This is a genomic window from Paludibaculum fermentans (assembly GCF_015277775.1).
In the GTDB taxonomy this organism is placed as follows: domain Bacteria; phylum Acidobacteriota; class Terriglobia; order Bryobacterales; family Bryobacteraceae; genus Paludibaculum; species Paludibaculum fermentans.
Map to the genome: position 1 here is coordinate 2,478,243 of NZ_CP063849.1, position 230,686 is coordinate 2,708,928.

Below are 230,686 nucleotides of genomic sequence, written 5' to 3' on the forward strand. Positions count from 1 at the left end.
GGGAAATCGGAATTGTCGTCGTTGCGGGTGCGGCCGGCGGCATTCCGCGCGACATCGAAGCGGGGGTTGCCTTGGTCCTGGTTATAGAACATGCCGGCTCCAGTTCGAATCACCCACTTGGAGGTGGGGCTCCAGGCGAGTCCGATCCGCGGTGCGAAGTCGTTGTTGTCGCGATTCACCAGGCGATTCCCAAGACGGCCATCCTGTACCAGTGGGATGTTCGGCCAGCGCACCCTCAATCCGCTGTAGGGGTCGCCGGAACTCACCCCCTGGCGGAGAAACACGGGATAGCGACTCTGGTCTGCCACGTTCGGGATATTGTCGAAGGCATTGAAGAAAACGGTGGTGAGATTGCCCGAGATGTCTTCCCACGGTGGCGTATTCTCATAACGCAAGCCGAAGGAGAGGGTTACCTGGGAGCTCAGTTTCCAGACGTCGTCCACATACAGCGCGAAGCTTGTGGCCCGAAACTGGGCCGCCGCAATTTGTGCCGCCACTTCGGTGAGCGTGACATTGCCCAGCAGGAATGATGCGAAAGCATCGCCCTGGGTGGGGAGACCGGATCCCGCGGTCAGGGCTCGCGGGTCTTGCGTAGGGTTGACGGCGAAGCTGAAGCTGCCGCGTCCGAACTGATTGCCCACCTGATTGAACTGATCCCGGCGGACTTCGCCACCGAAGCGGAAGGAATGCCGGCCTCTGGTGATGGAAGTGTTATTGAGGAACTGGAGCGTACTGTTCTTGTTTTCAAACGGCCCGTCGGTGCTGTCTCCAATGCCCTGGTAGTTGGCAATTCCGATGGACGGAATGCCCCAAGAGACGGGGTCGCCGCCCTTCAACCCTGGAATCGCGAGTTCATCCACGACATTCCGCTGGAAGGCCAGGAGCGTGCCCACCGAGTTGTAGAAACGCGTATAGCCAAAGCGGGTTTCCGTCACCATCGAGGGGGACAGAGTGCGGGTATTCGAACCCATGTACTGTTCGAGGTTGGTGACCAGTTTGGTGCCGTTCTGGTTGAGGCCAGGTGTGGACTCGTTCTCGTCGCCCCAACTGTAGCGGCCGGCCCACGAGGATTTGGGTGACTCGTTGTAGTCGAGGCGGACGATGAACTGATCTCGGTTCTGCGGGCGGGCCAGCGCCTGGACGTAGTTGTTGGTGACGCCGGGCAGGGTGGGGTTCTGGTAGAACTCGAGCAGTTTCTTGGACGTCGGGCTGATGCGGCTGGCCGGAATCACGTTGCCGGCAAAAGGAGTGCCGGTCAGGGTGCCGTCGGCAGCGCGGGTACGGGTGAGCGGGTCGTAGATCCGGCTGGATAGGGAAGTGTAATCCCCGGTCTGGAACGCCGCCGGTGCAAGTGAGAAGAGTCCTGTCGTGTTGCCCCGTTTGCGGAACGATTCATAGTTCCCCATGAAGAACAGTTTGTCCTTGCCATTGAAGACGCGCGGGAGCCAAACCGGACCGGCCAGGGTGAAGCCGTACTGATTCCATTTGAAGGGGTCTTTCACCGGTCGCAGGGAAGTGAACGCGTAGCCGGTGGAGTCCAGCTTGTCATTGCGCAGAAACTCGAAGACGGTGCCGTGATACTGATTCGTGCCGGACTTGGTCAGGACATTGATCTGGGTGGTCTGTCGGCCGAACTCCGCCGGATAGATGCCGGTCTGCGCCTTGAACTCCTGAAGTGCATCGACAGACGGCATGACGACAAACGTGTTGAAGTTGGGGTCAGTATTCTCTACACCGTCCAGGGTGTAGTGGTTGAAGTTCGTGCGCTGGCCGGCCACGGAGATCGTCTGAGAGGCCCGGATGCCGCCTTGCCGTGCTCCGGCCTGCCCCTGGGTGGAGAAGCCGGTGGAGACGTTGGGTGCGAGCGAGACCAGTTGGAGGTAGTTGCGCCCGTTCAGGGGCAGTTCGACGATCCGTTTGTTCTCGATGACGGTGCCGACCGTGGCGTTTTCGTTGACCATCAGCGGACTGGCGACCACTTCGACGGACTCGGATACCTGGCCCAGCGGCAGCTCGAAATCGAGGCGGGCATTCTGCTGGACCTGGATCTCGACCTGAGTGCGGAGTAAAGTCTTGAACCCTGCCCGTTCGGCTCGCACCGTATAGATGCCGGGCGGGAGGGAGGGAAACGCATACCCGCCCGCCTCATTGGTGAGCGCGGATCTTTGGGCATTGGTTCCCGTGTTGATCACGGTGATGATGGTCTCCGGAACGGCGGCTCCGCTGGTGTCCCGGACTTCACCGGCGATCGAACCCAGTGTTTGTCCGAAAAGGCCCACGGTCCCAGATAGAAGGCACGCCGCCAGAAACAGGCGGCTACCCACTGAGCTTTGCAACATGGCATCTCCCTCTGCAGCGCAATCCAGTGCGCGAATTGAGTAGTGCGAAGGTAAGGGAATTGCAGGAGGGAGAGCAAGAGATCGCGGCTAGAGGTAACCGCTACCGCTGGTTAGCGACAGAAGCCGTTTGGAATCAATGTGGTTACAAGCCGATGAGCAGTGGCTACAGTCACTTTTCGGGTGTTAATTCCAGCGCATTCACTACCGCATACTGGACGACTGGTTCGAAGGTGACGTCGATGCGGCCCTGGGCGTTGGGGACCAGTCCGTGGAACACCTTCTCGATACTGTGCCGTTCGCCGGCTTCCTTAAAGATCTCGAAGCGATTGAGAAGGGTCACACCGCCACTGAGCACATTGAAGATCCGGCTGCCGGAGCCGCCCTTGCCGCGATTGTGGGGGCCGAAGTAGGTCTCGGCGAAGAGAAGCCGGAGCCGGTAGCGGCCGGGAGGAACCGGGAAGCGGTAGGTGAAGTTGCCATAGCGTTGCGAGAGGAACAGCTCGGGATCCTGCGTGCCGGTGACGGTTTCGCCATCGGAGATCTGCCGGCCGCCGGTGTAGTAGCGGTCCAACTCCCAGAGATTTCCTTCCTGGTCTGTGAAGTTTGCGTTCCGGGTGAAGATCCGGATGGGGAGGGGCCGGCCGGTATTATTTGGGATGACTTCGATGGCATTCAACCAGGCGCCGGAGAGAATGGGTTTGAAGTCCAGCGTGAGGAAGCCGTTCTCGGGAGAGACATTCGTGAAGACGCGGATGTCGGACGTGTTCGTGCCTCCCGCATCGGCTGCGATGTCGAAAGATGACAGCAGGGGCTGACCGTTCATCAGGACGTCGAAGATTCTACGATTCTCCACTCCGTCCCCAAGCTCCGTCGGAAGAAAGATGACTTCAGAAAAGTAGAGCCTCAGGTCGTACTTGCCCGCCGGGAGTGGGATGCGGTAAGAGAAGTTGCCGAAACGGAAGCTGCGGAAGTAGAGCTGATCTGGTGCCCAGCGGATGGTTCTCACGGGGACGCCCATCTCCTTGCCTCCAAATTGCCAATGGTTCTGCTCGCCGCCGGAGAAATACCGGTCGCCGGACCATTCCACGCCGAAGCGGTCCACTGACCGTTCAGTGGAAGCACCGGCCAGGATGCGGACCGGTCGAGGGATCCCGCCGCCCGGAAGGGGGTCGCGATCGGCGGAACCGCGGGCGGGTGTCGCGGGCGCGGCCGCCTGGCGCCGGTACGGCAGAAAAAGAATCACTGCCGTTGCGGCCAGGAGCACAGAAGCTGCAAGACAGGCGATGAGGATACGCGTTCTCGAGTGCTTCGCCGGGACGGCCGGGATGTCGTCGGAGCTAGGCTCCGGGTCAGTAACTGCGGGTTCGAATTCAGGTTGGTAGGTGCCGGCCGGAATCACGATGCGAAGGGGTTGAGACGCTCCCTCTTCCGCGTAATAGTTCCGCAGACGCTTGCGCAGGCGGGACACCTCGACCCGAACGACAGAGTCGCGTTTCTCGCCAAAGCTCTCGCTCCGGCCATAGACCTCGGTCGCGATGCTGAACTCCTTGATCTCGTGAAACCGGCCTTCAAAGGTCTTTTCACAGAGATACTTCAGGAGTTTGGCAAGGGCGGGCGCCCGTGAGAACTCCTTGGAATCCAGAACTGCGTTGAGGGCAGCTCTTCGCTCTTCCAGCAGAATCGCCGCGTTGGATGTCATAGCCCCGAATTTAGTCGAGATTGTATCACCTAAATCGAGGAACCCCCACACGGGATATTCGACACATTGTCCGGGAGGGAATGGGCGGAGGTAGATGTAGAGGGTTCGAAGCACCGAGGGCCGGTGGATGCGGCCCTCGGCGCGTGGTTCCGGCTAGCCCAGCAGGATCTTGCGTACTTCGCCTTCGGGATCATCCACCATGCGGCAGTGGTTGTCGAAGACCATTGTCTGGCCGCGGGCCGGATCGGTGGGTGTCCACGTCAGGCCGGGCTGACTGGGGTTACCCGTCCTGGCGAAGTTGGTCCTGGCAGTGGCTCAGGGAGCCGATCTTCTTACTTTCTGAACAACCGTTGAGCGAACTCGTATAAGGATCGCCGCCAGGTGAGCCACTCGTGATCGGTGCCTGGCGAGTCGTAGGCGACGTACTTGACACCAACTTTGTCGAGTTCCGCTCGTGCATGCCTGGCCGCGTCCAGCCGCGATTGCTCGGCAGTGCCGGCGGCGATGAACAGCAAATGGCATTTCCGATTGAACGGCTCCCCGTCGTTCAGCACTCCGCCGTAGGAGGTCCTGGCATCCAGGTCGCGCATGACCGTACCGCTGAACGATCCGAAGTGGCTGAACGTATCGAGGTGCCCCAGTCCGACCTGCATGGCGTAGGCCGCGCCCATCGAGAGGCCCGCCACGGCACGGTGATCACGATCCGCGAGGGTTCGATAGTGTTTGTCGAGGGCAGGCAGCAGATCCTTCACGACGACATCCCCGAAAGTGGGAGAAACCACGATGCGGAAGGACCCGGGCGGACCGGCCGGAGGACGCAGCGACGGGGGCGTTTCTCCAGGCTTGAAAGCGTAGCTGTTGTCGATGACGACGATCATGGGCACAGCCTTCTTCTCCGCGATCAGGTTGTCGAGGATGATGTCCGTTCGTCCCTGAACCACCCAGCCGCGCTCGTCTTCTCCACCCCCGTGCTGGAGAAGAAGGATTGGGTAGCGGGCTTTGACATGGGAGTCGTAGCCTGGCGGTGTGTAGACGAAGGCGCGCCGCCAGGATCCAGTCACGCTGGAGTAGTAGCGGAACTGACGCATCTCTCCATGGGGCACATTCTTGACCTCGTAGAAGTCCACGCCCTGCTCGGGAATCTCAATCCCGCTGGATTGGCGGCTGGATCCATAGAAGGTCTCACTGCCGGGATCGTTCACCGCGACGCCGTCAACCACCAGGGAGTAGTAGTGGAAGCCCGCCACCTGCGGCGGTAGTGTCACGCTCCATGTGCCGTCATCGGAGCGCGTCATGTCGTAGTCCTTGCCGAGACGGACCTGGACCTTGCGCGCCTCCGGCGCCTTGAGCCGGAATGTCACGCGGAGATCGGAATAAATCCGTGGATACTCAGCCCCCGGGACATTCGAACCAGCAGGTTTCGAGTCATCAGCGGGCTGTGCCAGTCCGAGGGCGCATACCAGAAGGACGGTCCAGATGCGGATCATTTCGCCTCCTTGAACAGCCTGGGCGCGAAATCGTGGAGCGCCCGGCGCCAGGTGAGCCACTCGTGGCTGGTGCCTTCCGACTCGATGTAGATATGCCGGATGCCGGCGTTGGTGATGGCCTCACGAAATCCCTGCATGCCCTTGTACATGGGTGCGGGCTCGGCGGTACCGGTGCCGATCCAGACCAGCTTCATCCGTTTATTGAAGGCCTGCGCATCGGCCAGGACGCCGTTGAAATCGGTCTTCGTGTTGATGACCGGGCCGCCATTGCCGCCGGGCACCCCACTGAAGCCGCCCACATAGGCGAATTTGTCGAGATTGTGCAGTACAATTTCGAAGGTCTGGCCGCCGCCCATGGAGAGCCCGGCCATGGCGCGATGGTCCCGATCGGGCAACGTGCGATAGCGGGCGTCGATGGCGGGGATCAGGTCGTCGACGACCACTTTCTCGAATGCGGGGAGGGAGGAGAGCCGGCGCATGTCGAACGGTTCGCCGGGCGCGCGGACATATGGCTTCTCACCCGCCATCACCGCATAACCCTTGTCCATCACGATGAGCATGGGCACGGCCTGCTTGCGGTCGATCAGGTTGTCGAGAATGATGTCGGCACGGCCCTGGACCGTCCAGCCGCGTTCATCCTCTCCGCCACCGTGCTGCAGGTAGAGCACGGGATACCTGAGTTTCGGGTTCAAGTCATAGCCGGGCGGCGTGTACACAAACGCCCGGCGCCAGGCTCCGGTCACTTTGGAGAAGTAGCGGATCTGACGCACCTCGCCATGCGGCACAGCCTGGACCTCGTAGTAGTCCGCATCCTTCTCCGGAATCTCGATTCCGCTGGACTGGCGGCTGGTGCCGTAGAACGCCTCGCTGCCTGGATCGTTCACGGCCACGCTATCCACCACCAGGGAGTAATAGTGGAATCCGGGCACCTGTGGAGGTATGGTGACGGTCCAAACGCCGTCGTCCGCGCGCACCATGTCGTAGGTTTGACCCAGGCGGACCTGGACCAGCTTCGCCTCAGGCGCCTTGAGCTGGAAGGTCGCCCGGAGATCGGGATGGACTCGGGGATACTGCGCGCCCATCACGTTTGTGGAGGCGGGTTTTGAATCGCCGGCAGGTTGGCCCCAGGCGGAGGCGCATGCAATGGCGAACCAGGCAATCGTTTTGATGTACATCGTGGAAAACCTCTTGTGTATCAGTGAGCGGCAGGGCCCTGGGTGATTCCGGGCCAGGTGTCGGTACGAAACGGCGCAGCCGGCAGGCCGCCGCGGGCGGCAGAAGCCTGGGGTGCGGCGCCGGGATGGATCTTCTTGATCAGAAACACGTCCGGGCATCGCAGCATCATCTTCGCGGCCTAATTGCGTTTCCGTTACGCATGGTTCAAAGTTTCTATCGCTGAGCGGGCTTCCAGGTGAAGCAGGAGCCATCCTTGCGGTCCGGCGCCGGTCCGGGATGATCGGCGGACACAGGGCCGGGGTCTTTTGGGGCCGCGATATAGCGGTGCGTCGCCAGAGACAGCAGTAGCGTGTCGCCCCGCTGCAGGTCCACCCACTGGAACGTCTCGGCGTCGCCTGGTATGCCCGGCTTCAATACGACCTCGCCGGATTTTCCGGCGCCCGATACGGAGACAAACTGCCCCTGCGCCGTTCGAAGCGCAATCCGGCCGCTTCCGCGATCCACAACCTGGAACGCACTCGCCTTCCCTGCCCCGTCCGAAGTGAGCAACTTGCCATCGACGACCGCCAAGCCGCGACCATTCGAAAGGCCAGAGAACGTAATCCACCGGCCGGCCGGAATCGGCTGGGTCAGCCCCCTGGGCCGCGGTTCCACAACGGTGAAGGAATCGAAGTCGGCCTGCCCCCCGGCGGCGCCGGAGGCGTTGTAGTGAAACAGCCCGAAGCGAACGCCCTGGAATGTCTTCAGCTGAAAAGCGAGCGGAAGTTCGGGGCCGATGTCCGTGAACACCTTCCCGTTCCCGCTGTAGCTGAAGCGGGCGGTGTCCTTGTCGAAATCACAGTGAACCCGAGGGTGAGCTGATCTGCCTGGCGCGAGGCGCCGACCCAGGAGTAAGGCAGGTTCAGGAGGGCCAGGCCCGCGGAATCGCCGTTTTTGAGACCCGCTGCGTCCAGTTCCGTTGTCGCGATGGATTCCGGGCCGATGGCCCGCTGCGTGAGGGTATTGCGCGCCAACCAGAAGTCCGGCGCTGGCAGCGAGTGCAGGCGCAGGAACCCTGGACGCTCAGTGAGCGACCACTTGGAGTCGTCGGGCAGATGGTTCCACTGCCAGAGAGGTTGGAGCTTGGGGCCGGCAAAAGCATCATTGCGATCGTAGGGAGCGGTGACGGGGCTGGTGCGTCCCGTATTGGGCTTCACCCAAAGCGAGGGTGTGCGGGTGAGATTGCCAGGCAGCCCGAAGTAGGGCCAACCGTCGACCCAGGTCACAGGCGACAGCGAGGTCAGGCGGCCCACGGCGTTGTGGTCCTGCATGGAGTAACCCCACCACTCGCCCGTGACGGTATCAATGATGCCGCCCTGGTGCAGGGTGAGACTGAGGTTCTCACTTGGATCAGGCGGGGTGACTTCGAACGGCGGCGTGGGCCGCCGGAAGTTCTTCGGCCGATAGCCCTGTCCAATGCCGAGGCTCTCACTCTCGCTGATCGTCTTCACTTCCCAGGGGCCGGCGAGCGTCTCAGCCCGGGCGCACTTCATCGGCACGTGGGCGCCGGGGATGGCGCTCACGATGTAGTACTTGCCCTTGAGCTTGTAGAGGTGCGACCCCTCGCCCATGCCGAGGCTCTTGTCGATGAGGACGCGGTCGGTGCCCGGCACCAGGGCGGTGAGGTCCGCATTCAACTCAACGATGCGAATCGTCGAGGCCCCGTAAACGGCGTAGATCCGGCCATCGTCATCAAACAGAACAGAGAGGTCGTGCAGCCCCTGCTGGATGCGGTTGTGCTTCCACGGACCGCGAGGGTTAGAGGCGCGGAAAACCTGCAGCCCAAAGCGGTTCACGTTGGCAAAGATGTAGTACGTCCCGTCGTGGTAGCGGAAGCTGGGCGCCCAGATGCCCTGGCCGTAAATCTCTTTGGCGTCCTCAAGCCGAAAGTCCGGACCGAGATCGAGGCGGTCGAAGGCGTAGCCGATGATGCGCCAGTTCACCAGATCCTGAGAGTGCAGGATGGGCAAACCGGGCATGGTGTGCATCGTGGTGCCGGTGAGGTAATAGTCCGGGCCGACGCGAATCATGTCGGGATCGGAAAACTCGTCGTAGAACAGGGGATTCGAGTAAGTTCCGTTTCCGTTGTCGGCGGTCCAGGAGAGAGCTTTGGGCGGCTCGGCAGAGGCCGGGACAGCCGCGCAGAGCGCCGCGAGAATGACGTAAGTCGTCAGGCAGACAGCTTTGGAGGATAGAGTCGTCATGAGTCTCTTCAGCGGATAGGGGCCGGGATGGCCCGCCCAAACGGGACGATGGCAGCGACGATCCCGAAGATGGCCGAGCGAGAAATCATCTGAAATTCTCCGGACTTGCGTGGCTCCATTCCGGTTAGTTTTCGAAGCCCCGGCGACCGTGCCTGCACGCGCTTGCAGGAATGGACAGCAGCGAGTCTATCGCGGCGGGATTCGAGAGTCAAACCTGACGCGAAGAAACACGGCCAGGCGACTTTGACTTCCAATGCCTGATGCAATAGAGTGCAGTGAAAGCGTTATCAAGGACCCTCGCGAGCCGAGGGAATCTCGCTCCGAGTTGAGGATCGCGAAGGGGGCCGGAAGCGCCCGCAAACAGAGGTGATCACTTGGCCAGATTTGGACTAGTCATGCCGCGGCTGCCGGCAATCCTGTTGGCGGCCGCGCTACTCGCTGCCGGGCAGACCGGGATCCAGGATAAGAGGCCTGTCTTTGGCGGCGCGTGCCGGCTGTGCCCGTGGGGCGCCATGGCGGAGGTTGTCCAGGCGGCGATGAAGCCGTACGGCTACGACGTGCAAATCTGCTACAACTGCAATGCGGTGGACGCGCCGCGGATCGTCAGTGAGGCGCGGATGGCGCCGCCGTATAAGCCGGATCCCGCCGTGCCCGAGATTCTTGCCCCGCGCAATGTGCCGGGGCTTGGCGCCATCGACTTTGGCGCGGTCGCGATCCAGTTCCTGCGAAACGCGTACAAGGGAACGGGGCCGTATTCCAAAGACAAGCCGCGTACCAACCTGCGGCTGATCGCGAACATCCAGGACCCCAGCTATGTGCTGGTGGCCGCCAAGGCTGAAACCGGAATTGCGGACCTTGCGCAGATCAGGCAGAAGCGGTGGCCGGTGCGCATCCTGATCGCAGGCATTGGCGGCGATTCCACTCGCATTCTGGCGCATTTCGGCCTATCCAAACAGGCCATCGAGGAGGCCGGCGGGCGGGTTGGCAATACGGCGGAGGACCGTGAGAAGTTCGACGTAGTCATTGGAGGCGGCGGTCCCATGACGACCGCGCCGGAGTGGAGAATCTGGACCGAGATCAGCCAGAAGTTCGATCTCACCTTCCTGCAATTGCCCGACGGTTTGCTGGCTGAACTTGCGGCGGCCGGCGAACAGGAGCGCGGCATGATCCCCGCCGGGCTCTATCGTGGGATCGACCGGCCCATGCCCAGCGTGGTGCGCACCGGCACAGTGATCTATGGCCGGGCTGACATGCCGGAGAGCTTCGCCTATGCCGTTGCGAAGGCGATGGACGAACAACAGCAACTGCTGCAATGGCGGCACCTGAACTTCTCGTACAACGTGCACACGGTGTGGAAAGGCTATGAAGTTCCGCTGCATCCCGGGGCCGCCCGCTACTACCGGGAGAAGGGCTACATGCAGTAGCCAGGCCGGCGGCAACAGGTGGTTCGAGGATTGACATGACGCCCAACTCATCCAGCAGACGGAAGTTTCTCCAGGCAGCCGGGCTTTCGGCCGCCGGAGCCGGTTTGGCGGCGCCCGGCTCGGGCGTCTCTATCGTAATCGACCCGGCTGACCCGATCGGCTCATCGGGACCGGCGCAATGGGCCGCAGGGGAACTGCAAGTCGCGCTGGAGCAGAGAGGGTTGGCCGTGCAGCGGTGCGCCCACCTGGCCGATGCGGGGGCAGCGAGTTTCTGCATTACCGTGGCCGGTGCCCAGGCTGCGCTGGCGCGGGCTGTATTGAATGAGGCGCGGGTACCGATTCCCTCCCTGCCGGAGGCGCTGGTGCTGGCATCGGGCAGTACGTCAGGGCGCAGCGTGGTGGCCGCATGCGGGACCGATGTGCGCGGCGCCGTCTTTGCCGTGCTGGAACTGGCGGATCGCGCGCGATACTCCAGTAATCCGGTGGAGGCGCTGGCGGTGTCCACGCCGGTGGCGGAGCGTCCGGCCAACCAGGTCCGCAGCGTCACCCGGCTCTTCACCAGCGATGTTGAGGATAAGCCCTGGTTCAACGACCGGACGATGTGGGGCCCCTATCTCACGATGCTCGCCGGCCAGCGCTTCAATCGCTTCCACCTCGCCCTGGGTATCGGCTACGACTTTCTTCGCAAGGTCACGGACGCCTATTTCCTGTTCGCTTATCCGTTCCTGCTGGACGTCCCAGGCTATCGTGTACACGTCCCGCAGTTGCCGGTGCGGGAACGCGACAGCAATCTGGAGATGTTGCGCTACATCAGCGAGCAGACGGTGGCTCGCGGGATGGAATTCCAGTTGGGGCTCTGGATGCACGGCTACGAATGGATCGACAGCCCGAATCCGAACTACACCATCGAGGGGCTGACCCACGAAACGCACGGGCCGTATTGCCGCGATGCCGTGCGGGCGCTGCTCAAGGCGTGCCCTGCCATTAGTGGCGTGACGTTCCGCGTCCACGGGGAAAGCGGGGTGGATGAAGGCAGCTATCAGTTCTGGAAGACGGTCTTCGAAGGTGTTTCCACGTGTGGGCGCACTGTTGAGATCGACATGCACTCCAAGGGCATGGACCAGACAATGCTGGATATCGCGGTCGGTTCCGGCATGCCTGTCAAGCTCTCTCCCAAATACTGGGGCGAGCACTTGGGGATGCCCTATCACCAGGCGGACATTCGCGAACTGGAACGGCCGAAACCAAACGCACAGACCAGCCGCCTGATGAAGCTCAGCGCCGGATCGCGCAGTTTTCTGCGGTATGGGTATGGCGACCTGCTCCGCGAAGACCGGAAGTGGGACGTAGTGCATCGCATCTGGCCGGGCACGCAGCGCCTGCTGCTGTGGGGCGATCCGGTGACCGCCGCCGCCTACGCCCGGGCTTTCCGCTTCTGCGGCAGCGCTGGTGTGGAGATCATGGAGCCGCTCTCGTTCAAGGGACGGCGCGGATCTGGTCTGCCGGGCGGACGTTGTGCCTATGCCGACACGTCTTTGAATCCCCGGTGGGACTGGGAGAAGTACGTCTACAGCCACCGTATCTGGGGCCGGCTGCTGTACAACCCGGATTCATCTCCGGAGGTCTGGCAGCGTTATCTGAAGGCGCAGTTCGGCGCCGGGTCGGCAGCGATGGAATCGGCGCTGGCTCATGGAAGCCGCATTCTGCCCATCGTGACCACGGCTCACGCCGCGTCGGCGGGCAATAACACATACTGGCCAGAGGTGTATCTGAACCAATCGCTGGTGGATGCCACACAGCCCGGACCCTACACGGACAGCCCGGCGCCCAGGGTCTTTGGCAATGTCAGCCCGCTGGACCCGCAACTTTTCTATCGAATCAAAGACTATGCGGACGATCTGCTGAAGGGCGAGGTGAGCGGGCAATACTCGCCTGTGGAAGTAGCGCAGTGGATTGAGGACTTCGCGGCGGAGGCGGCGAAGAGCGCCGCGCAGGCACAGGCGTTGTCGTCAGGAAAGGACCGGCCCGAGTACCGGCGTGCCGCCATTGATGTCGACCTCATGGTGGGCCTCGGGCGTTTCTTCGGCGCCAAGTTCCGGGCCGGCGTCCTGTACAGAATCTTCGAGCAGACTGGCGATCGAATCGCGTTGGAGCAATGCCTTCGGATGTACCGGGCAGCTCGCGCGGCGTTCGCGACGGTGGCCGAGCGCGGCAAGGGCGTCTATGTTCCGGACATCACGGTGGGCGAACTGCGTCAGTTGCGCGGCCACTGGATGGACCGGTTGCCCGCCATGGATGCCGACATTTCGGAGGTCGCCCGGAAATTGGAAGGAGCCCGGCCCGCGGAGGGTTCCCCATTGCTGGCGCAGGCGATTGCCCAGGCCACCGGACGCCCGCGGCGTGACCTGGCACTGTGCATCCACACGCCCGGGGCGGTGTTCCGGGCGGGAGAACCGCTGGAAATCGCGCTGACGTCGGCCGCCCCAATGTCGTCGGTGCAAATATACTTCCGGCACGTGAACCAGGCGGAGCGCTGGGTGTCGGCGGCCATGGAGGTTCGCGAAAGCGTCTGGAGAGCGGCGATTCCCGCCGACTACACGAATTCACAGTACTGGCTTCAGTACTACTTTGAGGTGCGGCGGATGGGACGCAGCGCCGCGCTATATCCGGGGCTCGGGGCTGAGTTGAACCAGCAACCGTATTTCACGGTGAAGCGAGGTGCCGAGACATCGAGGACAAAGTAGAGATTCTTAGGGCGTTCGCGGGCTTGGGGCACACCGGACCAGGCTTCCCTGGATTTCCGTCAACCATCTGCACGGCATCACCGGGCTATAGGAGTTCGACAAGGCTTTATTTTGGCAGTTGGCCAAGGGCGATTAGGACAAACATGAGAATGAGAACCATACCTGTACAGATGTTCAACGTGGCGCTGACGCTGTGCGCCGCGTTGACGATGGCCACGGCGGCCGGCGCAGCACCGCCGCGTCCGCAAGGCCCGTGCGACGTCTACGCCGCCGCGGGCGCCCCCTGCGTGGCCGCCCACAGCAGTACGCGCGCGCTGTATGCCGCCTACAATGGACCGCTCTACCAGGTCCTGCGCCAGTCCGATGGCAAGACGTTGGACATCGGCGTGGTCCAACCCAGTGCGCTGCCGGTCACGGACGCGGGCGGCTATGCCAATGCGGCCGCGCAGGACGCCTTCTGCGCGAACACGCACTGCTGGGTCAGCATCCTCTATGACCAGTCGCCCAAGGGAAACCACCTGATCCAGGCGCCGCGCGGCGGCTTCAGCGGTCCGGCCATGGGCGGCTTCAACAACCTCCCGGTGGCGGATATGGCGCCGGTCACTCTGATGGGCCACAAGGTCTACGGCATCTTCATCGCGCCGGGCATGGGCATCCGTCTGAACGATGCGAAGGGCACTGCCGTGGACGACCAGGCGGAGGGACAGTACTGGGTGATCAACGGCCACCACTACAACTCCGGGTGCTGCTTTGATTACGGCAATGCCGAGACGGACAGCCGTGACGACGGCAACGGCACCATGGAGACCACCTACTACGGCAACGCCACGCCCTGGTACCGGGGCACCGGCAACGGCCCCTGGATCATGACCGACCAGGAGAACAACCTGGTGGGCTGCGTGAATCCGGATGAATCCAAGCTCTGTACGAACCTGCCGAGCATCACGTGGCGGTTTGTCACCGCGATCGCCAAAGGGGAGCCGCACCATTGGACGTCCATGGGCGGCGACGCGCAGCGGGGTCCGTTGTCAGTCATGTTCGACGGACCGCGCATTGACGTCACTTACGACCCGATGCGCAAGCAGGGCGCCATCCTGCTGGGCAATGGCGGCGACAACAGCGTTGGCTCGCAGGGCACCTTCTACGAAGGCGCGATGACGGCCGCGGGCACATTCCCTTCAGACGCCACTGACCAATTGGTGCAGGCCAACGTAGTGGCCGCGAAATACGATGTGCAGCGGCTGAGCCTGGCGCCGGCGGCCGCCACAGCTACACCGCCCGGAGTTCAGACCTTCGCCCCGCGATCCTCACAGGACACCACCCTGACATTCACAAACACGACAGGAGCGCCGGCGACGGGCGTGAAGCTGAGTATCTCCGTGCCCAAACAGTGGACCGCCATGGCAGTTGGCTCCAAGACTGCGTCGGTGACGATTCCTGAGACAGTGGCCCCCGGCGCGAGCGTGAATGCGACCTTCAAGGTCACCTCAGGACCAGCGGCCCTCAACGGCGACCTGGTAGGCAATGCGTCCTGGACAGCCCCGGGCGGCACGAGGCATTCGGAGACAACGGTGGAGAAGGTGCGGAACGTCAATCCCGTCAAGATCAATGAGTTCCGCGTCAGTGCAGGCAATCCTTCCAATTCAACGAACTCGTTTATCGAGCTTTACAATGCCGGGGCCAGCGCGGTGGACCTCTCCAACTGGAGCCTGACCCAGCACCAGACCCAGCAGGCGATCTTCTCATCGGTGAAGATCCCCGCCGGGACAAAGCTCGCTCCGGGCGGCTTCTATCTGCTGGGACTCGCGAATTCGGGACTGGCGGTGCCCGCGCGCACCGGTGACAGCACCCTGTATGTCAGGAGCACAACCGGCATGTCGGCCGGCGGCACGATCGAGATCGACACGGGCTCCAAGCTGGAGACGCGCAAGATTGCGAGCGTGGGGACGGCGGCGGGCAACAGCACAACATTGTGGCAGCCATTGCCCGACGGGATGGTAATCACGATCCCTGCCGGATCGACCAACGTACCCGTCACCAGCGTGTCGGGGTTCGAGGTCGGCCAGAAGATCGCTATCGGCTACGGCGCCACCTATCCCACCGTCGCAAGGGGCGTGGAGAAGTATGAAGTGGCCACCGTCACCGCCGTGGGCAAGCCGGGCACGCAGGCCTTCCTGGGCGTGGACGCGCCCGCCGGCGCGACCAACATCAAGGTGACCTCGGTTGCCAACATCTCGGCTGGAGACAAGATCCGGCTCGACATCGACAGCGTAGGCCATGGAATCGAGACAGTTACAGTAACTCGTGTTGGCACCCAGGCCAGCCGTAGTGCGCTGACGGCGAATGTGGGCACTGGCGCGACCAACATCAAGGTCCGCAGCGTAAACGGCTTCACGGTGGGCGACAAGTTGACCGTCGGTACGCCCGCGAACCAGGAGACAGTGACGATCAGCGCGATCGGCGCCAACGTCTACTTCACTCCCGCCCTCACCAGGCCGCACCTCAACCACGAGGAGGCGATCGCCCAGGGCACGGGCCTGGATCTATCCGCTCCACTGCGCTTCCCCCATGCGGGTAACATGCCCTTCAGCGTCCGGGGCACGGGTATCACCTTCCAGCCTGCAACCGTCTTTGCGCACTCCAGCAACGAACCGGTCCAGCCATTGGGCACGGGCATCACGCTCGACAAGCCTCTGGCCAAAGAGCACGATATCAACGCGCCCGTGCGGGACGCCGCGGTCACCACTGCGGGGTATCAGGACACACCGGCCCCCAATCAATGGTTCGGCGGGCCGGCCCTCTCCCCCAGCGCCGGCAACATGGTGCTGCGCGATGCCGCCGGCCTGGTCGTCGACAGCCTCAACTACGGCCTGCCGGTCGATCCGTGGGCCTCTGAGGGCTATCATGGCATCTCTGGCTCAGGACAGGGCGGCTGCCTGGTGCCGGCACCTGGCTTTGCGCGCGGCGTCGGCCCGGCCGCGGCGGCGTCGGGGGCGACGAACCGGAGCGCGGGCCGCTTCCCGGACGGCGCCGATACCGACAGCAACTGCACCGATTTCCTGCTGCAGCCAGCCACCACCCTGTCGGCCGCGTCGGCCGCCGGCTCAAACAACATCAAAGTGGCCAGCGTGGCAGACTTCAAAGCCGGCCAGACGGTTCTGATCGACGCCGGTGGCGAACTTGAGAATGCGGTGATCGAAACGGTCGGTACAGCCGGGGCAACAACAGCGGGGACGGCCACCAACCCGGGCGCAACCGTGATCCCGGTGAATGGCGTGATGGGCTTCACAGCCGGACAGACTATCCTGATCGACGACGGAGCAAACCGCGAAACGGCCGTCGTCGCGTCCGTCACATTCGGGTTCAGGAACTCCTCCATCACCGTGGCGGCGCCGCTGAAGTCCGCGCACGCCGCCGGGTCACCCGTCACCGGCACCGGCATCACGCTGGCCGCCCCGTTGACCAAAGCGCATTCCGGCGGGACCCAGGTGGCCAGAAGCCTGCCCACTCCAGGCGCGCCCAACCAATACGTCCGGTCGAAGTAGCGGGTGACAAAGAATGCATGAGAAGTCGATCGAGAGTTGAAACCGGTATGAAGATCAGAATCCTCGCTGTGCTTTTACCTGCGCTGGCCCTGACGCTGGCAGGGGCCACTCCTCCGCGCCAAAAGGGCCCGTGTGACATCTATGGCGCGGCGGGCACTCCCTGCGTGGCCGCCCACAGCACCACGCGCGCGCTGTACGGCGCCTACAAAGGCCCGCTTTACCAGGTGAAACGCGCATCTGACGGCAAGACGCTGGACATTGGAGTTGTCCCTCCCACCGCATCGCCGGTACCGGACGCCGGTGGGGTCGCTGACGCAGCCGCGCAGGACGCGTTCTGCGCCAATACGCTTTGCGTCATCAACCGGATCTACGACCAGTCCGGCAAAGGCAACCACCTGCTGCAGTCGCCTCCGGGGCCTTTGTTTCCAGGCCCGGCGAAAGGTGGCTTCGATACTCAGCCGGTCGCGGACATGGCGCCCATCACCATCGGCGGCCATAAGGCCTACGGCGTCTACATCATGCCGGGCATGGGGTTCCGCAACAACGATGCCAGGGACCTTGCCATCAACGACGAGCCGGAGGGTATCTACTACGTCATCGACGGCACGCATTACGACAGCGGCTGCTGCTTCGATTACGGCAACTCCTCCACAAACGGCCGCGCCGTGGGCACCGGCACCATGGAGACCACCTACTTCGGCACCGCCACGGCCTGGGGCAGCGGCGCCGGTCCCGGCCCCTGGATCATGGCCGACCTGGAGGCCGGCCTCTTCTCCGGCTATAACGCGAAACAAAACTCAGGCGATCCGACCATCGATTCATGGCGGTTCGTGACAGCCGTCGTCGACGGCGGCGGCGGCAACCGGTGGGATCTTCGCGGAGGCAACGCACAGAAGGGTGGGTTGACGACCTTCTACAGCGGGATCCGCCCCGGTTCGCGAACCAACAATAGTTATTACCCGATGCACAAGCAGGGCGCCATCCTCCTGGGCGTTGGCGGAGACAACGGCAACGGCTCGGCCGGCACCTTCTACGAAGGAGTGATGACTACCGGCTATCCAACAGAAGCCACCACGGATGCTGTGCAGGCCAACATCGTGGCTGCGCGGTATGGCGTTCAACGTGTGAGGCTGTCGCGCGTCACGACATTTACTCCGGGATCGACGCAGAATGTCACCGCGACGTTCACGAATGTCTCCGAGGTGCCCGTGACGGGCGTCAAGCTAAGCCTCTCGGTCCCGGCAGGGTGGACCGCCCGTGTCTCCGGCAGCGTTTCGAAAACATTCGACGCGCCGGTGGCGCCGGGCGCCAGTGTGAGCGCGGCGTTCCAAGTCACCTCGCCGTCGAAGACCGGCGCCGGCTTCCTCACCGGCAAGGCTGAGTGGTCGATTCCAACGGCCGGCCGGAAGCAGTTCGACACGATCCCCACGAGAGTGCGGAATGTTCTGCCGGTAAAGATCAACGAGGTCCGCCTGGGTACCACCACCAACCCGACCGACCAGTTCATCGAGCTATACAACGCCGGCTCCAGTGCCGCCGACCTTTCGAACTGGACCCTGGTGAACACGCAGAGCCAGTGGGCGCCAGTCAGGCTGGCAACAATCCCAGCAGGCACGAATCTCGCGAGCGGAGCCTACTATCTCCTGGGTCTCTCCGGTTCCGGACTGGCCGCGCCCGCCGCCCCGGGCGCGACGGCCGTTCACGTGAGGAGCATCACCGGCCTGGCGCCAGGAGATAAGGTCGGCATCGACGGCGAAACGCGCACCGTCGCCAGTATTGGAACTGCCGCGGCGGCGTTGACCACAGTGTTCGAGCCTGTGTCCACCGGCCCTTGGCTCACGATACCGGCCGGATCCACAAACCTGCCCGTAACGAACGCGGCCGGCTTCGCCGTGGGCGAAAAGCTCGGCATCGACATCGGCGGCAACTACGAACTGGCGACGGTCACAGCCGTTGGCAAGGCGGCCACGCAAACAACACTGGCAGCCGCCTCGGCGGCAGGCGCCACCAACATCAAAGTAGCCGCCAGCGAGAACATGACGCCCGGTGACACCTTGACGATCGGCACCGGAGTTCGCAAGGAGACGGCCACCGTGCAGAGCGCCGGAGCCAGCGGAGCCAGCGAGAAAGGCATCGACCTGGCCGCCCCGCTCAAGTTCGACCACATGTCCGGCGTTGACGTCTCGGACGTGGGGACAGGCATCAGTTTCACCCCGGCCACCAGATTGCCGCACCTCAGCGGCGACGCAGTCCAGGCGCTGGGCAGCGGCCTGACGCTCGACCGCCCGCTCACCAGGAGCCACGAATACGGCGCGGCCGTGGTGAATGCCCAGGCCGCGACGGCGGGCTACCAGGGTCCACCGGCGCCCAATCAATGGTTCGGGGGCACCCTCTCGGCCAAGGCCGGTTCCATCGCCCTCCTGGATGCTGCAGGCTCAGTGGTCGACGCAATGGTATACGGATCCCAGCAAAGCAGTTCCAGTGGCAATGGGACCATCACCAGCCCGGAACTGGCCACGATCGAGGGCGATCAGGGCAAGGGCGGCTGCATCGTGGTGGTGCCGGCCCCAGCCGGCGGAGCGGGTCGCAGCAGGGGCCGGTTCCCGAATGGCGCCGACGCCGATAGCAACTGCACCGATTTCCAGACCCAGGCCGCCGCTTTCCTGCCGCTAGGCGCGTCCGCAGGCGCGACCAACATCAAAACCGGCAACGTAACCGGCTTTGCCCCGGGCCAGAAGATCCTGATTGATACCGGGGCAAACCTCGAAACCGCGGTCATCGCGACCGTGGGCACGGCGGGGGCCTCCACCGTGCGAACCGACACCAGTGCGGGCGCTACCGTGCTTCCCGTAGCTGGCGGGATGGGTTTCAGCGCCGGACAAGCCATTACCATCGATAGCGGCGCAAAACAGGAGACGGCGGTGATCGTCTCCACCACTTTCGGGAGAGGGGGCGGCGCCATCACCGTCAGCGTGCCGCTCACGTTGGCGCACACTGCCGGAGCACAGGTTTCCGGCACCGGCATCAGCTTGACCGCTCCCTTGACCATGACGCATGCCGGCGGTACGCAGATCGTCAGCGGTGTGCCCACGCCGGGCGCGCCGAATCAGTTCTAGATCCTGATCGAGTGTTCAGGCTATCGTTGCTATCTCGAAGGTGCCTGCGGACCCAGGCAGATCCCGCTGCGCTGCAGCGCGCAGCTACCCCATCGGTTCAATCTTTAGTGAGTGCCACGGGCGTGGTGGCAACAGGCTGGAACCCGCGGTTCATATTGCCGTGTGGATGAAGCGAACGCACGGCACGCTGTCGATAAGTTGTTGATTTGATGGAGCGGGAGACGAGACTCGAACTCGCAACCAACAGCTTGGAAGGCTGTGACTCTACCCTTGAGTTACTCCCGCTCAGGAGTGTACTGGCCGGTCCACTTCTATTCTACTACTGAGAGCCTTTGCTCAGCAGCATCACTTTCGCCGTGTGGAAGATGATGTACATGTCCAGGGACAGGCTCAGGTGCTTCAAATAGTAGAGGTCGTACTCCAGCTTGGTAATCGTGTCTTCCACCGTATCGCCATACTTGTGGTTGATCTGCGCCCAACCGGTAATCCCGGGCAGTATCGCATGCCTCTGGTTGTAGAACGGGATCTTCTCGCTGAGGACTTTCACGAACTCCGGCCGTTCCGGCCTGGGGCCCACAATCGCCATGTCACCACGGATCACGTTGAAGAACTGCGGCAGTTCATCCAGGCGCAGTTTGCGCAGCCAGTAGCCCAGCGGCGTCACACGCGGATCGTTCTTCTGCGCCCAGACGGCGCCGGTGCGCGCTTCCGCATCGATGTACATTGAGCGGAACTTGTAGACGAAGAATTCCTTGCCGTTGATCCCGACCCGCCGTTGGCTGTAGAGCGCCTTGCCCGGGGAAGTCACACGCACCAGCACCCAGACGATCGCCATCACCGGCAAGGCGATCAATAGCCCGATCAGGGAAATCACGGTCGAGTAAAGCCGCTGGATGGCCAGGTTGCGAGCATTGGGGCCGATCGAGTTCGAAAAGAGCAACTGGGATGGACGGAGAGCTTCCAGGGAAACGCGCCACAGCATCGTCTCATACAGATAGCTGGAATCTTCCACCGGAACACCGGCCACGCGCAGGTCGAGCAACTCTTGCAGCGGCATCCGGTCGCGCTGCTCCGGCAGGCCCACGACGATCATGGAAGGCTTGTGTTCCTCGTAGATCGGGAGGAGATCGCAGACCTGACCCAAATACGGCACTTGCCGGGTGAACTCCTCCTCGGCCTGAACATCCGAGAGGTAGCCCACACAGCTCATCCCAAACTGCGGCTTCTCGTGGATAGTTTTCACGATCGCCTTCACCAGATTGTTGGCACCCAGGAAGAGGATGCGCTGGCGGTTGTGGCTGCGTATAAAGAGCAGGTCGTAGGCGAAGCGCCACGCGGGCAATATCGCCAGGGCCAGGCCGCTGCCGACCATCATGTGCCAGCGGCCCAGCACCATGTCCTTGGAAACGTAGCTGGCCAAGGACTGCGCGAGAAAAGCCATGCCCAAGACCAGGCAGTACTGCTGGACGAGGCGAAGCCTGGAGATCACCCGCAGTTCGGAGTAGAGATCGTTCAGGTACACGCCGAGGAGGACGCTGGCGACAACAAAAAGCACTCGCTCCATGCCGCCGTCGTAGAACAGGAAGATGTCCAGACTGTCGGGCCCGACCAGTGCATACGCGCCGATGTAGCAGGCAAACACTAACAAGGTCTCCGATAGGAGCAATCCAACGACGGAGGCTGGAATGAAAACTTTGAAAATCCGGATCATCCGTGGGCTTTCACCTGTATCAGCAGATAGTAAGTCTACCATGTATGCCCTTGCCAAGAGATGTCACTTGGGTCTATAACCCGTTGGATCAAGGACCTTTTCAGTCCTGGTTTAAGTGCATGAAGAATCACGCCTCTTTGCGGTTGACGAGCTCAGTTGCGGGTGGTACTTTGGATGTGGGACTGAATTAGTCCGAGATACTCACCCATGCTGAAGCTGACCAAGAAAGCGGACTACGGGCTGATCAGCCTGCGTCACCTGGCTGTACACGGCCGGAACCGCTCGGCCAGCGCCAAGGAACTGGCGGAAGCCTTCCGGATCCCCGTTCCGGTACTCTCAAAGGTACTTCAGAAGCTCGTCCGTGAGGGATTCCTCATCTCCGAACAGGGAACGAACGGCGGCTACCGTCTTTCCCGGGATCCTTCAACGATCACTGCCCTGGAAGTGATCCGGGCGATTGACGGTCCCATCATTTTAACCACGTGCTTCACAGAGCACGGGGAGTGCGATCTTTCCGATCAATGTACTGTGCGGGAACCACTTCGCCGAGTGCATGAAGGAATCCTTCGCCTGCTCGACAGCATCAGCATTACAGACCTGTCGGCTGACGAAGAACCGCCCCAATCGGCGCGTGCCGTCAAGACCGGGGTCCTCTCCCTGCCCGTACTGGCCAGTTAGGAACTAAGGAAACGCTTTCGATGCTCAAATTCCCGATTTACCTGGACAATCACGCTACCACCCCCATGGACCCCAAGGTCCTGGAGGCGATGATGCCATACTTCCTCGACAGCTTTGGCAACGCAGCCAGCCGCAACCACTCGTTTGGGTGGGTGGCCGAGGAGGCCGTGGAACATGCGCGCAAACAGCTGGCCGATGTGATCGGGGCGAACTCGAAGGAGATCGTCTTCACCAGCGGGGCCACGGAATCGAACAATCTGGCCATCAAAGGCGTGGCGGAGATGTATGCCCAGAAGGGCAACCACATTATCACCGCGGCCACTGAGCATAAGGCGATCCTCGATACCTGTAAACGGCTGGAAAAGCACGGCGCGCGGGTGACTTACCTGCCCGTGCAGACGAACGGCCTTGTCGATCTGGACCAACTGCGTGAAGCCATCACGGACAAAACGATCCTGGTGAGCATCATGTACGGCAACAACGAGATCGGCACGATCCAGGACATCCAGGCGATTGGCAAGATCTGCAAGGAAAAGGGCGTCCTTTTCCACACCGATGCCACCCAGGCTGTCGGCAAGATCCCGGTCAACGTCATCTCGGACAACATCGACCTGCTGTCGTTTACCGCGCACAAAATGTACGGACCCAAGGGTGTTGGCGCCCTGTACGTGCGCCGCAAGAGCCCGCGCGTCCAGCTCACCGCCCAGATGGATGGCGGCGGCCACGAACGCGGCATGCGCTCGGGCACGCTGAACGTTCCCGGAATTGTCGGCTTCGGGGCGGCAGCGGCGATCTGCAAGGATGTGATGGTGGAGGAGTCGGCCCGGCATGCGTTCCTGCGCGACAAGCTGAAGGACGTGCTGATGGCCGAACTCGACGAGACCTATATCAACGGCACGATGGAGCACCGTCTGCCGCACAACCTGAACATCAGCTTCGCTTACGTCGAAGGCGAAAGCCTGCTGATGGGCATCAACGACATTGCGGTCTCCAGCGGTTCGGCCTGCACCTCAGCCACGCTCGAGCCCAGCTATGTGCTCAAAGCCCTGGGCGCTGGTGATGATTTAGCCCACTCCTCCATCCGCTTCGGCATCGGCCGGTTCACGACGGAAGAGGAAGTGGACTACACGGCGGCCAAGGTGATCGATGTGGTTCGCAAGCTGCGCGAACTGTCGCCTCTCTACGATATGGTCAAGGAAGGCATCGATCTCAGCAAAGTCGAATGGAGCGCCCATTAATCGGCGCGCGGTTGTCACCAGACGGGGCAGTACAGAATCCAATAGGTAAGGGGCTTCGATACTCAAATGGCTTACAGCGATAAAGTTCTCGATCACTACAACAATCCGCGCAATGTGGGCAACCTCGACAAGAAGGACCCCAATGTCGGTACCGGTCTGGTCGGCGCGCCCGAATGCGGCGACGTCATGAAGCTCCAGATCAAGGTGAACCCGGAAACGGGCGTCATCGAAGATGCCAAGTTCAAGACCTTTGGCTGCGGCTCGGCCATCGCCAGTTCGTCGCTGGCCACCGAGATGCTCAAGGGCAAGACGGTCGACGAAGCTCTGCAGATCAAGAACACCTTGATTGTCAATGAGTTGAGCCTGCCGCCCGTGAAAATTCACTGTTCCGTGCTGGCTGAGGATGCCATCAAGGCAGCGATCACCGACTACAAGGCAAAGTCGGTCACCCCGGCCGCGGTCCAAACAGCGTAATCTGAGGAGAGGGGCCCCGGTCACAGCGGCCGCCGGCCCCAAATTTCGCAAATGGCAGTTTCTATGTCCGCGATTCAAGTTACTCCCAAAGCGGTTGAAAAGATTCGTAGCGCGTTCGCCAAGCAGAACGTGGATGGTGGTTTGCGCCTGGGCGTCCTGGGCGGCGGGTGCTCCGGCCTCAGCTACCAGTTCAAGTTCGAGACGAAGCCCCGCCCCACCGACCAGGTCTTCGACTTCGATGGAGTGCAGGTCTTCGTCGACCCCAAGAGCATGGTGTTCCTCGACGGCATGATCCTGGACTATAAGGAGTCGTTGATGCAGTCCGGCTTCGCCTTCGACAATCCCCATGCGACCAAGAGCTGTGGTTGCGGGTCGTCGTTCTCGGCGTAATGGACAACCATCACAACTGCTGGCACTGCGGCACGCCCGACGCCGGTTCGATCTTCTGCCGTTACTGCAATAGCCTGCAGGCGCCGGTGCCGAATTACTTCGAGTTTTTCGGAATGCCGCTGAAGCTGTCCGTGGATCTGGCACGACTGCAGAAGCAGTTCTATTCCCTCAGCGGACTGCTGCACCCGGACCGCTATACACGCCGCAGCGAGCAGGAAAAACGCTACTCGCTCGAAGCCTCCTCCATCCTGAACGACGCCTACCGGGTGCTGCGCGATCCCATCCAACGCGCCGAGTACGTATTGAAGGAAGCCGGCTTCGACATCGGCGAGCAGCGCTCCAAGGATGTTCCGCCCGAACTACTGGAAGAGGTTTTCGAGCTGAACATGGCGCTGGACGAGCTGCGCATGGGCGACGACGAGGTTTTGCCCCAGCTCGACGAGTCCCGCAAACGGTTTCTGGACATTCTCGTTGAGATGGACGCAGGTCTTGAGGCGGAGTTCCAGAAGCACGATGTACAGGAAGGCGATGAAGCGCGCCGCGCCGTGCTCGCGGAGATCCGCATGACTCTGAACCGCCGGCGCTACATCAAGAATCTCGTCAACGAAGTAGATAAGCTGCTGACGGCACGCAACGCCTGAAGGCGGACTGCCGCGGCGACAGGCTGCGGGAACGGGCAATACCATGAGCACTTTTCAAATCGACTTCTCCAACATCAACAGGAAGCGCATTGTCGGCATCGACCTGGGCACCACCAATTCTCTCGTGGCCTTCATGGACCTGACGGGCCCGCAGGTCATTCCAGGCGCCGACGGCAGTGTGCTCGTGCCCAGTATTGTCAGTCTGGCCGATGACGGTAGTTTCGTGGTGGGCGACGCCGCGCGGCAACTGCTGATCGACCGGTCGGACCGTACCGTCTACTCCGTGAAGCGCCTGATGGGCCGAGGAGCCGCCGATGTTCAGGAAGAGACCAGCCTTTTCCCGTTCCGGATCGCTGAGGGCAGCGAGCAGGTCATCCGCCTCGCCCTGGGGGGCCGCCAGTTCACTCCGCCGGAGATTTCAGCCCAGGTGTTGCGGGAACTGAAGCAGCGCGCTGAGGCCTATCTCGGAGAAGAGGTGACGCAGGCGGTCATCACCGTCCCGGCCTACTTCAACGATGCGCAGCGGCAGGCGACCAAGGATGCCGGCCGCATCGCTGGCCTGGAAGTGCTGCGCCTGGTGAACGAACCCACGGCGGCGTCGCTGGCTTACGGGCTGGACAAGCGCAACGACGGCGTGGTGGCGGTCTATGATCTCGGCGGCGGCACGTTCGACATTTCGATCCTGCGCCTGCACGAAGGCATCTTCGAGGTGTTGGCCACGAACGGTGACACCCACCTGGGCGGCGACGATATCGACAACCGCCTGCTGGCCATTGCCCTGGAAGAGATCGCCTCCGAGTGGGGCGAGGATATTTCACGGAATGGCGAAGCGGTGCAAACCGTGCGCCGCGCCGTCATCGAAGCCAAAGAGCGGCTGTCGTTCCTGCCGCTGACGGCGATCGATGTCGACTTCAAGGGCCGCAAGTATCAGCGCGAAATGACGCGCGAGATCTTCGAGCAGATCATCAAGGACATTGTGGACCGCACGTTGGGTCCGTGCCGCCAGGCGATGCGCGACGCCGGCCTGGAGCCTGAGGGCATCGACGAAGTGGTCATGGTGGGCGGCTCGACCCGCATCCCGCTGGTGCGCTCGGCGGTCTCGACGCTGTTCCGCGCCAAACCGCACACTGAACTGAATCCCGACGAAGTAGTCGCGTTGGGCGCCGCCGTGCAGGCTGCCATTCTCTCCGGAGACGTGCAGGACAAGCTGCTGCTCGACGTGACGCCTTTGTCCCTGGGCATCGAGACGATGGGCGGGGTCGTCAGCAAGCTCATCCATCGCAACTCGACCATTCCGGCCTCCGCCACCGAAGTGTTCACGACCTCAGTGGACGGCCAGCAGAACGTGCTCATTCATGTGCTGCAGGGCGAACGCGAACTGGTAAAGGATTGCCGGTCGCTGGCGCGCTTCGACCTGAAGGGTATCGATCCCATGCCAGCGGGCATGGCCCGGATCGAGGTACGGTTCCTCATCGACGCCAACGGCATCCTCAGCGTCAGCGCACGCGACCTGCGCAGCGGCACCGAGCAGAGCGTGGAAGTGAAGCCATCCTACGGCCTCACCGACGAGCAGGTGGAAGCGATGATCCTCGAATCGTACGAGAAGGCGGAGGAAGACTTCGCTGCCCGGCAGGTACGAGAGGCTCGCGTGGAAGCGGACACCATCCTGTCGGCGGTGGACAAGGCCCGCGCCAGCGACGCCTGGATTGACCTGACCGACGAGGAACGGTCCGCCGTGGATCTGGCGCTCAACGAACTGCAGATGGTGTATCACGGCGAGGATCACACCCTGATCCGCAACCGCATTGAGAACCTGGATGGCTCCACGCGCAAGCTGGCCGAGAACATGATGAACACCGCCGTCCGCGCGGCGCTGAAGGGGACCAAGATCTAGCCATGACCTGGACTGACTTCGAAGACATCGGAATCGCGCTGTTCGAACAGAACCCCGAACTCGACCCGCTCACCGTTCGGTTTACAGACCTGCATAAAATGGTGACCAGCCTGGAAGGTTTCGACGACGACCCGGAGAAATCTAACGAGGCGAAACTCGAAGCGATTCAGATGGCGTGGCACGAAGAATATACGGACAATCAGTAGTTCTATTGAGTTGCACAGTCTGTGGTCTGTTCGCGCAGACGCCTGACCCTGCCCAACTCCTGGAAGAAATGCATGCCGCCGAACTCGCCAACCGGGTTCAGGCGGCTCGTTTCGTTTACACAGAAGACATCCGTTACAAGGAAACCCTACCTGAGGGCGGACTGCGCGGCTCGAACTGGGTGACCTACGAAGTCACTTTTCTCGAGGGCGAACCGTATAGCCGCCGGGTCGCCATTCAGGGCGAACCGCTCCCTGCTGCCCAGGCGGAGGCAGAGGAAAACCGTCTCCGGAAAGTGGAACTGTTCCGGCAGCAAACCCCTTTCGAGGAACGCCGGCGCCATTACTTCGCGGCCGAGGAGAACCGGTTCAAGATCGACACGGTGCTGGTGCTCCGCTACCACCAGGCCCGGTTTCTGGGGGAGCAACCCATCCAGGGCCGCGAGGCCTGGGTGGTGGAAACCCGGCCGCGGCGCAGCGCACCGAAGCCAAAGGGACGGGGCGAGAGCAGTCTCGTCATGCGGATCCGCTACTGGATTGATAAGCAGACCCACATGCCTATCCATCTCGAGGCGGAATGGCTGCGCGACTTTGACGGCGCACCCAGGGGCGCTACCGTCGTGGTGGACAGAATCGCCGTGGATGGCGCCTGGCTGCAGCAGCATATCGTCGTGCGAGGACGCCGCAAGGCAGGCAAGGTCTATTTCACTTACGAGAACGACCAGCGCTATTCGAACTTCAAAAAGTTCCACGCGGACGCCAAACTGCTGCTGGACGACCGCGAACCTCACTAAGCCGAACCGGCCTAAGCCGGCTGGCTCTTCTTCGCAAGTGAACCGGACTCCGGTTCGGGCCGGCCGGTCCGGCCCAGAATCCGGTAAAGCGTGGCGCGCCCGATGCCCAGGATCTCCGCGGCCTTCGTGCGATTGCCTTGCACCCGGTCGAGCACTTCCTGCACGTAGCGGCGCTCCACTTCTTCCAGCGGAACCAGGCCCTCGTCCGTCGAGAACGTGATGGCGCGGCTGCCTTCCAATTTGTAGCGCGAGATGGATTCCGGGAAATCCTCGACGTCGATGACGTTGCCCCGGCACATCATGGCGCAGTAATTCAGCGAATTCTCGAGTTCGCGCACATTGCCAGGCCACGGATAGCGCCAGGCCAGGGCCTTCGCCGCCCGGCTCAGCACCAGGCCAGGCTTGCCGAACTGGTCGCCGAATCTGGTCAGGAAGTGATGCACCAGCAGGCGCAAATCGTCCTGGCGGTCGACCAGCCGCGGCAACCGGAGTTCGACATGCGCCAGGCGATAGTACAGGTCTTCCCGGAAGAGCCGCTCGTCGACCATCGTGCGGAGATTGCGGTGCGTGGCGCAGATGATGCGGACATTCACCTTGCGCGGCGTGGGATCGCCGATCCGCTGAAATTGGCGGTTCTGCAGGAGGCGCAGCAATTTGGCCTGCACTGAGACAGGCACCTCCGCAATCTCGTCCAGGAAAAGGGTGCCTCCGTCCGCCGCTTCCACCAGTCCCTTCTTCGTGTCCACCGCTCCGGTGTAGGCCCCACGAATATGGCCAAACAACTCACTCTCAAAGAGGGTTTCGGGCAAAGCAGCGCAGTTGCAGACCATGAATGGCCCTTCGGACACGGGGCTCAGTTGATGCAGGACCCGCGCCAATACCTCCTTACCCGTGCCGGTTTCACCGGTCACCAGTGCGGTGGAGTAGTGCGGTGCAATGCGCTGCATGCGGCTGAAAACTTCCATCATGGCCGGACTCATGCCCAGCAGGCCTTCACACTGTGAAATCTCGACGAGCTTCGATTCCAACTCGTGAGCCGCCGTGCGCCGCTGTTTCTGCTCCGTCCAGGCAATGATCTTCTGGCGCAGTTTGTCGATGGAGATCGGCTTGGTGAGGTAATCGAACGCGCCCCGCTGAATCGCCTCCACGGCTGATTCCGTGGAATAGTGCGCCGTGATCAGGATCACGTCGGTCTCCGGACTCAGTTGCTGAATCTGGTCCAGTAGTTCGAGGCCGCGCACATCCGGCATGATCAGGTCCAACAGCACCAGGCCGGGCGGATGCGACTTGATGATCTCCAATGTCGCCGCGCCGGTCTCGGCGCCGGTGATCGTAACGTCCAAACCGGACAGCACCGCCTTCAGCAGCGCTATCGCCGCCGGGTCGTCATCGGCAACCAGGATCTCCCAACGATTGCCGTGGCCTGGTCTGGGATGCATCAGGAGTTGCCTTCCGTCCTGCCACTACCGGCGCTGACAGCCGTTGTCCCCTGGGCGCCGGCTTCCGGGGATCCACCGGCCCCGTTGGGTGCCGTGCCGATTTTCACCGCAATCGCAATCGCCCTCGAAACCCCGTCCCGGGCACGTGTCAGGTACTCTCCGGCCACAGAATCGGGAGCCCCCTCCAACTCCGCCGAAAGCAGCTCCAAAAAGCCGGAGGCGATGTTCAACGGGCCGAGAATATCATGTCTCAGGCGGCAGGCCTCCTCCTCACCGTGCATTGATTTCTCCTCGAACATTGCATCGAAAGTAAACCGCAGAATAGCCCTGAGCGCAAGGGCATCCTGTGTGACAGCGTGGAATTCCGGTAATACCGTACACATTTCTCCAGCGACTCCCCGGACCATCCACCCCGGGCTCCACAGCTCCAATACCGGCGAGAGCAGAGCCAGTTTCGGCGGTATAGGTGGGGCCGGAAAGAGGGAGACAGCCGGTCGTGCCAAATCCTGTCGCGAGCTCCAGTGGAGGCGCGTGGCGCGGAAGGGGAGTAGCGCATCCGTAGGGAGAAGGGTGCGGACTATGCACGCAGCACCGCCCTCCGCAGCTGCAAATCATGGCGTTTGCCGGACCCCGAGGACGGCGATCCGTTCCAGGCTTCGCTCATGTGTCTCCTCCCGCCGGAGGCTGTACTTCCTGGTACAGGGCTAACCTACCCGTTAGCCCAGGCTTCACAGCGTCGCGGTGTCCTGCCGGTCGACCAGACCGCCTCCGGCCTTACCTGCCGGAAGTTCTTCTTCCCATGGCCCGGCCTCCGGAGGAATTCAATCCCACTCGGATCTCAGGCTCCATACTAGAAATACTAGTACCTGATCGACTGATTGGTGCGTTTTTCTTAGACCCACCTTGAAAATCATGCCAGAGGGCCAAGGTTTCATCAGGTTTTCCAAGGCGGGCGGTTCTCCGTTCTGATTCGTGACGGCATCGTCTCATTTCGAGGCGGCCGCCATCCGGAATGCATGGAGCCAAACGGGGTGAATGCAGAAAGATCAATGATTTGAGCTGGATGAGAGCGATTGGCCGCTCGCGTGCTCCATTCTCACCGGCGGGTTTCCGTACTTCTGGAAATCAGCGCCAGCCAGGCAGTTTGAGCAGGATGGCTGGTGAGCGGAAAGGCCGGCCGAAACCGAACGAAGGAAAGAGTTCCTGGGCAGAACGCTCCACTGCGCCGGGCTCGTCTCCAGGAAGCGGGCGGCCAAGGAGTTCAGACCAGTGTCCAGTCTTCCCTTCGTCGACCAAAGTGGCCCGCAGGCTTTTCCAGCGCCGGCGGGCCGCATGGCCGCGCCATCCGAGACGACCATGACAAACCCCGTCAACACCGAATTCGAAATCGCCGCGCTGGACCATATGGACCGCCTGTGCGCCATCGGCCGAGACGCCAGCCGCCTGACCCATGACCTGAACAACCAGTTCACAACGATCCGGGGTTTTTGCGAGATCATCCTGGGCAACCTCCCGCACGATCATCCGCTGTCTGACTTCGCGCAGGAGGTATCCCGTTCCTGTGGGCGCGCCCTGGAGACGCTGAGGAAGCTGCCCGTTTCCCCAGCGCCTCCAGCGGCGAAGCTGGATTCGTCGGCCCTGATTGCGACTTTGCTGGAGATCATCGCCCATGCGCCCGGCGAGTGGCCCCAGATTGAAACCAGCTTTCCTCAACACGAGATCGCGATCCGGGCTTCAAACGAAGAACTCACCTGCATACTGGATGAGTTGATGCGGTTGGCGTGTGCGAACTCGGCTCCTTCGGGAAGACTCACTATCACCGCGCAGACCTGCGAAGCAAAGGCGAAACTGCAATTCCTGCTGTCCAAGCCACGGCGGCAATGGAATTCCGGCAAGGACGGCCGAATCGCCCTGCTGATGTTGACTGCCGGGCTGGACCGGCTGGGGGGCAGCCTGACCACGTCGTCCGTCACGGGTGGCGAGGCAGCGCTAAAGATCACGCTACCAACCTGTTACCGGCAATCGGCGCAGCCGCCGAGCCGTCCATTCCCCAGGGCCGCCGCCAGCACGGCGCCCACTGAGGAGCCGTCCGTACTTGTTGTCGACGACGAGGCGCCGTTTCGGGCCCAGGTCCGCAACTACCTGACCGGCAAGGGTTACAAGGTCACTGAGGTGGCTAACGGCAATGAGGCAATGGTGCAGTTGGGACGTAGCCCCCACCAGCTTGTCTTATTGGACCTCTTCATGGCGGAGCCGGACGGATTCGAGACTTTGCGCCGCATCCGGATGGCCTATCCAGCACTGCCCGTGGTGGTGATGTCCGGTGCTGCCATGGAATACCTCCACGCCGCTACCCTGCTAGGCGCGGCGGAGGCGATTTCCAAGTCGGAAATCCCAGACAGGCTGGCCGGTATCGTGCGTGACCTGACCGTACGGCAGGCCGCCGCAACCCGCTAACACGTTGGCCCACTTCGTTATTTCTATCTCTTCCTCCGTGCTAAACTGAGAAGGATCCTCACCCTGCGCGGCATCAGCCCGTGGGTATCACCAGGACAAAACCAATGGCAAAGCTCAAGCTGAAAACACACAAAGGCGCGTCCAAACGGTTCAAGAAGACCGGGACCGGCAAGATCGTTCGCAATCATGCGTTCGCCCGCCACATCCTGACTTCCAAGTCCCGTTCGCGGAAGCGTAAGCTCGGTCAGTCTGTGGTCGCTGATGCGGCCGATCAGGCCAAACTGGCAGAGATGCTGCCCTACTAAGGGCGTAGGGCGAGCGCGCCGAGCGCGGGGCACGTGCCCGAGCCGCCGCCCGTCAGGCCCCGTAAGGAGCCTGTTCAACTCCGCCTCTTTTTGCGGCGGACCCAGTAGCCCAAGCCTTTCCGGCTGGGCATTTAAACAGGAGACGAAACGTGCCAAGAGTTAAACGATCTACGAACCGCCGCGACGCGCGGCGGAAAACGCTGAAGCTGGCAAAAGGCTTCTTCCTCACTAAGAGCAAGCTGTACCGTGCCGCGCAGGAAGCCGTTGAGAAGGCCCTGCGGTATGGTTACGTCGGCCGCCGCCGCAAGAAGCGCGAGTACCGCGCGCTGTTCATCCTGCGTGTCAACGCCGGATGCCGCGCCAACGGCACGAGCTATTCGAAGTTCATCGGCGGGCTGAAGAAGGCCGGTATCGAGCTGAACCGCAAGATTCTGGCAGACTTGGCTTTGAATGAACCGAAGGCTTTCTCGGCGCTGGTCGAGAAGGCTAAGGCCGCCTTCGTTTAGAGTTCAGGAGACACCTCATGCATCCCATCCGGGAAGAAGAAGACGACATCCTGGCGCGGCTCGAAACCCGCCTGGAGAACGTGACTGGCATCATCACCCGGCTGAAAGATCGTAATGCGGAGCTGGAAGCCCAGCTCCGCGAAGCCCTCTCCGCCCGGGAGGCAGCCGAAACAGCCGCTGCGGAAGCGCAGGAAGAGGCTGTTCGCATGCGTTCAGAAACCGAAGGATTGCGCAGCCGCCAGAAGCAGGCCGCGACCCGGATCAAAACCCTGCTGTCCCAGGTCGAGCAGATGGATTTGCTCACCGAAGGCTGAGAGGGGAGAAACTAAGTGGACGCGGGATCGAACGAGAAGAAGTTGGTGCGTGTCACCATTTTCCAGCAGCCTTACACGCTGCGCTCCTCCGGCGAATCCGGTGATACTGAAGCACTCGCCCACGCAGTGGACGACTTGATGAATCAGATCGCCACACGGAGCGCTGGAGCAGATCCGACCCGCGTCGCTGTTTTAGCCTGCCTGCACCTCGCCGATAAGGTCCGGCAGCGCGAGCAGGAATACAAGCTTCTGCGGACCCGCCTCGAAGAGCTGGATGAACGCCTCTCCGAGACGATGCAGATTGACGACTGACCGCTGGTCCCGCCCGAATCTTCACCCTTCCACTACCCGCTCCTAAACACGCCTGCTGCACCTGCGCCCCGGGCGTGCCTGACGCCCAGCCCTCGAATCGCACCTGCGTCACTTCCCTCCCCCAAAGCCAGGCAGAGTCAGTAAGCCGCGGAACGTCGCGAGCACATTGGCCCGCTGTGCAAGGCCCCGCGGGCGGGCGCCTATGGGATCGTCCACCCACCTCTCAACACCCAGCCGGAATCGCGTCCCAGAGGATCGAACACCCGTTGGTAGAGATTCATGCCTCCGGCCATCGGGGGTTTGAACGTCACCGGTACCGTAACGACAAGCGCTCCGGACTGACCGCTGACCGTCGTTGCCGCGGTGTCAATGCTGCACGCGCTGCTATCCAGCGCATTGGAAGCGATCCCCGGCTTCACCGGCCCGAGGAAGAATCCGACGTCGCTCGAGTACATCCAAAGCCCCTGGCCCGCCCGGTCGTAGTGGACGAAGCAGAAGTTCTGGGCCGCGGCGTCCGGAGCCGTGGCGACAAGAAACTGCGACCACCCTCCGGCAGTGCCCGCAAATCCATTTGGGTCGTTGTAGGTCAACCTGAAAGTCTGCCGGGTCCCGGCGCCGGAACCCGGCGCGGCCTGCATGGACCCCATGGCCGCCTTGGCGGCCGACCATGTGCCCATCTGCACCCAGTTGGAATCCTCCTGGCTCACACTGAACGAGCGCAGGTAGAGATTCCGGGCTCCTGCCGCCTTGAAGACCACATTCGCCTTCATTGCCAGAGTGCCTGCGTTGCCGCTAATCGACGAAGTGGCTGTGTTCAAGGCACAGAAGGAGTTTTGCAGTGCAAAGCTCGCGGTGCCCGGTTTGACCGGTCCCTGGAAAAACCCGCCATCCCCATAGACCCAGAACCCATCGCCCTGCACGTCGTAGTGGACGAAACAGTACGGTTGGCCACCACCATCGGGAGCGACGGCAAACAGCAATTGCACCCACGCCAGCTTCCGGTAGTCCGAGGCGAAGGCGTAGGACGCCTGGAAGGACGCGAAATCGCCGCCGCCTGAGGATGGAGTCACCCCCAGGACTCTGGGCAGCGTGTCGACCACGGTGAAGGTGAGGCCCGCGGAGTCGCCGCCGCCAGGCGCGGGGTTGTTGACGGTGATCGTGTTGATGCTGGCGCCCAGCAGGTCGGAAGCGGGAATATCGACCTTCAGCTGCGTGGAACTGAGGCGGGTGGTGGAACGGTCGACTCCATTCCAGCGGACGGCGGCCCCGGCCTCGAAGTTGCTGCCATTCACGGTCACCGTCGTGCCGGAGGTCCAGGCAATGGTGCTGTAGTGCGACAGCGAGGTGAGCACCGGCACACGGTTCTCGATGGTGAAGTAGTGCGCGCCCGTTGTGCCTCCACCCGCGGGTGGCGTATAGACGTTCACGACCGCCTTGCCGGCCAGAACGAGATCACTGGCCGGAATGTCGAATTTCACGTACTGCGAACTCATGTAGTAGGTCTTGCGGTCGGCTCCGTTCCAGCGAACCACGCTGGACGGAACGAAGCCGGTGCCGGTGATGGCCACGGTAAGTCCAGGGCTGCCGGCCAGCACTGAGTATTTGCCGAGTGCAAAGAGCGTCGGGACTGGATTGGGCAGGCTGACCGTTGCGGTGCCTGACCGGCCCGGGTCCGCGATGGAGGTGGCCACCACCGTCACGGTGGAAGGACCTGCCTTGGCGGGTGCGGTGTAAAGTCCGGACGCACTGATGGTTCCGGCCGCTGCGGGCTGGATGGTCCACGAAACCGCGCCCGTGCCGCCCGTCACGACGGCCGTGAATTGCCGCGTCTGGCCCAACTCGAGACTCACGCTCGAGGGCGAAACCTGCACCTGGACCGCTGAGGGAGGGCCCTCGGTGAATTGAGTAATGAACCACGCATTGCGGCCGCCGAAGGCCCTTTGCGCGGCACCCACTGAGACGGGAAAGTCCAGCGAGGCAGCTACTCCGCCTAGATACAGGCGCCCGCCGGCATCCCGGACAATGGCCGAACCCACTTCGTCGTTCGAGCCTCCAAAGCAGCCGGAATAGAGGAAGTTGCCTCCGTTCGGCGACAACTTAGCCACGAAAACGTGGAAGGGCGAGGCACCGCCCAGCAGGTACTTCCCGGGCGCCGACGGATCAGCAGCGCCCGCGAAGATGGGACCGGGCACGGTTGCAGCCGCCCAGGTCGTGCCCCCATCCTTGGATTCGATGACGTTGTTATAGTGTTGTCCCGTGATGGCATAAACAGAGCCACCCAACGGATGAGGGATGACCGCCAGCGCGCTCTCTGAGTAATCGGAGTAGACATAGGTCCAACTCAGGCCCCGGTCGGTGCTCTTCTGAATGCCGCCATAGCCGGCGCCCCAGACCACCTGGGAATTCGTCGGGTCGAATTTTACGTCCACCATTTGCGCATAAGGCATCTGGTTCGGCGAACCCCAGGACACGCCTCCGTTCGGGGACGCATACACACCCGAATCAGCGGCGGCGTAAAGCATGGAGGAGTTGGAAGGATCGATCAACAGGTCGGAGACAGCGCAATAGGGCCAGTAACAGGAGTAGTTGACGTTCAGGCTGCCCAAGCTCTGCCACGTTGAGCCAGAATCCGTGCTGCGGACAACGGCGGGTTGAGAGGCGGAGTATCCGAACGCATAGCGGATCGACTGATTCTTGGGATCCGCCTTCATTCCGTTGAGGTTCGTGAGCGGTATGGATACCGGCGTCCACGACGCGCCCGCATCGGTGCTACGCCAGAAGTGGTTTGTCGAACCTGCCCATAGGATGGCCGGATTGACTGGATCCAGCAGTATCCGCTCGATCTCGACGCTGGCCGGACTGGGCAGGTACGCCCAATTCAGCCCACCGTTCGTGCTCTTCATCAACTGCCCTTGGAAGCCCGAGCTTGCGTAAATGACGAGAGGATTGAGCGGGTTCATCGCAAGCGACCGGATTCGTTCACTCCAGCCGTCGTTCGACCTGCGGTATAGGCCGCTCTGCTGAAGAAAGAATGCCGACGAGGAGCCAACCGTCAGCAGGGGCGAGCCCGTGCTGTCGCTGGTGGGAAACCCCTGGCCTTGGCTTCGTCCGGTAAGGTAAGCGTTCCCGCTCACATCCAGCGTGACACCCAGCGCCTCGTCCATCCCGTAACCGCCCAGGTAGGTGAGGTAGTCCAACGCCGTGCCGGCGGGGTTGACCTTCAGGGCGAATCCGTCCATCAGCGCTCCGCCATGCGCCGGTTGAGCCGCTCCGCTACTGGCCGGCAGGTCCACCGCGCTGGTTCGGCCCACAACATAGGCCGCGCCCTGGCTGTCCACCGCAATCGACTGCCCTACGGAGTAGGCGGTGCCGAACATGGGGAGGTTCGCCACGGACTGGGGCACAACGATCGAATAGACCAGTTGCCCTTGCGGATTCAACTTCGCGACATATATGTGAGTACCGGTAGAGAAACCCGGAGGCGTGCCGGCGGTCCGTGGAAAACCCGCAGTGACCGCACCGCCCGTGACATAGGCGTTCCCTTGCGCATCGACTGCCGCTGCAAGCGCTACGTCCTGCGCCTGAGTGCCGATGGCCGTGGAGTACACCAGCCCGCTCCCGTCCGGCTTTACCTTGAATACTTGCGACTGCATGTTGCCTTCGACGGCCACCACCGCTCCGGTCTGGTCCACGGCAATGCTGCTGAGCGGATTCATGCTGCCGGTCGCGAAGCTCCAGAGCATCCTGTCACCCTGCGGCGGCAGTTTGGCGATGTATCCTGTTCCGCCGACATAGATGTTCCCGCCCCCGTCCAGACTAAGGGCCTGCACGTCCGCCCAGGCGATTGTGCAAAACACAACGGTGTCGCCAGTCGGGTTGATTTTGCAGACAAGCCCGCTGCCAGAGGTATTGCCGATTCGCTGAATGGGCCAGGCCAACTCCGGTGTCGCGATGGTTCCAGCCATGTACGAATACCCTTGTGAGTCGACCACCATCGGGTTGAACTCTTTCGACTGCACAGTGGTGAACTGCCAATTGCCGGGATTCTGGGCGAAGTTCAGGTCTCCGAGCTGGAACTCGGAGCGGCCGATGAAAGTGCTGAAGCCGATCACCGGATCGACAACGAGTTCCTGCGCCCGGTCGTAATCGCCGAGCTCAAACCGGAAAGCACCGTCTGGTTTCCGAAAATAGCGGGCCTCCACCTTCGTCCGGCCCGCACCGGCCGATTCCTGATAGGCCTCCGGCAGCCGCTGGTGGATCGCCCCATCCGCCGTCTCGACTTCGATGTCGCCGTCCTTATTGATCACGGCCTGGTCCGTCCCATCGAAGCGAATCGAAACCGCACCCAGGTCAGCGCCAGGCCGCGCAACGAGGTCATACTCGAGTTCCCCCCGGGTGGCGTGCACAAGCACATCGATGCCCGGATACACTTCGTGATACCGGACAGCAGCAAAATTCTCTACTCCGGATACCCAGGATTTAGGATCGGGCGTCGGCAGATAATTCAGCTTCGTCACCAGGGCCGTTTCACCCGAAATCCGCGGGCCGGTCACCGAACCCTCGAATACGAGCGAGACCCGGCTGTGGGCGCCGACCATGCTGATCTGCTGATCCTGGAAGAGGATCGTCCTGCCATGCGAACGGGTGAGGAAGCGCACATCCTGCGCGGCCTGGCCTTGATTCCGCTCGAACATCACGGGGAGCGGCAAACCTCGACGCACCTGCGTATTTCGAGACTGCACCGGCGGGACCGTCACAGTCCTTGCGCTGCGCCGCTGCCGGCCCACCTCCTGCCGCGCAGTTGGCAGACGCGAATCTCCGTGGTCCGAGGGACGCATTTCCTCTCGGCCTTTGGCCGCCGGCCTGGCACGACTTGCGATCTTTGCAGGAGCCGATCCAGGTTCCTGAGCCGGTTGCGGCCGGAACGATATCCGGAAAATCGAGAAAACAAGAAGCCCGAAGAGAGCCATCCGCAGTGCGGCTTTGTGACTAAGTGGAGATCCCTGCAAGTTCTACCCTTCCCATTCACACTACTACGTCGAGCGGCGGCGAACTCGATTACAAGCTTCGAATTCAAAATTGTTTCCGCGGCATTGCGGAAACCAGAAATAGTCGAATCGGCAATCAAAGCGGAATGCAGGCGACGGCGATGCTTGATTCTGCTGTGTGCGGGCCGCGTCCGGCCGGCAGGTTGCAAAATCACAGATTGCGAGGGAGGCTGTGAGGCTGGAAGCTGCAGACGAATCCAGCTGCTGGAAACGCGCTCAGTTGATCCGGCGGGGGCGAGAAAATATACCTGAGGCGACTGTATGCAACGGCCTGCGCGGGGGACCCGTCGCACTGCTACCGGCAAGGCTTGATTCGCGCGTCGAGTGCCTGCCGCCCGGTTTGAGGCGCTATCTCTGGAGTGCCGGTTCCTGCACTCCTGTGACCTCCGCCGTCCACTGCAGCGCTTGAATATACGCGTCGCTGGCGGCCTCTAGAGTGACCCCCAGTTGCTCGCAGAGGGGCTGCAGTTCCTCCGGGAGGCAAGATTCATAGGCCTCGACAAGTTGGAGCAACGTGCCCAGCGCGCTTTCGCCGCGGTGCAGGAGGGCGTCCGACAGTTCCTTGCTCAAGCCCAGTTGCTCCACCACCTCCGGCTTCGGCAAGCGCAGCACCGCATCCATGAGCGTGAACATCCCGGCCATGAACGCTTGCGCTGGAAAAATGAGTGGACCGGCATCTTTTGTCAGCAGTTCACACATGCGGGCCCGTGTCAGCGCGGACTCAGTGACTTCGGAACTGCCGCCCGGAGCCAGCGTTGGCAGCAGGGCGATGGTGATCCAGCGCCGGGTCTCGTCCTCGCCCAGCCTCATCAGGCATTGCCGCAGCCCAGTAATCGCATGGCGGGCGCCAAACCGGACCGAATTGGAGTACTGAATCAGGCGATAGCAAAGCCCGACGTCGCTTTCGATGATGGCTCTGACCTTGTTCAGACTGAAATCGCTGGAACCCAGTAACTGGAGGAGCTTTAGCTTGGCTTGCAGGTTGGACGTGAGGGAGCGTCCGCCAACTACCTTGGGACGATGCAGGAAGTAGCCTTGAAAGTAGTCGTACCCGGCGGCCAGAGCCATATCCCGCTCTTCCTCCGTTTCCACCTTCTCCGCCAGCAACCGCAAGTTTCGACGCTTGAGCGCTCGGGCCAGCTTCGCGGAATCGCCGTTCTCCAGGGCCCGAAGATCGACCTTCACCCAATCGATCACGTCCAGCAACGGCTCAGAGAACGCCTGCCCGATATAGTCGTCGAGAACAAGGAGGTAACCCCGGGCGCGCAGGGCCCGGCACATGTCCAGCACCTCGCCATCCGGCACCACATCCTCCAGAATCTCAAGGCCGATCACGTCAGCAGGCAGGGAGTAGATCCTCTCATCCAGAAGCATGTTGCGCGGTACATTCACCAGAGCGCGCCGGCCGTTGAGCAGGGAGTCCAACCCAATATCGAGGAAGCCAGCCGAAAGGACCTGCCAACTGGCCAGTTCATCGTTCCGGAGAGAACACGTGGCGTCCGGTAGCGCACGAAACAGCAGTTCGTATGCAACGGGTCTATTATCCCGGTCGTAAATTGCCTGCCGCGCGACGTGAACTTCTTGAAACATACAAACGCTTTCCACCTGGAGTCGGGGACAACCCGACCGGCGAAGGACTGCCTCCACATGGGAGGCGACCTTGTCACTCATTGGTCGTATCGGCGTCAAGCTCCCCGCTCGATAGACCAATTTGAAGGCAGAGAATAAGAAGATCCTAAACTAACTATTCAATCAACAATCAAGCCGTCAGGCCGGGAAGACGGCTGCTTGCCATTGGTACCGGAAGAAATCCGGGTTAGAACGAGACTCCGCGGGGGATCAGTCTGTTCTCGTAGGCCTGGCGCTCCAGGTCCTCGCGAAAGTCCGGGTGGGCGAGGCCGATCAGGGCTTTGGCCCGTTCTGCGACGGACTTGCCTTTCAGGTTCACCAGGCCGAATTCGGTGGCAACGTACATCATGTCGGTGCGGGGCGTGGTGACGATGTTGCCGGGGGTGAGGTCGAGGACGATGCGGCTGCGATGCTGGCCGTGCTGTTCATACGTGGAGGCCAGGCAGATGAAGGATTTACCTTCCGGGGAGGCGTAGGCTCCGTGCACAAATTGGAGTTGCCCCCCGGTGCCGCTGATGTGGCGGTGGCCATCCGATTCCGAGGCGGCCTGACCTTGCAGGTCGATCTGGGTGGTGTTGTTGATGGCGACGGCCCGGGAGTTGCGCATGATCTGGCGCGGCGGGTTGGTGTAGTCGACAGGATGGCAGACGAGGTCCGGGTTGTGGTCGATGGCTTTGTACAAAGCGGCGGAGCCGAGGGCAAAGCTGTAGACGATTTTGCCGGGATCCAGGGTTTTGCGGGCGCCCGTGATCAGGCCGGCGCGATAGAGATCGACAATGCCGTCGGTGAGCATTTCGGTGTGCACGCCGAGGTCACGGACACCGCTTTCCTGGAGGAGCGAGCAGACGGCGTTCGGCATCCCCCCGATGCCGATTTGGAGGCAGGAGCCGTCTTCGATCTCGGCGGCGATCCTGTGCGCCACGGCGCGATCGATTTCGCTGGGTTGGGGGTTGACCAGTTCCGGCGTCGGCTGGAGGTCGCCTTCGACGATGTAGTCGACTTCGGAGACGTGCACGCCGTTTTGGTGGCCGCAGGCGTAGGGCAGAGTGGGGCTCACTTCGACGATGACCAGCCGGGCGCTTTCGATCGCCGCCCGGTGCCACATGTTGGAGGCACTGAAATTGAAGTAGCCGTCCTGGTCGATCGGGCAGGTCTTCAGGATGACGATATCAATCGGGGCGAGGAAGCGGCGGTAGTAGTCGGGGGCTTCGCCCACATGCTGGGGCGTATAGTGGCAGCGTCCCCGGTCGTGCTGGTGGCGGTCGTAGGCAGAAAAATGCCAGCTGAAGGAGTGGAAGTGGCGGCCCTCGGGATCGGTCTCCAGGACGGCGCGGGGGCGCATCGTGAGGCAGGAGCGTATTTTGACGTTCTCCAGGTCGTGGCGTCGGGCGGCCAAGGCATGGTCGAAGACGTCAGGTTGGCAGATGCCCACGCCGTAGTCGAGCCACATGCCGGAGCGGACGAGCGCTGCTGCTTCTTCGCTGGAAATGGTTCGCGCCGGTGCGGCGGACTGCCTGGTGATCATGGGAAATGCCTTTTTGAGATGGATGCCCGGGGGACGTGGCCGGCCAATGCACATTTTCACATGACGGGCCCAAGAAGCCATACCGGGGAGACCGTAAGGCGCAGGTGGTCAAGATGCCGCCCAACCCCACCCGGCCGGGCGGAAGCGCACCGGGGCCCGAAGGGCCGTCGGGCAAATCGGGATTCAAAGCCGCGCCCCGCTTCGCCGGCCCGTCTTCCCTTGCACCCAGCCCGGCCTGTACGATGTGGAAGTCAGGATGCCGGCGCGGCCCGCCATCCGCACTCTCCTGACGGCCCTCGCCCAGCCCCGCCCCGTCACTGTGTATCGCTCGGCAGGCGCCCGGCGATGATTCCGCAGGACAGGAGACCGAACCGATGCCAAAATCCGACTTGACCCGCCGCTCGCTGCTAGGAACTGCCGCTGCCGTCCCTATGGCCTCCGCCACCGGCCAGACCGCCTCGGCCGCCCCAGGCTTCGTCGACATCCTCCGCCCACCCGACAGCATTACCGCGCAGTTGGAGAAGGAGTTCGCACCGCTGACAAAAACCGGCCCCCGCTGGTCCGGGCGGGATATTTCCGTCGAAGCCGAGCCTCACGGCGGCGAGATCCCGATCTGCATCGAAGCGCCGCGAGCACCCCTCCTGCGGGTCCACCTTCGCTGGCGTGCCCGCGTCCCCGTCACCTGGCGGGTGCTCAACGAACAATGGGAGCGCAGTTACGGCGACCTGGAATGGCGCGGTCTGCTGGGCGAACGCATCCTGCCGTGGTACTTCCTGGCCTTCGACGGGCGGGCCACTCACGGTTATGGAGTGGCTACTGGCGGCAACACCTTCGCATTCTGGCAGGCCGATCCTGAGGGGATTTCGCTTTGGCTGGACGTGCGGAATGGCGGCGGCGCGGTCCAACTCGGCCAACGGATCCTGGAAGCCGCTGTCGTCCGGCTCCGCAAGGGCACCTCCGGCCAATCGGCGTTCGAAGCGGCCCGCCAGTTCTGCCGGGTGCTCTGTCCGAAGCCGCGTCTGGCGCCAGCCCCCACCTATGGTGCGAACAACTGGTATTACGCTTACGGGCAGAATTGCTCTGCCGCCGCCATCCTGCGCGATTCTGAAATCCTGAAGGAGCTCTCGCCGTCCGGCGGCAACCGGCCGTTCATGGTCATCGATGACGGCTGGCAGCCGACGAATACCGCCGGCCCCTGGGAGCGCGGGAACGCCGGATTCCCCGACATGGCGAAACTGGCCGCGGACATGAAGAATCTCGGGGTGCGGCCCGGCATCTGGACCCGGCCTCTCTACACCACTGAGGCCATCCCGGAAAACGCCCGCCTTCGAGGATCCAGCAAAGGACACGGCTTCACGATCGACCCCACGGTCCCTGAAATGGCGGAGCTCATCCGGCAGGATACGCGCCGTGTCGCCTCCTGGGGGTACGAGTTGATCAAACACGACTACAGCAGCTACGATCTCACCGGACGCTGGGGTTTCGCCATGGGCGCCGAGCTGACCGACGCCGGGTGGCATTTCGCCGATCGCAGCAGGACAAACGCCGAAGTGGTGCTCGCCTTCTACCGGTCGCTTCGCGAGGCGGCCGGCAGTGCCCTGTTGATCGGCTGCAATACGTTTGGACACTTGGGCGCCGGGTTGTTCGAAATTCAGCGGATCGGCGACGACACCAGCGGCCGCGACTTCCACCGCACCCGCCGCATGGGCGTGAATACCCTCGCGTTCCGGGCGACGCAGCAGGACACTTTCTTCGGCGCCGATGCCGACTGCGTGCCCATCACTCCGGAGGTACCTTGGGCTCTGACGGCCCGCTGGCTCGACCTGGTCGCCCGCAGCGGAACGCCCCTGTTCGTCTCAGCCGATCCCCGAACTCTCACCCCGGAAGTAAAGATTGCCGTCAAAGCGGCGCTCGCATCGGCGGCCCGGAAGCAGCCCCTCGCTGAGCCGCTCGACTGGATGGAAACGACGACACCCGGTCGCTGGCGTATTCAGGGCAAGGTCGTCGAGTATGACTGGTATGGGCCGGAGGGTGGGACACCGTTTCCGAGGTGAGCAGCGATATGCCTCAACAATTAGCTTAGATCTTCGGAGGCAATCCACTGCAAAATAGCGACTTCTACCCAGGGCCAGGAAACTCAAGCGGTCCACAGCTATGCTCTCGGTGCCGCCGGCCTGCTAGAAAAGCCGCTCCTGCCGTTTGAGCGTGCCGAAGCTGCCGATGTTTGCGATCACAAAGGCCACACGGAACTGATTCTCGTTTCGCGAGCCGATGTTAAACCGCCTGAATTGACCACTAAACGCGCAACAGCTCGTGTTGTACGTGAGTTGCGTATTCGCGTACTGCATCGTGGCAGTCTTGTAATCGTAGATCGCCAGGAAGCCGGCATTCCAGCCTCTGCGGTTCTCCTGGCCCAAGCCGATCATGCCTCGCAGCTGATTCGACGGTGGAGAGAGCAGTTGACCCGAGGGAGCATCCGCGCAGAACTGATCCCGCTGACTGGGATCCACCGCAACCAGCGGCACGCAGGAAACCTTGTTGTGTCCCAGCGACACGAAGTAGTTGTCGACGCGGGCGTCGGCGGTAATGCTGCTGTTGGTGATCTTGCCGCGCAAGGGATCGTAGTCGTCGCGCCACTCCACGCTGAAGCCAGGACGCGGTTGAATGCGCATCGACGAGACGATCGGCGAGTAATGGCGGATCTGGTCCAGAAACGCGTAGGGGGTCAGGTCCGTTGAGGTAAGGAAGACGTTCCGCTGGCCGGGAATCAACGCGCCGCCAAAGTCCGGGTCCAGATACCGCTTCTGCCGCAGTTCCCAACTGAAGAAGTCCAGCACCTCGCCGGATTTCGTCTTTGCCCACAACCGGTTAGCCAGTGAAACCTCAACCTCTGTCGTATTGGCCAGCAGATCCATTTCATCAAATCGGATGATGCGGTTGAAGTCCTTCACACCGGAGACGGTGCGGAATGAAGCCCGAGGCTCAATCGAGTGTTTCACCTTGGAGCCGATCCACTTAGGCGCATCAAAGACCCGCTCGAGCGTGGGCAGGATCAGGTCCGCCGAAAACTCCCGCGTAAAGCGGTTGAGGTCATTGCCCGTCACCTCCTTGCCACTCTGCTGCTCGGCTGCGGTTCGAAAGGAAGCTCCGTAGTAGGTCTCGCGGATCGAGAAGGCTGGGATCAGGTGGATGTCTTTCCAATGCAGGGCCGTCATGATGCGCGGCTGCGCATCGAACCGCTGCACTGACTGCCTGGTTTGGAACAGAGGCTGCGTGCGCCGTACCAGTCCCGCGCTGGTGTCCCAGGAGATCCAGAGGGGCAGCACCTTCGTATTGATCTGCTTCTCCCGGCTGTCGAACTCCAACTGGGGCAACTTCTGCACCAGAATGGTGTCACCAGGCGCTAGGCTCTGGAAGTTCTGCTGGCGCGTGAAGACCAGATTCAAGTGGTAGGTCGACCAGTCCTTCTTGACAAAACCAACACTATTTACTTCAGATACGACCGCCTCGTTAAAGCTCTCTGTGAAGGCCTGCCGGAATGTCAGGCTACTCAAGTAGTTGAAAACGCCACGGGCGTAGAAACCGTTCGGGAGGAGAGCCTTGCCGGTCACCGAGATGATGTAGCCACCCTGCTTCACGCGGGTCCCATCATCCTGCAGCAGCCCGCGATCTCTTACACCGTAAACGTATGCATTGAAATCGGAATTCTCTGTCGGCTTACCGCGGAAGTCGACCGTATTGGCCAAGCCCCGCTGGGTGAAGTACTGTGGGCGGTAGGTGAGGTCGTAGCTGCGGTTGATCGCCCAGAAGTACCCTAACCCGAACATCAGCCCGCGCCGGTTGCTGTTGCCGACGTTGGGCGTCAGGAAACCGCTGCGCCGGGCATTGCTGGAAAGATCCTTATAGAAGACGGGCGCGTAGAGCAGCGGGATCTGCTTCAGGCGCAGCCAACTCTTGTAGGCCAAGGCACGTTCGTTGGGGATCAGGTCGATGGTCGGCGCCCGCAGAGTCCACCAGGCATTCGGCATCTCGCAATTCGTGATGAGGGCGTCGTGAAGGACATAGCGATCCTTGAACTTTTCCGCCCAATCACCTTCAAATAAAAAGGGATTCCCGGTGGTCAGGATGCCTGGACGCTGGTCGATCTTGCCGTACGCCGAGCCGTGGACCTTATAGAACGTCCCAGAGCTTTCCTTGAAGCTGAAGTCGATGCGATCGGCCCACAACTGCTCGCCGCTGAGGAAGTTCGTGAAGTGGACGTGGCCGCGCGCCTCAGCGATGCCCAGGTCCTCGTTGTAGTCGATCTCGTCCGCCACCAGCAGGTAGTCGCTCGACTCCACCTCAGCGTTTTCACGCAGATGGGTGACTTCCCCTTCCTTCTCCTGACGGATGCCGCGCATCACGACGATGCCAGGGGGAGGAGGATCCTTGCGAGGCAACTTTGGGATCTCGACCTTGGCGGGCGGGGCGGCTTGCTGCGAGCCGGGTCCTGGACCGAGAATGGGCGACCGGTAAACCTGCCCCCAACCCAAGCTGGACAGCAGAGAGAAAGCCGCTCCCGCGAGCACCAATTTAGGGAGGGAAGCCATTTCCCTCAATGGACGCATAGGAATGATGTTCCAGTACAACTTGATCAGGAGTGTCGAAATATAGTGACAAACTAAGGTACTTATGTTACTTAAGAAAAGACAGTACCGTCGGGCGCGTGCCTCGAACCGCCTGCGGCGCAAATACAAGAGGCTCAAGGCTCAACCCTAGCATGGCAAAAAGGGGACCCGCAAGACGGGATCTCCGGACGACTCGGGAAGCTGAAGCCAATAACGAACCGTCCTGATTGCAGGCGGCGGAGGACGTGCACGTGCGTTGCAGATACTGCGGAGCCGAGAACCATTCCCATCAAATGCGTTGCGCCAAGTGCCAGCGGCGCATGGACGAAGGAAACGGATACTATCCCATTGTTGACGGTGCGGCCGCACCAGAGCTCGAGTACTATCCCGAGACAGTGCCGGCCGAAGCGCCGCAGCGGCTGACGACAGTCCATTCCAATCCAACCGTAGCCCGGACCGGTGGCCGGCCCGTACAACCGCCTCTTTTCCCGTACCGTGAACCGCGTAAGGTTGTTGGCCTGGAAGATTACTCCGCCGGTCAACCGGCGGCCCCGCGCCAGCGCACCGGCACCACACAGAGGACTGTGGCCAGGAAACAGTCGGCGGGCCAGACGGCATTCGACTTCGAATCGCCCGCTCCGCCCAGCAAGCCGTTCAGCCGCGAGATGAATCGCCGCACCGATTATCCGGTGGCGCCCGTCTCCCTGCGGGGCATGGCAGCCCTCTTCGATGCCGGCCTGGTGCTCGGCATGATGGGTTTGTTCCTGCTTACCGTGCGCCTGTCGCTGGGCATGATTCCCACCGGCACCGCCTTCTATTTCTGCTACGGATTCGCCACTATCCTCATCGCCGGCGTCTACAAACTGCTCTTCTGCATGTTCGGCCAGGTGACCCTGGGTCTGCAGGGCGCGCACCTGCAGGTGGTCAGCTTCGACGGACACCGGCCCACGGTCACACAGCGCTTTGTACGCATGTTCTCCGGGTGGATCAGCCTGGCCAGCGTCGGCATGGGTGTTCTATGGTCCCTGGCCGATCGCGAATCGCTCACTTGGCACGACCACATTTCGCAGACGTTTTTAACCCACTACGACCCTGAGGGCGAAGACGAAGTCGAAATAGCCGGGCAGTACCGCTAGTCCGACGCCGGGATCTCAGCCGCAAATTCTCACGTCAATTTGAATCTGCTTGCCGCCGCAGTCAGCATCACTGCGGCGGGTTGCCATCCACCCGCTGGATGCGGAAGTTGGACCCGTGCCATGCTGGTAAGGCATGCTCACGAGACGTCGCCTCTTCTGTGCAGCCCTGGCATCGTCGGCGTTCGCCGCTCCTGCCAAAGCGATTATTCTGCGTTCCAGCTGGCAGACCGTCAACATTGGCGACATCACCCATACGCCCGGTGTGTTGAGGCTGCTGGACCAGCATCTACCCGAGGCCACGGTCTACCTTTGGCCCAGTTCCATCGATCGCAGCGTCGAGCCGATGCTGCGCCGCGCCTTCCCGAAACTGAAGATCGCCAAGGGTGGTATCGGCGAAAACGGTGAACCCGATACACCGGAGCTGAAGGAGGCCTTCGCCGCTACCTCCCTCTTCATCCATGGCTCCGCGGCCGGCGTCTCCGCGCAGAACCACATGCATGCGTGGCATTCGACGACCCGGGGGCCGTACGGCTGCTTCGGCGTGACCGTGACTCTCTCCAGCGAGGCCGCCAGCACGGCCATGGATCCAAAGCTCAAGGCGCTGCTCGATGGCGCAGCCTTCGTCTTCACGCGCGAGACCAAGTCGCTCGAGAACCTCAAGTCATCGGGTGTTTCCGCAAAAACGATGGGCTTTGCGCCGGACGGAACCTTCAGCTTCGACCTGCGCAACGACCCGGCAGGCGACGCCTTCGTGAAAACCAACGGCCTGGAACCCGGACGGTTCATCGCCGTCATTCCGCGCCTGCGCCTGACGCCCTACCACCTCATCCGCAAAACCAACTACACCGAAGCCGAGATCCAGCGCCGCACCGGCATCAACGACCGCCACAAGGAAGAGGACCACGCGAAACTGCGCGAGGCCATCATCGCCTATGTCCGCAAAACCGGCGGCAAGGCACTGCTCTGTCCGGAAATGACGTACGAGATCGACATCATCGATCCGTTGCTCTACGACCCGCTGCCGGCGGATGTAAAGGCGAACATCGTACGCCGCAAGACGTTCTGGCTGCCCGACGAGGCCGCCTCCATCTATCGCCACGCGGCTGCCGTGGTCAGCAGCGAGTGCCACTCCCCCATCATCGCGGCGGCGCAGGGTACACCCTGCATGTACATTCACCAGCCCGAAGATGGGATCAAAGGCCAGATGTGGAAAGACATCGGCCTGGGCGATTGGTATTTCGATGTCGAGCAGGCCACGGGTGCGGCCATTGCGGAACGTCTACTGACCCTCACCGGCCGACCCGAAGCAGCCCGGCGCAAGGTGAAGACGGCCGTCGAATTCGCCAGGGAGAAACAGCGGGCCGGCATGCAGGTCGTCCGCCAAACCTGGCTGGGTTGAGTCCGCGGCAAGACACGGCCGTCCCGAATCCGGACACCACGGCACGTCTCATCTACGGCTAAGCCATTGATTCCAAATTGTCCTCGGGATGGCCCTCAGGCTGATCACCGGTAACGAGCATGTGGAACGATCTGCGCATCGCCGTCCGGAACTTGCGGAAGACGCCGGGCTTCGCCTTTGCCGTCATAGCCACCCTCGGATTGGGCATCGCCCTGAACACGACCATCTTCAGCGTGGTGAATGCCGTCTGGCTGCGGCCGCTCCCCTTCGCCCAGCCCGGGCAGCTCTGCCTGGTCCAGACCCGGATTCCGGCGCTGATTCAGGCGCCGATCCCGTTCTCCGCTCCGGACGTGGGTGAGTTTGAACGTCATACCAATGCCTTCCAGCAAGTGGGCGCCTTCGGCACACAAACGGGCGACCTGGCCGGCGGCGGTGAGCCCGTCCGGGTGAAGAGCACACGCATCACCTGGAGCCTGTTCCCCATGCTCGGTGTGTCTCCGGCGCTCGGCCATAACATCTCGAAGGACGACGACCTGCGGCGCGTCAGGACCCTCATCCTCAGCAATGCGCTCTGGCAGCGCCAGTTCGGCGGCGATCCGGCCATCGTCGGCAAAACCGTAAGGCTCGACCGCGAAACCTACACCGTGGCGGGCGTGATGCCCAAGGGCTTCCAGTTTCCCGAGCAGACGCTCAGCGGCAGCGGACCCGCCGACCTCTGGCTACCCATGTCTTGGAGCGCGGAGGACCTCTCCCGTATCGGCGACAACTTCGACTACAGCGTAATCGCCCGCTTGAAGCCGGGGGTGACCATTGAACAGGCGCGGCAGGATTCAGACCGCGTGGCCGAGCAGATCCGGCAGACCTATCCCCAGGACTTGGCCAAGGGGATCAAACTTATGGCCGCTGTCACCCCCCTGACAGAGGAGATTATCGGCCGCACCAAACCGCTGTTGGGCGTACTGATGGGCGCTGTCGCGCTGCTGCTGCTGGTGGGCTGCGCGAACATCTCGAACCTGATGCTGATCCGGAGCCTGGGCCGCCAGCGCGAAGTCGCGGTGCGCCAGTCGCTGGGAGCAACACGCGGCCGCGTCATGAGTCAGTTCCTGTCAGAGAGCCTCGTGCTGGGGGTAGGCGGTGGCATCGCGGGCCTGCTGGCCGCCCAGTTCGGCCTGGAAGCGCTGGTGAGCCTGGCGCCGGCAGACCTGCCGCGCAAAGCCGAAATCAACATGGACCCCATGGTCCTGCTGTTCACGCTCGGTGTCTCGCTCATCGCCACGCTCGCCTTTGGGCTCGCCCCGGCCATGGCATCCAGCCATACGGACCTGATGGTCTCGCTGCGGGCCGGCAGCTCCGGCAGCATGGGCTCCCGCGGCCGCTCCCGCCTCGGCAACTGGTTCGCGGTCGCCCAGGTCGCGCTGGCCATGATCCTGCTCGTCGGCGCGGGCCTTCTCATGCGGACCTTCTTCACCCTGAAGGGCTCCAATCCCGGCTTCCGCAGCGACCATATCATCACCGCGTCTCTGGCCCTGCCCGGCGTCCGGTATGCGAAACCGTCCGATGTCGAATCGTTTCAGCGGCGGCTGATGGAGGATCTCTCCACTCAACCCGGGGTACGCAACGTCGGACTCTCCAGCAACCTGCCCCTCGAAGGCACCTGGCGCCGCATCTTTGCCGTCGAGGGCGAGCAGAGCCTGACACCAGGCCGTGAACCCGTCTGCACCCACTTCCTGGTCGCTGGAGCCTATTTCCAGGCGCTGGGGATCCCCTTGAAGCAGGGCCGCTACTTCGGGCTCGAGGATCGCCCGGACACGGAAGGCGCTGTCATCGTCAGCGAGAGCTTCGCCCGCCGATTCCTGCCGGGCGGATCGCCGGTTGGCAAGCGCTTGAAATGGGGCACTCCGGCCTCCGATGAAAAATGGATGAAAGTCATCGGTGTGGTCGGCGACGTGAAGGTGCGCGGTCTCGACCAGGAACCCGACGCCCAGGCATACAGCTGGTGGCGGCAGGCGGTCGGAGCAGGACCCATGCGCAACTACGCCGTGGCGGTATCCACCAGCGAAGACCCCTCACAGGCGGCGAACATGCTGCGAACCTCCATGCGGCGCCTGGATAGCGAGATCGCCGTGGCCAACCTGCTCACGATGGAGCAGCGTGTCTCCAGCCAATTGAACTCTCGCCGCTTCAACATGTATCTCTTCGGAGTCTTTGCCGTGGCAGCCACCCTGCTGGCCGGCATCGGCGTCTTCGGCGTCATGGCACACCTGGTCTCGCAACGCACGCAGGAGTTCGGCGTCAGGAAGGCGCTGGGCGCCAACGGCTCCGATATCTTCCGCATGGTGTATGGCCGCGGCTTCGTCCTCGTCGGCCTCGGCCTGGCTGCGGGACTGGCCGGCTCCCTCGTCCTCGCCCGCGGCATGCAGAGCATGATCTACGGAGTCAGCCCGAACGATCCGCTCACCCTCGGGGCAGTGTGCCTGCTCCTCGCCGCGTCGGCTGCCCTGGCGTGCGGTGGACCCGCGTTGCGCGCCTTCCGGGTGGAACCGCTGAAAGCGCTCCGCTGGGAATAGATCGTCGAAGCCTCGGTCTCTTGTAGAGCATCTCTACAGAGGCGTGCGGAGCTGAAGCGCGCACGCCCAAGGAGAGACACGAATGGCCATTATTCGCAAAGGTGAGGCGCACTGGTCCGGATCCCTGATGGAAGGCTCCGGCCGCGTGAAGGGTGCCAGTGGAGCCGTGGATGCCCCCTACAGCGTGAAGTCGCGGACCGCCGACGGTCCGGGCACCAATCCGGAGGAACTGATCGCCGCCGCGCATGCCGGCTGCTACAGCATGATGCTCTCCGCGCTGCTCAGCGGTGCAGGCAAGCCCCCGGCTTCCATCGACACCGTGGCCGCGGTGCACATGGAACTGCTCAACCCCGGCATTAAGATCGCCAAGATCGTCCTCACGACCACGGCTTCCGTACCTGGTCTCACGGCCGAGGAGTTTGCCGAGGTGGCCGATAACGCCAAGAAGAACTGTCCTGTGTCCGTAGCGCTCTCCGCCGTGCCGATCGAGCTGTCGGCCACCCTCGTCTAGCGCGAACCCCTATCTGGACTGGAATCCGGTGGAGCCGGCAGCCCTCTCGCGACTGTGGCTCTGCCGGGATACGCGGGGAAGCTCAACGGCCTGCCCCGGCGGGCTCCCCGGCGATGGTGCGGCTCCTGCCGGAAGTCGCGGGCAAGGCCCAAATTAGCGCGCTGCGGGGCTGGAACCCCAGACGGGGCGCGGCCTGGGCCGCTTACCCCGTCAGAGAAACGACCGGCGGGAGGGAGAGAGCTACCGGCCGTTAAATCCGCTCGATCAGGACTGAAGTGGCTGCGTAATCACCCCCCAGGCGCAGCTCTAGACCTCGATGCATCAGGCTGGCGCCGCTCAACTCCACGGGCCGGCCATCCAATACTGTCACCCTGTACACAGCCTTCTCATCGAGCCCCTGCAGGTGCAGGATCGGCACCGGCCGGCCGTATTGCTGCGAATGCAGAGTCGCGAACACCACAGACTGCTTCCCATCCTCGGCAACATACTGGCTCGACTGGAAACCCGACGGATCACGCGGCGAGGCCAGGCGGTAGAGCTTCCCGGTCTGCACCGTCGTCCGCACCTGCTTGTAGTAGGCGACCATCTTCTTCGCCAGGGCGAAATCCTCCGCCTTCCAGTGGTTCAGGTTGTTGCCGATGCCCAGTGAACCCTGCATCGCCACCAGGAACCGGAACGCGAGCGGAGTCGACCGCCCGTTGAAGTTCGGCACATCGGTCACCCAGGCCATCATTGCCTTCGGCGTGTAGGCCTGCGTGTAGCCTTCCTGGATCTTCAGCCTGTCCAGCGCGTCCGTGTTGTCCGAAGTCCACACCTGGTCCACCCGTCGCAGAATGCCCAGGTCGATACGCCCGCCGCCGCCGGAGCACGACTCGATCTCCAGCCCCGGATGCTTCTTCCGCAGCCGGTCGATGATCTCGTACACGTTCCGTGTGTACTGCAGCCACATCTTCTTCTGCTCGGCGGGGGCCACCTCGGGCCAGCCGGGTTCCGACGCATTGCGGTTCATGTCCCACTTGAGGAACGCGATCTCATTCTCGCTGACGAGCTTGTCCAGCACCGTGAAGATATGCTCCTTCGCATCGTCGCGGGCCATGTTCAGAATCAGTTGATTCCGGGCCTCGCTCCGCGGCCGGTCCGGGAAGTGCATCGCCCAGTCGGGATGCGCGCGGTACAGGTCGCTGTTGGGGTTCACCATCTCCGGTTCGACCCACAGGCCGAAGTCCATCCCCAGCGACTTTACATTCGCGATCAGTCCCTTCAGGCCATTCGGGAACTTCTTCGGATTGACGGTCCAGTCGCCCAGGCCCGCGTGGTCGTCGTTGCGCGCGCCAAACCAGCCGTCGTCCATCACGAAGCGCTCCACACCCAGCGACGCTGCCTTTTTCGCCAGTTCCGTCTGGCCCTGCTCGTTCACATCGAATGTCGTCGCTTCCCATGAGTTGTACAGAATCGGCCGCGCCTTTGACGTCAATCCGCCCGGCAGGATGTACTCCCGCTGGAAGCGATGGAAGGCGCGCGAAGCCTCGCCGAAACCCTGATCGGTGAAGCCCAGGTAGAACGGCGGCGTCTCCAGCGACTCGCCCGGCTTCAGCGTGTGCGCGAAGTCGAAGGTATTCAGCCCGCCCGTCACGCGCACCTGCTGATGCGGAGTCTGTTCCACCGCGAGCCGCCAGTTGCCTGACCAGCCCAACGCTCCAAACCAGACCGGACCGTGCGTCTCGCTCACCGGCTCCGGACCGTCGATGGCAAACCACGGATTCGCCTGATGGCTCGTATTGCCGCGACGGCTCTCCAGTACTTTCACGCCCGGGTTGATGGCCTCGTGCACCATCTGTGTTTCACCCGCCCAACGGCCGTAAAGATAGGTCAGCCGGTAGCCCTCACCTTGCGGGAGATGCAACGTACCGGACTGCGCCGATTCCAGCGTCAGCACATTCGGCGTCTTGTTCGTGATGACCGTATGCTTCTCGACGATGCCCTGCGGATACACGTGATAGAACAACGACACCTGCAGGTCATACCCCAGATCCTTCGCCCGGATCTCCAGCGTGTCCCCCTTGATCTCGTGCGACACATACTTGAGCACTGTGTCGCGCACGCCATTCTGCAGGGTGACTTTGAGACCCGGCTCGACGAACAGACCCGCGCCGTAGCCCGGATACTCTTGTGGCGTGGTCGTCGATGTCCGGTCGAACGAAGCCCACTCGGGCATGGTCCGCGCTCCTGGCAGATCCTGGTCGCGCCACAGGCGCTGACCGAAATACAGAGGCTGGATCTCGCCGCGCTCATTGAGCCCGAGGACATAGGTATTGGGGCCCGCGTCGAGCACAAATACCCTCTTCTCGGCCAGGAATCGGATGGAATCCGCGCCAAACGCGGGCGCGAGCAGGAAAGCGCAAAGGATGAGTGGTCGCATGGTCGTCGGCAGAGATAGCATATCGGATTCCGGGCTCTGAATCCGAGCCCGGATCAACGCCCCAGGCGGAGGGTTGGCCTACTTCCTGGGAGCCACGCTCTTGAAGAGGAACAGGCCGGACTTGCCGCCTGTCGCGAAATCGGGCCGGCCATCGCCGTTGATATCGGCCACTGCGATCTGCATGCCCCCGCCCGTCCGCGTCGAATAGTCGATTACGTGCCGGACAAACATCGGCTCGCCCTTGTCGTCCTTGGAGTTCTCATACCAGTACACGCCCAGGGGTTCGCGCTCGCCCGGATCCTTGCCGTTGTGCGCCATATACCGCTTCCCGGTCAACAGGTCCAGGCGGCCGTCCTTGTTCATATCCACCAACACGGTGGCATGCCCCTGCGACCAGGAGTCGTCGATCAGGTGCTTGATCCACTTACCGTCGCCCCCCTGCTCCAGCCAGAAGATGCCGTAGTTGTGCGCCATCGAGGTGACGATGTCCGCCCGGCCGTCGCCGTTCACGTCCGTCACATGCAAAAAGCCCGTATCCCCGAGATCGAAGTCAGCGTGATAAATCCAAGGCTGATTCCGCGGATCCGCGGGAGCCTCAAACCACCCCTTCGGCGTCACGATATCGTTCCGTTTGTCCCCATTCACATCACCCAGGCCGATCCCATGCCCGTAGCTCTTCGGGCTCACCACGTGCGCCTGCCACGCTCCGCCCTTGAATTCATACCAGGTCAGGGGAGCATTTCCGTTGCCGAACTGCGGCAGAATTTCCAGGGCCTTGCCGTCGCTGTCCGCGTCCACCAGGAACGCGAACTCGACGTTGTACTTCGTCTCGATGTCCTGGCGCTTCCATTCGCCGGTAGCCGTTCCCGGATTCTTCCACCATGAGACATTCTTCGAGAACCAGCCCACGCTGACGACATCCAGCTTCCCGTCGCCATCGTAGTCGGCCACCAGGTCAGAGAAGTCGTCGACGTAGTTATTGAGAAAGGGCAGTGTCCGGAACCGGTGCGGAGTCCAGTTCGGCGCCTCGTACCAGAACTCACCCGCGACGATATCGAGCCGCTTGTCTCCATTGATATCGGCAAACGCGGCGGGCTCCGCCGCACCCCCGTCAATCATCGATTTGTCGAAGGTAAGCTCAGGGGGACGAGTGACAAAGAAGAAGGCGAGAAGGGCAAGTCGGGAGATCATTGGAATCAGCCAGAATGTATCACACCGCGATGCCGGGCAGCAGCCGTGTCAGCCATCCTGTCGCCGGGTGATTCCTGCTGGTGTCCGGCCCCCCAGTATTCCGCCCCGCCTTACCCGGGCTGCTAGAATCGCCGCAGAGCAGTCCCAACCCTTTGACTAGAGGAGATTCACTGCCTTGCACAAGCTCTCCAGAATCCTGGAAGGCTGGGACGGCTACCAGACCAGCCTGCTGCGCGCCGCCGCGCCGCTCACCAGGGATCAGCTCAACTGGAGGCCCGCACCGGACCGCCGCACCGCGGGCGAACTCCTCCGGCACATCTGCATGGGCCGCATCACCTGGCTCGACCGGATGAAGGCCCCGGGCATCGAATCCGTTGCCGCGCGCGTTCCGCAATGGCAGTACGGCGAAGACGGCACGCGTTCAGTCGCCGAGGAGGCTGCAGCCTCCGATGACCCGGCCGCGCTCAACGATTGGCTCGCGCTGTCCTGGCAACCCATCCACCGCCTGCTGGAGGAATGGACCGTCGACGACCTCTTTGAGACTCAGGTGATATTCGACTACGTGGTCTCGCGCCAGTGGATGATCTGGCGGATCCTGTCGCACGACACCCACCACGGCGGCCAATTGGCGACCCTGCTGGCCCTGCAGGGCATCGCAGCCCCGGACCTGCGGGAACAGGGCGGCCACATCATCATCCCGCCCAGAAAATCCGCTTAAGTTCCGCCGCCCTCACTTCTTGCGCTGCGGATAAATCGTTTCCCCTCTCTTCAGCATCTCCACAAACACCGCGATCTTCCTCCGCCGGCCGGCCTCGGTCTTCATGTGATGCACGCGAAAGGCCAGCGCAAAGCGATTCTGCTCGCTCAACCGCGACAGCATCTCCTTGGCCCGTGGCTCGGCCTCTATTGCGGCCTGCAGGTCGTCAGGGATCTTCATCTCCTGGCCGCTCCCATACGCGCGATCCCATCGCCCGTCCTGCTTCGCCGCCTCCACGGCCCGCAGCCCGTACTCCGTCATACGCCCTTCCTTCACCAGCCGCGCGACGTTGTCGACATTGATCTGGCTCCAGATGCTCTTCTTCCCGCGCGGTGTGTAGCGCTGCAGAAAGCTATTCTCGTCGAACCCCTTCCGCACCGCGTCGATCCAGCCCCAGCACAGCACTACGTCGATCGCCTCCTTGGCATTGATCGACTTCAACCCCGACCCCACCTTGTGCATCTTGATCCAGACCTCGTCGGCCCGCTCGTGGTTCTTCCCCAGCCATCGGTAGAAACTCTCAGGGTCCGGAAACTCGCGGACTTTTTCCGGATCGACATAAATTGCAGCCATTTGCCAGATCCTACCATCCGCCCGTCAAAATATGTGCTAAAACAAACCCCATGCCGGTAAAGAACTTCACTCGCAGGACGTTTGTCGCCGCCGCCGGCTCCGCCCCGGCCCTGGCAGCCGAGAATCAGGTCGCGCCCAAGCCCGCCGGCGGCCCGATCAAAATCGTCACCATGTACAAGTTCGAGCCCGAGGAGGTCCGCAGGATCCAGGCCGCGACCCCTGCCGCCATCGAACTCGTCATCGCCGGCAACCGCCAGCAATACCGCACCCTCCTGCGCGAAGCCGACGTCGTCTACGGCGAAATCGCCGGTGCCGAACTCGACTACGCCCCAAAGCTGAAATGGGTCCAATCCGGCGGCGCCGGCATGGAAGGCATGGCACCCGAACTCAAAACCCACCCGGCGGTCGTCACCAATTACGCGCGGATCTTCGCCCCCGGCATCAGTGAAACCGGCATCGGCATGCTGCTGTGCCTCACCCGCGGCATCACCACCCATTACATGCCGCAGTTCGCCAAACGCCAGATGAAGCCCGTCGGCAACCCCAAATCGGCCGATCATACGGAACTCGTCGGCCGCACCATGGCCATCGTCGGCATGGGCGGCATCGGCTCTTTCATGGCCCGCCGCGCCCACTACGGCTTCGACATGAAGATCATCGCCACCGACGCCAGGCCGATCCCCAAGCCCGAATACGTCGACGAGCTCCACTCGCCCGACTACTTCCCTGATCTCGTCCCTCGCGCCGACGTCCTGGTGGCCGCTGCCCCGCTCACCCCCACCACTGAGCGCATGTTCAACGAGTCTGTCTTCCGTTCAATGAAGAAGACCGCCTACTTCCTGGCGCTTTCCCGGGGTCGCCTCTTCGATGACATGGCGCTGGTGAAGGCCTTGAAGCAAGGCTGGATCGCGGGTGCCGGCCTCGACGTCTTTCCGCAGGAACCGCCGCCCAGCGAGCATCCCATCTTCGACCTGCCCAACGTCGTCATGACGGCGCACACCTCCGGCTGGAGCCCGGATCGTCAGGTGCGCCTCATCGACTTCTTCGCCGAGAACGTCCGCCGCTATGCCGCCGGCCTGCCGTTGGTCAACGTGGTGGACAAGCAAGCCGGCTACTGACGGCAGCTATTTTCGATCAGGGGGGCCCGCCGGCCCGTGCAAAGCCTGCTAATACACCCGGTCCAGAGCCTGCACTGGGATCCGGACACGAAACAACGCCTGGCCGTCCGCGCCCAGCAGGTCGAAACTGCCTCCGATACTGGGAGGCCCTGACTGCCCGCCCAGGAAGGTTGACGACCGCTCATGCACCGCCCCCTCCTTGCCCAGCCCCTTCCAACTGCCCAACTCCAGCGTGGTAGGAGGAGTCACCCGGAAATGCAGTTGCACCGCGATCTGGGCCGCGCCATCACCATACAAGGCCGCTACATCGAGCCGGTCCCCATTGCGCGTGCCCTTCACCGATGTGAGCTGGAACCGCGTGACGTTTTGCCCGCCGCCGACATCTTCCACCGGCTTGCCTGCCTGTTTCGAGCAGCCGGAAAGTACCAGGGCGCCCGCCACCGCAAGGACCATCGAAACCCAATGCATCTCACCAGTCTACGTCCCGGCCGCCCGTGAGGCGCTCCCACAACAGGAATATTCGGATGCCGCCAATGAAAACAACGCGGAGGCCGGACTTCCGGCCCCGCGTTGAGTCTCAATCACCCGCACCCGCTCCGTCCTTAATGCCGGACGTGCGGTGCACGGCCGCCTATGGGATCGTCCACGTACCTGTCTGCACCATCCCGGTGTCCCGGTTCAGCACATCCAAGGTCCGCTGGAACATCATCTTCGCCCCCGACATCGGAGCCTTCATCGTGACCGGCGTAGTCACCACCAGATTCCCATTCGTATTCTGGACAGTGGTCCCGCCCGTGTTGATGGAACATGCGCTGCTGTTCAATGCATTGGAGGCCACGCCCGGCGTAACCGGGCCGAGGAAGAAGCCCACGTCGCTGGAGTACATCCACAACCCGTTGCCCCCGCGGTCGTAATGGAGGAAGCAGAAAGGCTGTCCCCCGCCATCCGTCGCGGCCGCGATCAGGAACTGCACCCAGCCGAACGCGCTGCCCGCAAATCCCGGAGGATCCGGATAAGTCAGAGTGAACGTCTGCGAGGAACCGGTGCCGGAGTTGGGCCCCACGGTCATGGTCCCCAGTGTCGCGGCCAACGATGTCCAAGTGCCTCGCTGCACCCAGCCCGAGTCGATACCGGACCGGTCCAGCGTGCGCATGTAGATGTTACGGACGCTCGCCTGTTTGAATACCAGGTTCGCGTTCACCGTTAGGGTCGGGCCGGCGCCCACCACCGTGGAAGCGGAAGTATTCAGGGCGCACAGCGAGTTCTGAAGTCCGTTCGACAACGTACCCGGAGTCACGGGACCGACGAAGAATCCGCCGTCGCCGTACAGCCACAAGCCATTCCCTGCCACATCGTAGTGCACGAAGCAGAACGACTGGCCGCCGCCGTCGGGGCTCACCGCGAACAACATCTGGACCCACGCCAGGTTGTGATAGTCGTCGGCCACCGCGAACAGGCCGGTAAAGGTCTGCGTGTTGCCGCTTCCACTGCCGGGCGTCACCGTGACCGGGGTGGGTCCGGTGATGATCAGCGTGGCATCGCTCGCCTGTCCGTCCTGGAGTCCGCCGCCCGTCACGCTGACCTGGTTGGTCACCAACGCCGGGGCGGCCCCCGACACGTTGACAGTCACTGTGATTGCCGGGTAGCTCGCTCCGGAGGCCAGCGAGTTACTCCGCGTGCAGGTGTTTCCGCCCGCCGGGCAGGTCCAGCCATTGCCCGCCATGGAAACCAGCGTCATGCCTGCCGGCACCGCTTCCGTCACTGACACCGTGCCACTGGTCGCCGCGCCTCCTCCCGGATTGGTAACCGTTACCGAATAGGTGGCATTCTGCTGGCCCTGGGCAAAAACCCCACTATGGGTCTTGGCTACACTCCAGGTGGGACTTTGCACGGTGAGCGTGACGGGCACGGTCACGGCCGACGTCCCCCCGTTGAACACAGCCTGGCCCGTATGGACCCCCGCCGGCACCGCAATGCCGCCAGGAGCGCCGGCCACGTTGAACGTGATCAGCCGTGGCGTCGCGCAACAGTTCCCCGACGGTGTAATCGACAACCAGGAGCCGCCGTTGCCCGACGAGCCCAAAGCGGAGAATCCAAGCGCCGTACCGTTCGAGTTCACCGTGGCCGTCTGCGACAGCGGGTTGGCCCCTCCAAACGGCATCGTGAAGTTGAGCCCGCTCATCTGGGTGAAAATATTCGTCCCCAATTGAACAGCCACCGGCACCGTCACACTGCTGGTGCCGCTCTCAAACAGCAGTTGGCCGTTAAACTGCCCGGCGACCAGCCCGAGATTCGGCAGGTTCCCCGGAACAATACTGACAGTGACGGTCGAGGGCGCCGTGCCGCTGCCGGCCGAAACTTGCAGCCAGGCTCCGTTGTCGAACGTCATCGGAGTAACCGTCCAGTTCAAAGGCCCGGTGCCCATCCTGCGAATCGTCAACTGCTGGCTGGCCGGGCTCCCCGCAGTGGCAGCCGAGAAGTACATCTGGCCCTGCACGTTGTCGAAGAACGGCTGGTTACCCGGCGAAACGGTCAGCGTCACGGGCACAACCATGGCGGTCGTCCCGCTGTCCAGGATGACCTCTCCCGTATAAGTGCCCGCCGCCAGGCCCACCGGAGCGGCGATCGAAACGGTGAGCACTCGAGGAGTGGCACAACAATTGCCCGTCGGAGAGACGGTCATCCAGTTGCCGCCATTGCCGGTGGCGCCGGCCACGCTGAACCCGAGCGCGGCCCCGATACTCGTCGTCGTGACGATCTGCGGTAGCGGGTTCGCCCCGCCTTGCGGCATCGTGAAATGCAGCCCGTTCACCTGGGCAAATCCATTGCCGCCCACCACCACGCTGATGGGCACGGTGACGCTGCTGGCGCCCGAAAGGAAAAGCACCTGCCCCGTGAAGACACCCGCCACCAGCCCCTGATTCGGCAGATTCTGGGTGACGATGCCGATACTCACCTTGGAAGGCGCGGTGCCGCTGGCCGCTGAAACGGTCAGCCAGTTGTTGCCATCAAAAGTGCTGGTCAGGGCCGTCCAGTTCAAGGTCCCAGTCCCGCGATTGCGAAGCTGTACCGTCTGCGCCGCCGGATTGCCGGCGTGCGTCGCCAGGGAATAGCTCAACAGCCCCGGAACATTGTCGAAGAACGGCTGGTTGGCCGGCGAAACCGTGAGGGTCACCGGAACAGTCTGTGAGGTCTGGCCGCTGTAGAACGAGACTTGGGCCGTATAGGTCCCGGCGGGCATGCCCACGGGCGCGGCGACGGTCAACTTGATCGGCCGCGGCGTGGCGCAGCAGTTTCCAGTCGGCGTGACCGTCAGCCACGCGCCGCCGCTGCCCGTCGCGGAGGCCACACTGAAGCCAATCGGTGAGGCCGTGTGGGTGGCGGTCACAATTTGGGGCAGCGGATTCGCACCTCCCTGCTGCATGGTGAAATGAACTCCGCTGAGCTGGCCAAAGACATTGGCCCCCACCTGGACGCTCACCGGAACGGTCACCGTACTGCCGCCGCCCATGTCGAAGCGTAGCTGTCCGGTGAAGACTCCGGCCACCAGTCCTCCGTTCGGCAGGTTGCCCGGGACAATTCCCACCGTGACAAGCGAGGGCGCGGTCCCGCTCGTATTCGCCACTGTCAGCCAACTGCCTCCATCGAACGTACTCGCCGTGACGCTCCAGTTCAGGGTCCCTGTCCCTCTGTTGCGAACCTGGAACACCTGCGGCGAAGGCGCGCTGCCGGCCGGAGTCATGGTGAAGCTCAATTGGCCGGGCACGTTATCGAAGAAGGTAGTGGCCGCCGCCGCGACCGTGAGCGTCACAGGCACCGTGACGGACGTGGCGCCGCTATAGGCGACAATTTGCGCCGTGTACGTGCCCGCCGGCATCGTGGGCGGCGCATTCACAGTGGCCACCAACGCCCTCGGCGTCACGCAACAGTTCCCGGAAGGCGTAACGGACAGCCAACTGCCTCCGGTCGCCGTGGAGTAAGCGACACTGAATCCGGTAGCCGCCCCAAGGCTGGCAATGGTGACATTCTGGGGCAGCGGGTTTGGACCGGCTTGCAGCATGGTGAAGCTGAGGCCGTTCACCTGCTCGAAACCCTGGCCCACCGCTACTGTGATTGGAACCGTCACGCTGCTACCCGTTGTCAGGAACAACAGGTTCGCCGTGTAAACACCCCCGGTCAGCGTGCCGTTAGGTAGATTCGCGGGTACGATGCCGATGGAGATCTCGGAGGGCGCCGTACCGCTGAGGTTCGAAACCGTCAGCCAGTTTCCTCCATCATGTGTCACCGGCGTGACCGTCCAGTTCAGCGTACTCGGCCCTCCATTGCGGATCTGCACCAGTTGATTCGGCGGAGGATTGGCGGCGGAGGTCGGCAGCGAGAAACTCAGCTGGCCGGCCATGTTGTCAAGGAACGGAGCATTCGTCGGCGCGATCGTCAGGGTCACGGGAATGACCATCATCTGCGACCCGTTGTCCGCCAGAACCTGGCCGAAGTAAGTCCCCGCCGCCAGGGACACGAGCGGTTGCACGCTGATCGTCAGCGCGCGCGGTGAGGTGCAGCAGTTCCCGGCCGGGCTGACACTCAGCCATGTTCCACCATTGGAACCGCTCGTCGCCGACGTACTGAAATTGAAAGCGGCCCCCAGGCTGGAGATGGTCACGGTTTGAGGCAATGGGTCGTTACCCGCATAGGGCTTGGTGAAACTCAGCGCATTCACCTGCGCCATGGCGTTCGGAGAGATGGTAAGTGCAATAGGAACACTGATGACACTGGCCCCTCCGGCGGTCTGGAACAGCAATTGCCCGCTGTACGTACCAGCCGTACTGCCGCCGTTGGGCAGGTTGGCGGTGTTGATGCCCACTGTGACCAGGGAGGGAGCCGTGCCCGACGTCGCTGACACGGTCAGCCAGTTCCCGGCGTTCGAAGTGGTGGTGCTCAGGGTCCAGTTCAGACTCCCAACGCCGCCGTTCCGGATCTGGACGACCTGCGAGGGCGGGTGTCCGCCAGGCAACATGGAGAAACTCACCTGGCCCGGAGTATTGTCGAAAAACGTGCCCGAAACCGGCGCGACCACAAGCGTCACGGGTACCGTCAACGAAAGGGCTCCGGACGTAAAGACGACTTGCCCCGAGTAGGTGCCCACCGCCATCGCTGGACTGGTCGTCACAATGACGCGCACGCCGCGCGGAGTGACGCAGCAGTTGCCCGAGGGCGACGCCGTCAGCCAGTTCCCGCCGGAGGATGTCGATGCCGCCACACTGAAGCCGAAATTGGTGGCAGTCGTGCTCGCCACCGCCAGCACCTGTGGCAGCGGGTCGTCCGCGCCAAACGCTTTGGTGAAATGCAGTGGATCGATGTGGGCAAACTGCTGCGCCAGCAACCCGCCGGGCAGGGCCATCGCAAAAATCAGCAGGACAATCGCCCGCAGGCAGGCATTAATGATGCGGGACGCGCTCGAGACGCGTTCGCGGGACGGTTCTTCAACACGAGTGGCCGTTGGCCGCATGATCCCTCCAAGGCTCTGCAACTGCATGTGCCACCCCTTCGCCGGTGGCACAATTGTGGTTTCTTCCCAGGTAGCGCCCGTGTGCGCCCGTCGGCTCTGCCGCCAGCAGGGCTTTACAGGATTCTGCTCAGCGGACTCCTCCGTCCAGGCACTCATGGCAACACCCATCCGCTGCGGCAAGCGCGAAATCTGGTCATGTTCAGCGAGCATCTGCCTCGAACCTCCCCCTCTGATCCATCTCGAAACGCCGCGATACTCCACGGCCCCATTGGTCGCACCGTGAATCGCAAACCAGGCAGCCCATCCCGGCCCACAACGAACAGACCCGCGAACGCAAATGAGTCCCGCATGGCCCAGCAGTCCGCCAAAGCGGACCAACCCGCAAATTGAGCCGCGAACGTGAGTGAGCGGATAGCCACCGAAAGGTTCCACTCAGGCAGTACTGCGACCCTTCGCCAGCGCGTCTTTGTTACGGGCAACTGTTGAGGCCTGAACCAACTCGCGACCCGCCGCAATCACCAGCCAGCACCAGAAACAATCCACAGGAACGGGACCACCGATGAAGCGGCACTCCTTCGTGCGCGGCCGTCCCTCCGTCTCACCCCTCACCGCGCATTGCGAAGAAACGCGCCAAAACCCGTCATAGGTCATGAATATTTCGACAGCCCCCGGACAGGCTAAGCTGGAGGGCCCGTCCACCGGACTCTTGGCGCCGCCATCAAAAGGCGAGGAAAGGCGGACGAGAATCGCCGCCGTTGCGCACGGGTCAGCCGAACGACACAGGCCATTGTCGAATCGAACTCCTGCGCGAAGACGAAAAGATTGTGGGTGTGGACGCTGAATAATGAGTAGCCTGGCAACGGGTCACGCCGAGAGCCAACACCGGTGCTCATCCGGGCCACAATGCACGTATGCGGCACGACATCGCCGTCCCGGCGAATGCGTGCCTAGATGCCCTGCCCCCGCTCCACCCATTCCCTCCCGCCCCCATCTCCCATATACTTGACTAACTCGTAACCTTAGACCGCCCCAAGGAGCGCCCATGCCCACTGCAGTAGTCAACTACGACGGCAGCATCACCGCCTCCCCCGCCCAGCTTGTCTTCCCCGAATCCGTCGCCGACATCCAGGCCATCCTGCGCGACCCGGCCCGCTACCCCAGTCCCGTCCGCGCCGTGGGCAGCTACCACTCCCTCACCCCCTGCGCCTCCTCCGACGGCACCATGATCAACATGGCCCGCATGAACCGCGTCCTCAATATCGACGCGGCCGCCGGCACCATCACCGCCCAGGCAGGCATCCAGTTCATCAACGCGTCCAGGGAACTCCGCAAGCACGATCTCCAGTTCATGACCAACATCGAGATCGGCAACATGACCCTCGGTTCAGCCGCCTGCTGCCACACGAAGGACGCCCTCGACGGCATCGAGTTCGGCCAGGTCAACTCCTACCTCACCAGCGTCAAATGGGTCACCCCCACCGGCGATCTCGCCGAAGCTTCAGAGGAAACGAGTCCCGGCCTCCTCCGCATGCTGCGCGGCAGCTATGGCTTGGCCGGAGTGGTCTACGAGGTCACCTTCCGCATCAAACCCATTGAGGCTATCCATCTCACTTACCTGCCCCGCCCGGTCGACGAGCTCACCCAGGAGGAAGTCGACCAACTCATGGACACCTCCGAAGGCCTCATCTGCTGGACCGTCGGCCGAACCGCCGTCTTCCAGCAGCGCACCCGCGTCGAGGACAGGAACATCTTCGGTGGACTCCTGGCCGCCTTCCGCCGCCGCCTCTGGAACCACAGCGGCGCCTACGCCGGACACCTGCTCGAATCCTTCGTCCACAACCCGGAGGCGCGCGACAACCTCCAACAGGGCCTGTTCCAACTCGATGAGTTCATGTACGGCACCCTCCGCCTCTTCGGCGGCATCACCATCCTTGCGCCCGACAAGACCATCGACTACAGCAAGACGAAAACCTCGGCCAAATATGCCTTCACCTTCTGGGCCTTCCCGCGCGCCCGCTGGCTTTCGGTACTGCGCGACTACCTCGACTTCGCCGATCAGCACCATAAGGTCACCGGCTTCCGCTGCAACATGCCGCTGGGCGCCTACCACATCCGCCGCGACACGCATTCAGTCCTCTCCTACAGCCACGACGAGGAAATCTTCTCCATCGACCCGATTCACGCTCCGGTCGACCTGCCCGCCTGGCAGAACTTCCTGCGGGCCTTCAACGAATTCTCCTTCCAGCGCGGCGGCATCCCCCTCTTGAACCAGAGTCCCTTCGTCGAGCGCCGGCACGTGGAGGCAGCCTACGGCCAGCGTTGGCACGAACTCTCAGACTGGGTAGCCCAGCAGGACCCCACCGGCCGAATGCTGAACCCCTACTTCGCCGCCCTGCTCTCCAAGTCCGCCGCCCAGGCGCAATCCTGACTGGCGCCACAACCAAAGAACTAGAGATAGAGGAGACACACCCCGATCGCGACGAGCCAGGCCCTAATGCGTATCCAGCACGGACCGTAAGGCACCCAGACGGGACGCCCCGAAACGGAGCCGCAAACGTCAGTGATCGGATAGCTCACCCAACGGCTCCACTCAAAACAGCCAGGCGCCCCAGCGCCCTCCGCCCGCCAAATTGTAAGGAACCGCGTTCCGAGGCCGCCTTCGAGAAGCAGGGAGAGCAACCGCCCCCGACCAACTCAGGAAGCGGTCGGCACAACAGGATTGAATCCGCCGCTGTAGCGATCACCTGGCCGCAATGTCCGCCACGTCACTCCGACCGCAAAGCCTGCATGATGTCCACCCTGGCCGCCCGGGCCGCCGGAGCCAGCGACGCCACCAGCGCCGCCGCCACCAGCACCGCCGCCGACCCCGCCACCGGTACGAAGCCCGGCATCTTCATCCCGGGAAGAACGCTGCCCGCTGCGCTCGCTAACGCATAGCCGCCCACCACGCCCGCCGCGATCCCCACACCCGCAATCACAGCACCCTGGCTGAGAACACCAAACACCAGGTGCCGCGGCTGCGATCCGATGGCCAGGCGAATTCCAAACTCGCGCGTCCGGCCGCTGACCGAGAACGCCAAAACACCACCTACCCCCACCACGGCGATGGCCAAGGCCACGGCCGCGAACCCTCCGAAGACCAGCGTGTTCAGGCGGTCTGGGGACAGCACCTCCGTGCGGATGTCCTCCAGGGTGGCCGCCCGTTCCACCGGTTGCTCGGACGACTTCTCGCGGATGATGCGCGTGACGGGCGTGATGAGGGAGTACGGATTGCCCCGTGTATGGATAAACAGATTCGCCGCCCAGAGGTCTTCCTGGGAGAACGGATGGTAGACAGTCATGGCCGGACCCGCCACTACATTCTCGTCGTCGACATCGGCGGTCACCCCGATAATGCGGCGAGCCTCCGTGCTGATACCGACGAACTTCATCACCGGATCGGTCCACGTCATGTGATGGTTCACTGCCTCCTGGTTGGGGAACAGCCGTTGCGCCAGGCTTTGGCTGACAATGACCACCTTCTCGCCGTCCTTCCGGTCGGCTTCATTGAAGTCGCGCCCTGCAATCAGCGGAACGCCCAGCGAAGTGAAATAGCCCGGCGAGATCGTCCGGAACCGTGCGCGCGGGTCTTCTTCGCCCGGAGCCGGCACGCGCCCTTCCGCCGTGAAACTGAAACCAGGACCGAATTTGCCGCCATCCCGCCATGGCATGAAAGTGCCCACGGCAACCCCGTCCACACTGGGAAGAGAGGTGATCTGCCGGATTGTCTCCTTATAGAAGCTCAGCACCTGCTCCGGCGTCTTGCCGTAGGACATCACGGGGACGCTTACCGTAAGCACCCGCTCCGTATCGAATCCGGTCCGCGCCGATTGCAGCGAGATCAGCGTCTTCGTCAGCATCGCCGCCCCGGCCAGCAGCACGAAAGAGGCCGCGATCTGGGTCACCGCAAAGGCGCGCAGCCGCCGGTTGGCGCTACCCGTGATGCGGACACCTCCGCTGGCGGGTCCGAAACCGCGCGACGAGTCCGCTGAAGGCAGACGCGGGACCATCGCCAACGCCACAGCCGCCACCAACGCCAGCAGCGCACCCACCCACAGCATGCTGGCATCCACCGTCAGGTCGAGCGCCCGAACCGAGAAACGCGAAGCGTAGCGAGCCAGGACAGCCAGCATCGGACCGGCGCTGATAACCCCCAGGGCGGCTCCGGCGCCGCACAGAACAAGACTCTCCGCCAGCAGCGTCCGCCGCAACGCGCCGGTGGTGGCACCCAGGGCGGCACGCGTACAGAGCTCACCCTCCCGCCGCACGGTCCGGGCAAGAATCAGATTCGCCACGTTCGAACAGGCGATCACAAACATCAGAACCGATGCCCCCAGCAGGATCAGCAGCACGTTCCGAGCGGGAGAGGTGATCTGATCCCTCAGCAGCCGGGCGTCCACCTGGAAATTCGCCTTTGGGGAATACGCCTCCGAATGTTGCTTGATCATCGAACCGTAGACCGCACGCAGTTCCGCGCGCGCCGATTCCAGCGTCGCCCCCGGAGCCAGGCGCCCGAACAGTTCCGTCATCCGGTGCACGCGGCCGGTCACCATCGTCGCTGACAGGTGATGAGGACTGGTCACGACATTCGCGATGATCTCCGTCTCGGCCGGATAGGGAACGGCGGGCTCAAGCACGCCCACAATCGTCGCGGTCCGCTCACCCAGGCGGATGGTCTTCCCAAGCACGTTGCGGTCGCTCTTCGTCTGCGTCGTCCAGAACCGGTGCGTGAGCACGCAGGCGCCGGCCGCGTTTGGGCCGTCGTCATGCTTGTCGAGCAACCGGCCCAGCACCGGACGCAGCCCCATCACCTCGAAAAACGACCCGTCCACGACACCGGACCGAACCTCCCGCGGATCGCCCAGCCCGACCATGGTGAAGTCGATGGTGGAGAACTCTCCAAACGCGCTCAGAGACTTGACCCCGGCGCGCAAATCCTGGATCTCCGGCACGGAGAACGCCACCTCCTCCGCCCCCATGCCGCGAGCACTCTGCTGAATGTAGATCAGCCGGTCCTCTCCACGATTCACCAGCGGCCGCAGCAACACGCCACGCACCAGGGTGAAGATGGCCGCGTTCGCGCCGATCCCCAGCGCGAGTGTCAGCACAACCGTTGCCGTCAGCCCCTTCGCCCGGGATAGCGAACGGATCGCGAACCTCAATTCGTGCAGGAAGCTGGAAACCAGCTCGCGGTAGCGCCCATGCGTTTCATCGTGCCCAGTCATGGAATCTCCTCTCGGCTCTACTCTCACGTCGAACCGGCGCCCGCGAATTCGACATAGCCCTGCAAGTTTTTCTCCCCTTGCGGCTGTATCACTTACGGTTCAGGGCAGCCCAATGCCCACTCCGACTCAGCGGACCCGCCCCCCCGCCACCCGCCGCGGAACAGCTCCTGATACCTCTATCACGCCTCCACCTCGGTCAGCGTCAGTACACCTGCATCTGCCGTGAACACTCGCTGAACTCCTGACCCGGCGGCGAAGGGCCAGACGTTCATGGAACAGTCCGCGAGGAAGCGTTGCGGTAAGATCGGTGGGTCTTTCATGGACTCTGTTCTCTCGGGACACCGCGCGAGCTTCACGCATCGTCATCTCCTGGCCCCCGGCCGGATGGCTCACCGCGGGCATTGCGTCGTCCGCCCAGGGATTCGAATCGCCGCGCGCAAGGGAGCCGCTCCACCATGAACTCTCGCATCTTCTTTTGGGCCATCACATCAGCACTGGCCGGCTTTCTCTTCGGCTTCGACACGATTGTCATCTCCGGCGCGGAACAGACCATTCAGCGTTTGTGGGGCCTCAGCCCCGGATTCCACGGCCTCGTGATGGGGTCCGCCCTCTACGGCACCGTCCTGGGCTCCCTGTTGGGCGGCTGGCCGACTGATCAATTCGGCCGCAGGAAAACGCTCCTCTTCATCGGCATTCTCTACGTAATCTCGGCGGTGGGCTGCGGCTTCGCCACCGGACCGCTGATGTTCGTCATCGCCCGCATCCTGGGCGGCATCGGCATCGGCGTCTCCACCGTGGCCGCCCCGCTCTACATCTCCGAAATCGCCCCGCCCGCTTATCGCGGCCGCCTGTCGGGCATGTTCCAGTTCAACATTGTCTTTGGCGTCCTCGTCGCCTTCATCTCTAATGCATTGATAGCCCAGGTCGGAGGTGTAAACTCCTGGCGCTGGATGCTCGGCATCGCCGCCTTCCCCTCCGTCATCTACGCCGTCATGTGCCTCGGACTCCCCGAGAGCCCCCGCTGGCTGCTCAGCCGCAAACACGACAGGGCGGCCGGACTCAAGGTATTGCGCCTCATTGAACCGGACCTCTCCGAAGCCCAGCTGCAAGCCCATGCCGAGGAAATGTCGTCCGCAAACACATCACAGACCGTCGCCTCGGCCTTCTGGACGCCCCGCCTGCGCATCCCCATCCTTCTCGCGATCCTCGTTGCCTTCTTCAACCAGCTCTCTGGCATCAACGCCGTGAACTACTTCGCGCCCCGCATCTTCGAGATGGCCGGGCTGACCGAAAAGGCCGCGCTGCTGCAATCGGTTGGCATCGGCATCGTCAATATCATCTTCACCATCCTCGGCCTCTCCCTGATCGACAAACTGGGCCGGCGCACCCTCCTCTACATCGGTTCGTTCGGCTACATCCTCTCGCTGGGCCTGACGTCCTGGGCGTTCGCAACCCAGCACTACTCCATCGTCCCCGCCTGCATCTTCTTCTTCATCGCCGCCCACGCCATGGGCCAGGGTACCGTGATCTGGGTCCTCCTCTCAGAGATCTTCCCCAACCGGCACCGGGCGGAGGGTCAGGCCCTCGGCAGTTTCACGCACTGGCTGTTCGCCGCCTTGCTGACGACCCTCTTCCCCATGATGGTCTCGGCTTTCGCACCGGCCCAGATCTTCCTTTTCTTCTGCAGCATGATGGTGCTTCAGCTCATCTGGGTGAAAGTCATGGTGCCCGAAACCAAAGGCGTGGCCCTGGAAGACATGCAACAAACGCTCGGACTCGACGTGGAGCACTGACGGCCCGAATTGGCTTCACGACCCTCCATTGCCGGCGAGTTTTTCTCACACCCTTGTGAAACCACGCCATAAAGTCCCGGCTGCCTCTTGGGCTAGCCGCACCCGGCGTATGGGCAATCCGGGGCTTCTGATCGCGCGGAAGTGGCCTGCGTCTGTCCTCCTGATCACTTTTCCCACTTGTTCTGAATGGGATCTAAATATGGATATATGAACCTTCGTTAAGCATCCGAAAACGCGACAACGAAGAAGGGAGAGATTTTGGTCCCTTAGTCATATATAATGCTGCCAACGGAAGTTCAAACAACCCGTGGGGATGAGTCTGCCCCATACCGGGTGCCTGAAAGAGGTTAGCCATGAAGCTGAAGCCTGTTTGGATCGCGCTAGCGATCCTGGTTCTGTCGGCTGCGCTCGCGTTCTCGCAAGCCGTAAACGGAACACTCCTCGGAACCATCACCGACGCCAGCGGCGCAACGGTGCCAAATGCAAAAGTCACAATCACGGAAGCGAACACGGGAACGACCCGCTCCCTGCAAACCAATGAAAGCGGCAACTACGTCTTCTCCGACGTCCCCCCCGGCCTCTATACCGTCGCGGCGGAGTTGACGGGCTTTAAGCGGTCATCACGGCCCGGCGTTGAACTCACCATCAACAGCTCGCCCCGTGTGGACCTCGTCCTCCAGCCCGGCAACGTGTCCGAGAGCATCGAAGTGACCGCGGCCACCCCGCTGCTACAGACCGACCGTGCCGATACCGGCAGCCAGTTGACCACCGTACAAACGGCGAACCTGCCGCTCGGCACCGGCCGCAACTACCAGAACCTGCTGAACCTGGTGCCCGGCACCACGCGCGCGTCCTATCAGCACTCGCAGTTCTTCAACGCCGCCAACTCCCTGCAGACGCAGGTGAACGGCAACATGCGCCAGGGCAACAACTACATGATCGAGGGCGTGGACAACAACCAGCGCACCGGCCTGCTGCAGATCATGGTTCCCCCCATCGAAGCCATCCAGACCGTGGCCGTATCCACCTCCAACTTCGACGCCGAACTGGGCCGAGCCTCCGGCGCCGTCACCAACGTCCAGCTGAAATCCGGCGGCAACGAACTCCACGGCTCCGGCTACGAATTCCTGCGCAACAGCGAATTCAATGCCCGCAACTTCTTCGATCCGTCCATCGGCCACCAGAGCTACAACTACCTCGGCGGCAACATCGGCGGCGCCATCATCAAGAACAAGCTCTTCTTCTTCGGCGACTACCTGCGCGTCTGGGATCACCAGAGCAATACCAATCAGGTCAGCATTCCGCAGACGGATCTCCGCACCGGTAACCTGGGCCGGTCGACCTCGACAATCTATGATCCGGCCACCGGCGCCGCGGACGGCACGGGCCGTACACCCTTCGCCGGCAATATCATTCCTTCCAGCCGCATCAATCCAATCTCGACCAAACTCCTGGCGCTGGTGCCTCAACCCAACCTCGGCAGCGGCGACACCAATAATTACTTCTCGCTCCTGCCCTTCAAGAAGGACAGTGACTCGTTCGACTACAAGATGGATTGGAACATCTCCGACAAGGACCGCGTGACGGGGCGCTTCAGCTACGCTCGTCCGGTCACCTACCAGGCCCCCATCTTCGGCATCGCTGGCGGACCCACTCAGGGTTCCGGCGGCGGCTTTGCCGGCACTGGCATCCAGAAAACCTACAGCGCCGGCTTGAACTACAACCGGATGGTGACCAATACATTGATGACGGAGGTCCGTCTTGGCGTCGCCCACTACAACAACGTCGCGCAGAACTCCGACTACGGCACGAAGGCATCGGACTCGCTCGGCATCCCGGGCGTCAACCTCGATGAATATTCCAGCGGCATCGTCGGCATCATCCTGAACGGCGGCTATACCGATTACACAATCGGCTACGTGAACAGCCTCCCCTGGAAGCGCGCCGAAGCCAATATCGATGTCGTCAACTCGTGGACCAAGAACTTGTCAAACCACACCATCAAGTGGGGCGCCGACATCCGCCGCATTCGCGATGAACTGCTCCAGATGCAGACGTTCAGCTCGCGCGGTCTCTACCGGTTCGCCGACGGCCAGACATCAACGCCCGGAGCCAAGACCTCGTTCATGAACAACGTCGCCAGCTTCCTGCTCGACACACCAAACCAGGCCGGCCGCGATCTCGCTACCTACTTCCCGGCCTATCGCGCCTGGAACTTCTTCTTCTATGCCCAGGACACCTGGGTCGTGAACTCCAAGCTGACCGTGAATATCGGGCTGCGCTACGAGCTCTATCCGCCGGCCACACCGCGGCTTGCCAAGGGCTTCTCCAACTACAACTTCGTCAACAACACCCTCGAAGTGGCTGGCGTGGGCAGCGTCCCCATGAACCTCGGCATCGAGAATCATAAGAACTACATCGCGCCCCGCACCGGTATTGCTTACCGCTTCAACGACAAGACTGTCGTCCGCACAGGGTTCGGCATCAGCTACACCCCGTTCCCGGACAACAGCTACGCCTACAACTACCCCGTCCGCGCCAACAACCAGTTCGATCCCGCGGTCGCCAGCTACGGCGCGGCGGTCCTGCCCAACGGCCAGACGGCCTCGTTCCAGAACGGCTTCCCCGCCCCCATCCAGGTCGACATCCCGACGGACGGCATTATCAAGAATCCGCCCATCAGTTCCTCCTACAACGTCGTCAACAAGAGCTTCAAGAATCCCTCGGTGGTGAGCTGGAACTTCGCCGTTCAGCGCCAACTGCCTGGTAACTTTGTACTCGACCTGACGTACGTCGGCAGCCACGGCGTGGATCAGGTTGTGAACTACAATCTCAACGCCGGCATGGTGCTCGGGGCCGGCAATAACGGCCGTGCACAATACCCCTCGCTCAAGCGCACAGCCGACACCAACCTGCTGTTCGCCGGCTTCTCCACCAGCTACAACGCCCTCCAGATGAAGCTCGATCGCCGCTTCACCAACGGTTTCGCGGTCACCACCGCTTACACCTACGGCAAGGGCATGGGCTTCCAGCAGGGTGATGACGGCGGCCCGCGCTTCTATATCAACTTCCGCCGCAACTACTCGCGCAACGACTTCGACCGCACCCACACCTTCGTGCAGAGCTATGTGTACGAGCTCCCGTTCGGCCACGGCAAGCGCTGGCTCAGCTCGGGCATCGGCGCCGCCACGATCGGCGGATGGCGCGTCAACGGCGTCCTGACGCTGATGACGGGTACGCCCATGTGGTTCGGCTACAGCGGCACCAACCTGAACGCACCCGGCAATTCCCAGACCCCGGACATCATTGCACCCATCCAGATCCTGCATGGGATCAATAAGGGCAACCAGTGGTTCAGCACTTCGAGCTTCGCGGCTCCAGTCGGCGCCGTGTTCGGCAATGCCGGACGTAATCTCCTCTCCGGCCCCGGCTTCTTCAACCTCGACGCCTCCATCTTCAAGACCTTCAAGTTGACCGAACGGATCAATCTGGAAGTTCGCGGAGAAAGCTTCAGCGTGACCAACACGCCGCAATTCAACAACCCCAATACCACGCTCGGTGACGCAAACTTCGGTTACGTGACCGGCGCCGGCGGCGCCCGCGGCCTGCAGTTGGGCCTCAAGCTCAACTTCTAGCCGCTAATTCACCTGAGTATCGATCCAAGGCGCTGCGTCCCTCCAAGGCCGCGGCGCCTTTTCTCTGCCTGCAGCTAATTGATTGATCCTGCGCGCAGCTTCCGCTCCGCTGCGACCAACCCCATATAGGCACAAGCGAAAATCGCGCACGAAATGCGCACGCCCCCCTCGAAAATTTCCAATTGAAAACTCCCAGCCAAAAAGCCCCGCCGCTTTCGCTTACCAAGTGTCGCCGGAAAATTCGCCGGCGCTGAGTTTTTCGAAAGGAAAATGTATGAGTCGTTTGCTGATCTTTGTCTACGGCGTGGGGAGTTACCTGGCCTTTCTCGCCACCTTCCTCTACTCCGTTGGCTTCATCGGGAATTTCGGGGTGCCCAAGTCGATGGACTCCGCACCCACGGCCGATTGGTCCACCGCGCTTCTCATCAACCTGGGCTTGCTCACCGTGTTCGCCCTCCAGCACAGTGTGATGGCGCGCCCCGCCTTCAAGCGCGTCCTGACCCGCATCGTCCCCCAGCCCGCCGAACGCAGCACCTATGTCCTGGCCAGCAGCCTGGCCCTGATGCTGTTGTTCTGGCAGTGGCAGCCCCTGGGCGGAGTCATCTGGTCTGTGGAGAGTACGACCGGCCAGGTGCTGCTCTACGGTGGCTATGCCGCCGGCTGGCTGCTCGTCCTCGTCACGACCTTCGTCATCAATCACTTCGACCTGTTCGGCCTGCGCCAGGTCTGGCGGAATCTGCAGGGACAGCCGCAGGGCAACTTGCGCTTCGTCACGCCCGTCCTCTACCGCATGGTCCGCCACCCGCTCTATGTCGGCTGGCTCATGGTCTTCTGGTTCACACCAGCCATGACGCTCACGCATCTCCTGTTCGCCGTCATGACGACCGCCTACATCCTGGTCGCCATCCAACTCGAGGAGCGCGACCTGATGCGGGCACACCCGGAGTACGCCGAGTATCGTAGGCAGGTGCCGATGCTCATGCCGCGCCTGCCCCAGGCCATCCAGGCGATGCCGCAATGGGAGACGGCCGGCGCCCAACGGAGACCCCAATGAAACCGGGGGACACGCGTAGAATCCTCTACACCGGCCTCGGCTGCCTGGCCGCCGCGCTCGCCTTCGTGGGCGTCGTAGTGCCAGGCCTGCCCTCCACGGAGTTCGTGCTGGCGGCCGCCTACTGCTTTGCCCGCAGTTCGCCCCGCATGGAAAGCTGGCTCCTCCGCCATCGCTGGTTCGGCCCCACCCTGCGGCGCTTCCGGGAAACCGGCGGCATCACCCGCACCGGTAAGTTGGCCGCGCTCGGCTCCATGTGGTCGGCGGTCCTCGTCTCCTCCGCCATCCTGGCCGCGGTCAACCGCAAGGCGGCCCTCGCCTCAATCCTGATGGCCTGCGTGGGGACGCTGACACTCCTCTTCGTGGTCCGGACGGCGCCCGACCGCGCCTGACACGTCCTCCGGGCCGGGCCAAACGGCGTCTCATGACCCACGACCCGGCCAGTCCCCCCGAGGCTCCAGCCATTCTCCGGTGCACCAGCCGCCGGAGAATGGCATCCTCCAAAAGAAGGGAGCGGGAAGGGGGCCCGGCAGGTCCCGCAAGTGAATCCCCACGGCCCCCGCTACGAACCCCGACCGTCAGGGAGGGGTCCCCACCGCGTTCCGAACCGCGCTCATCCGTAAATGGGCCCCCGTTTCAGGGGCATCTTTACCGCAGCCCCCATGGCCCACCAGCCCGCCCAATCCCACAAAGCCGCATTGAGCCGCAACCGTAAGGGAGCGGAGGAGTCACCGAAAGGCCCCACTCAACGCCCCTCCAGAACGGGGATGGTGATAACATCGCCCATGCAATGCCGGGACGGAAACCGCGAGGAGATACACGATGAACATCCTGTTGTGGGTCCTCCAGATCCTCGCCGCCCTCATCTACGGAGCCTCGGGCATCATGAAGGTCTTCCTCTTCGACAAGGTCAGTGCGGACGTCCCGTCCTTCGGCGCACTGCCCCGCCCCGCCTGGAGGCTCCTCGGCATCCTGGAACTCGTCTGCACGGCCGGCCTGGTCCTGCCCGCCGTCCTCCACTGGCGGCCGGAACTCACCGTCGGGGCCGCCTCGATCCTGGCGATCGAAAGCCTCCTCTTCATCTGGGTACACGTCCGGTACCGGGAAGTGCCAACCATCATCATGAGCGCAGTCCTCGGCCTCCTCATGGCCTTCCTCGCCTACGGCCGCCTGGTCCTGAAGCCCATCCTTTGAACGGTCTGGCGCGCAAAGAGGCAAGTGCGCGCAAGGGCTGGATCTACGCCGTGGTGCCGCTCCCAGCCAAGTCGTTCAAGTCCGTTCAACCGGCCATCCTGACGGCGATAGCCAGCATGCGCGACCGCCAAGCGTCCGGACGACGGCCCGTCAGCAGATTCACCGGCCCTTCAGGAATGCTTTGATCGCATGGAGGGCCAAAGCGCCTACAGGCATCGCCAGCACGCCCAGTAGGATCCGAGCCCATCTCACGCGTGGGGGAATCACCTGCGTCGCCACAAGTCCGGCCGCCAGGCCCAGGGCCCAAGCAGACTCCTCCGGCAGCGGGGATTGAATCTTCAAATATTCCGCGACGATAAGTCCAACGAAGACCAACACCAGGGATTTCGTACCCTCGTTGGAGTGGCCCATCGGGGACACGGCGAGTTGATCGGGCCGGCTCATGAGGGACAAACGGGCAAAACGGCCTGCCCGGCCCGCCATGCCGGCGCTCTCTCCAACCTTGTCCGAGCAATCCACACAAGCAGTCTACTACTCACGGCCACCGCCCGGATGAGTGAATGCGACCGGTGATGGCCGGGGCTCACAGCACCTCCAAGACAGTCGAACCGGCCGCCTCCGCAGCGGTCCAAGTGCGACGCGTCCAGCCCCGGCGCAAGCCGCACGCTCCGCCCGCCAGACGTCGCCGATTCCCCAGGCATGGCCCGCCCCGGGATCCAGTTTGAGAGCGATGCGAATCACTGCCGGCGCGACATCGAGGAAAGCTGTGGACAGTCACCAATAGACGGCCCAACGACCGCCCGGCCTCGACTGCGGCAACCTCGGACATTCGTTGCATGATTCCAGCCAAATCAGGATCCCGGGAAGTCTGGCCATCTGGCAGCAACCCACCCTCACCGCGGATACCCCTCAAACGCCGCTCGCACAATCCCTTCAATGAGACTCACTTCCTCGTCTCGCAATGCACCAAATTCTCCGCTCCGCCGCCGCTTCGAGAGGCTCCCTTGATTCTGCCGGATGAACGCCACCAGGTCGGCCGCCATCTGGTCGGGCATTTCCACCGCCTCCATGATTCGTCGCGTGGCCACATCGTGCCTGCCCAGGTAATCGATCTCCCGCGGCAGATCCTCTTCGACGGTACGCCGGACACACGAGGCAAGGAACTCCGCTTCCTCGGTACAGTCGAAATACCGGTACAGATCCGCCGTCTCGTTCAGCACCTCGACGTTCCGTTGCGGTGTCGGCCGCCATTCGATGAATCGCATCAGTGGTGCGGAATGAGCCTGCAGCGTGGACCGATATTCCTCCACACGCTCCAGCATCACAGAGGATACCGGGAACACCAGTCCGGGTGGTGTAAACCGCCCTTCTGTCAGGACATGATGAATCAGGCATCGGTGCATCCGCCCATTGCCGTCCTGGAACGGATGGATGTATACGAATCCAAACGCGGTCGCGGCGGCCATCAGGACGGCGTCCAGGCTGTCCTCGCGCATGCGGTCGTTCGCTTCCAGCAAGCCCGCCATCAACTCGCCAACGTCACTCGCGCGCGCGCCGATGAACTCGGGCAAAGGGTCGCCATCCCGGTCGCGCTCGCCCAGGAACACCCCCTCGACTCGAAGACCGGCACGAACGAATCGGGTGTCTTCGATGAGCACGCGCTGCAACCGGAGGATCTCTTCCAGAGTCAGCCGGTTCTTGCCCGCCTGCTGGATCGCCCGGCCCCATCGCTCCAGACGGGTGCGCGGCGGTCTCTCTCCTTCAATCTCAAAGCTGGCCCGGCTGTCAGCCAGCAGCAAGAAACTGGCCGCGCGGGCAATCAGATGGGCACCCGTCCGCCCAATCGTCTCGCGGGCCTTGGCCGGCAGATCCAGGTCCAGGAATTCCGTCAGGGCCTGGGTGCGCCGGATCACAGGGCAGAACCGGCCTGTGCCCAATAAATTGTCCCGCACACGGTGGCGCTTCGACGCGCGTCCCTTGCCGGTGAAATAGGTTTCCCCATCGAGTACATCGACAGCGGCAGCGCGCGGCGCATCATCGACATCCAGGGTGCGGCCCATCAACGTCTCGTAGAGGAACCAGCCTCGACGCGCGGTGCCCCCTGTCGGAGCCGACCGGACAAACGCCTCCATCTCGTGCCTCGGAACCGCTTCGAAGATTCTCTTCAGCACCAGGAGGTCGATCTCCTCATGCCTCAAGGCGAAGGTCAGTTGGTCGGCAAAGCCGTCCCCGGGCCAGTAGCGCCGGTCAAAGATGACCCAACCGTCCTCTTCCCTGGAACTGCCGCTGACATGCCGGTCGGATACACAACTCGGACGTCGGACAGGCGCCGCGGCAGCGAAAGTGTTCACCAGAGCCGCCCAACCAGCCAGCCGCGCACCTTTCGGAATCGTCCTCTCCTGAAAGATCCCTTCGCCGTGCAATTCAGTCCTCCTGCGTCGAAATCCGCACACAAGCGTCGAAAACGGCTTCATTCGACAGCTAACCGTCGAAAAACCACCATATACCATCCTGGCGTCGAAAACCACAATATTTCGTCGAAAACTGGCACCAATGGCACATGAGCGTCGAGAAGCGAGCGCAGCGCCCGCAAGGAAGCCGCCACAAGCGGAACTGCCCGCCCTTGCTCGTCCAGCCTGGGTGGGCGAGGCTCCCTGACCTGCCCAATAATCGCCGTCAGCCTTCGGCAAGGCAGCCGCGATCGTCACCGATGTCGGCCGGCTCGGTGGCACGCAAAGGCGCTGCATCGAGCCCCGGCGCAAGCAGCACGCTCCGCCCGCCAGACGTCGCCGATTCCCCAGGCATCGGTCGCCGCGGGATCCCGTTTGAGAGCGATGCGAATCACTGCCGATGCGATAGAGAGGAAAGCTGCGGACAGTCACCAACAGACGGTCCAACGACCGCCCGGCCTCGACTGCGGCAACCTCAGACATGCGCGGCTTCACTCCAGCCAAAGCAGGATCCGGGGAAGTCCGGCCATCTGATAGCAACGAACCCTCACGGCTGGACCACAGCAAAAGTCAGGCTGCCCAGGCCCTCCCGGGAAACTGGTCCGTCCGAGGATCCGCACCGCCACTGAAACGGCACCGTTGTCCTGCGTGCGATCCGTACAGTGGCAGTTCGTTACGTACAACTGGTCGCTCTGCCAGACAAGCGTCGAGCGGTTCAAGGTCACAAGGTACATGCCGCCAGCGGCGTGAAAACTGATCATCTCCGATCGCCGGGGAAAGGCGGCACGGCGTTGCGCTATACCGCCGAGGAAGGGATGGCGCTCCTATTCAATTGCCGGATTGACTGGATGCGACCTTCAAGAACACGCCGAACGGAGAATCGACGCCATTGGAGGTCAGGACGATCGCCTGATCTCCCGACGGCATGTCCGGAACCACGGCTGTAATTACAAAGACGCCGGGTCCGACGAGCGCGGTGGTGCGAACCTTCGCGTTGATGCCGCCAATCGTAACGACGGGCATCTGCGCCTGCTGCGCCATCGACGCCACAATGCCTGCTCGCGTTGGCTCCAGGCCGGTCGCGAACAGGCTGATGACCTGGCCGGGCGTTGCGCCACCATCGGTCAGTTCCGAACCGTCGTCCTGCGAGGCACTGGCGTAGGTCACCCCATTTTCCTGGTACGTGAACAGACCAGGCGCGTTGCGCGTGATGTGCGCAAGCACCATTCCTGTGCTGACATCGTTGATCTTCACTTCCACTGGCAGCCATCCGGAAGGAAGGTCCTGCGGGGCTTGGAAGGCGATCTCCGCCGGGCTCACCGAGAAGAGGTAGGCGGGCTCGCCATTGACCAGAACGGAGACGCCGTCAAGCGACGTTGGCATGCGGTTGCGCGAGATGTCTTCAGGAGTCCAGCCACGAGTGCCCGGCGCCAGATTGGAGCCGCGGATCAAACCCCACGAGCCGGAAACCACTCCGCGATCGAGGGTCGCGCTGTTAAGCACGCCATCGCGAGCACTGATGAATGGTTGCGCGGCGGCCTGTGCGGGATCGACGTCCGGGTATGACGTCGCGAAGTAGTCCACATCCGGCCAGGAGGTCACCTTGGACGAGGCGTTCCAGAGGCCCGAATCGATCTCGTTCTGGATGGCGTTGATGCCGTCGTTGGTCGCAGGCCGCCAGTTCAGAAACACGATCCAATTGAAGCCGTTGCTCGAGCGGATCTGGTACGTCGTGGTGCCGTCGGTCGATCCGCTGTGCCACCAGTTCTGCCCTCCGGTCACCGGGCGGACCATGATGCCAAATCCATACCAGGCTGAGGCATTGTCCCAGTCGCGGGCACCGGGACGTGCTGTCATCGCCGCGATGCTGTCCGGTGTAAGGAAGGAGCTTCCACGGCGACCTTCGACAGCGGTCATGAAGCGGGCATAGTCAATGACCGTCGTGACCCATCCTCCATGGGCATCCTGGCATTCGACACACCAGCCTCCGTAGGGCCAGGGCACCTGCTGGTCAGCGTCTTCCGGGAAGACATTGTCGGTGATGCCATTGGGCGAGTATGCGACCTCGCCGGGCAGTCTTCCGGAGGCCAGTGAGTTTCCGATACGAGTGCCGGCGATACCCATTGGCGCCAGGACCTGCGTGCGAACGTACTGCTCGTAACTCATGCCGGTGACGCGTTCGATAATGCGTCCGAGGACGTTGTAGCCGAAGTTGCTATACCGGTAATAAAGACCGGGGTCGAAATCGAGTTTCTGCCCTCGCATATAGCGGATGGTGTTCTCGGAGGAAGCTGGGCCGGATACGCCAAGCGCCGCCGTGATTGTTGGACTGGCGAACATCGGGTCGAACCCGCTACCGGCACTGCTGTCATCCCAACCGCCGGTATGCGTCAGAAGATTGGCGATTGTGATGGACGAGAGGCGGTCATCTTCCTGGGTACCGAATGGCGCCGTGAGGTCCGGAAGCAGAGCGAACGCCTTTTGATCCAGCGTGAGCTTGCCCTGCTCCACAAGGTGGAGAACCGTCACGGCGGTGATGAACTTCGACAGGCTGGCGATCCGGTAACGCGAGTCCGGCTGCGCCTGGAGCTTGTTGGCCGGGTCGGCCATCCCGTACCCGCGAGCCATGAGGAGGCGGCCGTCTTTAACGACCGCCAGGGATCCGCCCGGGATCTTATGTTTGGTCAGCAGACCATTCATGAAGTCGTCGAAGGGCGGAATGGGCGGAGTCCCGGTTTGTCCAAAGACAGACGAGAAAGGCAGCAGGACCATCAACAAAGTGACGGCAAGGCTTGAATGGCGAAATGGGGCTGGCATCTAGACAGAACGGGGATTCTACTGGCAGAAACTGATCAAGACAGTTGCGGAATCAATCGATCTCTCTTCTTTGATCGGTTTTCCGCCCGCTTCACCGCCCGGATTCCCGTCGCCCTCCACTCCGCTTCTCCTCCACCACCTTCCGTGCATTCGACAGCACACAACTCCTCAGCCCACCCTCCTTCCAAACGCGGAGTACTCCGAAGCATGCATCCAATCCATCAGCCCCCCGCCGCGACAGCCCCCAGTCGCAGCAGTTCACGGCTCCCGCAGCACCTCCACCGGCGACGACCGCAAGGCCGCCCACGCCGGCTTCACACACGCCGGCAAGGCGCTGGCCGCCAGCACCAGCAACACTACCCCTGCCGTGCCCCCATCCTCCGGCCGCACCTCATACAGTTGACCCTCCAACACTTGGCCAGCCACCCGGAACAACAACAAACCGGCCGCTGCGCCGGCACCGGTCAACACAAGCCCTCTCCTCAGCACCAGCCCCAGGATCCGCCGCCAATCCGCGCCCAGCGCCGCCCGGATCGCCAGTTCCCGCCTCCGCTGCCGCACCTCCAGCATCAGCGTTCCATACAGCCCCAGCACGGTCAGCAGTAACCCCACCAACGCGAACAGCCCGGTCAGCACCGCCGGAGTGCGGCGGTCGCCCAGGCTCTCACCAACCCACTCGCTCAACCGGTGCACCTGGATCCGCTCCAGCTCCGGATCCACGCCGCGCACCGCCGCCTCCACCGCTTGCACCAGCCCGGCATCCGTCCGCGCGCTACGGACAACATAGACGCCCCCATCCAGGCCCGCGAGCCCCGCCGGCAGGTAGACCTGCGGCCGGATCGCCGAATCGAGCCCGGTCTGATACGTATCCCCCACCACGCCCACAATCTCCCACAGCGCACCCTTTGGCACCGCTTCCGAATGGAAGCGCAACTGCACCCGGCGGCCCACCACCGGACCCGTCAGCCCATACCGCCGTTCAAACGAGCGGTTGACCAGCACCGCCGCCGGCCGCCCCGGCCGGTCCAGCGCCCACGAGAACGGCCGCCCCCGCACCATCGGGATCCGCAGCGCCTCGAAATACGCCGGATCCACCGCATTCCACGCCACCCACGCCCACTCGACTTCCTTCAGTCCGGCCCCTTCGAACTGGAACGCCGTCGTGTTGGTGCGCCCGTTCAGCGGCAGCCGCCACGCCGCACCGGCCGCCTCCACGCCCGGGATCTCCTCCAGCCGCCGGTGCAGCGTCTCGTGGAACTGGCCCATCCGGTTCTCCGAATAGCGCACCTCGGGCAGGCCGAAGCCGAAATAGTACACCTGCTCGCTCTCGAAGCCCGGATCACGCGCGGAAAGCTGCAGGAAGACCCGCAGGAACGCCCCCGCGCTCAACAGCAACACCAGGCTCAGCGCCACCTGTCCGGCCACCAGGCCCTGGCGTAGCCCGAAAATCCGGCGTCCGCCCGCCGGCGGCAGCAGCGAGCCGTCGTTCATCGTCGCGTTCAGCCGCGCTCGCCGCAACAACAGGGCCGGCGCCAATCCAAACAGGATCGTCACCCCCAGGCACAACGTGGTCGCGAAGAAGAGAGTGGAGAGGTCCAGGGCGACAGCGCGCGCCGGCGGGACCACTCCTCCATACCGCAGCACCAGCGGCAGCGCCTTCAACAGCGCATACGCCAATGCGAGCCCCAACGCCGCTCCACCCAGGCTCAGCAGCAGCGCCTCGGCCAGCATCTGCCTCACCACCGCCGCCAGGCCCGCGCCCAACGCGGCGCGGATCGCCATTTCTCGCCCGCGGGACAGGGCCCGCGACAGAATCAGGTTGACGACATTCGTGCACACGATGGCGAACAACAGCAGCGCGGCCACACTCAACAGCCCCAGCGGCCGCCGCAGACTGCCCTTCCAGGCATCGTCCAGTGGCTGCGCATCGGCGCCACACTGCGGGTTGTCGTCCGGATACGCGGCGCCCAGCCGCCGGCCAATGGCGCGGATCTCTGCCTGGGCAAGCGCCAGCGGCACACCCGGCTTCAGGCGCCCGGCGGCGCGCAACGGACGTGCGCCGCGGCTCGAGTACTCGCTGTGCGGTAGCGGGATGTAAGCATCCACCACGGTGCCGGGATCGGGAAACACCGCGCCGGGGGGCAATATGCCCAGCACCAGGTACGGTTCCTCATTCAGGCTCACCGTGCGCCCCACCACGCCGCTCGCCCGGCCGAATTGACGCGTCCACAGCGCATCGGTCAAAACGATAACCCGCTGCCCCGCCCTCTCCTCCTGCTCGGAGAACGTCCGGCCCTGCTCCGGCCGCAGCCCGAGCACGGGGAACAGCTCCGACGTGACCATCCCCGTCCGGATCACCGAAACCGCGGATCCCGCTTCGCCCGATCCGCCGCGCAACCCGAACGTCCGGGTCATATAGCCGGCCATGCCGAGAAACGACGTGCTTTGCGCCCGCCAGTCCATCAGGTTCGCGAGCGACACCGGCCGGTAGCCCTTGCCCAGTTGCGTTTCGTGCAGAGCCACCAGCCGGTCCGGCTCGGCATACGGCACGGCCTGCAGCAGCAGCCGGTCCATCGCGCAGAACACCGCCGTGAGGCCGCCCAAGCCCAGTGCGAGAGTCATCAGCACCGTCAGCGTGAACCCCGCCGAGCGCCGCAAGGTCCGCCCGCCATACTTCAGATCCGCCAGCCATCTTTCCAGTGACCCGAAAATGAAAACTCCGCCGCCCTGGCCTGTCACGCTCGAATGCTCTCCTTCTTTCTCCGGCAACATACTTCAATATCCTACGCTCACCATCGAAACCGGCTCGCGCTGAATCCACCCCATCCAGCATCTCGCCCTCAAGACCTCAACGTCCATGAGAGCAGCCGCCTCAACCGCCCCTCCACTCCAAGCGCCGCCCATCGCAGGTGCATTTCCTCAGCCACCCCTCCTTTTCAAACGGCGCCCCGGAGCGAGTTGCACCGCATGACGATCAGGGGGTTGCTACTGGCCGCTCAGTGGTCATCCCCATAAGCGCTAACTGAACGATCTGTGGAAGCTGAGCCGGGATGACGATTCATGTTGGCCCGCCGGCATTCTCTCCAGACCGACCTTCTGGACCGCATCCGATGCTGCGGGACTATGACGAGTCATCCAGCCACATTGGCGGGCGAGGCCAGATCTCCGGGATAGCAACTTTACGGCCACCAGGAATAAACCGACCATCCAGACCGGAGTTGGATTCTGGCAAAACGATTCAGAGCCAGCTCTTCGAAAGCAGAATTCGCTGCTCGGTCCAGAGGCACTTTGCCAAGCTGCAGGAACCGGGAAGGCCTTGCGCGCTATTCAGCCATCGAAATCACGACAAGCATTGCAGCTGCGGCCAGAGTGCAAGTTCCGAGTCCCACTAGGCCGATAAACGATAATGTGCTTCGCGTCATGACCGAAGCCTGCGAAGCCTTGGTCCAAACAAGATCTTTGTCGCCTTGAGCATCTTCAAAAAGTTGCTGTTCGCTGAGGCTTTTTTGTTTGCGTATTCGAGCAGCCTCGTCCGTTAGAACGTCGCCCCCGAGTTTTCGATCAGGCTCGTGATTACGCTTCGGGTAATAAAATGAGTACTTTACATTCGTGCGAAGCGCAATAATGAGACATGCAACGGCTATAACAAAAAGCGTAATCGTGATGGTGGCAAGCGCGATCTGGCCCACTTTTCTACCAAAAACGTACAACAACGCAATTACGACCATTGCGAGCAATGCTGCGAAGCGCGAAACGGCAGCAGGAACTGCCTCCTCAGGCGGTTGCCACTTTGACCGCTTCATAAAGGCCAGGCGCACTGCCGCCGCCGCCGAGGCCAGCGAAGCCGCAACGGTCGCCAGATTCGCGAAGACACCATAGTCGTTCATGGCAATCTCAACCGGACGTTTGCTGGACAGGACCAGACGATATTCTCAAAGCGCGGCCCTCCAGACTCCATGATTCCGAACGAATACCTGGATGGCACCAAATAGGCCGTCGCCGGCGTGGAAACCCCGAAGGCGGTTCCGGTGCTTAAGAAATACCCTTTCGCGTACAGAATGGTATCGTTCGAGCGGTTGGAGTTTATCGTCGTTTCTTGTCGGCTTACAACGGTCGGGCCATTGATCTGCAGATAGGTCTCCGCGAACATCTGAGCCGCAGCTTCGGCTAGTCGATCAACGAAGGCCGTCTCCATGGCGTTCACGTCATTCAATTGTTTGACTTCGATGTTTGAGCGTTCAAGCACCCGTATTGCTTGCAACTGAGATCGCTTTATGTCGTCCAAGTCGTCGGCTCGGATTGGCACATCGAGTCCATTGGCCTTTGCATGGTCGTCTTCGTCGTACATAACTGCAACGTACGGCTTAACGGCCTTATCACGGAAACGTCTTGCTTGGGCGCGGAAATGACGGACATCGGGTAGAATGAAATCTCCGAACGCCGCCCGGTCACTTTCCTCCAGAGGTTCGCTAGCGACACCCACGATCAGTTCGCGGATCCGAGACCGGAGATTGCTGTTAACGGTGGGTATCATCCGCCACCCTTTCGAGATGCATTATACCCCAAGCCTGCTTGCGGAGTGAACACTAGGTGTGTAAGCGGCAGCGCTGGAGTAGGCCAGCTGAGATCTTTGCCTTTGTGGCCTGTTGTATTGAGGTTTCGCTCAGCGTTACATACCTGCCCAGAGACGAGGTTCTCGGTGCTGCGGAACTGCGGGCGTTACCAGCGTCCCGACACTGTCATCCGTAAAGATTTGTGGCCCGGGTGAGGATCGCGGCTGGATTACGTCACTGCGGAAGTTTGACGGGCCGGGGCAAGTTGACGAGAAACGCCCTATCCGTAGAAGCGCCGCATCGCCGGTTCTGGGCGGCATTCCGGACAGAGATTCGCGGTAATGATTGCTCCGTCCGGCTGTCTATGAGGAGCGCGTTAACAGGCCGAACCTGTCGCGGTCGCGCCACCGTCAACAGGTAGTTGACGTGCCTTAAGCGATGCGCTGGACCCGTTCGACAGCGTGGTACACGCAAACGTATGTGACGCTTGATCGCGGCCAATCTAGGTGTTCTGGATGTTCACCGAAGTCGTTGGAGCGCCTGGGCCGATTTCAAATAGTCAATTAACAGGAGATGAAGGCGATCGGGGATAGGCGCCCTTCCAAAGGGCTCAGATCCAACTCTGATGCTTGGCCACTTGATGCTTTTGCCTGACCGGACGCACTCGGGGCAACGGAATATATCACTGGAGCCGGCAACTTCTTCCTGTGAAATACCATTGCCGCAGGTAGAGCAAGCATATGTCTTCAATCACAATTACATTGAGGCGCGGACCTTCAAGGCCGCCCAAGAGTCCCGCCCAGATGGTTGCCGAAAGGAACCTGAGGCTGCGGAGACGCATGTCGGTCCAAGTTCCAGCTTAGGCGTTTTGCGGCCGAGTGACGGGCAAGGTGTTCAACAGCAGCGCCTCTCAACCCAAATCGTCAACCACAGTGCGCTGCGGCGGGAACGTCGTTGGCTCCTGAATAGCGTAGAGGCCGGAATGCCGTGCGTCTGGGATTATGTGTCTGAATAGGTAGACCAACTTGAACCAGCCCGAGGTTTCGATGAGAAGCAGGGCTCCCCACAGATCGCTGTGATTCCCCCGGTAGCGGGCCTTCCAGTGCCAAATCGTAACGGCGAAGAGGTAGAAGAACCCGGGCACGATAGCCAAAAGGCCCGTGACAATGAAGACCGTTTGAATCACCCCGGCGTTGCCCAGAAAGGCTCCAACTAGAATGAGCATTCCTAACAGGGCGGCAAATCCGAAGCTCTTCAACCTTTCGAACCGAGTCATCCAGAGGTCTGTCATCGTGGCTATCTTAACACCAGCGACCCAGTACGACCGATCCGTGGAATTGTGGTGGAATTGCGGCGGAAAACGGCGACACGGGAGAATGGCAGGCCACCCGGACGTCTCGTCGGCCACTCGGAGATTGGTCAGGTACGGGGGCGCCCGCGGCGTGATACGGCTGGAGCGTCGCGGATCAGCCGCCACAAGCCGACCTGTGGGGAGTAATCCGCGCTTCCAGGTGCCCCCTCTTCCCGAGCGCAACGTCCGCCAACTCATCAATGGCTTCCATGGGCTAAAGTTGTATAGCGATGGCAAAGAAGAAGGCTGGTTTCCGGTTCTCGCCACGAATTCTCGATCACCTCGGAATCTCGGCGTACAACAGCGTGCAGAAGTGCCTGACGGAGTTGGGCGCGAACGCGTATGATGCCGATGCGGACAAGCTAACGATCACCTTGCCAGATGCGGTGGACGACTCATCCTTGATCGAAATTGAGGACACTGGTGTCGGCATGTCGTATCAGGACATCACAGAGAAATTCCTCTTCGTGGGCTTGAATAGGCGGGCCGACGGCCAGCGGACGGCCAAGGGCCGGCTCGTCATTGGAAGCAAGGGCATTGGAAAGCTGGCCGGCTTCGGAATTGCTTCGACTGTGGAAATTACGTCTTGGAAGGACGGCGCGCAATCCACGTTTAAGATTGAACGCGAATCCCTCGAAGACCTTAAGGCGCTTTCCGAACATGAACTCACGATCGTGACAAGTCAAACCGAGCGTTCTAACGGTACGCGGGTCCGCTTAATGAAGCTCGCTCCGGAGCTCAATCTACAAAGCGCAGAGGTGATACGCAGATATCTCTACCGAACTCTTCCCACTGTGGCCGGATTCAAGATCATTGTTAACGGCGTGGAGTGTACCCCAGAGGACGTGCCGGGCGAAAGGCATGAATTCTCCGAAGACCTTGAAGGGGTTGGGCCGATTCGAGGATTCTACATCATCGCAAATGCAAGGCAACCCACACCCGGCTTGGCGGTCCGCGTGCGAAAGCGTATCGTAAAGGAACCGTCGCTTTTTGGAGTGGATACCCGCAGTCACGGTTTCTTCACAGCCGAGAAGGTAATCGGTGAAATTTATGCCGAGTTTCTCGATTCTGAGGATGGCGCTCAATCCAAGCGCGACCTCATTAGCACCACCCGCGATGGTTTTCTTGAAGACTCACCAGTTGTTCGAAAGTTAGATGAATGGGCGAAGCGATTCCTTGAGCAAGTAATTCGCGGCGTTGATGAATCGGAGGGCAAGAAGCGTGCAGACTCGCTGCTAAGCCGCCCAGCTGTCAAGGAGCGTCTGGAGCGAATGCCCCCGCACGTGCGAGGCACGGCGACCAAGGTTGTTCGCGGTATCTTGGCCAAGCTTCGAAATGTCGAGGAGGACGAAGCGGCGGAACTCATCGAATGGGTCTTGCGATACTACGAATCCAATATCTTGCGTGAGCTGATGCGCGCAATCGTGTCCGCGGATGTGCGAGATGCAGAGAAGCTGGCCGTGCTTGTCGAGGACTGGGGACTGAAACAAGTCAATAGTGTCGTCGACATCATAAAAGATCAAATCGGCATCATCGGGAAACTAGAGGAGGTCGTCGCTTCCGATACGGCCAAAGAAATGGATCTGCATAAGCTGATCGAGGGCAATCTCTGGCTGATCCGCGAGGGATTGGAGTTGTGGAGCTCCGACAAGCCGTTGAAGACGGTGCTCGACCAGCAGATTGACAAGATATATAAGGATCGTGAAGACATCCGACCCGACCTGATTTGCCGCTCTCGCGACAACGGCCACGAGGCGGCAATTATGGAATTCAAACGGCCCAAGGAGACAGTTGTAATGGACCATGTGAGCCAGGCCCTTGAGTACGAAGCGCTGCTAAAAAGGCATCGACCGAACATCATTTTCACGACGTATGTGGTGGGCCGGCAGTATCATCCCTCCGTTTTGGCAACGCGCGAGAAGCTGGAAGGGGCATCACTTCACCTGTGGTCGATGGATGAAATCCTGCAAAGGGCGAGAATGCGCTTCGAGAAGATCCTTGAGATTCTCGGTCGGTAGCTCCAACACACTCGATTACAAGACCTAATGATTAAGGCTCAAACGACCCAATCCCAGCGGATGAGGGCGAGGCGCCGTCTTGCTTTTCTGGATAGGTAATCGACAAACGTCCTTGGCTCTGCCGACACCCTCCGTCCGGATGGTCGGCCACTCGAAGTTTGGTCAGGTACGCAGGCGCTCGCCCATCAGCAGGAAGATGATCTCTAGCGCTCTTCACGCCAAAGTCACCGCTCACGGTGTTCATCCCCCCTTTGCGTGACAAGCTCAGCCCACCCGGCGCAATAGATCAATCGGAGCGAGGCATTCCAACCAATCAGTACACCTAAGGACGAATACATCGCGCTCAAACACGAACGCGACACGCCGACACGCCGCAGCCTCGCAGCTTTCATCCAGCGTAAACCCTCCTCACCGCCCAGCCGCCGGCCCCCGGACTGGCGGATCAATGGACCACCACCACCCCCACGCTCAAATACCCGCTCGATTCCAATCGAATACCGGAGGCATTCCACCCGGACAGGAACAAATCGCCACACCCTCGTCTTGACACAATCCACCGCTCAGCGCTATATTTTTGCCGAACCACGGGCATTCCAAAATTCGAGAAGAACGTGAGAATGACTCGTGGGATCAGACGAAGTGCTGCGCGCCTCCGCTCGGCCGCCGCCCCACCCCTCAGTCACCGGGGTCGGAGACAAAGAATACGATCCTGCTACCGGTCGTAGCCATCTGGAAAGGCCCCTGTCGGCCCACCGGCCCTGGCAATACCATGTGAGCGGTGACGAGGGAGATCCGAAATTGTTCAACCGGAAGCCGGCCCGTGGCCCCAGTGATCCGCCACCCCCGCGCGGAAATCTGGGCATGCGCATCGCGAGGAATTCTGACTCGTTCAATCCAGCCGGGCAGACAAGAGGCGCCTGTGGTCGAAACTGAACACGATCACCCGTCCTGTCAGTGCGCCGTGCTCGGTCCGCCGGCCGGCCCGATTGCCCGCTCCGCCTTCGCCGTCACCTTCACACCACCCCGGCCGGGCGCAACCTTCCGCTGGATCCAACTGCTCGTCAGCGCGTCGCCCGATGGCGGCGGTCATCCCTTCTGCTTTCTCCATCTCGATATCCCGGCCAGGGAACTCTGGCTCTATGGTGACGAGGGCGCTTTCGTCGGCCCCGTCCCCATGGGTTCCACCTCGTCCCTGCTCCAAAACTCCTTTTGCGCCGTGAACCCCGCCTCCACGCAGGCTGCCTACCTGGGCCCGGCCCTCACCTTCAAGACCAACATCGTCTTCAAGCACGCCTGCCCCGTCCCCCTTCGCCTCTACCTGCGTTGCGAAATGGACGACGCCGAAACTACCGGCTGGATGCACAAAGCCGGCCTCTTTACGATTCGTCCCTGGTCCGGCGGCGAACCTCTGGTCGAGCCGAACAAAGGCTCCGGCACCCGGCAACTCTTCTCCTTGACCTTCCAGGACCCCGCGGAGCCCCTCGGCATCCTCAGCGGCTGGTCCCAATTCCTCATCGCGACCAGCCCCGAACCCAACGGCGAGCCATTCACCTTCCTCCACTTCGATCACGCCGGAGGCAAGCTGTGGATGTACTCCAGCGAGGAAGGCTTCTTCATGGGACCGGCCACGCCGGGTGAACCGGACGCAGTCCTGGAAAGCAACACATGCCGGGTGGAGGTGGGCGAGATAAAAGAGACCCGGCGGGACGGCCGGCTCGCCATCGACATCCCCCTGGCTTTCAAGGAGACGATGACCGGCTCCAGAAACCTCTATCTGCGAACCCTGGACGCCCTGGGCCGCGACAGCGGCTGGCTCGAACGCGGCCAGTGGGTCATCCCCTAACAAAGCTCGCTGGAAAGCCATGCACCGCTCTGTTTCCCTGGACGCACACCCGCGCTCTACGCCCCTCAATGCCGGCTGCCAAAGGTACCTCCGCTCCAGTTCTCCCTTAAATCCGGTACCCGCCCAAACCCGGTGCCCGCCGGTCGCGGTATTTTTTCCATTTACTTTCAACCACCTGCGGACATATAGCCCTGCAGCTCACGGACGAGCGGCTACACTCTGCACACTGGACACCGCGGTCTATCCGCCTCCAGCCGATCTTTGACTTCAGAAACTCCACACTTCCGCCGGAGGAGTCTCTCTCCGCGACCGGAAAGGGAAGATCATTCCGGAATTTTGGCCGATCAAAGCCATCTCCTCCCCTTTTCTTCCCATTCCGGGCGCAACACGAGACCTGCCCAGTTGCGGGCGTTGGCCAGCTCGTGACGCTGGCAATCCTCCGCTGCTGAGGGATCAAAGCCATTTATTCCCGTTTTCTTCCCCGTCGCGGCAGGAGCAGGAACGTCGCGTCCGCACCCGGTGCCAACAAGCCCGCAACGGTCGCAATCCACCGCTGTTGAGGGATCAAAGCCATCTCTTCCCGTTTTCATCGCCCTGCGGCTTCCATAGCGAAGCCAGGCGCAGGCTTCCCCTCAAACCCCAACGGAACCCGCACGGGGACGTTCCTCCCCTGGCCCGCAAACCCACCATGCTCCCATTCAACACTCGACCCCAGGTGGCCAGGGCGGGAACGTCCCCCACCGCAATACTCTCCCCCCAACCAGGGAACAGCACGCCAACAGCCTCTTCCCTAGGTCTACCTCCAGGTCCGCGAGACGGCCAACCAGTCCCCCAAAACCCGCCCTCCGCCACACCACTCGCTGCACGACTATGATTGAGATTGATCGATTTTGCTGCACCTTGAGAGGCCCTCACCGTTGCACCCCTGCTTTGGGATATATTGGCAATCCGAGGAGACGCTCCATGTCGATGAGTGAGCCGGCCCCGCACCAAACCTCCGGCCCCCATGGGATTTTCGAAAAGGCGCCCGTCAACGCGCCTCCATCCGCCCATCCCTCAACTCACCTCCGGCAGCCGCCCCCTCACCGCCTCAGCGCCGCGCCCGTAAGCCCGGCATCACACAAACTTCTTTCAAAAACAATCAGGGCCCGGAAATCCGGAAGCCGCCCGGCTGATGTACACGTAGGAGATAACAATGGCTAAGAGAATTTCGATCGGATCGTGGGCCTACACCATCGGCCCATACGCGAGCCACCCCGTGCCGTTCGGCGAGGTCTGCGACCAGCTGAAGGCGCTCGGTTTCGATGGCGTGGAATTGGGAGCCTTCCCCCCGCACCCGAATCCAGGCAACCCCAATGGACCTGACTCCGAATGGCCCGGAGCCATGCCCGAGAAGTCCCAGCGCGCCGACCTCAAAGCCGAGCTCGCCGCCAAGGGACTCGCCCTCAGCGGCATCGCCGCCAACCTCTGGGGCGAGAAACTCATCAATACCGACGACCAGACCAAGTACATCTCGGAGTTCAAGCGCAACGCCGAGTTCGCACAGGACCTCGGCATCGGCGGCGTCCGCGTCGACTCCGTCCAGCCCCCCACCATCCTGCGCGATGTCGACTACGATGTCGCCCTCAAGCGCGTCGTCAGCACCTGGAAGACCTGCGCCGAAATCGCCGCCGACTACGGCCTCTACGTCACCTGGGAGTTCGAGCCCGGCTTCGCCTTCAATAAGCCCAGCGACATCGCCCGCGTCCACGACGGCGTCAACAAGGCCAACTTCGGCCTCATGTACGACACCTGCCACGGCCAGATGGTCGGCGTGAACGGCACCCGCCAGGAAGGCACGAAAGAGGTCTTCCCCAATCAGGTCGAGTTCCTCCGCTTCCTCACCGGCCGCATCAACCACATCCACCTCATCGATAGCGACAACACCTGCCACAAGGACGCTGAAGGCAACGACGAGACCTCGGCCCACCCGCCCTTCGGCCAGGGCGCAATCGACTTCGACGAAGTCCTCCCTGCCCTCATCAAAGCCTCCGCCGCCAACCACGACTGGTGGACCATCGACCTCTGCTTCTGGCCCGACGCCTGGAAGGCCACCGAGTCCTGCAAGAAGGCCGTCGACAAGCTCAACGCGAGGTACGGAGGATGAGAGAGATGAAGGAACTCCGCATCGGCATGATGGGCTACGGCTTCATGGGCCGCACCCACTCCAACGCCTACAAGCGGCTCACTGACTTCTTCCCGGTTCACCACAAGCCCGTCCTCAAGGCCGTCTGCGCCCGCAACGCCGAAAAGGCCCAGGCCTTCGCCGACAACTGGGGCTACGAACGCGTCGAGACCGATTGGCGCAAAGTCGTCGAGGCGCCCGACATCGACCTCATCGACATCGGCACCCCCAACGACACCCACTACGAGATGGCCCTCGCCGCCGCCAAGAACGGCAAGATGGTCTGCTGCGAAAAGCCGCTCGCCCTCAGCGTCGCCCAGGCGGAAGAGATGACCAAGGCCGTCGAAGACGCCGGCGTCCCCAACATGGTCTGGTTCAACTACCGCCGTGTCCCCGCCATCGCCCTCGCCAAACAGGTCGTCGACGAAGGCCGCATCGGCCGCGCCTTCCACTACCGCGCCACTTACCTCCAGGATTGGACCATCGCCACCGACGTGCCCCAGGGCGGCGCCGGCCTCTGGCGCCTCGACTCCGATGTCGCCGGCAGCGGCGTCACCGGCGACCTCCTGGCCCACTCCATCGACACCGCCATGTGGCTCAACGGCCCCATCACCCGCGTCGTCGCCAAGACCGAGACTTTCGTGAAGGAACGCGTCCACGCCGTCACCGGCAAGGTCCAGCCCGTCGGCATCGACGATGCCTGCATGTTCCTCGCCGAGTTCGCCAACGGCTCCATGGGCACCTTCGAATCCACCCGCTACGCCCGCGGCCGCAAGAACTTCAATACCTTCGAACTCAACGGAGCCGACGGCAGCCTCTACTTCGACCTCGAGGAACCGGAATACCTGCAGTACTTCGAATACCTGCAGAAGCAGTCCGGCAAGAAGCTCGAGAGCCATCTCACCGGGTGGCGCAAAATCCACGTCACCAACTCCGAGCACCCCTACATGAATCGCTACTGGGTGCCCGGAACCTGCATCGGCTACGAACACACCTTCCTCAACGCCCTGGCGGATTTCGTCATGGGCATCGAATCAGGAAAACCAACCGAGCCCACGTTCCGTACGGCGCTCCAGACCCAGAAGGTCTGCGACGCCGTGCTCGACAGCGCCCGGTCAGGCAGTTGGAAAGAAACAGGAGTATAGAGATGAAAGACGTAACCAGACGCGGTGTCGTGGCCGGAGCGGCCGGCGGCCTGATGCTGGTGAAGCCCGAAACCGCTTTCGGCTACCAGGCCAATTCGAAGGTGGTCTTCGGGATTATCGGAACGGGCGGCCGCGGCACCTATGTCGGCACCCACATGACCAATGACGCGAATGCGCAGTTGGGGGCCATCTGCGACATTTACCCGGATCGCATCGACCGGGGCAAGACGCAGATCCCCGGCGCCGACAAGGTGCCGGCCTATAAGGACCTCAACGAACTGCTGGCGCGCAAGGACATCGACGCGGTGCTCATCGCCACGCCGGTCTTCCTGCACCCCGTGCACTTTGAAGCCGCCGTCAAAGCCGGCAAGCATATCTATTGCGAGAAGCCCGCCGGCGCCAGCGTGGCCGGTGTCAAACGCCTGCTCGCCGCCGCGAAGAAGGCTGACCCGTCCAAGACGATCCAGTTCGGCTTCCAGCAGCGCCACAGTCCCGAGTACCTCAAGGCCTGGGACATCTACAAAGCCGGCAAGATCGGCGACGTGAAGATGATGATGAGCTACTGGGTTCTCGGCGGCACGCCGCCTACCCAGGGCCCCACCACACCCCTTCCGCCCGAGGAAGAGAAGATCCGCCGCTGGGGCAGTTGGCGCGAAACCTCCGGCGGCCCCATCGTCGAACAGGACTGCCATGGCGTCGACGTCCTCAACTGGTGGGCCGAAGCCCATCCCACCAAGGCCATCGGCACCGGCGGCCTGCGCTATCCCATCCCTTACGGCGACTGGACGTCCGACCACCACAACATCACCTACTACTACCCCAAGGGCATCGAAGGCTGGCTCATCTCCGTCAAACACACCGCCGGCTATCGCGATGTGAAGGAGCAGATGTACGGCTCCCAGGGCATGCTCGAACTGGCCCGCACTTACTACAAGTGGCACGGCCCCATCGCCACCTCGCCGTTGAAGAACGCCGACGACCTGCGCGACCGCAGCCTCATCGAGCGCGGCGACTCCAAGCGCGAAATCACCATCGACGCCATCGAGTACTTCTACAAGAGCATCGTCGACAAGAAGCCGCACAACCTCGCCCAGGACGCGGCCGACAGCACACTCACCTCGCTCCTCGGCCGCATGGCCTTCGAGAAGAAACGCGAAGTCACCTGGGAGGAACTGCTCAAGTCAGAGTAGGCTTCCTGACACCGCGGCACGAACACGAAGGGCGGCGAAGGGCTCAACAGCCCCCGCCGCCCTTCTTCCTTGCGCTTCCGGCCTAAATTTAAAGCAGAACTCAAAAGAAGCCTTGCAAAGCTTCAAAAATTCATGTAATGTCCCGCAATGTAGTGGTCGCGGCTGGGCCAGACTATGGAGGAGGGAAGTATTTTCAGGCTCCAGCCACCTCGGCATGCGTGAGTCTCCGTCGACATCAGCTGTCAGCGCTGTTTGATCCGGCTTGCTTCTGCAGGGGTCGACTCAGCCGCCATCACTGCAACCTCGTCCTCGCCTTCTCTTCGCCCTAGACGCGCTCAGGCGTGGCCGGGCTTACATTCACTACGGCTGTCCGGGTGCCCAGGTAGGGGTGCTTGGCCGTCAGCCGGACTGTGCCGCCCGCCTCCTTCGCCCTGATCCATACCGCGCCCGTCCCGCCAGTGATGGCGAACGGATTCTCGCCCACCAGCTCGCCTGGCCCGCTGATCGTCAGCGCCACCGCCCCCGTCGCGAACGGCCGGATGTTGCCATATTCGTCGGTGATCAGCAGCACCACCCGCGTGGCGTCGCGCCCGTCGCCCACGATGGTCTGGTCATCCGGCAGCAGCTTGAGGTCTGCGTCCTTGCCCGAGCCCGACAGCGTCAACGTCTTGGCCAGCTTGCCCTTCACATAGCCCTCGATCTTCAGGTCGCCCCACGGATCCAGCGGCAAGTCACTCAGGTTCATCATGAACGGCGGGTACTTCAGGTGGGCAAAGGTCTTGCGATCCGGGTCCAGCTCCATCTTGAGCGTCCCGGCGAAATACACCTTCAGGTGGTCGCAGTTCGAAAGGATCGGCACCGTGCCCACCCCGCCCGCCTCCGACTTGTCGCCCGACGACCAGAAGAACCCGGCCTCCAGTACGGTCTCTTCCTCCGGGTCCACCTGCGACTTGTAGAAGTAGGCCGCCGGCTTGGGGATGCGGAAGATATCGCTGACCCCGTGGTAGCAGATGTGGTCGCCCGACCCGAAGTTGGAGTGCGTGTTGTAGTCGAACGCGCACCACGAGATGCCGCCCGCATAGCGGTCGTCCGACGAGAGCTGGTTGTGGACGCGGGCATGCCGGATCACATGCTCGGCCACGCGCGTCACATTGTCGAACCGCTTGGTCGAGAACATGTGCCCGCTGAACTCGGTATTGAGGTACAGCGGGTGGTTCGGCATCCGCAGCGGGAAGCCGAAGTCGTTCATCGTGAAGACGTCCTCCAGCCGCTCGGAGTCGTAGATGTAGCGGATGCCGCCCGTCTGGCGCAGGTCGTCCAACTGGTGCGCCAGCGCGTTGGTCCGGGTGTAGAACTCGTGGTTGTCCTGCGACTCGTTGATACGCACGCCCCACAGGATGATGGAGGGATGGTTCCAGTCGCGCCGGATCATCTCACCCACGTTCCGCACGGCCACGTCCTGCCACGCCTTGTCGCCGATGTGCTGCCAGCCGGGGATCTCCTCCAGCACCAGCAGGCCCAGTTCGTCGCAGGCGTCCAGGAAGTCCACTGACTGCGGGTAGTGCGAGGTCCGCACGATGTTGCAGTGCAGCTCCCGCTTGAGGATCCACGCGTCGCGCCGCTGCACGCGCGCCGGCATCGCCCCGCCCACATAGGGGAAGGTCTGGTGGCGGTTGACCCCGCGCAGCTTCACCGGAGAGCCGTTCAACCGGAAGCCCGCCGGGGTGAACCCGGCCTCGCGGAACGCAGTCCGCGTGCGGTACTCGTCCTTCGCTCCATCGCTGGTCTCCAGCCGCACCACGACCGTGTACAGCTTCGGGGTCTTCAGGTCCCAAAGTGTGATGGCACCCAACGACTCGAGGCTGATGTCGTGATGGTCCGCCGCCGCGGATACATCGGCCGTGGCTGTCTTCAGCACGGTGGACCCGTCGCGCAGCTCGGCAGTCAGCTTCGCCGGACCGGCAATCGGCCCGTTCAGATAGCAGCGCACCCGCAGCGCCCGGCTGCTCTCCAGCGGGTTCACCGGGCTGGCGAAGACGTTCTCAATGAACGTCTGGGGGACCACCCGGAGTTGGACGTCACGGTAGATGCCGCCAAAGGTGAGGTAGTCGATGTTGGCCCCAAACGGCGGAATGTCGGGCCGTTCCGTCGAGTCGACCTGGACGGCCAGGACGTTCTCCGCGCCTAACTTCAGGTGCGGAGTGAGGTCGAAGGAGAACGGCGTGTAGCCCCCCTTGTACTCGGGGAACGTGTGGCCGTTGATGGTCACCGTGGAGGCGGTCATGGCGCCGGCGAAGTCGGCAAAGACGCGATGGCCCTTCCACTGCGGCAGTGCCTGGAAGCGGCGGCGGTAGGCCGAGACGAACTGGAAGTCCTTCTCCTCGAAGCTGTGCCACGGCAGCACGACATTCGTGTGCGGCAGCGTGACCTTGGCCCACTGGGTGTCGTCGAACTCCGGCGCGGCGAAGCCTTGCGGAGCCTTGCCGCCAAAGCGCCAGTTGCGGTTCAGCTCATAGACGCGCTGCACGCCGGCGGGCGTGGGCTGGACCTGGGCGCTGAGGGCGGTGGCGGCGGTGCCCAGGATGAACGATCGGCGGTCGACGGGGGCGGTGAGGTGCTTCATGGGTGTCTCTGCGACATCAACCTATCACAGCCGGGTGCATGATATAGTCCAGGGCGAGATGAGAGGCGCACCCTACACCCTGATCGCGGCTCTGCTCTGTGCGCCCCTGGCGGCGCAGGCGCAGGGCGAATGGAAGACCCTGTTCGACGGCAAGTCCCTGGAAGGCTGGAAAGAGACGCAGTTCGCCCGCCACGGCGAAGTGAAGCTCGAGAACGGCGCCATGCTGCTGGGCCTCGGCCAACCGCTGACCGGCGTGAACCTCAGCACGCCATTCCCCAAGATGAACTACGAGATCCGCTTCGAGGCCATGCGGGTCAGGGGCGGCGACTTCTTCGCCAGCCTGACCGTCCCTGTGGGCGAGTCGTTCGCGACCTTCGTGACGGGCGGCTGGGGCGGCGACATCGTGGGCCTGTCGAGCATCAACGGCTGGGACGCCTCCGACAACGAGACCCGCTCCTACTTCACGTTCGAGAACGGCCAGTGGTACACCTTCCGCCTGCAGGTCACGCCCGAACGGATCGTAGGCATGATCGACGATCAGGTGGTCTTCAATCCAGGTATAGCGGGCAGGACAATCAGCATGCGGCCCGGGGAGATCAAGCTGTCGACGCCGTTCGGCTTTGCGTCGTACAACTCGGTGGGGGCAGTCAGGAAGGTCGAATATCGCCTGCTGCGGCCCCCGTCTGGAGACCGCAGCAAGGATTGAGACAGGCTAACCGTTGAGCTTCCATCCGGGACGGTAATCCCGGCGCAGGTAGTCGTTCGCTTCGCTGGAGTTGGTGACCTTGCCGGTGGCCTGGTCGTATTCCAGTTTCTTGCCCGCGCGGTGGGCGACGAGGCCCAGCAGCATCTGCTCCATCATCGACCCGGAGTAGTCGAAGTCGCAGTGCGTCTTCGAGCTGGTGCCGTGCTTGACGTTGTTGTACTTGCCCTTGCAGGCATCCAACCATTCGCGCTGGAAGACGTCGCTGCCGGGCCCGCCAATCTCGCGGCCTTCCTTCTGGGCGGCCAGGATCTCGTCGACATTGGTGTTGGGCAGGCCGAGCGCCGCGGGCACGTTCCCTTCCAGCATCTGGACCGTCGGGAACCCGTTGGCTCCGACTTCGGCGCTGGGCATGGAGGTGAAGCCCGCCGGCATCGGCCGCGCCGGCGGACGCTGGCCCGACGGGCGGCGCGGCGGAGCCTGCGTCACCTGACCGGTACCCTGAATCAGCGGCAGCGTCTCGGAGGAGCCGCGGCGCTTGTAGTAGGTCAGGTCGCCGTCATCATTGTTGGGCAGGATGACGCGGGTCGTGAAGTCGGCGAAGATCGAGCCCTTGGTGCCCTCGAAGATCGCGCCATTGCCCACGCGGCTCAGGTCGATGTAGCCACGCGGCGCCTGCGGCTTCAGGCCGCCCTGGTACCACACGATCTCGATCGGACCGCGCCAGCTGTTGGCCGGGTGATGGAAGCTCGCCTTTAGCTTGACAGGGCAGATGTTGGGGTCGTACTTGTCGCTGACCTCCTGGTCGATCTCAATCCCCGCCGGAGCGCCGGCGTCGACGGAGTTCCACAGCAGGTCCATCGTATGCGCGCCCATGTCGCCCATCTGGCCGACGCCGAAGTCGCGGTACATGTTCCAGAACAGGCAGTTCAAGCCGTTGGAACCGCCGAAATACTGCGGGCTGTAGGGATGGTACGGAGACGGTCCGATCCACTGCTCGTAGTGCAGGAACGAGGGCGGCATGCCTTCGGCCACCGGATAACCGGGCCGCGGCAGGCGGCGCGCATCCCAGCCATGAACGGTCTTCAACTCGCCGATGGCGCCGTCGAGGATCAGTTCCCGCAGCCGCTCGAAGTTCGGATAGGCGTGCCGCTGGGTGCCGTGCTGGGTGGCGATCTTCGCTTTGCGCTTGTTGTAGTTCGCGCGCAGCGTGCGGACCTCGTCCACCGTGATGCCCATGGGCTTCTCGCAGTAGACGTGCATGTCGCGGTTCATGGCCCAGTTGGCGATGAACGCATGATGGTGATCGGCCGTGCAGATGATCACCGCCTCGATGTCCTTCTGGTCGAGCATCGGGCGCCAGTCGAAGTACGGCTTCGCCTTGGGGAAGATCTGAAGAGCTTCCTTCGTGCGGTGTTCGTTCACATCGCAAAGCGCCACCACGTTCTCGTTCTGTAGCACGTTATAGTGCGCTGTGCCGCGTCCCCACACACCGACGAGGGCGACATTCAACTTGTTGCTTGGCGCATTTTGTCCGCGGAGCGTGCCGCTTTTCAAAATGGTGAGGCCGGCGGAGGCGGCGGCCGATTTCAGCAGATCGCGTCTTTGCATAAGAGGAACTCCACGAACATACTACAGGAGCTTCGGGCCTTATGCTGCCCCCACCGGACCGTTCCCTGTTTCAAGCAAACTCGACGGGCCCTACTATGCAGCCGCTTCGGCCTCCACAATGCCCAGCGGCGACTTCGTCTTGTAGACGCGTAACAACCGCAGGCCGGCCGATGCCAGCAGGTCTGAAAACTCCGCAGCCGTGCGCTCGCGGCCACCGGTCATGACCAGCATGTTGAGATCCATCATCGGGCCGAAATCGGGCACGTTGGCCTCCGGCAGCACCGCGTCAAAGATGAGTACGCGCGCGCCGGGCGCCATGGCCTTGCGGATGTTCTCCAGAATCAGCCGGGACTCGGCCTCGGCCCAGTCGTGCAGGATCCACTTCAGCGTGTAGAGGTCGCCGCCCGCCGGCACGCTCTCGAAGAAGTTGCCGGGGTGGAACTCAATGCGCTGCTTGACGGGCTCGTGCTGCAGCACTTCGCGTGCCTGTTCCACCACTGAGGCGGCATCGAACAGCACTCCGTGTGCCTCCGGGTTGGCATTGAGCATGGCCGACAGAAGCTGGCCCTGGCCGCCGCCGACATCGACGATCCTGCGGTAAGGCGTGAAGTCGTAGACCTCCAGGATGGCGCGCTGCACCACGCGGGTGAGGTTCGTCATCGAGTCGTTGAAGGTGGCCGCAAGCTGCGGGTGTCCTTTGAGGTAAGTCCAGGGATCGGTCTGGAACGTAGTCTGGAACGCGTACTCGCCCGAGTGAATGGCGTCGATGATGTTGCCCCACGCGGCATAGTGCATGAGGCCCAGCTCCGTGATGACAGTGGAACGCAGGGAGCCGGGCACATCCTTGCGGAGCAGGTTCGAGAGCGTGGTGGCTTCAAAGCACTGCCCGGGCAGTTCGCGCAGGACCCCGCCGGAAGCCAGGGCGCGCAGCAGCCGATAGAGCGAGGGCGCATGCGTGGAAGTGGCCGCCGCCAGGTCCTGTACGTCTCGCGGGCCATCGGCCAGGAGATCAGGAATCTCCAGTGTCGCCGCGACCTGTACGGCCCTGGATAGCCAGAACCCGCCGATAATTCCCAATACCTGCTGCGCCGCCGCCTGTTGTTCCAGGGCGGCTGCGTCCGCATTGACCTGTTGTACGGTCCCAGATGCCATGATTCGTTCTCCTGATCTAAGTCGCGAGAACCCGAGCCCAGGCGGATCAGGTTTTCCGGATAAGTTGTGACTGGCGTTCGATAGGGGGCCGGCGTGCCCCCGGTTTACAACGATTTCAGGTACTCGATGATGGCCATCCGGTCGTCGTGCGACAGCAGCGGGCCGATCACACCGTTCCTGAGCGGGCCGTCCTTGAATTCGTGGCCGGTGTTGGCATTGCCCGGCTTGGCCGTGTCAAAGAGGCTGGCGCCGGGAAACTGTTCCGTGTGGTAGCCGACCTTCCCGGGGTCGTACTGCTTGCTGCCGGTCCAGAACGTTTTGGGGCGATCAGACTGCGGGGACAGCAGCAGGTAGAGGTTGGGCACGCAGCCGTTGTGGAGGTATGGAGCCACCGCCCAGATGCCGTCCAGCGGCCGGGCCTTGTAGATAAGATCGTCGCGCACGGCCGGGTCCTTGCGATCGCGGCCGCCGGCCCACTGCGTCCGCCGTTCGGGCGTGAAGTAGTCCTTGTCCTTGTCGAAGTAGGCGTCGACAATGCCGTGCGTGACGAGATTCAGCCCTTCCGCAGCCGACTTGACACCCAACTTTAGGTCGCCGGTATCGGCCGTGCGGTTCCGGAAGTCGACGGCCTGGTGGGGATCGGTGCCGATGTCCTCGATGCGAATATCGGTCACCTGGAGGAACCAGTTGCCGACGCCGTTCCTCCACCAGTAGGTGGGCTCGGAGGCTCCGGGCTTGCCGTAGCCCTTCAGGTCGGCCAGCAGTTCGGGTACGGGCGGCAGATGGCAGCCCTGGCAATGCTTGCGATACAGCGCCCCGCCCTGCGTCACCTTGGCCTGATCGAGCGCGGGCAGGACAGACGGCCATTTGGGCGAGGTGAGCCCCTGGAACGGCGCGGGCCCGGCGAGGAGTTCCTCCATGGCGTACAGGCCGCGGACGTTGATGGAGTTCTCGAACTTGCCGGCATCCGGCCCATTGAGCTTCACCGCCGCGCGCACGCCGAGTGCCTCACCGATATTGCGGACCAGGGGATCGGCAATGGAAGAGTTGTACTGAACCCAGTTGAACCAGGACGCGTCCCAGATCTGCGGGAAGCGTACGGCCGCGTTGGATACGGCGAAGTTCTTCTCAATGCCCGTGTCGACGGCGAAGACCTGGTTGCCGATCCTGGTCAGCGCGTCGGTGCGGCCGAAGCCCGCCTTGTTGTCATACGCGTGCACGGCGTCGGCCGCCTTCTTTTCGGCGAGGCCATTCTTAAGGTAAGCCTCCATGCCGGCGCGTAGTTCCTGCTTCTGTTCGGCGGTGGGGTTGGGCCCGAGGACACGCTGCTCAAAGCGGCTGTAGCGGCCGATGCTCATGGGGAACTTCAGGGTGAAACCGAGAGCCAGGCCCAGCGCCTTCTGGAATTCAGTGACCTCGATCATGGCCGGCCCGCCGTCGATCTGCACGGCGTACTTGCCATAGAAGACCTCGCCCGTGTGGCAGGCAGCGCAGGTGAGCCCCACCACGGTGGCAGGCTTTTTGGTTGCGGGATCGACGAAGTCCTTGTCGACCGCGAAACCGACAGGCAGGCCATCGGGATTGATGGCCGGATCCTTTTTGCTGGGGATGAAACCGAAGCGGGCGAGGTAGGAGGTCTCGTGGAACAGGCCGCAGCCAAAGGGGGAGAGACAGGGCTGCTCCAGCGCCATGAACCAGGGGTAAGGCAACAGCCGGGTTCCCTGCGCGGTGTGATGGAACTGGAGCCGTTGCTGATCGGTCCAGTTCTGGCTGACGGTAATGGTCTCCGGCGGCCGTTGCACATCCGGCACATTGACGCGTATTTCAGCCAGTTTTGTCTTCACCACGGGCATGGCGGCCAGGACAATGACTGCAGCCACGACGAGAAAGATGAGCGTCCGTTTCAAGTGAGTTCCCTCCAATGGAAGCCATGCGGCCAGTGGCGCCAGGGCGCTGAGGACACGAGGTGCGCATGAATCCAAAACTGCCACCCAGGCGGCAGTAATCCCAGGGTTCCTAGAATAACCCAAGTCCGCTCAAATGGTGAACGTCAACTGGAGGGAAAGTGCCGCGGAGTGCCACCAGGCGGACCTCTCCTCGCCGGGCGCGCTGCCAGCTCACTCAAACGGGCTGTGGAGAATCGGAGGCGGATGCCTCAGGGCTTCAACGTAACCTTGCCCACCCCGTCGACATACGCTTCCAGCGTCTCAAACGCCTTCTGCACCTGATCCAGCGGCAGGCGGTGGGTAATCATCGGTGTGAACCGCTGGGGCTGTTCCTGCAGCAGCCGGAGGGCCAGTTCGCTCTTGTGATTCGAACGCCGCACCGGGAAGAAGTGCTGCTCTTTGCGGCGCAGGTGGTGGAAGTCGATGGCCGGCATGGTCTCCGACGGCAGCCCAGTAATGACGATGCGCGCGGCCGACGCGCCCATGCGGATCGCCCAGTTGATCGAGCCATCCTTGGCCGCGCAGTCATAGACCATGTCCACGCCGCGCTTGCCGGTATCCCGCAGCACTGCCTGCACCGGATCCGTCGCATCGGGGTCGATCACGGCATCGGCGCCCAGCACCAGGGCCAGGTCGCGCCGGTGCGCCACCTTCTCCACGCACCAGATGCGCGCCACGCCCGCCACACGCAGGGCCGCAATCGTGGTCAGCCCGATGGGGCCGCCGCCGATCACAACGGCGGTCTCGCCGATCTTCGGGTCGCCCATGCGGAACGAGTGGAGGATGATGCCCAGCGGTTCAAACAGGGTCGCTTCGTCGAAACCGAGATTCGCAGGCAGCGGTAGCAGGTTCGTGGCCGGCAGATTGGCCCGATCGCGAAACAGGCCGGGCTCGCCGGGGTTGCTGAGGAAGCGCACATGCTCGCACAAGTGATGCCGGCCGGACATGCAGAATTCGCAGTGGTAGCAGTAGATGGGCGGCTCCAGCGCCACACGGTCTCCGGCGGACCAGCCCGTCACACCCGCGCCTGTCTTCAGCACGGTGCCCACGGGTTCGTGCCCCAGCACCATCGGATATTGCGACGGCACATCGCCGATCTGCCCTTCAGCGAAGTTGTGCAGATCGCTGCCGCAGATCCCCACGGCCTCCACCCGCACCTGCACTTCGCCCGGCAGCGGATCGTGAATCACGTTCTCTCTCAGCGCGAATTGGTGCTGTGCAATCAGTTCAGCGACGGCCATGGACGCTCCATTTCTCCCGCCCCGTGATGATCAGTGTGGATTCTCAGGGCTTATACGATTTCAACATAAGCGGACCCACGGCTCGCAGTGTGCCCGCATCCGGCAGGCCCCGCAGCAGGCAGCCGGAGAAGCGCGCCAGCACGGCCGCGCAGGCGCCCGCATCGGCCTCTTCCACCAGCACAGGCCGCTCCACGCGCCGCGGGTCCATGCCCAGCGCGTCGCCTTGCGCGATGATCACATCGGCATCCTGCACCAGCCGCGAGTTCTCTGAGATCCGGTTGCGCGCTGACAGCGCGATGGGCAGCGCATAGTCGGTGTGCCGCAACTGGAACCGCTCGCGGATCGCCTCGGAGATCTTCTCCAGATGATTGGGGACGAAGCTGTCGAAATCCCAGCCCTGGCCGGACCAGTCGGCCGCCGGATTGAGAATCACGTGACGGTGGTTGCGGTCGATCAGCCAGTCGGTAAGATGCCGCGCGGCCTCCAGCATGGCTTCGGGAGAATCGAAGTTGTGATCCTGGTCGGCGTGAAAGAGGACGAGCTCCACCGCGATGCCCTGCTGCGCGGCGGAAACCAGGATCTGGTCGAGCCTCTGCTTCTCCGCGGCTGAGATCGATCCGTCGGCTTGAAAGGAGTTGTGGTGCTCACCCTGCAGCACGAGGCGCACCAGGCGCAGGCCGCTGGAAGGCAAAGCGTCGAACCCTTGGGCGGGGGCGCCGCCGGCGGCCGGAACCACATCCATGGTTACGCCCACCAGGCGTCCCTGCACCTGGCGCCGGTACTCCGGCTGGGAGCAGGACTTCTGCCAAGCCGCACCGGCGGAGGCACGGAGATAGAACGCGCGGGGATCGTACTTGGGCCCAATCAGGTAGCCGGTCGAGATCTCCAACGATTCACTCGGGGACGATCCGCCAAAAACGGGGCAGACCATGAGGGCGCAACAAAGAAAGACACGCATTGGTTACCGGAGTGCGCGCCCGTGGACGGGCGTTCACTTCTTGAATAAGTTATCAAATGCGATGCGCGCATCGTTGGCGGTCTTGGGCGCCAGGACTTCGGGCCTGTCAGCCGCGGGCCGCGAGGCCGCCGCCGGCGGCGCCGAATCGCGGGCCACAGTCACGCGCGCACGGAAGAACGTGCACTCGTTCGCCTTGTCCTTGTAGGCAATGCGCTCCGGAATCGGCTTCGTGCACTGGAATCGCGTCGAGGGCTCGAAGTAGGAGCACTGCTTGCAGCAGTGCAGCGCGACGCTGCACTTGGGGCAGGCCCCCGTGAAATCCATACCTGGAGGCAGAGGCGTGGCACAGTTGTAACAACGGGAAGCCGTCACTGTCTCCACCATGCGCGGCAGGCGCGGGCCGGTGACATCAATGGGTGGGCGAGGGCCGCGGTTGCGCTGGCGATCGTCGCCCCCCCGAGCCGGCCCCTGGCCCGCGGCTTCGGTGTCCATGTAGCCCCGTTGTTTGTACTTGCGGTCGCCGTCCATAAATGGAGTCCACTCCTTCGTGGGATCTCAGCTGAAGTCTCGTGCCAATGGTGTTGGGATGAATGCCAACGTGGCCCTTCCCGGCGCTTTCCACATCTCACCTTGGTAAAGGGGCCGTTGGGGAATCGCTTTGGCAGGCACCGTCCCCAGATCGGGGGATGGAGCGTCTAGCGGCTCAATCCCACCCGGTCATTGGCCGGCACACCTCATTCTTAACACGGAACGCAGCCGGAATCCAGCACAGAAATTGTTCAGCTCCGCGTCCACTTCACCGGAGACAGGCAGGGTCTCGTCAGCGGATCGTCGCAATGGTTCGGACTCACGCGCAGCGTGTAGCCCAGCCGTCCGGTCTGGTGCGGGACAAAATCGCGCCCAAACACAACCGCCTCACTTTGTTCTGACAGCGGGGGCAGGGTGATCACGCTGGTATCTTCCAGTCCGCCGTCGGGATTGACGCGGCCCACGACGGCCTCGACGCGCACATCCTCCGGCGTCAGACCAGCCAGGCGCACCGCCGCCCGCAACTGAATCGGAGTACCGGTCAGCACACACGCGCCCGGCCCGTCGCCGGAATCTTCAATCGAGACCTGCGACCACAGGCGCTCCACCTGCGCATACCAGCTCGCCTTTTCGCGCGCCGGCTGGAAGTTGTCGCGCCTCACCGCCAGAAAGCCGATGTGGGCCGGCTCGTAGAAGCGCGTGGTGTAGTCGTGAATCATGCGCTGGCAATTGAAGCCGGGACTCAGATTCATTAACGATTGTTTCACTCGCTGCATCCAGCCGTGCGGAACGCCCTCTTCCCTGCCCTTATAGAACAGAGGGAGGATGTCGTTCTCCAGTTGGGAATAGATGGAGGACGCGTGCAGGTCGTCCATGTCGGACGAATACTGATCGCGATCGCCGATGGCCCAGCCGCCGGAGACCTCATACGCCTCGTCAAACCAGCCATCCAGAATCGACAGGTTGAGCGTGCCGTTCATGGCCGCCTTCATGCCGCTGGTGCCGCAGGCTTCCTCGCCGCGGCGCGGGTTGTTCAACCACAGGTCGACGCCGTGCACCAGTTCGCGCGCCACTTCGATGTCGTAGTCCTCGATGAAGACAACGTGCTTCGCGAAGCCGGGATCGCGCGAAAGCTGCACGATCTCCCGGATGAACTGCTTGCCCGGGTTGTCCTTTGGGTGCGCCTTGCCGGCCACCAGGATCTGCACGGGCATCTGCGGATTGGAGAGGATCTTCTTCAGCCGTTCTTTGTCCCGGAAGATCAGCGTGGCGCGCTTGTAAGTGGCGAAGCGCCGCGAAAACCCGATGGTGAAGGCTTCCGGATCGAAGAGTTCGGCCAGGCGCCGCTGTTCGATGGAAGACGCACGCCGTTCCTGCGCACGCTTCGACATGCGTTCCCGGACGAAATTAATCAGGCGGCGCTTGCGGCGGCGCCGGATCTCCCACAACTCATCGTTGGGGATTTCGGGCACCTGCTCCCAGATCGAGCCCTCGGGGTAGCGTTCCCGCCAGTCCGGCGCCAGATACTGGTCGTAGAGCAGCGCCAGGTCGCCGTTCAGCCACGTCGGCAGATGAACGCCGTTCGTGATGGGTGTGATCGGCACCTCATGGATGGGCAGGTCCGGCCACAGCTTGTGGAACATCTCCTGGGAAACTTCGCCGTGCAGGCGGCTGACCGCATTGCGATAGGCCGAAGTCTTCAAGGCCAGCACAGCCATGGAGAAGCGGTCGCCCTGTTCGTCCGTGCCACCCTGGCCCAGGCTCAGGAATTTGTCGAAAGGTACCCCGTACCGTTCACAATATCCGTGCAGGTACTCATAGACCAAGCCCGGATCAAACATGTCGATGCCGGCCGGGACAGGCGTATGGGTCGTGAAGACGTTATTGCCGCGCGCCGATTCGAGCGCTTCCTCGAAGCTCAGCCGGTTCTCCTGCATGGACAGCCGGATCCGCTCCAACGCGAGGAAGGCCGAGTGGCCTTCGTTCATGTGATAGACGGTCGGCTCCAGCCCCAGCGCCTTCAGCGCCCGCAGGCCGCCCACGCCCAGCACCAGTTCCTGCTGGATGCGCGTCACGTTGTCGCCGCCGTAGAGCTGGTCGGTAATGTCGCGGTACTCGGGATTCTGGTTCTGCGGGATGTTGGTGTCCAGCAGCAGCAGGTCCACGCGGCCTACCTTCATCCGCCAGACCTTAATGGAGCAGGTGCCGTGCGGCAGCTTCACTTCCACCAGGATCTCGTTGCCGTTGGCGTCGAGGGCCGGCTGTACGGGCCAGGTGTAGAAATCGTTAACCGGCGTCTTCTCGGTCTGCCAGCCGTCGGGATTCAGATACTGCTGCAGGTATCCTTTTTGATAGAGCAACCCGATACCCACCAGATTCAGGCCGGCGTCGCTGGCGGCCTTCAGGTGGTCACCTGACAAAATGCCCAACCCGCCGGAATAGATGGTCAACGACTCAGACAGGCCATACTCCATAGAGAAGTAGGCAACCAACATGGTGTCCTTGCGGCTGGCGTCGGGCGGCAGGGACATGTACTGGTCATAGCGGCGGCACGCGCTCTGGTAGAGAGCGATGTAGCGCGGGTCCGCGGCGGCTTTCTCCAACGACTCTTGCGGAATACGACCCAGCATCAAGACGGGGTTGCGGTGGCATTCCTTCCAAAGAGAGGGGTCCAGCCGGCGAAACAGGGGCCGGATGGTGTGGTCCCAACTCCACAGCAGATTGTGCGCCAGTTCGCCTAAGCGGGAAATGGCGGGCGGCAGCGCGGGGCTGACCAGGAACTCCTTCACTGGTTGAACTTGGAATGGCATGGTGGCTCTTGATGGATAGACATTCCAACATAGCAAACCCGGCAACGGACCCGTTGCCCTCTTCCTGGGGAGGGCCAAGGATTTCAGTTCCTTAATGTAAGGCCCTTCACAGTACTCAGGGTACGCTGAAACAGGGTAATCATATTTTTAAATCTTTTTATCTTCATCTAGCCAGTTTTCGACGTACAATGTTGTCATGAAGCTCAGCGCCCAAGAGGAATACGGGCTGCGATGCCTGTTATTTATGGCTCGCCACGGCGAGACGAAAAGCCACAGCATTCCTGAAATAAGCCGGGCCGAGGGTCTCTCGGTCCCTAACGTTGCCAAACTGATGCGGATTCTACGCCTCGGTGGACTTGTAGCCAGTGTCCGCGGTCAGGCGGGTGGGTACACTCTGTCGCGGCCGGCCGATCAGGTCACCGTCTCTGAGATCCTGTCGCTTCTGGGCGGCAGTTTCTTCAACCCGCACTTCTGCGACCGCCATTCCGGCCTGGAGCGGAACTGTGCTCACACGGGGGATTGCGCCGTGCGCCTGCTTTGGGGAGCCGTCCAGAAGTCACTGGACGCCATCCTCACGAAGACCACGCTGCGCGACCTGCTGCGCAGTGAAGAGGATATGTTGCTGTTTCTGAAGGACCACGGCGCCGCAACGGTAGCCGAAGCTCAGACGGTGACGGTCCATTCCATCACCAACTAATGGTTTGTCCGTCCTGCTCCGTTGAGGGACTGATTCGAGCCACCCTGATTTGCGTGATGCTCACGCAGGCGAAGGAATGGTCCGTCTCCGACCTATCGATCGAGTATCCTCATTAGTGATGATTGGTCTACGTTTAAGGGTATCTTTGTGTGTTGTGTGGGCCGGGTGTGTCCTGGTTGCCTCCTGCAGCCGGCCGCGCCCGACTCTCACTGTTGGTTCAAAAGACGGCGTTCAACAGCTGATCCTGGGAGAGATCCTCGCCCAACATCTCTCCAAACGCCTGCCGGGCGTCCAGGTCGCACGCAAGTTCGGCCTGGGTAATGTGGCCCTGGTCCACTCCTCCCTCCTCACCGGCGAAATCAACATCTACCCCGAATACTCCGGCACCGCCCTGTTCAACGTCCTGAATATGCAGCCTGACCGCGGCGACGACGCCCTGCTGGACCAGTTGCGGGAAGGCTATCGCACGACCTACCACTGCGAATGGTTCGGACCGCTGGGCTTCCGCTACAACAGGGTCTTCCTGATCCCGCGCCGCATTGCCGAAAAACGCAAAATCGAGAACCTGACGCAGGCCAGCGCCAATCAGGAAGGGTGGGCGATCGGCTCCAGCCGGGAGTTTCGAGACCGTCCCGATGGGATGGTGCTGCTGGCCCGGAAGTACGACCTGCAGTTGAGCGCCCCCGTCCAGATCCTTACCGAGGAACAGCTGCATATCGCTATGTCCAAGGACCAGATCACCTTAGGCGTCACTCGAACAACCGACCCGCGGCTCGGCAACGGCGATCTCGTGGAGATACCCGACGACCAGCGGGTGTTCCCGCTCTACGAAACGGGCTATGTCGTAAAGCTGGAGACACTCGAGGCGCACCCCGGCCTCGCCGATGCGATCAAGGCATTGTATGGGAAGATCACATTGGACCAGATGCGTGGAATGGTCCGCCGGGTGGAACTCGAACATGCCGATGCCGGAGCGGTCGCGGCCGGTTTTCTGAAAGAAGCAGGCCTGAACTAGACACGAATGCCGGCCCAAGTCATTGCAATCACCAGCCGCCTGCCCGGAGCCGGCAAGACACACGTAGCCGCGGCGCTGGCCGCCTGGCTGAAGCGGGAAGGCCGCCACGTGGCCCCGCTCCATCTCTCCCGTCCGGAGGGCGATCCTTTCCAATGCCCGGAAGGCGGCACCGTCTCCCGCGCCACCGCGCTGCTGGCGGAGGCCTGCGGACTCCCCGCGGAACCGATCTACGAGTCCGGCTGGCCGGCCCTGCCCGCCCTCCTGGCTCGCCATGATGTCATCGTGGCGGAGCTGGCGGCCGGAGACTCGGCACCCGCCGGCTACACGGTGCTGGAGCTTCCGGTGAGCCTGCGGGACGGCTTCATCCAATTGGGTGAACTCCCGCCCTTGGCTCCGTTCGAACCCAACCTGACGCCCCAGTGCCCGGAAGACGTAGCCGCGCTTCCCCTGTGGAGCCTCATCTCGGCGCCGCGGTCCGGCATCATCTCGGTGCCCCATCTGGCCAACTTTGCCGACTTCCAGCTGATTCGCGGCGCCGAATGGCTGACCGTGCAGGCGCCCGGGCGCTTTCAGCTGCTGTTCGTCCCGGCTTCGCTGGAGCCGGCCAAGGACCTGGAGTGGATCCGCGAGGCGAGCCTCGATACCTGGATCGCCGCCCAGCACGCCTCCGGCACTCGCCTGATCTCCACCGGGTGGCCGTACCCTGGGGCGGAGCAGTTGGCAACCGGCGCATTGAAGGACAACTGGACCCTCTCCCGCATTCTTGGCCGGCGCGTCCCGCCGCCTCTCCCTACGGAGGAGTCGCTCGACCGGCTGGGCCATTGGCTGTCGGAAGCCCCCGGAGTGGCCAAGTTCGTGCACCAATCCGTCTGATGCCGGGAGTAGTAGAGTAAGAACAGAGCCTCGACCGGGACGGTCCGCCGCCCTGGCCCGCTCAGGACCCCGTCCGCGGGGTGGGAAGTGTTCTGGATCCGTATAGCTTCATGATCCGCAAAAGCCTGATCCGCAGAAGGATCCACCCGAGCAACCGGGACCCACTGCCATATAAGTGTTGGGGAGGAAGTGTTTGACCATCACGCACGGTGGAAATCTGTTTGCCATCAGCCGGGAGCGTGGCTGGGACTGGCGGGAAGTGCTGGACCTCAGCGCCAGCATCAACCCGCTGGGGCCCGCGCCGGGTGTCCGGCCTGCCATCGAAGCGGCTCTGGAACGAATCTGCCACTATCCGGGGCAACTGCCCAGTGAACTCGAAGCGGCCCTGGCCGCGGAATGGCGGGTCTCACCCCACCAGGTGATGGCCGGCGGCGGCGCCACGGAGCTTCTCCATTTCGTCGCCCGCGCCGGTTGGAACGGCCCCTCCGCCCTGGTCACCCCGGTCTGGAGCGAATTCTACCGCGCCTTCCCCCACGCCCTGCGCCTGCCCATGGACGACCCGGAACGCTGGCCTCAACGCGGCCTGCTCGTCCTCAGCCAGCCCGTCAACCCGACCGGCGCCGAGATCCCCGTGGAGATCCTCCGCCGCGCCATCGCCGGCCGTGAGGGACCGGTTCTGATTGACGAGAGCTTCATCGAGTTTACCCGCACGGAATCGGCCGTCTGGTGGACAGAGAACCATCCCAACCTGCTGGTTCTGCGCTCCCTTTCGAAGTTCTACGCCCTGCCCGGCCTGCGCGTCGGCGCCATCGTGGGTTCGTCGGAGTGGATGGAGCGCCTGAACCGGCGGCGCGAGCCCTGGCAGGTGAGCACCCTGGCCGAGGCCGCGGCGCTGGCCGCCATCGCCGACCGCGAGCATGCCGAGCGCACCCGCGAAGTCGTTGAAACCGAACGCCGCTGGCTGCTGGAGGAGCTCTCCGGTCTGCAGGGCCTGCACTTCGCCCCGGGGGTCGCCAACTTCCTGTTCGCCGAAACCGACCGGCCCGCCAGCGAAATCTGTGACTGGTTCCTCGACCGCAAGATCATCCTGCGCAACTGCACCCGCCTGCCGGGCGTCGCCGGGGAAGCCATCCGGTTTGCCGTCCGCACCCGTCCGGAGAATGAACGCTTTGTCCAGGCGGCCAAGGAGTTCTTTTGCGCGCCGCAGGAATAGCCAGGCAACTCGCGGTTCTCACCCTGATCACAGCCGCCGTCTGCCAGGCAGCCCAACCGCAGCGCATCATTTCCACAGCCCCCTCCATCACGGAAGTCCTTTATGCCCTGGGCCTTGGCAACCGTGTCGCGGGCGTCACGCAATACTGCCGCTACCCTGTGGAAGCCCAGCAGAAGCCCAAGATCGGTTCCTTCCTGCAGCCGGACTTTGAGCGGATCCTGGCCCTGAAACCGGATCTGGTCCTGGTGATCAAGAATCCCATCCAGGTGGCCGACCGTCTGAGGAAGCTCGGCGTCCATGCCGAGGAAGTGAATCAGGACTCGATTGAGGACGTGTTCCGGTCGATCGAATCGATCGGCAGGTTGACGGGCACCGAAGCCGCGGCCCGCAAGCTCTCGGCGGAGCTGCGGTCGCAGTTGAACCAAGTCCGGGCCAAAGCCCAGACACAGCCGCGCATCAAAGCGCTGTTCCTGGTGGGCCGGTCCCCTGGCACTCTGCAAGGCATGGTCGGCGTCGGCCCCAAGACCTTTATCGATGAACTGGTCACCCTGGCCGGCGGGGACAATTTGCTGAGCAACTCGCCCATCCAGTATCCCAAGGTCTCGGTGGAACAGGTGCTGGCCGGCGACCCGCAAGTCATTCTGGACATGGGCGACTTCGCCCACGTCGAAGGCAAGCCGCTGGAGCAGCAGCAGCAGTTTTTCCAGCTTTGGGCCAGATATCCCAACCTGCAGGCGGTCAAAACGAAGCGCGTCGTCCAGATCGATTCGGACGTGTTCATCCACCCCGGCCCGCGCATGGGCATCGCCGCCCGAGCCATCTACGACCACCTGCACGGAGCAGCCGCGCGATGAGTGTCCGCTATGTGCTCGACCGCGTGGGCATGCGGTACGGCGACATCGAAGTGCTGGCTGACGTCACACTGACCTTCGACCAGCCGGGCATGGTCGCCCTGACCGGCCCCAACGGCGCAGGCAAGTCCACTCTTTTGAACATCATGTCCGGTCTGCGCGGCGGCTTCCAGGGCAGTTGCCAGTTGAACGGCCGGAACATCGCCGCCTGGCCGCGGCGCGAATTCGCCCGCGAGGTCGCACTGGTCCCGCAGAGCCTCAAGCTGGATTTTCCGTTCACGGCGGAGCAGGTGGTGCTGATGGGACGGACGCCCTATGCCGGGGGCCTTTTTGAGAGTCCGGAGGACTGGAAAGCCGTGGAACGGGCCTTGGAGCTGACCGACACCACGCGCTTCCGCCACCGCGATTTCCGTGCGTTGAGCGGCGGCGAGCGGCAGCGTGTCGTCCTGGCCTCGGCGCTGGCGCAGGATCCGCGCGCCCTGCTGCTGGACGAACCCACCACCTTTCTCGACCTCCAGCACCAGCTCTCGATCTACGAACTGCTGCGCAATCTGGCGCGAGAGGGCCTGCTGGTGATCGCCGTCACGCACGACCTGAACCTGGCCGCGGCTTACTCGGACCGCGTCGTGGCCCTGAAGAACGGCCGTGTGGCCGCCGACGCCGACCCCTGTTCCGCCCTCGCTACCGACAAGATCAAGGACGTGTTTGGAGTCCAGGCCGAATGGCTGCAGCGCGCGGACGGAAAGCCGTGGATCGCGTATGGGGATTGAACCGGTCACTCCGGCGCGGGCAGTCCGGATCATCCTGCTGGCCCTGATCGTCACCGCCCTGGTCGCGGTGATCACCCCGCTGATCGGGCCGGCGAAGATCGACCTGGCCCGGGCCTTTCGCGGCGAATCGCCGGACGCCCAGATGTTTTTCGGCGTCCGCCTGCCGCGCACCATCCTGGCCCTGCTGGTCGGCGGAGCCCTGGCTACCGCCGGCGTCCTTTTCCAGGCCCTGCTGCGCGACGCGCTGGCAACTCCTTATACCTTGGGTGTTTCCAGTGGGGCTTCGCTGGGCGCGGTGATCGCGATCTGCCTGGGGATCAACCAACTGGGCGGCCTGCCCGCGGTGTGGGTCGCGGCCCTGCTGGGCGCGGCGGGAGTCCTGCTGCTGGTGGTCGCCGTAGCCGCCGAAGGCCGCCGTATGTCGTCGTTCACGCTTCTGCTGGCCGGGGTCACTATCAACAGCGTGGTGATGTCGCTCATCATGCTGCTGCACAACCTGGCCAGTGTCGGCCAGAGCTTTGCGATTGTGCACTGGCTGATGGGCAACATCGATCCCGTGGACGCGGGCACGCTGTGGTGGATGGCCGGCATCATCCTGCCTGTCTGCGGCGGGCTGTGCCTGATGGCGCGGCAATGGAATCTGATGTCGGTGGGCGAAGAGTGGGCGGCCACGCGCGGCGCGTCCCCGCAGAAGCTGCTGATGCTGGGCTACATCGCCGGATCGCTGCTGACGGCGGTGGTCACGGCGGTGACAGGGCCCATCGGCTTCATCGGCCTGGTGGTGCCTCACGCGGTCCGGCTGAAGCTGGGCGGTGATCACAGGCTGCTAATGCCTGTATCATTCCTGTTGGGTGCGGCGCTGCTGACGGTGTGCGACACGGTGGCGCGTACAATACTGGTGGTGGAGATTCCTGTGAGCGTGGTGACGGCGCTGATTGGCGGGCCGTTCTTTATCGCGCTGCTGCGAAGTCGAAGGAGGAGTTTATGGCTTTAGCAGTCGTGGGCGGGGGGCGCCGTTCCGGCAAGAGCCGCTACGCCTTGGCGCTGGCGAGCGCACACGGCCCGAAGTTGGGATTCATCGCCACGCTGCAGCCCGACGATGAAGAGTCGGCGCAGAAAGTCGAACGCGCGCGAAGCGAACGCGGCGCCGAATTCATCACCGTGGAGGAACCGCTGGAGATCGCCCGGCTGATTGAGGAGCGGGCCTCTGTGTTTGATGCGGTGGTGATTGATGACCTGACACTGTGGGTCTCGAATCTGGTGATGGCCGGCCGTACGGACGAACAGGTGGAGCAGGAAGCCACCCGGCTGATTGAGCTTTCGAAGAACTGTAAGGCTGAACTGATCATGGTAACCAGCGACGTCGATTTCGGCTTCCCGATGGACGGTGAACCGTCCCGGCACTTCCGGCGTCTTGCCGGACTGATCAATCGCCAGGCGGCGGAATCCGCCTCGCGGCTCTACTGGATGGTCTTCGGAGTACCAAAGCGAATCCGATGATACCTGCAGGCATCAGGCAATGTATGGACCGGATCCGGCCGCTGCTGGATCCGGCCGTGGCCACGGCGATCAGTGAACGCTGGTCGGCCCTGACCAAGAACTCAGGCGGGCTGGGGCAGTTGGAGGCGCTCGTCGTCCACTACGGGCTGATCCACGGCACCGGCACGCCGCAGATCCAGCGCAAAGGGCTCTACGTCTTCTCGGCCGATCATGGGATTGTGCAGGAAGGCATCAGCGCCGAGGCCCAGGATGGCACGGCGCTGCTCGCCCGGCAGTTTCTGCGCGGCGGATCGGCCGCCCAGGTCATCTGCCGGCAAGCGCGCATTGAGCCGGTGCTCGTCGACATGGGCAGCCTGAAGGGTGGTGAACCCGGGGCATTGAACTACCGCATCGCGAGCGGAACGGCCAACAGTTGCCGGGGCTCCGCCATGACCGAGGCGCAGGTGAACGCCGCGCTGGAAACCGGCCTGCAACTGGCCGAGGATGCCGCCGGACGCTTCGACGTGGTGGGCCTGGGCCAGATTGGCGTGGGTGGTTCCGCGGCGGCCTCGGCGATGCTGAGCGCGATGGGCGGCCGCGATGCGTCGGAAACCACGGGACGCGGGGAGGTCCTGGACGATGCGACCCTGAACCGCAAGGTGCAGGCCGTGCGCACCGCCGTCACGCGCAACCAGACCGAGCTCCTCTCCCCGCAGGGCACCTTGCGCAGCCTGGGCGGGTTTGAAATCGCCGCCATGACCGGCTTCATCATCGGCGCGGCGGCGCGGCGCCTGCCCGTGGTGATCGACGGTTTTGTGGCCGGCGCGGCGGCCATGACCGCGCGCGGGCTGGCGCCCGACTGCCTGGACGCCGTCATGTTCTCCCATCTTTCGCCGGATCGCGCGCATGCCATCCTGCTGCGCTTTCTCTCTGTTGAACCCGTCCTCGACTTCCGCCTGCGCGAGAGCGCCGGCCTGGGCGCCGCGCTGGCGATTCAACTGCTCGAAACGTCCGTGCGGCTGTACCAGGAAATCTCCCTTCCAGAAGAGGAGTGAACGGCTGCCAAAACACGCAGCCGGACGCGTAATCAACAGGTTCGAGAGGGTACAATAGGAACTTGTGTGAAGGATCTACCTCGCTTTGATCAACCGCCTTGTATTCGAGAATCTGAAGCATCGTAAGCTCCGCACTGCCCTCAGTTGCCTTTCCATTGGATTTCAGGTCTCCATGATCCTGGCCGTGGTGGGCCTGAGTCACGGCATGTTGCAGGACTCCATCAACCGGGCCAAGGGTGTCGGCGCCGACATCATGATCAAACCCCCGGGCGCTTCGGCCATCAGCCTCAGCGGCGCCAGCATGCCGGAGAAGTTCCTGAAATACTTCGCCGCCCGGCCGCACGTCACGAAAGTGGCGGGCATCAACGTCCAGGCCTACGCCGGCCTCAGCACCATCACGGGCATCAACCTGGATGAGTTCGCGGCGCTCAGCGGCGGGATGAAGTACCTCGAAGGCGGTCCGTTCAAAGAGAAGAACGACATGATCGTCGACGACTGGTATGCCGAGCAGTCCAAGAAGAAGGTGGGCGACACGGTAAACGCGCTCAACATCAATTGGCGCATCTGTGGCATCGTCCCGGCCGGCAAGCTGGCCCGCCAGCTCGTTTCGCTGAAGCAGCTCCAGACGGTGACCAACAGCGACGAGAAGATCAGCCAGGCCTTCCTGAAGGTCGACTACAAGGACAACGTGGCCCCCGTCATTGCGGCCCTCAAGGCGGTGCCGGAGCTGGAAGGGTATGGCATCTACTCCATCGAGGAGTTCGTCAGCCTGTTTTCAGTGAACAACGTGCCCGCGCTGAAAGGCTTCATCTACGTGATCACTGGTCTCTCGGTGATCGTCGGGTTCCTGGTGGTGGGCCTCACCATGTACACCACGGTGCTGGAGCGAACCCGGGAAATCGGCATTCTGAAGGCACTGGGCGCTTCGCCGGGCGATGTGATGGGCATCCTGGTGCGCGAGACGCTGGTGCTGGCGGTGGTTGGGTGGATCTGCGGAATCCTGCTTTCGATGGCCGCCAACTGGTCGATCAATCACTTCATCCGCGCCAACATGCAATCGGAACTCGCGCCGGACTGGTGGCCCACCGCCCTGGGCATCTCGCTCACCGCCGGACTTTTGGGCGCCGTCTATCCCGGTATGCGCGCCGCCACGCAAGACGCCATTGAGGCTCTCTCGCACGAATAAGTAGACCCCATGGCAGACCCGATTATCCGCGTCAAAGACCTGAAGAAGATTTACCGCGTCGGTGAGATCGAAGTCCCCGCGCTGCGCGGCGTCTCGCTCGACATCCAGCCAGGGGAGTTCGTCAGCGTCGTCGGGCCCTCCGGCTCAGGCAAATCCACCCTGTTCCATATCCTGGGCGGGCTGGCTTCCCCCACCTCCGGACTGGTGAAGATCGACGGCGAAGACCTCTCGGCCATCACGGACCGCGAGCGCACGCGCCTGCGCCGTACCAAGGTCGGTTTCGTGTTCCAGCGCTACAACCTGCTGCCTACGCTGACGGCCATGGGCAACATCGAGATGGCGCGCTACTTTGGCGGCAACACAGGCCCACTCGAGCAGAGTTTCATCGACCTGCTCAAGACGCTGGGCATCCACAGCCGCCTGCATCACAAGCCGCGCGCGCTCTCCGGCGGCGAACAGCAGCGCGTGGCCATCGCTCGCGCCCTGGTGAATCACCCCACCATCCTGCTGGCGGACGAGCCCACCGGCAACCTGGACACCGAGAACTCAGTCAAGGTCCTGGACGTCCTGCGCGATCTCAACAGCCGCCTGGGCCAGACGATCCTGATGATCACGCACAACCCGGAAGCCGCCGCCTACGGTCACCGCACCGTGCTGATGCGCGACGGACGCATCGTCGGCGAGAACTAGGAACAGGGATCGCGCCATGACGCGGCTGCGGTGGAAAGCGGGCGCCCTGTTGGGGGTGGTCATTTTCCTGGTGCATGCCGCCAGCCCCGTCGCGGCCTCGGGCGACTCGCGCTGGAACGTGTTCGAGGCGCTGAGCCTGATCCACCACGGCGACCTGAATCTCGACGAATACCAGCCGCGCATCGAGGCCAGCCAGCATTACGCGATCACGAAGCCGGATGGCCACTACCGGCCCATGTTTCCCGCCGGCACCGCCCTGCTCGCGACCCCGGCCGTGGCCGCCCTCGAAGCCACACTCCACGTCCTGCAGCCAGTGTTAGAGCCGCTCGCCCGCCGCACGGCCTCTCCCGTGAGCGCCGCGCTGCTGCGAGGCGATCTGGAGAACTCCTCGGTCGCCGTGGAGATCCTGATCGCCAGCCTGTGGATTGCCCTGGCCGGCGTGATGCTCCACTCGGCCGCCCTGGAGCTTTCGAGCGTGGGCACGGCGGCGGCCCTGGCTCTTGTCTTTGCCTTCGCGTCCCCCGCCTGGTCGACCGGTTCCCGGGCCCTGGGCATGCAGGCCGCCGACATGCTGCTGCTCTCCGGCGCGATCCTGGCCGCCGTCCGCGCGGAACGGAAGCCGGTGCTATGGGCCGTCGCAGGAGCCCTGTTGAGCTTCGCCTTCTTCACGCGGCCCACCAACGCCATTCCCGCCGCGGTCTTCGCGGTGTGGGCGATCACACGGGGCCGCCGGCCGTTCCTGCTGCTGGTCTCCGCGGCCGCGCCCATCGCGCTCCTGTTTGCGCTGCGGAACTACAGCATCTACGGAGCCCTGCTCGAGCCCTACTACCGCCCCACGGGCGCGCCCCAGGGCACCCTGGGCTGGCACGCGTCCCTTTCCACCGCCCTGGTGGGCCATCTGATCAGCCCGGCTCGCGGGCTCTTTATCTACGCCCCCATTCTGCTGGCCGCAATCCCAGGCTTCTTTCTCTGGTGGCGCCAGCCGGAGCGGCGGCCTCTTGCCGCGGCCATGGCCGCGATCGCCCTGCTCCACTACCTGCTCATTTCGTCCTTCTCCATCTGGTGGGGCGGTTACTGCAACGGACCTCGCCTCTTTTCCGATGTGCTGCCGGTCTTCGTGGTGCTGCTGATCCCCGTTTTCGACAGGTGGCGTGGGCACAACCCTGCGTTCAAGGGGTTGCTGATGGTGGGCGTCCTGTGCGGGCTGTGGTGCAACGGCTGGCCGACCTGGAACCAGGGCCCCGCCAATTGGAATACGGTGCCTAACAAGATCGACGGGCACACGGAGCGGTTGTGGGACTGGTCGGATCCGCCGTTCCTGCGCGGCATCAGGGGCCGTACCTGAGTCCTGCCTGGGCGGTACCCTCCAAGCTACAGTACGGTCCTACTGAAAAATGGCCCACCGGTTGGATCGACGCCAGCGCCCCCAGACGGCAAACTTACTTCAGAGAAAGTTTTTCTCCTCCTCCAAAACTCAACCGGTTACCCACCTCCTCCGGGTAGCCGGTTTTCTTTTTGTGGACTCAGGCGCCTGTGGGCGCTTCGCGCTCCATGAAGTAATAGGCGATCATGTGGCACGCCACCATGTGGCCATCCTCGATGCGGCCCATGTGCTGCTCGGCGACATTGATCTCGAGCTTCGACAAAGGCCCCAGCCGGCCGCCATCGCGGCCCGTGAGTCCGATGGTGGTGAGACCCGCCTGATTGGCATACTCCGCCGCGCGCAGGACGTTCGGCGAATTGCCGCTGCCGCTGATGCAGATCAGCACATCGCCGGGACGGGCAAAGTTCGTCAACTGCTCCACGAACACGCATTCATAGCTGACGTCGTTGGAGTAGGCCGTGATCGTATGCAGGTTGTCGTTCAGGCTGAGAATCCGGAACCGCTTCGGACGGCCATAGCTGCCACCCTTCACCATGTCGCAGACGAAATGCGAAGCCGTGGCCGCGCTGCCGCCATTGCCGCAGACAAACACCTGGCGATCCTCGTCCCGCGCCGTCTTCAGGATCGAGATCGCGGCTTCCACTTTGTCCAGAGGGAGGGTGTCCAGCGCGCTGAGCAACTGGGTTTTGTAGGTGGAGCTGAAATCCGTCATGTCGTGATCCCTTCCATCCGGCGCGCCAGTTCCAGCGCGCCCCACAATACGCTGTCATCCCCCAGCGCGGCCGGAACCACAATGCGCCGCGCCTTGGACCAGGCCGTCATCTGGCGATTCAGTTCGGCCCGCAGAGGCAGGAAGAGCGTGTCGCCGGCCTTGCTGATGCCGCCGCCGATCACGATCGCCGCCGGGTTCAGCAACATCAGGGCCGCCTTCAGGCCGCGGGCCAGGTCGACGACGTACTTTTTGACGAACTCGGGGTCGGCCAGCAGTTCCTTCGCGGTCCGGCCATAGTCGCGTTCCATCCACAGGCCGCAGCACATGCGCTCAAAGCAGCCATTGGAGCCGCACAGGCAATCCGGCCCGTCCGGCCGCACGTTCATGTGTCCGATCTCTCCGGCATAGGAGTCCGCGCCACGGTAGACCTCGTCACCCGTGAGGATCCCGCCGCCGATGCCCGTGGAAAGCGTCATGTAGAACAGCGGCCGCAGGCCCTTCCCTGCTCCGTGAATCCCTTCGCCGAGGGCGCCGACGTTGGCGTCGTTGTCCATCCAGACCGGCGCGCCAAACCGCTGCCTGAGCCAGGCGGGCAGATCGAAATCCTGCCAGCCGCCGACATGCGTGGAGAGCACCACCTGCTGTGTCTCGAAATTCACCGGACCGCCGAAGCCCACGCCGATGGCCTGGAACGACCCGCCGCCGCGCCATTCGTCCCCGATGGAACCGATCCGCGCCAGCATCCAGTCCTTGCCACCCTCGCGGTCAGTGGCCAGCGAGATCCGCTGCACCATGCGATCGCCTTCAAACAGCGCCATCGTGAACTTCGTGCCGCCGATGTCGATTGCCAGAATACTCATTCGCTCCACTCCCGTTCCGCCCGCAGGATCTCCTCGGGCGAGGCGCAACGCGCGCCAGGCTTCATCATGCACACAGCCGCGGCCAGCAGCGCAAAGCGCACCGCATCGGCCGGGTCGGCTCCCGCGGCCAACGCAGCGGCAGCCGCCGCCGAAAAAGTCTCACGGGCGCCATGCGGATCGACAGGATACTCAGGCATCCGTTCGGGCACCGTCTGGCGCTCCGGCCCGTCCTGGATCTCGACTCCGCCCTGCCCGTCCGGCCGGACGATCAGCGCCGCGCGGCCGCCGCCGCGAAGCTGTTCCAGTTCGAGCGGCGTCTCATGCCAAAGCAACGGGCACGTTGCCGCCAAGCCGGCCAGGACACTCCGCGGCATCGGCGCCACCAGCCCGCCCAGCACAGCCGGCCGGTGCTCCACTACCAGGACGCACTCCGCGTGGGCGGCCAACCGGTGCAGGTCCTCGGCAAACGCGGTGGCCACGTGCCCAGGCGGCTGGAATTGGACCACCTCGATGCGGCCCGCGTCCTCGGCTCCGGTGCGCGCGTGGATCAGCCGCGTGAGGGAAGGCGTCGGCGCGGGTCCGGAAAGAAGGGAATCCGGCGCGACGCCGGCCTGTTCGAGAGCGCGGCGCAAATCCAGGCCCGCGCCGTCGTCGCCCACAACCGCGAGTAAAGCCACCTTGGCGCCCAAGGCGGCCAGTGCAGCAGCCGAGAGCCCGCAGCCGCCCGGAGCCGTCTCCGTGGCGACGAGAACGGTGGATTCCAGGCCTGTCTCCGGTGAGGCCGAGCTGAGGAAGGGATCGTACCTGGACCAGCGATCGAGCCACAGATCCCCGGCGACTAAGACGTTCAACGTCTGGATCCGGCTCAGGATGGCGCGTGCGTTCACAAACTCACCACATGCGGCAGGGGCGCGGGACGCCCTGGCGCCCGGCTAGAGCCAGTATTCCCAATGCCCGGTGCGCAGCACATACGCGCACAGGCATCCGTTCGTGACGGCATGCGCCAGAATCAGGTCGCTGAGCCGTTTCGTCCGGACCATCCAGAAGTTGTAGGCGAGACCGGCCAGCAGCCCGACATCCCAATAAGGTCCGTGCTCCAGTGCGAATAACAGGGCCACCAACAGGAAGCTGGAGAGCAGGTATTTACCCAGTGGCACTTCCTCGAACTTCGGATCAATGAGCCACCGCATCAGCCAGCCACGCCAGAACAGCTCTTCCACGATGGGCACGATGAGCGTGGCCCGCAAAACGCGCATGGCCAGCGATAGGTTGTCGGTGAGCGCATCGGAGGGCAGGCTTGTTTTGAGCTCACCCATGATCGAGTTCTGGAAAATCCAATGCGAACGCCAGCCCGGAACCAGCACGTCCGGCGCGATCCAGAGCAGAAACACAGCCACCCCGACCAGCGTGCTCATCACCCATTGGGCGGGGCGGAACTCCAACACCTGCCGGCTCCAGACGAAGATGGCCAGCGCACAAACCACCAGCCAGATAGCCAGGTTGACGCGGATGGGCAAGTTCAGGCGCGGCAACAGAACAAGCAGGCCCATGAAGACCCCGAAGGGTCCCACATAGGCCAGAAACTGAGGCGAGAGGGGGTTCTGCCCGGCCATCAACCGACCTTGGCCAACAGCTCTCGAATCTTGTTCTCCTCGTCCTTGGCGGGCTTGAGGGAGAGCGCTGTTTGCAGGCTCTGCTTCGCCGCGGCCTTGTTCCCCTTCTGGAAAAGGGCCACACCCATATGGTGGTGATAAGTGGGGTTCTTCGGCTGCCTGCTGGTCAGATCCTTGAGGATTGTGATGGCGTTGTCGTTGAGCTGCTTCTTGATGTAGATCCAGGCCATCGTGTCAGCGACATCCTCATTGTTCGGTAGCTTCGCCTTGGCGCGCTGGGCGTAGGTGAGCGCCTGGTCGAGATCCTTGCCATCCTCGGCGTACATGAAAGCCAGATTGTTCAGCGCGACGGCGTTGTCGGGATCGACCTTCACCACCGCCTCATACAGCGGCAGCGACTCCCGTTTCATGCCGGCGATGTCCAGGGTGAGCGCCAGTTGGAGATTGGCCGCCGGGTTGGTCGGCGCCAGTTGCTGCCCCTTCTTCAGGACTTCGATCGAAGCCTGGATCTGGCCCTTCTTGCGGAGCGTCTCGCCCAGGCGCATGTACAGGTCGGTGTTCTTCGGATCCTTGTCGACCAGCTGACGATATTCGGCCTCGGCCACATCGCCCTGGCCGATGCGCAGTGCGGTGTTCGCCACGGCCAGCCTTAACTCGGCGTTGTTGGGCGACTTCGTGAGCTCGTCCTGCAGGAACTTCAGGGCTTCGGTTTGCCGGTTGGTGCGGATCATCACCTCGGCGATCGCGAAGGTCAGGCGGGGATCGGACTGGAACCGCGAGCGCAGCGACCGGAAGGTGGCTTCCGCTTCCTTGAGATGACCGTCAATGAAGTCGATGACCGCCACCTGGAACTGCAGGTCGGGCGAATCGGGCTTCTCTTTCAGATAGGCGGCCGAGTCGGTGCGCGCCTGCGCCAGGTTTCCGCTATTCGTCAGGGCATTGATACGAATCACGCGGGCCGCGGCATTGGCCGGATCCGCCTTCAACGCCTCATCCGCCTCACCAATCGCCTTACCGAAATCACGCTTTGCCAGATACACCTGGCCCAGGCCCAGGTGCGACGCGGCAAAGGTCGGAGCGAGTTTGATGGCTTCCAGATACTGCACGCGCGCCGCGTCGAGATCGCCACGGCTGTGATAGGCGCGGGCCAGGTTGTAGCGGACCACCGCGTTGCTCGGCGTCCGGCTCAACAGCGTCTGCAAATCGTTGATGGCCGCCTGCTGCTTTTCCTTGCCGCCGTACTGCAATTGCAGGGACGCGCGCAGAGTCAGGGCATCGTTGCTCTTCGGATCTTCCGCCAGCGCCTCTTCCACAATGGCCAGGGCGTCCTGGGGTTTCCCCTGCGCCACCTTGACCTGTGCGGCGCGCAGCCGGAAGCTGGTCTTCTCCGCCGGGAACCTCTTCAGCGAATCGGTGTAGACCTGAGTGGCGCGATCCAGCTCACGCAGCCGTACAAAGAAGTCGCCGACCTTCCGGAACACGGCCGGGTCGTTCGGATTGTCCGCCATCACCTTCTGGATGATCTGCTCGGACTGATCCTTCTTCTGCATGCCGCGGTAGAAGCCGGCCAACTGGAGCTTGAACTCGACGACGGTCGGATTGTTGGCGACCTTCTTCAGGACGGTCGCTTCCGCCTCAGCGGGCTGCTGGCGGCGCAGGTACTGCAGGGCGAGGAAATCATACACCGGCACATAATGCGGCGTATCCTGGACGATCTTCTGGGCCAGCTTCTCGGCTTCGAGCCACTGATTGTCCTGGGTCAGGAGTTGGGCCAGCGCGAAGATCAGTTCCGGCTGCTTGGGACGGACCGCGTCCGCCTTGCGGAAATACTCAATCGCCTCGGCCGACTTGCTTTCACTGACGGCCATGAAGCCCCGCAAGCGCAGACCGTGGTAGGAATTGGCATCCTTCTTCAGCAGGGTCTCAGCCAAGTCGCGAACTTCGTTCAGCAGCGGGCTGTTGCGATCCTTCTGCATCGAGTAGGCGGCCAGGTAAATGTCAGCCAGCTTACCCGCGGACTCTTCGGAATTGGGCAGCAGTTCCACCGCCCGGCGATAGGCGCCCACGGCCGCGCGGACATCGCCGCGGCGCAATTCGGCATCGCCCAGTTGAGCATACGCCTCGCCGAACTTCTGATCGCGCCGGATGGCATTCCGGTACATCAGCGCGGCTTCTTTGTACTTGCCCTGCGCCATGTATTTGTTGCCATTTTCCAGATAACGCCGCTTTACCTTTTCCGGGTCGCGCATGCAGCCGCCGAGGCTGAGCAGCGCCACCAGCAGAGTTAGGAATTGCAGGACGAGTCGACTATGTTTCATGGCTATTTTTACCGAGTATGAACGCGGACCCCCCGAGAGCCCTCAACTAGTTGAGCATACACGAAAAGTGATCGCAATACAGCGCGGGTCAGGGGGCATAAATTGGGTGAATCGAGCTAGTACCAGCAACGGCGGAGGCGCTGCACGCGGGCGGCCCTGCCAGGTGGCCAGTTCGCTGGCGAGTCACGCTACACCGCCGCCTGAGCTGGGCCTGGCGGCAGGCCCGATTCCGGAACGCTAGCGCAGGGCGGCCACCAGCGCGTTGGTCTGCCGCAGCAGCTCCATCTGCGCCAGCTCCAGCAGGTAGGAACTGTCGTACAGCGCCAGCCACCGCTCCTGTTCCTGAAACCGGGCTTCGTCGATCTGCTTCATCGACGCCTTCCCCTCTTCCATCTGGGCCAGCAGTACCGAGACCTGCTGCCGGGCCAGCTCCAGGTCGAGCTTGGCGACCTCGCGGCCCAGTTCGGCATCCCGGATCTTCATCCAGGCGCGCCGTGTATTGGCCTCGACCCGCCCTCGCAAATCGTTGATCTGGAACCGGATGCGCCGCGACTCAATCTCCGCCTGGGCGGCCCTGGCTTCGTCCGCCGTACTCGCGAAAACAGGGATCTGCAGCGAGACGCCCAACTGGCCGTTGTTGCGCTGAAACTTGTTGAAGTAGTCCTCGTAGTGATTGAACTTGGCGAAGAGTCCATACTGCGCCACAAGGTCCACTTTGGGCATGCGATTGGCCCGGAAGCTGCGCACTTCCAGATTCTTGGCCGCCAGATCCGCTTCCATCCGCCGGATCTCCCGGTTGTCGCTCAGCGCCTCGGCCACCGAGGTGGGTTCGTCCGGCGGCAGTTCCACCGCTGCCCGCTCCTCCGGAGCCGGAGTAATGGCGTCCCCAGGATGCAGGGCCAGCACCAACGCCAGGCTTTGCGAGGCCGCATCCCGCGCCGTCTGCAGGCCTTGCAGCCGCTGGCGCGCCTTCAGCATGTTCAGCGCCGCCCGCCTCGACTCGATGGGCAGTTCCTTCCCCTCTTCCACCCGCAACCGGATCGCCGCCTCCACTCGCCGCAGGTGCTCAATCTGGCGCTCCGCAATGTCGGTCTCTTTGTGGGCTTTCTCCAGATCCAGGAACAGCGAAGCCGTCCGTAGGGCGATCTCTTCCCTCATCGCCGCCACACCCAGCGCGGCACTGCGGGCGCTTTCCCTGGCCGACGCTACCTGATACCCCTGTACGGCATTGTAGATATTCCGGACAGCCTTGGCCTGCATCACTGACGGAGAAGCCCCCTCAATGCTCATGGGCATGCCGCTGGAGTAAGCCAGGCCGCTGCCGACAAAAACCCTGGGCAGCATCGGCTCTTTCACCGCCTGGATCTCGTACGCAGCCTTCTGCTCGTCCAGGCGCGCCAGCACCAGGTCCGGACTTTGCTTCAGGGCCAGTTCCACTGCCTGCTTCAAGGTGAACGTGCGAGGCTCCGCCATTGCCCCACAAGCCAGAATCAGGAGGAGAAAGACAGTGCGCATATAGGTTCCCTTCGTAGCGTACCGCGCCACGGAATAGGCGTTGGACGCATCCGGACGCCGGAAGAGGTACAGCCGCCGCGTGCCCGGTCAGCCGATCAGGTCGCGGACGGTTTTCAGGAATACGTCCAACGACACCGGCTTCTGCAAGCACTCGTGGGCGCCGGCCCGCCGCGCCTCCCGCCGCACGTGGTCGTCCCAATTGCCGGCGATCGCCACCAGCCGCACATGCGGCAGCTCATGCGACAACAGATGGATCTGGTCGAGCGCCTCGCTCTCGGGGGCGATCGCGTCCACTACCAGCAGATCCACCGGCTTCTGCCGGCAGCGCGCCACGGCATCGGCTCCGTCGGCGGCAATGGCTACGGTGTACCCTTTCATCTCAAGAGCATCCCGCAGCAGTGCCGTGACCGCCGCGTCGCCGTCCAGCAGCAGCACGGACCGGGGCCGGATGGGTGTCGCCAGCACCTCCCGGATCCGCTCGCTCAAACTCCGTGAATTGAAGGGCTTAGCCAGAAACTCCAGGCCCGGGTCCAGCACCCCGTGTTGGACGATCGCGTTCTGCGTGTAGCCCGACATGAACAAAACGCGCATCTTCCGGCAGATTGGGGCCAGGGCCTCGGAGAGTTGCCGCCCGCCCAGGTTCGGCATCACCACATCGGTCACCAGCAGATCCACCAGGTCGCCCAGAATACGGCCGGTGCGCAGCGCCTGCTCGCCGTTCGCGGCCTCGTGGACCGTATACCCCAGCTCCCTCAGCACCCGCGCGGCAAACTCACGTACCCCGGGATCGTCCTCCACCAGCAGGATCGTCTCACTGCCGCCGACTGACGTCACGGCCGGTTTGTCATCGGCTGTGCGGGCCAGGGCGGTCGCGGCCGGCAGATACACCTTGAAAGTACTGCCCACGTCCGGCTCACTATAGACCGCGATGTGGCCGCCGCTCTGTTTGACGATGCCGAATGCCGTGGACAATCCGAGGCCAGTCCCCTTCCCGGCCGGCTTCGTGGTGAAAAACGGCTCGAAGATGCGCGCCTGGGTCTTCGCGTCCATCCCGTAGCCGGTATCGCTGACGGCCAGCATGGCGTGACGGCCGGGTTTGACACCCAGGTGGCTCTCCACATAGGCCTCGTCCAGGATCACTTCCTGCGACTCGATGGTGACCAGGCCACCGGCCGCCATCGCGTCGCTGGCGTTAATCACGAGGTTCATCAGGACCTGTTCCAACTGGTGCGGATCGGCCTCCACCTGGCACACCGCCGGATCCAGTTTCATCTCAAGCTGGATGTCCTCGCGCAGCAACCGCGCCAGCAGCGGCCGCATGCCCTGGACCACCGTATTGATGTTCAGGACCCGCAGCTGCAGCACCTGCTTCCGGCCGAACGCCAGCAACTGATGCGTCAGCGCCGCCGCCCGGTCTCCGGCCGAGGCAATCTGGGCCAGATGCGGACGGATGGGATGGTCGTCCGCCAACCCCATCAGGCTGAGATTCGCATAGCCGCCGATGACGGTCAGCAGGTTGTTGAAATCATGGGCGATCCCGCCGGCCAGTTGTCCAATCGCCTCCATCTTCTGCGACTGCCGCAGTTGCTCTTCCAGGCGCTGCTTCGACGTCACATCGATCGACATCACCAGCCGTGCCGGGTGGCCCTCAAACTGGATGGAATGCGACCGGATGTCGACATGCATCAGCGACCCATCCTTGCGCTGATGGCGCCAATACCGCTCCGGTTGGTCCGCCCAGTTCAGCTTCTCGTAGCCCTTTTCCAGCTTGGAGATACGATCAATCAGGATAGGCACATCTTCCGGCGGCCGGATGTCCCTGATCGTCATGGCCAGAAACTCAGCGCGGCTGAACCCGTAATCGTGGATCGCAGCCTGATTCACCGCCAGGAACTCCAGCGTGACCTCGTCGTAAACCCATAGCGGAACAGGACTTCGCTCAAACATCAGGCGGTAGTGCTCGGCCGTGCGCTTGCGGTCTGTGATGTCCACATACGTGGCCAGAACGCCGATCGTCTGTCCACCCGGCCCCAGCACCGGCCCGGAACTCGCATCGATGACCTTCACCCGTCCATCGGCGGTGCGTATTGCAATCTCCTCGTTCATGACGGTTGCTCCGGTGAGCAAAGTCCGCATGACCGGCCAGTCATTCGGGGTGTATGGGGTCCCGTCGGGAAGGCTGCCGGACCGCAGCGCCAATTCGGATTCCAGGTCGTCTGGGATCGGGCGGCCCATGATCCGCTCCGCCGCCGGATTGCACAGCGCGAACCGGCGCGACGGCAGGTCGATTACCATTACCCCCACCGGCAACTGGTCCACAATCGACCGCAGCCGGGCGTGCTCCGTCACCAACTGCTGCGCGACGCCGGCCTGTTCGCTGATGTCGGTCAGACACCCGGTGAGCACCGCACCCCCGCTCTCCCGGCCTTCGTGCAGCCGGCCGCGGTCGCGCACCCAGCGCACTCCATTCGGCGTAACTACTTTATAATCCTGCTGATATGGTTCTCCGGTGCGCGCCGCATTCTCCAGCGCACGCAGCGCGCGATCGCGGTCATCGGGAGACAGATGGCCGAAATGCACGCCCAAGGGACATTCCCGCAGCTCGGCGGGTAGCTCCAGCAGGCGGCAAGCCCGTTCATCCCGCGCCGCCATGCCGCTGAATGGATCGATCCTCCAGGTTCCAATGCCGGAGGCCCACAGCGCGTCCCCATAGCGCTCCTCGATCTCCCGCAGTTTTGACGCCCGGGCCAGGCGCTCCGTTATGTCCCGGGCAATCTTCGCCGCGCCCACCACCTGGCCGTCATCCCCGAGAATCGGGGAAATCGAGAGGGAGACAGGCACCAGTTGGCCGTTCTTCTTTCTACGGACGGTCTCGAAGTGCTGGATCCGCTCGCCGCGCTTGATCTTCTCCAGGATCGATTGCATCTCACCCTGGCGGTCCGGCGGCAGGATCAGGCTGATCGGACTCCCGATCATCTCGGCCGCCGTATAGCCGAAGATCTGCTCCGCGGCCAGATTCCAACTTGTGACAGTTCCATCCAGTGTTTTGCTGATGATGGCGTCGTCAGAGGATTCAATGATGGAGGCGAGGTAGGCGCTGGAGATAGACATAGCTCAGTCCCGGCCTAACCCGGCGACCGATGCACCGGATTGACCGCTACCACTTAAGGCAGCCACCCGGTTTACTGTCGGAGGCTGAACAACATTGTAGAGCACGGCGCACCGGCCCTCCCTGCATTCTGTACTAATTGGTTGAGATTTCCTAATGCAGCTGAACTACTCATACCGCAGCGCTTCGGTAGGGTTCAATCTGGAGGCCCTGTTGGCGGGCAGAATGCCAAAGATGATGCCGACAATGAACGAAACGCCAAAGGCCACCACGATGGAGAGCGTGGAGATGGGGATATAGACTTCGTCCTGCAGGAGGTTCGCCGCCACCGGCACGGCCACACCGGCCAGAATCCCCAGGACCCCGCCGCCGACACTGATGAGGATTGCTTCCAGGAGGAACTGCAGCAGCACGGCCCGGCGCGAGGCGCCCAGCGACATGCGGACACCGATTTCCCTGGTCCGTTCCGTCACCGTCACCAGCATGATGTTCATGATTCCGATGCCCGAGATCAGCAGCGCGATGGCGCTCACCAGCACCAGCACGAAGGTCAGCACGGTCGCCACGGTACTGGCGGTCTCCAGGATCGCGGTCAGGTTCTGCACCGTATAGCGCGCGCCCTGCCGGTGCCGCGAAGCCAATAGTTCTGACAGGACCTGCGTCGCCGCCGGCACATCCTCGGCCACCCGGACCTGCAGATACATCGGGTCCACGCGCTCCACCGGCTCGAAAAAACGCTGGACCGTGAACGGGATCAGCGCGGCGCCGTTGTCGCCCAGTTCCGACTGGCCAAAGGTGGACGTGCGTTCCTTGAACACACCGATGATGGTGAATTGCAGCCCATGGATCTTGATGACCTGGCCCACCGAATTGCTGGTGGATCCGAACAGGGTGATGGCCAGTTTGTTGTCCAGCATGGCCACCTTCTGCCGCAAGGCGATGTCGGAGGGATCGAAAAACCGGCCATTCCGGGTGACCAGCTGTAGATTCCTGACCTGCGAGTAAAACTCGTCGGTGCCGATGACCCGTACGTCCCGCTCGTGACCGTCGATCACCAGGCGGTCGGTTGCATTCGTGACGGCGGAAGCGGCCACGATCCGCGAGCCCAGCTCCCGGCGGGCGGCCTCGACATCGGCCAGTTTCACAAAGTCGGCGTCCGCCTTGGCCGTGTCCTGCGTACCCGCGTCATAGTAGGCGGAAATGAGGTTGGAACCGATCCCGCGGATCTTGTCCAGAATCAGGTCGCGGCTGGTGATCGAAATGGTCACCACCAGGATCACGCTGGCGTTCCCGATCAGCAGGCCCAGGGCGGTGAGCAGCGTCCGCACCCGGTTTGCCTGCAAAGCCTGATAGCTGAAGCGGAAAGCCTCGTAAAGGAACTGCAGGGACGGCATCAGATTCCAGTGTGCCACGAGACGCGCCGGCCGGTCCGCATGCAGCGGCTTAGTCGGCCGTCACGCGCTTCAACAGGCGGCGGGCATCTTCCCTCGAAGGATCTTCGGGAGAAAGCGGCGCCTGCAGGTACTCGTTCAGCAGTTTCCGCGCGACGTCCAGGTTCCGGTTGGTGTCGATATACGACTCGGCTCGCGCGTAGAGAATCCGCTTGGCGTTCGGATCCACCTTGGCCGCCTGCTGGAAGATCGTCTCGCTCTCGCCGTACTTGCCGCGGCGTGCCAGGAAGCGGGCCAGGTCGATCACGCGGCCCACCTGCTTCGGCGCCAGGTCGACGGCCTTCCGCAACTGGCCCTCGGCCAGGTCATACTGCTTGCGGCGCTGCGCGATCTGCGCCAGGGCGAAGTGGTATTCGGCCGCATCGTTCGTGCGGATCTGTTCGGCCAGCGTCATGGCTTTGTCCATGCCGCCCCCCAGGAACCCCGGAGCTTCCAGATAGTAGGAGAACAGATCGTTAACGGCCTCAACGTCCTTGGGATTGAGCGCGACTGCCTTCTCAAAGAACTGACGCGCTTTTGAGGCATAGCCGGGCGCCATGAACGGATTGGCGGTCTCGGCCCTGCGGCCCCAGGCGCGGCCCAACCAGTTCACATAGACCGAGTTGTTCGGGTTGGCCTGGACCGCCTTCTCGAAGTACTCGATCGACTTCTTGAAGTCGCCCAACTGGTAAGACGCCTTACCCGCCAGTTCCCAGCCGACGGCCGTCTTGCCTTCCGATGATTTGTTCAACGCATCCAGCGCGGCTTGGTAGTCCGTGTGGTCGTACAGTTTCTGCGCGCGGTCCACATCCGAGGCGACGGCGCACAGGCTCAAGAATAGGCTGACAATGAACACCCTCACGGCTCTTCCCCGTTCCGACTACTCCCATTGTACCGTGGCTATTATGCCACGGCGGAACCTCGATTTCATCGTGTTCCAACCCATTGGACGCTGAAAGGGCGTGTTTGGTGACAAGAGATGCGCACGTTTTTGAAACGGTGTTCAGCGCGCTGATTCCATGCGACTTAGTACTCGACAATTTCTTCGCCACCCACCGCCCGAGCCTATCTTTGGAGTATCGGGGCCGCCTTGGCTCGGCGGAGGAAGCCAGGTTTGCCGGCCGGTATCGAGCGAGCGCCAGAAAAAAGATTGCGCGGAGCCTTGTTGTCTTTAGAAGATATCCAAGATGACACTGCCGCGCTGCACCCTGATCGAGTATGAAAGCCTTTTCACAAATCGGCACCTGATCCACGGGGCGGTGCACCATTGGGCGGCGGAAAAACCGGAGGCCCTGGCCCTCATCAACGCCACCCGCGACACCACCATCACCTGGGCCCAACTCTCGGCGGACACGCTCTCACTAGCGGCAGAACTCCTGCGCCGCGGCTACCAGAAGGGTGACTTTCTGGCCACGACCCTGCCCCTGCTGAACGATCACGTCATCCTCGAATACGCCTGCTTCCAGATTGGCGTCATCCACGTTCCGCTCGACCTGCGCCTCTCGCCGGCCGAAGTAGCCCGTTCCCTCGAGATCGTCCAGCCCCGCCAGCACATCACCTCCGCGGCAGCGCTCTCGGAAATGATCGACGCCGGGCGCCGGAACACCTCCGAAGTCACTTGGCCGGTGGTCCAGCCCGCTGACGGAGCCCAGGTCATCTTCACCACCGGCTCCACCGGACGGCCCAAGGCCGCGCTCCTCACTCATGGCAGCATTACGTCACAGAACTACTGCCTGGGCGGCGCCTTCGAGTTCAGCGGATCCCGGCTGCTGGTGAACCTGCCGGCGTCCCACGTTGGAGGCCAGGCCGAACTCCTGATGAGCACCTTCTTTTGGGGCGGCACGGCAGTTACGCTCGAAACCTTCGACCCGGGCAAATCCCTCGAAGCGATCGAAACCTATAAGATCCGGATCATCGGCCAGATCCCCGCCATGTTCATGATGGAGTGGCGGCATTCCGATTACGCCAAGCGGGACCTCTCCAGCCTGGAGATCGTCGTCTACGGCGGCCAGGCCGTCCCGCCCGCGTTCCTTCAGAAGCTGAAGACCATGGCTCCGCGCATCGCCACCGGCTTGGGCCTGACGGAAGCATCCGGATTCTGCACCTACACCGAACCCACCGGCGACATGGACGCCCTCGCGGCCAGCATCGGCCACGGCATGCCCCTCTATCCTTTGACCATCCGCGAGCCATTGCACTCCAACGGCGCCGCCGGAGCCGAACTGCCCCAGGGCGCCATCGGCCACGTCTGCTTCCAGGGCCCCCAGACCTTTGCCGGCTATGTGAATGACCCCGATGCCACCAGCCGGGCTATCTCGAACGAAGGCATCCTGTATACCGGCGATATGGGCTTCCTCGACACCGACGGCCTCCACTTCTCCGGCCGCGCCAAGTGGGTGATCAAACCCGCCGGCTACACCGTCTTCCCGGGCGATGTCGAAAACCACCTCGCTGAACTCTCCGAAAAGGTGGCCGCGGTGGGCGTGGTCGGCGTCGAGCACCCCATATGGGTGGAAGCCATCATCGCTTTTGTGGAGAAACGCCCCGGCGTCGAGCTCACCGACGTCGAACTCAAGAAGCACGCCCGGTCGTTGACATCCTATATGCGCCCCCTCCACTACGTCGTGGTGGAGCCCGGACAGCTCCCCCTCAATCGTGTTGCGAAGATCGATACCCTCCGCCTGCAGGACCTCGCCGCCGAGGAGGTGCGACAATTGAAATTACGAGGGCGTTGGGGTTCTGACGAAGAGAGTCAAGAATCGATCGTGAAAGTGGGATAATCGCAACATGCAACGAGCCCAATGGGTGGAGCAGCGCAAGAACGACGAGATCCGGACGCAGATGTACTACGCGCGCCGGGGGGTAATCACCGAGGAGATGGAATACGTCGCCCGGAGAGAGCAGTTGACCCCGGAGACGGTCCGAGACGAGGTCGCGCGCGGGCGGATGATCATCCCCGCCAACATCAACCACCTGAGCCTCGAGCCGATGGCTATCGGCGTCGCGGCCAAGTGTAAGATCAACTCCAACATCGGCAACTCGTCGACCACATCCGACATTTCGGGTGAGCTCGAGAAACTTACTGCTTCCGTCAAGTACGGCGCCGATACGGTAATGGACCTCTCCACCGGCGGCGACATCCCTGCCATCCGCAAAGCCATCATCCAGGCTTCGCCGGTACCCATCGGCACCGTCCCGATCTACGAAGCCCTCAGCCGCGTGCGCCGCATCGAGGATCTCAACGCCGCCGTCATGCTCGAAGTCATTGAGGAGCAGGCCGAGCAGGGTGTGGATTACATGACCATCCACGCCGGTGTCCTCGTCCAGCACATCCCGTTGACCACCAAGCGGGTCTGCGGCATCGTCAGCCGCGGCGGTTCCATCCTCGCCGAGTGGATGGTCAAGAACCACAAGCAGAACTTCCTCTACGAGAACTTCGAGGCCATCTGCAAGATCTTCCAGAAGCATGACGTCAGCTTCTCGCTGGGTGACGGCCTGCGCCCCGGCGCCCTGGCCGACGCCAGTGACGAAGCGCAGTTCGCGGAACTCAAAACCCTGGGCGAACTCACCCGCATCGCCTGGAACTACGACGTCCAGGTCATGATCGAAGGCCCGGGCCACATCCCGATGGACCAGATCCAGATGCAGGTGGAGAAGGAAAAGGAGCTCTGCTACGAGGCTCCGTTCTACACCCTCGGCCCCCTCGTCACCGATTTCGCCCCGGGCTACGACCACATCACCAGCGCCATCGGCGCGGCCATGATCGGCTGGTACGGCGCGTCCATGCTCTGCTATGTGACGCCCAAGGAACACCTCGGCCTGCCCAACAAGGACGACGTGAAGGCCGGCCTCATCGCCTACAAGATCGCCGCCCACGCCGCCGACATCGCCCGCAAGCGCCCCGGCGCCCGTGACCGCGACGACGAACTCTCGCGCGCCCGCTACCGCTTCGACTGGAAGAAGCAGTTCGAACTCTCGCTCGATCCCGAGACGGCCCAGGCCTATCACGACGAGACTTTGCCCGAAGACGGGTTCAAGGACGCCCACTTCTGCTCCATGTGCGGGCCGAAGTTCTGCGCCTACAACATCTCGTCCAAGGTGGAAGACTTCACCGCCGAAGAAGCGCAATCCGTGCTCGACGGCAAGAAGAACGACGACCTCGTCAACATCGCCGGAGACTAAGTTCCTATGCGGACGCCGGAACCCCTCCGGCGTCGCCCTTCCCGCCCAACATGCCCCCGTCCGTCACCCCCGAAGATCGAGTCCTGGTGCTCTGCCTGGGCGACACTGCCCTGCTCCGTGAGTTGGCGAAAGCCTACGCATTGGTAGGGATGGGCGCGCCCGAAGCGGTCCAGGCCGCCCGCCGCGCGCTGGCTGACCTGGCGAACGTCATGTTCGTGCAGGGCAACCGCAACGACATCCCCTGGCAGGACCGCTGGTTCACCCTCATCCTGGTGGAGGGCGATCTGGAATCGACGCCCGAAATGGCTCGCGTCCTGGCCGAGGGTGGCCGCATCGCCGCCATCGCCTGACCCGCTGGACAGCGCCCGCCCGCGTGCCTACACTGATGGAGGCATTGATCCCTTCCTTTCAACGCGGCGTGTCGACGGCTTCGATCCGCCGGGAGGTGAGTTGGCATGGCAACCAGAACCAGTGGTTGGAACCGGCGGCAATGGCTGGCGACAGCGGCCGCCAGCACCGCGGCCGGCGCCCAGGCGGATGCGGCGGAAATGGCTGACGTCCCCCAGACCGGCAAGCTCTACGAAGCCCTCGGAGTCCGTCCGTTCATCAACGCGCGCGGTACCTTTACCATCCTCACGGGCTCGCAATCGCTGCCCGAGGTGAAGCAGGCCATGCTGGAGGCTTCGCGCCATTACGTCCATCTGGACGAACTGATGGACGCGGTGGGCCACCGCATTGCCGAACTGACCAAGGCGGAATGGGGCATCGTCACCGCCGGCTGCGCGGCGGCCATCACGCATGCGACGTCGGCCTGCATTGCCGGCATGGATCCGGAGAAGATGCAGCGGCTGCCCAAGCTCGAGGGCTTGAAGGACCAGGTCGTGATGCCGCGCTACGCCCGCAACGAGTACGACCACGCGGCGCGCATGCTGGGCGTCACGATGATCGAGGTGGAAACGGAGGAACAACTCCAGGCGGCGCTGGGCCCGCGCACGGCGATGGTCCTGATCCTCAGTTGCCCGGCCGCCGAGAAGGGCCCGCTCACCGTCCCGGTCATCTGCCGCATCGCCCGCGAGAAGAACGTGCCGGTCCTGGTGGACGCCGCGGCCGAGACCATGACGATCCCCAACATCCACCTCAATCACGGCGCGACCATGGTCGCCTATAGCGGCGGCAAGTGCATGCGCGGACCCCAGGCCGCCGGACTCCTGCTGGGCCCCAAGGACCTGCTGCAGGCCGCGTGGCTCAACAGCGCGCCGCACCATGCCTTCGGCCGCTCCCTCAAAGTGGGCAAGGAAGAGATCATGGGCATGCTGGCGGCCCTGGAGGCCTGGGTGCGCCGCGACCACGACGCCGAATGGAAGCAATGGGAAAGCTGGCTGGAGACCATCCGCCAGGAGGCCTGCCGTGTGGACGGTGTCACCTCGGAAATCCTCCAACCGGAGGACCTGTCCAATCACGCTCCGCGCCTGAGGCTGAAGTGGGACGCCGGCCAGGTCGGCATCACCGGCCAGGAGGTCGCCAAGGCGTTGGACCGCGGTGAACCGCGCATCATCGTGGCGGGCTCCACCGGAGAGCGGCCCGCGCGCATGGACAGTTCCGTCACCATCATGCCCTACATGATGAATCCGGAGGACGCACCCATCGTCGCCAAGGCGCTGCACGCGGCGTTGGCCCATCCGCCCAAAATCGAACCGGCGCCCGTCTCCACCGCGGCCCCCTCGCAGGTAGCCGGCCGCTGGACGGTGCACCTTCAATTCATCCGCGGCGAAGCTACCCACGAAATCGCCCTGGAACAGGACGGCGGCAAGCTCTCAGGTACCCACAAGACCACCTGGATGAGCAATCCCCTGCGCGGCGACGTCAGCGGGGCGGCAGTGCAGTTCCGCAGCGCGCATCGCTACGAGGGCACCGTGCTCAATTACGTCTTTGAAGGCAAGCTGGAGGGCGGCACGCTGAGCGGAGAAGTCCGGATGGGCGAGTACGGCACAGCCAGGTGGACCGCCAGCCGCGTGCAACCGGCGTAGGCGGGAAGCTATTCCGGCGGCCGGCCCAGCACGTCGCGCACAGTGTCCAGCATGATGGCCTGCGACAACGGCTTCGGCAGCACCGCGTTGGCCCCCAGCAGCTCCGCCATCTTCAGGAACTGGCCGAAAAAGGCGCCGGAGATGGCGATGATGCGCAATTGCGGAAACGCCTTGCGCGCCAGCCGGATGGTCTCGATGCCCTCCTGGTCGGGCATGACCAGATCGGTGATGAGGACGTCGGCGGGCTCGGCTTCCAGTGCCCGCATGGCCGCCCGCCCATCGGCAGCCTCGCGCACGGTGTAGCCGGCATCCTCGAGGACACGCCGCATGTAGAGGCGCACGGACTCTTCGTCGTCCGCCACCAGCACGCGGCAGCCGCCGGGCCCCAACTCCTCGCGCACGGCGAGCGCCAGGTCTTCCGGAGAAAACGGCTTCCGCAGATAGCGGCCCCCGGTGCCCTTCACCGACGCGCCAGACGCGTCCGGATCGCTATATCCGGACATGAAGACGACTTTCAAGGCGGGGATCGAGGCTTTCAGTTCACGAGCGAGGGTGCCCCCATCGGCGCCCGGCATCATCAGGTCCGTCAGCAGAAGATCGAGCTTCCAATCCAGCGCTTTGGCCTTGCGGAGCGCCTCTTCCGCATTGGAGGCTTCCGTGACGCGGTAGCCCAACCCGCGCAACACCTCGGAGGCGAACGCCCGAACCTCCTCCTGGTCTTCGGCGATCAGCAGGCCCTGTCCGGCGCCCATGCGCAGCTTGGCGTCCAGGCCTTCGGCTGAGGAGGAATCCTCGGGCTCCGCCGACGCGCAAGGCAGGAAGACGTCGAAACAGGAGCCCCGGCCCACCTCGCTGCTGACCCGGATGTCGCCCCCGCTCTGGCCGACGATGCCATAGGCCGTGGAAAGCCCCAGGCCGCTACCCTCGCCCAATCCCTTCGTGGTGAAAAACGGCTCAAAGAGATGCCCCAGGACCTCCTCGTTCATGCCGTTGCCGGAATCGGAGACGCGCAGCAGGATGTACTCGCCCGGCTCCAACTTGTTCAGGGATCCAGCCGGCGGCCGGGTGATGGTCTCGTTCCGCGTAGCCAAGGTCAGTCGCCCGCCGGCCGGCATGGCGTCGCGCGCATTCAGAGCAAGGTTCAGCAGCACCTGTTCCATCTGGCCCGGATCGGCCAGGGTAACGTCGTCCACGGCGCGCAGATCCAGCGTCAACTGGATCTCCTCGCCCACCAACTCCACCAGCATGGGCTCCAGCCCTTTCACCAGCGTGTGGAGGCCCACCGGACGCGACCGCATCACCTGCCGCCGCCCGAACGCCAGCAACTGCCGGGTTCGTTCCGCCGCACGCTCACTCGCCTTCACCACCTCCTGTAAGTAGCGAGGCAGCACCGAATCGCCGGGCGGCAGGTTGGCCAGCGCCAGCCGCGAATAGCCGGTGATCACCGTCAGCAGGTTATTGAAATCGTGCGCCACGCCGCCCGCCAGGCGGCCCACGGCCTCGAGCTTCTGCGACTGCCGGTACTGCTCTTCCAGCGCCAGCCTATCAGTCAGATCGCGTCCAATCGCCGCGATGCCGGTAGGTTCGCCCCGGGCATCAAACAAGGGCGTGTTGTCCCATTCGAACAGGCGCCGCTGGCCATTGCGGCACAGCACCTCGTTGCGGCCCGACCGCGCTCCGCCCAAGTCGTGAAACACGCCCTCCAGGCGCATGCGCGCCGCTGCGTGCACCGACTCCGGCAGGAACTCGTGAAACCAGTCGAGCCCCGTGAGCTCCTCGCGGGCACAGCCCAGCAGACCGGCCAGGTACTCATTGCAGAACTGAATCCGCCCATCACAATCGAGAATCAGCGCCGCCACATTGGCTGATTCGAGCAGCTCGCGGAATCGCCGTTCGGACTCGCGCAACGCGCTCTCCGCTTCCATGCGCTGCGTCAGATCGGTCGCCAACACCGCCAATTGCCCCGGGGAGGGCCGGAATGCACTCAGCTCCAAGGTGGCCTGATAGCGGGTCGAGTAGTGAATGGTCTGCCGTTCTTCGCCCGTCTCCACCACATCGAGCAGGGCGGCATAGGTGGTGCGGTCGAAGTGGGGCAGAACCTCCAGCAGTGTCCGGCCCAGCACCTCCTCCAGCGGGACGCGCAGCATCGACTCCATCACCGGATTGCATTGCACCCAGCGCAGCAGCCGCTGGCCCGAATCCGGATCAGTGGACACATCGAACAGCCCAAACCCGGCCGGCATCTTCTCAAAGAGCTGCCGGTACTGCCGGTCGCTGTGCAACCGCTGGCGCTCCGCCCGCAGGCGGTCAAGTTCGGCCGAAGCCCGCGCCCCGAAGTGCTCGAACAATGCGGCCGAGTAGCCGTTGGCCTGCATCGGCTCAGTCCCCAGCACGGACAGCAGCCCCAGCGTCTCACCGCTGGACGACCGCAAGGCCAGCCCCAGGTAGCTCTCCACGGACATCTCCGCCAGCATCTCGTCGGCCGGAAACAGGCGCTGCACCCCGCTGGAGAAGATGCACATGCCCTTATTCACAACCGCTTCGCAGGGAGTGCCCGCCAGATCGTATTCCACATCCTGGCTGACCTGGCCATTCACCGCGAAGGCGATGGAGCGCACCCGCGATTCCGCGCCCGGCAGCAGTTCGGTCACCAGGCAATAGCGCATGTGCAGCGCCTCGGACAACCGCACGGCCAGGCGTTCAAAGTACTGCTTGCCCGTCAGGGACGAGACGGTGTCGAGCACAGCCAGCAGGGCCGCCTCCGCATCGCCCGATCGCACCACGGGGCTCAGCCAGCCGCACAGACGCCGCGGTTTTCCGTCCGGCTCGGATTCCATGATCCGGCCGCGGCTCACAACCCAGAAGTAATCGCCGCCCGGCCGCCTCATCCGGAATTCCTGATGGAGTTCCAGGATGCCTACACCGGCGGAACGATCCATCGACTCGGCCAGGCGCGGCATGTCGTCGGGATGCACCAGGCCTGAGTGGATCAACTCACCGACTGTCAGGCGCCACCCGCCCGCCTGGTCCTGAACGCCAAACGCCGGCTCGGGCGACAGCAGCTCCCTGATCTTCGCGCTGAAAAAGACCTGCCCGTTGACCCTGTCCACCTCCCAGTAGCCTTCACCGGAAGCCTCAAGAAGATGTCTCCAGCGGGCGGATTCAGCGGACAGTGGAGATTCGTGGCTGACCGGGTCGATTGGCATAAAAGTACCGAGTCTTGGGCGGAATCCAGGCGCTGGTCTCGAACTACATTAGCCCACAGGGGATTCGTATTGCAATTGCATGGCAGGGGCGGAAACCCGGCTTCAGGGCTCCGGCCGGAAGAGATAAACCGCGATCTCGGCGAAGAGGTTCGGCGCCATCTCTCCAGCCCAGTGCCCGGCGGCGAAGTAGCGCCGTTCCACATGCCAGCCCTGTTTCCGGATCAGGTCCTCAAAGTCGATCACAGTCAGAAAATGGACGTTCGGCGAATCGTACCAGTCGAACGGGAACAAGTGCGTCTTGGGAGCCCGTCCGCTGAACAGATGACTCAGCCGCACCCGCCAGTGGCCGAAGTTCGGGAACGCCACGATGGCGTGCTTGCCGATGCGCAGCATCTCCTGCAAAACCATCAGGGGCTGCAGCGTCTCCTGCAGCGTCTGGCTGAGGATCACGTAATCGAAAGCCTTGTCGGGATAGTCCTTCAGGCTCTCTTCGAGATTGCCCTGGTAAACGGTGACGCCGCGCGCAATCGCCCGCTGGACGAGCTCACGCTTCAATTCCACGCCGCGCGCCTCCACTTGTTTGTGGACCTTGAGCCACTCCAACAGGGCTCCGTCGCCACAACCCAGGTCGAGTACCTTGGCCCCGTTCGGAATCAACTCACTGATCAGGCGGTAGTCGGTGCGGCCAAGCACTTCCGTGACCTTCAACGCAGAACCTCCAGCGGCCGGAACTCCCTCACACAGCGCGCCAGGAAGCCGCGCACGATCTCCGTCTGCTCTCCGATATCCACCAGGAATGCGTCGTGGCCATAGTTCGACGAAAGCTCGCAATAGGTGACGTCGTGGTTGCGGCCGCGCAACGCGTTCACCATCTCCTGGGATTGATAGGAGGGATAGAGCCAGTCCGACGTGAAGCTGATCACCAGGAACCTCGACCGCGCCCGCTCCAGCGACGCCGCCAGCGACGGGAAGCCCGCCGACAGGTCGAAGTAGTCCATCGCCTTGGTGATGTAGAGGTAGGAGTTCGCGTCGAAGCGCCCCACAAACTGGCTGCCGCGGTAGCGCAGATAGCTCTCCACCTCGAAATCCACCTCGAAGTCGTAGCCGAAACTCTTCTTGTCCCGCAGCCGGCGCCCGAACTTCTCGCGCATCGACTCGTCGGACATATACGTGATGTGGCCCACCATGCGCGCCACCGAGAGCCCGCGCGCCGGAGGCGTTTTGTAGTAGTAATCGCCGGCGTGAAAGTCGGGATCGGCCATGATCGCCTGGCGCCCCGTCTCATTGAACGCAATCTGCTGCGCGCTGTGCCGTGCCGTGGTCGCAATCGGCAGGCAGGCTTCCACGGCCTCCGGATAGGCGACCGCCCACTCCAGCACCTGCATGCCACCCATGGAGCCGCCGGCCACTGCCAGCAGCTTCGGAATGCCCAGGGCATCGATCAGCGCCTTTTGCAGGCGCACCATGTCGCTGATGGTGATGCCCGGAAACTTCAAGCCATACGGCTGGCCTGTCGCGGGATTGATGGAGCTCGGCCCGGTCGTGCCGCGGCACCCGCCCAGGACATTGCTGCAGATCACGAAGTAGCGATCCGTATCGAAGGCCTTGCCCGGCCCGATCATGTTGGCCCACCAGCCCGGTTTGCCCTCATGGTCGATGCCCGCCGCATGCGCATCGCCCGTGAAGGCGTGCTCAATCAGAATGGCGTTCATCCGGTCGGCGTTCAATGTGCCGTAGGTCTGGTAAGCGACGGTGACGTCTTTGAGCGTCTCACCCACATCCAGCGTCAACGAAGGGATGAGGGTGAACTGAGTTTCCACAATCATGGGAGGATCAATCGCGCAAGGTGCGCCTTTGGTCCTTATTGTAGCGTGAGCCGTCCACTCAGCCCGCGGCGGTCAGAGTCAGCCGCCCGTGCTGCACTCCTTTGGTGCTGATCAGGCGGTCCGCGATCTTCTGCACGCTGCCGCACTGGCCGCGCAGGACCAGCACTTCCAGGCAGTGGTCGTGGTCCAGGTGGACATGCAGCGTGGAGACGATCTCCTCGTGATGATCGTGCTGGATCTCGGTGAGCTTGTCGCTCAACATGCGCACATGATGGTCGTAGACGAGCGTCAGCGCGCCCACCACCGGCGACTCCGGCGACATGGTCGATTCCTGGATCAGCGCGTCCCGGATCAGGTCGCGGAACGCCTCGCTACGGTTCGTGTAGCCGCGTTTCTCATTTAAGGTGTCGAAGCGCTTCAACAGCTCTTCGTCGATTGCAACCCCGATGCGTGCCAGTTCGCCCATACCCTCCATCATCAGGCAGTGCGGGCCGCGCCTCAAGGGGGCTGCGCGTCAGGCGGATTCGATCTCGAATACCAGCTTCTTCGACCGGATCTCCTTGCCGTTCAGCCACAGGTGGATTGCGCCGCCGCTCAGCTTGGCCTTGCAGCTTAGTGTCCTCACCGGCAACCCGCCCACCACGGCCTTGGCTTTCCCGCCCGCGTAGAGGAAATAGTGATGCTGCTTCGTCTGTGCATCCACCACCTGGAGATTCACGCTCTTGGGCGCGCGCGGGGCGCCGTCGACCGTCGCCGTCACGCCCCCGGAATAAGTAAGCCCGATCTCCAGTGCGTAGACGGGCTTCCCTTTGATTGCGGCTTTCACCACGCCCGCTTCCAGCTTGATGTACGTGCTGGGGTCAGCGAATTGGCGCGGCCTCCGCAGCTCCGCAATCGAGCCCGTCGAGGTGTAGACAGACCGGTGCAGCACCGTGCCCTTCATCGTCGGCCGGTCGATCATCTTTTCGTCGCCCATGTAGATGCCGACATGCGTGATGACACCCTGCGACCAGCCATCGTTGTACGTGTCCTTGAACAGGATGATGTCGCCCGGTTGAGCCTCCGGCAGCTTCACCTTCGGACCCACCTCATCCCCGGCCAGGCTGTCGGCATAGCCGGACCCCGTGGAAAGCCCGTCATGGACGAGCAGGGCATAGTCACTGGGAAACTTGACCACCGGCAGCTTGATCCCCGCCTGGCTGAAGACATGCCGGACAAACTCACAACACTGCGCCTTCACGCCGTAGCGGAAAGGCTGGTTTACCCATTTCTTCGCGCAACGGACCACACGCGTACGTGGATCCACCGCCTGACCCGGCTCACGGGCAGCCGCTCGTCCTGGAATCGACGTGGTTGAGGACGCCATGGACTGTTCCTCCGGCGACGGATTCTAGCACCTTGAATCTGCCGTGGCGCGTCCTGTAAGTGATTGGTAGGAAAAAGGAATCCTGTCGCCCGCATCGCGCAGCTTCGTGCGCCGTTTTGGGGCGTTCCAGCGAAATTTGGTGTTCTTGTCAGTCTATCATTTCGCCCGAAGTGTTGAAGAGTGGCCCCGGAAATGGAAAAATGGATGTTGTCCCCCATCACAGGAGAGAGCTTGCCCACCACAGCCATCCTCGCCCTGGAGGACGGTACCGTCTACCAGGGCCGCGCGTATGGCGCACGAATCGTGCGCACCGGGGAGGTCGTTTTCAATACCTCCATCACCGGCTATCAGGAAGTGTTCACGGATCCGTCTTACACAGGGCAGATTGTCGTTCTGACAAATCCTCAAGTTGGCAACTACGGCACCAACGACGGCGATGACGAGTCCGCGCATCCTTACATAGAAGGCCTCGTCGTCCGCGAATGGGCCGAAGCCCCGTCCAACTGGCGCAGCCAGCGGACGGCCGACCAGTTCCTGGAACAATACGGCGTACCCGTGATTTCGGAAATGGACACCCGCGCGCTGGTGCGCAAACTGCGCATCGGCGGTGTCCTGCGCGGCGCTCTTTCGACAGCCGGCCATTCGGCCGAGGAGCTCATCGAAATCGCCCGCAAGAGCCCGTCGATGGCCGGCCTGGAGCTGGCCACCCGCGTCTCCACCAAGACTCAATATGAGTGGAACACGCCCGTCGAGGCCTGTTCACCCTCCGAGATCATCAAACAGCACGAACCGGGGCAGTTCCATGTCGTCGCCTACGACTTCGGGATCAAGCGCAACATCCTGCGCTGCCTCACCTCCATCGGCTCCCGCGTCACGGTGGTGCCCGCAACAACCTCCGCCGAAGATGTTCTGGCGCTGAATCCCGACGGCATCTTCCTCTCCAACGGACCCGGAGATCCTGAGCCGCTGGAGCACCAGGCCGCGCAGATCCGCAAGATGATCGGCAAGAAACCCATCTTCGGCATCTGCCTGGGCCACCAGATCATCGGCCTCGCGCTGGGCGGCAAGACGTTCAAGCTGAAGTTCGGCCATCGCGGCATCAACCACCCGGTGCTCAACACGCGCACCAACAAGGTGGAGATCACCGTGCAAAACCACGGCTTCTGCGTCGACCCCGACTCCATCAACACCAGCGACGTCGATCTCTCGCACATCAACCTGAACGACCAGACGCTGGAAGGGCTGCGGCATCGTTCCGAGCCGCTCTTCTGCGTGCAGTACCATCCGGAAGCGGCGCCCGGGCCGCACGATTCCCAATACCTGTTTGAGGACTTCGCCCAGATGATGAAGGAGCACAAGAAGTAGGAATGCCGCGCAGAAACGACATTCATCGCATCCTGATCGTCGGCAGCGGCCCCATCGTCATCGGGCAGGCCTGCGAGTTCGACTACTCCGGCACACAGGCCTGCAAAGCCCTGCGCGCCGACGGCTACGAAGTCGTCCTCATCAACTCGAACCCGGCGACGATCATGACGGACCCCGACCTGGCCGACCGCACTTACGTCGAGCCGCTCACCGTCGAATACGCCGAGGAAGTCATCCGCAAAGAACGGCCGGACGCCCTGCTGTCCACCGTGGGCGGCCAGACCGGCCTCAACCTTGCCGTGGATCTCGCCGAGCGCGGCGTCCTCGACAAATATGGCGTGGAGCTCATCGGCGCCAAGATCGATTCCATCAAGAAGGCCGAAGACCGGCTCCTGTTCAAGGACGCCATGCGCAAGATCGGCCTCGAGACCCCGCAATCGCGCCTGCTGCGCAGCGTGGAAGACGGGCTCGAATTCGCCAACAAAATCGGCTATCCGATGATCCTTCGCCCCAGCTTCACGCTGGGCGGCACCGGCGGCGGCATCGCCTACAACCGCGAAGACCTGCTCAACATCCTGGAACGCGGCCTCGATCTTTCGCCCGTCCACGAAGTGCTGGCCGAAGAGAGCGTACTCGGCTGGAAGGAGTACGAGCTCGAGGTGATGCGCGACCAGGCCGATAATGCCATCATCGTCTGCTCCATTGAGAACTTCGATCCGATGGGCGTCCATACGGGCGACTCCATCACCATCGCTCCGGCCCAAACGCTGACTGACCGCGAGTATCAGATGATGCGCGACGGCGCGCTGGCCTGCCTGCGCGAAATCGGCGTTGACACCGGCGGCTCCAACGTCCAGTTCGCCATCGACCCCAACTCGGGCCGCATGGTGATCGTGGAAATGAACCCGCGCGTGTCGCGCAGCTCTGCCCTCGCGTCCAAGGCCACCGGCTTCCCGATCGCCAAGATCGCCGCCAAACTGGCCGTCGGCTACCGCCTGGACGAGATCAAGAACGACATCACGCGCAAGACGCCGGCCTGCTTCGAACCCACCATCGACTATGTGGTGGTGAAGATCCCGCGCTGGCAGTTCGAGAAGTTCCCCGGCGCTGAGTCCGTCCTCACCACGCAGATGAAGTCCGTCGGCGAAGTGATGGCCATCGGCCGCACGTTCCGGCAGGCTCTCAACAAGGGCATCCGCGGCCTGGAGACCGGCAAGTCTTCCTCGGCGACGGTGTATGACGACGATCTGATCGAGAACCGCCTCATCACCCCGAATCCTGACCGGCTGGGCTACATCCGCTACGCCTTCGAGAAGGGCCTGACCGTGGAAGAGGTCTTCGAAATGACGAAGATCGATCCGTGGTTCCTGAAGCAGATCCGCGACGGCATCCTGTATGAACAGGAGCTCGACGGCAAGGCGCTGGGCGACATCACGGCTCTGGAATTCCGCCGCGCCAAGCGTGACGGGCTCTCCGACAACCGCCTGGCCCGCCTGACTTCGGCCGATCCGCTGGCCGTGCGCGCCCGCCGCAAGGAACTCGGCGTCAAAGCCGTGTTCAATCGCGTCGACACCTGCGCCGCCGAGTTCGAGAGCTTCACGCCCTACCTCTACTCCAGCTACGAGAGCGAGTGCGAGGCCGATCCGGTCGACCGGAAGAAAGTCATGATCCTGGGCAGCGGCCCGAACCGCATCGGCCAGGGCATCGAGTTCGACTACTGCTGCTGCCACGCGAGCTTCGCGCTGCAGGAGTTCGGGGTCGAGTCGATCATGGTGAACTGCAACCCGGAGACCGTCTCGACGGACTACGACACCAGCGACCGCCTCTACTTCGAGCCGCTCACGCTCGAGGAAGTGCTGAACATCTGCGACACCGAGAAGCCTGACGGCGTCATCGTCCAGTTCGGCGGCCAGACGCCGCTCAACCTGGCGCTGCCGCTGAAGCGGGCCGGTGTGCCGATCATTGGCACTGATCCCGAAAACATCGACCTGGCGGAAGACCGCAAGCTGTTCGGCAAGGTGCTGGACGACCTGGGCATCCCTGCCCCGCCCTACGGCACCGCCACCAACATGGACGAAGCGTGCGCCGTGGCGCGCCGCATCGGCTACCCGGTTCTGGTGCGCCCCAGCTATGTGCTGGGCGGCCGCGCCATGGTGATCGCGTACGACGAAGAGACCGTGCGCCGCTACATGCAGGAAGCCACGCTCTTCTCGCCGGACCGTCCGGTGCTGATCGACCGCTTCCTGGAAGACGCCATCGAAGTGGACGTCGACGCACTCTCCGATACCGAGGACGTGCTCATCGGCGGCATCATGGAGCACATCGAGGAAGCCGGTGTACACTCCGGCGACAGCTCCTGTGTGCTGCCTCCGCAGACCATTCCCGAATCCGAACTGGCCACCATCCGCGGCTATACCGAGAAGCTGGCCCGCGCCCTCAAGGTGATCGGCCTGATGAACGTGCAGTACGCCATCAAGGACGGCCAGGTCTTCGTGCTGGAAGTGAACCCGCGCGCCTCGCGCACCGCGCCGTACGTCAGCAAGGCGACCGGCATCCGGCTGCCCAAGATCGCGGTGGGCCTCATGCTGGGCAAGAAGCTGAAGGAGCTCACCCATCTCACCGGCGGCCAGACCACCGGCGTGCTGCCTGTGAAGCAGGTGTGCGTCAAGTCGCCGGTCTTCCCCTTCAATAAGTTCCCGGGCGTGGATCCGGCCCTCGGACCGGAAATGCGCTCCACCGGTGAAGTGATGGGCGTGGGCGAGAACTTCGGCGAAGCCTTCGGCAAAGCCCAGCTCAGCGCCGGCGTCCCGCTGCCTTCGAAGGGCTGCATCTTCTTCAGCGTGAGTGACCGCAACAAGCCCGAGGCCGTGGCCCTGGCCACACGCTTCTCGGAACTCGGCTTCGAACTGGCCGCCACGCGCGCCACCGCCGCCACCTTCAAGGCCGCCGGCCTGAAGGTCAAGACGGTCTTCAAGGTAAACGAAGGCCGCCCCAACGCGGTCGACCTGATGAAGGCCGGCAGCCTGAGCCTGGTCATTTACACGACCACCGGCGCGCACTCCTTCGAGGACGAGCGCGCCATCCGCCGCACCGCCGTCACCTGGCGCGTGCCCTGCATCACCACGATCTCCGGCGCGAAAGCGGCCGTCCAGGCGATTGAGAGCCGGCTGCGCGACCCGCTGCGGGTCTGGAGCCTGCAGGAGATCCACAACTAGTTCCACGAATCATAGCCGCCCGTGTTGACGGGCGGTCGTGTCTGGCGCCGCGCTCGCGGCGCCTCCCACTTGGCGGAGCCGCGTCCATCGCTCCCCTTCGTTTCTGACCCTATTAGGGCGCCGGCCCGCACCGGCGCCCGTTTTGTTTGATCCCGGGCCCCCTGATGTTTACGCGTTTACAAGTAGCACAACCATGCTGCTCACCCGACGCTCCTTCCTCGCCTCCAGCGCCGCGGTTGCCACCGCCGTGCCCACGCACGCGGCCGCCGGCCTCTATCGCTCCGACCCGGCCCGAACGGGCTGTCCCCTCACTTCGGGACTGCCCCACCTCACCGGAGCCAAATGGTCCTACAAGCTCGGCGGCCGGCAGCACTGCACGCCCGCGCTGGCGGACGGCCTGCTCGTCTCCGGCCTGAACGTCTATCAGAACCTCTATGCGCTGGATGCCGAGACCGGCAAGCCGCGCTGGGAGTTCCGTACCGGCAATGTGGCATCCCCGCCGACCATCGCGAACGGCATGGTCTATGCCGGCAGCGGCGACGTGCGCGAATTGGACCGCGGCCTGTTCCTTGCCATTGATCTTAAGACCGGACAGGAGCGCTGGCGACTCACCACCGGCAGGATTGAGAGCAAGTCACCGCTGGCCGTCGACGATCTGGTCTACCTGGCCAGCGACAACCTCAACCTCTATGCGCTGGATGCACAGTCGGGCCGTGAGGCATGGAAGTTCCACTTCGCCCTGCCCCACTACATGGTGATCGGCCACACGGCGCCGGCCTATGCCGACGGGACCATCTATTTCGGGGGCAGCGGCATGAAACTCGACGGCACCACCACCTACGCGGCCCTGTTTGCGCTGGATGCCCGTACCGGAGCATTGAAGTGGCAGTTCGCGCCGCGCGGCCGCGCCAACGTCCGCAGCGACGACCGGCTGCAGGACATGGTGGCCGTGGCCGGCGGCGTGGTCTACGGCAAATCCGACAACTTCCTATTTGCGGTGGACGCCTCGACGGGCCGCCAACGCTGGATCTTCCGTGCTCCGCGAGCCATCACCGTTCCTGCCGTGACCGCCGGCCGCGCCTACGTGGGCTGCTTCGACGGGACGGTGTATGTCCTCGATTCCGCCAGCGGGGCCATCGTCGACCGGATCCCGCTGGCCGGCTACTGCGACACGGCTCCGGTCATAGCGGGCGACATCGTGTACCTCGCCCTGGGCGCGAACGGCACCCAGCACGAATCCTGGCTGACCGCGATCGACCTTCGCTCGAAGGAGCCGCTGTGGCGCTTCCAGCCCGAGTCGAGCAAGGGTTGGAGCTTTGTTTCGCCGCTGGTCACGGATGGCCGCATCTACGCCGGAGCGTACACGGGCATGTACTGCCTGGCCTGATCAGAGCCGCCGCCAGCCCGCGGTGACGGTCAGAGCCAGCAGAGCCATGAAGAGCCCGGCCACGGTGTCGGCCGCGAAGTGGTACCGGCCATAGACCGTGGCCACGGCGATGAGGGTGGCGAGGATCAGCAGGATCCGTCCGGGCCACGGCTTCTCCGGCAGCAGCTTCATGACGGCAAACGCCGCCGAGAACGCCGCCGCCGAGTGTCCGCTGGGGAACACACTGGTGTGGATGCCGTAACCGCCTACGATCCACAGATTCAGGAGCCGCAGCGACGACATCATGGGCAGATCGGCGGTGGGAAAGACCGAGCGCGGCGGCTCGCTCGGGAACAGCGGGTAGAGCGCGTAGGTCGTCAGCGTGCCGAAGAGCAGGATGCTGTAGGCATCGTCGAGACGCTCGCGCTTGCGGTGATGATAGAAGACCGCCACCAGGTAGACCGGGATGCCATACACCAGCAGGTAAGAGAACTCGAGGATGTTCGGGATCACCGGACCCAGAGATTCCACGGCGCGGCGCAGGCCCCAATCGCCCAAGAGAACTCGGTCCCACTTCACCCAATAGAGCTCGAACGCGCGCGACGTGTGCGGCAGGGCCATCCAGCCGACCTCTCGAAACGCCAGCAGGATGAGCGGCAGCGGATAGAAGTCGCGGACGTGATCGAGCATCACGAAGCCGCGCTGCTTGTTGGCCCAGGCGAACAGGAAAAACCAGAGAATCAGGGACAGATTCAGCGTGACGACCAGGGTGCGGATCTCCGGCGCGATGGGCCGGAACCAGGCCACGCCGATCATGTAGATGAAATAGGCGCTGAAGAACAGCTCGGAACGGCGAAACCTTAGCAAGCCCCCTCCACTGGAGGGACGCTGCAATTAGAATAAGTGCATGGCATCGACAAGACGTCACTTCCTGCAGACTACGGCCCTGACAGCCGGGAGCCTGCCGGCGATTGCTCAAACCGCGGGCAAATCCCCCAATGACAAGATCCAGTTTGCCACGATCGGCATCGGCGGCATGGGTTCCGGCGATACGGAATCGGCGATCGCGACGCCGGGGACGAAGCTTGTCGCTGTCTGCGACCTGTACCAGGGCCGGCTGACGCGCGCGAAGGAAGAGTGGGGCGCGGGCCTGGCGACCACGCGGGACTACCGCGAGATCCTGAACCGGAAGGACATCGACGCGGTGATCATCGGCACGCCGGACCACTGGCATGCCGCCATTGCGATTGCCGCGATGGAGTCCGGCAAGGACGTCTACGTCGAGAAGCCGATGGTCCAGAAGTGGCAGGACGGCCACAAGGTGATCGAGGCTTCGCGCAAGACCAACCGCATTCTCCAGGTGGGCAGCCAGCGCGTATCCAGCGCGGTCTACCAGAAGGCGCAGGACCTGTTCCGCTCCGGCGCGATCGGCGAGCTGAACATGGTGCAGGCGTGGTGGGACCGCAACTCCGCCATGGGCGCCTGGCAGTACTCCATTCCGCTGGACGCCTCGCCAACCACCGTGGATTGGGACCGGTTCCTCGGCTCCGCGCCAAAGCGGCCTTTTGACGCCACGCGGTTCTTCCGCTGGCGCAACTACCAGGACTACGGCACCGGCGTGGCTGGCGACCTTTTCGTGCACCTGTTCTCGGGCATGCACTTCGTGACCGGCGCGATTGGCCCGAACCGCGTCTTCGGCTCTGGCGGACTGCGCTTCTGGAAAGACGGCCGCGACGTGCCCGACATCCTGCTGGGCCTGTACGACTACGAGAAGACGGCGGCGCATCCGGCCTTCAATCTCCAGCTTCGAGTGAACTTCGTGAACGGTGCGGGCGAGAGCTCGGGCTTCACGTTCACGGGCAGCGAGGGCGTCATGACGATCGGCAACGGCGTCACGCTCTCGAAGCTGCCGCCTGAGACGGATCCGGGCACGTCGGCCGGCAACTTCGACTCCGCCACGCAGAAGCTGATCCAGGAGGAGTACCGGCGCAAGTATCCGCAGCAGAACCAGACGGCCGACTCCATGCGGCCCATCGAGGACGAGCGCTGGCTGCCGCCGCGCGGTTACAACGACCACCTGGACCACCACGCCAACTTCTTCAACGCCGTGCGCACGCGCAAGCCGGTGGTGGAAGACGCCACGTTCGGCCTGCGGGCGGCGGGTCCGGCGCTGCTGTCGAATATGAGCTTCTATTCCGGCAAGACCGTGGCCTGGGATCCGACGACGATGCAGGTGAAGGGGTAGGGAGTCACCACCATGGCATACGCTGCAAACGACAACATTCAGATTGCCCTGATCGGCTCCGGCGGCATGGGCCAGGGCGACATCAAGGATGCGCTGCTGAACCCGGGCGTCAAGATCGTGGCCGCGGCCGACATCTACGACGGCCGGCGGAAGCGGATGGAAGAGGCCTACCCGGGCATCTTCACGACACGCGACTACCGAGAAGTACTGGCCCGCAAGGATGTGGACGCCGTGGTCATCGCCACCCCGGACCACTGGCACGCCACCATCTCCATCGACGCCCTGAACGCAGGCAAGGACGTCTATTGCGAGAAGCCCATGATCCAGAAGATCGACGAGGGCAAGCGCGTGATTGAGGCCCACCAGAAGTCGGGCCGCATCTTCCAGGTGGGGTCGCAGTACGCCTCGGCGCTGAGCTTCCAGAAGATCCGCGAACTGCTGGAGCAGGGCGCCATCGGTGAGCTGAACATGGTGGAAGCCTGGCTCGACCGCAACACCGCGATGGGCGCCTGGCAGTACTCGATTCCACCCGACGCCTCGCCGTCGAACGTCGACTGGGACCGCTTCCTGGGCAACGCGTCGAAGCGCCCGTTCGAACCGATCCGCCTGTTCCGCTGGCGCAACTACACGGACTACGGCACGGCCGTGGCCGGCGACCTGTATGTCCACCTGCTGACGGGGCTGCACACGGCGACGCGGTCGTTGGGCCCGAAGCGGATCTACTCCACCGGCGGCCTCCGCTATTGGAAGGACGGCCGCGATACGCCGGATACGCAACTCGGCATCATCGAGTACCCGAAGACCGAGACGCATCCCGAGTTCACCTTCAGCATGAAGGTCAACTTCAAGAGCTCGAAAGCCCAGGAGGACTTCGGCTTCAAGTTCATCGGCAGCGCCGGGACCATCACCACCGATGTAAGGACCGTGACAGTCGCGCGGCAGCCGCGCGAGAAGGAGCCGGGCGTCAGCATCGATACCTTCTCGAAGTCAGGGCGCGAGCAGTACATGGCGGAGTACCGCAAGAAGTACCCGGCGGAGAAGGTGACCGCGGTGAACATGGGCTCGAATGGCGAGGCCCGCTATGTCTCCGAGATCGACGCCCACCGGCAGCACATGGCCAATTTCATTGAGGCCGTGAGGACGCGCAAGGCGCACTTCGAGGACTCGACATTCGGCTTCCGGGCGGCCGGTCCGGCCCTGCTCTGCAACACCAGCTACTACGAGAAGCGGATCTGCACCTGGGATCCGCAGACAATGACGGCCGGCTGAGGTTGGCCCTAGTTCAGGGCGCTGTGGTTGTGCGTGGTCCGGTAGAGGATCTCCAGTGCGGAGCGAAGGCCTCTTCTCGCCAGGAAGACATGGCGGAAGGTGTCGAGTTCCCCACTGCGATGGCCCAGGTAATGGAGCGCGTGCAAGGCGCCCAGGTATTCGCACCAGCCCTCGGGCGCTTTCAACCGCGGGTAGTAGAGCAGCCGCAGCAGGTAGCAGTCGAACAAGAGCAGGAACTCCAGTTCCAGGGTGGCCATCGCGTCCACATAGAACGGGGCTGAGGCCCGGGTGAAGGCTACGCCCTGCAGGAGCGAGTACTCCAATAGGGCGTGGGCCGCGACGCGCTCGTAGAAGAGCGGGCGGCCGATGCGCAGGACGCCGGCGGTCATCTCCAGCGGCTCGAGGCGGTGGTCGTAGGCGCAGAAGTACCAGCGGGAGAGGCGCGAGCGGAGCAGGTGCTCCAATTGAGAAGCTTGGCGGACGGCCCACTCGCCGGGCGACGGCGGCAGCAGGTAGTTGAGCGCGTACTGCGCCATCCAATCGGCCGAATCGAAGCAGAGGGCGAAGTCGGGTAACTGAAGGCCGAGGGCGAGGCCTTTCAGCTTGGCGATCTCCAGGCCCAGGCCGGCCTCGGTGAGGGAGTGGTGGAAGTCCGGGAAGACGTCGGCGTGGGCGCAGGCGTAGATGAGGGGCAGCGAGGCCTCGTCGGTGGTGGAGCGGCGCAGGAACCAGACCTGGCGGGCACGGTATTCGATGCCGTGCTGGAGGTGGTCGAGCGCGGCGCTGAGGCGGCCGGCCGGGGTCCGGCCCACCTTGCGGGACCAGCGTTTGGCGGAGGCCTTGGAGAAGCCGCGGGCAAAGGGGGTCCGGCCCAGGTTGAGGCCGGCCGCATGGGCGAGGACCTCGAACTCAGTACGGAGCCAGGGGCTTTCCACCAGCATGCGAGGCAGTTCCTTGAAGCCCTGGTTTTCGGCCGGTTTGGGCGCGTCGGAGAGATGCTCGGCGAGTTCGCCGTACTGGCGGGACAGGTGCCATTCGGCGCCTTCGCGCTGCCGGCGGAGTTCGGCGTTCATCTCGACCACGAGGCTGCCGAATTCATTGAGGACCAGCGCCATGGGCTCCGGCGAGGGGTCGTCCACGAGGAGCTTGGTGGCGAGGCGCAGGCCCAGCGAGAGCTTGGCGATCTCCACGGGGAAGACGGCGGCGATGCGCTCTTCCAACTGCTGAGACGTTTCGAGCAGGCCGGCGTCGAAGATGCCGGGAAGTTCTTCCTCTTCCAGGTGCAGTCCGGACGCGAACTCGTTCAGCGTATCCTTGATTTCGTCCAGTTGTTCCAATATCCGAGGCCTCTCTGCCTGGCGTTAGCGCCCGGGCAGCACCTCATTCATGGAACCCTGGCGATAACCGCTGAGGTCGAGGGCGACGTAGGTGAAGCCGAGCCCTTTGAAGATGGCCGTGATGCGGTCGCACATTTCCAAACTGAGGGCCTTCTCCATCTCACTACGAGCAATCTCGATGCGCGCCATCTCGGTGTGATGGCGGACGCGGAACTGGCGGAAGCCGAGGGCTTTGAGTTCCTCTTCGGCCTGTTCGACCTGGCGGATGTTCTCGGGCGTGACGGGCGTGCCGTAGGGAATGCGGGAGCTGAGGCAGGCGGCTGCGGGCCGGTCCCAGGTGGGGAGCCCGGCGAGGCGCGACAGTTCGCGGATTTCGGCCTTGGTGAGACCGGCTTCGACGAGGGGCGCCCTGACGCCATGCTGTTGGGCCGCGCCCTGGCCGGGTCGGTAGTCGCCCAGGTCGTCCTTATTGACTCCGTAGATGATGGCCTTGCCTTCGAACTGGGGGGCGATCTCCTCCATGCGGCGGAAGAGCTCGTCCTTGCAGTGGAAGCAGCGGTCGGGGTTGTTGGCGGAGTAGGCCGGGTTCTCGAATTCGAGGCTCGGGATCATCTCGTGGCGGATGCCGAACTGCTGGGCGAAGGCCACGGCATCGCGCTTGTGGGAGGCGGGAATGGAAGGCGAATCGGCGGTGACGGCGACAGCCGCGTCGCCGAGGGCCTGGCGGGCAGCCCAGGCGAGATAAGCCGAATCGGTGCCGCCGGAATAGGCGACGAGCACGCTGCCGAGGGAGCGCAGGATGCCGAACAGCCGCTCTTCTTTCAACCGCAGCGAGGCCGCGTCGAGCGGGACGGGGGGCGACAGTGTGACAAGTCCGGCCATGCCGTCATTATATCGGCAAGTGGTCTTCCAATCGACAAGTCGAGTGGAATTGAGGGCTTTTGGAGCTGGCGAGCCAGGGGGCTCGCTGCGGACGAGGGCGTCCGCCCTCCTGGCCGTGGGGGCGGCGCCGTGTCGTGTCAGGACGAGTGGATCTGCCTGACAATGGAGCAGTTCTCGGTGATCTCGTCCTTGAATTTGGGGAACATGCCGACGATGGCCGCATCGCCGGGCTTGATGTTCTGGTAGGCGAAGCGGAAGGCGGCTTCGATGTTGTCGCGCGAGCCTCCGGCGCGTCCGGCTCCGAGGAGTTTGAAGGCCAGGCAGGGCTTCGAGATCTTCTTGATGACGTTGGTCATGCGGACGGGGTCCTTCTCGAGAAAGGTCTCGCCCAGGGGCCGTTCGCCGCCGAGCAGGGCGCGCGCCTCTTCCGGCGTGCGGCTGACGCGATAGAGACAGGTCATGTAATAGTCGGTGGGCCAGCCCTTGCTCTCGATCCACTCCACCACTTCGGGATTGTGGGTGGAGACGCCCGCCATGGCGCCGGTGTCCCTGACGCGCTTCACAAAGTCGAGGACCGTGTCCATCTTGCCCTGCCGGAAGGCCTCGTCGGTGCGGTTGCCATGGTGCGCCATGCCGAGGAAGCCCAGCTTGGCGAGAGCGGGGATCATGGTGAAGTCCTTCTGGAGTTCGAAGTCGCTGAGGAGGAAGACCTTCATCTTGGAGCCGCGGGCGCGGATACCTTCGAGGATGGCGATGGTGTCCTTGTGGTAGTGGAGCTGCCAGGTGGTGATGCCGGCCTGTTCGGCGTCGAGGACGGTTTTGATGCGTTGTTCCGGCGTATAGAACTCGCGCATGCACTGGTCGAGGACTCCGTTGAAGTGCGAATAGCCCATGAGCGGGTTGGTGCCGATGATCAAGCGGGAGATCTCGTGTTTTCCCCCGAACATCACCTTGGGCAGCGCCGGCGCGGCAGCGGCGCTCGCCATATTCACAGCTACCGTACCAGCGGCAGCCGCCTGCAGAAAGCCGCGGCGGGTATCCTTCGTCATTTCCGGCATGGTCTACCTCCCGATAATCAGATCCACCAGTCTGATTTATACCGCATTGGGATGGTGATTGCAGGGGGTGTCCGGGTGGGTGGTGGTGAGGAGGGCGGACGGATCCTCGCGGAAAGGGCGGAAGGGGGATGAGCTTGTGGGTGGCGGAGGGCTTGGGGGTCGTGGCGCGGGGGTGATGAGGCTCGAATGGGTTTGTTCCCTCAAAATTTGTGGTGGGTTGCGGGGCGTGGGGGGCCGGGTTCGAGGGAGACGCGTGGGTTAGGGGTCGCGCGGCTGGGTAGATTGGAGCGTTTCGGGGGGTTATCCGCTCCCTGACGGTCGCGGCTCCGTTTGCGGCGCTGTTTGCGGTTTGGGGCGGTTTCGCGGTTGGTGGAGGGATGGATGAGTCTTTGGTGGCCGCGCCGGCTGGCAGGGGCGGGTCGGGGGAAAGTGGGTTTGTTCCCTCAAAATTTGTGGTGGGTTTGGGGGTTGCGGGTTCGGCCGGGCCGGGTTGAGTGCTGGCAGCTAAGAGCTGGGTGAGGTGGTCGAGGCCGACAGGCTTGGAGAGGATGGCGCTTTCGATCCGGCGGAGGCGCATCTGGATCCAGCCGGCGTAGCGATTGAGGGCCTGGATGAAGCCGTGTTGGCGAAGGACCCAGTCGCGGGCGACGTCCTCGTTGCCGCAGCCATATTCAAGACCAGCATTGAAGAGGGCGCGTTCGCGGCTCTCGTGGAGGGTGAGGTGGCCGTGGAGCATGTGCCATTCGTACGTGAGGTCGCGCAGGGTCGGATCGGCCAGGTTTTGCGTGCGGGCCTCGGCGAGGGCTCGGAAGTGGGCCTCGATGCGGGGCGGCATGCGGTGGTCTTCGCTGTAGGCTCCCGTGCGGCGGGCGTTGTCGGAGACTTTGGCTTTGCCCTGGGCGGTTCGCGGGCCGGTGGATTTTTGGGCGTTGGCTCGGTTGGCAGCGAGGCGCTTCTCGGAGATCTGGGTTGGGGGCATGGGTCGGGTGCTTTCCGGGTTTCTGTTCGTGAGTGCGTTGGGTTCAGTGCACCGACTGGATGGGGCGGATGGCCAGCAGGCCGGCTTCCGGCAAGGCGCCAGCGACTGGTTCGGGGCTGTTCATGTGAAATGTCCTCTATACCCATTCTTAAGGGGCGTGGACCAAGGATTTAGGAAGGGAATGTCTGCAATGTGTTGATTGTAGGGGAGAAGAAATTTGTGATTGTTGCGTGATGAACGAAGCTTAACGTGTGGAAATGAGGGAGAAGTCGATGGGGGTGGCGGGTGTGGGGTGATCCACTGTGCGCAGCGGAATCGTGATGGGTGAGCGCGATGAACGGAGATGGCCGCAGTTGGCCTCCGCTCAGTCATCCCTGGCGTATGTTCTCGCCGAAGCTCACCAGCGGAGGGTGACCCGTCCCAGTGGCGCTTGGGGTCAATTGAATCCGTACTTTGAGGCATGCCGCCGGTGGAAGGCGGGGTTATTGAGGTCCGGCAAGCTATTGCATTCTCAGAAGTTGGGGGCTATTGATGAATGTGGCGGGCAGCCGGGCTCCAGGGTGTCTTACGCCAAACGGTCGAGAGGTTGGGTCAGTAAGCCTTTCTTTTTCAGTTGCTTGCGGAAAGGTGCACGCCAGGCTGTCCACGTTCCTGTAGGCGCCCGCCAGTGATGCCTTCGCGTGGGGCATGAATGGGCCCGCCGCGTAACGCCGGTTGAATCTCTCGAAGTGGAACGGAGTGATTGCGCCAAACGAATCGGTGAGCTTCGGCGTTGGCCGGTCGCCGCCTTTCTAAACTCAACCTCCGATCCGTGTGTAGCTGTGTCCATCTGTGGCCCACTAACCGAGTTCCGCAAGCGAGCGCAACCTCTCACCAATCGGAGCGCGAGTTTTAGCCACAGATGAACGCAGATGCACACAGATTGCAGCCAGAAGGAGGGTTGTTGAAAGGGAAAAGGGGACACCCGGTCCGCCTTCCAGGCGAGATCACGGTTAAACTCCCACGCCGTTCGACCATAGAGCGCGCGTGCCGATCGCCATGCGCCGGGGGTCACGCTCCTTGCTCACTCTTTCAAGATGGACGACAGAAGCTCAACGCCTTGCACCGTCAAGAGGAACTTCTCGACTCGCTCATAGGGGGGCTTGCGGAGTTCGTAGTACTGGTGTTCGTCGACAGAGTGGACGGTGATCATGCCCCCCCTCACTTCAATTTCCGCGCTGATCCGCATCGGCGGCGCCCATAGCGTGGAGAATTTTTCGCCGTCAAAGCTGTAGCCTCGGATGCGGACAAACCGGCCATTCGCTCCCGTTAGGTTGCCGTAGGCAAGAAACCAAGCTTCGCCTGCCCGTTGCGACGGAAGTTCCTTCATGAGTAGTTCATGGTGGTCCAGATCGTCGCCAGTCTCGGCCACGCATTGCCAACCCGAAGTGTTCCGCCGGAAGGCCTGCACGATCACCTTCGTATCATAGGATCCGGACCCTCCTCGCAGGAGCAGAAATCCGGTGACGACCACCGGCTCTCCCTGAATTTTTGTCTGGAAAACGTACGGCGCCTGGCTGTACTCGTCGCCCATATGCCTAGGATCGAGTTTGCTCAGTGTCTGCCGGAGCGCTGCCATGTCCTTTTCGTCGTGGTTCAGGCTGTCGACGATATGGCGCACCAGCAGCGCCTTTACCTGCCTCGTCAGCCGATCCCGAAATTCAGGGGTGTAGCGTTTTAGATCGTCATCGCTCTTGACCTGCAACTGATCTTGTAGGGTTCGAAACTGTTCGTTGCTCGATGTTGCCTGCGATGAGACAGGATCTTGAAGTGCCCATCCGGACAGGCAGTAGAGCGACAGCCCGATGACGGCCGCACAGATTTCTCGAAGCCACATGGTCAAATCTCCTTGATCATTACACCGTCGAATCCGGCCTGCTCAGTCAATCTGGCGGGCTGCGGGCGACGACGAACTACGTTGTTGAAGGAAAAGGAATGCTGGCGCACCAGCATAATTGCCAGCGGTTGTTTGTGTAGATGGAGGTTTTGTAAAGAATCCTGCGAGGCTCATGCTCCCAAGGTGGATCGCGAGACACCGGAGAGTCGTGCGAGCTCCCCGTTGTCTCGCCAGGAGGCACCAGCAAGGTACTTGCTGTCGCTGCGACGATTGCCTCGCTGTCCCGCTTCAAACCTGCACATCGTCCACAGGCGATCGCACTCCGTCCGCTGGCGGACTGGCACCAGCTTGGGCGTGGGCGGCTCCTGAGTGTGCGGAATGGTCAGGCGCCCTGGATTGCCTATCGAATGACCGTTCGCCCGCTCTCCGAATTGAGGACGAGGCGAACAGAATCCCGGTTAGAATCTTACGAAGTTTGTACGAATCACGCCGCTGTACCTCTCACCTGCCATCGATGCGCCGGGATTCAGTGAAAGGAATGTGCCATCTTGCCAGTACGCAGACCATCCCCTTCTCACCTTTTGAGTTGTGCTCCGTTTCGACAGGCGCTCGCCCGGATCCGCCGGCGCGCCATCCTGGTTTTCGTCTTCGCGGGCGCGCTCATCCCGCCAGCAGCCGCTGACAACTGGAACTGGCGGGCCACTGCGCTGCTGAAGCAGGCGCGTTCCGGAGCCTGTGCGGTGCGCATGGCGGATGAACGTGTCCTGGTCACCGGAGGCACCGCCGAGGCGGCACTCTCGTCGGTTGAGATCTATCAGTTCGTGCCGGAGGAGCGCTTCGCGGACGCCGCGCCGATGAATGCAGCGCGGTCGAGCCACGGTTGCGCACTCGTCAAGGACGGCCGGATTCTGATTGCCGGCGGCGGGGCGGCCGGTATCGAACTGTACGAGCCTTCCCTCGACACCTGGACCTCGTTCGATTCCACGGTCCTGCGTGCAGAAGGCACCACCGTGACCCCTCTCTCCGATGGCCGGGTGCTGATCCTGGCCGGCAGAGCCAGCGAGGTGGAAGTGTTCGATCCGGACACGTCCACGATCAGCATTCTGCCCACCGCACTGACGCCGCGGCAACGGAGTTCCGTCACCCTTCTCCGGGACGGCCGCCTCCTGATTGCCGGAGGCACCGGCGATGCAGGTACGTTGAATACGGCCGAAATCCTGGATCCGGAAACGGGGGCAGTGACAGCCCTGACGCTGTCCATGCCCCGCGCGGAGCATTCCGCGACCGCCCTGTTCGATGGCCGCGTCCTGCTGGCGGGCGGGACCGATGGAGCGTCGGACTTGAACACTCTCGATATCTGGAGCCCCGAGACGAACACCTTCCAACTTCTGGGGGCGACGCTCAGCGTGGCGCGCCGGAATCATACGGCGCTGTTGTCGGACACAAACGGCTTCGTTCTGATTACCAGCGGCTCGGCGGCCGCACAGCCACTGGGCTCCTCGGAGTTGTTTGACCCTTCCTCGGATTCAGTCCAGCCAGCCGGATCCCTCACCGTCGCCCGCACGGACCTGGCGGGTGTCGTTCTGGCGGACGGGACGATTCTTGCCCTGGGGGGCCGCGACGACAACGGACCGAGCAGTGCCTGCGGCGTGCTGCCCAATCCCTCGTTCCGGCCATCGCAAAGCACCTATCACCCGCTGGAACGCGCCCTCGTCAGCGGATCGACTGGCGTCTCCGCTCTCAACGGCCGCATCAGCTTCGACCTGACCCAGATCGACGCGGGCGGGAAATCGATCGCTTCCAATGCGCGCCTGATCTCGACGTTCGGGACGCTGGTGAACGGCAATCTCCCCAGCACGCCCGTTGTGGACCTTGGGCGTTCCGACATCGGCAGCACGTTTGTCCTGACCCTGCGGGCGACTGTTTCCCCGACCCAGATCATCAGCGTCCAGGTGCGCTTCAACGTCAAGTTGCGCCCCTCCCTGGTGGTGACCGGGCTGACCGGCGCGGTGGTCGCTGGGCAACCGGTTGCCACCCGCGCCACGCTGACTGCCGATGGGGGCAACGTGGCCTTCTCGGGGACGCTCAACCTCACAACCGGCGGTGTCACCCTGTCAAAGAGCATTTCCGCCACTGCCGCCTCCTTCTCGACCGAGAACACGATCTGTTGTCCTCTTGCGGGCAAGGATACGGGAGCCTCCGGAATCGCCTCGCTGAACGCCACGTACGGTGGCAATCTTTTCCTGGAGCCGGCCTCCGCCTCGACCTCGCAGGTGGTGGTGAGCGCTATCCCATCGATGTCGCTCACCTTTGGGGCCATGCGGCTGGCCACGCCGTCCCCGCTCACGCTGAACGTTGCTCCCGCCGGGCCCGATCTCACCGGCCTGAACCTGACCATCGACCCTGCGCTGCGGCCCACAGGAGAGGGCACGGTGAAAGCGGCGAACGGCACCCCCTCTTCGGCCGCTTTGCAGGGCCCCGGCGCTCCCGTGTTCAGCGCCGTGCCGTCGTACCCCCTGTCGGCCGCGGCGTTCAGCTATACGCCCACTATCGCCGACCGGCGCAGTGGATTTGTCTGTTTCGATGCGGCCTATTCCGGAGACGCCCGGTACCGCCCCGTCGCCGGGCTCGCTACGCTGCCGTGCGCGCAGGTCAGTGGCGCTCCTACGGGTCTGCAGGCCGTCTCCCCGCCGGGCACGTTCGTGATGGGAACACCGAGTGCGCTGACTGCGCGCCTGACGTGGCCGAACTCCGTGGGCATCGTCAATCGAAACGTGAACGTGCTGGCAGACGGACGGGCCGCGGGTACCATCCTGCTCACGCCCGATCCGACTGGGTTGGGGGTTGCGCAAGGCACGGCCAACGTTCTGCTCCCGTTCAATACGCGCAACCTGGCGTTCACCTACGACCAAAGCGGGGACCTGTTGTCGTCCCAGGCGTCCGTTGCCGTTGCGATGTCGCCTGTCTCCACGGCGATGACGACGCGGGTGGCGGCCACCGTGAGTAATCCGTTCTCGATCGGATACACGCTGACCGTCAACAATCAGGGCGTGACGATTCCCGGCGGAACTTCGCTGGGGAGCGGCATAGAGCTACGGGAGAACGGTGTGTTGGTGCAGCAGTTGCCTGTGCCCACCATTCCGGCCGGGATCGCGGGTACGATCGTCGATGGAAGCAGCAACACAATCCTGCCGACCAGCATTCTGGTGAACGGGTCGATCACCAACCTGATTCTGCCGCTGGGGCAGCACGCGTTCACCATCCGGTTCCCCGGAAGTGCCTTGTTCCAGGCGTCGGAGGCGCAAGTCACGGTGCGCGTGCAGTAACGGAGATCGACTGCGGTTATCCGGAGACCCTCCAGTAGACCGCAAAGCGACCCCACAGCCGATGGAGCGGCTTCAGCGCGATGGGCGGGTTGGACCCGGCAATCCGGAAGGAGAGCGGAGATGACCCGTCGGGCTTGATCCAGTCCTCCGGGGCCGCACCGGAGGCGCGGAGCGCCGGGACCTCGATCGGAGCCTTGGAAACCTGCGGGCCCTGCTTGTTCCGGATGAGATCCTCGGTGAGGCCTGCCATGCCGAGATCGCCGGCGAGAACGATGGGCCCGTAGAGGAACGCCTGCAGGCCGGGATCGTCAGGAAGCGATTCGACGGTCAATCGCATCGGCATTTCCAGGTCGATGCGGTCCCCTTTCTTCCATGCGCGTGTGAGACTCAGGTAGCTGCCGGCCTGGGGCGTCGCTTCGATGGCCTTGCCGTTGACCTTGACGCGGGCGGAAGTGGTCCAGGCGGGGATTCGCAGCCGCAGGGTCCAGGCCGCTGCCGGCGTCGCCTGGATGACAATCCCGGTTAAAGGCTCATCCGGAAACCTGGTTTCCTGGCGCAGCCGAACTCCCTGCTGGGTGGCATTCAGTTCCGAAGCCACAAACAGGTTCACGGTGATGCCATCCGGCCCGTAGAAGTAGATGCTGTCGTTCAGCTTGGCGAATTCTTCCAGCGCTGATCCCGTGCAGCACCAAAACGACTGATCGTCCGTATTGAGCGTTTTCCAGGCGCCCGGCGCCAAGGAGAGGAAGTAAGTGGAGTGACCGGTGGCGTGCTCGATGGTGCCCAGGCGGTGGTTGAACAGGTTGCGCTCGTAGTAATCGAAATAGCGCGGATCGCCGCTCCAGGAGTACAACTGCCGCGTGAGCTTCATCATGTTGTAAGCGCAGCAGCATTCCTGGTGGTGCGTCGAGGCTTTCCATTCGAGAGAAAGGCGGCCTGGATTGGTGAGCCAGGCCTCGGCATTGCTGCTGCCTCCGGTGGCGTACGTGCGCGCCGAGACGACGGAATACCAGAAGAACTCGGCCGCATCCCGGAAGCGCACGTCGCTGGTGAGTTCGAAGCGGCGTGCGGCCCCGATGACCTGGGGGATGTGGGTGTTGGTGTGCAGATTGCGAAGTTCGTCGCGGCGTTCGGCCAACGGGGTGACAAAGGCCAGTTTGTGGAAGCGGTCGCCGGCGGTGGCCCAGCGATCCTCGTGTGCAGCGGCAGCCATGTTGTACAGCACCTCATTCATGCCGCCGAACTCTTCCTTAAGAATCTGCTGCATGGGGCGCAGCCCCTTCGAATCGCTCCAGCGATCCGCCCAGTCCGCCATCCTGGAAGCGACTTCGAGGGCCTGCCGGTTACCCGCATGGAGGTACATGTCGAGCAGGCCGGCCATGATCTTGTGGATAGTATAAAACGGCGCCCACACGCGTTTCCCTTGCTCCAGCCGGTTGAACAGCTCGATTGGGAAAGCACTCAGATAGCCGCCCGCGGACAACGCTTCCTGGCAGCGCGCCAGGCCGGCCACGATCTCGTCGCCGCGAGCCTTGAGTTCCAGATCGCCCGCGGACGCGAAGCGCAGAGCGCACGCGGAGAGGTAGTGTCCGGTGAAATGGCCGCGCAGTTCAGACTTCGGATCCTCCCATCCACCCAGCGGGTTCGCGGACGTCGGCAACCCGGCGTTGAGGCGGAAGGTATGGAGGAGGCGATCCGCCCCCAGGCGCAGCATGTAGGCCCGGTTGGCCTCCGACGCCTCGAGGCAAGGACCCGGCAGCAGGCGAACCTGAGTCAGGGAAAACGGCAAGGCCCGGCGCGGTGCTTCCTTACGAGTGAACACTAGCGGCTGGGCGAACAACGGTGCCTCTCCGGTGGGGGGACGCACTCCGGGAGGAACCGGATTCTGCACCGCGGTTTCCGAGGCGGAAGCCGGCGGCGGCTGAGGCGTCTGTTGTGCGAGGGCCGCCGGCACACCTGCCACCGCCACCGTGAAGGCTCTCCGGCTCGGGCTCGCCCCCTGTGCGGGGTCCTTGTGGGTCATGTCACCCCACATCATACGGAATTGGAGTGTAAAGGGAGGGCTTGGGCCGGGATGGCGGCAGAAGGGTGGGAGCCGGCAGTGGGCATCGCGGCCATGACCTGGAAGTTGTTCTCGAAAGAGGAGTGGGCCGACAAGCCTTTCGTTTTTTGTGGTTTGGGGAAAGGTGGACGCCGAGGGTATTCCCTGTCGAGGAAGCGCCCGGCTTCCTTCCAGGCCACGTTTTGCGATAGATCTCATTCCGACCACCTCTCGGGCCGTCAGCCTTCTCGCAGCACTATCGAGCTACACGATAATCGAGGCCATTCTTCATCCTGGGATCATTAGAGGATTTCTACCGCTGGTTGCGACGCATCTGGATTCAAGGCTGGACCAGCAGCCTGTGGCGGAAGTCGCCCAGCCGCGTTCGCACGGCCGCCGGTACTACAATGGCAGCCCAAGTGCAATTTCGAAGCCGCTCCGAAGAGAGTCGCCTTTTTCTGGGAGGAGGGCCGGCGGCGGGGCGGACCCAAAGGGCGACAAGGGGTTGCGGCCCATGGCAGTGTCGAGCCGGCCTCCGAGTGGCCGGCACTAGTTCGGCCGGCTCTTCGCGCCATGGCCTCGCAAGCCCTTGCCGCGCGGCAAGCGGGACTTCCGCCACAGACTGCTATACCAGTCAACGTTTGTCCTGGCATCCACACCTATGCTGGATTTGACGTAATCCTCAAAAAGGAGATTCGACGATGTCTTTGGCCTGCCGTAATAGAACCACTCCCACAGTACTCGATCCGCATCAGCGATTCGGAACGTAGATTTATCAAACACCAATCCGCTCGGTGTCCAAATGGTCAAGTGCTCGTCGTCGTCGAAATAAAGATGAAGAACATTCGCATCAGCCCGACATCGTGCCAATTTTAGGAAGCTATCATACGGCCGACCGAACCAGACGCCCCAGAAACGTGGCGTACCTGTTTTCGCCTTAGAAAGATCGCGGCAGATTGCATCCGCGATCCTGCTGGTTTCAATAGAATTTGGGATCTCACGTTGCATGCTTATCTCACAACCCAGGCTGGATCCACTTGTTGCGGGTACACCTGGTTGCCGCCAACCAGGTAACCGAAATGTGGAGCCGCAGAGCCTTCGAACATTCGCGTCCCAGGCTGCACCCTAATCTTGAATACCGACGCAGCCGTGATGCCCGGTGGCAACTCGAAAAGGGGACGAAAAGAGGACAGCCTTTCCAGTACTTCCGCCGGACCGGGCGTCAGGCCGAAACCGGCTCGGCGGCTTCCATGCGCCTGACGCGGATTTTCACCTCCACGCGCGAGCCCAGGCGGTTGATGATCGACATGAGCCGATCAACGGTGAAGCGCCCGAGGTCTGCGTTTCGGATGCGGGAGAAGTCGGCCGCCGCGATGCCGGTGCGGTCATGCGCCTTGCGTACGGTTAATCTCTCCTTGTCGAGCATTTTGATGATTTCGGCAGCTAGCAGCGCCTTGAATTGTTCCACATCGGCGTTGGCATGCCCAAGATCGCGGAACACGTTGCCGCTGCCACGCACGATCTCCAGTTCGCCCTTCATCGCAACATCTCCTTCATCCGTTTCAGCCGGTCCTTGATCAGGTCAATTTCGCGTTTGGGTGTCTTTATGCCCTGTGTGGATTGCTTCTGGAAGGCATGCACGACCCATATCTCATTGGCGATCTGCACCGCGTAGACCACGCGGAAGGCATCGCCCTTGAACGCCAGGCAATCTCGAAGACACCGGAACTGAGGCCGTGCATCGGCCTTGCCAGGTCCGACTTGCCACCTTCGGCCGCGATGGTGATCGCCGTGAGACAAATCGTCCGGGCCGCCTCCGGAAAAGTCTCAAACTCTCTCAATGCCGCCTTCACCCACGAGACAGGCAGGGTTTTTCGCGTCATACCGGAGGAAGCGCCCCTGGAGAGATGTTGTCATATCTGACAACAGCGTATCAACTATCCTCTTCAGGGGGAGCATGCTAGCGCTGGAGAAGGGGCCCTCCCTGTACACCCCTCTGGAGCTCGAATCTTCGTCACGCCGGAAGGCGCTACATTGTAACGTCCGATCGGTTTGGAGTCGGCGGGCACCAGGCTGGAAGGGGGTCTCGCAAGCACGGATCCCGGAGGCCCTACGAGAAGCGCGGGCTTGCAGCGGTACTAGATTGTATCGTCTGACAGAAGATATAGGTCGTGCGAGAGCGACAGCCCCTCGCCTCTGGGTGATGGCTTGCCAGAATCGACGATCTTCAGTGCCAACTGAGGCCGCAGGGCAACTTTTCCTAACCGACGCAAAGGTTGTCTACGAACGCGCAGTCGTGGACTGCGGGCGGGAGGAGCCAGCGACCTATCACCATCGGGGGCGGCCATCGCCTGGTCATCGAGAGTACCGCAGGATCGCTCCTATGGCCTGTCCCGGGTCTTCAATGGACTGGCGACGGCGACGGGCGGCGGGTGCTATCTGCCGTCTTCCGGAAAGGCTCCGAGAGCCGGCGCTATTTGACGAGGATATCGGCCAGCCCCTGCCAATTCACTTGCTGCCACATTCTGGCGTGAACTGCGCAGCCTCCTGCGGAGATGGGTCCGGAGGGGGCAACGAATGTGTCGCCGCTGGGCTTGACGCAGCGCGTGATGCTGGTGACGGTCATCAGTTGCGGCGCCGTGCGCGGCAGGGTGCGGTCGTAGTAATTGGGATTGGTGACCACCAGCGGAAGGCAGGCGGGGTCGCCTGTGCTCCGATGAACTTCGCCCCGCATGGCATAGGGGAGCCGCAGGTCGAGCGGCTGATAGCAGGCAGGCGCGGAGGCTTCCTCCGCGGACAATGACGCGAGCCGCTTCTGCGCGTTGGCATAGCCGTCAATCGCATTGAAATACCACTCACTGTCCCTGTTGCCGCGGACGGGCGGAGCTGCCGCGGCCTCGTGTTCCTGGCGCTGGCGCAGCACGGGCGCCATCCACTGACGCTTATGCTCTTCGTAGTCCTTCACATCGCTGGAACGCAGGTAGCCCCACTGTTTTTCAAATTTGGCCAGCTCTTTCTGCTCATAGTCGTCGGCCTCGCCGGACTTGAATTCCAGATTGCGCTTCTTTCTTTCCACCAGTTCACGCTCGGCGGCGTCACGGTTCGTGGCGTAGACCACCATGGCTGCTTTCAGGGCGCGCTGCACAGAGATCGGGACAAAGAATTCGCGGCCGGGCCGGGCAATGAACAGGGTGTCTCCATAGATGGGAAATCCACCCAAAGAGCCCGCTTTCGGAGGTGCGGTGTAGATGGGATGCTGGACACCATCCGGGCCCGTCTCATCGAAGACCTTCGAGCTGACCCGCTCAATATCCGATAACAGATTGAGACTGTACTCCATGGAGGCTGTTTCCCCGTGCATGTCCAGCGTCCACACGCCATTCCTGAGAAACTCCACGAATGTCAGGGGGTAGATGCCGAGTCCCTGGAGAATCGGACGGTTGCCCCGGGTGCTGGTCCACATGGGTGCAGGCAGGTAATAGAAGCCGACCGGATTGGTTCCGATGGGAGTTGCCATCAGCACGGCCTGAATTGCCTTCAAATTGGCCGTAATCTGCTGCGCCTCAGCCGCGGTCGCGCCGGCGCCGTGCTCGCCCAGGTAGCGCAGGGGCTGCCAGAAGCCCGGCTTGTCGGGCAGATAGCGGATGTCGCTGCCCGCCAGTCCGGCCGGCACGCCGACGATTGCGAGCCACAAACCCACAATGGCTAATCCGAAGTATCTGATCTTCATCTCGTTATTCTTTCCGCTTGCGAGCACCGGCAGAGATAATTATCACTTTACATTGCGCCCGCCGGCGGCGGGGCGCGCCTTCGGCGCGATGGAACGCGCGGCTCCATTCACGGCAGCACCCGGCGCGGACCGGGGCGTCTCGTTGGGCGCGCGGTGGTCCGCCTTGTCGCGGTAGAAGACCTCGAAGGCCCCGTTGGGCTGGAACAGGATCGGCGACTGGAGGTTGCTCTCAAGTTCAATCGGCCATAACAATGGATGGCGCGGCTTGCCGGAAGGCAGTCGGATTGCGATCTCGCGCTTTACCCGGTGGGCGCCCTCCACGATCTGATTCACCGCCTCGCCCTTGCGGACCGGGCGGTACCGGCCGTTGGCGAGGAAGGCGCAGCCCGAGTGTCTGCGGCCAGGGCTCACTGTCGAGGCACCCGCCAGTGAGGCCTTCGTGTAGGGCATGAACGGGCCCGCCACGTAACGCCGGTTTAATCTCTCGAAGTGGAACGGGGTGCTTGCGGCAAACGAATCCGTGAGCTTGAGCGGGGATGAGGTGACAGCCCCATTCCCAGCTCGCCGTCTACGACTTCCACTCAACCCGGCCGCCAGTCTTAGAGCCTTCGACCGAAGAAGCGGCGTGGATCACGACGCCCGCGAACGCCCAGCCGGGAAGGATGCTCTCTCCGGGAGCGGAGCTGCGGACCCCGCGGAAAGAGTCTCCACCGGGTTGACGCCAATCGCACGAACTTCGACCGAGACGCCGGAATCGCGAAGTACGGGCTCCGGGACAGCAAGGAGCGGAATGGCGCAGTTTTCGAGTGTATGGGCGTTCCTATAGACAAGAACTTTCATGGAACGAACCTTTCGCTCAATGTCAGCCGGACTCCGGCAAGCGGGCCACCAAGCTGCTGGAGCCGTCCGCCGATGGCGAGCGAGCCGAGATCGATGCAGGAGAAGCCGGCCTGTTCGATCAGGTCGCTGACTGGCTTCTTGGCGTCCGGATGGTCACCGGAGATGAAGAGGACGGTGCTCGGCTTGGTTGAGGAAAAGTCAGAGATCCAAGACATGGGCACGGAGTTGAATGCCTTGACGACTTTGGCACCCGGAGCGAGATCCGCCACGATTTCGCTGGAGGTCCGCCCTGAGATGTCCCCCAAGACCAAAGGGCTGTATCCCGCAACGCGATTGGTAGCGTCGACGAGAACGCGGCCTTTCCAGTCAGGAAGCGAGAACAGGGCCGACTGGACTCTCGGCCAGTTGGTAGCGAGAACGACAATGTCCTGGTCGGCCGCCTGTTGGGGCATGCCCGCCGTAGCGCCGGACCCCAGTTCTGTCACGAGTGAGGCTAGCGATTCAGGTCCGCGTGAGTTGCTGAGCAGGACCTTATGCCCGAAAGGGAGCACATGCTTCGCGAGCGTCCGGGCGACGACGCCAGCGCCGATAAAGCCAATTTTCATTTGGCCAGATCCTGGTTCGGCCTATTGGAGGCCGGAGTTTTAGCGACGGCGCCATACGTTTCGCGCAGGTATTCCGTCACCGTCTGGGGTTTGCGTCCGATGAGCTTCTCCAAATCGCCGCCCTGCTCCGACCACTCGCCAGCGCCCATGCCCTGCACCCAGCCGAGCATAAACTTACTGACGAAGCCTGGAAGACCATCGGCCACTTTGAGGTCGATGAATTCCTGCTCGGAGATAGGAATGAAGGGCACGTGCTTACCCAGGATCTCGGAGAGGATCCTGGCAGTCTCGGGGAAAGAGACCGCCTGCGTGCCGGTCAGAGAGTAAGTCCTGTTCTCGTGGCCGGGCTCAGTCAAGACGACGGCGTGGGCTTCGGCCAGATCATCGCGAGAGGCGGCGGTGAATTTACCGTTGCCTTCCGGCAGACGAACGCCGGTCCCGGGCGCATTCAGCCCAATGTAGAGGCTGATAGATTCCAGGAAGGGTGGATGCTTTACGAGCGTGTAGACAAGACCCGACGACTGGAGCAGCTTTTCCGTGAAGATGTCTTCTTCCGTCACTTCCTGAAGCACGTAAGTGGAACCCGGCTTGCGGTTGATCGGCATATAGACGATGTGCCTGGTTCCGACTTCCGCGGCAGCATTGATGACGTTGGCGTGCGCGGTTTTGCGGTCAGTAAAGGCGTGTGTCGAGGTGAGCATCACCTTCTCAACGCCCGTGAAAGCGCGTCTGAGCGATTCCGCGTCGAGGTAGTCGCCCTGATGCACCGCGATGCCCAGCGCGGCCAGTTCCTTTCCCTTCTCCGGATCGCGGACCAGCGCGACTAATTCACTTGCAGGCTTGCGTTTCAGCAGTTGGCGAAGCGTCTTCTTTCCGAGGTTTCCGCTTGCGCCCGTGACGAGAATCTTTCCCATGGTTCTTTCCTTTGGTTAGGTGTTGTCGTTCAAAATGGCCGCTGCTATCAGACCCCTGAGTTCACGGAACTCGCTTCCCGGCGGCGGTCAGAGGGCGCACACCGGGCTCCATCAGCTTGCTAGAACGCCAAGCCACCGTTGCCGAAGTAGTTCTGGCCGGTGATCCAGCCCGCTCGAGGGGTCAACGGAAACGCAGCCCTCTCCGAAATGTCCTCCGGCTTGCCCAGACGGCGGTGGGGGACCACAGCCGCTGCGGCCTCGGCAGGAGCACCCATCCAAGCCATGAACTGGTTGCGGAGGATGCCGGCGCCTTGAATCTCGACACCGCCCGGAGTGACGGCCATAATCAACGCCGCCCGATTGTCAGTCATCCAGGTTCCGGTGGTGAGGTACTGCCTGTTGCCGCGAAAGCCGGCAGATGCAACCGTGCAGCTATCGATTACTTTCGGGAAACCGGCTGGTCCACCCCTGTGTTGCAGGCAGGGCCAGCCGAGTCCGATCGCTTGCACGAAGGCGTTGATCACCTTGGCATAGTTTTCGAACGTGCACTCGAAGACGGAGTGGTCCGGCATGCGGCTTGGTCCATAGCCGGGATAGCCCGGAGCCACCAGGCGGAAGGAGCCGGCCGACCTCGGGATCAGGTTGGGAAACGTGTTGGACGAAGCGGGGAAACCGTAGAGGAGCAGAATCACAGGCAGTCTTTCGGGACCCGCTTCGCGGCAAAAGATGTCCAGATCATTCACGCGAACGGTCTTGCAACAAACAGGGTACTGAGTGCGCGTAGGGTTCTCGACGGTGGTCATCGTTCTGTTCTCCATCGCCTGCTCCCGCTTGACAGGAGCGAGCCTCGTAGGGACAACACTACGGCAATCATCGGCTGGCGACTTCCATAAAGGTGCGATTCTGACTGGAGGATGCGCGGAGTTCGACAGCCGGAAGGTTGGCCGGGCGCGGCGGCTTGCGCGAACCAAAGCGGCGCAGTTATCAGCAAGGATCGCACCATTTGGAAAGAGTGCTCCGGCTGAGGCTGCTACTCTCCCAGGATGGAGCTACCGCGACGTTCTGGAATTGTGATGCGGCAAAGCCACTATTCAGTGGAACAGACGCTGCGCAGGCTGCAGGACCAACTCAGAAGCCGGGGCATCTCCCTGTTTGCGGTGATCGACCACAGCGGCGAAGCCGGAAAGGCCGGCCTGAGCATGCCGAACACCAAATTGCTGATCTTCGGCAATGCTAAAGCGGGCACGCCGATCATGCTTGCCTCCTCGAGTGCCGCTCTCGATCTTCCGCTAAAGATCCTGGTCTCAGAAGATGCGGCTGGCGATGTCTGGCTCACCTACAACAGCCCGGCCTGCCTGGAGGCGAGGCATGGCTTCCCCAGCGACCTGACGAAGATGATTGAAGTGGTCGAAGACCTGGCCAAAAGCGCGGGGGATTGAGCGGGCGAGGTCTCCCACGTCGCCAACCCAACGACGGAGCGCGCCTATAGAGTAGGAGGCTGCTAGTAAAGAGGTATTTGAAGGGGGCAGGCGTCGCCCTGACGCTCTCGGAAGTATTCACTTATTCGCTGAGTGGATACTTGTCCCCATCGACTAAATGGACACTTCGGACGCGACGGCCGGGTCCGGACGCTCACACCTGGCTTGCTGGCGACGCGGGAAAGGATCGGCTATTTGACGTGCACTCTGCGCGTCGCAAACCGTTTTGGAGAGCAGCCTACCGCTCGAGTGAACGCAGTGCTGAAGGCGCTGGAAGAGTGAAAACCCACGGATAGAGCAATCTCTCCGATGGCCTTTGTTCCGCAGGAAAGTTCGTCTTTTGCCAAGGCGATCCTCCAATTCGCCAGGTATTCAATGGGACCGAGTCCCATCACCGCCCGAAACCGAGTCGCAAACGTGGATCGCGAGACACCGGAGAGCCGTGCGAGCTCCGCCACGGTCCACGTGCCAGCGACCTCGCGATGCAGCGCTGAGAGCGATTTGGCTATGACCGGATCGGCAAGACCGGAGAGTAGACCTTTTGTTCCCGGTTTCAGCCTCGGCAGCTCGCTACGCAGCAGCTCCAGGAGGGTTAGTTCCATCAGGCGGCTGACGACGAGATCGCTGCCCGGTCCTGGATGTTGGCCTTCGGCATCGTTCATGGTGAGCAAGGAACGCAGGCGCCAGGAGATCTGCTGGTTAGCCGCGATATGAATGAGAGAGGGGAGGAAGCTCCACAGCAGAGCTTCGTTGGGCGTGCCGAATACGAAACGGCCACAGCGGAGCATAGTACAGGGACCCGTTGTCTCGCCCAGCACAAGCTCGGTACTTCCTGTCGCCGCGACGATTGCCTCGCTGTCCTGCGGCTTGAGCTCCGGATCGGATGACAGAGAGAACGGCGACGAGGTCCGAATGAAAACGAAGTCTCCGGTTCTGAGAAGAACCGGATCCCGATGAGAACGCGCCAGCTGGCATTCCCCCGTTTCCACCCAGCAGAACAAAAGGTCGTCGCGCTTGCGAAAGGAAACACTCCATCTGCCAGTGCCCTTGATGCGTCCCCACAGCGTGGCCCGGGGTCTTAGCAAACCGATCAGATCGGCGAAGGGATCCATTCAGGATTGGACGCTCGATAAACGAATTCGGTGCATCGCTTATCGACGGTGTGAGTTGGACCCGGTATTCTGAACCAGAGGGGAAAGCCGGCACGATGCAGTGCCTGGCTCGCAAGTCTGGGAGCCGCTGCGTCTATGACGCGACTGTGCCGGGTGCCCGCTTACTGCCGTGCGCGGTTCGTGGCGTGGTGGGGACCCCTCCTTGACGATTGGGGTTCGTGGCGGCTTCCCTCACTTTGGCGGCCCGGAGGGTCATGCGGGATTCCGATAAAGACGCGGTGGGAGCCCGTCGCTTACGCTCGGGGACTGGGCCGGGCTTAGCCCGTCGCTTACGCTCGGGGACTGGGTCGGGCTTAGCCCGTCGCTTACGCTCAGGGACTGGGCCGGACTTAGCCCGTCGCTTACGCTCAGGGACTGGGCCGGACTTAGCCCGTCGCTTAAGCTCGGGGACTGGGCCGGGCTTAGCCCGTCGCTTACGCTCAGGGACTGAGCCGGGCTTAGCCCGTCGCTTACGCTCAGGGACTGGGCCGGACTTAGCCCGTCGCTTAAGCTCGGGGACTGGGTGGCTTAGCCCGTCGCTTAAGCTCGGGGACTGGGCGGGCTTAGCCCGTCGCTTACGCTCGGGGACTGGGTCGGGCTTAGCCCGTCGCTTACGCTCGGGGACTGGGCCGGCTTAGCCCGTCGCTTACGCTCGGGGATTGGGCCGGGCTTAGCCCGTCGCTTACGCTCGGGGACTGGGCCGGGCTTAGCCCGTCGCTTACGCTCGGGGATTGGGCGGGCTTAGCCCGTCGCTTACGCTCAGGGACTGGGCCGGACTTAGCCCGTCGCTTACGCTCGGGGACTGGGCCGGGCTTAGCCCGTCGCTTACGCTCAGGCACTGGGCCGGGCTTAGCCCGTCGCTTACGCTCGGGGACTGGGCCGGGCTTAGCCTGTCGCTTACGCTCAGGGACTGAGCCGGGCTTAGCCCGTCGCTTACGCTCAGGCACTGGGCCAGGCTTAGCCCGTCGCTTACGCTCGGGGACTGGGTCGGGCTTAGCCCGTCGCTTACCAATCAGAACATCAGACAGGAGAACAAGAGTATGCCATCGAAAGCAGTAGACCTTTACAAACGGTACGCTACCGCCTGGTCAGCGATCCCGGATCAGGAGCGTCGCAGTATTCTGGACTCCGTCCTGGAAACAGAGATCAGCTACCGCATTCCCAGGATGGAAGGAACAGGCCATCAGGTCGTGATCGACGACATAAACGACTTTCAGGCGAAGGTCCCCGGAGGGCGGTTTGCCCTGCACAGCGTCTCTGAGCACCACGACGTAGCACTGATGGAGTGGCAACTGATCCTTCCAGATGGGACGCCGGGCGTGCGGGGCCACGATGCCATCCGCGTTACACCGGAAGGCAAGTTGGGACAGATCGTCACGTTCGCACCGTCCACGCTGGAGCCGCAGGGCTCGTAATTTGGCTTGCGGGCAGGTGCACGCCAGGCTATCCGCGTTCCAGTTACCGCGGGTGGCCCGGCGCCGGGCCGATGACCCTAGTTGCCACGATGCGGGCACGGTTTGGGGTGTTGTCCACGGCGTGGGTTTCGAGCATCATTTCGAAATAGGGCAGATCTTCCAACCGGGTGGCCCCTACGGCGGAGAGGATCGACGCGGCTGAACCGGGATTGGCCGCAAACTCTCCGGCCGCCTCCATGGTCACCATGTTCACCCCGTTGATCAGAAGTACACCGCCCTGGCCGCTGAGATTCGGGAGGTAGGCCAGACGGCCATAGTTGGTTCCCTGCTCCGAGCCGGGCTGATTGGCCAGATAGGCGGGCAACTCGTTGCCTCGCGGCTGGCGATTGAGAAAGCCCGCCCTGCCTTTTTCGAGAATGTACTGGAAGTTCAGGCGATCCTCGAAGAGGGCAATCCAGGTGGTGGATTGCGCGTTGCCCAGCAGGATGTGCCAGCCCGACTTGAACTCACGCGCCGCCACATCCCTGGCATGCCGTACCTGGATCCGGTCCGGAGTCCGGGACTGCTTCTGGATCAGGGACGTAATATTCAGATCGCCGAGCCGTGTGATGCGGTGCGTTCTGAGGATGTCAAAGAGCGTCCGCAAGCGCTCGTCCGCGTTGGGTTCCGGACGCAGGTTCTCGTAGTTCCAGGCGGAGTAGTTGTCCAGGGAGAGCGGAGGGTTGTGCCCGATGGTTCTCATTAAGACATAGGAAAAGTCGGAGACCACCACTTTCACCGGCCCGTCCGAACGGTCCAGGAAGGAGGAGACAAGATTGGGCGCGCGCTGGGACTCCGACGCGGGGTGCCGAGTGGAGGAGAACCGATCCACCAGCAGCCACGCCAGGAGGATCACATTCAGGGCCGCGGCGGCAACGAGAACCCGGGCCGCCCATACGGGCCGCCGGGCCGAACTAGCACTGGGTGGAGGTACCAGCGGAGGCGCGGGCTCCGCTTCCGGCCGCCGGGTAAACACCGGAACATACCCGCCGCGGAGGATCTCCACCTGCCAGGTCTCTGAAGCGCCTTCGGTCTCGAAGTAGTCCTTGAGCTTGGCCCTGAGCTGGCGAGCACTGACACGGACGACGCTGTCCTCGGAGGGGACGTAGCCGCCGTCGCGCCCGAAGATCCGCCGGCCGATCTCCAGTTCGCTGATCTGGTCCTGGCGGCCCTGGATGGTGCGGGCCGCGACAAAGTGGAAGAACTCCCGGAGCCGTGGGGACTTTGCGAACGCGCGGCTCTGCAGGATGCGCACGGCGAGGGCGCCGCGCTCGTCGTGCCCTAACTCCTCCAGGGGCGTTAACTCCGACTCTGAATCTCCGGTCATCGCGTGCCTATCGTGTTACTCACATGTGTCGCACAAGATTTGTCAGTGACTTACCTATCAACAGCACGGCCCCTCCGGTTATCGTACAAATCCGAGAGGAGTTTCGCTATGTCGCAGCCCAGCCGCAATGTCTTGCGCCCAATCCGATTCCTGTTCGCCCTCGTGGCCACCGTTGTGGCCCTTACAATAACGCAACCGCCGGTTGCAGCTCAAACGCAGAATGCGGAGCTCAATGGGACGGTTACCGACCAGGTGGGCGCCCTGGTGCCTGGTGCACAGATTCTCGTCATTAACCTCGAGACCCAGGTGCCGCGCAGCGTGGAATCCAATGCATCAGGCGTTTTCGTGGCGGCGAACCTGAATCCGGGACGTTACCAGGTGAAGGTGCGCAAGCAAGGGTTCCAGGAATCCGTCGTCTCCGATGTGAACCTGGATGTGAATCAGCGTGCCACGCTCAACTTTAAGCTGGCACTTGGCGCGGTGAGCGACAGCGTCCAGGTGAGTGCCGAAGCGGCCTCGCTTGAGGCCAGTAACGCCCAGCTCGGAACAGTCATCACCCAGGAGAAGATCACGGACCTTCCGCTGAACGGCCGCAACTTTACACAACTTCTGACGTTGACGCCCGGCGCGACACCCGTGAGCGTGGGGCAGAACTCCGGCGGAGGCCAGGTGCAGCGGGTGGGTACCATCGTGTTCCCGGCCATCAACGGCCAGAGCAACCGCAGCAACTCATTCACCCTGGATGGCGTGTACAACAACGCTCCGTGGATGGGCACCTACGCGCTAGCGCCGAATGTCGATGCGCTCACACAGTTCAAGGTGCAGTCGCACAGCGACCAGGCGGAGTTCGGCGGGGTGAGCGGGGGTGTCGTCAACATTCTGACCCGCGGCGGCACGAACCAGTTTCATGGGGGCGTGTATGAGTTCGTCCGCAACGATGCCCTGGACGCGCGCGGCTTCTTTACCGCCAGCAAGCCGGTGCTGCGCCAGAACCAGTTTGGCGCGAATCTGGGCGGCCCGATCCTGCGGGACAAGACGTTCTTCTTCTTTTCTTATGAAGGCTACCGCCAGAAGAACACCTCCTCCGCACTGACTGTGGTGCCCACTGCCGATCAACTGGGCGGCAACTTCAGCAGCTCCAGCCGGCCCATTTTCGATCCCTTCTCCACGAGACCCGATCCGAGCAACGCCAGCAAGTACCTGCGCGATCCATTTCCGTCGAATCGCATCCCCACCTCGATGCTGAACTCGTCCATCCAGCAGTGGGCCAAGGCGATTCTGCCGGCCCCCATCGACACGGGCAACCCGGCCTACAACTCCAGGAACACAGCGGCGCAGACGTTTCCGGCGGACCAGTACAGTCTGCGGGTCGACCACAACTTCTCGCAGTCGGACATGCTTTGGGCGCGCTACTCCTGGGGCACACAGGACGTGAGCAGCGCCCAGGTGATTCCCGGGGTCCAGAACGTGATTGAACGGCCCGCGAAGAACGCGGGGTTGGGTTATACCCATTTGTTCGGACCCAATACGCTGCTCACCGGGCTCTTCGGCTACAGCGGCCTGACTGAGAACAGCGTTCCTTTTCTCTCCAGCCGCAACATGTTCGACGAGGGCTTGTTCAAGGGGTTCCCAGCCAGAACCGGGCTGACGGCGCCAGGTATCGCAGTGCCCAGCACCTGGGGCAGCCTCACCAGCCGCGTCGATTTCCTGGGCCCGCAGGAAGGGTATCAATACCGGGGCGACCTCTCTCTGATTCGGGGGCGCCACAACCTGAAGTTCGGCGGGGAGGCGGTTCGCCAGTTGTTCGCCGATGATACATACGATGGCAATTTCGCGTTCAACTCCATCCAGACGGCCGACCTGAATTCGCCCGGCACCACGGGCAACGATCTGGCGTCATTCGTACTGGGGCTGCACGATACGTGGGAGTACCGCAACCGCGCGTATCAGTACGAGTCCCAACTCTGGAGTTTCTATGCGCAGGACTCGTGGAAGGTCACCAGTGCGTTGACGGTGAACTTCGGCCTCCGTTGGGATCTGCTGCGCAACCCGGCCTTCAGCCTGAACTACCCATCCACCTGGGACTTCAACACAGGGCAATTCCTCGTGGGCAGCGCCAAGCCGCCTGCGTGCAGTGCCACGCAGGTCGCACCCTGCCTGCCGGATCCGAACTCGGCGTACGTCAGCCAGTATGTAAGGTTCACGGGCTCCAACAAGATCCGTAGCGACGACTACAAGATGTTCGGCCCCCGTCTGGGCGTCGCATATATGGTCCGCCCAAACTGGGTAGTCCGTGCGGGCGCGGGCCTTTTCTACGACCTGCAAGCCGGCGTCATGCAGCAGGCCCAGAATGCCAGCGGCGCGTGGCCCAGCACGAACCTGATCCGCGGGGTGAATCAGAATCGCACGACGGTGCAGGCCACGATCAACGATCCGTTCAATGGAATCGATCCGCGGGTGCCGACGGCCACGCCGGAGAACGCCTCGGCCTTCTTCTTCGATCCCAACTTCAGAAACCCCCGCTCGCTGCAGTGGAACCTGGAGATGCAAAGGGACCTGAAGGGCATCGTCAACCTGACGTTGGGCTACGTCGGCTCCCACAATGTGTTCTCGCCCGTGAGCGGCAACTACAACACAGCCCTTACGCCCGGGCCCGGCGCCGTGCGCCCGCGGGCGCTGTGGCCGAATGCACCAGTCACCAACTACGACCGCAGCATCGGGCGGAGCGGCTACCACGGCCTGCAGGTGAAGGCGGAGCAGCGTTTCGCGCGCGGCCTCTCCTATCTGGTTTCCTATACCTGGAGCAAGTCGATGGATCTGGCGTCGTCAGGACAGTTCGGAGTGGAGAGCCAGTCGCTGCAGGATCCTTATCATGTGGATGCCGACCGCTCTGTCTCCGGCTACGATATCCCGCATAATTTCACGGCAGCCCTGGTCTACCAGCTACCGTTCGGACAAGGGCAGCGCTGGATCAGCAGCGGATTGGCGTCGCGCATCGCCGGAAGCTGGCAGATGAACACCATTGTTGGGCTGCGCAGCGGCCAGCCGTACAGCCTCGCGATGGGTGTCGACGTCGCCAACATCGGCGCCAACACAACGCGCCCGAATCAGGTGGGCGACCCGCACCTTGCCCATCCCACGCCGGAAGCGTGGTTCAACAAAGCGGCGTACGCCTCTCCAGCCACGTACACCTTCGGCAGTTCCGGCCGGAACCAGCTCAGGACCGACGGATTCGAGAATCTGGACCTCTCGCTCTTCCGCGAAGACCGGATCACTGAGCTGGTTCATACGCAACTGCGGGTGGAGATGTTCAATCTGCTGAATCATCCCACTTTCGGAATTCCACAGACGACATTCACCAGCCCCCAGTTTGGCAGGGTGAGTTCCACTATCAGCACGGCCCGCCAGATCCAGTTGGGCCTCAAGGTTATGTTCTAGGAGAGGCTTCATCGTGACTTTCACTCGCCGGCAGATCATGACTGCGGCGGCCGGGCTGGTTCCCCGCCTGGACGCCGGACCGAAGAAGCGGCCGAATATCCTCGTCCTGCTCACGGACGATCAGCGCTTCTCCACCTTGCACGCGATCAACAATCCAGAGGTGCAGACGCCCACGATGGATCGTCTCGCCAGCCGGGGCACCACGTTCACCCATGGCTGCATCATGGGCGGCACCATCCCCGCAGTTTGCTCCCCCAGCCGCGCCATGCTGCTGACGGGGCAGTCGCTATTCCACGTGACGGACAGCATCGTGACGCCGCGTAGCGGGCCAGATTCCGTGGCGCGTCCCTTCGAGATGTTCCCGGAGTTGTTCCGCAGGAACGGCTACCGCACGTTCGGCACGGGCAAGTGGCACAATGGCGAGCCGTTGTATGCGCGGTGCTTCGCCGACGGAGGCAACATCTTCTTCGGCGGCATGTCCGATCATCTGAAGGTCCCGATTGCCGATTACGATGCTTCCGGCCAATATCCCAAGGAGAAGCGCTACACAGGAGCCAAGTTCTCCAGCGAGCTCTTCTCGGACTCGGCCGTGGACTTCCTCGATCGTTACAAGGGCGACGACCCGTTCGTGATGTATGTCGCCTATACGGCCCCGCATGATCCGCGGATGGCGCCCAAGCGCTATCTGGACCGCTACCCGTGGCAGGACATCAAGCTGCCGGCCAATTTCCTTCCGCAACATCCCTTCGACAATGGGGAGCTGCGCATCCGCGACGAAATGCTGGCGCCGTTCCCCAGGACACCGGACGTCGTCAAACAGAACATCGCGGCTTACTACGCGATGATCACGGAAGTAGACGAACAGATGGGCCGAGTCGTTCAGGCACTGGAAAGAAGCGGCCGCGCCGAGAATACGATTATTGTCATGGCGGGCGACAATGGCCTCGCGCTCGGCCAGCATGGACTGATGGGCAAACAGAGCCTCTACGACCACAGTATCCGCGTGCCGCTGATCGTGGGCGGACCTGGGTTGCCGGCGGGTAAGCGCTCGGACGCGTTGTGCTATCTGATGGATCTCTACCCTACATTGTGCGATGCGGCCGCCCTGAAGGCGCCGTCGAATGTGGAAGGCCGCAGCCTAATGCCCCTGCTGACGGGGCATAAGACCAGGATCCGCGATTCCGTGTTTCTCGCCTACCGTGACTTTCAACGAGGGGTGCGCACCGATCGCTGGAAGCTCATCGTCTATAACGTCAAGGGGCAGGAAACGGTGCAGCTCTTCGACCTGCTGGCCGACCCCCTGGAGCAGAAGAACCTGGCCGCTGATGCGTCGCATGCTCACCAGGTTCGTGAGCTGCGGCAACTGCTGAAGCGGTGGATGACCGAGACGCAGGACCGCGTGGATCTCGACAAGGCGGACTGGGGCCGGACGTGAGCCGGTCCGACCGGTAAAACGAAGCCCACGCCGGCCACCGGAGCCCAGAGTGCGGCTCCGGTTGGCTGAGTTTGAGGGCGCCCAGATCCGGTGTTTTCCCTTAAGACTTGCCAAGCAAAGTTTCCGTAACTCGGGGCTTGCTTCGTCTGGCGATGCGCCAATAGCTTCCGTCAGGCCTCGCGGTTCACGCCTCAACCAATTTGGATTGGGCTTTCAACTGGTGGGAGGGGCGCAACGGGGTAGGCCTCGGACGGGAGAAACAGCGGGGTCAGTTGCTCCGCCAGCATCGTGTACAGCTGGAACTGCCGGTCGTAGACGGCCTTGTTCGCCGCGTCAGGCAGGACGGGTGCGCCGCCCTGGCCGAGCACGCAGGCCGCCTCAGCGTCAGACTCATACCATCCCAATGCGCGGCCCACGATTGCCGCGGCGCCCGACGTCGTCAACTCGTGGTCGAGTAGCGGCACCAGAGTTTTGCCGGTGATGTCGGCCTTGATGGCGTTCAGCAGAGGGTTCTGCGCCAGCCCGCCGGCAAGCTTCACAGTCCCGATGCGGACTCCGCCGGACTCCATCACGCTCTGGATATGGCGCAACGAGAAGCAAACGCCCTCATACACCGCCCGCGCCATGTCGGAGCGCGTGGTGGAGGCCGTGAAGCCGAAGAACGCTCCGCGGGCGTCCGGGTTGCACAACGGCGCCCTCTCGCCGGCGAGATAGGGGAGGAACACGAGTCCGCGCGCGCCTGGGGGCGAGGACCGGACCATCTCGTCGAAGCGGGCAAAGTCGCAGTCCATCAGTTCAGCGCGCGCCCACTCGAGCGAGGCGCCTGAAGCGGCCGTCGAGCCGCGCACCAGCCAATCGCCCGAACCCGAGAATGGCAGCGAATAGACACGCCTGTTCCCGTCGAGGAACTGCGTTGCCCGCCTGACCCCGAACGAGGTCACCGTGCCGGAGATGTCGAGAGCCTCGCCCTCGCGGTGGAGACCTGCGCCCAGGTAGGCGGTCATGCTGTCATATGACAGTGAAATGATGTGACACGGCGGCAGGCCGCAAGCGGCTGCAAGTTGTGGAGCAAGCGTCCCCAGCACCGACCCGATGACGGCGGGTTGACCGAGTTTGCCGGCGTCCAGGCCGAGTTCCGCCAGTAATGGCCGGGGCAACTCGCCGGAGAACGGATCGGCATAACACGTGAATTGAGTGTAGGTGTCCATCCATGCAGCACCCGTCAGAAGGTAGTTGAGATACCCGGTGGAGTCGAGCAGGAGCCGCGCGCGGGCATACGTATCCGGCTCTTCTCGCGCCAGCCAGAGGACCTGCGGCAGAAGATCGCAGGCATTGGCCCGCCAGCCAGTCGCCTGGCTCACCACCTGGAATGCGGCCGTGGCTTCGATTTCGGGCAGACAGCGCGCCGGGCGAGCGTCGGAGTAGAGCATTGCCGGACGCAGCGGCTCACCGCGCTCGTCGAGAGCCACGGTCCCGGCCAGCGTTCCGCAGGCTGCAATCGCACGCAGGCAGCGGGCTAGCTGATGGTCCCTTCCGAGCCACTCGAGCAAGGTCCGGAGGCCGTCGCGCCACTCGCGAGCATCCTGCTCCGCGCAAGTGCCGGCGCGGATGGTTGTCACGGGAACAGACCACCGGGCGAGTTTGTGGCCAGCACGGTCCATCACCGTGCCGCGCAGGCTCTGCGTGCCCAGATCCACTAACAGAATGACGTCACCAGGCGCCATTCAGTCCCCTGCCGCCAACCTGCGGAGCGCTTCCATGCCGTGCCGCATGCCCGACGCCAGCATGCCACGATCGGAGCCCATGGCGATGAACGTGAAACCCATGCGCAGGTACTGCTGCGCCTGCTCGGCATTGCGGGCCAGAATCCCCGCCGGCTTGCCGTGAGCGGCAGCGGACGCCACCACTGTCTGCAGCGCGGCGCTGAAGCGCAGTGCGTCTTCCGCCGTGGCGCCTACACCCAGGCTGACACTCAAGTCGAGGGGGCCTATGAACAGCACGTCGATGCCGGCCGTCGCCGCGATGGCGCCGGCGTTCTCTACCGCTTGCGCGGACTCGATCTGCACCGTCAACAGCACTTCGCGGTTGCTCCCGCTCAGGTATCGGTTGTAGGTGAAACCGTAGCCGCTGGCCCGTGTGGAAGTCGCCGCGCCTCGAGCGCCCAGCGGAGGGATCCGCACCGCCGCCACGGCCGCAGCCGCCTGTTCAGGCGTCTCCACATTCGGGATCATGACGCCGGCCGGCCCCAGATCCAGCACGCGCTTGATCTCCACCGAATCGAGCCCACCTACACGAACCACCACCTGGGCCGGGCCCGCCTGCGCCGCCCACAGTTGATGGGCGAGGTCCCTGTAGTCGCCTGAGCCGTGTTCCAGATCGACAAGCAGCCAGTCGTAGCCAGCCAGCGAAGCGATCTCCGCCGAGACGGCAGAGCCCAGGTTCAGCCACATGCCAAATGCCGCGTTCCCGGATTGCAGGTTTTTGAGGAGTTGGGTCAAGCGAGGCTAGTATACGGAAGATCCGAATAACATGTCAATAAGTATTATAAACATATCAGCCGCGTTTCGGGCGGCTTCTTGAGCGACCAATGACGTGCTAGAATCGCCTCGTGGGTACACTCCGCTCACCGCAACTGAAGGAAGATATTGCAGGCTTGGCCGATCGTGCCTACCGGTACATTCTCGACCAGATTCTGCGCGGTGACGCTCCGATGGGCGCCGAGATCAACCGTCGCAAAATCGCGGCGGAGCTCAATATGAGCCTGCTGCCTGTGAGTGAGGCGCTGAAGCGGCTGGAGCAGGAACTGCTGGTCGAAAGCGGACGCCGCGTCGGCACCCGTGTCCGCATCCCCTCTCCCCAGGAGATTCGCGGCTTCTGCATTGTTCGCGAGGCTCTGGAAACTCAGGCTGCGCGGCTGTTCGCCACGCACGCCCGGCACAAGGACCGGCAGCAGCTCAATCAGCTTGCGGCTGAACTCGATGCCCTTTACGAACAGAACGCGGAACTCGGTGAAGATGCGGACAACGCCTTCCTGCACGAGCTGCGGCTCTGCCACATGCGATTTCACCTGAGCATCGCCGACGGGGCCGGCTGTCCGTATCTGCAGCAACAGGTGGAGAAGAACCAGCACCTGGTGTTTAACTGCTTTTACGACAAGCTCTTCGGCCCACGCCGGCTGCCGCGCGAATGGCATCTTTCGCTGGCTGTCGCGATCAACTCAGGGGATATCGACGAGGCTGACCGTGCTACCCGAACGCACGTCCGGCACCACCTGGACGAGATCCTCTACAGCCTCGAGCCCTACCTGAGCCTGGACCGCCAGCGGATAGTTTCCACCGAGTAGCAGGCCCCTCCAAATCCCTGGGAAGCGTACCTTCCGCAGCCTCATTCCTGTGATTCATACAGTTGAGACGCTGCCGGCGGCTGGACCGCTCTCTGTCTAGCATTTTATAAATTGCTATTGACATGTTTTTTACATCATGTAGAATTCTTTTGTGATCTATCATCCCGGTTCCCGCACTTGCGCTTCCCTTCCTCTGCTGCTGCTCCTGATGGCCCCGCTCTCGTGTGCCACCGAGCCATTTGAACTGTGGGACAGGCGCGTGCCGTTTCCGCCGGTGGAGATCATGCCGTTCCTCTCGACGGTGACGCATGTCTCGGTGGAGCGAGCCACCCCGCAGGGCCCGTTCTATCTGCACGAATCGGGCATCGCCTACTACAAGGGACAACTCCATGCGATCTGGGCCAATGGGCCCACGGAGCTGAACTTCTATGAAGAGTCCACCCGGACTAGAGTCTCCAACGACAAGGGCATGACTTGGTCCGCCTCCACCGAAATTGCGCCTGGAGGTCCCCAGTTCGCCCACAATCACCCGGTGATCTTCACGCACAAGGGCCAACTCTGGGCCTACGCGGCGAACTTTAACAAGGAAGAGAAACGGCCGCGGGTCAAGGCGTTCCTGTTCAACGCCAAGTCAGGCAAGTGGGAAGCGAAGGGGCTGGTCATGGAGGACTTCGTGCCCTTCGATCCGCCGAAGAAGATGGCGGATGGCAACTGGATTCTGACCGGGGAGAAGAGCTTCGATACCAATCCACGGGTGCTCATCAGCAAAGGCGACGATTTCTCGCACTGGACGCCCGTCGACCTGCCGATGCCGGAAGGCATGAAACTGATCTTTCCCGAGACCACGACGCTGGTGTATCCGGACGAACTCATTGCGGTGACTCGAAACAGCCTTGCTCCGCGCGCGCTGGTATCGGTCAGCAGGGACAACGGCCGCCATTGGAGCCCACTGGAAGCCAGCAACCTGCCGATGGTGGCCTCGAAGCCCCTGGGCGGAGTGCTTTCCACGGGGCAGCGCTATCTCATCTCCAATACTCCGGACAAGGGCCGCCAATTGCTCACCATTGCGGTGACGGCTCCGGGAGAGCGGAAGTTCTCCAAAGTCTGGAAGATCCGTCATCAGGGCTACCCTGTGAGGCGGTCCACCCAATACGTTCCGCTCGAGGCCAAGGATGGCACCACTCACTGGGCGTACCCGGCGGCCCTCGAGTTGGACGGCAAGCTCTACGTTACCTACTCGGTCGCGAAGGAAGACTGTGAGCTGTCCATCATTCCACTCACAGCGCTGCGCGTTGATTGAGTTGAACAGAATTCAGCATAGAACTCAAAAAAGGATGTCCACGATGCTCCGTTTGCATATCACGGTTCTCGCCGCGGCAATGCTGCCGGTCTTGTTCATTCCAGCCGCGGTTGCCCAGGCGACGCTCGGCTCCATCTCGGGAAGGATCGCTGACCAGTCATCCGCGGCGATTCCCGGCGTCACCGTGACGCTGACGAATCTGGCCACGGCGCAGACCAAGGTCGCGACCACCAGCGCGGACGGCTATTACATCTTCAGTTCGCTACAGCCGGGCCGCTACGCGAGCCGGGCGGAGTTTGCCGGCTTCAAGTCGGCGGTCACGCCGGAAATTGTCCTGCAACTCGGGCAGGTGCTGACGCAGGATTTGCAGATGAGCGTGGGTGAGGTGAGCACGACGGCGGAGGTGACGGCGGAAGCTCCGCTGGTGCAGCGCGAATCCGCCGCTCTCGGGCAAGTGATTACCAGCCAGCAGGTCGTCGAAATGCCTCTGAACGGCCGCAATTTCCTATCACTGTCGCTGCTGATTCCCGGTGCGGCTGAGAATCCCGGCGCGCAAAGCCAGTTCAGCATCAATGGCCAGCGCGGCAACCAGACCTCGCTGCTGTTCGACGGGCTGGATTCGCGCATGGTGCAAAATGGCAGGCCGGCCGTTACGCCGTCCGTCGACGCAATCCAGGAGTTCAGGATCGACCAGAACTCAACGTCGGCAGCGTATGGCAGCGGCACGGCGGTGATCAATGCGGCCCTGCGCTCAGGCACGAATCAGCTCCACGTCGTATTGTGGGAGTTCCTGCGAAACAACGCCTTGGATGCGCGAGGCTATTTCGACACGGTGCAGCCTTCCTTGCGACGCAACCAGTTCGGCTTCACTGTGGGCGGACCCATCCGGCGCAACAAGACCTTCTTCTTTGCCAACTACGAAGGCGGCCGCCGGCGGCAGTCGTCCACGCAGTATGCACTCATCCCTACTCCGGCTGAATTGAGCGGCAATTTCGCGGCGGGACAGACTATATACGATCCACTGACCTTGAGCGGGAATCAGCGGCAGGCGTTTCCGGGGAATGTCATCCCGACAAACCGGCTGTCCCAGTTTGGGAAGGCCGCCGCCGGGCTGTATCCGCAGCCCAATCTGGGTAGCGTCACCGGCTTCAACTACGCGGGTTCATCCATCGCGCCCGAAGACGCCGACCAGGTGCATATCCGCATCGATCATCAGATCAACGCCAAGACCACTTTATTCGGACGTTTCAGCAGGACCAACAGCGACTCGCTCGGCTACACCACCCCGCTGCCATACAGCGGAACGACAGCAAAGAACAGCGGCACGCAGATCGTCCTAAACGTGAACCGCATTTTCACCCCAGCGCTGCTGAACTCACTCACGATGGGCTACACCTACGGCAACAGCGTGAGCAAGATCCTGCTTGCCGACCGGCCGATCTCTGTCACTGATTTTGGCCTAGGGAATCTCAAGATCACCGGCGATACACAGGGCATGCCGCTGCTGGCCGTCACCGGGTATGCGCAGATGGGTTCGCCGATCAACAATCCGACGGGCGGCCGACAGGACTACTACCAGCTCACAGACGATGTGACGTGGACCCGCAACCGGCACAACATCAAATTCGGGGCCGATTTCCGGCAATACCGTCCTTCGATCTACGACCAGCAGACCCCGAACGGTAGTCTGAGCTTCGATGGCCGCTATACGAATCAACCCGGCGTGGCGAGGACAGGCAGCGCAGTAGCCGATCTCGTCCTGGGCAATCCGTTCTCGGCGTTAGTCACCCAGATGGTCGAGTCCAACGGCATTTGCACCATGCGCTGGACCCATCTGGCTTACTATCTCCAGGACGACTTCAAACTGACGACCAGATTGACGTTGAATTTCGGCATCCGCTACGAGTACGACACGCCTTATCGCTTCATCCGCAACGACGCGTACGTGTGGTCTCAAAGCGATGGGCGGTTTCTGATCCCCGGCAAGGACATCGCACGACAGTACAACCCCGACAGAAACAACTTCGCGCCCCGGCTCGGCTTCGCCTACAGCATTTCCCCGAAGATGGTGATTCGCGGCGGCGCGGGTGTGTTCTATGGATTCATCCGCGGTCTTGAGCTACAGAATGCGCACGCGAATCCACCATTTCTCGTGAATTCGACGGTGAATTCCGGCGCGCTGACCTACACGCTGCCGGCCGGAGTCTTCAACCCGCCATCGCGAGACGTCACCGCGACCACGAACCTCTTCTCGGCGAATCCCGATTTCAGGACGAACTACAACTATGAGTGGAACCTGACAGTCCAGCGTCAGCTGGCACAGTCTATCTCGCTGCAGGCGGCTTACGTGGGATCGTCGTCCCACAAGCTGATCGGCCGTGCGCTGATCAACCAGGCGCGTCCTGATCCGGCGTCCGCCACCGCCACCCCGATCCAGGGCCGCCGCCCCTTCACGGGAGCGGGCGATATCAGCATCACCGACTCTATCGACAACGCGAACTACCACGCGCTGCAGGTGACGGGTGAGAAGCGCCTGGGCGCGGGTTGGAACTTCCTCGCCGCTTACACCTGGAGCAAGGCGATGGGCATTGGGGAAGGCAACGCCGACCAGTCCGCCATCGGCAACCAGTATGTTTCCAGGCACGTCTACTATGGCCCGACGGCTTTCAGCCAGCCGCAGCGTTTCACGCTGAGTTCCAATTACGAACTGCCTTTTGGAAAGGCCAAACGGTTTGCGAGCAACCAGTCGCCGCTGGTGGACAAAGTGATCGGAGGCTGGAGCTTGTCGCTCATCGGCACGTTCTTCGCGGGCGAGTTCCAGACCCCCACTTCGAACGTCAGCGCCAATGTCGGCCGTGTCGATAAGAATGTTCCGTCCTGCATCGCCAATCCGAACCTGCCGGCCGATCAGCGCAGCTTGCAGCGCTGGTTCGACAAGAGTGCGATTGTCGCCCAGCCCTTCGGAACATTCGGCAACTGCGGCATCGGTGTGGTGCAAGTCCCCGGCACGAATAACATAGACCTGGCCGTGCTGAAGAACATTCGCATCGGCGAGGGGATTCGGATGCAACTGCGCGGCGAGGCATTCAATGCCCTGAACCACCCCAGCTTCGGCGGTCCGGGGCTGACGACTGGCTCGGCGTCCTTCGGCGCGATCAGCAGTACGCGGACCGCGATGAGAAGCCTGCAAATCGGGCTCAAGATGTACTGGTAACGGAAAGCCAGCTTGAGGCGGATCAAAGGCGGGGACCGTGCTGAGGGAGAAGGTCGAGTCTCTTGTCTTCCAACATGTATGACAACCGACGATTCTCACTCAGCAGTCACCGCTGGGCAAGGTAGCCATCGCGGAATGAGGGGGGACAAAGGAGGCTCCCCTGCACGAGCGCCTTATCCTTGGCCCGAGGTTCCGTCACAATGGCCATTTCGATTGATTGAGAGGGCACTTCGGAGCACGGCGCGGGGTGCGAAGGCAGAGGTCTTGAGATCCTGTCTGTGGCCTGGATGCAATGGGTCGCGGACGAGGGGAAGCGGCATCGGCTATGAGGCTCCGGGCGGTCCAGCGTCAAGCGGTGAAGAGCGTACGACGGTGATCCCCTTCTTTCCATGGGCTACGGAAACTTGCACATGAGACTGCCCACATCCCCAATACGAAGCGCGGGCGCGCGAACTCAGGTTCCCACATACGATGGCGACAGCCATTGACCAACGTTTTCTGGAAGTTATCCAGATGCTGGAAGATTCCAGGAGGCCCGATGAGTGACGAACTCACGCGCCTTTTCACACCGCACAATCAACATCCTCAAGGGGGCGACGGGAGCTGATGGAGGCAATTATTGCCTTGCACCCGGCCATCCTGAGCAGGGCCACGCAGATCGCGCTTAAAATACCAAATATGCTGCATCTTGGGGCGCTTTCCAGCACAGACCTCTGGTGGTTGGCGTTTCTGTTCCTCTGGATCCTACTGTCGCCATTGGTCGGCATGGCGCACTCGTTCATTCACTTTCGGGACGTGGGCCCACCCAGAGTTGGAGTGGACATCCAGTTGATTCTTATCATTGCCCTCGTCCAGGGGTTCCAATATCACTGGATTTCCGGCATACTTGCCTTGGCCGCCGTCGCAATTTACTGCGGATGGACGTTTAAAGCGTGGGAGAGACTCTGGGCCTCCTGGGGAGAGGACCACCTGCACGGCTCGGCAGGCATCAAGGTTCGCGTTGTCCCTGATCTTTCGCGCCGCATCAACGGGGCCTATCCACTGCTCCTTCCTCAAGTGTGCTTTGAGCAGCTCAGCGCTGCTGAGATCGATGCCCTTCTTGCGCGCCAAAATGCAAGACCGTCAAACCGGCCGCTGAGTCTCTGTTGGCTGATGCCAGTCCTCGTCGCGTTTGGAGCTGGTTCTGCACCCCCAATGCTGAGACCGGTTGTGGCGGCGGCTGGTATCGTCTGCGGTTGGGCTGCACTGACTTTGTGCTGCCGCTATCTCGACCGCCAGGCCGACGCCAGGGCCGTCCGGGCCACTGGCGACTCCGTCACCTTCATTCAGGCCATCGCCAAGGCCAACGCCCTCATGCACGAGGTCCCTCAACGCTACCGCATGTCCACGTGGTGGCTGCTCCCAACCTCGCTAGAAGCCCGCATCGCGGCCATCGCTCGCCAAACTCCACAAGGGCGCCAACCATAATGCGTCCGTCGACCCTCTCCCCCTTCGGCTCCTAAGAAGTGGTCAGCGACTATGCAATGCTTCAGGGCTCAGAGGTGTACACCTCCGCCGCATGTTTCGCTACCCTCACACTGATTCTCGATACGCCCCTATTTCTGCCAAATTGTTTCGGGCCTGCTTCCGGCTCCTCTGGCGCTACGTGATGTTCGGAATCCGTGCCGGTGCCGCCTGGTACTCGCCGAGCGAACCACCCCAGAAGTCTTAGGACAGGATGGTTCCACGCTCGCGTTGCGCACTGGCACTTTCTCCAACAGGCGGCCCCGTTACCGGTTTGTTAGACGCCGCCCGAATCGTAGACGAACGATCTTCGATCGTCACCCACAACCGGAATCCGTAGTCGACCGTGGGTGTTCCGCGAGCCACTTTGGGGACGCCGCCGCGCTCGTAAGCCATCCGAAGTGCGAACGTAATACAGCACGCGGTACTCCGGTGGTTCTTCAAAGTGCTGAGTAAAGAAGGATTCCTGGACACGCAGACCGTGGCGATCGACCCGGCAACGCTGCGGGCCAATGCGGCGATGATATGGATCCAGCGACGAGCCAATGGGCGGAAATACAATGAGCAGTTAAAGGACTTGGCCGAAGCAAACCCGGCGCCACTGGCAACCGAGAACAAGCCACTAAGGCCATGTCATCTGTCCGAGAGTTGTGCTCGCGCCTCCATACGGCCTTCCGGAAAAGCACCGCTGCCAGAGGCTGCCAGGCATCACCCCAGATACGTCGCCAGATCTAGCTCGAATGCGTGGCCCTGCCATGTATGATCACCGGCTTCGAACCTGCGGCGGTTCGACCTGGCGCTCTCTCGGAATAGATGTAGAGCCGCGCGATCATCAAGGCCGAACGTATCCTGATCGAGGTGTTCGCGGAAAAGCTCGCAGCGGAAGGCGCGAACGGTGTCTGGCTCGGAGAAGGCTGCGTTCATTTCTCCATTACCGAAGAGCGAAAACCGGTGCAGGTTGCACGAGCCAACGGTGGCCCATTCGTCGTCCACCAACATGACCTTGGCGTGGACATAGATCAATTTACGATGTCCATCCGCGCCAAGGCCGGCAATACCCGCCAACAGGAAGTTCGGATAGGTCCCAAGAGTCATCCGAGCTTCGAGAAACGCGCGCCGCGCTGCCGGAACCGGCAAACTGACATCGGGCTGAGCCGGCATCAGCAAGACGACCTCCACTCCGCGCTGGAGCGCACCGCGCAGGCAATCCACAATTTCAGGCACATCCACGTACTGGTTTTCTATATAGATCGACCGGCTCGCAGCATTGATGGCCGTACAATACTGATGCAAATTGGAGACCTCACCCGAAGCGATATTGAACGACATTCCCCCCGGCGATGCCTGACTATCGCCGTAACGGCCCGCATGCATTGTCCGTTGGATCTGCACGACCGCACTCCCGCGTTCAGGCGGGAGCCGGCTCGGAAACGGCAGGTTGGCGGTGCTCCCCGCTCCCCAACAGCCGTCTTTCGCCAATAGCTCGCTCGCTTCATTCCAGCGTTGTATGAAGTTGTGGCAAACGTCGACCGTCGAAGGCCCCGCCAGCTCAACGAAGACGTCGTGATTGTGCCCTTCGCCATGATGAGCAGGTGTGACCATGGAATGCGGATTCAGATTGATCCCCCCGACGAAGGCCGTTTCACTCTCCGCTCCAGCATCGATGAGCCAGCACTTCTGGTGCTGACAGAACCCTGGATGAGCGCGGTCCCAGCGAATTTTGACGCCCGACCGGCGCTGATTGAGTAGGTTAATATGCTCAGGAGAGCCCCAGAACGCGTTGCGCCTGAGCCACGCGGTCTCTTCATCGGGCCGCCAACAAATGAGTCGCACGTCGATACCGCCAGCGGCAGCACGATCGAGAACGTCCCATGCGCTGCCCCGGCCATCCGGCATCTCGAAGGCCGGCCACAGGAAAGCCACCGTCAGCCAAACGCTGAATCGGGCCCCCTCGACGGCCTCGCAGATGCGGCGAAACGCGGGCTCACCATCGATCAACGGCCGTATAGAATTCCCGCGCCGCTTAGGATAGGCACCTGACTGCACGAAGGGTATGACGGCACTGCTCATCGGGGTGCTTATTCAGTTTCCCATTGGTGAATAGGGCGTTCAAGGCCAACGCCCGCGCAGGCATGACCATCGATATCCCGTTGCGGTGGAGGCGATCGGCTGATGCGCGGCAACAGGGCGCATTTTTGACGGAATTGGCGTCTATAGACGCACCAAACGGGAGCATGCGGATCAACGAGAAATTGGTCCGGTACCCGGAAATGATGTTCGGCCGGCCGGTGCATTGCGCCGAGCGCAGCGCATGCCATTGACCACCGTCGTGGCCGCCGCCAATCGGTGTTCCCTTGCCGCCGCGACCGGCTGACGTGCGTGGGCTGGCTGCGTGAAAAGGCGCGGCGGAGGACCTTGGACAAAGCCCCGCGAGCAGGCGCCCCTCGGCATCTCGGCGAAGCGAGGCAAACACAAGTGATCGCTTTGCTCGACAAATAACTGGTTCACGGCCGGAACGCTGTCACGTTCGTGCCACCTCGCGACTTACGGGTTAGGTGCGACACGCGCGGAAAGAGGGACGGTTCCCTGCCCCCATTGGTTGACGAGATCAACGAACAGATGCTCATCCCGCTTGGGCTCTGGTATTCCGCGCCTCAAGAAGTTCCCGCCAGCCCGCGCAGTCTTTTCAAGGTCGCAGCCAGTACTCCGGCAAGCCGGTCTTGGTGGCGCGCAGAATCTCCAAGATGGAGCGGCGATCGACGCTCGACAGGGACGCGAATTTGGGGCCTTGGTCTTCTCCGGAGAGGACCTGCCAGAGGCGCTGGTAGACGCGCTCTTTCATAGGCTGCGGCATTTGGTCGAAGGCTTCGGCGTAAATCAGATAGCTGCAAGGGTACCGCAAGAGCCTCGTCTTCAGGTCGAGTTCGCGCAGGGAGCGGCCGGTGCCATCCCTGGGGCCCTGCCGGGCAAACGACTCCGCGAACCCCGACACTCCGGTGACTGGTTCGGTCAGGCGCGCCTCTTCGGCGAAGAGCATGTACTTGACCAGTTCCTCGGCGGCGTTGTTGATGCGGCGAACATTGGATTCGCTCAGTTCGCCTTCCGGCTGCTGCAGGAACTTACTCATCACCGCGTTGTCGTAGAGTGCGAGGCGCGCCTCGAAGCCGACCCGGGTGATCAGGTTCGTCATGCGGGTCTGATGCTCCAACACCATCAATGCAACGATGTCGCTATGGGGCGTCAGGTAGGCTCCGGTATCAAAGCGAAACCGCAGATCGGTCACATTCTGGCCATTGGGCTCCATGGCGATGGGCCCTTCCCGTGTTTGCACGATCGCATTGCCCATGTGCGCTTGGGCGCCGTGTTTCCCGGTGACATACCATCCGCCCCACCTTTCCTTCAAAGGGCTGCGGTGGTCCGTGACGAAGGAACCGGCCTGAAACACAGGCATCCCGGATTGCGACGGATAGACAGAGCGGACGAGCAAGCCAGGCACACCCACGGTGGAGCCATTCTGGTGACATTGCAGGCAGGTGTCCTGACGGTCAAAATGCGGCTTCCCGGTGGGCTCCTGATCGAGCGTGTAAAAGATCACGCCCTGCCTGGGATCGACTGCGGCAAACTCCAGCACGTCACCGCCGCGAACCCAGCCGACCGCGACATTGTCGTTGAAGTAGACGGCGCGGGGGAGTTTGGGCGCGATGCGGGTCGCCTGAAAACTAGTCTTCGAGAAGACCAGAACCTGCGACGACGGGCGCACGGTCAAGGCTTCCAGAATGGATTCCAGGTAGCCGTGCCCCTCGCGGAACTTGAGTTTTAGATCCCCGGCATCGATGCGCTTCTGCAGTCGCGAGACCGCATCATCGACGGGCAAGGCGGCGTATTGAATCGCAGCATGATCGAGCGGCACCACATAGGACCCTTCCAGCCCGCCGATGGCGACGGCAGCGAGAGCCAAACCAATCAAGAGTACGCAGCTAATTTGCCGTTTGGACATGACAGAGAGATTCTGTTCTTTCACAGAGAGGACGAATTGGGCTGGGGTTGGCCAGGATGTCGGCGATGGTCGTTGAGCGGAAGGACTCTTCCACGACGCCGACCGCCTCATCGAGTTTGCGGTGGAGCGGACAGAGCGAGGAATGCGACTTGAGGCCGAGAGGGCAATGATTGATGCGCCGCAGCGGATCGACGATGGAGATCACGTCCAAAACCGTGATTGCTTCCGGAGCGCGGGATAGCGTGAAACCGCCATTCCGGCCGCGCTGCGCGCTGACGAGTCCGGCGCGGGTGAGCGGCTGCAGGACCTTGTTCAGGTAGTCCTGCGGAACGAGAGTCCGGGCGGCGATGGCTTGCGTAGTCCAGGACGAGGTCCGGTCCGCGGCCAGCACGACAATGGCGCGGAGAGCATATTCCACGGTCTGGGAGAGCATGGGCCTATCGATAATATGATATCTGGATAAAGATATCGAGGTTTGTTTATTGAACCCACACTGTCCTTGTCGTGTTCTGCATCCACAGAGGCGTCCGCTGTTCTGAGCTCTCTGGAGGTGTTGCGGCCGCACCGGGGGGAAGTGCTTTTCCCCTCCGAAGGACACTTCGCCTAGATGACGCCGGGCTTGTCGAGAATGATGGTGAGTTGGGCGGGGTCGTCACCCGCCGGCAGCGAAACCTCACCATCCGCAATGCGCCGATTCCTCTGTTTCGGATCATCGTCGATGAAGGCGCGGGCACGAATCTGGTACTCAAGCCCCTTCAAGCAGGGCAAGCTGACCGTTGCATCGTACTTCAAATCCTCAACGCCCGCGGAGTGGCCTTCATTCCTGAGAAATACGGCTACGCGCACGTTCGAGGCAGGACTGCCACCCGGCCACCTGACTGTGACCTGCACAGTGCGTGGCTGCAGCCGTGCAGGCAACCGCAAGATGAGCCCCTCCCTCTGTTCGGACGGGTTCAGTCGAATGAGTTGGGCGGAATCGCGATTCGGCGTACCTGGGAAGTATGTCGTTGCAAATGGCAAAGCTGGCGTAGGCCGCTCGGTGAGGTTGACACCCAGCAGAAAGTCACCACTGGAAAGATCCTTAAACTCAAACTCCCCTTGCGCTCCAGTGACGATGGACTGGCTCAAGTCGTATCGCACCTTCCCATCAGCCAGTAGCCGGGCGACCTGTACTTCCAGGCCGGCTTCGGGCTTGCCATCCGAGCTGAGCGCTTTTCCCGCAATGCGGCCCGTTGTGAAGAGCCCGGCATCGAGATAAGCGCAGCCGCCAGGGGCGACCTGAATCGAGATTGTCCCCCAGGAGAAGCTATAGTTCTCGAGGCTAGCGGAAAACGCGTAGCGGCCTGCCGGGATACCGGTGATCTCGTATTCCCCATTCGCGTTGGATGTGGCGGTGTAGGCCCCGTTCTCACCCTGTGCCGTGACCGTTACCCCGGCCAGTGGAGGCTCATGAAATGGGCTGGAAAACCGGCTGTAGTGTTCCAGAATCCGTCCGTAGAGCCGGGTCGTAGTTCTGCCTGCGCGCCATTCCCGGAGCCACTGCAGATCGCTCAGCGCCCTGTCGGCAGAGCGGGAGCCGGAGCAACCCCCTGTGACATAGATCAAGGGTGGATGATCCGCATCAAAACCTGGCGGCATCGGCTTGGGACGTCCGAGTGAATCCCGCCATGCCGACTTAGTGGCAGCGGAAGGAGGGCGCTGCGTCAAGGGACCCGAAGCGAACATGAGGTAACGGCCGCCGACCGGAAAGTTGTGATAACAGCTTGTGTAGCTGCTGGGGTCGATCCACACCTCAGTTGTCCCTTCCGGCAGACCCTGGAAGGCTTCCTCGACGGTGAACCGGATTAACGTGCCCTGGTCAAAGCGGCCCGATCCGTCGTCATTGGAAAAGACGACTCGCCCGGCGAAGATGACCGATCGCGAACCGACGCGCGAACACGCCGGCGCCTCGGCGCCAGGGCCGCAGGAACAAGCCGCGAGGGACGGAGCGAAAGCGGAGGCTGTGAGAAGGAATACAACGAGAGATCTGACCATATTCTTCGAGATCCGTTGTAATTGTAGCGGTGTTTCGTTCAGGGCGGTGCGGTGAATGAGCCCGCGGCGATTCACTGTTCCGCCGGAGGGCTGCCGCCGGGGGAACCTGGCCTGAGCAAACGGCGCCGGACGGGCCGAGCCGTGCACTCCCTGAACGTCGGCGCCGGGTTCCCTCTCGTGCCCCTATCGCCCTGGTTTGGCTCCTGACCACGATCCTTACTTCGGGTCGGGTATGGTCAGCGGAGTGTCCTTGGAATCGACAACGAAGACAGCCAACAGGCTGGCGGGAGCCTTGTCGCTGGCATTCTCACTGATGCGGTGATGGGCGCCAGGTGGTTCGTAGAAGCCCTCGCCGGCACGAAAGACTTTCGCGGGCTGATCGTCCACCTGGCTGCGGATGGAGCCTGACAACACGTAGGCATAGATGAACGCGGACCCGGCATGGTGATGAGCCGGCGACTTGGCTCCGGGTGGGTAGGTGACGACGACGGCAACCATTGACTTCCCTTCGGCGTTGGGGAGGGCGTGTTGGAAGACAGATTTCACCTGCTCGGCCTTCTGCGCCAGTCCGGGGGGAACTGCTACCGAAAAGGCCGCTAGCGCGAGCCATAAGAAGTTTGAGCGCATTGTTCTCCGCATACTGCCTCCTTCCTCTGAGATGCCGGAACTGCCTGCATCGCACGCACTATTTCGAATCGGGAAAGGGAGACTCAAGAATCGACTCACACATGTTTGGGTTCTGAAAGCCGGGGATAAAGCGCTGACAGACAGCCGCGTTCACGGTGCCGTATGTGGGCTCCGGCTTGTGCGCAAAGCCCGCGAAATAGGTCTCGAGAAAGCCTTCCTTGAAGTGCTTGCGCGGGTATTTCGCTACGATATCGTGGCACAGGTCCGAAGGAAACTCTTCGAACCCTTTCCCGAGGACTTCGAGGCCGGCACCCGAATACAGCAGTGCGATTTCGGGGCGCATGTGGTGTGTGATCCCCGGGGTGGTGTGCAGGGCGATCGCCTGCCATGCGGTTTGAATCTGATCCTCGGGGACCTTGTGCGCGGAGAGGAACTGACGCGCGGCGTTTGCGCCGTCGACTTCAAAGCGTTCGTGGGGACTGGAGAATTTACCGGTAAGACCCAGATCGTGAAATGCGGCGGGGACATAGAGCAGTTCCGGGTCGAAGCAGCGCTTCTGCTGACGGCCCTGCTCGGCGGCGAAAAGGTAGACGCGCGTGGAGTGATTGAAGAGCAGGTCGATGGCATGCTCCCGCAGGGTCTGCGTGGCCTCCTTCGCGAGCAAGGAATCGGGAATGGCCAGGGCTGAATTGAAGACTGACATGGGATTGTTGCTGCATCCTTTCCAGGTAAATGCTGGACCGTGTGAGGGACCGTGGGCCGGGCCAGCTACCGCGCCTTCGTGATCCGGGCGAATTCCGTGATCCCTCCGGCTGCCGCGGGCCTGTTGGCGTCACTCACAACTCCACTGCAGGGTCAGGCGGGCCAACGGGCCACGACGCGGATCAGCCAATTTAGGACATGGCCCCGTCGGCGGGCAGCGGCCGCCGGAAGCGTTCCTTGTATTGTCCAGCGGTCACGTGGAGCACGCGCGAGAAGGTCCGGCGCATGGCATCGGCTGATCCGAAGCCGCAGCGGTCGGCGATCTCCTTGAGGCCGAGGTCCGAGTTGTCGATCATCTGTTGGGCGGCTTCCACGCGCATCCTGTCGACGAACTGACCCGGATTCATGTTGGTTTCGCGTAGGCAGACGCGCGTGAAGTGCCGGGGACTCATGCCGATGCGGCCAGTAAGCTTTTCCACCGTAAGATCTTCGCGCAGATTCCGCAGCATCCAGCCCTGCAGTTCGCGCAGTGGCTTGGAGGTCACTGCCTGGTGAGAGAGCATGTGGCTGAACTACGACTGGCCGCCCGGGCGGACGAGGAACATGACCAGGGTTCTTGCGATGCGCAGGGCCACTTCATGGCCATGGTCTTCTTCCACCAGCGCGAGGGACAGATCGATTCACGCGGAGATGCCCGCGGAGGTGTAGATGTTCCCGTCCTTGATGAAGATGAGGTCAGGGCGAACGCATTTTCGGGCGACCGGCCGCGGCACAGGACCGCAGCGCCCGCGCTCCGGCGCTCTGCCCGTGCCCAGTCTCTGCTTTGTAGGATTTTGCTAATTACCCGTAGCTTCTCTCTCACGGATTCCCGGTGGCCGCAGTTAGGATTGCTACATGAGTGAAACACAACTGAAGACAAACGAACGCACCGCCCTGCGGGGCTCCACCTGGTTCATCACGGGCATCGGCCGTGGTTTGGGCCGCCACATCGCCCTGGAGGTGCTGCGCGGTGGCGGCCGTGTAGCCGGCACGGTCCGCAGCCGGGCGCACGCCGAAGAGTTGCACCGGCAGTTCCCGGGCCAGCTTTGGACAGCGGAGCTCGACTTGTCGGATTTCGCCAAAATCCCAGCGACCTTCCAGGCGGCTGCCGCGCACTTCGGCCGCATCCATGCTGTTGTGAACAATGCCGCCTACAGCCTGCTGGGCGCAGCGGAGGAGCTCGAACTCGAAGCCATCAACCACATTATTGCCACCAACATGACAGGTTCGATCGAACTGGCGCGGGCCGCGGTGGCGCACATGCGGCCGCTGGGCGGGGGCCGTCTGCTCCAGGTTTCCAGCAGCGCCGGTCAGGCAGCCTTCGCCGGCCTGTCTTTGTACTGCGCCACCAAGTGGGGCATTGAAGGCTTCATCGAATCGCTTGCCCAGGAGGTTGCCGGATTCGGAATCCAGACGACCCTGGTGGAGCCCGGCACGATCCGGACGGACTTCGGCTCCTCGGGCGTGCTGAGTCCGGAGCTCGATGCCTATCGCGACGGCCCGGTGGGCATGATGCGGCAGATGGCAACCGGCGGCTACCTGGCTCCGGGCGATCCGGCGAAGATGGCCAAAGCGATTGTCGCCACATTCGAAGCCGAAGCCGCCCCGCCGCGCCTCGCGCTGGGCCAGGACGCCTATGGTTACATCAAGGCCGCGCTGTTGAGCCGCCTGGATCAACTGGAAAAGTACAAGGTTGTCGACACCGACTGCGACCCGGCGCCCGATGCAGCGGTCTCCGGCCAGTAACATGGAGGGGATGGGGCGCGACGCGAAATCACTGCTCAATGAGGCCAGGCGGATCCTGGCGCGCCATTGCCGCCAGGACGGCCTTGCCATGCAGGTTCTGCCCGGCCTGCACCTGATGCGCTTCGGCTGGAAGAGCCAACCGCTGGTCTCGACCCAGTTCCCCTGCATGGCGCTGGTGCTGCAAGGCGCCAAGAGCGTGGAATTCGGGACGGTCCATCTCGAATATGGGGAGGGACAGTACCTGCTGACCTCGATTGACGTACCCGCCACCTCGCGGATCGTCCATGCCAGCCGGACGCAACCGCTGCTGGCCATCGGCGTGGATCTCGACCTGCTGGAACTCGACCAATTGGTGCAGCGCTGCGGCGACCTCCCGCGCCTGCCTCCGCAGCCGGGGATCAGCATCTTCGAAGCCGATTGCGATCTACTGGAGGCCGTGGTGCGGCTGCTGCGCCTACTGGATACTCCGCAACATGCGGGGCCCCTGGCTCCGCTGGTGCGGCAGGAGATCCTCTACCGCCTGCTGACTGGCGCCGCGGGCGCACGCCTGCTGGAGATCTGCCGTGATGGCAGCCCTTCCAACCGGATTGCTTCGGCCACCCGGTGGATCCAGCAGCACTACGCAGAAGGGTTCCTGGTGGCCGATCTCGCTCATCATCTCGGCATGAGCCCGACCTCGCTCCACCAGCACTTCAAGGCGGTCACGGGCCTGACCCCGATTCAGTACCAGCGGCGCATCCGGCTGCAGGAGGCGCGCAAGAGCCTGTTGCTGGAGTCGCTCAACATCGGCGAAGCCAGCGTGCGGGCCGGGTATGAGAGCCACTCGCAGTTCAGCAAGGACTATCGCCGGTACTTTGGCCGCCTGCCCAAGGACGACCTGGCTGCGCACTCACGCGGAGCGGTGCCGCTGCAGGCATATTTACCGGAAACCGCAGCACAGGCTTAACCGGCCGCCGGTAGGGGGAAGCCGCATTCCCTGCCCTGGCAGCGGGCGCTCGCGAGCAAATCCGCAGCCTACCGGCCGGGGGCACACACGGCGTTACTTCGCCCAGGACAGCACGCGCCGATCCAGTGCTGGATTCGGCATCTGACAGTCCGCCGATATTGCGGACCCGCGGAGCGCGGCCTGCCCGGTCAGGCTATCGCACCAGCACCACGGGGGCGTTGGCGGAGCCACTGATGGTATCGAGGAACTTCTTCAGCTCAGTGTATTGGGCGGACGGCACGGTTTGGGCGGGCAGTTCCAGGGTCCGGCGGAACTGGATGGCCTGGCCTTCCTGGGTCCACGCGGCCTCGTACTTGCCATAGGGCGAGTCGATGTGGATGGGCGAAGGCAATTCATCGACCTTGAACTCGGCCGGAATCTGGACGCGGACCGTCTCGCTGAGCGCGTCGGTATCGACCACAATGGGGTATTTGCGGGTTTTCGAGACCAGGCGCCAGTCGTCGTACTCCAGGAGCCCGGCCTTGAAGATGAGCATGCGCGGCTGTGGCCGCTGGGCGAAGTGCGGGGAGGCAAAGCGGCCGCGGACCACGAACTGGCCGGCGGAATCTTCGACCTCGAGGCCCGAGGAGGTGGCGCCCTGAACGCTGCGTCCGACCCAGCGCTCCATGCGTTTCTCGTAATCGGTTTTGCCGAGTGAGCGGTATTCGCCGACGGCCCCAGCCAGGGCCTCGCCGGTCCGTTTGTCGGTGAACTTGCCTTCGATGGCGCCGTCGGCGGTGAGGACGGCTTCCACGAAACGATCGTGCGCGGCCGCGACAGGTGGGGCGGATGGCGCGCGAACGAGGCCGCCGTCAACGGGTGCGCCAACCAGGGCGAAGCTGTCCTGCTCGTGGTCGGGCAGGAAGCCGGGCTTCACGTACGGGTCGGTGGGATCGAAGAAGAGGAGCCGGCCGAGCTTGGGGTGTTCGAGCACGGCGGGCTCGCGGGTCTCGGGAGCGACGCGAATCGCGGAGATGGCGTGGTTGAAGGCGCCCAGGGACGGCCACTCCTGGGTGACATGGGTCCGGTCGCCGGAGTAGATGGCCACGGGGTATGAGGTGATACCGACGGCCCTGAGCATGGCGCGTGTGAGGTTCACTTTGTCCTTGCAGTCGCCGTAGAGTTTCTTGAAGACCTGCTCCGCCGCGTGGGGACGGTAGCCGCCGCCCTTGGCGAGGTTGGTCTGGACGGAAACATAGTTGACCTGCTGGGTGAAGCGGCCGATGGCGCGGATCTTGTCCATCTCGGTGGTGGCGCCCTCAACCAGGCTGCGGGCCTTGGCGGTGATGAGTTCGCCGGGGTCCGACTGGGCGTCGTTCAGCTCCGCCAGGAGGCCGGCTGCGTCGGTCCAGGAGAGTACCGGATGTTTGCCGCCGGGACCAACCAGGTTCACGCCAACCCACGGCGCCACGCTGAGAAAGCTGGGCGAGGCGGGTTCCGGTTCCATCGCCGGCAGGTTCTCCATGTGCCAGGTGTAGCTTCCGTCCGCAAGGGTCTCCTTGGGCGCGCCATTGAAAGCCTTGGACCGGACCTCCCAGCCGGCGGGCACGGTGACGCGGAAGCGCGCCAGGCGGACGGGGGTACCGTCCTGGAAGTGGAAGGAGATCTGGTTCGCGAAGGACTGATACTCGATAACGGACTCATAGGCGAAGATGGCGCCGGGCTCGGCGTCGCGTTTGCCGGAGACAAAACGGCGGCGGCACTCATTGTAAATGTCGTTGCCGGCACAGGCGACATCGACGATCTCATCCTTGCCGTACTTTTTGATCTTGCCGGAGGGAGGCAGCATCCAGGCCCGGAAGTCGCGCACTTTGCCGGAGACGGAATCATAGGAATCGAAGAACGCGACATCGCCGCCCTGCGGGTTGAGGATTTTGATGGCGGTGCGCGTGGTGGTGGTGAGGCGGCCTGTTTCGGCCATGGCCGTATGCTCCTCATTCAGCAGCACGACGTTGTTCACCTTGGCCGGGTAGTTTGGCAGCGTGACGGTGCTCAACTCCTTGAGCCAGGCAGGAGTCTCGTCCGCGGCCTGGAGCAATCCGGGTGCGAGGATCGCGAACGCGGCAACGGGAAGTAGCGTCCTACTTAGCATCGCCGGCCGCCTTCAGGGCAATCGTATAGCCGTCCTGCTCCTGCACGAAGTCGAAGATCTGCTTCATCTTGGGGTAGGCTTCGACCGGAAAGATGATGCGTTTGTTGGTGCCCCATACGAACTTGCGATGGTAGATCAACCGGCGGCCGTCGACGGTCTTGCGGACTTCGACGGAGTAGTTGCCGACGTCGGCGATATTGGTGCTGATGGGCTTCACCGGCTGATCGAGTTCCCAGCCCTCCGGCAGGTCGATATTGATCTCATCGTCTTCAATCCAGCCATAGTTGAAGTAGATGTCCCATTTGCGGGTTGTATCCGTGAAGATCGGATTGGCGTTGCGCTGGAAGTAGGCCGGCTGCAGCAGGATGCGCTTGCCGGTGCGGGTGGCGTAGGCGGGGACGGTGACCTTGTGTTCCACAACGAATGGTTTGTAGGGATCAGCCACGTCGCGCATTTGAAAGTCCGCCAATTCCGCGGTGTTGAGCCGGCCCTGGATATCCTTCTTCCAGTCCTCCTCCTGCTGCGCGGGAGTCATGTCCTCGTAGTAGCTCTTCTGGCCTCGGGCGGCATGGCCCGTGTAACTGTAGCGGACGGTGCCTTCCAGTGAACCATCGGGGAGCAGTTTGAAGTCCCCATGGCGGCTGCGCAGCGAGCGGGCTGGCTCAGAGTAAGGGGTGTCGACGAAGAATCCGCCCTTGGGGTCGGAGATGAGCGCGTGCCCCAGTTCCTCCTGCCAGCGGAGCATGCCGTGGTCCAGGTAGGGGGTGGAAGGGTCGAAGAAGGCCCATTGCTCGTTTACCTTGACGGCGACGCTGAAGTTGTTCAGGAAGTAGGTGAGCGGCAGGCTCATATTAAAGAACGTGTCACCGCGGTCACTCAGCCTGGTGATGCGCGCGTCGAAGCCGGCGGCATTGGCCAGGGCGGCGAAGAGCAGGTTGATGTCCATGCCGCTGCCAGCCTTCTGCTCCAGCGTGTCTCCGGGCGATTCGTTCACCTTGATCGCCTTGCGCTCAGCGGCCGTGAGATGAACGGTTCGGCTGTCCAGATTGCGGACCTTGGTGCGGCAGAACTTCTCGATGACGGCGATTTTCTCTTCCGGTTTCTCGACGCCGGTGACCAGTTCCGCGGCTGTGCGTTTGACCAGGCCATCGGCCTTCATGCGCTGTTTGAAACGGGTATGGTCCTCGCGTCCGACGGTTTTCCAGTACTTTTCCGCATCGATCTTCTTGTCTTCCTCGTAATAGATGAGCATCCAGGCCCGCAGTTGGTCTTCTGGCGGGGCATAGCGTTCATCGCGGAAGGCGGGCATATTGCTGAGAGTGACGGCGTAGAATCCGTTCGGTTCCTGCTTGAAGGGCGGCACCTGGCAGTTCATCGGCAGGGTCCGCATCCCGTAAGGGAGCCAGGGAATGCTCAGCGGCTTCAGGTGATAAGTGACGCTCCACAGCGGCAACTCGCGCTGGAGGTAGAGGCGCATGTGGGAGGCGATTTCGTTATCCCGGATCTCGCGGTACCGGTATTCGATGATATCGCCGACCTCCACGTTCGGCATGGTGAAGGCCTTGCCGCGCACTTTGAAACCCTTGGTTTTGGCGAGGTCGCGATCGAAGATGGAGTCCTTTTTCAGCTCGATGATGTTGCCATTAGCCTTGATGGTGCGGCCCGCCACGTCGATGATGCGGCGCTTGCCGGACTGTTCGATCTCAACGGTGGCGTACTTCTCCTTGCCGCGATCCGTGAAAATCTTGATCCGGATGTAGTGGTTCATCGTGAGCTGGAGGTCGCCGCCTTGGAGGCTATCCTCGATCTTGATGTCCCAGAAAATGGCTTCCGCGTCGGCTCCGCTCTCCACTTTGGGTGTTTTTTGCGCGAGCTCATTGGAATCAATGGGGCGCCAGTCGGCTGCCGGGAGCAGGGAGGAAAAGAAGAAAACAAAGAGGGACGTTACTGATGCGCGACCGTTCATAAGACCTCAGCGAGACAAGCTGTGTTTACTGTAACTGATCCGAACACTTCCTCGTTACTGCCTAAACGCCTACGACATAATAAATTGCACTCGGAAAAGAAATGTGATTTTATGTCTAGATGAAGACGCGGCCAGCCGGCGGAGTCCGGACGCAGATGGAGATTCTGGAGCAGGAGATCCACGGCTCGGACGAAGCCCGGTACGGCCACCGGCTGCATGGGGTGCTGCTGGTGGCGCGCGGCATGAGTTGCCGGCAGGCGGCCGCGCTACTGGGCGATTCCACGCGCGCGGTGCGCTATTGGGTAAGCAACTTTGAGCGGCACGGCCTGGAAGGACTGCGGGAAGGCGAACGCGCAGGCTGCCCGCCGCGTCTGAGCGACAGCCAGCGGAAGATGGCCGGGCAGGCGCTACGCGCGGCTCCGGCGACCGCCGGTGTGGCGGCCACTCGCTGGAACGGGCAGGCATTGTCGGATTACCTGCGAAACAAGTTCGGGGTAAATCTGGGTGTGCGGCAGTGCCAGCGGCTGCTGCCGGCGCTGGCAGGGCGATCCAAAGCCGCGAGCACAGACACATGAAGTTATATTCAGAAATGGTGACGCAGGCCGGACAGGCTTGTTGTTTTCATCGGCATTTATTTTTGACGTCTAGGAGAGCATTCAAGCGTGCTCCAACGCGGATCCGGTAGTCTTTGGCCCAATCCTGATTCCGACCTCTCCGCGTTCGGGCTTCAGTTGGCCATATTCAGGGGAAAATGCGGGCTCGCCGTCCAGGAACACCCAAGCTGGATTCATTCGTTCCTGGACGGTAACATCCAGTTCGCAGACGGAGATTCCTTGCGCGGACGCCGTGCCGGGAAAGTCCGGAGCTTCACTGGCGGATCCGGGCGCGAATGCCGAGGGCTCCGGAGCAAGATTCCGTTGAATGGGCAAGCAATTGCCGCTTCCGGGAAAGCGGATCGTCACCCGTTCGACACATAAGAACGACTAGCCCGCCGTTTATCCGGTGAACTTTCGCTGGCGGCATCAGCCCGTCAAATCTCGCCTTGCTTCGCTGCGAGGGCGGCGGCTTCGGCGGCGCGATACGCCAGGGCCTGGATCGTGGCGGTGGGCTGCTGGCGGCCGCTGGTGACCAGGCTGCTGCCGTCCACGATAAACAGATTGGGCACATCGTGCGCACGGTTGAAGCGGTTGACCACGGAGCGCGCCGGATCGTTGCCCATGCGCATGGTCCCCATGAGATGCGCACTGACCCCGATGTCGTCCACGGGATAACTCCAAACTTGAGTCGCGCCCGCCGCCTCCAGGATTTCTACCTGGCGCTGGCGAGCCCACTCCAGGTTCTTTCTGTCGTCGGGATGGAGCTGGTAGGTGAGCCGCGGCACCGGCAGGCCCCAGGCATCTTTCACTGTGGGGTCAAGATCCACCCGGTTTGCCTCCACCGGTAACGAAGTGGTGTGCGACAGCGTGGAGAAGGTGTGGTTGAAGTAGTGGCCGAGCATCTTCTTGTACTCGGAGCCCCATTGGGGGCCGGAAGGCGGGAGGCCGTCCAGGCCGAAACTGATCGGGAACCAGTTGAACCGGGCATCGATGCCGGCGCCGCCATAGAAGCCGCGCTTGGGGTCGGCCGCGTAGTAATCATGTATCACGCGGGACACCTGCACGCTCTTGTACTCGTTCAAAGGATGTTCAAACAGGCCGCTCACGAAGGCGCCCAGGTCCCACATAAAGTTCTTCCCGACCATGCCGCTGGAATTCGCGAGGCCGTGGGGAAATCGTTTCGACGGCGACATCAACAGCAGCTTGGCCGACTCGACACCATTGGCGGAAAGGACAACGGCCCGGGCCCGCTGGAAGACTTCGCGGCGCTGGGCATCGTAATAGATCGCGCCGGTGACCCGGCCCGCGTCATTGCTTTGGATCCGGCGCACGTAGCAGCCGGAGCGGATTTCGCAGCGGCCTGTCTTTTCGGCGAGGGGGATGACCGAGGCCAGGGTGCTGGATTTGGCCCGCATCTCACAGCCGAAGGTTTCGCACCATCCGCAATGGCTGCAAGCCCCGCGGCCGCGATAGGGTTGCGAGAGGACGGCCATGGGCGCCGGGAAGGGGTGCAGGCCGAGCTTTTTGGCCGCCCGTTCAAACAGCACGCCGGAGGACTTGACCGGCAGCGGCGGCAAAGGATACGGCTTCGACCTCGGCCCCTCAAAGGGGTTCGCCCCAGCGAGTCCGGAGATGCCGATCTCCCATTCTGCCTTGGTGTAGTAGGGCTCGAGCTCGTCGTAGCTCACCGGCCAGTCGGCGAAACTGCTGCCGGGCACATCGCCAAAGACGCTGCGCTCGCGGAAATCGTCGGGATGGAAGCGCCAGTAGTTCGCGGTGAAATGAACACTGCCTCCGCCTACCAGTCGTCCGTAGGTGTAGCGCTGCTCGACCTTGGCCGTTTCGGAGTCGCTGGAACGGAAGGTATTGGGCTGCAGCTTTGAATTGTTGGCGATAGTGTGCTGGTAGTTGACGGCCAGCTCGTCGTGGGTGAAGTCCTTCTCCTTCACATACGCGCCCTGTTCCAGCACGACCACCGAAAACCCGGCGGTCGAGAGTTCCTTGGCAACCACTCCGCCGGCGGCTCCGGAGCCGATGACCACGAAGTCGACGAGTTCCGCGGGCTGGTAGGTGATCATTTGGCTTCTCCGTCATAGAAGCCGAAGGGCGGCTGGAACGTCATCTTGTGCTCTAGGCCGATGTGGGTCCAGCCCACCATCCCTTGGTTGCCGCCCCAGGCCGGCGCAGCCAGGAAACCCATGATGGTGTGGGTGCGGAGGAGCTTAAAGAACTCTGTCTGTTCGATGGCTTTGACCAAGGCGATGGCTGGTGCGTTTTCGAGACCGGCAATTGTACGGGACTGCGGAAAGAGCTCGGCTCGTTTCCTCTGCGTCGCCGCGAGTCCGTTGCGGTAGAGATCCCGCTGGTCGCGGTCGAAGGTCTCTAATGCGCGATCGATGAAATGGATGCAGCCGGCCTCGCGGGCTCCGGGCGATTCGCCGGAGGGAATGATCTGCGCCGCAAGGGCCTCCAGTTCGAGTGCGTCAGCCGCAGTCAGATAGCGGAAGGGCGCGTTCGAAGCCAGGGCGGAGTGGGCGTGCTGCTGCGCCTGCGCAATGTCTGAGAGCGTGGCCGCACTGAGGGCGCTGAGCAGCAGAGAGCGGCGAGTGACCAGATCCATCCTTAGGAGCTTACTATGGTTTCGGCTGGAAGCCGGAAATTGCGCCTGGTGCGTTGGGGCGGGCAGGGGCGCCGCTGGCGGCCGAGGTGCCAGTCCTCGCCCGGCGACCCGACTGGCTGCCTACAGAGATTGGAGGCGAGAGGATCCAGCGTGGGCCGGAAGCCGCCGGCTCGCAATACGGAGGCCTGGCGTGTGTTCGCCTGGCGATATTCTTCCAACTTAGTCATCCGGCACGACCTTGTCGAGACAGGAGGTGTGAGGACACTCCAGGGATAATCAACAGGAGCTGATGGGGATTTAGCAGAAGTAGGAGGGAGTCGGGCGCCGCTGCTTTGCGAACCACAAACAGAGGGTACTCGCGGTCGCTGAGACCATTTCGGAGCTGGTTGAGCCCACAGCGGGCGAGTTCATATTCCATTCTCGATCTCGGTTCGAGCGAGAAGGTCTCCAGGGCACCAGCCCCCAATTCGGTGGTGACGCCTGCTTCCTCAAACCGGGCTCGATTGTCCGAGACGAGGAGCCTGGCCCCTTTCGGATTGGTCCACGTTCCAGTGAAAAGCTCCTGCAAGTGGCGCTCCCTGTCGCGGAGCGCGCGCTCCCGTTGCTTTGCGGCGAGGAAGACTTTCCAGCCCAACGCTCCGCGCGGCCATTCGAACCGGTTCTCCAGTAGAGGCATCGAAAACACAATGAAGTGTAGACAAAGGCCGACGCCAATGACGGGAGCCGCCAGCCTCCAGGACTGTCCTTTCCAGCGGCAGAAGGCAAACGTGACCAGGGCAGCCAGGGTGAGCCAGAAGGCAGCCCACTGCCCCCAGTAGAACAATTCGTCAAAGCTGATTGGATAGCTGCCGTGGCCGGTACCATCGCCCAGCCACGCACGGCTGAAGACCGCAAAGAGCAGGCCGCCGGCCACCAGCAGGAAGACGCCGAATGGATAGAGCATGGGAAATCCCTTCACAACATCAGGCGTAGGCGAAGCGGGATTTCGATCACGCAGTTGGAGGGACCGGCCAACCGACGAGAAAAGGCAGCCCGACAGGGAATTCCTTCAAGGCGATTTCACCTGTGCGCCATTGGTAGCCAGGCTGAGGTATTGCCTGTGCCATCGCCAGCATCTCGGCTGCCGAGTAGGTGCGAAGGTGCGACACCAGGCCATCCCAGGAGATGAGGACGGGGAGTACCGGAATGAGATAGGTGAAGAGGAGCTGTTGCCAGGAAAGGCTCTTCACTCTCGGCGTCAGAACCAGGACCAGGAGTGGAATCACGAGCGAAGATAGGATTGCGGGAATTGTGCGCGACGTACCTTCGAAGATACAAATCGGCATGCGCCGGGCGGCAGCGTCCGCCAGGATTCGGGCAGCGCCGGCCTCGTCGAAGTGGTGGAACGCCGCAAACATAGTTCGCAGCCCGCCCAATTCCTCCGGAACGTCCCGCGCATCCACCGGTCGAGGCCAATACCGAATCGCGGCGGAGCCTTCAAAGGGCCTGGGGTAGAAGTCAGTCAGGGTCATGGTGACCGGGTGACCCAAACGTGCCAGCTCGGCGACGACCAAGGGCGTTGGCCCGGACGACCCGGAGCCAAGGTCTACCAATTGCTGGTGACCGGTCACCTGGATGACCCTGGAAATCTCTTTCGCCCACAGTTGGGGAATCGGCGCAATCGTATAGGCGCTTGCCAGGTAGGCCGTCATCGCGTCGCGAAGGAAACCGGGCAGCCAGGGCTGATCTTCAAATTCGAACAAATGGAGTCGTTTCATGTTCGCAAGGTGTAATTTACAACCCTTTCCAGGTTTCGACCAAACCCGCGGCGGGTTTCCGTGGCGGCGGAGATCGGACCGCCACCGATGATGGGATGCAGTCGCCACGCCGGCTTTGCAGGTCATCCAAAGAGATCCGCTGCTGTGCGGAACCTGGGCTCGCAAGCCCTTCCCGCGCGGCAGCGGCGCTATCGACCGATCTAGCAAATGATTCCGAAGCCGCGCCAATCGCAAAGATGCCGCAGGCAAACGGAAGGACCGCCAGAGCACCGGAACAAACAGATTACACAGCCATCGCGTTTGGTTGGAGATGATCTCCGGAAGGCGACGGGCCGCCCGCCGGGCCAGTTGTGGTGTGGAATCCGATCCGGAAATTATCTATGCACTGTCCTGGATCACATTTCCGCGACAGAACCGGCGCTATCTTAAATGGATGAGAATTCCGCAACGCGCGCCATTCTTCGCGATCGTCCTGTTGCTGCTGCTCAGTCCTCTGCACGCCCAGAACCCACGGCCTCCGCTGCAGGGCGGCGTGTCAGAGGAAGTCATCAACCCTGACTACCGCACCCGGCTGGACAATCAACTGCGGATTGGTCAACTTGCCGGCGACATTGTCGGCCGGGTATCGCTGATTGGCGCCGAGCTCCACAACAACGGAACTTCCACAGCCGTACACCAGATCATTGATCAAGAGATGACGGAACTGGAGAAATACAAACGGTCAGGACAATACGGGCGCATTGCGGAACAGTACAACCCCTGCATACAAACGGCCTTTTCCGCGGAACCGCATCTCATCAAGGCCTGGGAGGCGGAGAAGGAGATCGACCGCCTTCGCGTCACCCATACCGGGACGAATGGCCGGGTTCAGGCGCTTGTGGATCTCTATAACCGCGAAAGCCGCGCCGCGGGGGATTTGCTGCAGTCCGCGGCGGAGTGCGTGCGGAGCGTAGAGTCGAAACAGCCTTGGAACAACCCTCCGGCCGGCCAGCCTCCGGGCGGCAACAATAGTCCCGACTCGCCATCCAGGCCTCCGCTGCGTGGCGGTGCCGCCGACAATGGCGGCTCCGGAAACGGCACCAGCTACTATCCGCGAGTCCCCGACCCGCCGTTCCAAAGTCCCTGCCAGCCCGATGGCCCGGGCGGTTACAATTTCTGCGACAACCCCAATCCTCCGCCCGCCGGGTGCATCTGCAGCGATCGCCCCAACCGGTCCCGGCCCGCGCCACCGCGCCCAGCGCCCAACCAACAGCAGGTTTGCGGCCCGGAACCGGACTGGGTGCGGCAATACAGAGCCGAAGGAGCAACGCCTTCGCTGCGCTACCAGGTGGGTTTCAATCAAGGCGTGGCCCGGTGCCTGCAAGACCAGTGCACGATACAGAATCTCGCGATGGCCGTGTCGGCCGCGGCTTTTCCGCAAGTTCGAGCACTGCTCGCCCTGGGCAGCGCAGCTAACGTCCTAAGCGCCATCGTCAATCCGCCCGGTTTTGATCCAAGCCCTGACCCCTATGTCCGGGGCAACGAAGAGGGCGCCAGGCTCTGCAATTGGATGCTGAAATTGGCCGTTCCCGTCAATTCCAGGCGCCTTCCGCTGGTGGGACCCGGTGGTAAGGTCGCCATCCCGAAGGGATTTAAGTTCTATCAGGCGGTCAAGACCGTTCGAGACTGGCTCCCGAACATCAATCCAAGCCGCTGTGTGAGGAACTGCGCCATTTCCACCGTCAATACGGTGCGCGTCTTCTTTGGGCAACCTCTGGAGCCCGCCCCGCCCAATCCTGGGAGGGGGTGGACGGACCAGCAGATGGAAAGCGCCATGGGTGCCAGATTCACAAACATCCCCGGCACCGACGTCGAGATGTACCAGGCGATTGAGCGCATGCCCGAGGGAACCGTTGGCGTCATCAGCGCGGAGTCCCTCGGGTCGGAGCCGGGTCACTTCTTTTGCTTTGTCAAAGCGGGGAAGCAGGTTCAGTTCTGGGATGGCCAAACCGGAATGGAGGCCATGCCTGGAAATTGGACGTTCCGCTGGATGGTGGTAGGCAACCCGCTCAGCCGGTAGGCTATTTCCTGAGCACCTCGCTGTAACCTCGCGTTGCCGTGCGGATACCTGCTGTAGCATGCCTTGGGCAGCATAGGTCCTGACGGCAGGACAGATTATTCTGAGCCTGGTGATCAACCGCTGCCTCAATGCGAAGCAAGTAACGGCGGCGAAGTTGATCAATCTTTCTTCGCCCTATCTTCCGCTTGATCAGGACCCGTTGATTCGCAACGCCGAGGGCGGAATCATCCCAACCTGAACGACAAGAAAGAGGGATTGTGATGAAGATGAGCGGGGGCATGAACCGGCGGCAAATGCTGCGGTCTCTGGTTGGAATTGGATTGGGAGTCGCTACGGGAGGGAGTCTCCTTGCCCAGCGCCGGCCAGATCCGTCGAAAAGGACACCGGGTTCGACTTTAAAACGATCCGTGTCGCGGCTCGATGGCGCGGACGCAGATCTTCTTTGGGATGACAAGGTTAACAATTTTTCGGGCAGGCTGTTCGGGTCGGAGGCTTGTATTGGCAACAAGAATCTCGGCGGCGCGGCGCTGATCAATAGTGTCTCGGCGGGCGGTTTACAGTGGAGGGCTGCGCTGCGGTTACGAACGAAGACGTGGCCGCAAAGATCGAAGCCACGCTGACCTCCTGTGCGTCAAAGCTCGAAGGACAAGCCGGCAAGATCGCAACCGACTTAAAGAACTTTCTGGGTTCGTTTCTTTTGCTCGCTACTGATCCGGTAGCTTTCCGCCAGCAGGCTCTGTCCTCCCTCCTCAATCTGCTTGGCGACGTGACCAACACGCTGCTGATCGCGCTCGACACGATCATCGAGACTGTACTGGAGGCGTTCCCGCTGATTCTCAGCGGAATCCAATCGCTTCTGTGGCAGCCCATCCACATTCCGGTTATTTCGGATCTTTGGCAGGCGATCTCCGGGGATCCTCTATCGGCGCTGGATCTGCTTTGCCTCATGGTTGCCATCCCCACCACCATCATCCAGAAAGCGGTGTCGGCATCGAACAATCAGGTTGGATCCATCAACGGCCAACAGACAGCGTGGGCCTTCAGCACAACAGCCGGCTGCATCACAGATTCGTTCTGCGATGTGGATGCGAATAACACGCCCAGCACCTTCAAAAGCCTGTTGGATGTCGGCTTTGTGATTTTGACGTTCGGACTGAGCTTCCCGGCGACAAGCCTGTCGGCCGCAACGGGGATCCTCTGGGCGGAACAAGCCGCACCGATTCTGTGGAACGGGTCAGCTTAAATCATGACGAGAGTAAACCCCAGCAGCAATTCGGAGTGGGGCGACCGCTGCACACGCTATAACTGCTTCTGGGCGATCAACAACATTTTCTTCTCACGCGTCTGCTCGGTCTTGGACCCGACTGACTTCTATGGCAAGAACGGGTTCAATCTGGGGATGAACATTCTCGGCTCCGTGCCGAACCTGTCAAAGCCGATTACGCGGTTCACCAAGGCCCAGGGGGCGCGGGACGTGCTCTGCGGTATCGATATCATTTTCTCGTCGACGGTCGCGATCGCAACGGTGATTGAGGCGGGCTGATGCTTGTGGCCGGAGGGGGGGCCCGGGTCTCGATGCTTCACGCTGAGCAGCCCTGGCCTCGCCGATCCCCAGGCAGAATAGGTCGTTCAGTTTCACCCCCTGGTGACGGGCAGCATCGATAAGGTCACCTACCGGCAGGTCCACTGGCACGTCATGATGAGCCGCAGGAGCCGGCTCGCATGCTGGCTCCACAAGCAACTGCCTCTCAAATCCACGTTTGCAGAGCTCACCAAGTCGCCTGAGATTCGCTGCAGCACCATCAAACGGGATCCTGCGGCTCTTCAGTCAGGGAAGGCCTGCCGGCGCTGGCGATTGATCGTTCGCGGCGCCGGCGCCCTCTTTGAAGAAGCCTGCCTGATAGTCCGCCACGTGGGCGAGGCCCGTTGGGAGTCGCCGGGCGGTTGCGTAGCGGTTGCATAGCTACGGACGATGGCGGTGATTAGTTCGGAGAGCTTTCAATTGAGCGGCTGGGGGACAGGTTCGGCAAGCACTACCTGGCGTACGGGCGGTGAGGACGGGGGGCGAAAGAATGCCGGATTATTTTGATCAACTAGGCGAGCCGGCGCCCCCCGATGGCTTGAGCGGGACAGAGAGCCGCTTCCACAACCCTTATGAAACCGAATTCGAATCCACCAAAATCGACTCAATTGATGAGCCGCCGCAATTTACTGCAGGGCCTGGGAGGGGTCGGACTCGGCCTCATGACGGCGGGGCTGGCCGGCGCGGCGCCACGGCGCCCGCAAAGGCCACAGGTGAAGCCGGTTGTCCCGCTGCTGGGCTCCGCGGGCGATGTTGTCTGGGACGACGAACTCCAGCAGACCTTCTCCGACCACGTCCGGGGCATCTACGGAGACGGCTATGCCATGCTTTACGACTACGGGCAAGATCCGGGCTACGTGCTCGCCTACGACATTCACGCGGGTTTGGCCTCCTACAACAACAATTATTGGGAGACTTTCGAACTTGGCGATCTTCATATGTGTAACGGCATGTTGGTGGCGCCATCGGTCGACGACAAGGGTAATCACGGATTTGCCGCATTCCCCGCCAAGGCGCTGGGGCTCACCAGTTTCGCCACTTTTTGTCCGACAGCGGAGATTCTGAGCAATGCCGTAGATCTGCCGAACGGAGTGGCCTTCGTCGCGGGGGATGGGAATCTGCATTCGATTGGTTTTTATGTCGACGAAAACCAAACGGTCCAGAGCTATCAGAACTGGGCGGTGTCGCTGAATAGCGGTTCGCGTGACTCGGCGATCCTCGAGTACGGCAGCGAGAAGCGAATGTTGGCGTTCCTGGGGACGCAGGCTTTCCTGTTTGACATCTCGTCGTCCACCAGTCCGACGCTCAGCCAGCAAGTCGGCCTGTCCGACGCGCCGATACAGTTGGCAACGAGCGGCAACGCCTGGTATTGCGTTCTGGGTACAAGCACGAGCGAGTGTTCCCTCTACTCCTACCCTTGGGAGGTCAAGTTTGCCGACCATCTGCTACCGATTCCCAACTGGGTTTACAAATCGGCGGCGCAGCCCGGCAAGCCGGTCGCCAATGGCAATTGTGTCTATTTTGCTGATGCCGGGGGCAAGTTCAGCGCTATCGACGCGGCAACCGGGAAATACACCTGGGGCACGGATCTGGGCGGCGACTGTTCTCAGGCTGAGATCTACATTGAGGATGGAGTCGCCTATCTCTGCAATACCGCGGGGACCTTATTTGCAATTGACCTGGGTTCCACAGACGATCCGCAGGTGGTGCAGAAGGCGCTCGGGAGCTCGGCAGCATTGTTGGGGGTGGAGAACGGGGTTTGCACGATCACCTATGTCTCCGATGGGACGGGAGCGCGCCATCTGGCCGGCATCGATATGGCGGGGCAGGTTCACGCGTTTTCCTGCGAGAGCACGCTTCTGCCCGACGAGATGACGGGGACGCCGGGCTCCAATCAGCCTTCCAATCCGGTCTATCACACCTATGTCCAGCTCTTTGATCCCAACAAAAACCCGAGGGCCTTCTGCAGTGTGAAGGTCTCGGCCTATGAGGATTTGACGCTATCGGATGGGTCACCGGCCACTATCAAACTGCCGAACGGCACGACGGTAACCGGCATGGCGACCTACAATTTGACGGCCACGTCGCCTGTCTGGCTGACGACTGACGCCAGTGGGGGGCTAAACCTCACCGTACAAGCGAACGATCTGAACTGTCCGTCTCTTTATCTCTGGTCCACATTCATGGATCGTGACGAATCGATCGTGATCTATCCCGATCATGGCAGTACGCAGAAACTGCAAGGCGCCCAGGCGGCGGAACTTTCTTCCGCGCAGGCGTTTGACGGATCGAAGATGCTGCCGTCGAATACAGACACCGCGGCGCTGTCCAGTGCCTTGAGCCAGACTCTCAGTGGCGGCGTATCGGCATCGATGGCGGCGGCGCGGGCAGTGCAGAAGGTACGCGGCGCGAGGTACGCCGCGGCGCGTCGGCAAGGGCCGAAGAGGTGCGGGCGAAGGCGGGTGCTTGCGGCCAGCGGGGATCCCACGTCCTACATCGCATTCCCGGCCAGCACAACGAATCTGCAATACCAATACCCGGCGAACGCAGAGGCCGTGCGCCCTTATTCCCCGTCTGCCAGCAGCAGCTTTGCCTTCGACATCGCCGATGACGGCAGCATCACGCCAACGGTGGCAAACGTGCGGGGAGCGAGTTCGACACCTCTACTTGGATTGAGCTTTTCCGACTTCAAGACCAAGATCGTACACGGTCTGAACAAGATCAAGCACATCGAGAGTAATATCGACGCGGATCTGAAGCAGGCGATTCATACGATTACTTCCGACGCAGGCGACGTGTTTGCGCTGACGGTGAAGACGATTGAGGATGCCGTGACGGTGGTTGCCGGCCTGCTGAAGACCCTGGCGAGTGATATCAAGAAAGCGATCGAGTGGTTGGCCGAGCTCTTCGACTGGCCGGCAATCCTGGCAAATAAGGACCTCTTGAAAGGCCAGGTGTGCTCAGCGTTTGCCGACTTCACAACTCGCATCAACGGACTCACGTCAACTGGCTGCAAGGATGTCCACGCTTTCTTTGCGGGAGTCAAAGGCGATTTCCAGAAGGCGATGGACAACGCCACGGGGACCTTCCAGGGTTCGACGATCGGCTCCAAACAAGCCAACAACAACGACCCCAAAACGGTGTTCTCCAACGGGTCACAGGGCCCGGCGAACCACTTCCACTCCAAGCTGAAGAACAACGTACACCAGACGCAGATGGACACCGCGGCGATGGCGCAGGTGTTTCGTGTGGGCAGTGCTCAGGTGGCAGGGTGCGCCGGCGTCAATCTGGACAGTCTGAAGAGCATCATCGAGGGAGCGCTTTCGAACTGCGCCATCGCACTCAAAGACGATCTGGAAGATATTCTCACCGCTCTCGAGAACTTCGGCAAGAGCTTCCAACTGCTGGTCACAGACCCGGGCGCCTTTGTCGAGAACGCGATCACCGATGTCCTGAATCTCTTTACCGCTCTGGTCGATACGATGCTGGATGCGGCGGACCTGGTGGTGGAGGCGGTTCTTGGGATTGTTGCCAGCCTGATCGAAGGAATCATGTATGTGGCGACGGCGACGATTCATATTCCGGTGATCTCGCCCCTATGGAATGCCATCACCGGAGACCCTCTCAGCTTCCTGGATGTCGTCTGCCTGTTGGCGGCCATTCCCTACACCATCATCGAGAAAGTGGGGCTGTCGGCTCGTTCCTCGGGACTGAAGAGTATCGATGGGCAGGTGAGAGCCTGGGCGATATTCTCATTCTTCGCCTCCGCGGCCGATGCGGCATGCGATGCCGACGCGTTGAATGATCCCAATTCTCCTTTGTCGATCCTCGACCTGGTGATGGACTCGATTGTGTTCGGGCTCAGCTATCCAGCTGGAGAGAATCTTACGTTGCTCGGTGGCGCTTATTGGGCCTGCCAATGCACGCCCATAGCGATAAACTTCAGCAATTGTGTCTTATTCGCAACCGATTCCGAAGCGTCCGCCGCACTCAATGCGGCAGTACCGAGCTTCCTGAATGCCTTCTCCTGTGTCAACACCCCCGGGGCGATCTGCATGGCCTTGCAGGAGCCGGATGTCTACATGGGAACTGATGGGCTCGCGCTGATACCAAACATCCTGAGCAATTTAGTCCTGGCAGCCAAACCAGGGGTCAATCTGGGAGAGGAGGCCCGACTGGGTGTCGCGGTGCTGGATTTTGCGTTGCCGGTCATTGGGATGATTCTGACTCTGGCGGGCGATTCATAAGAAATGACTATCGGTCCCCGCACGGCCGGATTAGTGAGTGGGGCTGTTCCAGGGAGAAGGGAGCAGCCCGTCAGCGGAGTGCCAGGAGTTCTCCGGGAATTCGGAGAGACGGATAAGGGAGCACCAGCCAGACGGGTGTGATGGCCTTGACGATCAGTTCAGGGGTGGCGGCCGTGCCGCTGGCTGGACCGGATCAAGGCCAGCGGGGTTATTTGCCCCGGGTCCAGATCCAGACGTTGGATTGGATGATGTCATTCACAAAGGCGACCTTTTTGCCATCCGGGGAGGGGACGGCCCAGCCCTGGATGGTGCCGAGGGAGGAGAGGTGGCCTTTGAGGTCGTAGAAGTACATCCCCTTTCCGATGCTGGTGTCGACGCTCAGAAACCAGGCGGTGCCGTCGGCGGTCCAGGAGAGGGAGGCGAGGCGGGTGAGGGTGGGGAGTGTAATCTCTCTCTCTTTGGGTTCGTTGCCCTTGGGATCGAGGCGGACAAGGCGGATGATGGCGTTCCTGCGGTCGTGGTTGGGGAGGGCGACGAAACGGCCGTCGGGCGAAATGTCCCAGTCGTTCAAATAGATGGGCCACCAGGTGGTGCGAGCGAGTTCCTGGCCGATGCCGCGGTAGGGATCCAGTTCGAAGTAGACAAACTCAGTTGTGCCGATCGTCTTGCGGAGGACGCAGCGGCCTTTCGGATGCGGGCTGCAACGGAATTCGTCCAACGGGCCGGCGATGGGGACATCCTGCGCGGCACCTCCATCGAGGGGGACTCGCATCAGGGACGAGAGGTAATCACCGGGGGTGTTGGCGGAGAAGAGGATCGATTTCCGATCGGGCGTGAGTTGCGGCAACACCTCAGAGCGCCTGGGCGTAGTCATCAGAGCTTCCGGCACGCGGTCGAATCGGCGCTGTTTGTAGAGGTCGTAACTAAGTCTGGCACGGTCCGATTCGTAGATGACAGCTTCGCTGTCGCCGGTCCAGGTGTGGGGGTAATTGCCGCCTTGCTCCAAGGTCAGGCGGTGGGCGTTGGAGAAGCGGATAGCCTGGCGATTGAAGTCGGCCACAAAAACGGGACTGTCAGTGGAACGACGGATGAGGGCGGTTTGGGAGCCGTCGCTGGTGACGGAGAGCGCCGTGACATCGCCCGCGGGGAGATCGAACGAGGTGGGGAGTAGCCGGAGACCACCGGCAAACCGGCCCGTGGCGAGATCCATTTTCAGAGCCCAGACCCGGCCCAACAGTTCCTTGCCAACTCGTTGCTGTCCCAGAATGACAATCTCTCCATCGGGCATCGTCTTTACCGTTGCAGCGGGTATGTTTTGCCGTGTATCAACAGTGGAGCCGTTATCAGCATCAATCGACCGCAGGATCTCTCGCGGTGCTGGGCTCTGGGCGCCGCCCGCACCATGCGGAGGGAACTGCATATGCTTGACCAGCAGGTGCCTGCTATTCTGTGCCCAATCCACGGAGAGAAACGGATCTCGGCCGTCGGCTTGCGCGATGCGTTTGGCTGCAAGCGAGTCCAGGTCCATCGTCCACAGGGAGTAGTAGTCTCCTGCCAGGAAGGCCAGGCGTTTGCCGTCGGGGGAGACGACGCCGAAGCGTGCATCTTCGCGCATGAGGCGAGGGGAAGCACCGGAGACGGAATACGACCAGATGGCGGGCCGGCTGGTCTCCTCGAAGAAGCCGCTGGCGATCACGTGGGAGCCGTCAGGGAGCCAGGCGAGACCGTCGGTGATGAAGTCGCTCGGCGATTTCAAAAGGGTGAGTTCGCTGTTCTGGAGGAGTTGGAGAAAGACTCCGTCCGAGTTGGCGTATGCGAGGTACTTTCCGTCGCCGGAGATGGCGGCCGCCGTGACACGGTTCTCGGGGATCGTGCGGGTGACCTGCTGGAGAGTGCCCGGAGTGGCGGCCGGAGGATAGAATTTCCAGGCCAGGGCAGCGAGCAGGACGAGAACCGCGCCTCCACCGATGGCCCATCGCGGCCATGAACTCGGCCTGGTGCGTTGCGGGCCCGGGTCGCGGATGGAGAGCAACTGGCTTGCCACTTCGGTCGCGGTTGGACGACTGGCCGGATCCTTCTCCAACATGCGGAGAATGAGGCTATTCAGGGCGGGCGGCAAGTGCGGGCACAGGGAAGAGGGCGCCTCGACCTCCTGCGTTGCGATGGCATGCAGGATGTCGAGCGAGGACCGCGTTCCGAAGGGATGGCGGCCGGTGGCCAGCTCGAAGAGGATCAACCCCAGGGAGAAGACATCCGTGCGGGGGGTCAACTGCGCGCCGTGGTAGTGCTCCGGGGACATGTAGCGCAGGGTGCCGGCGGGGATGCCGGCGGCCAGGGTGTGATGGCCGGAGGCGCTAAGCCGGGCGAGACCGAAATCGAGGACTTTGAGCCGGTCGCCGGAGGTCAGCATCAGGTTCTCGGGTTTGACGTCCCGATGGACGACATTGGCGGCGTGAGCCGCGGCGAGGGCGTCGGCAGCCTGATGTCCGATATTGAGCAACCTGGGCAGCGGGACGGGTTGCCCACAGATGTCACGCAGGGAGGAGCCCTTGACAAGTTCCATGACGATAGCCAGGACCGAGTCGCCGCGGATGATCTCGTGGACTGTGACGATGTTCGGGTGATTGAGGGCGGAAGCGGCGCGGGCTTCGCGGATGAAGCGTTCGTTGGCGTCGGGCAGGCCGTGTTGTTCGGCGTGCAGGAACTTGATGGCCACGTCTCGGCGGAGTTCGGGATCATGGGCCGCATAGACCGCTCCAGCGCCGCCCGAGCCGAGGAATTCTCTGATCTCGAAACGCCCCACCGAAGTGCCTAAGCGGCTGGGGGCATCGTCATCGGACACGTCCAGGGTCGCCGCCAGTTCCAGTACTTCGAGGGTGATATCGGGGTCCTCGGTTTGGGATTGGAGATACGGCTGTCTCTGGGACTCGGGAATCTCGACAACGGCCTGCGCGAGTTGGTAGATCCGCCGCCACTGCTCGTCGCTAAAACTTCTGTTCGACATCTGCGGATGACTTAGAACTTCGACTTCATCCAATGCCGGGCGAACTGCCAGTGTCGATTGACTGTGACCGCGGAACAGCCCATTTGCCGGGCGATTTCCTCCGCGGTATGCCCCTCGAAGACCTTCTTCTCAACGACCGTGCGAATGACCGGGTTGATGTTCTCCAGGTGTTGGAGAAGATCCTCGATCTCGAGCAGATTGCCTTCTGGGTTTGCGCACATTTCGTCCCAAAGCGGCACCTTCACTGCCTTCCTGGAAAGCGGGCGGGCATGGTGAATGAGTAGGCGGCGCATGAGCAAGCCAGCCAGGGCGAAGAAGGCCGCCCTGTCATCGTCATAGGCGGCAGCGGAGGGCCGCAAGGCTTTGATTTTCGTCAGCTCCAGGTACAGTTCGTTCACAAGGATGGTAGGTTGCCAGCTATGCCCCTGGCGCTCACGCATCAGATGGCTGGCAGCCAGGCGCTTGAGCTCCGGATAGAAGAGCTCCGTCAGCTTCGCGCCGGCTTCCGAGTCTCCGGCCCGAAAGGCGTTCATCAGAACCGAGACCGTGTTCTGCGGATCGGTGAACATGATTTTGTATGGTAGCAAACGCCCAAACGCAGTCGCCCGGAAAAGGGCTGGACGGCCTGCCAAGTCTTACACTTACAGGGCTCCAATCGATGGCAACGCAGGCGCCGGAGCCCATCTTGATCAGTTCCGGCGCGGCATCGCCCCCTACCTACCGGAAAGCTCTAAATGCAGCCTATCCTCCGAATTCTCTTCCTGGGGTTCTCCCTGCTTTGCGTGGCCGCGCCCACAGACAAACCGGTGGTCGACGTCGACTACCAGAGGAATCTGAAACTCTGGCGCGCGCAGAAGAGCATTCTAGCCGCCTATGAGTATGTGGAACAGGCCGAGCAGGACTCTCGGAGGGGACTGGGAGAACACTCCAGCAAGGCCCGAGCGCTGCTCCAGCAGGCGGCCAGGGAAATCAAGATTGCCTCACTGGCAGGCAAACCCTAGTTTTCAAAGAATGTTGATCAGTTCCTGCCGGTCCTCACCCTCCTCTGGAAGAAGGCGAGGCACTGACCTCCACAACAGAAGGAGAAATGAGTATTTCCAGGAAGATCATTTTCATTTTTGGCGGCGTAGCATCTGTGGTGGCTTGTATGGCCTTGCGCAGTCGCCCGAGCTAAACATCTCGAAGCGCCATGGCAACTTGCGTGACGCGCAGAGCCTGATCGTGCAGGCCTACCAGAAGATCGACACGGCCCCTGTTCCTCTGGACCACCGTGAGGGTGGCTAGTCATTCGCCAACCGTCCACAGCCGCAACCGTGCGTCCACTCGCCTCTGCTTGCGAACGGAGTTGCGGATTTACGCTGCGTCCCGACCCACGCTGGACATGCCATGTGGCCTAAGTTTTCAGCTGAGTGCGCCGAGTCCAGTTACGTCTAGCCTGGCCCTCTTCCGCACAGCGAGGTCCTGGAAGACTCTAGGAACGAAATCCGCCCGAAGACAGGACTGGACGGCCTCTCCCTGCAGCCACTCGCCCGCTCTGCCGGAAGTACACTCTGCGAATCGAACTCTCCCCAGCTTGCGCGATTGCTGGATAAGCCTCACCACCCCCATGAGAGCGTCATCGTCGTGAGGAAGCGCGCCTAGCGGGCCGCGTCCCTCTGCCAGTCGCGATGGAATGTGCCCGGCCTGTCTACCCGCTGGAAGGTGTGCGCTCCAAAGAGGTCCCGCAGCAGGGCGATAACACTTGCCGAGATGAGGCCCGGGCTGCGCATGCTGTCGAAGTTCGATAGCGCGCTGTTCATCGCCGGCACGGGGAGGCCCGCCATGACGCACGCCGAGACCACCTCGCGCAGCGCTGGCACGCCCCGCCCGATGCATTCGACAAATGCGGGCGCCAGCAGCAGCGTGTCCAGCTTCGGATCCGCCGTAAACGCCGCCGCGATCTCGTTCAGGATCTGCGCCCGGATGATGCAGCCGCCGCCCCAGATGGAGGCGATCTGCGGGAGGTTGAGCCCCCAGTTGTATTGGATCGACGCCTCTTCCAGCGTGGTAAAGCCCTGCGCGTAGGCCAGCGCGAATGCGGCCTCCAGCGCCAGCCCCAGCTTCTCCTTCCACTCTTCGAGCGGTCCGCTGAGCACCGGCTCCGGCACATTGTACGCGTCGCGAATCGCCAGCCGCCGCGGGCGGTTCGTCGACATCAGGCGCGCCGCCACGCCCGCCGCCAGGATGTTCACGGCCTGCCCCAGATCCAGTGCGCTCACCACCGTACCCGCGCCCGTGCCCTTGGCCCCGGCGACGTCCAGTACATGGTCGAGCAACGGCGAGCCATCATCGTCGTTGGCGCGCAGCACCTGCGCCGTGATCTCCAGCAGGAACGCCTTCATGTGCCGGTTCCAGCCGTCCATCGTATCGGCCATCTCGCCGTTCGACAGGCCCAGCGCGCGCAGCACCCAACACACCTCGCCAATCACCTGCATCACGCCATACTCGATGCCGTTGTGATGCGTCTTGACGAAGTGACCCGCGCCTTCCGGCCCGATCCACTCGCAGCAGGGCTGTCCCTGCGGGTTGCGCGCGGCAATGGACTGCAGCAGTTCCTTCACCAGGGGCCACGCCTCGCGGTTCCCGCCGGGCATCAGCGACGGCCCTCGGCGCGCGCCTTCTTCCCCGCCGGAAACGCCGGTGCCGATATACATCACGCCCTTCTCGTTGACGGCCCGCAGCCGCCGGGCGGTGTCGCGGAAGTCGGAATTCCCGCCCTCGATGATGATGTCGCCCGGATCCATCAGCGGCAGCAGCCGCGCGATCACCTGGTCGACAGGCGACCCGGACTTCACCATGATCATCACGGTCCGCGGCTGCTTCAGCCCCGCGATGAAATCGTGCTCATTGAAGAACGGAGTCACCAGTCCCGGCAGTTCGGGCACCTTCATCAACTGCCACGTCAGGTCCGCCGTAATGTTGTAGGCGGCCGTGGCGTAGCCGTGATCGGCAAGGTTCAACACCAGGCTGCGCCCCATCGGCCCCAGCCCATACATCCCAATCTGGCAGGCAGCCTTCGTTCTATTGGTCATCACCCTTCCCCTCCCTGCGGCTTCCGGCTTGGGCCGGTACCTCCGATTGTAAATCTGATTCCGTTTCACTGAGTTTACGGCTGTCGCTCGCGCCGGAAAGCCGGCAACAAGGATGGGCCGCAACGAATCCGGCGTTGAGCCGGTTTCGGCAGGCGAAGAGGCGGAGCCATCTCTCTATTGCCGTCTGTTCGCCCGGACGGCGGGCTGGACCTCCGCCACGGACTTTTCGGAACGGCGTTCGAAAGACACCACTGATTTTGATTTCACAAATTCCGCTTTGCGGTTAGCCTGGACTTGGCGCAGTGTGGCGGTCTGGTTCAACTGCCTGCGTCTCTGGAGGCTCGTTCCATGCAAACGCTAAGAAGGAATTGGTGGCTGCTGGCAATTTGCGGGCTACTCACCGCGGCACTCGCCGCGGCGTGCTCGTTCATGCAGGCGCCCGACGGGTCGTTGGTCTGGCGGCATGCCGCCGTGCGGGGAACAACCGACATTCTGGGGCGGTGGGCATTGGCGGCCGGCCTGTGCACCGTGGCGGCAGGCGTCTGGCGCCTGGGCCGGAGCCTGTGCTGGCCATTGATGATCAACGGCCTGGCGCTGGGCGCGCTGGGTGTGATGTTGCTTGGCATGTTCGGCGCGGGTGTCTTGTTCCGCACAATCGCGGGGCTGATGGTAGTCATGGCGCTGGGCCTGGCAGCGCTGATGCTGTCGGCGGTCAGGGGTCTGCGGCGGAGTGCCGTGAGTCTGTGGCTGCTGGGGCTGGCCTTCGCCGGGTCCCTTGTGTATGCGCTGGCGTTTGCAGTGATGAAGCCGGTGCCGGAAACACATTCGGAGCTCCTCTGGGTGGGGTCGTACTTTGGATTCCAGGCCGTGTGTTTCCTGGGACTGGCGTGGCGCTTACGGGCAATTGGAGTTTCCCGGGATGGCCGCTGGGCGATGGGGCCTCTAGGGGGCAACGCCTCCTGGATCACGCTTCGCCACTGATCCGCGTCGGCGCGGAGCATTCCCAGCCTTCGTTCCTATGCGAAGATCCACGACTTAGTCATGCCGCAGGGCCACCAGCGGATCAATGCGCGACGCGCGCCGGGCCGGCCCATAGCCGGCGAGACACGCGGCGCTCAGCAGGACGGCTCCAGCCAGCGCCATGGTGCCCGGATCGTTGGGCTGGGTCCCGAACAGCAGCGATTTGACAAGCCTCGTCGCCGCCAGCGTGACCGGCACGCTGATCGCGAGTCCCACCGCGGCCAGCAGTAGGACCCGCCGCAGCACCATCCATACCATGGTGCCGCGTTGCGCGCCCAAAGCCATGCGGAGGCCGATCTCTCCGAACTGCCGTGTCACGTTATAGGACATCGTCCCGTAGAGGCCCACGCACGCGGTGAGCAGGGCGAGAATCGCGAAGCCCGTGCAGAGTCTCGCGAACATGACTTCCCGGCTGATCGTTCGGTCGATCTCCGCCGCCTGTGTGATCACGTTGGTGACAGGCATCGAGGCATCCGCCTCCCGCACAATCTCATGCACACTGGTGACATATCTCAGCGGATCACCCGCGGTGCGCAGCGCGTAGGTCACACCCTCCGGAGAAGCTTGGCTGGCCGCGATGAACACGGTCATTGCTTTCGAATCTCCAGACTTCAGGCCGCCATTCCGCAGATTCCCCGACACGCCGACGATTTCCACCTCTCGCTTGTCATCCACCAGCGTAATGCGCTGTCCCACCGGATTCTCATTCGGGAAGTACGTCCGCGCCAGCCGTTCGCTGATCACCGCAACGGCTTTGGAGCCCTGCTCGTCACGATCGTCGATCTCCCGTCCCGCCAGGATCGGGATCTGCATCGTCGTGAGAAAACGCGGTCCGGCGGTCATGACACTTGCGCCATCGATCGCAACAGAGCCGATCTTCATGGCGCCCCTGTACGTCTTCCCGGCATGGCCGGCGCTGATGATGGAGGACTGGGCAAGAGTTGCGCTGCTCACGCCGGGGATCGACTCGAAGCGCTTACGCAACTCCGCGTAGAACGTAGCGATCTCCGGATCGCGATGGCCGGTCTGTCGTGCATTCAGGGAGAACAGCAGGATGTTCTCTCGGGCATATCCCAGTTGAACGGAGTGCAGCTTGTCGAGTGTCTGGACGAACAGCCCCGCGGCAACCAGGATGAGAAAAGACATCGCGATCTGCGCGACAACCAGGACGTGCTGCGTGCGCTGGCGTGCTGCGCCCCCGCGGCCATCCTTCAGCGCCGGGATGACGTCCGGACGCGTCGACTGAATCGCGGGTACGAGGCCGAAGACAAGGCCGCATACCACTGAGAGCGCCGCTGTCACGATCAGCACGTGCCAGTTCAATTCCGCATGCAGGGTAAAGTCCTCCCGTCCCCTGGAGAACAGGAATGTCAGCCAGCGCACACCCCAGACCGCAAATAGGACTCCGAGTGCCCCGCCCAGCGACGCCAGCATCACACACTCGGTCAGCAACTGGCGCACCACGCGCAGCCGTCCTGCGCCCAGGCTCAGCCGGATCGCCATTTCGCGGCGTCGCGCGGCGGCCCTGGCCAACAGCAGATTGGCAAGGTTCACGCACGTGATCGCCAGGATCAACCCCACCATCGCGAGCAGCACGTAGAGCGGCTTCGAATACTCGCGGCGCAACTGCCCCAGCCCGGCGGCCCCGGGATTCAGAATCATCGCGGGCAGCTTGGCGCGCTCACCGTCACTCTTCGCAGTGCCGGCAACCCATTGACGGAACCGCGGAGCCAGCACCGCCTGCGCCTGGGCCATGCTGACTCCCGGACGCAGGCGGCCCATCATTTCGAGCCAGTAGAAGTTTTCGTCGCCAAACATCTGAGCTGACGCCGGGCCTTCCACCAGCACGCTCGAGTGCAAGGGGAGGTAAAGATCCGGCACCGACGCGGGGTCGACTCCGAAGAACTCAGGCGGAGTAACGCCGATCACCGTGAAGGCCACATTGTCGACAAGAATCGCCTGTCCGATCGCTGCCGGCGCCCCGCCAAAGCGATTCTGGCTCGCGGCAAAACTGATGACGGCCACCGGTGCCGCCCCCGCCCGGTCGTCTTCCGCTTCGATCAGGCGGCCCGCGGCCGGCGCAACGGCCAGGCCGCGGAAATACTCTCCGCTGACATACTCCGTGGCGGCGCTCACCGCCTGCCCGCGGACGGCCAGGTTGTGTTTACGTCCATTGAAGTACCCGAAAAGCGTGGAAAAGGCCGCGGTCTCCTGGCGCAGCGTCTCGAACGCGGGGTAAGGAAACATTCCGGTCACCAATGCGCCTCTGTCTCCCGGCCAGAGAATGCCCTGGATCCCGTGCACGACGTGGACCCATTCCTTGCTGGCGTTCTGTGGCGGCTGGCTCGTCCAGTTCAACACCACCAGCGACTCGGGCTCGGCCACCGGCAGCGCGCGCATCAGAATCGACTCCATCAGGCTGTAGATGGCGGTATTGGCCCCGATGCCCAGCGCCAGCGACAGGATCGCCAGCGCGCTGAAGGCCTTGTTGGAGGTCATCGTGCGCCAGCCGTAGCGGATATCCTGGCCCAGTTCCGATAAATATCGTGTCATCCAAATCTCCCGCGACTCTTCCTGCTTCAACGTGACGTTGCCAAACCGGCGGCGCGCCTCCGCCTGGGCCCGCTCCGCCGTCATGCCCCCGGCTTCCAGTTCCGCCGCCTTTTCCGCCAGGTGGAGCTCCATCTCCTCCTGCAGCGCCGCGCCGCGCCTCGCGCTATCCATCCAATACCTCAGCCGCCTTAACACGTGCCTTACTCCATCCCCATCACGTGCGCAATCGCCAGCGTGAGTTTGGCGTACTGCCGGGTCTCAATCGCCAGTTGCTTGCGGCCCTCCACCGTGATCTTGTAAATCCTCGCCCGCCGGTTGTTCGACGTCACACCCCAGTCGCCCTCGATCCAGCCGTTGAGCTCCAGCCGCTGCAGAGCGGGGTACAACGACCCCTCTTCAATCAGCAGCTCATTGCCCGACGATTGTTGAATGAACTGGACAATGCCATAGCCATGCAGGTCGCGCAGCGACAGCGTCCGCAGGATCAACATGTCCAGCGAACCAGGCAATGAGTCGTTCTTTTTCGGTTTGCGTCCCATACTAAGAATTCTTAGCTTACGGCCATGTGTTGATGCGAGTCAAGGTGGAATTGGTCCCGCTTACTGGCCGGCCGGCGGCTGCGACCGCGGTCCGTTCGGGGTCACCAGCGGATGGTAGGGCGCGAGGAGAGCGGCGTACGATTTTCGCAACGCGCGGATCCCTTCCGTGGTGCGCTCCAGCACAATCATATTGGCACTCCGGTTCTGCTCGCCGGCGAATCGCACCGCATTCAACCGCTTCTGCTTCTCAGCATCGTAGCAACGAACGGCCATTTGGACCGCGGGCTCTGTACCGTTTACGACCAGTAGATTGCCAAACGGCAGGACGACTCGCACCAGATCACCGGCTCTGTCGAGACCGGCCGCCCAGGCCGCGCCCGCCTTAAGCCCGAACCTGGAACGGTCGCTGATGAAACAGACAAGGTGGAGCGGGATCCCCGCATCTTTGGCCGCGTCCCGGATCAACGGAGGCATGGGATCGCAGTCGCGCTTCGGATCGAAAACATCGTACCTGGCAGGTTGCCCGGAAACGGCCAGGGAGGTGCACACGATCGCAAAATACGCTGAGCGTTTCGCCAGCGTGCGACCGCACGCCACCTCCGCGTTCTGCCCGGTTTCAAGCGCCACCTGTTCGCGGCCAGCCGCCGTGAGACTGTAGATTCTCGTCCGCCGGTTCTTCCCGGCCATTCTCCAGACACCGTCGATCCAGCCATTGAGCTCCAACCGCTGCAGGGCGGGGTACAACCAGCCCTCCTCTACGAGCAACTCGTGGCCGCACGATTGCTGGATGAACTGGACGATGCCATACCCATGGAGGTCGCCTGGCAACAGGGTCCGCAGAATCAACCGGTCCAGCGAACCGCGCAGCGAATCATTCGTCTGTGCCATGAGTTCCATACCAAGAATTCTTAGCTTATGGCTCCGACCTTGGGCGAGTCAAGTTCAAATCGTTGAGCCCCGCCAGGGCAGCCCCGCCCGCCCCTTAAACGCCCGCAATCCGCTCCACCCCCGTTTGCGCACGCCCATCCCCACCGGTGCGTCTCAGGCCCAAAGTAAATTTCGTAGTTGATCTAAGGTTTTTCCCGGATCTGCCGATCGCTGGTTCAGTGGCACCCATCAGTGCGTGCCGCCAGAGAGTCCTCATCCTCAGTAAACGGAGAGACCTACCAGCCATGCATTCCGAGCCGGCCGATCGATACCTTTGTTCCAAACTCGTTTCCATCCAACTGCCGGCAGCCGGCGGGGCAGAGCGGGTAATCGACGGAAATCTGGAGGAAATCAGCCCCTGCGGAGCCTATCTGAACGTGGAGGAGCCCATCCACACGCAGCTCTCCATGCGTTTCAGCTGCTCAGACAATCAGGGCCAGCACGAGTTTGCTGGGGTGGTCACCGGCTCCTCACGGGATCCTGATACCGGTTACTACATTGAGATGCAGTTCCATCCAGGCACCACCTGGTCGCCGGCAGCCTTCCATCCCAATCACATGATTCGAGCCAGCGCCGTCCTGGGGCTCGCTCCCGCGGAGGCCGCCCCGCCGGCAGTAGGTTGTGACCGGGGGGTCTGCCCGAAAGAAGTCCTTTCCGAGTTGCTTGAGCCGCAAACGCCCCTCTCCGGCAGAGTCCGGGCCGCTGCGCGAAAGGTCGCGTCGCTCTGCGGAGCCATGTCCGACAAGGAAGCGGCTGGTTGCTTCAGTACCCTCTTCGGCGCAGGCCCGGAATGCCGTCTCTTCGCCGAATTCAAGGAATCCTATACGCAGGGACGCAAACGCGACTCGCGCCCGCACCACCGGACCCTCCGTACGCAGTTCAAAGGAATGATGCAACTGGCCAATGCCATTGCCCCCGAAGTGGTCCGCTCCAAAGGCTGCGCGGAGTCACGCTCCACCTTCACCTCCATCCGCCTGTCCGGAAAATAGCCCCGGAAAGTGCAACTCGTGCCCAGTCGGGGCATCCTCCAGAACCGGGACTACCCTCGCCTTGGCCCGCTACGGCGCCGCCGTCCCCTCCCCCAAACTTGCGCACCAACAGGAACACTGGGGAAACTATCTTCCATGGGCACACAGGGGACCCCGCCGTTTTCGCTAAGTCCGGCCGAAATCCAGTCCTTTATCGACGACGGCTTCGTCCGCATCGACGCCGCTTTTTCCCCGCAATGCGCCGCCGAAGCGCGAGCGATTCTTTGGCGCGACACCGGCTGCGCCCCCGATGAGCCCTCCACCTGGACTCG

The 230,686-nt window shown here is 62.7% G+C and carries 163 protein-coding genes and 1 tRNA gene (2 of these 164 only partly in view); 77 read left to right on the forward strand and 87 right to left on the reverse strand.

Annotation, left to right across the window (positions count from 1 at the left end):
* The 7 genes from IRI77_RS09730 to IRI77_RS09755 all read right to left on the reverse strand — a co-directional run.
* Positions 1 to 2,339, reverse strand: the 5' portion of a protein-coding gene (locus IRI77_RS09730) for a TonB-dependent receptor (RefSeq protein WP_194451877.1). 1,027 nt of this gene lie to the left of the window's left edge; the window shows 2,339 of its 3,366 coding nt (coding positions 1-2,339); the start codon lies at positions 2,337 to 2,339; its stop codon lies off the left edge, out of view.
* 169 nt (positions 2,340 to 2,508) lie between these two features.
* A complete protein-coding gene (locus IRI77_RS09735) occupies positions 2,509 to 4,038 on the reverse strand; it encodes a malectin domain-containing carbohydrate-binding protein (RefSeq protein WP_194451878.1) in 1,530 nt (509 codons plus the stop codon).
* A gap of 332 nt (positions 4,039 to 4,370) precedes the next feature.
* Positions 4,371 to 5,525 (reverse strand): alpha/beta hydrolase-fold protein, encoded by a 1,155-nt coding sequence (locus IRI77_RS09740; protein ID WP_194451879.1) that lies wholly within the window; start codon positions 5,523 to 5,525, stop codon positions 4,371 to 4,373.
* Positions 5,522 to 6,700, reverse strand: coding sequence for an alpha/beta hydrolase-fold protein (locus IRI77_RS09745; RefSeq protein WP_194451880.1), 1,179 nt, complete (start codon positions 6,698 to 6,700; stop codon positions 5,522 to 5,524). Before IRI77_RS09745 ends, IRI77_RS09740 begins: the two co-directional genes overlap by 4 nt.
* A 20-nt stretch (positions 6,701 to 6,720) precedes the next feature.
* The gene (locus IRI77_RS09750; RefSeq protein WP_194451881.1) at positions 6,721 to 6,870 is read right to left on the reverse strand and encodes a hypothetical protein; all 150 of its coding nucleotides are present in this window, start codon (positions 6,868 to 6,870) and stop codon (positions 6,721 to 6,723) included.
* A gap of 44 nt (positions 6,871 to 6,914) precedes the next feature.
* On the reverse strand, positions 6,915 to 7,490 hold the full coding sequence (locus IRI77_RS38335) for a fascin domain-containing protein (RefSeq protein WP_267239375.1): 576 nt from the start codon (positions 7,488 to 7,490) through the stop codon (positions 6,915 to 6,917).
* A complete protein-coding gene (locus IRI77_RS09755; protein ID WP_267239376.1) occupies positions 7,445 to 8,944 on the reverse strand; it encodes a glycoside hydrolase family 43 protein in 1,500 nt (499 codons plus the stop codon). The genes IRI77_RS38335 and IRI77_RS09755 overlap by 46 nt, the downstream gene beginning before the upstream one ends.
* A gap of 395 nt (positions 8,945 to 9,339) precedes the next feature.
* Here IRI77_RS09755 and IRI77_RS09760 point away from each other — a divergent pair, with 395 nt between their 5' ends.
* The 4 genes from IRI77_RS09760 to IRI77_RS09775 all read left to right on the forward strand — a co-directional run bounded on the left by IRI77_RS09760 (position 9,340) and on the right by IRI77_RS09775 (position 19,773).
* A complete protein-coding gene (locus IRI77_RS09760; RefSeq protein ID WP_194451882.1) occupies positions 9,340 to 10,368 on the forward strand; it encodes a TAXI family TRAP transporter solute-binding subunit in 1,029 nt (342 codons plus the stop codon).
* Positions 10,369 to 10,403: 35 nt separating this feature from the next.
* Positions 10,404 to 13,112, forward strand: a complete 2,709-nt coding sequence (locus IRI77_RS09765) for a twin-arginine translocation signal domain-containing protein (protein ID WP_194451883.1) — start codon at positions 10,404 to 10,406, stop codon at positions 13,110 to 13,112.
* 149 nt (positions 13,113 to 13,261) lie between these two features.
* Positions 13,262 to 16,657: an arabinofuranosidase catalytic domain-containing protein gene (locus IRI77_RS09770; protein WP_228486664.1), complete on the forward strand. Its 3,396-nt coding sequence runs from the start codon at positions 13,262 to 13,264 to the stop codon at positions 16,655 to 16,657.
* 47 nt (positions 16,658 to 16,704) lie between these two features.
* Entirely contained in the window at positions 16,705 to 19,773 is a 3,069-nt protein-coding gene (locus IRI77_RS09775; protein WP_194451885.1) for an arabinofuranosidase catalytic domain-containing protein, read from the forward strand.
* A gap of 210 nt (positions 19,774 to 19,983) precedes the next feature.
* Here the strand turns inward: IRI77_RS09775 and IRI77_RS09780 are convergent.
* Positions 19,984 to 20,058, reverse strand: a tRNA-Gly gene (locus IRI77_RS09780).
* A 34-nt stretch (positions 20,059 to 20,092) separates the two neighbouring features.
* Complete coding sequence (locus IRI77_RS09785) at positions 20,093 to 21,415, reverse strand: sugar transferase (RefSeq protein WP_194451886.1); 1,323 nt, start codon at positions 21,413 to 21,415, stop codon at positions 20,093 to 20,095.
* A 276-nt stretch (positions 21,416 to 21,691) separates the two neighbouring features.
* Here IRI77_RS09785 and IRI77_RS09790 point away from each other — a divergent pair, with 276 nt between their 5' ends.
* From IRI77_RS09790 to IRI77_RS09825, 8 genes are all read left to right on the forward strand, one after another.
* A complete protein-coding gene (locus IRI77_RS09790) occupies positions 21,692 to 22,162 on the forward strand; it encodes an RrF2 family transcriptional regulator (protein ID WP_194451887.1) in 471 nt (156 codons plus the stop codon).
* A 20-nt stretch (positions 22,163 to 22,182) separates the two neighbouring features.
* The gene (locus tag IRI77_RS09795; RefSeq protein ID WP_194451888.1) at positions 22,183 to 23,400 is read left to right on the forward strand and encodes an IscS subfamily cysteine desulfurase; all 1,218 of its coding nucleotides are present in this window, start codon (positions 22,183 to 22,185) and stop codon (positions 23,398 to 23,400) included.
* 66 nt (positions 23,401 to 23,466) lie between these two features.
* Positions 23,467 to 23,874 (forward strand): Fe-S cluster assembly scaffold IscU, encoded by a 408-nt coding sequence (gene iscU, locus IRI77_RS09800; protein WP_194451889.1) that lies wholly within the window; start codon positions 23,467 to 23,469, stop codon positions 23,872 to 23,874.
* Positions 23,875 to 23,937: 63 nt separating this feature from the next.
* Positions 23,938 to 24,264, forward strand: a complete 327-nt coding sequence (locus tag IRI77_RS09805) for a HesB/IscA family protein (protein ID WP_228486666.1) — start codon at positions 23,938 to 23,940, stop codon at positions 24,262 to 24,264.
* Positions 24,240 to 24,905: a Fe-S protein assembly co-chaperone HscB gene (hscB, locus tag IRI77_RS09810; protein WP_194451891.1), complete on the forward strand. Its 666-nt coding sequence runs from the start codon at positions 24,240 to 24,242 to the stop codon at positions 24,903 to 24,905. Before IRI77_RS09805 ends, hscB begins: the two co-directional genes overlap by 25 nt.
* Positions 24,906 to 24,948: 43 nt before the next feature.
* Positions 24,949 to 26,799, forward strand: coding sequence for a Fe-S protein assembly chaperone HscA (hscA, locus tag IRI77_RS09815; RefSeq protein ID WP_194451892.1), 1,851 nt, complete (start codon positions 24,949 to 24,951; stop codon positions 26,797 to 26,799).
* 2 nt (positions 26,800 to 26,801) lie between these two features.
* Positions 26,802 to 27,005, forward strand: coding sequence for a Fe-S cluster assembly protein IscX (iscX, locus tag IRI77_RS09820; RefSeq protein WP_194451893.1), 204 nt, complete (start codon positions 26,802 to 26,804; stop codon positions 27,003 to 27,005).
* Between the two features lie 5 nt (positions 27,006 to 27,010).
* Positions 27,011 to 27,796: a LolA-like protein gene (locus IRI77_RS09825; RefSeq protein WP_194451894.1), complete on the forward strand. Its 786-nt coding sequence runs from the start codon at positions 27,011 to 27,013 to the stop codon at positions 27,794 to 27,796.
* Positions 27,797 to 27,807: 11 nt separating this feature from the next.
* On the opposite strand, the gene IRI77_RS09830 is transcribed toward IRI77_RS09825, so the two are convergent.
* The gene (locus IRI77_RS09830) at positions 27,808 to 29,235 is read right to left on the reverse strand and encodes a sigma-54-dependent transcriptional regulator (RefSeq protein ID WP_194451895.1); all 1,428 of its coding nucleotides are present in this window, start codon (positions 29,233 to 29,235) and stop codon (positions 27,808 to 27,810) included.
* Complete coding sequence (locus IRI77_RS09835; protein ID WP_194451896.1) at positions 29,235 to 29,516, reverse strand: hypothetical protein; 282 nt, start codon at positions 29,514 to 29,516, stop codon at positions 29,235 to 29,237. Before IRI77_RS09835 ends, IRI77_RS09830 begins: the two co-directional genes overlap by 1 nt.
* 988 nt (positions 29,517 to 30,504) lie before the next feature.
* On the opposite strand from IRI77_RS09835, the gene IRI77_RS09840 reads away from it, so the two are divergent.
* The 5 genes from IRI77_RS09840 (at position 30,505) to IRI77_RS09860 (ending at position 33,129) form a co-directional block, all read left to right on the forward strand.
* Entirely contained in the window at positions 30,505 to 31,692 is a 1,188-nt protein-coding gene (locus IRI77_RS09840; protein WP_194451897.1) for a hybrid sensor histidine kinase/response regulator, read from the forward strand.
* A gap of 104 nt (positions 31,693 to 31,796) precedes the next feature.
* Positions 31,797 to 31,997, forward strand: coding sequence for a 50S ribosomal protein L35 (rpmI, locus tag IRI77_RS09845; RefSeq protein WP_194451898.1), 201 nt, complete (start codon positions 31,797 to 31,799; stop codon positions 31,995 to 31,997).
* Between the two features lie 149 nt (positions 31,998 to 32,146).
* Positions 32,147 to 32,503, forward strand: coding sequence for a 50S ribosomal protein L20 (gene rplT / locus IRI77_RS09850; protein WP_194451899.1), 357 nt, complete (start codon positions 32,147 to 32,149; stop codon positions 32,501 to 32,503).
* 17 nt (positions 32,504 to 32,520) lie between these two features.
* Complete coding sequence (locus IRI77_RS09855; RefSeq protein ID WP_194451900.1) at positions 32,521 to 32,817, forward strand: hypothetical protein; 297 nt, start codon at positions 32,521 to 32,523, stop codon at positions 32,815 to 32,817.
* Between the two features lie 15 nt (positions 32,818 to 32,832).
* Complete coding sequence (locus tag IRI77_RS09860; protein ID WP_194451901.1) at positions 32,833 to 33,129, forward strand: cell division protein ZapA; 297 nt, start codon at positions 32,833 to 32,835, stop codon at positions 33,127 to 33,129.
* Between the two features lie 200 nt (positions 33,130 to 33,329).
* On the opposite strand, the gene IRI77_RS09865 is transcribed toward IRI77_RS09860, so the two are convergent.
* The 3 genes from IRI77_RS09865 to IRI77_RS09875 form a co-directional block, all read right to left on the reverse strand.
* Positions 33,330 to 37,838, reverse strand: a complete 4,509-nt coding sequence (locus tag IRI77_RS09865; RefSeq protein WP_194451902.1) for a DUF7948 domain-containing protein — start codon at positions 37,836 to 37,838, stop codon at positions 33,330 to 33,332.
* A 687-nt stretch (positions 37,839 to 38,525) separates the two neighbouring features.
* Positions 38,526 to 39,767, reverse strand: a complete 1,242-nt coding sequence (locus IRI77_RS09870; protein ID WP_194451903.1) for an EAL and HDOD domain-containing protein — start codon at positions 39,765 to 39,767, stop codon at positions 38,526 to 38,528.
* Positions 39,768 to 39,993: 226 nt separating this feature from the next.
* Entirely contained in the window at positions 39,994 to 41,331 is a 1,338-nt protein-coding gene (locus IRI77_RS09875) for an acetyl-CoA hydrolase/transferase family protein (protein ID WP_194451904.1), read from the reverse strand.
* Between the two features lie 374 nt (positions 41,332 to 41,705).
* On the opposite strand from IRI77_RS09875, the gene IRI77_RS09880 reads away from it, so the two are divergent.
* Entirely contained in the window at positions 41,706 to 43,385 is a 1,680-nt protein-coding gene (locus IRI77_RS09880; protein ID WP_228486667.1) for an alpha-amylase family protein, read from the forward strand.
* Positions 43,386 to 43,508: 123 nt separating this feature from the next.
* Here the strand turns inward: IRI77_RS09880 and IRI77_RS09885 are convergent, their stop codons facing one another.
* On the reverse strand, positions 43,509 to 45,920 hold the full coding sequence (locus IRI77_RS09885) for an LPS-assembly protein LptD (RefSeq protein WP_194451905.1): 2,412 nt from the start codon (positions 45,918 to 45,920) through the stop codon (positions 43,509 to 43,511).
* 311 nt (positions 45,921 to 46,231) lie between these two features.
* On the opposite strand from IRI77_RS09885, the gene IRI77_RS09890 reads away from it, so the two are divergent.
* The 4 genes from IRI77_RS09890 to IRI77_RS09905 all read left to right on the forward strand — a co-directional run bounded on the left by IRI77_RS09890 (position 46,232) and on the right by IRI77_RS09905 (position 51,551).
* Positions 46,232 to 47,074: an RDD family protein gene (locus IRI77_RS09890; protein WP_194451906.1), complete on the forward strand. Its 843-nt coding sequence runs from the start codon at positions 46,232 to 46,234 to the stop codon at positions 47,072 to 47,074.
* Positions 47,075 to 47,207: 133 nt separating this feature from the next.
* On the forward strand, positions 47,208 to 48,473 hold the full coding sequence (locus IRI77_RS09895; RefSeq protein ID WP_194451907.1) for a polysaccharide pyruvyl transferase family protein: 1,266 nt from the start codon (positions 47,208 to 47,210) through the stop codon (positions 48,471 to 48,473).
* Between the two features lie 119 nt (positions 48,474 to 48,592).
* A complete protein-coding gene (locus tag IRI77_RS09900; RefSeq protein ID WP_194451908.1) occupies positions 48,593 to 51,040 on the forward strand; it encodes an ABC transporter permease in 2,448 nt (815 codons plus the stop codon).
* An 82-nt stretch (positions 51,041 to 51,122) separates the two neighbouring features.
* Positions 51,123 to 51,551: an OsmC family protein gene (locus IRI77_RS09905; RefSeq protein ID WP_194451909.1), complete on the forward strand. Its 429-nt coding sequence runs from the start codon at positions 51,123 to 51,125 to the stop codon at positions 51,549 to 51,551.
* Positions 51,552 to 51,801: 250 nt separating this feature from the next.
* Here IRI77_RS09905 and IRI77_RS09910 read toward each other — a convergent pair whose 3' ends face one another.
* Positions 51,802 to 53,970 carry an alpha-galactosidase gene (locus tag IRI77_RS09910; RefSeq protein WP_194451910.1) on the reverse strand — a complete coding sequence of 723 codons (2,169 nt, stop codon included), beginning with the start codon at positions 53,968 to 53,970 and terminating at the stop codon, positions 51,802 to 51,804.
* Between the two features lie 78 nt (positions 53,971 to 54,048).
* Positions 54,049 to 55,161: an FG-GAP repeat domain-containing protein gene (locus IRI77_RS09915; protein WP_194451911.1), complete on the reverse strand. Its 1,113-nt coding sequence runs from the start codon at positions 55,159 to 55,161 to the stop codon at positions 54,049 to 54,051.
* A gap of 175 nt (positions 55,162 to 55,336) precedes the next feature.
* Between IRI77_RS09915 and IRI77_RS09920 the strand changes: the two genes are divergently transcribed.
* On the forward strand, positions 55,337 to 55,879 hold the full coding sequence (locus IRI77_RS09920; RefSeq protein WP_194451912.1) for a DinB family protein: 543 nt from the start codon (positions 55,337 to 55,339) through the stop codon (positions 55,877 to 55,879).
* Between the two features lie 12 nt (positions 55,880 to 55,891).
* Here the strand turns inward: IRI77_RS09920 and IRI77_RS09925 are convergent, their stop codons facing one another.
* Entirely contained in the window at positions 55,892 to 56,491 is a 600-nt protein-coding gene (locus IRI77_RS09925) for a YdeI/OmpD-associated family protein (RefSeq protein ID WP_194451913.1), read from the reverse strand.
* A 50-nt stretch (positions 56,492 to 56,541) separates the two neighbouring features.
* On the opposite strand from IRI77_RS09925, the gene IRI77_RS09930 reads away from it, so the two are divergent.
* A complete protein-coding gene (locus tag IRI77_RS09930) occupies positions 56,542 to 57,609 on the forward strand; it encodes a D-2-hydroxyacid dehydrogenase (RefSeq protein ID WP_194451914.1) in 1,068 nt (355 codons plus the stop codon).
* 48 nt (positions 57,610 to 57,657) lie between these two features.
* On the opposite strand, the gene IRI77_RS09935 is transcribed toward IRI77_RS09930, so the two are convergent.
* Positions 57,658 to 58,062 carry a hypothetical protein gene (locus IRI77_RS09935; protein ID WP_194451915.1) on the reverse strand — a complete coding sequence of 135 codons (405 nt, stop codon included), beginning with the start codon at positions 58,060 to 58,062 and terminating at the stop codon, positions 57,658 to 57,660.
* Between the two features lie 178 nt (positions 58,063 to 58,240).
* A complete protein-coding gene (locus IRI77_RS09940; RefSeq protein ID WP_194451916.1) occupies positions 58,241 to 63,115 on the reverse strand; it encodes a beta strand repeat-containing protein in 4,875 nt (1,624 codons plus the stop codon).
* A gap of 1,042 nt (positions 63,116 to 64,157) precedes the next feature.
* Here IRI77_RS09940 and IRI77_RS09945 point away from each other — a divergent pair.
* On the forward strand, positions 64,158 to 65,543 hold the full coding sequence (locus IRI77_RS09945) for an FAD-binding oxidoreductase (RefSeq protein ID WP_194451917.1): 1,386 nt from the start codon (positions 64,158 to 64,160) through the stop codon (positions 65,541 to 65,543).
* A 337-nt stretch (positions 65,544 to 65,880) separates the two neighbouring features.
* On the opposite strand, the gene IRI77_RS09950 is transcribed toward IRI77_RS09945, so the two are convergent.
* Positions 65,881 to 68,379 (reverse strand): ADOP family duplicated permease, encoded by a 2,499-nt coding sequence (locus tag IRI77_RS09950; RefSeq protein ID WP_194451918.1) that lies wholly within the window; start codon positions 68,377 to 68,379, stop codon positions 65,881 to 65,883.
* Between the two features lie 455 nt (positions 68,380 to 68,834).
* Between IRI77_RS09950 and IRI77_RS09955 the strand changes: the two genes are divergently transcribed.
* The 5 genes from IRI77_RS09955 (at position 68,835) to IRI77_RS09975 (ending at position 76,052) form a co-directional block, all read left to right on the forward strand.
* Positions 68,835 to 70,172, forward strand: a complete 1,338-nt coding sequence (locus tag IRI77_RS09955; RefSeq protein ID WP_194451919.1) for a sugar porter family MFS transporter — start codon at positions 68,835 to 68,837, stop codon at positions 70,170 to 70,172.
* 353 nt (positions 70,173 to 70,525) lie between these two features.
* A complete protein-coding gene (locus IRI77_RS09960; RefSeq protein WP_194451920.1) occupies positions 70,526 to 73,807 on the forward strand; it encodes a TonB-dependent receptor in 3,282 nt (1,093 codons plus the stop codon).
* A gap of 274 nt (positions 73,808 to 74,081) precedes the next feature.
* Positions 74,082 to 74,861: a methanethiol S-methyltransferase gene (gene mddA / locus IRI77_RS09965; protein WP_194451921.1), complete on the forward strand. Its 780-nt coding sequence runs from the start codon at positions 74,082 to 74,084 to the stop codon at positions 74,859 to 74,861.
* Complete coding sequence (locus IRI77_RS09970; protein WP_194451922.1) at positions 74,858 to 75,250, forward strand: YbaN family protein; 393 nt, start codon at positions 74,858 to 74,860, stop codon at positions 75,248 to 75,250. The genes mddA and IRI77_RS09970 overlap by 4 nt, the downstream gene beginning before the upstream one ends.
* A gap of 430 nt (positions 75,251 to 75,680) precedes the next feature.
* Positions 75,681 to 76,052 (forward strand): DoxX family protein, encoded by a 372-nt coding sequence (locus IRI77_RS09975; RefSeq protein WP_194451923.1) that lies wholly within the window; start codon positions 75,681 to 75,683, stop codon positions 76,050 to 76,052.
* Between the two features lie 159 nt (positions 76,053 to 76,211).
* On the opposite strand, the gene IRI77_RS09980 is transcribed toward IRI77_RS09975, so the two are convergent.
* The 7 genes from IRI77_RS09980 to IRI77_RS10010 form a co-directional block, all read right to left on the reverse strand.
* On the reverse strand, positions 76,212 to 76,535 hold the full coding sequence (locus IRI77_RS09980) for a hypothetical protein (RefSeq protein WP_194451924.1): 324 nt from the start codon (positions 76,533 to 76,535) through the stop codon (positions 76,212 to 76,214).
* 410 nt (positions 76,536 to 76,945) lie between these two features.
* On the reverse strand, positions 76,946 to 78,403 hold the full coding sequence (locus tag IRI77_RS09985; protein ID WP_228486668.1) for a Fic family protein: 1,458 nt from the start codon (positions 78,401 to 78,403) through the stop codon (positions 76,946 to 76,948).
* Positions 78,404 to 79,330: 927 nt separating this feature from the next.
* Positions 79,331 to 81,319, reverse strand: a complete 1,989-nt coding sequence (locus IRI77_RS09990) for a serine hydrolase (RefSeq protein ID WP_194451926.1) — start codon at positions 81,317 to 81,319, stop codon at positions 79,331 to 79,333.
* A gap of 258 nt (positions 81,320 to 81,577) precedes the next feature.
* On the reverse strand, positions 81,578 to 84,091 hold the full coding sequence (locus tag IRI77_RS09995) for an ADOP family duplicated permease (RefSeq protein ID WP_194451927.1): 2,514 nt from the start codon (positions 84,089 to 84,091) through the stop codon (positions 81,578 to 81,580).
* A gap of 551 nt (positions 84,092 to 84,642) precedes the next feature.
* Positions 84,643 to 85,206: a hypothetical protein gene (locus IRI77_RS10000; RefSeq protein WP_194451928.1), complete on the reverse strand. Its 564-nt coding sequence runs from the start codon at positions 85,204 to 85,206 to the stop codon at positions 84,643 to 84,645.
* Positions 85,203 to 85,853 (reverse strand): hypothetical protein, encoded by a 651-nt coding sequence (locus IRI77_RS10005; RefSeq protein WP_194451929.1) that lies wholly within the window; start codon positions 85,851 to 85,853, stop codon positions 85,203 to 85,205. The genes IRI77_RS10000 and IRI77_RS10005 overlap by 4 nt, the downstream gene beginning before the upstream one ends.
* A 929-nt stretch (positions 85,854 to 86,782) precedes the next feature.
* Entirely contained in the window at positions 86,783 to 87,163 is a 381-nt protein-coding gene (locus tag IRI77_RS10010) for a hypothetical protein (protein ID WP_194451930.1), read from the reverse strand.
* 290 nt (positions 87,164 to 87,453) lie between these two features.
* On the opposite strand from IRI77_RS10010, the gene IRI77_RS10015 reads away from it, so the two are divergent.
* The 5 genes from IRI77_RS10015 to IRI77_RS10035 all read left to right on the forward strand — a co-directional run bounded on the left by IRI77_RS10015 (position 87,454) and on the right by IRI77_RS10035 (position 95,583).
* Positions 87,454 to 89,241, forward strand: coding sequence for an ATP-binding protein (locus tag IRI77_RS10015; protein ID WP_194451931.1), 1,788 nt, complete (start codon positions 87,454 to 87,456; stop codon positions 89,239 to 89,241).
* A gap of 919 nt (positions 89,242 to 90,160) precedes the next feature.
* On the forward strand, positions 90,161 to 91,084 hold the full coding sequence (locus IRI77_RS10020; protein WP_194451932.1) for a hypothetical protein: 924 nt from the start codon (positions 90,161 to 90,163) through the stop codon (positions 91,082 to 91,084).
* Between the two features lie 1,195 nt (positions 91,085 to 92,279).
* Complete coding sequence (locus tag IRI77_RS10025; RefSeq protein WP_194451933.1) at positions 92,280 to 93,230, forward strand: sugar phosphate isomerase/epimerase family protein; 951 nt, start codon at positions 92,280 to 92,282, stop codon at positions 93,228 to 93,230.
* Positions 93,227 to 94,393 (forward strand): Gfo/Idh/MocA family protein, encoded by a 1,167-nt coding sequence (locus tag IRI77_RS10030; protein WP_194451934.1) that lies wholly within the window; start codon positions 93,227 to 93,229, stop codon positions 94,391 to 94,393. The genes IRI77_RS10025 and IRI77_RS10030 overlap by 4 nt, the downstream gene beginning before the upstream one ends.
* 2 nt (positions 94,394 to 94,395) lie before the next feature.
* Positions 94,396 to 95,583 (forward strand): Gfo/Idh/MocA family protein, encoded by a 1,188-nt coding sequence (locus IRI77_RS10035; RefSeq protein WP_194451935.1) that lies wholly within the window; start codon positions 94,396 to 94,398, stop codon positions 95,581 to 95,583.
* 325 nt (positions 95,584 to 95,908) lie between these two features.
* Here the strand turns inward: IRI77_RS10035 and IRI77_RS10040 are convergent, their stop codons facing one another.
* Positions 95,909 to 98,206, reverse strand: a complete 2,298-nt coding sequence (locus IRI77_RS10040; RefSeq protein ID WP_194451936.1) for a glycoside hydrolase family 2 protein — start codon at positions 98,204 to 98,206, stop codon at positions 95,909 to 95,911.
* Positions 98,207 to 98,264: 58 nt separating this feature from the next.
* On the opposite strand from IRI77_RS10040, the gene IRI77_RS10045 reads away from it, so the two are divergent.
* Positions 98,265 to 98,912, forward strand: a complete 648-nt coding sequence (locus IRI77_RS10045; protein ID WP_194451937.1) for a 3-keto-disaccharide hydrolase — start codon at positions 98,265 to 98,267, stop codon at positions 98,910 to 98,912.
* A 6-nt stretch (positions 98,913 to 98,918) separates the two neighbouring features.
* Here the strand turns inward: IRI77_RS10045 and IRI77_RS10050 are convergent, their stop codons facing one another.
* The 7 genes from IRI77_RS10050 to glgP all read right to left on the reverse strand — a co-directional run bounded on the left by IRI77_RS10050 (position 98,919) and on the right by glgP (position 109,155).
* Positions 98,919 to 100,520, reverse strand: coding sequence for a Gfo/Idh/MocA family protein (locus IRI77_RS10050; RefSeq protein WP_194451938.1), 1,602 nt, complete (start codon positions 100,518 to 100,520; stop codon positions 98,919 to 98,921).
* A 93-nt stretch (positions 100,521 to 100,613) separates the two neighbouring features.
* Positions 100,614 to 101,672 (reverse strand): methyltransferase, encoded by a 1,059-nt coding sequence (locus IRI77_RS10055; RefSeq protein WP_194451939.1) that lies wholly within the window; start codon positions 101,670 to 101,672, stop codon positions 100,614 to 100,616.
* Between the two features lie 104 nt (positions 101,673 to 101,776).
* Entirely contained in the window at positions 101,777 to 103,579 is a 1,803-nt protein-coding gene (locus tag IRI77_RS10060; protein ID WP_194451940.1) for a di-heme-cytochrome C peroxidase, read from the reverse strand.
* Between the two features lie 248 nt (positions 103,580 to 103,827).
* The gene (locus IRI77_RS10065; protein WP_194451941.1) at positions 103,828 to 104,859 is read right to left on the reverse strand and encodes a zinc-dependent alcohol dehydrogenase; all 1,032 of its coding nucleotides are present in this window, start codon (positions 104,857 to 104,859) and stop codon (positions 103,828 to 103,830) included.
* 43 nt (positions 104,860 to 104,902) lie between these two features.
* On the reverse strand, positions 104,903 to 105,748 hold the full coding sequence (locus IRI77_RS10070; RefSeq protein ID WP_194451942.1) for a hypothetical protein: 846 nt from the start codon (positions 105,746 to 105,748) through the stop codon (positions 104,903 to 104,905).
* A 102-nt stretch (positions 105,749 to 105,850) separates the two neighbouring features.
* A complete protein-coding gene (locus IRI77_RS10075; RefSeq protein WP_194451943.1) occupies positions 105,851 to 106,345 on the reverse strand; it encodes a hypothetical protein in 495 nt (164 codons plus the stop codon).
* Positions 106,346 to 106,596: 251 nt separating this feature from the next.
* Positions 106,597 to 109,155, reverse strand: coding sequence for an alpha-glucan family phosphorylase (gene glgP, locus IRI77_RS10080; protein WP_194451944.1), 2,559 nt, complete (start codon positions 109,153 to 109,155; stop codon positions 106,597 to 106,599).
* Between the two features lie 196 nt (positions 109,156 to 109,351).
* Between glgP and IRI77_RS10085 the strand changes: the two genes are divergently transcribed.
* The 12 genes from IRI77_RS10085 (at position 109,352) to IRI77_RS10140 (ending at position 120,329) form a co-directional block, all read left to right on the forward strand.
* Complete coding sequence (locus IRI77_RS10085; protein ID WP_194451945.1) at positions 109,352 to 109,852, forward strand: RrF2 family transcriptional regulator; 501 nt, start codon at positions 109,352 to 109,354, stop codon at positions 109,850 to 109,852.
* A gap of 154 nt (positions 109,853 to 110,006) precedes the next feature.
* Complete coding sequence (locus IRI77_RS10090; protein WP_228486823.1) at positions 110,007 to 110,867, forward strand: ABC transporter substrate-binding protein; 861 nt, start codon at positions 110,007 to 110,009, stop codon at positions 110,865 to 110,867.
* Positions 110,868 to 110,873: 6 nt separating this feature from the next.
* The gene (locus IRI77_RS10095; protein WP_194451947.1) at positions 110,874 to 111,740 is read left to right on the forward strand and encodes a cobyric acid synthase; all 867 of its coding nucleotides are present in this window, start codon (positions 110,874 to 110,876) and stop codon (positions 111,738 to 111,740) included.
* A gap of 193 nt (positions 111,741 to 111,933) precedes the next feature.
* Positions 111,934 to 112,953 carry a pyridoxal phosphate-dependent aminotransferase gene (locus IRI77_RS10100; RefSeq protein WP_194451948.1) on the forward strand — a complete coding sequence of 340 codons (1,020 nt, stop codon included), beginning with the start codon at positions 111,934 to 111,936 and terminating at the stop codon, positions 112,951 to 112,953.
* Entirely contained in the window at positions 112,935 to 113,807 is an 873-nt protein-coding gene (locus tag IRI77_RS10105; protein WP_194451949.1) for an ABC transporter substrate-binding protein, read from the forward strand. The genes IRI77_RS10100 and IRI77_RS10105 overlap by 19 nt, the downstream gene beginning before the upstream one ends.
* Positions 113,804 to 114,574, forward strand: coding sequence for an ABC transporter ATP-binding protein (locus IRI77_RS10110; protein ID WP_194451950.1), 771 nt, complete (start codon positions 113,804 to 113,806; stop codon positions 114,572 to 114,574). Before IRI77_RS10105 ends, IRI77_RS10110 begins: the two co-directional genes overlap by 4 nt.
* Positions 114,564 to 115,568, forward strand: a complete 1,005-nt coding sequence (locus IRI77_RS10115) for a FecCD family ABC transporter permease (protein ID WP_194451951.1) — start codon at positions 114,564 to 114,566, stop codon at positions 115,566 to 115,568. Before IRI77_RS10110 ends, IRI77_RS10115 begins: the two co-directional genes overlap by 11 nt.
* The gene (locus tag IRI77_RS10120; protein WP_194451952.1) at positions 115,559 to 116,074 is read left to right on the forward strand and encodes a bifunctional adenosylcobinamide kinase/adenosylcobinamide-phosphate guanylyltransferase; all 516 of its coding nucleotides are present in this window, start codon (positions 115,559 to 115,561) and stop codon (positions 116,072 to 116,074) included. The genes IRI77_RS10115 and IRI77_RS10120 overlap by 10 nt, the downstream gene beginning before the upstream one ends.
* Before the next feature lie 23 nt (positions 116,075 to 116,097).
* Positions 116,098 to 117,108 (forward strand): nicotinate-nucleotide--dimethylbenzimidazole phosphoribosyltransferase, encoded by a 1,011-nt coding sequence (locus tag IRI77_RS10125; RefSeq protein WP_194451953.1) that lies wholly within the window; start codon positions 116,098 to 116,100, stop codon positions 117,106 to 117,108.
* Between the two features lie 85 nt (positions 117,109 to 117,193).
* Positions 117,194 to 118,294: an ABC transporter permease gene (locus IRI77_RS10130; protein ID WP_194451954.1), complete on the forward strand. Its 1,101-nt coding sequence runs from the start codon at positions 117,194 to 117,196 to the stop codon at positions 118,292 to 118,294.
* A gap of 9 nt (positions 118,295 to 118,303) precedes the next feature.
* On the forward strand, positions 118,304 to 118,984 hold the full coding sequence (locus IRI77_RS10135) for an ABC transporter ATP-binding protein (protein ID WP_194451955.1): 681 nt from the start codon (positions 118,304 to 118,306) through the stop codon (positions 118,982 to 118,984).
* A 16-nt stretch (positions 118,985 to 119,000) separates the two neighbouring features.
* The gene (locus IRI77_RS10140; protein ID WP_194451956.1) at positions 119,001 to 120,329 is read left to right on the forward strand and encodes a hypothetical protein; all 1,329 of its coding nucleotides are present in this window, start codon (positions 119,001 to 119,003) and stop codon (positions 120,327 to 120,329) included.
* 178 nt (positions 120,330 to 120,507) lie between these two features.
* On the opposite strand, the gene IRI77_RS10145 is transcribed toward IRI77_RS10140, so the two are convergent.
* The 9 genes from IRI77_RS10145 to IRI77_RS10185 all read right to left on the reverse strand — a co-directional run bounded on the left by IRI77_RS10145 (position 120,508) and on the right by IRI77_RS10185 (position 132,787).
* The gene (locus tag IRI77_RS10145) at positions 120,508 to 121,080 is read right to left on the reverse strand and encodes an SIS domain-containing protein (RefSeq protein WP_194451957.1); all 573 of its coding nucleotides are present in this window, start codon (positions 121,078 to 121,080) and stop codon (positions 120,508 to 120,510) included.
* A complete protein-coding gene (locus tag IRI77_RS10150; RefSeq protein ID WP_194451958.1) occupies positions 121,077 to 121,940 on the reverse strand; it encodes an ROK family protein in 864 nt (287 codons plus the stop codon). The genes IRI77_RS10145 and IRI77_RS10150 overlap by 4 nt, the downstream gene beginning before the upstream one ends.
* Positions 121,937 to 122,827, reverse strand: a complete 891-nt coding sequence (locus IRI77_RS10155; RefSeq protein ID WP_194451959.1) for a PfkB family carbohydrate kinase — start codon at positions 122,825 to 122,827, stop codon at positions 121,937 to 121,939. Before IRI77_RS10155 ends, IRI77_RS10150 begins: the two co-directional genes overlap by 4 nt.
* Before the next feature lie 45 nt (positions 122,828 to 122,872).
* The gene (locus tag IRI77_RS10160; protein ID WP_194451960.1) at positions 122,873 to 123,553 is read right to left on the reverse strand and encodes a CAAX prenyl protease-related protein; all 681 of its coding nucleotides are present in this window, start codon (positions 123,551 to 123,553) and stop codon (positions 122,873 to 122,875) included.
* Positions 123,553 to 125,871: a tetratricopeptide repeat protein gene (locus tag IRI77_RS10165; RefSeq protein ID WP_194451961.1), complete on the reverse strand. Its 2,319-nt coding sequence runs from the start codon at positions 125,869 to 125,871 to the stop codon at positions 123,553 to 123,555. Before IRI77_RS10165 ends, IRI77_RS10160 begins: the two co-directional genes overlap by 1 nt.
* Positions 125,872 to 126,108: 237 nt before the next feature.
* Positions 126,109 to 127,386, reverse strand: a complete 1,278-nt coding sequence (locus tag IRI77_RS10170; protein ID WP_194451962.1) for a TolC family protein — start codon at positions 127,384 to 127,386, stop codon at positions 126,109 to 126,111.
* A gap of 87 nt (positions 127,387 to 127,473) precedes the next feature.
* Complete coding sequence (locus tag IRI77_RS10175; protein WP_194451963.1) at positions 127,474 to 130,497, reverse strand: hybrid sensor histidine kinase/response regulator; 3,024 nt, start codon at positions 130,495 to 130,497, stop codon at positions 127,474 to 127,476.
* A gap of 165 nt (positions 130,498 to 130,662) precedes the next feature.
* Entirely contained in the window at positions 130,663 to 131,889 is a 1,227-nt protein-coding gene (locus IRI77_RS10180) for an ABC transporter permease (protein WP_228486670.1), read from the reverse strand.
* 49 nt (positions 131,890 to 131,938) lie between these two features.
* Entirely contained in the window at positions 131,939 to 132,787 is an 849-nt protein-coding gene (locus tag IRI77_RS10185) for a tetratricopeptide repeat protein (RefSeq protein ID WP_194451964.1), read from the reverse strand.
* Between the two features lie 325 nt (positions 132,788 to 133,112).
* Here IRI77_RS10185 and IRI77_RS10190 point away from each other — a divergent pair, with 325 nt between their 5' ends.
* From IRI77_RS10190 to IRI77_RS10205, 4 genes are all read left to right on the forward strand, one after another.
* Positions 133,113 to 134,705: a class I adenylate-forming enzyme family protein gene (locus IRI77_RS10190; RefSeq protein ID WP_194451965.1), complete on the forward strand. Its 1,593-nt coding sequence runs from the start codon at positions 133,113 to 133,115 to the stop codon at positions 134,703 to 134,705.
* A gap of 7 nt (positions 134,706 to 134,712) precedes the next feature.
* Positions 134,713 to 136,107, forward strand: coding sequence for a phosphomethylpyrimidine synthase ThiC (gene thiC / locus IRI77_RS10195; RefSeq protein ID WP_194451966.1), 1,395 nt, complete (start codon positions 134,713 to 134,715; stop codon positions 136,105 to 136,107).
* Between the two features lie 50 nt (positions 136,108 to 136,157).
* The gene (locus tag IRI77_RS10200; RefSeq protein ID WP_194451967.1) at positions 136,158 to 136,457 is read left to right on the forward strand and encodes a class I SAM-dependent methyltransferase; all 300 of its coding nucleotides are present in this window, start codon (positions 136,158 to 136,160) and stop codon (positions 136,455 to 136,457) included.
* A 105-nt stretch (positions 136,458 to 136,562) separates the two neighbouring features.
* Positions 136,563 to 138,134, forward strand: a complete 1,572-nt coding sequence (locus IRI77_RS10205) for an aminotransferase class V-fold PLP-dependent enzyme (RefSeq protein WP_194451968.1) — start codon at positions 136,563 to 136,565, stop codon at positions 138,132 to 138,134.
* 8 nt (positions 138,135 to 138,142) lie between these two features.
* Here the strand turns inward: IRI77_RS10205 and IRI77_RS10210 are convergent, their stop codons facing one another.
* The 5 genes from IRI77_RS10210 to IRI77_RS10230 form a co-directional block, all read right to left on the reverse strand.
* Positions 138,143 to 141,340 (reverse strand): response regulator, encoded by a 3,198-nt coding sequence (locus IRI77_RS10210; RefSeq protein ID WP_194451969.1) that lies wholly within the window; start codon positions 141,338 to 141,340, stop codon positions 138,143 to 138,145.
* A gap of 102 nt (positions 141,341 to 141,442) precedes the next feature.
* Complete coding sequence (gene metW / locus IRI77_RS10215) at positions 141,443 to 142,048, reverse strand: methionine biosynthesis protein MetW (protein WP_228486671.1); 606 nt, start codon at positions 142,046 to 142,048, stop codon at positions 141,443 to 141,445.
* Entirely contained in the window at positions 142,045 to 143,166 is a 1,122-nt protein-coding gene (gene metX, locus IRI77_RS10220) for a homoserine O-acetyltransferase MetX (protein WP_194451970.1), read from the reverse strand. Before metX ends, metW begins: the two co-directional genes overlap by 4 nt.
* A gap of 58 nt (positions 143,167 to 143,224) precedes the next feature.
* Entirely contained in the window at positions 143,225 to 143,632 is a 408-nt protein-coding gene (gene nikR, locus IRI77_RS10225; protein WP_194451971.1) for a nickel-responsive transcriptional regulator NikR, read from the reverse strand.
* A gap of 48 nt (positions 143,633 to 143,680) precedes the next feature.
* Positions 143,681 to 144,532 carry a C40 family peptidase gene (locus IRI77_RS10230; RefSeq protein WP_194451972.1) on the reverse strand — a complete coding sequence of 284 codons (852 nt, stop codon included), beginning with the start codon at positions 144,530 to 144,532 and terminating at the stop codon, positions 143,681 to 143,683.
* A gap of 231 nt (positions 144,533 to 144,763) precedes the next feature.
* Here IRI77_RS10230 and carA point away from each other — a divergent pair, with 231 nt between their 5' ends.
* From carA to IRI77_RS10245, 3 genes are all read left to right on the forward strand, one after another.
* Entirely contained in the window at positions 144,764 to 145,897 is a 1,134-nt protein-coding gene (gene carA, locus IRI77_RS10235; protein ID WP_228486672.1) for a glutamine-hydrolyzing carbamoyl-phosphate synthase small subunit, read from the forward strand.
* Positions 145,898 to 145,899: 2 nt separating this feature from the next.
* A complete protein-coding gene (carB, locus tag IRI77_RS10240; protein WP_194451974.1) occupies positions 145,900 to 149,112 on the forward strand; it encodes a carbamoyl-phosphate synthase large subunit in 3,213 nt (1,070 codons plus the stop codon).
* A gap of 193 nt (positions 149,113 to 149,305) precedes the next feature.
* Entirely contained in the window at positions 149,306 to 150,499 is a 1,194-nt protein-coding gene (locus tag IRI77_RS10245) for an outer membrane protein assembly factor BamB family protein (protein WP_194451975.1), read from the forward strand.
* Here the strand turns inward: IRI77_RS10245 and IRI77_RS10250 are convergent, their stop codons facing one another.
* On the reverse strand, positions 150,500 to 151,345 hold the full coding sequence (locus IRI77_RS10250) for a phosphatase PAP2 family protein (protein WP_194451976.1): 846 nt from the start codon (positions 151,343 to 151,345) through the stop codon (positions 150,500 to 150,502).
* A 40-nt stretch (positions 151,346 to 151,385) separates the two neighbouring features.
* On the opposite strand from IRI77_RS10250, the gene IRI77_RS10255 reads away from it, so the two are divergent.
* Both IRI77_RS10255 and IRI77_RS10260 read left to right on the forward strand, forming a co-directional pair.
* Complete coding sequence (locus tag IRI77_RS10255) at positions 151,386 to 152,723, forward strand: Gfo/Idh/MocA family protein (RefSeq protein ID WP_194451977.1); 1,338 nt, start codon at positions 151,386 to 151,388, stop codon at positions 152,721 to 152,723.
* 12 nt (positions 152,724 to 152,735) lie between these two features.
* A complete protein-coding gene (locus IRI77_RS10260) occupies positions 152,736 to 153,992 on the forward strand; it encodes a Gfo/Idh/MocA family protein (RefSeq protein ID WP_194451978.1) in 1,257 nt (418 codons plus the stop codon).
* An 8-nt stretch (positions 153,993 to 154,000) separates the two neighbouring features.
* Here the strand turns inward: IRI77_RS10260 and IRI77_RS10265 are convergent, their stop codons facing one another.
* The 4 genes from IRI77_RS10265 to IRI77_RS10280 form a co-directional block, all read right to left on the reverse strand.
* Positions 154,001 to 155,329, reverse strand: coding sequence for a hypothetical protein (locus IRI77_RS10265; RefSeq protein ID WP_194451979.1), 1,329 nt, complete (start codon positions 155,327 to 155,329; stop codon positions 154,001 to 154,003).
* Positions 155,330 to 155,353: 24 nt separating this feature from the next.
* Complete coding sequence (larE, locus tag IRI77_RS10270; RefSeq protein WP_194451980.1) at positions 155,354 to 156,211, reverse strand: ATP-dependent sacrificial sulfur transferase LarE; 858 nt, start codon at positions 156,209 to 156,211, stop codon at positions 155,354 to 155,356.
* 137 nt (positions 156,212 to 156,348) lie between these two features.
* Positions 156,349 to 157,269, reverse strand: coding sequence for a hypothetical protein (locus tag IRI77_RS10275; protein WP_194451981.1), 921 nt, complete (start codon positions 157,267 to 157,269; stop codon positions 156,349 to 156,351).
* A gap of 2,042 nt (positions 157,270 to 159,311) precedes the next feature.
* Entirely contained in the window at positions 159,312 to 160,124 is an 813-nt protein-coding gene (locus tag IRI77_RS10280) for a hypothetical protein (RefSeq protein WP_194451982.1), read from the reverse strand.
* A gap of 548 nt (positions 160,125 to 160,672) precedes the next feature.
* On the opposite strand from IRI77_RS10280, the gene IRI77_RS10285 reads away from it, so the two are divergent.
* Positions 160,673 to 163,450: a Kelch repeat-containing protein gene (locus IRI77_RS10285; protein WP_194451983.1), complete on the forward strand. Its 2,778-nt coding sequence runs from the start codon at positions 160,673 to 160,675 to the stop codon at positions 163,448 to 163,450.
* Positions 163,451 to 163,466: 16 nt separating this feature from the next.
* Here the strand turns inward: IRI77_RS10285 and IRI77_RS10290 are convergent, their stop codons facing one another.
* From IRI77_RS10290 to IRI77_RS10330, 9 genes are all read right to left on the reverse strand, one after another.
* Positions 163,467 to 165,473, reverse strand: a complete 2,007-nt coding sequence (locus IRI77_RS10290) for a glycoside hydrolase family 127 protein (protein WP_194451984.1) — start codon at positions 165,471 to 165,473, stop codon at positions 163,467 to 163,469.
* A gap of 567 nt (positions 165,474 to 166,040) precedes the next feature.
* Complete coding sequence (locus IRI77_RS10295) at positions 166,041 to 166,499, reverse strand: hypothetical protein (protein ID WP_194451985.1); 459 nt, start codon at positions 166,497 to 166,499, stop codon at positions 166,041 to 166,043.
* A 214-nt stretch (positions 166,500 to 166,713) separates the two neighbouring features.
* The gene (locus IRI77_RS10300; RefSeq protein ID WP_194451986.1) at positions 166,714 to 167,031 is read right to left on the reverse strand and encodes a helix-turn-helix domain-containing protein; all 318 of its coding nucleotides are present in this window, start codon (positions 167,029 to 167,031) and stop codon (positions 166,714 to 166,716) included.
* A complete protein-coding gene (locus IRI77_RS10305; protein WP_228486673.1) occupies positions 167,028 to 167,291 on the reverse strand; it encodes a type II toxin-antitoxin system RelE/ParE family toxin in 264 nt (87 codons plus the stop codon). Before IRI77_RS10305 ends, IRI77_RS10300 begins: the two co-directional genes overlap by 4 nt.
* 673 nt (positions 167,292 to 167,964) lie before the next feature.
* Entirely contained in the window at positions 167,965 to 169,221 is a 1,257-nt protein-coding gene (locus IRI77_RS10310; protein ID WP_194451987.1) for a hypothetical protein, read from the reverse strand.
* A 42-nt stretch (positions 169,222 to 169,263) separates the two neighbouring features.
* Positions 169,264 to 169,671: a hypothetical protein gene (locus IRI77_RS10315; protein WP_194451988.1), complete on the reverse strand. Its 408-nt coding sequence runs from the start codon at positions 169,669 to 169,671 to the stop codon at positions 169,264 to 169,266.
* Between the two features lie 386 nt (positions 169,672 to 170,057).
* Complete coding sequence (locus IRI77_RS10320; protein WP_194451989.1) at positions 170,058 to 170,666, reverse strand: NADPH-dependent F420 reductase; 609 nt, start codon at positions 170,664 to 170,666, stop codon at positions 170,058 to 170,060.
* On the reverse strand, positions 170,663 to 171,580 hold the full coding sequence (locus tag IRI77_RS10325; protein WP_194451990.1) for an SDR family oxidoreductase: 918 nt from the start codon (positions 171,578 to 171,580) through the stop codon (positions 170,663 to 170,665). The genes IRI77_RS10320 and IRI77_RS10325 overlap by 4 nt, the downstream gene beginning before the upstream one ends.
* Positions 171,581 to 171,699: 119 nt before the next feature.
* The gene (locus tag IRI77_RS10330; RefSeq protein WP_194451991.1) at positions 171,700 to 172,398 is read right to left on the reverse strand and encodes an alpha/beta fold hydrolase; all 699 of its coding nucleotides are present in this window, start codon (positions 172,396 to 172,398) and stop codon (positions 171,700 to 171,702) included.
* A 255-nt stretch (positions 172,399 to 172,653) separates the two neighbouring features.
* Between IRI77_RS10330 and IRI77_RS10335 the strand changes: the two genes are divergently transcribed.
* A complete protein-coding gene (locus IRI77_RS10335) occupies positions 172,654 to 173,019 on the forward strand; it encodes a DUF302 domain-containing protein (protein ID WP_228486674.1) in 366 nt (121 codons plus the stop codon).
* 230 nt (positions 173,020 to 173,249) lie between these two features.
* On the opposite strand, the gene IRI77_RS10340 is transcribed toward IRI77_RS10335, so the two are convergent.
* Entirely contained in the window at positions 173,250 to 174,170 is a 921-nt protein-coding gene (locus tag IRI77_RS10340; protein WP_194451993.1) for an AraC family transcriptional regulator, read from the reverse strand.
* Between the two features lie 1,079 nt (positions 174,171 to 175,249).
* Between IRI77_RS10340 and IRI77_RS10345 the strand changes: the two genes are divergently transcribed.
* The gene (locus IRI77_RS10345) at positions 175,250 to 175,624 is read left to right on the forward strand and encodes a hypothetical protein (RefSeq protein WP_194451994.1); all 375 of its coding nucleotides are present in this window, start codon (positions 175,250 to 175,252) and stop codon (positions 175,622 to 175,624) included.
* A 43-nt stretch (positions 175,625 to 175,667) separates the two neighbouring features.
* Here IRI77_RS10345 and IRI77_RS10350 read toward each other — a convergent pair whose 3' ends face one another.
* The gene (locus IRI77_RS10350; RefSeq protein WP_194451995.1) at positions 175,668 to 176,990 is read right to left on the reverse strand and encodes a hypothetical protein; all 1,323 of its coding nucleotides are present in this window, start codon (positions 176,988 to 176,990) and stop codon (positions 175,668 to 175,670) included.
* Positions 176,991 to 177,098: 108 nt separating this feature from the next.
* Here IRI77_RS10350 and IRI77_RS10355 point away from each other — a divergent pair, with 108 nt between their 5' ends.
* On the forward strand, positions 177,099 to 180,428 hold the full coding sequence (locus IRI77_RS10355) for a TonB-dependent receptor (protein ID WP_194451996.1): 3,330 nt from the start codon (positions 177,099 to 177,101) through the stop codon (positions 180,426 to 180,428).
* A gap of 13 nt (positions 180,429 to 180,441) precedes the next feature.
* Positions 180,442 to 181,863, forward strand: a complete 1,422-nt coding sequence (locus IRI77_RS10360) for a sulfatase-like hydrolase/transferase (RefSeq protein ID WP_194451997.1) — start codon at positions 180,442 to 180,444, stop codon at positions 181,861 to 181,863.
* 191 nt (positions 181,864 to 182,054) lie between these two features.
* On the opposite strand, the gene IRI77_RS10365 is transcribed toward IRI77_RS10360, so the two are convergent.
* Both IRI77_RS10365 and IRI77_RS10370 read right to left on the reverse strand, forming a co-directional pair.
* Complete coding sequence (locus tag IRI77_RS10365) at positions 182,055 to 183,587, reverse strand: xylulokinase (protein ID WP_194451998.1); 1,533 nt, start codon at positions 183,585 to 183,587, stop codon at positions 182,055 to 182,057.
* Entirely contained in the window at positions 183,588 to 184,361 is a 774-nt protein-coding gene (locus IRI77_RS10370; protein WP_194451999.1) for an HpcH/HpaI aldolase family protein, read from the reverse strand. It abuts the gene before it with no gap.
* A gap of 110 nt (positions 184,362 to 184,471) precedes the next feature.
* Here IRI77_RS10370 and IRI77_RS10375 point away from each other — a divergent pair, with 110 nt between their 5' ends.
* The 4 genes from IRI77_RS10375 to IRI77_RS10390 all read left to right on the forward strand — a co-directional run bounded on the left by IRI77_RS10375 (position 184,472) and on the right by IRI77_RS10390 (position 191,187).
* The gene (locus IRI77_RS10375) at positions 184,472 to 185,206 is read left to right on the forward strand and encodes a GntR family transcriptional regulator (protein ID WP_194452000.1); all 735 of its coding nucleotides are present in this window, start codon (positions 184,472 to 184,474) and stop codon (positions 185,204 to 185,206) included.
* A gap of 259 nt (positions 185,207 to 185,465) precedes the next feature.
* Positions 185,466 to 186,506, forward strand: coding sequence for an exo-alpha-sialidase (locus tag IRI77_RS10380; RefSeq protein WP_194452001.1), 1,041 nt, complete (start codon positions 185,466 to 185,468; stop codon positions 186,504 to 186,506).
* 43 nt (positions 186,507 to 186,549) lie between these two features.
* The gene (locus tag IRI77_RS10385) at positions 186,550 to 189,720 is read left to right on the forward strand and encodes a TonB-dependent receptor (protein WP_194452002.1); all 3,171 of its coding nucleotides are present in this window, start codon (positions 186,550 to 186,552) and stop codon (positions 189,718 to 189,720) included.
* Between the two features lie 606 nt (positions 189,721 to 190,326).
* Positions 190,327 to 191,187, forward strand: a complete 861-nt coding sequence (locus IRI77_RS10390) for a hypothetical protein (protein ID WP_194452003.1) — start codon at positions 190,327 to 190,329, stop codon at positions 191,185 to 191,187.
* A gap of 744 nt (positions 191,188 to 191,931) precedes the next feature.
* Here IRI77_RS10390 and IRI77_RS10395 read toward each other — a convergent pair.
* The 7 genes from IRI77_RS10395 to IRI77_RS37945 all read right to left on the reverse strand — a co-directional run bounded on the left by IRI77_RS10395 (position 191,932) and on the right by IRI77_RS37945 (position 199,146).
* Positions 191,932 to 193,221, reverse strand: coding sequence for a phospholipase D-like domain-containing protein (locus IRI77_RS10395; RefSeq protein WP_194452004.1), 1,290 nt, complete (start codon positions 193,219 to 193,221; stop codon positions 191,932 to 191,934).
* Between the two features lie 688 nt (positions 193,222 to 193,909).
* Positions 193,910 to 195,220, reverse strand: a complete 1,311-nt coding sequence (locus IRI77_RS10400; RefSeq protein WP_194452005.1) for a hypothetical protein — start codon at positions 195,218 to 195,220, stop codon at positions 193,910 to 193,912.
* Positions 195,201 to 195,653 (reverse strand): RrF2 family transcriptional regulator, encoded by a 453-nt coding sequence (locus IRI77_RS10405; protein ID WP_194452006.1) that lies wholly within the window; start codon positions 195,651 to 195,653, stop codon positions 195,201 to 195,203. Before IRI77_RS10405 ends, IRI77_RS10400 begins: the two co-directional genes overlap by 20 nt.
* A gap of 170 nt (positions 195,654 to 195,823) precedes the next feature.
* Positions 195,824 to 197,254, reverse strand: coding sequence for an MSCRAMM family protein (locus IRI77_RS10410; protein WP_194452007.1), 1,431 nt, complete (start codon positions 197,252 to 197,254; stop codon positions 195,824 to 195,826).
* Positions 197,255 to 197,470: 216 nt separating this feature from the next.
* On the reverse strand, positions 197,471 to 197,881 hold the full coding sequence (locus IRI77_RS10415; RefSeq protein WP_194453618.1) for a cupin domain-containing protein: 411 nt from the start codon (positions 197,879 to 197,881) through the stop codon (positions 197,471 to 197,473).
* A gap of 58 nt (positions 197,882 to 197,939) precedes the next feature.
* Positions 197,940 to 198,584 carry an HD domain-containing protein gene (locus IRI77_RS10420; RefSeq protein WP_194452008.1) on the reverse strand — a complete coding sequence of 215 codons (645 nt, stop codon included), beginning with the start codon at positions 198,582 to 198,584 and terminating at the stop codon, positions 197,940 to 197,942.
* Between the two features lie 190 nt (positions 198,585 to 198,774).
* Positions 198,775 to 199,146 (reverse strand): helix-turn-helix domain-containing protein, encoded by a 372-nt coding sequence (locus tag IRI77_RS37945; RefSeq protein WP_228486675.1) that lies wholly within the window; start codon positions 199,144 to 199,146, stop codon positions 198,775 to 198,777.
* Positions 199,147 to 199,477: 331 nt separating this feature from the next.
* On the opposite strand from IRI77_RS37945, the gene IRI77_RS10430 reads away from it, so the two are divergent.
* Both IRI77_RS10430 and IRI77_RS10435 read left to right on the forward strand, forming a co-directional pair.
* Positions 199,478 to 200,368 carry an SDR family oxidoreductase gene (locus tag IRI77_RS10430; protein ID WP_194452009.1) on the forward strand — a complete coding sequence of 297 codons (891 nt, stop codon included), beginning with the start codon at positions 199,478 to 199,480 and terminating at the stop codon, positions 200,366 to 200,368.
* Positions 200,369 to 200,378: 10 nt separating this feature from the next.
* Positions 200,379 to 201,314 (forward strand): AraC family transcriptional regulator, encoded by a 936-nt coding sequence (locus IRI77_RS10435; protein ID WP_194452010.1) that lies wholly within the window; start codon positions 200,379 to 200,381, stop codon positions 201,312 to 201,314.
* A 193-nt stretch (positions 201,315 to 201,507) separates the two neighbouring features.
* On the opposite strand, the gene IRI77_RS10440 is transcribed toward IRI77_RS10435, so the two are convergent.
* A complete protein-coding gene (locus IRI77_RS10440) occupies positions 201,508 to 203,445 on the reverse strand; it encodes a DUF3857 domain-containing protein (protein WP_194452011.1) in 1,938 nt (645 codons plus the stop codon).
* The gene (locus IRI77_RS10445) at positions 203,435 to 205,411 is read right to left on the reverse strand and encodes a DUF3857 domain-containing protein (RefSeq protein WP_194452012.1); all 1,977 of its coding nucleotides are present in this window, start codon (positions 205,409 to 205,411) and stop codon (positions 203,435 to 203,437) included. Before IRI77_RS10445 ends, IRI77_RS10440 begins: the two co-directional genes overlap by 11 nt.
* Before the next feature lie 119 nt (positions 205,412 to 205,530).
* Between IRI77_RS10445 and IRI77_RS10450 the strand changes: the two genes are divergently transcribed.
* Complete coding sequence (locus IRI77_RS10450; protein ID WP_194452013.1) at positions 205,531 to 205,986, forward strand: helix-turn-helix domain-containing protein; 456 nt, start codon at positions 205,531 to 205,533, stop codon at positions 205,984 to 205,986.
* Positions 205,987 to 206,441: 455 nt separating this feature from the next.
* Here the strand turns inward: IRI77_RS10450 and IRI77_RS10455 are convergent, their stop codons facing one another.
* The 4 genes from IRI77_RS10455 to IRI77_RS10470 form a co-directional block, all read right to left on the reverse strand.
* On the reverse strand, positions 206,442 to 208,085 hold the full coding sequence (locus tag IRI77_RS10455; RefSeq protein ID WP_194452014.1) for a GMC family oxidoreductase: 1,644 nt from the start codon (positions 208,083 to 208,085) through the stop codon (positions 206,442 to 206,444).
* A complete protein-coding gene (locus tag IRI77_RS10460; RefSeq protein ID WP_194452015.1) occupies positions 208,082 to 208,627 on the reverse strand; it encodes a gluconate 2-dehydrogenase subunit 3 family protein in 546 nt (181 codons plus the stop codon). The genes IRI77_RS10455 and IRI77_RS10460 overlap by 4 nt, the downstream gene beginning before the upstream one ends.
* 223 nt (positions 208,628 to 208,850) lie before the next feature.
* Positions 208,851 to 209,570 (reverse strand): hypothetical protein, encoded by a 720-nt coding sequence (locus IRI77_RS10465; protein ID WP_194452016.1) that lies wholly within the window; start codon positions 209,568 to 209,570, stop codon positions 208,851 to 208,853.
* 46 nt (positions 209,571 to 209,616) lie between these two features.
* On the reverse strand, positions 209,617 to 210,510 hold the full coding sequence (locus tag IRI77_RS10470) for a hypothetical protein (RefSeq protein ID WP_194452017.1): 894 nt from the start codon (positions 210,508 to 210,510) through the stop codon (positions 209,617 to 209,619).
* 307 nt (positions 210,511 to 210,817) lie between these two features.
* On the opposite strand from IRI77_RS10470, the gene IRI77_RS10475 reads away from it, so the two are divergent.
* The 4 genes from IRI77_RS10475 (at position 210,818) to IRI77_RS10490 (ending at position 218,272) form a co-directional block, all read left to right on the forward strand.
* Positions 210,818 to 212,443 carry a toxin glutamine deamidase domain-containing protein gene (locus IRI77_RS10475; protein WP_194452018.1) on the forward strand — a complete coding sequence of 542 codons (1,626 nt, stop codon included), beginning with the start codon at positions 210,818 to 210,820 and terminating at the stop codon, positions 212,441 to 212,443.
* A gap of 592 nt (positions 212,444 to 213,035) precedes the next feature.
* Complete coding sequence (locus tag IRI77_RS10480; RefSeq protein ID WP_194452019.1) at positions 213,036 to 213,686, forward strand: hypothetical protein; 651 nt, start codon at positions 213,036 to 213,038, stop codon at positions 213,684 to 213,686.
* A 3-nt stretch (positions 213,687 to 213,689) separates the two neighbouring features.
* Entirely contained in the window at positions 213,690 to 213,986 is a 297-nt protein-coding gene (locus IRI77_RS10485; RefSeq protein WP_194452020.1) for a hypothetical protein, read from the forward strand.
* 647 nt (positions 213,987 to 214,633) lie between these two features.
* Entirely contained in the window at positions 214,634 to 218,272 is a 3,639-nt protein-coding gene (locus tag IRI77_RS10490; protein ID WP_194452021.1) for a PQQ-binding-like beta-propeller repeat protein, read from the forward strand.
* 208 nt (positions 218,273 to 218,480) lie between these two features.
* Here the strand turns inward: IRI77_RS10490 and IRI77_RS10495 are convergent, their stop codons facing one another.
* Positions 218,481 to 221,276, reverse strand: a complete 2,796-nt coding sequence (locus tag IRI77_RS10495) for a serine/threonine-protein kinase (protein WP_194452022.1) — start codon at positions 221,274 to 221,276, stop codon at positions 218,481 to 218,483.
* Between the two features lie 11 nt (positions 221,277 to 221,287).
* Positions 221,288 to 221,845, reverse strand: coding sequence for an ECF-type sigma factor (locus IRI77_RS10500; protein ID WP_194452023.1), 558 nt, complete (start codon positions 221,843 to 221,845; stop codon positions 221,288 to 221,290).
* A gap of 165 nt (positions 221,846 to 222,010) precedes the next feature.
* On the opposite strand from IRI77_RS10500, the gene IRI77_RS10505 reads away from it, so the two are divergent.
* Positions 222,011 to 222,277: a hypothetical protein gene (locus tag IRI77_RS10505; RefSeq protein ID WP_194452024.1), complete on the forward strand. Its 267-nt coding sequence runs from the start codon at positions 222,011 to 222,013 to the stop codon at positions 222,275 to 222,277.
* Between the two features lie 636 nt (positions 222,278 to 222,913).
* On the opposite strand, the gene gndA is transcribed toward IRI77_RS10505, so the two are convergent.
* On the reverse strand, positions 222,914 to 224,347 hold the full coding sequence (gndA, locus tag IRI77_RS10510) for an NADP-dependent phosphogluconate dehydrogenase (protein WP_194452025.1): 1,434 nt from the start codon (positions 224,345 to 224,347) through the stop codon (positions 222,914 to 222,916).
* Between the two features lie 348 nt (positions 224,348 to 224,695).
* Between gndA and IRI77_RS10515 the strand changes: the two genes are divergently transcribed.
* Complete coding sequence (locus IRI77_RS10515) at positions 224,696 to 225,328, forward strand: hypothetical protein (RefSeq protein ID WP_194452026.1); 633 nt, start codon at positions 224,696 to 224,698, stop codon at positions 225,326 to 225,328.
* A gap of 54 nt (positions 225,329 to 225,382) precedes the next feature.
* On the opposite strand, the gene IRI77_RS10520 is transcribed toward IRI77_RS10515, so the two are convergent.
* The 3 genes from IRI77_RS10520 to IRI77_RS38480 are packed head-to-tail and all read right to left on the reverse strand — an operon-like array spanning position 225,383 to position 229,356.
* Positions 225,383 to 228,091, reverse strand: coding sequence for an ABC transporter permease (locus IRI77_RS10520; protein WP_194452027.1), 2,709 nt, complete (start codon positions 228,089 to 228,091; stop codon positions 225,383 to 225,385).
* Positions 228,092 to 228,120: 29 nt separating this feature from the next.
* On the reverse strand, positions 228,121 to 228,459 hold the full coding sequence (locus IRI77_RS10525) for a PadR family transcriptional regulator (RefSeq protein ID WP_194452028.1): 339 nt from the start codon (positions 228,457 to 228,459) through the stop codon (positions 228,121 to 228,123).
* 60 nt (positions 228,460 to 228,519) lie between these two features.
* The gene (locus tag IRI77_RS38480; RefSeq protein WP_194452029.1) at positions 228,520 to 229,356 is read right to left on the reverse strand and encodes a helix-turn-helix transcriptional regulator; all 837 of its coding nucleotides are present in this window, start codon (positions 229,354 to 229,356) and stop codon (positions 228,520 to 228,522) included.
* Positions 229,357 to 229,631: 275 nt separating this feature from the next.
* On the opposite strand from IRI77_RS38480, the gene IRI77_RS10535 reads away from it, so the two are divergent.
* On the forward strand, positions 229,632 to 230,375 hold the full coding sequence (locus tag IRI77_RS10535; RefSeq protein WP_194452030.1) for a hypothetical protein: 744 nt from the start codon (positions 229,632 to 229,634) through the stop codon (positions 230,373 to 230,375).
* A gap of 135 nt (positions 230,376 to 230,510) precedes the next feature.
* Positions 230,511 to 230,686, forward strand: partial view of a phytanoyl-CoA dioxygenase family protein gene (locus tag IRI77_RS10540; RefSeq protein ID WP_194452031.1) — the 5' end (the start) only. Its footprint extends 622 nt past the window's final position; the window shows 176 of its 798 coding nt (coding positions 1-176); the start codon lies at positions 230,511 to 230,513; the stop codon falls past the right edge of the window.

What these genes read in the sequence shown, in the direction of transcription:
- IRI77_RS09735 (WP_194451878.1), bottom strand. Translation starts at nt 4,038, where the DNA reads ATGACATCCAACGCGGCGATTCTGCTGGAAGAGCGAAGAGCTGCCCTC.
- IRI77_RS09740 (WP_194451879.1), bottom strand. Translation starts at nt 5,525, where the DNA reads ATGATCCGCATCTGGACCGTCCTTCTGGTATGCGCCCTCGGACTGGCA.
- IRI77_RS09745 (WP_194451880.1), bottom strand. Translation starts at nt 6,700, where the DNA reads ATGTACATCAAAACGATTGCCTGGTTCGCCATTGCATGCGCCTCCGCC.
- IRI77_RS09750 (WP_194451881.1), bottom strand. Translation starts at nt 6,870, where the DNA reads ATGATGCTGCGATGCCCGGACGTGTTTCTGATCAAGAAGATCCATCCC.
- IRI77_RS09755 (WP_267239376.1), bottom strand. Translation starts at nt 8,944, where the DNA reads ATGACGACTCTATCCTCCAAAGCTGTCTGCCTGACGACTTACGTCATT.
- IRI77_RS09760 (WP_194451882.1), top strand. Translation starts at nt 9,340, where the DNA reads ATGCCGCGGCTGCCGGCAATCCTGTTGGCGGCCGCGCTACTCGCTGCC.
- IRI77_RS09765 (WP_194451883.1), top strand. Translation starts at nt 10,404, where the DNA reads ATGACGCCCAACTCATCCAGCAGACGGAAGTTTCTCCAGGCAGCCGGG.
- IRI77_RS09770 (WP_228486664.1), top strand. Translation starts at nt 13,262, where the DNA reads ATGAGAACCATACCTGTACAGATGTTCAACGTGGCGCTGACGCTGTGC.
- IRI77_RS09775 (WP_194451885.1), top strand. Translation starts at nt 16,705, where the DNA reads ATGAAGATCAGAATCCTCGCTGTGCTTTTACCTGCGCTGGCCCTGACG.
- IRI77_RS09790 (WP_194451887.1), top strand. Translation starts at nt 21,692, where the DNA reads ATGCTGAAGCTGACCAAGAAAGCGGACTACGGGCTGATCAGCCTGCGT.
- IRI77_RS09795 (WP_194451888.1), top strand. Translation starts at nt 22,183, where the DNA reads ATGCTCAAATTCCCGATTTACCTGGACAATCACGCTACCACCCCCATG.
- iscU (WP_194451889.1), top strand. Translation starts at nt 23,467, where the DNA reads ATGGCTTACAGCGATAAAGTTCTCGATCACTACAACAATCCGCGCAAT.
- IRI77_RS09805 (WP_228486666.1), top strand. Translation starts at nt 23,938, where the DNA reads ATGTCCGCGATTCAAGTTACTCCCAAAGCGGTTGAAAAGATTCGTAGC.
- hscA (WP_194451892.1), top strand. Translation starts at nt 24,949, where the DNA reads ATGAGCACTTTTCAAATCGACTTCTCCAACATCAACAGGAAGCGCATT.
- iscX (WP_194451893.1), top strand. Translation starts at nt 26,802, where the DNA reads ATGACCTGGACTGACTTCGAAGACATCGGAATCGCGCTGTTCGAACAG.
- IRI77_RS09830 (WP_194451895.1), bottom strand. Translation starts at nt 29,235, where the DNA reads ATGCATCCCAGACCAGGCCACGGCAATCGTTGGGAGATCCTGGTTGCC.
- IRI77_RS09835 (WP_194451896.1), bottom strand. Translation starts at nt 29,516, where the DNA reads ATGCACGGTGAGGAGGAGGCCTGCCGCCTGAGACATGATATTCTCGGC.
- rpmI (WP_194451898.1), top strand. Translation starts at nt 31,797, where the DNA reads ATGGCAAAGCTCAAGCTGAAAACACACAAAGGCGCGTCCAAACGGTTC.
- IRI77_RS09855 (WP_194451900.1), top strand. Translation starts at nt 32,521, where the DNA reads ATGCATCCCATCCGGGAAGAAGAAGACGACATCCTGGCGCGGCTCGAA.
- IRI77_RS09870 (WP_194451903.1), bottom strand. Translation starts at nt 39,767, where the DNA reads ATGTTTCAAGAAGTTCACGTCGCGCGGCAGGCAATTTACGACCGGGAT.
- IRI77_RS09875 (WP_194451904.1), bottom strand. Translation starts at nt 41,331, where the DNA reads ATGATCACCAGGCAGTCCGCCGCACCGGCGCGAACCATTTCCAGCGAA.
- IRI77_RS09880 (WP_228486667.1), top strand. Translation starts at nt 41,706, where the DNA reads ATGCCAAAATCCGACTTGACCCGCCGCTCGCTGCTAGGAACTGCCGCT.
- IRI77_RS09885 (WP_194451905.1), bottom strand. Translation starts at nt 45,920, where the DNA reads ATGGCTTCCCTCCCTAAATTGGTGCTCGCGGGAGCGGCTTTCTCTCTG.
- IRI77_RS09890 (WP_194451906.1), top strand. Translation starts at nt 46,232, where the DNA reads ATGCGTTGCGCCAAGTGCCAGCGGCGCATGGACGAAGGAAACGGATAC.
- IRI77_RS09895 (WP_194451907.1), top strand. Translation starts at nt 47,208, where the DNA reads ATGCTCACGAGACGTCGCCTCTTCTGTGCAGCCCTGGCATCGTCGGCG.
- IRI77_RS09900 (WP_194451908.1), top strand. Translation starts at nt 48,593, where the DNA reads ATGTGGAACGATCTGCGCATCGCCGTCCGGAACTTGCGGAAGACGCCG.
- IRI77_RS09905 (WP_194451909.1), top strand. Translation starts at nt 51,123, where the DNA reads ATGGCCATTATTCGCAAAGGTGAGGCGCACTGGTCCGGATCCCTGATG.
- IRI77_RS09910 (WP_194451910.1), bottom strand. Translation starts at nt 53,970, where the DNA reads ATGCGACCACTCATCCTTTGCGCTTTCCTGCTCGCGCCCGCGTTTGGC.
- IRI77_RS09915 (WP_194451911.1), bottom strand. Translation starts at nt 55,161, where the DNA reads ATGATCTCCCGACTTGCCCTTCTCGCCTTCTTCTTTGTCACTCGTCCC.
- IRI77_RS09925 (WP_194451913.1), bottom strand. Translation starts at nt 56,491, where the DNA reads ATGGCTGCAATTTATGTCGATCCGGAAAAAGTCCGCGAGTTTCCGGAC.
- IRI77_RS09930 (WP_194451914.1), top strand. Translation starts at nt 56,542, where the DNA reads ATGCCGGTAAAGAACTTCACTCGCAGGACGTTTGTCGCCGCCGCCGGC.
- IRI77_RS09935 (WP_194451915.1), bottom strand. Translation starts at nt 58,062, where the DNA reads ATGGTCCTTGCGGTGGCGGGCGCCCTGGTACTTTCCGGCTGCTCGAAA.
- IRI77_RS09940 (WP_194451916.1), bottom strand. Translation starts at nt 63,115, where the DNA reads ATGCGGCCAACGGCCACTCGTGTTGAAGAACCGTCCCGCGAACGCGTC.
- IRI77_RS09945 (WP_194451917.1), top strand. Translation starts at nt 64,158, where the DNA reads ATGCCCACTGCAGTAGTCAACTACGACGGCAGCATCACCGCCTCCCCC.
- IRI77_RS09950 (WP_194451918.1), bottom strand. Translation starts at nt 68,379, where the DNA reads ATGACTGGGCACGATGAAACGCATGGGCGCTACCGCGAGCTGGTTTCC.
- IRI77_RS09955 (WP_194451919.1), top strand. Translation starts at nt 68,835, where the DNA reads ATGAACTCTCGCATCTTCTTTTGGGCCATCACATCAGCACTGGCCGGC.
- IRI77_RS09960 (WP_194451920.1), top strand. Translation starts at nt 70,526, where the DNA reads ATGAAGCTGAAGCCTGTTTGGATCGCGCTAGCGATCCTGGTTCTGTCG.
- mddA (WP_194451921.1), top strand. Translation starts at nt 74,082, where the DNA reads ATGAGTCGTTTGCTGATCTTTGTCTACGGCGTGGGGAGTTACCTGGCC.
- IRI77_RS09970 (WP_194451922.1), top strand. Translation starts at nt 74,858, where the DNA reads ATGAAACCGGGGGACACGCGTAGAATCCTCTACACCGGCCTCGGCTGC.
- IRI77_RS09975 (WP_194451923.1), top strand. Translation starts at nt 75,681, where the DNA reads ATGAACATCCTGTTGTGGGTCCTCCAGATCCTCGCCGCCCTCATCTAC.
- IRI77_RS09980 (WP_194451924.1), bottom strand. Translation starts at nt 76,535, where the DNA reads ATGGCGGGCCGGGCAGGCCGTTTTGCCCGTTTGTCCCTCATGAGCCGG.
- IRI77_RS09990 (WP_194451926.1), bottom strand. Translation starts at nt 81,319, where the DNA reads ATGCCAGCCCCATTTCGCCATTCAAGCCTTGCCGTCACTTTGTTGATG.
- IRI77_RS09995 (WP_194451927.1), bottom strand. Translation starts at nt 84,091, where the DNA reads ATGTTGCCGGAGAAAGAAGGAGAGCATTCGAGCGTGACAGGCCAGGGC.
- IRI77_RS10000 (WP_194451928.1), bottom strand. Translation starts at nt 85,206, where the DNA reads ATGAACGACTATGGTGTCTTCGCGAATCTGGCGACCGTTGCGGCTTCG.
- IRI77_RS10005 (WP_194451929.1), bottom strand. Translation starts at nt 85,853, where the DNA reads ATGATACCCACCGTTAACAGCAATCTCCGGTCTCGGATCCGCGAACTG.
- IRI77_RS10010 (WP_194451930.1), bottom strand. Translation starts at nt 87,163, where the DNA reads ATGACAGACCTCTGGATGACTCGGTTCGAAAGGTTGAAGAGCTTCGGA.
- IRI77_RS10015 (WP_194451931.1), top strand. Translation starts at nt 87,454, where the DNA reads ATGGCAAAGAAGAAGGCTGGTTTCCGGTTCTCGCCACGAATTCTCGAT.
- IRI77_RS10025 (WP_194451933.1), top strand. Translation starts at nt 92,280, where the DNA reads ATGGCTAAGAGAATTTCGATCGGATCGTGGGCCTACACCATCGGCCCA.
- IRI77_RS10030 (WP_194451934.1), top strand. Translation starts at nt 93,227, where the DNA reads ATGAGAGAGATGAAGGAACTCCGCATCGGCATGATGGGCTACGGCTTC.
- IRI77_RS10035 (WP_194451935.1), top strand. Translation starts at nt 94,396, where the DNA reads ATGAAAGACGTAACCAGACGCGGTGTCGTGGCCGGAGCGGCCGGCGGC.
- IRI77_RS10040 (WP_194451936.1), bottom strand. Translation starts at nt 98,206, where the DNA reads ATGAAGCACCTCACCGCCCCCGTCGACCGCCGATCGTTCATCCTGGGC.
- IRI77_RS10045 (WP_194451937.1), top strand. Translation starts at nt 98,265, where the DNA reads ATGAGAGGCGCACCCTACACCCTGATCGCGGCTCTGCTCTGTGCGCCC.
- IRI77_RS10050 (WP_194451938.1), bottom strand. Translation starts at nt 100,520, where the DNA reads ATGCAAAGACGCGATCTGCTGAAATCGGCCGCCGCCTCCGCCGGCCTC.
- IRI77_RS10055 (WP_194451939.1), bottom strand. Translation starts at nt 101,672, where the DNA reads ATGGCATCTGGGACCGTACAACAGGTCAATGCGGACGCAGCCGCCCTG.
- IRI77_RS10065 (WP_194451941.1), bottom strand. Translation starts at nt 104,859, where the DNA reads ATGGCCGTCGCTGAACTGATTGCACAGCACCAATTCGCGCTGAGAGAG.
- IRI77_RS10075 (WP_194451943.1), bottom strand. Translation starts at nt 106,345, where the DNA reads ATGGACGGCGACCGCAAGTACAAACAACGGGGCTACATGGACACCGAA.
- glgP (WP_194451944.1), bottom strand. Translation starts at nt 109,155, where the DNA reads ATGCCATTCCAAGTTCAACCAGTGAAGGAGTTCCTGGTCAGCCCCGCG.
- IRI77_RS10085 (WP_194451945.1), top strand. Translation starts at nt 109,352, where the DNA reads ATGAAGCTCAGCGCCCAAGAGGAATACGGGCTGCGATGCCTGTTATTT.
- IRI77_RS10095 (WP_194451947.1), top strand. Translation starts at nt 110,874, where the DNA reads ATGCCGGCCCAAGTCATTGCAATCACCAGCCGCCTGCCCGGAGCCGGC.
- IRI77_RS10110 (WP_194451950.1), top strand. Translation starts at nt 113,804, where the DNA reads ATGAGTGTCCGCTATGTGCTCGACCGCGTGGGCATGCGGTACGGCGAC.
- IRI77_RS10115 (WP_194451951.1), top strand. Translation starts at nt 114,564, where the DNA reads ATGGGGATTGAACCGGTCACTCCGGCGCGGGCAGTCCGGATCATCCTG.
- IRI77_RS10120 (WP_194451952.1), top strand. Translation starts at nt 115,559, where the DNA reads ATGGCTTTAGCAGTCGTGGGCGGGGGGCGCCGTTCCGGCAAGAGCCGC.
- IRI77_RS10125 (WP_194451953.1), top strand. Translation starts at nt 116,098, where the DNA reads ATGGACCGGATCCGGCCGCTGCTGGATCCGGCCGTGGCCACGGCGATC.
- IRI77_RS10135 (WP_194451955.1), top strand. Translation starts at nt 118,304, where the DNA reads ATGGCAGACCCGATTATCCGCGTCAAAGACCTGAAGAAGATTTACCGC.
- IRI77_RS10140 (WP_194451956.1), top strand. Translation starts at nt 119,001, where the DNA reads ATGACGCGGCTGCGGTGGAAAGCGGGCGCCCTGTTGGGGGTGGTCATT.
- IRI77_RS10145 (WP_194451957.1), bottom strand. Translation starts at nt 121,080, where the DNA reads ATGACGGATTTCAGCTCCACCTACAAAACCCAGTTGCTCAGCGCGCTG.
- IRI77_RS10150 (WP_194451958.1), bottom strand. Translation starts at nt 121,940, where the DNA reads ATGAGTATTCTGGCAATCGACATCGGCGGCACGAAGTTCACGATGGCG.
- IRI77_RS10160 (WP_194451960.1), bottom strand. Translation starts at nt 123,553, where the DNA reads ATGGCCGGGCAGAACCCCCTCTCGCCTCAGTTTCTGGCCTATGTGGGA.
- IRI77_RS10165 (WP_194451961.1), bottom strand. Translation starts at nt 125,871, where the DNA reads ATGAAACATAGTCGACTCGTCCTGCAATTCCTAACTCTGCTGGTGGCG.
- IRI77_RS10170 (WP_194451962.1), bottom strand. Translation starts at nt 127,386, where the DNA reads ATGCGCACTGTCTTTCTCCTCCTGATTCTGGCTTGTGGGGCAATGGCG.
- IRI77_RS10175 (WP_194451963.1), bottom strand. Translation starts at nt 130,497, where the DNA reads ATGTCTATCTCCAGCGCCTACCTCGCCTCCATCATTGAATCCTCTGAC.
- IRI77_RS10180 (WP_228486670.1), bottom strand. Translation starts at nt 131,889, where the DNA reads ATGCCGTCCCTGCAGTTCCTTTACGAGGCTTTCCGCTTCAGCTATCAG.
- IRI77_RS10190 (WP_194451965.1), top strand. Translation starts at nt 133,113, where the DNA reads ATGACACTGCCGCGCTGCACCCTGATCGAGTATGAAAGCCTTTTCACA.
- thiC (WP_194451966.1), top strand. Translation starts at nt 134,713, where the DNA reads ATGCAACGAGCCCAATGGGTGGAGCAGCGCAAGAACGACGAGATCCGG.
- IRI77_RS10200 (WP_194451967.1), top strand. Translation starts at nt 136,158, where the DNA reads ATGCCCCCGTCCGTCACCCCCGAAGATCGAGTCCTGGTGCTCTGCCTG.
- IRI77_RS10205 (WP_194451968.1), top strand. Translation starts at nt 136,563, where the DNA reads ATGGCAACCAGAACCAGTGGTTGGAACCGGCGGCAATGGCTGGCGACA.
- IRI77_RS10210 (WP_194451969.1), bottom strand. Translation starts at nt 141,340, where the DNA reads ATGCCAATCGACCCGGTCAGCCACGAATCTCCACTGTCCGCTGAATCC.
- metX (WP_194451970.1), bottom strand. Translation starts at nt 143,166, where the DNA reads ATGATTGTGGAAACTCAGTTCACCCTCATCCCTTCGTTGACGCTGGAT.
- nikR (WP_194451971.1), bottom strand. Translation starts at nt 143,632, where the DNA reads ATGGGCGAACTGGCACGCATCGGGGTTGCAATCGACGAAGAGCTGTTG.
- IRI77_RS10230 (WP_194451972.1), bottom strand. Translation starts at nt 144,532, where the DNA reads ATGGCGTCCTCAACCACGTCGATTCCAGGACGAGCGGCTGCCCGTGAG.
- carB (WP_194451974.1), top strand. Translation starts at nt 145,900, where the DNA reads ATGCCGCGCAGAAACGACATTCATCGCATCCTGATCGTCGGCAGCGGC.
- IRI77_RS10245 (WP_194451975.1), top strand. Translation starts at nt 149,306, where the DNA reads ATGCTGCTCACCCGACGCTCCTTCCTCGCCTCCAGCGCCGCGGTTGCC.
- IRI77_RS10255 (WP_194451977.1), top strand. Translation starts at nt 151,386, where the DNA reads ATGGCATCGACAAGACGTCACTTCCTGCAGACTACGGCCCTGACAGCC.
- IRI77_RS10260 (WP_194451978.1), top strand. Translation starts at nt 152,736, where the DNA reads ATGGCATACGCTGCAAACGACAACATTCAGATTGCCCTGATCGGCTCC.
- larE (WP_194451980.1), bottom strand. Translation starts at nt 156,211, where the DNA reads ATGGCCGGACTTGTCACACTGTCGCCCCCCGTCCCGCTCGACGCGGCC.
- IRI77_RS10275 (WP_194451981.1), bottom strand. Translation starts at nt 157,269, where the DNA reads ATGCCGGAAATGACGAAGGATACCCGCCGCGGCTTTCTGCAGGCGGCT.
- IRI77_RS10280 (WP_194451982.1), bottom strand. Translation starts at nt 160,124, where the DNA reads ATGTGGCTTCGAGAAATCTGTGCGGCCGTCATCGGGCTGTCGCTCTAC.
- IRI77_RS10290 (WP_194451984.1), bottom strand. Translation starts at nt 165,473, where the DNA reads ATGACCCACAAGGACCCCGCACAGGGGGCGAGCCCGAGCCGGAGAGCC.
- IRI77_RS10295 (WP_194451985.1), bottom strand. Translation starts at nt 166,499, where the DNA reads ATGCAACGTGAGATCCCAAATTCTATTGAAACCAGCAGGATCGCGGAT.
- IRI77_RS10300 (WP_194451986.1), bottom strand. Translation starts at nt 167,031, where the DNA reads ATGAAGGGCGAACTGGAGATCGTGCGTGGCAGCGGCAACGTGTTCCGC.
- IRI77_RS10310 (WP_194451987.1), bottom strand. Translation starts at nt 169,221, where the DNA reads ATGAAGATCAGATACTTCGGATTAGCCATTGTGGGTTTGTGGCTCGCA.
- IRI77_RS10315 (WP_194451988.1), bottom strand. Translation starts at nt 169,671, where the DNA reads ATGCCCTACACGAAGGCCTCACTGGCGGGTGCCTCGACAGTGAGCCCT.
- IRI77_RS10320 (WP_194451989.1), bottom strand. Translation starts at nt 170,666, where the DNA reads ATGAAAATTGGCTTTATCGGCGCTGGCGTCGTCGCCCGGACGCTCGCG.
- IRI77_RS10325 (WP_194451990.1), bottom strand. Translation starts at nt 171,580, where the DNA reads ATGGGAAAGATTCTCGTCACGGGCGCAAGCGGAAACCTCGGAAAGAAG.
- IRI77_RS10330 (WP_194451991.1), bottom strand. Translation starts at nt 172,398, where the DNA reads ATGGAGAACAGAACGATGACCACCGTCGAGAACCCTACGCGCACTCAG.
- IRI77_RS10335 (WP_228486674.1), top strand. Translation starts at nt 172,654, where the DNA reads ATGCGGCAAAGCCACTATTCAGTGGAACAGACGCTGCGCAGGCTGCAG.
- IRI77_RS10340 (WP_194451993.1), bottom strand. Translation starts at nt 174,170, where the DNA reads ATGGATCCCTTCGCCGATCTGATCGGTTTGCTAAGACCCCGGGCCACG.
- IRI77_RS10345 (WP_194451994.1), top strand. Translation starts at nt 175,250, where the DNA reads ATGCCATCGAAAGCAGTAGACCTTTACAAACGGTACGCTACCGCCTGG.
- IRI77_RS10350 (WP_194451995.1), bottom strand. Translation starts at nt 176,990, where the DNA reads ATGACCGGAGATTCAGAGTCGGAGTTAACGCCCCTGGAGGAGTTAGGG.
- IRI77_RS10355 (WP_194451996.1), top strand. Translation starts at nt 177,099, where the DNA reads ATGTCGCAGCCCAGCCGCAATGTCTTGCGCCCAATCCGATTCCTGTTC.
- IRI77_RS10365 (WP_194451998.1), bottom strand. Translation starts at nt 183,587, where the DNA reads ATGGCGCCTGGTGACGTCATTCTGTTAGTGGATCTGGGCACGCAGAGC.
- IRI77_RS10385 (WP_194452002.1), top strand. Translation starts at nt 186,550, where the DNA reads ATGCTCCGTTTGCATATCACGGTTCTCGCCGCGGCAATGCTGCCGGTC.
- IRI77_RS10390 (WP_194452003.1), top strand. Translation starts at nt 190,327, where the DNA reads ATGGAGGCAATTATTGCCTTGCACCCGGCCATCCTGAGCAGGGCCACG.
- IRI77_RS10400 (WP_194452005.1), bottom strand. Translation starts at nt 195,220, where the DNA reads ATGTCCAAACGGCAAATTAGCTGCGTACTCTTGATTGGTTTGGCTCTC.
- IRI77_RS10405 (WP_194452006.1), bottom strand. Translation starts at nt 195,653, where the DNA reads ATGCTCTCCCAGACCGTGGAATATGCTCTCCGCGCCATTGTCGTGCTG.
- IRI77_RS10410 (WP_194452007.1), bottom strand. Translation starts at nt 197,254, where the DNA reads ATGGTCAGATCTCTCGTTGTATTCCTTCTCACAGCCTCCGCTTTCGCT.
- IRI77_RS10415 (WP_194453618.1), bottom strand. Translation starts at nt 197,881, where the DNA reads ATGCGCTCAAACTTCTTATGGCTCGCGCTAGCGGCCTTTTCGGTAGCA.
- IRI77_RS10420 (WP_194452008.1), bottom strand. Translation starts at nt 198,584, where the DNA reads ATGTCAGTCTTCAATTCAGCCCTGGCCATTCCCGATTCCTTGCTCGCG.
- IRI77_RS37945 (WP_228486675.1), bottom strand. Translation starts at nt 199,146, where the DNA reads ATGCTCTCTCACCAGGCAGTGACCTCCAAGCCACTGCGCGAACTGCAG.
- IRI77_RS10430 (WP_194452009.1), top strand. Translation starts at nt 199,478, where the DNA reads ATGAGTGAAACACAACTGAAGACAAACGAACGCACCGCCCTGCGGGGC.
- IRI77_RS10435 (WP_194452010.1), top strand. Translation starts at nt 200,379, where the DNA reads ATGGGGCGCGACGCGAAATCACTGCTCAATGAGGCCAGGCGGATCCTG.
- IRI77_RS10440 (WP_194452011.1), bottom strand. Translation starts at nt 203,445, where the DNA reads ATGCTAAGTAGGACGCTACTTCCCGTTGCCGCGTTCGCGATCCTCGCA.
- IRI77_RS10445 (WP_194452012.1), bottom strand. Translation starts at nt 205,411, where the DNA reads ATGAACGGTCGCGCATCAGTAACGTCCCTCTTTGTTTTCTTCTTTTCC.
- IRI77_RS10450 (WP_194452013.1), top strand. Translation starts at nt 205,531, where the DNA reads ATGAAGACGCGGCCAGCCGGCGGAGTCCGGACGCAGATGGAGATTCTG.
- IRI77_RS10455 (WP_194452014.1), bottom strand. Translation starts at nt 208,085, where the DNA reads ATGATCACCTACCAGCCCGCGGAACTCGTCGACTTCGTGGTCATCGGC.
- IRI77_RS10460 (WP_194452015.1), bottom strand. Translation starts at nt 208,627, where the DNA reads ATGGATCTGGTCACTCGCCGCTCTCTGCTGCTCAGCGCCCTCAGTGCG.
- IRI77_RS10465 (WP_194452016.1), bottom strand. Translation starts at nt 209,570, where the DNA reads ATGCTCTATCCATTCGGCGTCTTCCTGCTGGTGGCCGGCGGCCTGCTC.
- IRI77_RS10470 (WP_194452017.1), bottom strand. Translation starts at nt 210,510, where the DNA reads ATGACCTGCAAAGCCGGCGTGGCGACTGCATCCCATCATCGGTGGCGG.
- IRI77_RS10475 (WP_194452018.1), top strand. Translation starts at nt 210,818, where the DNA reads ATGAGAATTCCGCAACGCGCGCCATTCTTCGCGATCGTCCTGTTGCTG.
- IRI77_RS10485 (WP_194452020.1), top strand. Translation starts at nt 213,690, where the DNA reads ATGACGAGAGTAAACCCCAGCAGCAATTCGGAGTGGGGCGACCGCTGC.
- IRI77_RS10495 (WP_194452022.1), bottom strand. Translation starts at nt 221,276, where the DNA reads ATGTCGAACAGAAGTTTTAGCGACGAGCAGTGGCGGCGGATCTACCAA.
- IRI77_RS10500 (WP_194452023.1), bottom strand. Translation starts at nt 221,845, where the DNA reads ATGTTCACCGATCCGCAGAACACGGTCTCGGTTCTGATGAACGCCTTT.
- IRI77_RS10505 (WP_194452024.1), top strand. Translation starts at nt 222,011, where the DNA reads ATGCAGCCTATCCTCCGAATTCTCTTCCTGGGGTTCTCCCTGCTTTGC.
- gndA (WP_194452025.1), bottom strand. Translation starts at nt 224,347, where the DNA reads ATGACCAATAGAACGAAGGCTGCCTGCCAGATTGGGATGTATGGGCTG.
- IRI77_RS10515 (WP_194452026.1), top strand. Translation starts at nt 224,696, where the DNA reads ATGCAAACGCTAAGAAGGAATTGGTGGCTGCTGGCAATTTGCGGGCTA.
- IRI77_RS10520 (WP_194452027.1), bottom strand. Translation starts at nt 228,091, where the DNA reads ATGGATAGCGCGAGGCGCGGCGCGGCGCTGCAGGAGGAGATGGAGCTC.
- IRI77_RS10525 (WP_194452028.1), bottom strand. Translation starts at nt 228,459, where the DNA reads ATGGGACGCAAACCGAAAAAGAACGACTCATTGCCTGGTTCGCTGGAC.
- IRI77_RS38480 (WP_194452029.1), bottom strand. Translation starts at nt 229,356, where the DNA reads ATGGAACTCATGGCACAGACGAATGATTCGCTGCGCGGTTCGCTGGAC.
- IRI77_RS10535 (WP_194452030.1), top strand. Translation starts at nt 229,632, where the DNA reads ATGCATTCCGAGCCGGCCGATCGATACCTTTGTTCCAAACTCGTTTCC.